The sequence below is a fragment of the Stenotrophomonas sp. SMYL8 genome, from assembly GCF_036320065.1.
GTDB lineage: Bacteria > Pseudomonadota > Gammaproteobacteria > Xanthomonadales > Xanthomonadaceae > Stenotrophomonas > Stenotrophomonas maltophilia_A.
Genome location: NZ_JAWIRR010000001.1, coordinates 1 through 222572, shown reverse-complemented (window position 1 = coordinate 222572; position 222572 = coordinate 1). Strand labels below are relative to the sequence as shown.

Below are 222572 nucleotides of genomic sequence, written 5' to 3'. Positions count from 1 at the left end.
GTGGCGTCGGGCCACGTCCGGCCAACGGGGTGGGGCTGGACAATGTTCCACGCCCATTCGTAGAACACGGCCACATCGGTATACTCAGGGCGTCACACCCGTTCCACGGGCATCGATCCCAGCAGGATCAATGACTTGGAGGGTAAACGCAGGCCGCTTGCCGGCCCCAGTCCGGAACCCCTATGCGTCTTTCCACGATCAAGCTGTCCGGCTTCAAGTCGTTCGTCGATCCGACCACCCTGCACCTGCCGACCAACATGACCGGCGTGGTGGGCCCCAATGGCTGCGGCAAGTCGAACATCATCGACGCCGTGCGCTGGGTCATGGGCGAGAGTTCGGCCAGCCGCCTGCGTGGCGACTCGCTGACCGACGTGATCTTCTCCGGATCCAATGCCCGCAAGCCGGTGTCGCAGGCCACGGTCGAGCTGATCTTCGACAACTCCGACCACACGATTTCCGGCGAGTACGCCTCGTTCAACGAGATCTCGGTCAAGCGCACGGTCAGCCGCGACGGCACCAGCAACTATTACCTCAACGGCACCAAGTGCCGTCGCCGCGACATCACCGACCTGTTCCTCGGCACCGGCCTGGGCCCGCGCAGTTACTCGATCATCGAGCAGGGCATGATCAGCCAGATCATCGAGGCGCGCCCGGAAGACCTGCGCGTGTACCTGGAAGAGGCGGCCGGCATCTCCAAGTACAAGGAGCGCCGCAAGGAGACCGAGACCCGCATCCGCCACACCCGCGAGAACCTGGACCGGCTGGGCGACCTGCGCGACGAGATCAGCAAGCAGCTCGAACACCTCAAGCGCCAGGCCAGGCAGGCCGAGCAGTACCAGGCCCTGCAGGAAGAGCGCAGGGTCAAGGATGCCGAGTGGAAGGCCCTGGAATTCCGCGGGTTGGACGGTCGCCTGTCCAAGCTGCGCGAAGGGCTGTCGCAGGAAGAGACCAAGCTGCAGCAGCTGATCGCCGATCAGCGTGATGCCGAGGCCCGCATCGAGACCTCGCGCGTTCGACGCGAAGAGGCCGCCGACGCGCTCAACACCGCGCAGGCTGCGGTCTATCAGGTCGGCAGCACGCTGGCGCGCCTGGAGCAGCAGATCCAGCACCAGCGCGAGCTGTCGCAGCGCCTGCACAAGGCGCGCGACGAGACCCGCCAGGCGTTGGCCGAACTGGGCCAGCACATCAGCGGCGACGAGGCCAAGCTGATGGTGCTGCGCGAGGCGGTGGAGGCCGCCACCCCGCAGCTGGAAGAACTGCAGGAAGAGAACGAGATCAAGCAGGAAAGCCTGCGCGAGGCCGAGGACCGGCTGGCCAGCTGGCAGCAGCGCTGGGAGCAGCACACCTCGCAGAGTTCGGAGGCGTCGCGCGCCGGCGATGTCGAGCGCACGCGCGTGGACTACCTGGACAAGCAGATCCTCGACGCTGATCGGCGTCGTGAAGCGCTGGCCGCCGAACGCGCCGGCCTGGACGTGGACGCGCTGGAAGAAGCCTTCGAGCAGCTGCACCTGCAGCACGACACGCAGAAGACTGCGCTGGATGAATTGAGCGAAGACGTCGAGCTGCGCAAGCAGGGCGTGGCGGCCGTGCAGGAACAGCAGCGCAACGGACAGAACGAGCTGGCCGAGCTGCACAAGCAGGTCAACGGCCTACGTGGCCGGCTGGCCTCGCTGGAGACCCTGCAGCAGGCCGCGCTTGGCCAGGAGCAGGGCGCCGCCGTGGCCTGGCTGAAGGCACGCGGGCTGGATTCGGCCGCGCGTGTCGGTGAGCGGCTGGATGTCGACGCCGGCTGGGAAAATGCGGTGGAAAGCGCGCTGGGCCAATTGATCGAAGGCGTGCTGGTTGATGATCCGGCCAGCCTGGTCGATGCCCTTGGCGAGTTGGGCGAGGGCCACATCGCGCTGGTTGCCAACGATGGCGCGGACCTGAAGGTCGCGCCGACCTCGCTGGCGGCCCGCGTGCGTGGCCCGGCAGCGATCCGTCGACTGCTGGCACACCTGCACGCAGCCAAGGACCTGTCCGAGGCGAAGGTGTTGCAGGGCAGTCTTCCGCAAGGCGATTCGATCATCACCCAGAGCGGCGAGCGCCTGGGCCAGGGCTGGCTGCGCGTATCGCGCTCCGGTGCGGCCCAGCAGGGCGCGCTGCTGCGCGAGCGCGAGATCAACGAGCTGCGCGAGCAGATCGAGCAGCTGCAGGACCGCGAGGCCGAGCTGGAAGAACAGCTGAGTGGTTTCCGTGAGCAGTTGCAGGCCGCTGAGCAGCAGCGCGAAGACGCGCAGCGTGGGCTGTACCAGGCCCATCGTGCGGTCTCTGAACTGGCTGGCCAATTGCAGGGACAGCAGGGCAAGGTGGAGGCGGCGCGCACGCGCATCGACCGCATCGAAGGTGAACTGAAGCAGCTGCAGGAAACGTTGGAAGCCAACAACGAGCAGGCGCGTGAAGCGCGTTCGCGGTTGGAGAACGCGGTCAGCAGCATGGGCGACCTGGAATCGACCCGGCAACGGCTGGAGGGCGAGCGCCGCCAGCTGACCGAGGCCCGCGACCTGGCCAGAGACGCCGCGCGAGCGGTGCGCGAGCGCTCGCACTCGTTGGCCCTGACCCTGGAATCGCAGCGGGCGCAGCTGGCTTCACTGAGCCAGGCGTTGGAACGCATGGGTACCCAGCGCGGACAGCTGGATTCGCGACTGGGCGAACTGCACTCGCAGCTGGATGAAGGTGATTCGCCGGTCGAATTGCTGCAGGCCGAGCACCAGAACGCACTGGAAGAGCGCGTGCGGGCCGATCGCGTGCTGACCGAGGCGCGCACGCTGCTGGACGGCATCGACGCCGAGCTGCGCAATTACGAGCAGACCCGCCACCAGCGCGACGAACAGGCGCTGGCCCAGCGCGAGCGTATTTCGCAGCGCAAGCTGGACCAGCAGGCGCTGGTGCTCAGCGCGGACACCCTGCAGGGCGCGGTGGAGAAGGCCGGATTCGTGCTGCAGGACGTGCTCAACGCACTGCCCGAGGACGCCCGCCTGGGCGACTGGGAGCAGGCCGTGCACCAGATCGATGGCCGCATGCGCCGGCTGGAGCCGGTCAACCTGGCCGCCATCCACGAATACGGCGAGGCTTCGCAGCGCTCGGACTACCTGGATTCGCAGCACACCGACCTGACCACGGCGCTGGAAACCCTGGAAGATGCGATCCGCAAGATCGACCGCGAGACCCGCGGTCGTTTCAAGGACACCTTCGATCGTGTCAACGCTGGCGTGCAGGCGCTGTACCCGCGCCTGTTTGGTGGTGGCCACGCCTACCTGGAACTGACCGGTGAAGACCTGCTCGACACCGGTGTGACCATCATGGCGCGTCCGCCGGGCAAGCGCGTGTCCAGCATCTCGCTGCTGTCCGGCGGCGAGAAGGCGATGACCGCGGTGGCGCTGGTGTTCGCCATCTTCCAGCTCAACCCCGCGCCGTTCTGCCTGCTGGATGAGGTGGACGCGCCGCTGGACGAAGCCAACGTCGGCCGCCTGGCCAACATGGTCAAGGAGATGAGCGAAAAGGTGCAGTTCCTGTTCGTCAGCCACAACAAAGCGACGATGGAGGCCGCGCACCAGCTGTCGGGCGTGACCATGCGCGAGCCGGGCGTCAGCCGCCTGGTCAGCGTGGACCTGGAAGAAGCCGCGCGATTGGCGGGCGCGGCCTGACGTGCCATCCTAGTTACCTGAATGAACTAGCCGGAGAACCTATCGAATGTCCGACACGGCACTGTTGCGCATCGGCATCCTGGCCGCCGGCCTGCTGTTGATCGCCGCGATCTTCCTGTTTGGCCGTCCGAAAAAGAAGCCCCAGGGGCGCCGCGTGGAAGGAGCGGAACCGACCAGCGGCGAGCGCCGCGAACCGGTACTGGGCGAAGACGGCGTCGCCGTGGCCGATGGCCGCGTCGAACCGGGCATGGGCACGGAAGGCGAGCAGGCCGAACTTGGTCTGGGCGAAACCGACCCGGGCGCCAGTGATCTCGGCAAGCGCGCCACCCAGGATTTCGACAAGATTGTCTCCTTGTTCGTGGCTGCCCGGGCCGGCGAGCAGCTGCGTGGCGAAGACATCGTGGTGGCGGCCGAGAAGACCGGCCTGGTGTTCGGCCACATGAACGTGTTCCACCGCCTGGTGGAAGGCCATCCCGAGCGCGGCCCGATCTTCTCGATGGCCAGCATCATGAAGCCGGGCAGCTTCGACATGGCCAACATCCGTGCCATGGAAACGCCGGCGATCGCCTTCTTCCTGACATTGCCGGCGCCGCTGACCGCGCTGGACGCCTGGGAGAAGATGCTGCCGACCGTGCAGCGCATGGCTGAACTGCTGGATGGCGTGGTGCTGGATGACAGCCGCAATGCCCTGGGCCGCCAGCGCATCGCGCACATCCGTGACGAGCTGCGCGCCTACGACCGCCAGCACCAGGCCCCGCCGCTGACCAAGACCCCGCGCTGGTAAGCGCCATGGCGTGCCGACCAACGGTCGGCACCCACCCCGACCAACGGTCGGCACCCACAACAGTAGATCCACGCCATGCGTGGATGGGGCGAACCAAGGTTCACCCCATCCAACAGGATCAGGCCGGTACGCCGGCCACCTTCGCGAACGCATGGCGGAACGCGGCCATTTCTTCTTCGGTGCCGACGGTCACGCGCACGCGCTGTGGCCAGATCGGCCAGCTGCGTCCGATCACCACGCCGTTGTCCGCCATCGCCTTGGCGAACGCGCTGCCATCGCGTTGCACGTCGACCACGAAGCAGTTCGCTTCCGACGGCACGCAGCTGAAACCACGCTTGCCCAGCCATGCGATGGTAGCCTGGCGCACCTTGGCATTCTGCAGGCGGCGCTGTGGCATCAACTGCGGATCGCGCAGGCTGGCCAGTGCCGCCGCCAGCGCCGGAACCGGCAGCGGGTTGTCGCCGAGGCTGGCCAGCTCGCGCAGGCGGTCGGGATGTGCGGTCGCCACGCCCAGGCGCAGGCCGGCCATGCCATATAGCTTGGAGAACGTGCGCAACACGATCAGGTCATCGCGCTGCGCCACCTGCGCGATCAGGCTCGGCTGTTCGCTGTACTGCAGATACGCCTCGTCCAACAGCACGCGGGTGGAAGCGGGCTTGTGGGCCAGCAGCCAGGCGAGCTCATCCGGTGGGCTGATCGAGCCGGTCGGGTTGTTCGGGTTGCACACATACAGCAGCCCGGTCGGGCGTGCGTGTGCGGCGGCGACCATCGCACGCAGGTCGTGTGCACCGTCCTCGCGCAGCGGCACTTTCTGCACGTGTGCACCGTGTGCGGCGGCGACCTCGCCCAGCGTCTCGAAGGTCGGGTCGGCCACTACCAGCCCCGCCTGCGGGCCGGTCCATAGCACGGCGGCGCGGTTCAGCGGCTCGCTGGAACCCGGATACAGCCGCACGTGATCAGCCGGAATGCGGGCCTGTTCGATGAAGGCGTCGCGTACCTGGCCCGCCAGTTCGAAGCGGTAGCGGCCGCAGCTGGCGATGCTGTCGCGCGCCGCCTGCTGGGCGGCGGGCGAGGGGCCGTACGGGCATTCGTTGAAGTTCAGTAGTACGGCGCCTTCGGCAGGGGCTGGGGCGGCGGCTGTCGCGGGTTGGGCATGGCCGAGCTGCGGCAGCCCGGTGCCGGCGACGGCGAGGCCAGCACCGGCCAGTTGCAGGAAGCGTCGACGGGAGGCAGGCAGGGTCACGGGTGGGATTCCGAAGGGAAGACCGTCGCACGCTAGCGCCGGTGGGGATGGGCGGCAAGCCGTCTTTTGTAGAGTCGAGCTTGCTCGACTGCTTTGGCCGTGCATGAAGGCCAGTCGAGCAAGCTCGACTCTACGGAAAGGCGCAGTCGAGCTTGGCTCGACTCTAAAAGGCGGCGGCGTTACAGGGCCTGACGGTCGGGCGCGGTAGAATCCCCGGCCATCCCAGAACCACCGGATCCCGATGAGCCCCAGCCCCGCCGAACGCGCCGAAGACCTTCGCCGGCAGATCGCCCAGGCCAACCGCGCCTACCATGAGCTGGACGCGCCGGAGATCCCCGACGTCGACTACGACCGGATGGTGCGCGAGCTGGAAGCGCTGGAGCGCGAGCATCCGGAGCTGGCCCGTGCCGACAGCCCGACCCAGCAGGTCGGTGCGCGCCCGTCCGGCCGCTTCCCGGAAGTGCGCCACGCGGTGCCGATGCTGTCGCTGTCCAATGCCTTCAGCGACGAGGAAGTGGCGGATTTCGTACGCCGCATCGACGAGCGCCTGGGCCGTCGCAGCCTGCGGTTCTCGGCCGAGCCGAAGATGGACGGCCTGGCGATCAGCCTGCGCTATGAGGACGGTCATTTCGTGCTCGGCGCGACCCGTGGCGATGGCAGTACCGGCGAGGACGTGACCGCCAACCTGCGCGAGATCGGTGACATTCCCAAGCGCCTGCACGGCAAGGACTGGCCGGATGTGCTGGAAGTACGCGGCGAGGTCTACATGGCCCGCGCCGACTTCGAGGCCTACAACGAGCGTGCGCGCCAGCAGGGCGGCAAGGTGCTGGCCAATCCGCGCAACGCGGCGGCCGGTTCGCTGCGCCAGCTCGATCCGAAGATCAGTGCGCAGCGCCGGCTGAGTTTCTTCGCCTACGGCACCGGCGAAGTGCAGGGCGGCGAGCTGCCGGACACCCATTCGGGCACGCTGGCCCAGCTCGGTGCCTGGGGCTTCCCGGTCAGCGAGTTGTGCAAGGTGGTGGAAGGCACCGACGGCCTGCTCGGCTACTACCGCGATATCGGTGAGCGCCGCGATGGCCTGCCGTTCGATATCGATGGCGTGGTCTACAAGCTGGATGACCGCGCCGGCCAGCAGGCCATGGGCTTCGTTTCGCGTGCGCCGCGCTGGGCCATCGCGCACAAGTTCCCGGCACAGGAACAGAGCACTACGGTAGAGGCGATCGAGATCCAGATCGGCCGCACCGGTGCAGCCACACCGGTCGCGCGGCTGGCGCCGGTGGCGGTGGCAGGCGTGATCGTGTCCAACGCCACGTTGCACAACGCCGACCAGATCGCACGCCTGGATGTGCGCGTGGGTGACAGCGTGATCGTGCGCCGCGCCGGTGATGTGATTCCGGAAGTGGTCAGCGTCATCCTTGATCGCCGCCCGCCGGGCACCACGCCGTGGCAGATGCCGACGCGCTGCCCGGTGTGCGGCTCGGAAATCGTGCGCGAGGAAGGTGCTGCCGCATGGCGCTGCTCGGGCGAACTGTCCTGCCCGGCGCAGCGCAAGGAGGCCATTGCCCATTTTGCTTCGCGTCGTGCAATGGATATCGACGGCCTCGGCGACAAGTACATCGAAACCCTGGTCGACGCCGGCATCGTCAGAAGCGTGGCCGATCTGTACCGGCTCAACCGTGACCAGCTGCTGCATCTGAAGCTGGTGCTGGATGCCGAGGATCCGTCGGCACTGGCGGCCGCGCTGAAGCTGCATCTGCCGGCCGAAGGCAGCGGCGCGGTGCTCAATGCGGTGCTCAAGCTGGATGGCAACGATCCGGGCTGGCGCGCACAGGCGCTGGCACAGCCGGCCAGCTTCGAATGGAACACGAAGAAGATCGCCACCAAGTGGGCCGACAACCTGATTGCGGCAATCGACGCCAGCCGCGCGGCCACGCTGGAGCGCCTGCTGTTCGCGCTTGGCATCGAGCACGTGGGTGAGAGCACGGCCAAGGCGCTGGCGCAGTGGTTTGGTGACCTGGAGCTGATCCGCCACCTGCCGTGGCCGTTGTTCAAGCGTGTGCCGGACATCGGCGGCGAAGTGGCGCGTTCGCTGGGCCACTTCTTCGAGCAGCAGGGCAACCAGCAGGCCATCGATGACCTGCTGCAGGTCGGTCAGGTGCGCATCAGCGATGTGCATGCGCCCAGTGCCAAGCTGCGCGAAGGGCTGGATCTGGCGCAGCTGCTGGTCGAATCGGAGATCCCTGGCATCACCCGCCTGCGCGCCGAAAAACTGGTCGCTGCGCTTTCCGGCGCGCAAGCAGTGCTCGACGCCGAGCATGGCCAGTTCGTCAACGCCGGCCTGCCCGATGACACTGCACGCGGCCTGGCTGCGTGGCTCGATGCAGATGGCCATGGCGCGATGCTGCTGGCGGCCGAGAAGGCGATGCAGCAAATCCTGGCCAAGGCGCCGGCGCTGGCCGAGATCGTGGCCGGCCCGCTGGATGGGCAGACCGTGGTGCTGACCGGCACCCTGGCCCAGCTCACCCGCGATGCCGCCAAGGAACGCCTGGAAGCGCTGGGTGCCAAGGTCTCCGGCAGCGTGTCGAAGAAGACCAGCTTCGTGGTGGCCGGTACCGAGGCCGGCTCCAAGCTGGACAAGGCGCAGTCGCTGGGCGTGCCGGTATGGGACGAAGACCGCCTGCTGGCCTACCTCGCCGAACACGAATGATGACCCCGCCGGGTGCCTGGCGCCCGGCATGAAACACAAAGGAACACCGATGCAGACCGCTCCGCTGGATTTCCGCCTGGCCACCCGTGCCGACGAAGAACTGTTGATCGCGTTGATGCGCGAGTTCTATGCCGAAGACAAGATCGACTTCGACGACGCGCGCGTGCTTCGCGGCGTGGACGCGCTGCTGGCCGATCCGCGCAATGGCGAGGTGCTGCTGTGGCTGGACGAGGCCGCCGAGGTGGTGGGCTACGCAGTGATCGCGATGGGTTTCAGCCTGGAGCAGGGCGGCCACTTCATGCTGCTGGACGAGCTGTACCTGAGCCATCGCGCGCGCGGCCGCGGCCGCGGCAAGCAGGCGCTGGCCATCTGCGAACAGCGCGCTCGTGGGCGTGGCGTCAGCCGCCTGCGCCTGGAAGTGAACCACCACAACGAACTGGCCCGGCGCCTGTACCTGGCCAGCGGCTACATCGACGATACCCGCGATCTGCTGACCCTGCCGCTGGACCATCCGCGCCCGGAGGGCATCCTGTGAGCGAGGCCCTGCTGCGCGCGCTGCAGCAGCGTGCCGCGCTCAATGCGTTGGTGCGCCGCTTCTTCGCCGAGCGCAATGTGCTGGAGGTGGAAACGCCGATCCTGTCGGTGGCGGGCAACACCGAGCCGAACATCGACAGCTTCCATACCGATTTCACCGGCCACGTCGACGCGGGCGGGCGCCGCCGCTGGTTGCGCACCTCGCCGGAGTATCCGCTCAAGCGACTGCTTGCTGCCGGTGTTGGCGATTGCTACGAACTGGGTCGCGTGTTCCGCAACGGCGAGGCTGGTGGTCGCCACAACCCGGAATTCACCATGCTGGAGTGGTACCGGGTCGGCTGGGACCATCATCGGTTGGTAGGGGAAACCGCCGAACTGGTCGGCCAGGCACTGGCCCTGGTCGGGCGCAGTGCGACGCTGCGTGTGCTCGGTTACCGCGAGCTGTTCCAGCAGTACGTGGGCGTGGATCCGTTCGAGGCCGACCAGGCCGCGCTGCGTGCCGCGCTCGGTGACGTGCATGTCGATCCCGTCGGGCTGACCCGCGACGATTGGCTGGATCTGCTGATGACCCATCATATCCAGCCGCGTTTCGATGACGCGGTCATGACCGTGGTCCACGATTGGCCCGCCAGCCAAGCCGCGTTGGCACGCATCCGTGCCGGCACGCCGCCGCTGGCGGAGCGTTTCGAGTTGTATCTGGGCGCGGTGGAACTGGCCAACGGCTATCACGAACTGAACGACGCGCACGAACAGCGCATGCGATTCCAGCGTGATCTGCAGCGCCGCCACGAGCGCGGCCAGGTGCAACCGTCCGTGGATGAGGCGCTGCTGTCGGCGTTGCCATCGATGCCTGCCTGCGCTGGCGTGGCGGTGGGTGTCGATCGGTTGTTGATGGCGATGAGCCGCACGCCGCGTATCGCCGATGTGCTGGCCTACGACTTCGCCCACGCGTGAGCGCGGTGCGCACGTTCCTGAACATCGAAGACTGAACGGAATTCCGCGTTTCCGCGCTTGCTTCGGCAAGCAGGATGATGCTCTTATCACGGCAGATGCCGGACACTGGCACGCAGTTCATCCATTCCTGCTGGGGAAGGCTTTGGTCAAGTGGTTTGCGGTTGTCGCTGCACCGGTGTACTCCATCGCGCTCTGGGGTGCCTGGCTGCCGTCATCGGCGTCGGCCCAGCAGGCGGGCTATGACGGCGAAGTGGTGACCTGCGAATCGCGCGACATGGGCTGGGTGCATTGCGATATCGACGTCAGCAATGGCATCGACCTTGTGCGCCAGTTGTCCAGCAACAGTTGCATCCGTGGCAGCGAATGGGGCACCGACCGCAGTGGCGTGTGGGTCACCCTTGGCTGCCGCGCCGAGTTCCGTGCGCGTCGTGCGGAAGGTGCAGCGCCTGCGGCAACGGAAGGCAAGCGCCTGGTCCGCCGTGTGGTGCGCTGCGAATCCAATGGCCGCCCGCAGAGTTGCCCGGTGCGCCTGGACGGGGCGCCGGTGCGCCTGCTGCGCCAGCTGTCGGTGCTGCCGTGCCGCGAAGGGCAGGGCTGGGGCTACAAGCGCAATGAAGTCTGGACCAGCCGTGGTTGCCAGGGCGATTTCGAAGTGGCTGACGAGGACGGTCGTTTTGTCGACGTGCCACGCCGCCTGACCTGCGAGTCGAAGTCGAAGAAGCGCCGCTTCTGTGGGGCGAGCATTTCGGTCGGCGCGGTCGTTACCGAGCAGTTGTCCAGCACCCCGTGCGAGGAAGGCAACACCTGGGGCTGGAACCGCAACGGGATCTGGGTGGACGGCGGCTGCCGCGCCGAATTCTCGGTGAATTGAGCCCGGGCAGGCTCCAACCACGGGGGGCGTGGCCCTACAATGGGCCCATGAACACTGCCTCCGACATCGACTACGCCCGTTATGACCACATCCGCCCGATCCTCTGGACCGGCGATGCCCTGCAACTGCTGGACCAGCGCAAGCTGCCGTTCGTGGTCGAGCATGTGGTCTGCCATGACAGTGACGAGGTTGCCGCCGCCATCCACGCACTGACCGTGCGCGGTGCGCCGGCGATTGGCATTGCCGCGGCCTGGGGCGTGGTGCTGGCCGCACGTGACGTGCAGGCCGCCGATGGGGCGCATGCATTGCAGCAGCTGGAGCCGGCGCTGCAGCGCCTGAACGCATCGCGCCCGACCGCCGTCAATCTGGCCTGGGCGCTGGCGCGCATGCGTCGCTGCCTGAACGTCGCCGGCGCCGACTGGAAGGTGTTGCTGGAATCGGAAGCTCAGGCCATCGCCGAGGAAGACCTGGCCGCCAACCGCCACATGGGCGCGCTGGGCGCGGGCCTGATCGAGGCCGGCAGCGGCGTGCTGACCCACTGCAATACCGGCTCGCTGGCTACTGCGGGCTTCGGTACCGCGCTGGGCGTGATCCGCGCCGGCATGGCCCAGCACCGCATTGCCCGCGTGTTCGCTGGCGAGACCCGTCCGTGGCTGCAGGGCGCGCGCCTGACCGTGTGGGAGCTGCAGCAGGATGGCATTGACGCCACGCTGATCGCCGATTCGGCCGCCTCGCACCTGATGAAGACCGGCGCTGTGCAGTGGGTGATCGTCGGTGCCGACCGCATCTGCGCCAACGGCGATACCGCCAACAAGATCGGGACCTATCAGCTGGCCATCGCCGCCCGCCATCACGGCGTGAAGTTCATGGTCGTGGCGCCGTCCTCGACGGTGGACATGGAGACTGTGGACGGCAGCCAGATCGAGATCGAGCAGCGCGATCCGGGCGAGCTGTACGGCGTGGGCGGCACCCGCACGGTGGCAGAGGGCATCGCTGCCTGGAACCCGGTGTTCGACGTCACCCCGGGCGAGCTGATCGATGCCATCGTGACCGAGCGCGGCGTGATCCTGAACCCGACCCCGGAGAACATGCGCGCCGCCTTCGGCGGCTGACGCGCGGGGGAGGGGCCGCGTGACCTCCGCCCCCGGTGGTGCCGGCCGCGGGTCGGCAACCCTCTAAGTTCCTGATTTGTGCAGGTAAAATACCCGTAAAGGGAGGCGGAAAACGGCCTGTTGTGGTAATATCCGCAGGTTGAATCGAGGTTCCGGCACGACCCCCTCCCGCAGGGGGCTGCGCCGGACTGGACCGCTACCAGACAACGGAACCCGAATGGCAGAAACCGCCAAGGAAATCATCCAGGTCAACCTGGAAGACGAGATGCGCAAGAGCTACCTCGATTACGCCATGAGCGTGATCGTGGGCCGCGCGCTCCCGGATGCGCGCGACGGCCTCAAGCCGGTGCATCGCCGCGTGCTGTTCGCGATGAATGAACTCAACGCGCACAGCAACAAGCCCTACTTCAAGTCGGCGCGTATCGTCGGTGACGTCATCGGTAAGTACCACCCGCATGGCGATCAGTCGGTGTACGACACGCTGGTGCGCCTGGCACAGCCGTTCTCGCTGCGTTACATGCTGGTCGATGGCCAGGGTAACTTCGGCTCCATCGATGGCGACTCCGCCGCGGCAATGCGATACACCGAAGCGCGCATGTCGCGTCTGGCGCATGAGCTGATGGCGGACATCGACAAGGAAACCGTCGATTTCCAGCCCAACTACGACGAAAAGGAACTGGAGCCGACGGTCATGCCGACCCGGTTCCCGAACCTGCTGGTCAACGGTTCGGCCGGTATCGCGGTGGGCATGGCGACCAACATCCCGCCGCACAACCTGAGCGAATCGATCAACGCCTGCATCGCGCTGATCGACAACCCGGAAATCGACGTCGACGGCCTGATGGAGTACATCCCGGGCCCGGATTTCCCGACCGCCGGCATCATCAACGGCACCGCCGGCATCGTCGCCGGCTACCGCACCGGCCGTGGCCGCGTGCGCATCCGTGCCAAGGCCGATATCGAAGTGGCCGACAACGGCCGCGAATCGATCATCGTCACTGAAATTCCTTACCAGGTGAACAAGGCGCGTCTGATCGAGAAGATCGCCGAGCTGGTCAAGGAAAAGAAGATCGAAGGCATCAGCGAGCTGCGCGATGAGTCCGACAAGGACGGCATGCGCATCTACATCGAGATCAAGCGCGGTGAATCTGCCGAGGTTGTGCTGAACAACCTGTACCAGCAGACGCAGATGGAATCGGTGTTCGGCATCAACATGGTGGCGCTGGTCGATGGCCGCCCGCAGTTGATGAACCTCAAGCAGATGCTGGAGGCGTTCGTCCGCCACCGTCGCGAAGTGGTCACCCGCCGTACCGTGTTCGAGCTGCGCAAGGCGCGCGCCCGTGCCCACGTGCTGGAAGGCCTGACCGTCGCGCTGGCCAACATCGACGAGATGATCGAACTGATCAAGACCTCGCCGAACCCGAACGAAGCACGCGAGCGCATGCTGGCCCGCGTGTGGGAGCCGGGCCTGGTCGGTGCGATGCTGGGTGCCGCCGGCGCCGAAGCCTCGCGCCCGGAAGACCTGCCCAAGGGCGTGGGCCTGATCGAGGGCGGCTACCAGCTGACCGAGATCCAGGCCACCCAGATCCTGGAAATGCGCCTGCACCGCCTGACCGGGCTGGAGCAGGACCGCCTGACCGATGAGTACAAGCAGCTGCTGGAAGTGATCGCCGGGCTGATCCACATCCTGGAAGATCCCGACCGCCTGCTGCAGGTGATCCGCGAGGAGCTGGTCAACGTCAAGGCCGAGTTCGGCGACGAGCGTCGTACCGAAATCCGCCACAGCGAAGAAGATCTCGACATCCTCGACCTGATCGCGCCGGAAGACGTGGTGGTCACCGTGTCGCATGCCGGTTACGTGAAGCGGCAGCCGGTGAGCGTGTACCGCGCACAGCGCCGTGGCGGCCGTGGCCGCAGTGCGGCGGCGACCAAGGAAGAGGATTTCATCGAACAGCTGTGGCTGGTCAACACGCATGACACGCTGCTGACCTTCACCAGTTCGGGCAAGGTGTTCTGGCTGCCGGTCTACCAGCTGCCGGAAGCGGGCTCCAACGCCCGCGGCCGTCCGATCATCAACTGGATCCCGCTGGAACCGGGTGAACGCGTGCAGGCCGTACTGCCGGTGCGCGATTACGCCGATGGCCAGTTCGTGTTCTTCGCCACCAAGAACGGTACGGTCAAGAAGACCCCGCTGGGTGAGTTCGCCTTCCGTCTGGCGCGGGGCAAGATCGCGATCAACCTCGATGAGGGCGACGCGCTGGTCGGCGTCGGCCTGACCGACGGCCAGCGCGACATCCTGCTGTTCGCCTCCAATGGCAAGACCGTGCGTTTCGGCGAGGACAAGGTCCGCTCGATGGGCCGTACCGCCACCGGCGTGCGGGGCATCAAGATGCCGGCCGGCGAGGAAGTGGTCAGCCTGATCGTGGCCGAAAGTGCCGGTGGCATCGAGGACGAGAACGAGGACGACAGCGGTGTCGAGGAAGCCGCCGGCAATGGCGATGCGGTGATCGAAGGCGCCGACGACGCCAGCGTTCAGTACATCCTGACCGCGACCGAGAACGGCTATGGCAAGCGCACCCCGCTGCCGGACTATCCGCGCAAGGGCCGTGGCACCCAGGGCGTGATCGGCATCCAGACCACCGAGCGCAATGGCAAGCTGGTCGCCGCGGTGCTGATGGGCTCCAGCGACGAAGTCCTGCTGATCTCCGATGGTGGCACCCTGGTGCGTACGCGTGGCTCGGAAATCAGCCGCGTCGGCCGCAACACCCAGGGCGTGACCCTGATCCGCCTCTCCAAGGACGAGAAGCTGCAGGCGGTGGAGCGCATGGATGCCTCGATCGACGAGGACGAGGACGAGGTGGCTGCCGCCGCCCCGGCCACGACCGACGGCGCACCGGCTGCTGCCAGCAGCGAGGACGCCGCGCAGGAGTGATCCTGCCGCGAGCCTGAGGTACCCGACGACGCCGGCTCTGTGCCGGCGTCGTCGTATCCGGATGCCACACATACGCGCGCGCTTCACGCAGGCGGTGGGATAACGGCGCATGCTGCCCCCGGAGATCGACGATGTCCGCCACGCCGCAGTCCGCTCCTGCTCCCGTCCGCGCCTCCCGGCATCCCCTCGTCACCGTGCTGTCACTGCTGCTGGTCGTGCTCGGCCTGGTCATCGGTGGCCTCGGTGGGTGGCTGCTCAGCCTGGGTGGCTCGGCGTACTACGCCATCGCCGGGCTCGGCCTGCTGGCCAGCGGAATCCTGTTGTTCGGCAACCGCCGCAGCGGCGCGCTGCTGTATGCGCTGGTGTTCATCGGCACGCTGCTGTGGACCTGGTGGGAATCGGGCAGCGACTACTGGCGCTGGGTACCGCGGCTCGGGCTGGTGACTGCGCTCGGCGTCGTGCTGGCGCTGCTGGCGCCGACACTGCGCGAGCCGGTTTCAAAACGCCTGTCGCGCAGCGTGGCGGGCGTGCTGATGCTGGTGTTCGTGGCCGCCTTCGGCCTGGCTTTCGCGCCGCATGGTGAAGTGGATGGGCATCAGCCGTTCCCGGAAGGCGCGGTCAGCGCCGGACTGGAACCTACGCGCGATACCACGGGCCTGCAGCCGGCTGACCAGCCCGCCGAGGGCGACTGGCCGGCGAGGGGCCGCAGCAATGCGGGTACCCGCTATTCGCCACTGCAGCAGATCACCCCGGCCAATGTGGCCACGCTGCAGCCGGCCTGGCAGTTCCGTACCGGCGATATGCCGAAGAAGCGCTGGGGCGCGGAAACCACGCCGCTGAAGATCGGCGATCGGCTGTACCTGTGCACCGCGCGCAACCGCCTGATCGCGCTTGATGCTGGCAGCGGCAAGGAACTGTGGCGGTTCGATCCAAAGGTGAAGGATGCCTCGATTCCCTATACCGCTGCCTGTCGTGGTGTGAGTTATTACGAACAGCCCAGCACGCCGACCCTTGCCGACGCGGCATTGGCCGATGTTGCCGCTGATCTGGCGTTGCCGGAACCGCCTCCCAGCGTCACCCGCAGCGCTGCACCGGGCAGTCGACCGGCGTGCTGGGCGCGCATCATCGAAGGCACGCTGGACGGTCGCATCATCGCGGTGGACGCGGACAGCGGCCGCCCCTGCGCGAATTTCGGCAACAACGGGCAGGTCGACATCACCCTGGGCATGGGCGAGGTGCCAACGGGTTACGTGTCGATCAACTCGCCGCCGGCCATCGTGCGCGGCGTGATCGTGACCGGCCACCAGGTGCTGGACGGGCAGCGCCGCGATGCGCCGTCGGGCGTGATCCAGGCGTACGACGCCATCACCGGCAAGCTGCGCTGGGCGTGGGACATGGACCAGCCCGAGCGCAGCGGCCTGCCACCGCGCGAGCAGACCTACACGCGCGGCACGCCCAACATGTGGACCACCGCCACCGGAGATGAAGCGCTGGGCCTGGTCTACCTGCCGCTGGGCAATGCCGCGGGCGACTATTGGAGCGGCTCGCGCACGGAAAACCAGAACCGCTATTCCACCTCGCTGGTGGCGATCGACGTGGCCACCGGCAAGCCGGCCTGGCATTTCCAGGCGGTGCGCAAGGATGTGTGGGACTACGACCTAGGGTCGCAGGCCAGCCTGATCGACTACCCGACGGCGGCGGGCAAGGTGCCGGCGATCCTGCTGCCGACCAAGCAGGGTGACATGTACATCCTCGATCGCCGCAACGGCCAGCTCCTGACCGCCGCCGAAGAGCGCAAGGTGCCGGTCGGCGGCGTCGAACCCGAGCAGCGTTCCCCCACCCAGCTGTTTTCGCTGTACCACACGCTGCGCCGCGAACATGACCTGACCGAGCGTGACATGTGGGGCATCACCCCGATTGACCAGCTGGTCTGCCGCATCCAGTTCCGCAAGGCGTACTACGAAGGGTTCTACACGCCGCCGAGCAGCGAGCGCCATTCCATCGAGTACCCCGGCTACAACGGCGGCTCGGACTGGGGCAGTGTGTCCATCGATACGCGCCGCGGCGTGATCGTGGCCAACTACAACGACATGCCGAACTACAACCGGCTGGTGCCACGCGCGGAGGCCGACCGGCTGGGCTGGCTGCCGCGCGAAAAGATCCGGTTCGACAAGGGCGGAGCAGAAGGCGCGGGTGACCCGCAGGTGGGCACGCCTTATGCCATCCAGGTCAATGCCGGTTGGCGCCTGCCGTTCACCGGTTTGCTGTGCAAGCAGCCGCCCTATGGCGGCATCCGTGCCATCGACCTGCGCACCGGCAAGCTGCTGTGGGACCGTCCGTTCGGCAGTGCGCGTGGCAATGGACCGTTCGGCATCCGCTCTGGCCTGCCGATCGAGATCGGCACACCGAACAATGGCGGTTCGGTAGTGACCGCCAGCGGCCTGATCTTCATCGCCGCCGCCACCGATGACCTGCTGCGCGCCATCGACCTGAGGACCGGCAAGGAGTTGTGGCATGCCAACCTGCCCGCGGGAGGCCAAGCCAACCCGATGGTGTACGAGCAGGGCGGGCGCCAGTACGTGGTGATCATGGCCGGCGGCCACCATTTCATGGAAACCCCGAACGGCGATTACGTGATGGCTTTTGCGTTGCCGAGGTAACCGCAACGGGGGCGGTGATCCACCCCCATTACATGACGCTGGATTACACCGTCACCACCACCTTGCCGATCTGCTCGTTCGATTCCAGGTAACGGTGTGCCTCCTGGATCTGCGCAAACGGGAACACCCTGGCGATCTTCGGCGCCAGCGTGCCCTTGTCCAGGCCATCCACGATGAAGGCCTTGGCACGTGCCAGCGCGGCATCGTCGGAGACGATTTCCGAGTACAGGTAACCCTTCAGCGTCAGTGACTTGCCCAGCACGTTGAACAACGGGAACGGAGTGGGTTCACTGCTCAGCGCGCCGTATTCCAGCAGGATGCCGCCACGCGCCATGGCTTCGGTCAGCGGTACGAACTGCGGACCACCGATCGGATCGAACACCACTCGGGCGCCGGCACCGCCGGTGATGCGCGTGACTTCGGCCACCAGATCCTGTTCCTGGGTGGCGATGACATGGGCGGCACCGGCGTCGAGCAGGGCCTGGCGCTTGCCCGGGCCACGGGTCACAGCGATCGGCGTGGCGCCGACTGCATTGGCGATCTGGATGGCGGCCAAGCCGACGCTGCTGCTGGCGGCGGTGATGATGACGAAATCGCCGGCGGCCAGGCGTGCCTGTTCCAACAGCGCGCCCCAGGCGGTGACGTACTGCATCCACACCGCGGCGGCCGTTTCAAAGTCCAGTGCCTGCGGATGCTTGACTACCAGTCGTGCCGGCACGTTGGCCAGTTCGCCGTAGGTGCCCCAGCGCGCGATATCCAGCGGCGGCACCACGCTGACCGCATCGCCCGCGGTGAATCCGCTCACTGCACTGCCGACGGCTTCAACCACGCCGGCCGCTTCGTAGCCCAGGCGGCTGGGGAACTGCGCTTCCTGCAGGTAGGCGCCGTTACGGAACATCACCTCGGCGCGGTTCAGGCCGATCGCCTTCACCCGGATCTGGACTTCGTCAGGGGCGGGGGCGGGAACGTCGATATCGTCGATGCGCAGTACATCGGCAGTGCCATATTCGTGGATGCGGACAACCTGGCTCATGGGGGGCTCCGAGGAAGGGCCGGCGAGGGCGCCGGCGAAAGGGTGAGCGCTACTGTGCGCGTAGTCTGCATCCAGAATAAGGGGTAATCTGGCGTTTCATTGAAAAACAATTGTTTGCAATGGACCTGATCGTTCCCCTGCGGACCTTCGCCAAGGTGGCCGAGGTCGGCTCCTTCGCCGCCGCTGCCGAGGCACTGGACCTGTCGCCGCAGCTGGTCGGCAAGCACATCCAGGCGCTGGAGCAGCATCTGGGGGTGCGCCTGCTCAACCGCACCACGCGCAAGCAGAGCCTGACCGACTTCGGCCAGGCCTATCTGGCGCGGGCGCGGGTGATCCTGGAGGAAGTGGAGGGGGCCGAGCAGCTGGCTGAAGTGGCGCGCGGGCGGCCGATGGGGCGCCTGCGCATCAGTGCGCCGGTCACCTTCGGCGTGCACGCGCTGGGCCCTGCGGTGGTGGCCTACATGCAGCAGTACCCGGACGTGCAGGTCGATCTGAACCTGTCCAACAGTCTGGTGGACATCGTTGAAGACGGCTACGACCTGGTGTTCCGCACTGGCGATCTGGCCGACAGTGGGCTGGTGGCGCGGCGGTTGGGGCCGTATCCGCTGGTCCTGTGTGCCTCGCCGGACTATCTGGCTTCGCGCCCGGCCATTGCCCATCCCAATGACCTGAGCCGCCACGAGTGCCTGGGCTTCGCGCATTCGATCATCCGCACCCGCTGGAGCTTTCGCGATACCGATGGCGGCGTGCTGACCGTGCCAGTGTCCAGCCGCTTCATGGTCAACCAGGCCGAGCCGCTGCTGACCGCCGCCATCGGAGGGCTGGGGCTGATCCTGCAACCGCACGAAATGCTGGCCGGAGCATTGGCGCGTGGTGAGCTGGTGGAAGTGCTGCCGGACTACGTACCGGTGTCGACCTGGATCAACCTGGTGTATCCGCGCGATCGCCAGCTGACGCCCAAGTTGCGCAGCTTCCTGGACTTCTGCGTGGCGAGATTCAGCGAACAGACGATGGCAAGGCGATAGCGGGGCCATCGGGTAGCAGGGTTTCCATCAACTGCGAAGGATCTCGCACTCACATTGCATCCGGGGCTGTGCGCATTCCACCACGCGCGCGGAGTGGATGGCAGCGCATCGATGCATTCAGCGTCACCGTTGAGGTGTTGCGGCAGAGTCCCTGGCGTCGATGCGGCGGCCGCATCCTTGGTCTAGGATGCGTCCAGGAATCCCCGCAAAGGAACTGCCATGAGGGTTGTTGGACGCCTGTTTCTCTGCAATGCACTGGCCTGCTCGGTTCTACTGGTTACCCCGGTTTTTCCAGCAATCGGCGCTACATCTTCCAAGCGTGCACATCCACGTGCGCAGGACGCCATCGATGACTGGCTGGCGGCCTTCAACGCTGGCAGCCTCGAGCAACTGCAGGCGTTCGCCGATACCTACGCGAAGAAGGAAGGCAGCAGCCCCAAGGACTATCTCGAGTTCCGCGAGAGCACCGGCCCGCTGCGTGTGCTGGAAACACGCCAGAGCGCGCCCGGTCACGCGAAGGTGCTGGTGATGGGCCAGCTGAACGAGCGCGCGATGTGGGTGACGGCCAGCATGGACCCGGACAATCCGGCGCACCTGAAGCAGTTCCAGATCGAAGGCACTGAAACGCCGGACAAGCTCAAGCCGGAGAGGGTTGCTTTGCCTGCCCTGATGGCCGATGCCACAGCAAGGCTGGAGGCGCTGCGGGCCCAGGACGCGCTGTCGGGTGCGTTGCAGGTGGCACGGAACGGCAAGGTGCTGCTGGACTGGCGCGGTGGCGAGGCCGATCGCACCGCTGGCATTCCAGTGGGCGTGAATACGCAGTTTCGCCTTGCGTCCTCCAACAAGATGTTCACTGCAGTGGCCATCCTGCAGCTGGTGCAGGAGGGCAAGCTCAGCCTTGATGACACGATAAGCAAGCATCTGCCGGACTATCCGAACAGGACGGTCGCCAACGGCGTGACCGTACGTCATCTGCTGTCACATACCAGCGGTCTGGGTGATTTCTTCGGCGATGATTTCGAGCAGTATTCCGCGTCGCTGAAGACGCTGGATGACTATGTGCAGCGCTTCGCCAAGGATGCACCGCAATTCACGCCTGGTAGCCAGGACGGCTACTCCAACTATGGCTTCATCGTGTTGGGGCGCATCATCGAAGCGGTTTCGGGGCAGTCGTACTACGCCTATGTGGAAGAGCACATCCTGGGCCCGGCGGGCATGACCGGCACCGGCTTCGAGCCGGAAACAGTGAACGTCCCGCAGCGTGCCGTCGCCTACACGAAGAAGGATGGGCAATGGGTCCGTGAAACGAAGTCGCTGCCCTGGCGCGGCATGTCAGCCGGTGGTGGCTACAGCACGGTGAGCGACATGGTGAAGTTCGCCGAGGCGCTGCGCAGCGGAAAGCTGGTCTCACCTGCATTGCTGCAGCAGGCCACCACGGCGCAGAACCACAAGGGCTGGTACGGGTTCGGCTTCGTGGTGCAGGGCGAGGGCAGGGAGCATCAGTACGGCCACGAAGGCGGTGCGCCCGGATCGAACAGTGCCATCGTGGTGCTACCCGCGCAGGGCTATGTGATCGTTGGGCTGGCCAATGTCGATCCGGATGCGATCGGCAATGTGGTCAACTACATCGCGCGAAGAGTGCCGCTTTGATCGCGATGCGTGCCGGTTATTCCGGCACACGCACCATCTTCGTCATCAAGTGTTCCACCACACCCGCCGGGTCGGCCGTACGGCCGACATGCGTGCTCGACATCTGCACGACCGAACTGCGCTTGGCGGTGAGGAAATGGAAGCGCGCACGCGCCGGCAGCTGCGCGATCGGCCCGGCGCTGGCGTCGCCACGGCAGATCGCCACGATCGCATTCAGCCATGGCTGCAACGCCTCCTGGTCCAGCGCTGGCGCGAAGGCGTGCAGGCGTGCCGGATCGATCTCGATGGCCGCTTCCAGTTGACGCGCGCCGGGACAGGATACGATCACCCCGACGTTGATGAATTCCTCGCGTTCCACCCGCGGTACCACGCGGATGACCGCGTAGTCATACGTGTGCAGCGTGGGCACAGATGGCCTCCTGCACGAACACTGCACGCACTTTCAGGCGGTGCTTGAGATAGTTGATATAGCCTTGGCGATAGGCCTGCGGGCTGTCGAACGCCGGTTCGTCCACCAGCCAGCTGTCCGGCACCAGGCCGACGATGCGCTCGATCTCGGCATCGGTCAGGCGCGCGGCCAGCTCGGCATCCACTTCGGCGATGCGGCTGGCGAACGACAGCAGCACATGGTCGCGGATCAGCACGAACGGCTTTTCGCAGGCATCGCCGGCGTTGGCCCAGTCGTGATGGAAGTACATGGCCGCACCGTGATCGATCAGGTATAGCTTGCGGTGCCACACCATCAGGTTGGGGTTGCGCGTGGTGCGATCGACATTGCTGGTGAACGCATCGAACCAGACGATGCGTGAGGCGAGGTCGGCATTCACCGGCATCGCCGCCGGGTCGTAGTTGATCGCACCGGGCAGGTAGTCCAGGCCCAGGTTCAAACCTTCACTGGCGCGTATCAGTTCCTGGATCTCCGGGTCGGGCTCGGTGCGGGCGAACTCGCGGTCCAGCTCCACGAACAGGATCTCCGGAATCGGCAGGCCAAGCGTGCGCGCCATTTCGCCGGCGATCAGCTCCGCGATCAAGGCCTTCGGGCCCTGGCCGGCGCCACGGAACTTCAGCACGGCCATGTCGTCGTCGTCAGTCTCGACTACGGCCGGCAGGGAGCCACCTTCCCGCAAGGGGGTGATGTAGCGGAGGGCATGTACGGTGCGCATGCGCGCATTCTAGCGTGGGAGCCGCCAAGGGAGCGCCGGGCGCGTCCCGGCGGCTCCATGTCGTTCCCCGTCAGTGCGTCAGCGCGCCGCGCTGCTGCTCCTGCACGCGGACCTGTTCCTGCGTGGCCTGATCGGCCTGCCGCTGGTTGACCACGGCAAGCGTGTCCAGGCTGTCCTGCACCGGACGCTGGGCGGCCTCGGCAGTGGGTGAGGAGGCGCGCAGCGAGGCCGGATCATCCAGCGGCCCCTTCACCACAAAGATGTTCTGCGCCGCGCCCGCACCCTCGGTCTGGCGGCTGAGCACCACATGGTCGACCCGGTCCAGCCCGTTTTCGCGGGCAAGCACCAGCAGGCTGGCACTCAGGCGCTCGCTGGACGCATCGAAACTGCGTCCGTTGGCAGCATCCAGCTCCGCTACCTTGCCGCGGATCTGCTCATGCAGCGAACGGTCACGGCCTTCCGCAAGCAGCGTCGGTAAGCCATCGCCCTCCACCGCATGCTGTGTGGTGATCGGCACATGCGTATGCGTGCCCTCAGTGTGGTCGAAGTAACGCAGCGTCGACGGCGAGGTACTGGTATCGAAGTAGGGCTGGCGCGGGGGCGAGCCCTCGCCGAGGTTGAGCCCGTTCTGCTCCAGCAGGCGCTCGTCCAGGCCCAGCTTCTTCATGTTCACTTCCATCCGGCTGACGCCATCGGGCGCTGGATTCGCGGCCTCGAATTCGCTGGCCAGTCCGATCGCCAGGGCGCCGTAGAAATTCTGGTAGTCCGAATTCCCATGATGGCCCAGGCCGGTGCTGACGCCCTGATCGTAATAGTGCCTGGCCATTCCCTCGATGTTGGCTGCGGTGGGGGAGATGGTCAGGTCCGCATTGAGGGTCAGCTCCGGGTGCGGGGCATAGGTGATCGGCGGGCCGGGTCGCGACTGGATGACATCTGTCGAGCGGGTGCTGGCTTCATACAGGTCGCGCAGGGTGGCGTCCGGGTTGTTGGCACGTACCTGGCTGACCAGCGCATTCCAGCCTGCGATGTTCGAAGAAGCCTCATCGCGGCGGTTGGCCGCGAGCAGGGTGCCGATGGCCTCGGTGTAATCATGGCTCGTTGTACGGCCCGCGACCTGCTCCACGTCGGCTTCGAACTGCACGTAGGCGCGCTCGACATCAGCATCGTTGAAGCCGTGCTGGATCTCGTGACCGAGCACAAAGGCAACCTCGGCCGCGTCGAACCTGTCCGGGGCCGCCGGGGTCGACAAGCTGTTGGCGGGCAGGTTGATGGATTTCGTGCCGGTCTCGTAGGTGCCGCCCGCGTTGCTTGTGGCGGGCAACAGTTCGAAGCGTTCCAGATAGCCTGCCGCGATGGCGGCGTCCACCTGCTTTGCCAGCACGGGCGAGCCCGCGATGACGTTGCGCAGGTTGTCGACCTGGTCGCTGGTGACGTCGGTCTTGCCGGCGAACTCGCCCAGCAGGCGTTCCGTTTCTGCGGAAAGGATCGTCATTGATGGCTCCCCTTACTGCACGGTGACAAGACGCACGCAGGCATGCGTGGCGTCGCCGAGGGAGTGAGGGTTCTCGGGCATGGTGTCGACCTTGATGCTCAGCTGCGGTCGATCGAAGCGGTCGTAGATCACCCGGCCGTGTTCGCCGCGCACCGTCTCGCGCTTGAAGCCGGCGGCATCCAGTGCCGAAGCGAAGTGGTTGAAGTCGACCTGGCAGATCGCCGCAGCCGAGGCCTTGCGATCGCTGCTGGTGTCCATGAAGTTCAGGTCCAGCCGCGCGTCGGCAGTGCCGGCCCGCTGCACTTCCAGTCCATAGCCCCATTCCGGTGTCAGCGTGCCGCCATAGCCGAAGTGGCCGGGGCCGAAGACCTGCGCCGGCGCCTGCATTACCGCGGACAGGCGCTCGGCGGTGAGCTCGCGGGTGGAGGTCGTGGCCTTGATCAGGTCCAGCAGGCGCAACAGCAACTGCTCGGCATTGAGCGGTGAGGGCGAAGTGGTCTCGGATACGGCGGGGGCCATGGTGTCGGTTCCTTGAGAAGTCGGCGTGCGGTCGGCGGCATGTGCGCAGGCGCAGAGCGTGGCCGCTGAAAGTGCGAGCGTCCACGGTCGTATGAATGCGTACCGGGGCATGTGCGTTCCTTGCAGATTGAAGGCTGACCCTAGGGCCAGCCGGATGAAGCAGAGGTTAAGCGTAATCGAGGCACCCGAATGCGTTACAAAAGGTGAACGGGTGCGCATTCTTCACTTGACCATTCCGCGCGCGATGTCAGCATCGGGTCCATGGAGCATCAACTTCGCGTGTGACCTTCAACAGGAGGCCGTCATGCAACAACTGCGCAGCTGTCACGCTTTACCCTGCATGCAATGCAACGCGTGGTGTTGACCCTGGTCTGATACGGCCACTTTGCCGGCACGGATGGCCGCCACCCACAGCATCTGCCACTGTTCACCCGATGCGGTCCCGGCATGCTCTTGCCGGCCCTGCAATACAGACATACGCCCGCCAGATTGTCCTCTGCGTTGCCCGATGGCCTTCGCAGCGCGGAGGCTGGCTTGTCCATGATGATCCTGCAGGCTTTGGAGGTGCACCGATGAGCGACCAATACGAACGAATGCTGCCGGCCCTGGACGATGCCAAGGTCGAGGAAATGATCGGAAAACTGGTGCTGGTCGGGGTGACCCGCTACGGCGGCGACGGCCAGGTGCAGGGACTGGAGCAGTACGCGGGAACGGTGCTGCGCATCAGTGCCGATGAAGGCGTGGTGCTGGCCGACGAGAACGATGGCCACGAGCGTTATCTGCCGCCGATGCTCGACCAGTACCTGCCGGCCCAGCCGGGAGAGTACCGGATGAGCAACAGCGGCATGATCGTGGTCGACCCGGACTATCTCACCGCCTGGGACCTGCACGCGCAGCAGTAGTGCCAGACCATGCCAAGCCTGGCACTGGGAGCGGATTGCCCGTTGGAACCGCCGACGGCTAGCGCAGCCACTCGGGCAATCTGCGTGTCAGGGGGCTTAATGCCTGTCGATCCGGCCAAAGATCGGGAAACACCTCGAATTTGAGGTCGTCCCGATCTATCCGGGTGATGAAATGTCGAATAGGCCTGTCCTGCAGGTCGTGACTTCCCCGCATGTGGGTCAGCTCGAACCGTTCGATTGCTTCCCGGTCTTCTTCGACGGAGAGGCTGTGCTTGATTACGGGAGCCAGTGTGACGTCACCACCATGCCGGCGAACGCTTGGAACAACGGGCAATTTTGGCTCAGATCAGGGGAATCCCAGGTGTCTTCGCTTGAGCAGATGTTGAAGAAGCACATCACCGGTCGGTTGCGCATATGGGCAATGGTGAAAGGTCTTCTTTGGGTTTAAGAACAAGGTAGTGGATGTTCTTTCATTTGGTGGTGATTTTGAGTTTTTATGCATGCATTCGCACGCCTATATATTGGGTGTCTGGTAAAAAATATTTCCGAATTTGTCTCTCACTATGATGCTGTCTTTGTGCCGTTCGAGGCTCTTGAATTGATCCGCGAATATGAGTTCATCGGGTTTTGTTTCAAGTATTGTGTTTTCAAATATGATCTCGCGGCCCTGGGTCGCATTGAGGGTGAGCGAGAATAAATCCGGCGTGAGCCTGCATAGAAGCGATGCCCGGAGTCCGTCTTCTCTATAATATTTTGTTTGGTGCGTCCATTCGTTTTTATATCCGGAATTTCTGAAAAGGTCGATTGCTTCCGTTAGTTCCGGTGTTGGAATGGGGGGGCGAAGGGAGACTGTATTGAGTCCACGCTCGATCATTGAAAGGTAGAATTCGTGGCGATCGTTGTTGTTTAATTTTTCGTAGTGATCGATCTGGAATGGTACTGGTGAGCTGATTGCATTCGAGCCCTTGACGATCTTTATACTGGTTTGAAGTGCTGATCCTTGAATAATAATCCTGTTGAATCCAGTTGAATGAAATCGAAGGGGTTTAAGCCTCCTTTCCAGGAAATTGCACGCGTATCGCGACCTGAAGCCGAAAGGTATGGCGACTTCCTTGGGGAACTCGTCGGGATCGAGATAAAGGTAGATTTTCCGGAGGATCATTGTGCTGCTGACGGGGTAGGGATGTTGTTGATGCTAGGCGCCGCAAGGGCAGCCGGACAGGAAAATCGGGGCCGGGAATCGTGGCTAAAGGAGCCATCTCTCCCGGGAAGCGGCAGTAGATCGTTGCCTGGAGCCAGCTTCGGTTCTTTCTTGAGTGCCCCGCGGCGTGTTCTCCGATGCACTTTGCCCCATCCGGCCACTAGCCCTTCCGGCCCATTCACGACAACCCCTGCGGTGCTAGATTCGGGGCCATGCCCGATTCCGGGTACCCATTCACACCCCAGGGGATAAGGATGCTGATCCGTCGAACCTCTCTGGCAGCGGCCGTTGCCGTTGCCACCGTCGGCCTGCTGGCCGCTGGCCCGGCGCTTGCCGATTACGCGAAGCCGCCGGAGCACCTGCTCAAGGTGCTGAAGGCACCGCCGCCGCCAGCACCGAACGTGGCCCCGGGCGGCCAGCGCCTGCTGCTGACCACCGCGCAGACCTATCCGTCGATCAGCCGCGTCGCCCAGCCGTACCTGAAGCTGGCCGGCGTTCGGCTGGAGCCGAAGAACCGCAGTCGGCATGACACCCCCGGCGGCTACGGTATTCCGGCCTGCGTGGCCGACTTCACCCTGGTCGATATCGGCAGCGGCAAGGAGACCAAGGTCAACCTGCCGCAGGGCTGCGCCACTGGCGCGCTGTGGTCGGCCGACGGCAGCCATTTCGCCTTCCAGAATGCGGTCGATACCAGCGTGCAGCTGTGGGTGGGCGATGCGGCCACCGGCCAGGTGAAGCAGGTGCCGAACGTACAGCTGAATCCGATCTTCGGCTACACCGTGCAGTGGCTGGGTGGCAGCCAGAACCTGCTGGTGAAACTGGTGCCGGCCAATCAGGGTCCGGCGCCGTCCAACGGTGGCGTGCCGACCGGTCCGGATGCGCAGGAATCGCTGGGCAGCAGTGGCGAGAGCAGCACCTACGAAGCCCGCGACACGCTGACCAGCGTGCATGATGAAAAGCTGTTCGCCTACTACGGTGCCTCGCAGCTGGCCGTGGTCGATACCGCCGCGGGCAGCGTGCGCCCGGTGGGGCAGCCTGCGCTGTTCAACGAGGTCAGCGCCGCGCCCGATGGCGTGCACGTGCTGACCGAATCGATCAAGGCGCCGTACTCACATGCGGTGACCTACCAGCGCTTCGCCAATGATGTGGCCGTACTGGACGTGAGCAATGGCCGCAGCACGCCGATCGCCAGCCTGCCGCTGGCGGATCGCGTGCCGGTGCACGGCGTACCGGAAGGCCCGCGCGGTTTCGACTGGCGAGCCACCGATCCGGCGACCCTGGTCTATGCCGAAGCGCTGGACAAGGGCGACTGGAAAGTCAGCGTGCCGCACCGTGACCGCGTACTGATGCTGAAGGCCCCGTTCAACGGCAGGCCGACCGAGATCACCCGTACCGCGCAGCGATTCGAGGGCTTCGCGTGGACCGCCGATCCGGCCGTAGCCTTCCAGTACGAGCACGACGAGAACCGTCACTGGATGCAGACCCGCATCGTCGACGTGGACCAGCCGAAGAAGGAAGGTCGCCTGCTGTGGGACATGTCCAGCGATGAGCTGTACGGCAACCCCGGCAACCTCGTGTTCACCCGCCTGCCGAATGGCGCGCAGGTCGTGCGCCGTGAGGGCAACCACGTGTTCCTCAGCGGCCGTGGCGCCTCGCCGCAGGGCGATCGTCCGTTCCTCGACCGCCTGGACCAGGGCACGCTGAAGAGCGAGCGCCTGTTCCGTAGCAGTGCCGACGCCTACGAACAGTTCCTCGGCTTCAGCAACACGCCGGGGCGCTACCTGACCTGGCACCAGTCGGTGATCGATCCGCCGAACGCCTTCATCCGCCAGCAGGGGGAGGCAGTGGCCGATGCGAAGACCGGCGAGGCGCAGTTCGCGTCCACCGCGACCGCGCTGACCAAACTGGTCGACCCGACCCCGGAAGTGCGCCAGATCAAGAAGCAGTTGGTGACCTACAAGCGTGCCGATGGCGTGGACCTGTCGTTCACCCTGTACACGCCGCCGGGCTACAAGGAGGGCCAGCGCGTGCCGGCGATCCTGTACGCCTACCCGGCCGACTTCGCCAATGCCGCGCAGGCCGGCCAGGTGTCCGGTTCGCAGCAGACCTTCACCCGCCTGCAGCCGTACCGCCTGATGCTGCTGGCCGGCTACGCGATCATCGACAATGCCTCGTTCCCGATCGTAGGTGACCCGAAGAACGCCTACGACACCTACCTGGAGCAGCTGGAAGCCGACGCCAAGGCAGCGGTGGACAAGGCCGTGGACATGGGCGTGGTCGACCGCAACCGCATCGGCGTGACCGGTCACAGCCACGGCGGCCTGATGACCGCCAACCTGATCGCGCACACCAACCTGTTCAAGGCCGGTGTGGCGACCAGCGGTTCGTACAACAAGACCTTTACCCCGTTCGGCTTCCAGAACGAGCGTCGCTCGGTATGGCAGGCGCAGGACGTGTACCTGAAGGCCTCGCCGTTCTTCTATGCCGACAAGATCAAGCTGCCGCTGCTGCTGGTGCACGGTGAGGACGATGCCAACCCGGGCACCGAACCGTTCCAGTCGCGCAAGCTCTACCAGGCCATTCGTGGCAACGGCGGTACCACCCGCCTGGTGATGCTGCCGAACGAACCGCACTGGTACACCGCGCTGGAGTCCAACGAGCAGCTGGTGTCGGAGATGCTGAACTGGTTCGACACCTACGTGAAGAACGCCAAGTGAAGGAACAGGAAGGCCACCTCTGGGTGGCCTTCCTGCATCCTGCTGTAGCGCCGAGCCCACGCTCGGCTGTAACCAGCCGCACGTGCTCTGCAATCAACTGTGGAGACTCGGTAACGACGTGTTACCGGCACATTCGCGTGCCACGCAGATGGGCTAGGCTGGCCCTGTGAGTTCGTCCCGGGTCGGTGCAATGAAAGCCATCGTTCTTGCTGCAACGTTGTCGTTGGTCCTGGTTTCAAACGCCCATGCCCAGTCGCTGCCCACCGAGCTGGCGCAGCTGGGGATCATCGCCGGCATGCCCTACGCCAAGGCCAAGCGCCTGCTGGATGCTGCGGGATGGCAGGTGAAGCCGGCGCAGGGCGCGCCGGAATCGCTGGAGGGCTTTCCGGAAGTGGGGTGCCAGAAGGGCGGGAAGCAGTGCGCGACGACCTTCGAGAAGGGTGAACAGCAGATTGCGGTGCGGCTGGGCACTACCCTGGCAGGGCAGCCGTTCGTGCAGAGCGCTGATTGAGCACCCGCCCTCACGCCAGCGGTAGGCGGTCCTGCGCGTGCGACATCCGGTCATGCAGATCGCGCACGTGCTCGGCCTTGGCATGCACCCGGGTGGTATCGCCGAAACTGCGTAGATAAGCGCAGGCTGCGAAGCCGGCGCTCTTCTTTTCGTACTCGGCAATCCAGGCCAATCGATCCGGATTGTTGGCCTGTTCGGATGACCACGCGGCCACTGGCGGGCGGATGCGGTACTTCAGGCCGACGCGCCACGGCTTCGGTGTCAGTCGCGCACGGAAGCAATGCTGCAGCCGGCACATGCGCGCGTACAGGGTATCGGTGCCCAGTGCCTTGAAGAATGCCTGCAGCTGCTCGTCCTCCGGGGAGAACGTGGCATGCATCGCCAGTACGCGCAGTCCCGCAGGCGTCCGGTAGGCGCGCAGATGCCAGTGGGGGTGTTGTTCGCTGAAGGCTTCCACGCGTCGCAGCGCCAACCCCTCGGCGCCCCCGGCGGCGGCCAGCCGCTGCCTGCGGCGCATCAGCAATGCCGCATTGACCAGAACCACCGCCGCCACGCCCAGCACCAGTCCCACCAGCCAATGCCACAGCAGCGTGCCGGTGACGGCGCCGGCAAGCAGCACGACCGCCGCAACGATGGTCGGCATCACGCAGCCGGCTGGCGGCTGCGCATGGTCGATGTCGGCGAACAGTACGTCCGGGCTGTTGAGGCACAGTGCGCCATAGCTGTTGCGGGTTATGACGACGTCGCCGTCGCGCTGCACGATCTGCTCGCGGATCGGCACGCCTTCCACGCCGTAGTTGCTGCGCACTTCGCGACGCGGCAGCACCTGTCCGGCGAGGATGGCATTGAGGGCTTCATTGGCGCGGCGGTCGGCGTGCACCTGCGCCTCGGCAGGGCCTTCGTCGGACCAGCCGAAGCGGCGCACCACCACCGGCCGGCCACGGAAACGGGCCTGCAGGCGGGCTTCGGCCCAGTAGGCGGGAACGATCATCATCGCGGGGTGCTCTATCTTCCGTGGCAGGTGCCAACGCGAGTCTGGCACAGCGCCGGGGTGCCCGCATCTGCTTGCTGCGGCGGCCGGGTCGGAGTGATAGATTGCGCGCTTCGCATGCACTCCACCAAGGACGGAGCGATGTCCATGACCCTGCGCGGCCTGTTGGCCCTGGCCTGTGCCGGGGTGGTTGGCATGGCCACGGCGGCGGCACCGGCCGGGCCGCAGATTGTCACTGACGATGTCAGCCGTTTCTACGCGCTGTACGACAACGCAGGTGGCAAACCCAGCGTTGCGCAGTTGCGTGGCTACATGGCCGAGGGTTCGGCGGGCCTGGCCGAGCTGGCCAAGGCGCGCCGGGTCACCCCCGAGCGCATTGCCGAGTCCATCGCCAGCCAGCCGGAGCTGTATGTGCAGGGGCGAAGCTGCCTGGCCGAACTGCCGGCGGTGAAACAACGTCTGACGCAGGTGTTTTCCAACCTGCAGGCCATCTATCCGCAGGCTGCGTTTCCGCCGGTGACCATCGCCGTCGGCCGTGGTCGTCCGGTAGGGTTGACCTCGAAAAGCGGCGTGATCATCGGCCTGGAAGCGCTGTGCGCAGCCGATTTCATGAATCCCAATGTGCAGGACCGCTTCGTGCATGTGATCGCGCACGAGTACGTGCACATCCAGCAGACCGGCCTGACCGACTTCGAGCCGGGCGACCCGCATGCGACGGTGCTGCGTGTTTCGTTGGGCGAGGGCATTGCTGAGTTCATCGCCGAACTGATTTCCGGCAACGTCGGCAACGGGCGACATGCGGCGTGGACGCGCGGCAGGGAAGTGCATATCGAGAGCGCATTCGCGCTGGATCTGGACAGCACCGATCTGTCGCCGTGGCTGTACAACTACAAGCCCGGTTCGCAGGAACCCTATGACCTCGGGTACTGGGTGGGATACCGCATCGCCAAGGCCTATTACCTGCAGGCCAAGAACAAGCGTGACGCGGTGCGTGCGCTGATCCAGCAGGACAACCCGAAGGCGATCCTGGCCGCCAGCGGCTGGACGCCGGGTATGTGGATGCCGGCGAAAGTCACGGGTGTGGCGGCGCGTACGGCTGCACGCTGAGCACGGGGTGGGGCGTTAGACTGCTGAAGATGATTTCAGGAGTACCCGCATGCGTGGACCTGTTGAGCTTGCCACTGCCACTGTCGTGACGTTGGGCCTCGCGTTGGCTTCTCCGCTGGGTGCCGCCGAAGTCGTCGCAGTCAATCCGCTGCTGCAGACGCCCATCGACCAGTTGCGCCCCGACGAGGTTCGTTTCATGCAGCAGCGCCTGGCCGATTTTCCGGAGCTGCAACGCTATCGTGATGCCAATGCGCGCCTACCTGATGCGGTGCCCGGCCAGCCGCGCGTGGTGTTCTTCGGTGACTCCATCACCGAAGGTTGGGGCAGGGAAGGCAGTGCCGGTTTCTTCCCCGGCAAGGGCTGGCTCAACCGCGGCATCAGCGGCCAGACCACGGCGCAGATGCTGGTGCGTTTCCCGCAGGACGTGCTGGCACTGAAGCCACAGGTGGTGGTGATCCTGGCCGGCACCAACGACATTGCAGGCAACACTGGCCCATCCACGCAGGCGATGATCGAAGATAACCTGCACGCGATGGTGGACCTTGCCCGTGCACATGGCATCGCCGTAGTACTGGCATCAGTGCTGCCGGTCAGCGATTACCCGTGGCTGCCGGGCACAGCACCTGCGCCCAAGGTGCGTGCATTGAACACGGCATTGAAGCGCTATGCCGATGCACAGCAGCTGGTCTATCTGGACTACTACACGCCGATGGCCAATGCGATCGGCGGACTGGACCCGCAGTTGGCGGAGGACGGCGTGCATCCTACGGCGAAGGGCTATGCGGTGATGGCGCCGTTGGCCGAGGCGGCGGTCAAGCGCGCGCTGCAGCAGAAGTAGCTTCTGCGGGCAGACTCGCCAGCAACCACTCACAGAAACTGATCACCAGCGGATCGGCCGCGCTGTCCTCATGCACCAGCCAGCTCCAGCGCGGGCCGCGCACGCGTGCATCATCCAATGGTTGCAGCAGGCCTTGTTCGCACGCACGCGCGCTCAGCAGTTCGCTGACCAGTGCGATGCCCAGCCCTTGGCACGCGGCATCCAGCAACTGCCCGGGCTCGGAGAAATTCATTCCCTCGCGACGCTGGCCGACATCGGCGCCACCCTGTACCTGCCATTGGCTCCAGTCCATCTCGCGCTCGCCATGCAGGGTGAGGCGTTCGTGCGCCGGTGTGGCGAGCAGGGCCGGATGGCAGGCTGGATAGAGACGATCCTGCAGCAGCACGCGATGCTGGCACTGCGCCTGTGAGTCGAGGTCATCACGTACCGCTACGTCCAGCGTCTGCGTGGTCATGTCCGGCGCTTCCTCGCTGGTCAGCAGCCACAGATCGGCGTCGGGATGCAGCCGGTGAAAGCTGGCCAGGCGTGGCACCAGCCAATGCCGAGCAAAGGCCGGGCTGGCGTTGACGATCAGTTGATTGGGCTTGCGGTACTGATCGAGCCGGCGGATGCCGCTGGCCAGCTGCCGCAGCAGCGCCTGCGTTGTTTCCAGCAGGTCGATGCCGGCATCGGTGAGGGTGACGCTGCGGCCCTGCCGGAAGAACAACGGCTGCTGCAGCGACGCTTCCAGACCCCGGATCTGCTGGCTGATGGCCGACTGGGTCAGGTGCAGTTCCCCCGCCGCACGGTGGAAACTGCCCAGCCGGGCGGCAGCCTCGAAACCCCGCAGGGCGTTCAGCGGTGGCCAGTGCTTGAGCATTTCAGATAAGTAAAACTATTCATTGGATGGCTGAATCTATCGTTTTTTCTTATGTGTCGGCAAGCGCAGCATAGCGCCCATCCCACACCGGCCATGGAGCCTGTCATGAGCAACCGTCGTCACTTCCTCACCCAGCTGGCGGGCGCCGCCGGCCTTGGCGGCCTGGCCGCTCTGGGTCTGGCCGGGCTGCCGGGTCGCGTGGCGGCGGCGGCGCCGGGTGCAGGCATCTGGCGCATGCCCGATGAACATGGCCCACAGGAACGCGTGTTCCTTGCCTTCGCCGCGCAGCCGCGGGTGTGGGGCGCGCAAGCCGATGCGGTGAACACCGCCGTGGCGCGGTTGGCCCGTACCATCGCCCGCCACCAGCCGGTCAGCGTGCTGTGCCGCCCGGCGCAGTTGAAGCAGGCGCAGGATCGCTGTGGCCGCGACAACATCGAGTTCCTCGAGGTGCCGCTGGATGACATCTGGGTGCGCGACTATGGTGGGTGCTTCGTCACCGATGGCCAGGGCGGGCTGGGCCTGGTCGACTTCAACTTCAATGGCTGGGGCGGCAAGCAGAGCGCGCGCAACGATGGCGCGGTGGCGCCGTGGCTGGCGCAGGTGACTGGCGCGACGCTGCTGGAAAGCGATCTGGTGGGCGAGGGCGGTGGCATCGAAGTCGATGGCCATGGCACGGCCATCCTCACCGAAAGCTGCTGGGTCAACCGCAACCGCAATCCGGACTGGTCGCGCGCGGATATCGAGGCCGAGCTGAAGCATCACCTGGGCCTGCGCAAGGTGATCTGGCTGCCCGGCATCGCCGGCAAGGACATCACCGATGCGCACGTGGACTTCTATGCGCGTTTCGTGCGGCCGGGCGTGGTGATCGCCAATCTGGACAACGATCCGGAGTCCTACGATTACGACCTGACCCGCGAGCATCTGCGGATCCTGCGCGGGGCCACCGATGCCGATGGCCGTCGCCTGCAGGTGCATACGCTGCCGCCGCCGCTGGACGGGCGCGACAACGTGCATACGCGCGACAACGACGATCTGGCGATGGGCTACATCAACTACCTGCCGATCAACGGCGCAGTGGTCGCGCCGCAGTTCGGAGACGACGAAGCCGATGGATTCTGCCGTGAACTACTGGAAGACATGTATCCCGGCCGCGTGATCGAGCAGGTGGATATCGATGCCATCGCGGGCGGCGGTGGCGGCATCCATTGCGTGACCAAGAACATGCCGAAGGTGGGCTGACGCCTCTCAGGCGTCGTCCTGTTTCAACGCCGCATCGGCAGCCAGCAGCGCCTCGGCGGCCGCACTGAGCGGCGGCGACGGCGGGGCGACCACGCCGATCGCTTCCATCATCTTCGGCATACCCAGGAACTGCCGTGCGCGGCGGTCGTAGATGCCGGTGACCAGCAGTGCACGGGTGGCGATCTTCTGCTCGGGCCCGATCAGTACGCGTTGCTCCATGATCCCGCGCGAGCCGACCCAGCCGACCAGCCGCGTTTCCAGGGTGAAGCGCTGGAATGGCTTCAGCTCGCGGCGGAACTGGATGGTGCCGGCGCCGACGATCGGTGCCCACTTCTCGCGCAGCGCCACCCGGCCCAGGCCCATGCGCAGGATCAGGTCCAGCCGGCCCAGGTCGAAGATGTTCCAGTAGCGGCCGTTGGTCATGTGCAGGTTGCTGTCCAGGTCATTGGGCAGTACCCGGAACTGCAGCCGCGAGACCCCGAACGGGGCCTCCAGCTTGGGCCGGAACAGGCTGCACAGGAGCAGGTGGAGCAGGCGGAACCAGAGATTCATGGTTATGACGACTGTTATAGAATCGCCGGTACGCTAATCTATGACGACTGTCCTGGCAAGGAGCCTGCCGTGAGCCCGCGTCCCTCTGATGCGCCACAACGCGTGATTGATGCTGCGGCACAGATGCTGGCGCGTGTGGGCCTCAATGCCACCAGCATCCGTGAGGTCACCAAGCTTGCCGAGGCGCCGCTGGGCTCCACCTATCACCACTTTCCCGGCGGCAAGCAGGAGCTGTTGGCGCGTGCCACCCATATGGCCGGCGACAAGGTCGAAGCGTTGTTGGTGGAGCTGCTGAAGGGCGGGGCGGTGCAGGGCCTGCAGCAGTTCCTGACGATGTGGCGCGAGCGCCTGCTGCGCTCCGGGTTCCGCGCCGGCTGCCCGGTGCTGGCCGCTGCGGTGGAGGAGCCGGTTGACGCGGTGCACAGCCAGCCGCGCGCGGCAGCTGCAGAGGTATTCGCGCGCTGGCAGGGCCATCTGGCCGCAGCGTTCGTCGACGACGGACACGATCCGGCCGCCGCGGGTGGGCTGGCCAGTCTGGTGATCGCCAGCGTGGAAGGTGCGGTGGCGATGTGCCGCGCACTGCAGGACATCGCCCCGTTCGACCAGGTGGCCGCGCAGTTGCTGAAGGCCGCCGCGCGGCCTTGATCCGGCGGCACGGTCGCGGGAGACTCGGCGCAGGCCCTGACTGGACGCCGCCATGGACGAATCGCACTGCCGTCACCTGATCGAGCACTACCTGCAGGCCTACAACCGCTTCGACATCGACGCCATGCTGGCGGTGCTGGCGCATAACGTGCGTTTCGAGAACCACAGCGGCAGCCAGCTGACGATGGTCACCGAAGGCATCGATGCCTTCGGCGAACTGGCACGGCAATCGGCGCCGTTGTTCCGCGAGCGCGAGCAGCGGTTGCTCGAGTTGACCTTCGAGGATGGCATGGCGCTGGCCAGGATCGGCTGGCGTGGCGTGTTCGCGCAGGACATTCCCGATGGTCCCAGTGCGGGCACGGAACTGGCCCTGCAGGGACGCAGCGAGTTCGCTTTTGAGGACGGTCGCATCGTGCGGATCATCGACCGCAGCTGAGGATCGATGGCACAGGTCCGCCGTCTGGACAGCGGACCTGCCCGCGGTAGAATCCGCCCACCACCGCTTACGCGTGCCCGGCAAGGACGTCCGCATGCAGTATCAGGTTTTCGAGCTTCCACGCTGCACGATCTGCGGCATCCAGCGGCGCCGATGAAACGCACCCGTTTCTTTACACGCAGCCCATTGAAGCTGCCGGCTAATCGCGGCAGTGAAGTCGTGCGCGCGCGGCAGCATCTGCAGCAGCTCGGCTGGCCGCGCCTGCAGATGGCGCTGATCGTGGCCCTGACCGGTGCGGCCGGTTTCCTCGCCTCGCACCTGCTGCGTCTGGCCGGTATCGACGCGATGCTGCTGCGCTACCCGATGGCCGTGCTGCTGGCCTATGGCGTATTCCTGCTGCTGATGTGGATCTGGATCCGCTGGCGCTGGGACAACGTGCTGGATGGCCTGTCGCCGGATGTGGGCAGTTGCAGCCCATCGCCTCGCGGAAGTGCCGTGGAATCACCGTGGAGCGGCGTCGGTGGCCGTTCTGGAGGTGGCGGCGCGTCAGCTTCGTGGAATGAGTCGGCGCGGGTCAGCGGCGGCGATGCCAGTGAGCTGCCGTTGACCGGCCTGGCCGAAGACGAAGCGGGCCTGCCGTTGCTCGCGATCCTCGGCCTCGTCGCGCTGGTGGCGACCGTTCTGCTGGCCAGCGTGTGGATTGTGTGGTCGGCGCCAGTGCTGATGGCTGAGCTGCTGGTGGACGCGGCCATCGCCGGAGGCCTGTACCGGCGCATGCAGGGCATGCGGGAGCAGGGATGGTGGCGCGTATGCGTGACGCACACGATCTGGCCGCTGCTCGGGTTGTTGGTGTTTTTCACCGTTGTTGGATGGCTCGCACAGGAGCTGGCACTAGGTGCGGTCAGTCTGGCCCAGGCATTTCGGGCACTGTAGCGGCGCATGTGGATGGCCGAGCCCAGTTTTTCGTTCCTGGCCTACCCTGCGCTATGATCCGCGCCAAGGCCAAGGTATGTGGCCGGCTGTCAACCACCACTGACGAGGAAGAGCGCATGGATGTCGCTGCACACCGCAACAGGACGTTGTTTCGTTGGACCATGTTGGTGCTGCTGGCGGTGTTGTTGCCGTTTGCAGCACTGGCACAGCCTGCAGCCGGGCAGGCCGATGGCGCCGAAGCCGCCACCACCGCTACGGAAGAGGCGCAATGCCGCGCCTGCACTTATGAGCGCATTGGGCCCAAGGTCGATATCGGCCTGGTGGCCCTGATTTCGCTGCTGGTGGTGGGCCTGCTGGTGGCGGTATCCCGCGAATGGGGCACCACCTCGCAACGATGGACCTGCCGCACGCTGGCCCTGTTGCTGGTGGGTTTCGGTGTGGCGTTGCTGTGGTGGGCTGGCAGCATCGTCTACCTGGGCTACAACCCGTGGCAGGAAATGGCCGCCCCCGTCGATGGCTCGCTCACCTCGACACTGCTCACTACCTCACCGAAGTGGCTGGCGGCGATGGTGCTGATCGGCTTCGCGCCTTCCATCTGGAAACGCAGCGAGCGCCTGCCGGCGTGGCGCATCAGCTGACATTGAAACGGCGGCGCTGGATCACACCCGGCGCCGCCTGCGGTCATCAGTCAAAGCGCAAACGCACACCAGCGTAGATGCCACGGCCTTCGCCCGGCGTCGAGCGGGCAATATCCTTGCCGGCATCGTTGTAGCCCGGCGTGACCGTGGCGGCGTAGTGGCGGTTGCCGATGTTGCGCATCTCCGCCCAGGCCTGCCAGCGGCCACCGGGTGCGTCGTAGCCGATGCGGCTGCCGAAGATCACATGGCTGTCGGCCCAATAGCTGTTGGCGTAGTCCACGGCGATGCGCGAGGCGTATTCGGTATTGAGCGCAGCGTACAGGCCGGACGCGTGATCGAAGCGCAGCTCGGCCTGGTAGGCGTGGCGCGGCAGGCCGGGCAGGCGGTTGCTGCCGAAACGCGCATCGTGGCGATAGCGGAGGTCGCTGAAGGTGTACGCCTGACGCAGCGACAGGCGGCCCGGTGCAGCCTGCCACAGGGTGCTGTCCAATCCGGCTTCGATGCCGCGGTGCACGGTGGGGCTGGCGTTGTTCTCGGCGATGAACAGGTTCGGCACCGGCTGCAGCTCGACGCTCAGCAGTTCGTGGTTTACGTGCGCGTAGTAGCCGGTCAGTTCCCAGCGACCCAGCGCCGCGTCACCGCGCGCGCCCAGTTCCAGCGTGGTGGCGGTCTGGTTCTGCATCGGCACCGGCGTGCGCTGGCGTCCGGTGGACGGGCCATTGCCCGGCCCGAAGTACTGGTTCGAGCCCCAGATCATCGACCACGGGTGCGGTGCTTCCACCGAGCGGCTTAGGTTTCCGAACCACTGGGTCTGGGCGCTGTGCTGCCAGGTGAAGCCCAGTCGCGGCGCATAGTCCCAGTCGTGGTCGCGCAGGCGGCCACCGCTGCTTGGCCAGGTCACCTGCACATCGCGGCGGGTGTTGATCAGTGCCAGCCCGGTCTGCATGCGCAGGCGGTCATTGAAGGTGAGGGTATTGCTGACGTGCAGCGTGCTGTCGGTGCCGTGGTGGCGGAAGTCACGCGTGCGCGTACCGGCGGCATAGCCGTTGCTGGCAAAGCGCAGCGACTCGCGCACATCGGCGTCCAGATCGTGGGTGACGCGCAGGCCGACCGTGGTTTCGCTGTCCAGGCCGAACAGCCGGTGCCGGTGGCGGTAGTCCAGCGTGGCGTTGAGGTTGGCGTAGTCCAACTGCTGGCGGTACAGGCTCTCGTTCAAGTCCATCGGGTACGTGTGGTAGACCAGCCCGGCCTGCAGCGAGGAATCCTCATCGATCTGCAGCGTGGTGACGTTGCCCAGCCAGGTGCTGCCCGGCTGCGGGCGACGCGCATCGATGGCCAGATTGGCCGGGTTGGCTGCATGCGGGTCGTTGCGAATCTGGTCGCGGGTCAGGCGACCGGGTGTTTCGTGATTGGTTTCGCGGTAACGCACGAAGAAGCGCGTCTGCAGATCGGGGGTGACCTGCCAGCCGATGTTGGCCATCGCGCCCTTGCCATCGCCGCGCGCATGGCGCTGGTAACCGTCGAATTCGGTATCGGTGTAGGCCAGGAAGTAGTCGACATCACCACTGACGCCGCCCCAGCTGATCCCACGCTTCTGGTAGCCACGGCTGCCGGCTTCGTAGTGCAGCTGCACGCCCGTCGAATCACGGCCGCTGCGGCTGACGTAGTCGATGGCCCCGCCCAGCGCCAGCGCGCCACGCTCGAAACCGTTGGCGCCGCGCAGGACTTCTACGCGCGATAACCAAAGCGGTTCCAGCAGTTCGTAGGGTGTGCCGCCCGGGCCGGTCAGCGGCAGGCCGTCGATCGACACCGCAATACCCGAGGCATGCGCGCCGGGGCCACGGTTGATGCCCGAGCCCCGGATCGAGACCTTGGTGCCCTCATTACCCGGTGACTGCGCGCTGATGCCCGGTTGGTAGGCCAGCACATCGGCACTGCTGGACAAGCGGCTGTCGGCCTTGGCTACGTCGATGACGTTGCTGGCGCCGGGTACGCGCTTCAGCGCCTCGCGCGCCTGGGCGCTGGCATCGGCGGCGGTGACCTGCACCGCATCCAGCGTGGTGGCCTGAGGGGCCGCAGCGGCGGTGGAGGAAAGGCCGAGGGAAACGGCCAGGAACAGCAGTGATCGGGTGGGGCGGTACGACGAGAGCGACATGCGGGAATGCTGTAAACCACGAAAGTGGCGCGCAAGTTAACAGGTCGCGCGCGCCACGTCACCCATCGGCGGCGTATGGCCGCCCGCGCTCCTTGTAGAGTCGAGCTTGCTCGACTGTCTTTCGCTTTCTGTAGAGTCGAGCCTTGCTCGACTGCCTCTGTGTGCCGGAGTCGAGCACGGCTCGACTCTACAGAGCCGGTTTCGCCAGCGCCTTGGCCTTCGCGTACAGCCGATCAGCCGCTTCCCTATCGCCCAATGCCGCATGGCACTCGGCCAGGCTGTCCCACGCGTTGGCCGAATCCGGATACAACTCGGCGTTGAGCGCGAACACTTTCAGTGCCTTGCTGGCACCCAGACTCTCGCGGATGGCATAGCCATCGGCATTGATCGCACGTTCCAGTTCGCCGGTGGGAACGCCGTTGCTGACGCGCAGCCAGCTACGCATCTGCGGTTTCGCATCGGTGCTGTCATCCAGCGCATAGCCGATCAACCGCTCGGACAACACCGCATGCGGAAACTCCCCGGGCGCGGCCACCCCCATCATGCTCTCCACCAGCGTGCTGGACCAGACATTGCGGGCGCTGCCGTTGGTCAGGTACACGAACACCCAGTAGCCGCTGGCCAGCGTGCCCTTGTAGGCCAATCGCGCACGTACACGGGTGCCACCATCGTGGCCGACCTGGGTGTAGCCGTCGCTTCGGGTGGTGTCCCAACCGGTGGAGAAGAAATTGCTGCCGCCACCGCTCAGTTTCTGCGGTTGCCAGAGTCTTTCCAGGGTCGCCGTGCGCACCAGCTTTCCGCTCGCCAGCGCCTGCAGGAAACGGTTCATGTCGCCCACGGTGGTCTGCAGATCGGCATGGCCCCAGCCGTAGTCCGGCCAGGCATCTTCATTGGCCGGCTGCAGCTGGCCGTCCTTGCCGATGTAAGGCACCGCCGCGCGCTTGGCTGGCACGCTGGCAACGCCCCACGAGGTGCTGGTCATCTTCAGCGGTTGCAGGATGCGTTCGCGCGCGATGGCCGGGTAGGGCTTGCGGTAGTGCGCTTCCAGCAACGCCGTCAGTACCAGGTAGTTGGCCTGGGTGTACTGCACGCGGCTGCCGGCGGCGAACTGCATCGGTGTCGCGCCGGCCACCTTCAGCGCTGCTGCAAGGTCCGGCGCCACTCCGGTGTAGCCCTTGCTCACCCAGCGGTTGTCCACCCGGTCGTAATACTCGCCGATACCCGAGCTGTGGTTGAGGAAATCGCGTACGTGAATGGTCTGCCATGCTGATGGCAGGTCCGGCACATAGCGACTGGCCGGCGCATCCAGATCCACCTTGCCCTGATCCACCAGTTGCATCACCAGCGTGCTGGTCAGCAGCTTGGCCATCGATTGCGCGGCGAAGATGGTATCGACGGTGGCCGGTGCATGGGTAGCGGGATCACGTTCACCGCTGGCGCCCTGGTACAGCACCTGGCCATTGTGCGCGACCAGTACCGCCTGGCCGGCGATGCCGTAGCGCTCGCGGTTGGCCTGCAGTTGGGTGTCGAGCTGAGCAGAGAGAGTGCCGGGAGCGCTACGTGCAGAAGCGATCGGAACGGTGAACAGGGCACAGAGCAATGCGGCAGCAAGGGTGCGGTACATCGCGGTGATCCGTCAGCGGTGATGGCGCATGTTGGTCACGGCGGGAGAGCGGGTCAAGCGGGGCTGGCGGCAATGTGAATGAATGAATTTCCAATGGTCTGTCGTAAACAGCTCTTAGAATCTGATGAAGCACCAGATATAAGAGCGCCTCAGTCCACGCCGACGAAACAGTCCAAGATGGGAGGGACAATGGAAGATGATGAAGATTTCGCGCTCTTCATCGAGAGCTTCGGTGAGGCAACTGAACACGATCCGGTGCCAGAGACCGCGTTCTCCAAGTGGGCGGGCATCTTGCCTGAATCGCTCTTGAGCTATTGGCGTCGGGATGGATGGGCGAACTATGGCAATGGACGGCTGTGGACGGTGAATCCCGAGGACTACGAAGGCCTGATGCACATGTGGTTGTCTGGTACGCCATTTCCCCTGATCGATACCTACCATGTGTTTGCCAGAAGCGGGTTTGGACGGCTCTACCTGTGCGGCGAAGCATCAGGCGCTGGCGTGAGCATCGATCCGATCCGCAGTGAAGTATTTGCTCTTCAGAACTGTTTGAGACCCAAGCCTCTCGCACGGCAGGAGGGTGGCATCAAGGCATTCTTCGCTTGCGCGGAGCTTGACGACTTTGATCTGATGGATGGGGCCGAAGAGCTGCCTTTCGACAGGGTTGTGAGCACTTGCGGGCACTTGATGGCGGATGAGATGTATGGCTTTGAGCCAGCGCTGGTTTGCGGCGGCGAAGTAGCCATTGGCAATCTGCGCAGGTTCAAGCTTCAGCCGCACCTGCACATGCTGAGGGAGTTCGCCGCGCCTGCGTTTCCACGCTATGCGAACAATGTGAAACCGCTGGCCCGGAAGTGATCCGAAGGACCCAATCATGTAGAGCCGAGCCCATGCTTGGCTGCCTTCCCTGGAAGCATTGAGCCGAGCATGGCTCGGCTCTACAGGTGCCTTCCGGTAGTGGCGGGCGCGGGGCGGCCCCCCCCCGGGCCCCCCCACAGGCCCCCCCGAGGCCCCCCCCGGTACTCTTCGCCCCGCCGCGGCCCGGCCCGGTCAGGTGCCTCCCGGTAGTGCCGGCCGCGGGCCGGCACCCCTGCGATCAGCCAAGGATGCCCGGCAGATCCAGCCCCTTTTCCTTCGCGCAGTCGATCGCGATTTCATAGCCTGCATCGGCATGGCGCATCACGCCGGTGGCCGGGTCGTTCCACAGCACCCGACCAATCCGCTTGGCTGCGGCCTCGGTGCCATCGCAGACGATCACCATGCCGGCGTGCTGCGAGAAGCCCATGCCGACGCCACCGCCGTGGTGCAGGGACACCCAGGTCGCGCCGCTGGCGGTGTTGAGCAGGGCGTTCAGCAGCGGCCAGTCGGAAACCGCATCGGAGCCATCAGCCATCGCTTCGGTTTCGCGGTTCGGCGATGCCACGCTGCCGCTGTCCAGATGGTCACGGCCGATCACCACCGGTGCCTTCAGTTCGCCGTTGGCCACCATCTCGTTGAAGGCCAGGCCGAGGCGATCACGGTCACCCAGGCCGACCCAGCAGATGCGCGCCGGCAGGCCCTGGAACTTGATCTTCTCGGCAGCCATGTCCAGCCAGCGGTGCAGGTGCGGGTTGTCCGGAATCAGTTCCTTCACCTTGGCATCGGTCTTGGCGATGTCTTCCGGATCGCCGCTCAGTGCGGCCCAGCGGAACGGGCCGATGCCGCGGCAGAACAGCGGGCGGATGTAGGCCGGCACGAAACCGGGGAAGTCGAAGGCATTGGCCACGCCTTCCTCCAGTGCCATCTGCCGCAGGTTGTTGCCGTAGTCCACGGTCGGCACGCCCAGCGCGTGGAAGCCAAGCATGGCGCGGATGTGGTTGGCCATCGACGCGCGCGCGGCTTTCTCCACTTCCTTGGGCGCGGAGACACGTTTCTCATCCCACTGCTCGACCGTCCAGCCCTGCGGCAAGTAGCCGTTCACCGGGTCGTGCGCGGAGGTCTGGTCGGTCAGCAGGTCCGGCTTCACGCCGCGCTTGAGCAGTTCAGCCAGTACATCGGCGACATTGCCGAGCAGGCCCACCGACTTCGGCGTACCGGCCTTGCACGATTCGTCGATCAGGCGCAGCGCTTCGTCCAGATTGTCGGTCCAGGTGTCGAGGTAGCCGGTGCGCAGTCGCATGTCGATGCTGCTCTTGCGGCATTCGACGGCCAGGCAGGAGGCGCCGGCCATCACGGCAGCCAGCGGCTGTGCGCCACCCATGCCACCGAGGCCACCGGTGAACAGCCACTTGCCGGTCAGGTCGCCACCGAAGTGCTGGCGGCCCATCTCCACGAAGGTCTCGTAGGTGCCCTGCACGATGCCCTGCGCGCCGATGTAGATCCAGCTGCCGGCGGTCATCTGGCCATACATGGCCAGGCCCTTCTTATCCAGCTCGTTGAAGTGGTCCCAGTTGGCCCAGCGCGGTACCAGGTTGGAATTGGCGATCAGCACGCGCGGCGCATCGGCATGGGTGCGGAACACGCCCACCGGCTTGCCCGACTGCACCAGCAGGGTCTGGTCGTCGTCCAGGCGCTTGAGCGTCTCGACGATGGCATCAAAACTCTCCCAGTCGCGCGCGGCGCGGCCGATGCCGCCATACACCACCAGTTCCTGCGGCCGTTCGGCCACGTCCGGATGCAGGTTGTTCATCAGCATGCGCAGTGGCGCTTCGGTCAGCCAGCTCTTGGCGTTCAGCGTGGTGCCGGTCGGCGCGGCAATGGTGCGGGTCGGGTCGTTGCGGGTCATGCGGCGCTCCGGTTCGTAGCGAATTCAAGACAGGCGTTGAGCACCTGCGCCAGGGTGTGGCGCAGCGGTGCGGCGTGGTCGGGGTCGAGCGGGGTGGGCCAGCTGTGCTCGTCCACCTGGTCCGGCAGGGGTTCGTGCATGTAGCCGCGGCAGGCCAGTTCCATCTGCAGGCTGTGCACGCCGCCGGCGACGTTGCTGTAGTGGCGGGTGATCCAGCCGCCCTTGAAGCGGCCGTTGCGCACCTGGCTCATGCCACTGATCTTCATCAGGTTCTCCACCACGTCGCTCAGGGTGTTGTCGCAGGAGGTGTCCGGTGCGCCGGACGGACCAGCAGTCCCCAGGTTGAACTGCGGCAGTTCGCCCTCGAACAGGTGCGGGATATGCGAGCGGATCGAGTGCGCGTCGTACACCACCACGGTGCCGTGGCGTGCACGCAGGCGCGTGATCTGCGAAGCCAGCGCATCGTGGTAAGGCAGGAAATACGTGTCGCGACGACGGGCGATTTCTGCTTCGTCCGGTTCGTGCCCGGCGTGGTACAGCGGCTGGTTGTCGAAGGTCGTCAGCGGACACAGGCCGGTGGTGTTCTGGCCCGGGTACAGCGACACGCCGCTGGGATCGCGGTTGAGGTCGATCACCGAACGCGAGATCGTTGAGCGCACCGTGGTCGCGCCCATGCCGCGCACGAAGTCATACAGCTCGTGCACCCACCAGTCGGCATCGCGGCGTGCCAGCCAGGGCGAGTGATAGTCGCCGATCAGGTCGTGCGGCAGCTCGCTGCCGGTATGCGGGAAGCTGACGATGAGGGGGGCATCGCCCTCGTGCACCGTCAACCATTCAGGAAGGGTCGTCATGCCTGCGGTTCCACAGTCGGCAACAGATCGCCCAGGCCCTGCGCCAGCGCGCCACTGCGCACCAGATTCGTGGCGGTCACCATGTCGGGGTGGAAGTAGCGGTCTTCTTCCAGCGTCGGCACCTGCGAGCGCAGGGTGGCGCGCACGCTTTCCAGTGCGGCACTGGAGCGCAGCGGCGCGTGGAAGTCGCAGCCCTGCGCAGCGGCCAGCAGTTCGATGCCGATCACGTTGGCGGCGTTCTCGGCCATCTGCATCAGGCGGCGCGCACCGTGCGCAGCCATCGACACATGATCTTCCTGGTTGGCCGAGGTCGGGATCGAATCAACACTGGCCGGGTAGGCGCGCTGCTTGTTTTCCGAGACCAGCGCCGCGGCGGTCACCTGCGGAATCATGAAGCCGGAATTCAGGCCCGGGCGAGGGGTCAGGAACGCCGGCAGGCCGGACAGCGCCGGGTCCACCAGCATCGCCAGGCGGCGCTCGCTGATCGAGCCGATCTCGCACACCGCCATCGCCAGCATGTCGGCGGCGAAGGCCACCGGTTCGGCGTGGAAGTTGCCGCCTGACAGTGCCTCGCCGGTATCGGTGAACACCAGCGGATTGTCGGACACGCCGTTGGCTTCGATTTCCAGCGTGGTCGCAGCCTGGCGCAGGATGTCCAGCGCTGCGCCCATCACCTGCGGCTGGCAGCGCAGGCAGTACGGGTCCTGCACGCGCACGTCGTTGTCGCGGTGCGATTCGCGGATGTCCGAGCCCTGCATCAACGTGCGCAGCGTGGCCGCAGTGGCGATCTGCCCGCGCTGGCCGCGGATGGCATGGATGCGCGGGTCGAACGGGGTATCCGAGCCCTTGGCTGCTTCCACCGACAGCGCACCAGTGACCAGCGCGGCCTGGAACACGGTTTCGATCTCGAACAGGCCGGCCAGCGCATAGGCGGTGGAGAACTGGGTGCCGTTGAGCAGGGCCAGGCCTTCCTTCGCGCCCAGCTCGATCGGTTGCAGGCCGACACGTGCCAGTGCGTCGACCGCCGGTAGGCGTTCGTCACCGATGAAGGCTTCGCCGACGCCCAGCATCACGCTGGCCAGGTGCGAGAGCGGCGCCAGGTCACCCGAGGCACCCACCGAGCCCTGTGCGGGCACCACCGGCAGCACACCCTTGACCAGCATTGCTTCCAGCAGCAGCAGGGTTTCCTCGCGCACGCCCGAAGCGCCCTGCGCCAGGCTGACCAGCTTCAGCGCCATCATCAGTCGCACCACATTCGCCGGCATCGGCTCACCGACGCCGGCCGCGTGCGAGAGCACGATGTTCCGCTGCAGGGTGGCCAGGTCCTCGCGCTCGATGCGCACGCTGGCCAGCTTGCCGAAGCCGGTGTTGATGCCATAGACCGGCGCGCCCTTGGCGACGATGGCAGCCACGGTCGCGGCACTGGCACGCACCACCGGCAGCGCGGCCGGGTCCAGTGCAAGCGGCGCACCGCGATAGACCTGCCGCCACTGGGCGAGGGTGACATGGCCGGGGCGAAGAACCAGGGTGTTGCTCATGTGTTGCTCCAGGAGGCAGGCAGGTCGGGCTGTCCGCGCACCACGCGCGCGTGCAGCGGGTTGAATCCAATGCGATAGACCAGGTCGGCGGGGGCGTCGATGTCCCAGATCGCCAGGTCGCAGTCCAGGCCCACGGCCAGGCGGCCGATGCGGTTGCCATGGCCCAGCGCGCGCGCCGCTTCACGGGTGAAGCCGGCGATGCATTCGTCCACGGTAAGGCGGAAAAGGGTGGCGCCCATGTTCATCGCCAGCAGCGGGCTGGTCAGCGGCGAGGTGCCCGGGTTGCTGTCGGTGGCCAGCGCCAGCGGCACGCCGGCCGCACGCAGCGCGGCGATCGGCGGCAGCGTGGTATCGCGAGTGAAATAGAAGGCGCCGGGCAGCAGCACCGCCACGGTACCGGCCGCGGCCATCGCGGCGATGCCGGCATCGTCCAGGTGTTCGATATGGTCGGCCGAGAGGGCACCGAAGCTGGCGGCCAGTTCGGCGCCATGCTGGTTGCTCAGCTGCTCGGCGTGGATCTTGATCGCCAGTCCGTGTGTGTGCGCGGCTTCGAAAACCTGCCGTGCCTGCGCCGGCGAGAAGGCGATGTTCTCGCAGAACACATCCACTGCTTCGGCCAGGCCTTCGGCGGCGATGGCCGGAATCATCACATTGCACACCTCGTCGGTGTATTCCTGTGCTTCGCGGCCCGGCGGAATCGCGTGTGCGCCGAGGAAGGTGGTCACCACGTTGACCCGGCATTCCTCGCCCAGCGCACGCGCCACCTGCAGCTGCTTGCGCTCGTCGGGCAGGGTCAGGCCGTAGCCGGACTTGATCTCGAGGGTGGTCACGCCCTCGGCGCGCATCGCCAGCAACCGTGGGCGGCTTTCGCGGGCCAGCTGTTCCGGCGTGGCGGCGCGGGTGGCGCGCACGGTGGAGACGATGCCGCCGCCGGCACGGGCGATGTCGGCATAGCTGACGCCCTGCAGGCGCTGCTCGAACTCGTTGGCGCGGTTGCCGGCGTAGACCAGGTGGGTGTGGCAGTCGATCAGGCCCGGCGAGATCCAGCGGCCTTCGCCGTCGATGCGGGTGGTCGGTTGCAGGTGGGCATCGCTGCCGGCGGTGCCGACGTGGACGATGCGTCCGTCGGCGCAGGCCAGCACGCCATCGCGGATGACGCCCAGGCCGTCGCCGTCGAGGGTGATCAGGTGAACGTTGGACCAGAGGGTATCGACGTGCATGGCATCCACAACGCGGCTGTGCTTATATGTCTATACAATATAGGCGTCCATTTCGGGTTGTCCAGCCATGTCCGATTCGCGTTCCCCGCACAGTTTCCATGCCGCCCACGCCCTGCTGGTCGAGGGTTGGGCCCGCGATGTCCGCCTGCAGGTGCAGGACGGTCGCATCACGGCGATCAGTACGGGGCAGGGCGCGCAGGCGGGCGACACCCGCGCCGGCATCCTGGTGCCGGGCCTTCCCAATCTGCACAGCCACGCCTTCCAGCGCGGCATGGCCGGGCTGACCGAGATCGGCGGCGGCGACGGTGACAGCTTCTGGAGCTGGCGCGAGCTGATGTATCGCTTCCTGGCCCATCTGCGCCCGGACGCGGTGCAGGCCATCGCCGCCCAGGCCTACATGGAAATGCTGGAAAGCGGCTTCACCCGCGTCGGTGAATTCCACTACCTGCACCACGATGCTGACGGCCGGCCGTATGCCAACCGTGCCGAGATGAGCGCGCGGATTGCGGCGGCGGCCGACCAGACCGGTATCGGCCTGACCCTGCTGCCGGTGTTCTATGCACATGCCGATTTCGGCGGGGCGCCGCCGAATCCGGCACAGCGTCGCCTGATCCACGACGTGGACGGTTTCGCACAGCTGCTGGACGCCACCAAGCCGGCACTGGCCGCGCTGCCGGATGCGGTGCTCGGCATCGCGCCGCACAGCCTGCGTGCAGTCACCGGTGAGGAATTGAGTGCGTTGCTGCCGCTGACCGACGGCCCGGTGCACATCCATATCGCCGAGCAGGTGCGTGAAGTCGAGGCCTGCCTTGCCTGGAGCGGCCAGCGTCCGGTGCAGTGGCTCTACGACCATGCACCGGTGGATGCGCGCTGGTGCCTGGTGCACGCCACCCACATCACCGACGATGAGCGCGCCGCCATCGTGGCCAGCCAGGCCGTGGCCGGCCTGTGCCCGATCACCGAAGCCAACCTGGGTGACGGCCTGTTCCCGATGCAGGCGTTCGCGCGCGAGGGCGGGCGCTTCGGTGTCGGCTCCGATTCCAATGTCCTGATCGATGCGGCCGAAGAACTGCGCCTGCTCGAATACGGCCAGCGCCTGACCCTGCGCGGTCGCAACGTACTGGCCCCGGATGCCACCCGCAGCACCGGCCGCTTCCTGTTCGAAGGCGCACTGCACGGTGGCGCGCAGGCACTGGGCGTGTCCGCCGGCCTGCAGGTTGGCGCCAGTGCCGACCTGGTCGAGCTGGATGCCGCACACCCCGCGCTACAGGCGCGGCAGGATGACGCATGGCTTGACAGCTGGGTGTTCGCCGCACGTAATGGCGCGCTGCGATCGGTCTGGCGCCATGGCCGCCAATGCGTGGCCGAGGGCCGCCACCTGCAGCGCGAGGCGATCACCACCGCCTTTACCGCCGCCCTGCGTGGCGTGCTGGGCTGATCGCCTCCCGCCACCGAGACCCCATTACGTGAAGGCCAGCAAGTCCGCCACGCTCAACCAGCGTATCCGCAGCGATCTGGAAAGCCGCATCCTCAGCGGAGAGTGGGCGCCGGGCTTCCGTATTCCGTACGAGCACGAGCTGATGGAGCAGTACGGCTGCTCACGGATGACGGTGAACAAGGTGCTGACCGCGCTGGCCGAGAGCGGCATGATCGAGCGTCGTCGTCGCGCTGGTTCGTTCGTGGCGCGGCAGCCCCCGCACCTGGAGCAGGTGGCGCTGGAGATTCCCGATATCGCGATGGAAGTGGGTTCGCGTGGCCATCAGTACGCGTATCGTCTGCTGCAGCGCGACCTACGCCTTGCAGATGCCGGCAATGCCGGTGAAGTCGAGCTGGCCGGCAGCGAAATGCTGCTGGCGATGCGCTGCCTGCACCTGGCCGACGGCCGCCCGCTGGCGCTGGAGCACCGCCTGATCAGCCCGGTGGGCGTGCCGGAGGTGCTGGAGGTCGACTTCAGTACCACCGCGCCGGGCAGCTGGCTGCTGCAGAACGTGTCGTGGACCCGCGCCCAGCACCGCATCAGCGCCTGGGGCGCGGACACCGCCACGGCCAAGCTGCTGGACGTGAAGCCCGGCACCGCTTGTCTGGTGATCGAGCGCCTGACCTGGCGCGGCGAACAGCCGATCACCCGTGTGCGGCAGGTGTTCCTCGGCGATGCCTGGGACCTGGTGGCGCGCTTCGCGCCTGGGGCAAGGTAGGGGCGGCCCCGCTCGGGACACGCTGTCGCCTTGAACTCTGTCGGGGCGTGTGTACGATGTGTATCGTCCCCGCATGAAGAGCAGGGGCCTCATCCGGGATCTGGAGGCGGCAGGTTGGACCTGTCGCCGGATTCGCGGATCCCATCATGTATTCGTGCACCCGCAGCACCCTCACATCATCACCGTGCCTCACCCTAGGAAGGATCTGGGGAAAGGGCTGGTGCAGGCGTTGCGGAAGCTCGCAGGACTGACGTAGGAGGGCCCATGCGATATCCAGTCTTGATCGAGGCAGGCGACGAGCGCACCGCGTGGGGTGTGGTCGTTCCGGATCTGCCGGGGTGCTTCTCGGCGGCCGACACGCTTGAGGAGGCGCTCAGCGCTGCCGAGGAGGCTGCGCTCGCCTGGATTGATGCGGCCCTGGATGACGGGCGCTCGATTCCGACACCTTCCGCGCCACAGAAAATCGCCGCCGAGGCATGCAAGGACATTCGTTGGATTCTTGCGTACATCTGCATTGATCCGGCCCTGCTGGACGACACCATCGAGCGGGTCAATATCAGCCTGCCACGCCGGATCCTGGCGAGGCTGGATGCGCAGGCCAGAGCGGCAGGTGAATCGCGTTCCAGTTACATCGCCCATCTCGCGGCATTGGGCTGAGCAGGCGCCATGTAGAGCCGAGCCATGCTCGGCTGCTGTTCGCGCGATGCGCGATGAGTCGAGCGTGGCTCGACGCTACAGAGGCATCCACGCATGGCGTGGATCTACAGACACCCCAATCAATACGTAGCGCACTGCCGCCAGCGTACGGGCTCATCCACGCCAGGGCGGGCGTTGAGCTGGATGCGCACGTTACGTAGGGCGGGGTAGTGCAGCACTTCCTCGCAGACCTGCGGCCACACCGCGTCCAGCTCGCCGGTGCGGTTGATCGCCAGCGTCTGCCGGGTCAGCCAGACACCGCTGGCGATGCCGGGCTTGCCAGCCAAGGCACGGGACAGATCGGCCTGGAAACGCTCGAGCGTGGCGGCATCCGGGTTGGGATTGCTGCGCGCATCGGTTGAGGGCGTCGGCGCAGGCGCCGTGGTCGGCGGTGTGGTGGCGGGGGCCGGCGCCGGTTCGGGCGCCGCTTCAACCGCAGGCGCAACCGGCGCGGGGGCGCCCGTCTCCTCGGCAACGGGCGGAGCGTCCTGCACATGCAGCCCTTGCAGGCTCAGTCCCACCAGCAGGCCCAGCGTCACCGCGGCGAGCGCGGCTATGGCAATGCGGCGCAGGGCTTCATGGCGGGCACTGGCGCGCACACGGGTTTCGATTTCTGCCGGCAGATAGGGCTGCAGCAACGGCCACAGGCGCGGGCCGTCCAGCACCTCGACGGCCTGCTTCTCGGCGGCGCTGCGGCCGTCGCGTTCGATCCGGCCCTCGGTCAGCAGCACGCCGCCCTTGGCGCCGGCCAGGCGCGCGGCCGCCCCCAGTTCGTTCACTGCGGCGGTACCGATGCGGTAGGCCAGGCCGTGCTTGCAGGACACCAGCCACTGGTTGGGACCATCGCTGAGCAGGAAGTCGCTGCTCGGCTCGCGGGACTCCTCGGCCGGGTCGTTCAGTTCACGCAGGCCGCGCTGTTCGCGCAGCATGCGTTTGACCAGCACTGAGAATTCGCGCCAGTGCATGCCAGCCAAGGCCTGCAGGCCGAGTTGCATCTCCTTCTGCCGCCGCTTGATCCACCACAGATAGACAACGGCCAGGGAACAGGTAAGCAGGGCCGACAGCAGGGCCAGGATCCAAGGGAGCATGCAGGAGGTGCGCGGAAGGGGCGAATGCGGAGGACGACAGTGTAAAGGTCGTGCCGCATCGCTGGGTCAGGAGGTTCCTGACAGGAAACGTGATGGCGCGCGCAGATCGGTATACGGCGGGCACGAAAAACCCGCCAATCCTGAAGCCGTGAGGGGAGGGAACAAACGGCAGCCGAAGCGATTGGCGGGTTGCTCGCGATTGTCAATCAAAATTTATTGCATTGCAACAATGGTCGGTCAGGGCACGCTGCCTGGCGACTGATGGCTGCCCGGTGCAGGTGCATCAGCGCCCGAGGCCGCACGGTTTTCCAGCTTGGCCAGCCGCGCGTGCAGGGCGTCGATACGGGCTTCCAGCGCGGTCACCTCGTCCGCAGTGGGGACATGCAGGCGCTTGAGCACGCCCTGCACCTGGTCATCGAAGGCCTTTTCGACCTTGTTCCAGGTGCCAGAGGCCTTCTCGCGGGCCTCATCCAGCGAGGATTCCACGTTGTCGCGCCAGCCCGGGCCCTGTTCGCCGTGGCGTTCACGGCGGCGGGCCTCCCAGGCTTCGCCTTCCTTCACCAGGCCGTCGAAGAAGCGGCTGCCTTCGGCCTGTGCACGGCCCAGGGCGCCCAGGCCGGCCAGCCAGACCTGCTGCGCCGAGTCACTCAGCTTGCGCGAGAAGCGCTCGGCCTGGTCACCGAACGAGGCGTCGTCGTTGCGGCGGTCATCGTTTTCGTACTGGTTCATCGCACTTCCCGTGGGAGTTGGGCCTGCCCCGAGAGTAGCGCGCGATGGCGTTGCACGGCCGTGACGGCCGCCGCCGGGGTTCAGCCCAGCTTTTCCTTCAGCACGCGCTGGATCTCGCCCTCGACCATGCCCTTCATCGCCGACAGCAGGAAGCCCAGCTTGGCGGTCACGCGCACGGCGCCCGGCTGCAGCTCGATCGCACCGTCCACGCCGCTGCCAGAGAAGTTCAGCACGTCGGCGGTCCAGGACGACTTCAGGCCGAAGCGCTCGGACAGCTTGGCGGCGACCTGTTCGATCGCGGCGCGCGCCTGTGCATCGGGCAGGGCGTGGGCGTGGCGGACATCGATGGTGGACATGCAGGCTCCTGGCGCAAAGCGGGGATGATCAATGAGGGCGAGCATTGTGCGCATCGAGGGCCTTCGCGCCAAGCACTCATCGTGGGTTCTTCTTCGTTGGCGACCAACCTGCTAGGCTGCGCCGCGTGCAGAACCTGCTTGTTCACTTCAGCCAACAACAACAGCCCGACCAGCCGCTGCGGCCCGGGGTGCAACGCATCGTGCGCCAGGCCAATGGCAGTGTGAGGCTCGGCGACGCCGGCCACGGAGCCCTGCTGCTGGCACAGTTCTGCGTGGATGATCGCGGCCTCTGGCTGCAGGTCGGCAACGGTATCCGCGGCATTCATGTGAACGGTCGCCCGGTGCGGCGCATGGCGCTGCTGCGTGCGGGCGATGCGGTGTATGTGGACGGCGTGGAAATGGTCCTGCAGGGCGAGGTGGAGAGCCTGCTGCAGGCCCCCGCACCGAACAGCGGTGACGGCACCAATGAGCAGCAGCGCCTGCTGCGCGGTGTCGGTGGCCTGCACCATGGCCGCAGCTTCACGCTGTCGCGGTCCCGCCTGATCGGCCGCGGTGGCGACGCTGACATCGAGATCAATGAGCCGGCCTTCGCCGAACAGCACGCCCGCGTGGAAGTGCATGGCGAGCGCGTGCTGTTGCGTGACCTGGGCAGTGCCGATGGCACACGGGTCAATGGCGTGGCCGTGCGCCACTGCTGGCTGCAGGCAGGCGACCAGGTGGTGTTCGATGGCCAGCACCGGTTCGTGCTGGAAGTGCCGCATGACCCGCGCCGGCGCCCGCTGCCGGATGAAGACGAGTCCAGCCAGGACGCCGAGCAGGCGCCGGTGCTGCCGGCCGCGCCGCGCAAGGTCCGGCGCTGGCCGTGGCTGCTGGTGAGTGCGCTGCTGCTGGCCGCACTGCTCAGCCTGCTGCTCTGGTTCGGCGCGCGCTGATCTGAACCGGCCGTATCCGCTCTGGTAGGTGCCGACCTTGGTCGGCACGCTCCTTCGGCGGGGATGACGCCTGACGGCGTACGCCGACCAAGGTCGGCGACTACCGGGGCATTGCTCCTGGCCTGAGTCCGCTGGATCCGCTCTGGTAGGTGCCGACCTTGGTCGGCACGCTTCTCCGGTGGGCTTGACGCCTGACGGCGTGCGCCGAGCAAGGTCGGCGACTACCGGCGCCTTGCTGGCGGTCAATGGATTCCAATGAAACCAAATTTCCCTTGCGCCACAAGGCCGCAAGGCTGGTGCACTGCGGCATACTAGGGGTCTTGCCCCACAGGTGTGACATGACGCGCGCGTTCAACTTCAGTGCCGGCCCTGCAACCTTGCCGGAATCGGTCCTGCGCCAGGCGCAGGCGGAAATGCTGGACTGGCACGGTACCGGTGCCTCGATCGTGGAAATGAGCCATCGCGGCGCGGAGTTCATGTCCGTGGCCGCCGAGGCCGAGGCCGACCTGCGTCGACTGCTCGATATCCCCGAAGACTATGCGGTGCTGTTCCTGTCCGGTGGTGCCACCACCCAGCAGGCGCTGATCCCGCTCAACTTCGCCACCCCCGGCCAGCGTGCCGATTACGTGGTCAGTGGTCACTGGGGCAAGACGGCGGTCAAGCAGGCCGGTGTCTACGTCGACGTCAACATCGCCGCCAGCAGCGAGGCCGATGGTTACCGCACGCTGCCGCCGCGCGCCGACTGGCAGCTGTCGCCCGATGCCGCCTACGTGCACATCACCGCCAACGAAACCATCCACGGCGTCGAGTTCCGTGATGTGCCCGACACCGGCGGCGTCCCGCTGATCGCCGACTTCAGCTCGTCCATCGCCAGCGAACCGCTGGATGTGCGCCGTTATGGCGTGATCTACGCCGGCGCGCAGAAGAACCTGGGCCCGGTCGGCATCGCGGTGATGATCATCCGCCGCGACCTGCTTGAACGCAGCGGACAACCGCGTGCGGACATTTTCGATTACCGCTCGCACGTCGCCCGCGATTCGATGCTCAACACGCCGCCGACCTGGAACTGGTATCTGGCCGGCCTGGTGTTCAAGTGGATGCTGGCCGAGGGCGGCGTGGCCGAGTTCGCCAAGCGCAATGCCGCCAAGGCAGCGCTGGTGTACGGCGCCATCGACGGCTCCGGCGGCTTCTACCGCAACGAGGTCGCACACGCGGCCCGTTCGCGGATGAACATCCCGTTCTTCCTGCCTGATGCCGAGCTTGATGCCCGCTTCGTCGCCGAAGCCAAGGCCGCCGGCCTGCTGGCGCTGAAGGGCCACAAGGTAGTGGGTGGCATCCGCGCCTCGCTGTACAACGCCATGCCGCTGGCCGGGGCCGAGGCGCTGGTCGCCTTCATGGCCGATTTCCAGCAGCGTCACGGTTGAGCAATGAACGGCGCGCACCGTCGGGTGCGGGCCCCGTAACAAGGAACTCCGATGGCAAGCAGCAAATCCAGCAAGAAGGCGCCAAAGAAGGCCGAACCGGCCAAGGACAGCGCGCCCACCAAGGCGAAGGGCAAGGCCAAGGCCGCGTCGAACCCGGCACCCACCCTGGCGCCGCTGGCGCTGGCCGATGTGCGCTCGAAGATCGACCAGATCGACCGCGACATCCAGAGCCTGATTGCCGAGCGCGCCCGCTTCGCCCACCAGGTCGGCAAGGCAAAGGGCAAGCTCGCCGCCGCCGTCGACTACTACCGTCCCGAGCGCGAAGCGCAGGTGCTGCGCATGGTGGTGGACCGTAATGAAGGCCCGCTCAGCGATGAGCTGCTGGTGCACGTCTACCGCGAGATCATGTCGGCCTGCCTGGCCCAGCAGGAGCCGCTGAAAATCGGCTACCTCGGCCCGGAAGGCACCTTCAGCCAGCAGGCCGTGCTCAAGCACTTCGGCCGCTCGGCGCTGGGCCTGCCGATGGCCAGCATCGAAGAAGTGTTCCAGGAAGTGGAAGCGGGCAACGCCGATTTCGGCGTGGTGCCGGTGGAAAATTCGGGGCAGGGCACCATCCAGATCACCCTAGACATGTTCCTGACCTCCAACCTGAAGATCTGTGGCGAGGTGGAACTGCGCGTGCAGCAGTACCTGATGTCGCGCAGCGGCCGCATCGAGGACATCGAGCGAATCTACGCGCATCCGCAGTCGTTCATGCAGACCTCGGCGTGGCTGCGCGCCAACCTGCCGAAGGCCGAGAAGATTCCGGTATCCAGCAACGCCGAAGGTGCGCGCCGCGCCCGCAATGCCGACGATGCCGCCGCCATCGGTGGCGAGAGTGCCGGCCATGTTTACGGCCTGAAGAAGGTGGTCACCAAGCCGATCCAGAACGATGCCGACAACACCACCCGCTTCCTGGTGGTGGGCCGGAATATCTTCCCGACCTCCGGCCACGACCGCACCTCGGTGCTGGTGTTCATCCATGACAAGCCCGGTGCGCTGTTCGACGTGCTCAGTCCGTTCGCCCGCCACGGCATCAGCATGAACCGCATCGAGTCGCGGCCGTCGCACCACGGCAAGTGGGAATACGGCTTCTTCATCGACCTGGCCGGCCACATCGACGATGCGCCGATGCAGGCCGCGCTGGCCGAACTGGAAGCGCACTCGGCACAGATCAAGGTACTCGGCTCCTATCCGGTGGCCGTGCCCTGAGTGCTGCGGCGGCGGCCACGGCCGCCGCTCCCTGATGCATCGCCGGCGCTGCCGGCGTTTACGGAACGATCGAACGATGAGCAACGCGCAACACTGGATCGCCCGCAAGGGCCAGCCGCTGCAGGGCAGCCTGACCATTCCCGGCGACAAGTCGGTCTCGCACCGCTCGGTGATGTTCGCCGCGCTGGCCGATGGCACCTCGCATATCGAAGGTTTCCTGGAAGGCGAGGACACCCGCGCCACTGCGCGCATCTTCAGCCAGCTGGGCGTGCGCATCGAAACCCCCAGCCCGTCGCAGCGCATCGTGCACGGCGTCGGTATCGACGGCCTGAAGGCGCCGGATGCGCCGCTGGACTGCGGCAACGCCGGTACCGGCATGCGCCTGTTGGCCGGTCTGCTGGCCGGCCAGGCATTCGACTGCACGCTGATCGGCGATGAGTCGCTGTCCGGCCGCCCGATGCGCCGTGTCACCGGCCCGCTGTCGCAGATGGGCGCGAAGATCGACACCCAGGAAGACGGGACGCCGCCGCTGCACGTGCATGGCGGGCAATCGCTGCACGGCATCGACTTCGCCTCGCCGGTGGCCAGCGCGCAGATCAAGTCGGCGGTGTTGCTGGCAGGCCTGTACGCGCAGGGCGAAACCCAGGTGACCGAACCGCACCCGACCCGTGACTACACCGAGCGCATGCTGTCCGCGTTCGGCGTGGACATCGAATTCTCGCCGGGCAAGGCGCGCCTGCGCGGCGGCCAACGCCTTCGTGCCACGGATATCGTGGTGCCGGCCGACTTCTCGTCTGCGGCGTTCTATCTGGTGGCTGCCAGCATCATTCCGGGCTCCGAGCTGCGCCTGAAACAGGTCGGCCTGAACCCGCGCCGCACCGGTCTGTTGCATGCGCTGCGCCTGATGGGTGCCGACATCACCGAAGAGAATCCGGCCGAGCAGGGCGGTGAACCGGTGGCGGACCTGGTGGTGCGCTATGCCCCGCTGAAGGGCGCACGCATTCCGGAAGCACTGGTGCCGGACATGATCGACGAGTTCCCGGCGCTGTTCGTGGCCGCTGCGGCCGCCGAAGGCCAGACCGTGGTCAGCGGGGCCGCCGAACTGCGGGTAAAGGAATCTGATCGTCTCGCCGCGATGGCGACCGGCCTGCGCGCGCTGGGCATGCAGGTGGACGAAACCGAAGACGGCGCCACCCTGCACGGCGGCGTGCGCCTGGGCAGTGGCACCATCGAAAGCCACGGTGACCATCGCATCGCCATGGCCTTCGCCATCGCCGGCCAGATCAGTGACGGCGAAGTGCGCATCAACGATATCGCCAACGTCGCCACCTCCTTCCCGGACTTCGATGGCCTGGCGCGCAGCGCCGGGTTCAATCTGGCCTGAAAGGCCACGCCCGGCGGATGACGTAACCCGGTGGGTGCCAACCTTGGTTGGCACGCTCACATCACCCGGTAGGTGCCGACCTTGGTCGGCACGCTCATATCACCCGGTAGGTGCCAACCTTGGTTGGCACGCCTTTCCGCATAAAAAGACGGAGGCCGAAGCCTCCGTCGAAACATCACGAACCCCTCGTCCGCGATCAACGCTGCTCGGTACGGAAATCCACCGGGACCCGCACCACGCTTGCTACTGCGCGGCCGTCATGCACCGCAGGCTGGAACTTCCAATTCTGCACGGTGTTCAGCACCGCACGGTCCAGGTCGCGGCTGCGCTCGCCGCTGCGCGAAACGATCGCAGCGTTGGCGACATTGCCACGGGTATCAACATTCAGGCTGGCGATCACGCTGCCCTGCACGCCACTGCGCAGTGCGGCAGCGGGGTAGGTGGGCATGCGGTTGCTGGCCAGAGGGCGTGCTTCGCGATTACGCGCGACCGGCGCAGTCTTGTGCTGGCTGGAGGCCGGGGCGGCCTGGCGCGTTGCAGGTGCTGCTGCATCGGTCACCGCAGCCTGCTCAGGGGCGGGCAACATGCGCTCACCGACCGGTGCCGGCGCCACATCCTCCTGGTTGGAATGGCGCAGCCACAGCAGGGCGGCCGCAAACATCGCCACAATCAGCGCGATCCACATCCAGGGCGACGTGGGCTTGTGCTGCACGCTCGAATCCTGCTGCAGCTGCGGCGAATGAAGGTCTTCGTGGGTGGTGGCAGTCATCGCAAACTCCTTCCGTCAACTGACGACGTGGGAAGTGTTGCCCGAGCCATGGACGGGAAGTGTCAGCGCTGCGTCAACGCCACCGGCAGGGTTCAGTTTGCTTGCCGGGAAGCGTTCAGTTACTGCGTCTTGAAGTCGAACGGCACTTCAATGCTGCCGGGCACGGCCTGGCCATTGCTCTGCGCCGGGGTGAAACGCCAGCGGCGCACCGCGTCGGTGGCGGCACGGTCGAGGTCGCGTGAACCACTGCGCTGGATCACTGTGGCGTTGTTGGGATAGCCGGTGGCGTCCACGTCTACGCGTACCACCACGGTGCCGGTTTCGCCGGCGCGCAGGGCGGCGGCGGGGTACGACGGCGGCGGCGACTGGCCGGCAATCGGCATCGGCTGGCTGTTGCTGGTCGCAGCCGGCGCAGCGCCCGGGGCGGCCGGGGCCGGCTCGGCGATCGGGGCGGGTGGCGGCGGAGCGGTTTCGACCAGCTTCGGCGCTTCTTCCTCCACCGGTGCCGGCTTGGCGTCAGGCATGTCGCTGGAACCGGCCGCAGCGGCCAAGGGTTCCGGCAGGGGCTCGACCTGGGCGGTTTCCTGCGGGGTCTGTGCGGCCGGGTCGGCGCGGAAGAACTCCTTGTCACGGCCGGTCAGCCAGACCAGCACGAACAGCAGCACGCCCACGCCGAAGGCGATGCCGGCGATCTTCAGGGCGTTGCGCGGGATATGCACAGTGAACGACTTGGCGGACGACGAGCGGGGTGCAGACATGGACCGGACCAGTACGGAATAGCCCGATTCTGCCACGCCGGGAATGAACCGGGCGGCAGAAATCCGTATAACAAGCGATAATCCCGTTCCTGATACCCACCACGACACCTGCCATGCTTGATCCAGCCCTGCTCCGCCACCAGCCCGCCGACCTCGCCGAACGCCTGCGCACCAGCCGCGGCTTCGAGCTCGACGTGTCTGCCCTGGAGTCCCTGGAGGCCGATCGCAAGCGCATCCAGGTGCGGACCCAGGAGCTGCAGAGCCTGCGTAACAGCCGTTCCAAGGCCATCGGCCAGGCCAAGGCCAAGGGCGAGGACGTCTCGGCCATCATGGCCGAGGTCGCTGCCTTCGCCGACGAGCTGAAGGCCTCGGAAGTGGCGCTGGACGAGCTGCGCGAGAGGATCGACGCCATCTCGATGGGCATTCCGAACCTGCCGGCCGATGACGTGCCGGCCGGTGCCGACGAGAACGACAACGTCGAACAGGCGCGCTGGGGAACCCCGCGTCAGTTCGACTTCAAGGTGCTCGATCACGTCGAACTGGGCGCCCGCAATGGCTGGCTGGACGGCGAAACCGCCGCCAAGCTGTCCGGTTCGCGCTTCACCGTGCTGCGCGGCCCGATCGCGCGCCTGCACCGTGCGCTGGCCCAGTTCATGGTCGACCTGCACACCGGCGAGCACGGCTATGAGGAAACCAACGTGCCGCTGCTGGTCAACGCCGATTCGCTGCGTGGCACCAGCCAGCTGCCGAAGTTCGAGGACGACCTGTTCAAGACCGCCGTGGGCGACTCCACGCGCTACCTGATCCCGACCTCGGAAGTACCGCTGACCAACATCGTGCGCGACGAGATCGTCGACGCCGAGCGCCTGCCGCTGCGCATGACCGCCCACTCGATGTGCTTCCGCGCCGAAGCCGGCAGCGGCGGCCGCGACGTGCGCGGCATGATCCGCCAGCACCAGTTCGAGAAGGTCGAGCTGGTCTCGATCAGCCGCCCGGAAGACAGCGACGCCGAACACCAGCGCATGACCCGTTGCGCCGAAGTGGTGCTGGAAAAGCTGGGCCTGCCGTACCGCAAGGTGCTGCTGTGCACCGGCGACATGGGCTTCTCGGCGGTGAAGACCTACGACCTGGAAGTCTGGCTGCCGTCGCAGGAGACTTACCGCGAGATCTCCTCGTGCTCGAACTGTGGTGACTTCCAGGCCCGCCGCATGCAGGCCCGTTGGCGCAACCCGGCCACCGGCAAGCCGGAACTGGCGCACACGCTGAACGGCTCGGGCGTGGCCGTTGGCCGCGCGATGATCGCGGTGATGGAGAACTACCAGAACGCCGACGGGAGCATCACCGTGCCGGAGGCCCTGCGCCCGTACATGGGCGGCCTGGAAACCATCGGCTGATAGCCTGATGGGGTGGGTGCCATGCTTGCATGGCACTGCTCTGGCTCTGGTGGGTGCCATGCTTGCATGGCACCGCTGTGTCTCTGGTGGGTGCCATGCTTGCATGGCACCGTATCCACGCCATGCGTGGATGAACCCCACGATCACTCCACAACCCGCACCTTCTCCAACGGCACCCATCCCGGGTCGCCGGCCTCCGGCACGCACCATGCCCAGCCATTGAGCGTGCGCACCCCGCGCAGCAGCTGCCCGGGATCCACATCCAGCTCCCGCGCGCAGTAATCCTCCGTGGCAAACCCGCCACCCTGCGCATCGCGGCCGATCACCGGCCCCGGCACGAAACCGGGCTGCTGGCCCTCTGCCTCGCACAGGAACCAGTCTTCCCAGCCTTCGGGCCCTTCATAACGTTCGACCACCACCAGCGCTTGGCCGCGGCGCAGGGTGATCGGGTGCGGAAACTCGCTGCGGTGCGCAGTCGTCACGATGTAGTCCATGCCGCAAGCCTAGCGCGTCCAAAAGAAAACGGCCCCGCAAAGCGGGGCCGCCAAGGTGGGCCGGGATGGGGGAGGGGATCCCGGCCCGCGTTCAGCGCCCAGACGAGGAGAGAGGGGCGCTGAACGTTGGAACGCGTTACGCAGCGACGGCTTCATCCGTTGCGTGCGACGGCAGTGCTGCCAGCGCGCCGGCAATGGCGTCTTCACGGTGCTGCGGCGAGTAGGCGATGCCCTCGGCGCGCACGAACTCGACCTCGTTGATGCCCATGAAGGCGAACACCTGGCGCAGGAACGGCTCCTGGAAGTCGGCCGGCGAGTCGGTGTAGATGCCGCCGCGGCTGCTGGCGATGATCACCCGCTTGCCACCGGCCAGGCCCACCGGGCCGTTCTCGGTGTACTTGAAGGTGCGGCCGGCCACGGCCACGCGGTCGATCCAGGCCTTCAGCGTGGAAGGAATGCTGAAGTTGTACATCGGCGCGCCGATCACCACGATGTCGGCCTCCAGGAACTGCTGCATCACCTGTTCAGCATCGGTCGCCTCGGCGGCATCGGTCCTGGCCAGCGAGCTGCTGCGCAGATGCGGTACCGGATTGGCGTCAAGATCGCGATAATCGACCTGCAGGCCATCGATCTGGCCGGTGAAGCGGGCGACCACGGCCGCCGACAGCTGGCGCGAGACGGAATTGTCGCCAAGCACGCTGGCGTCGAGATGCAGAAGCTTCATGGCAGTCACCTATGTTCTGGGAGGAAGGGGCGGGGTGCCCCGCCGACGGAGAGAACGATAGGTTGTTGCAAAGGCGGGATAAAGGTGGTTGAATGCCACGTATTGTTCTAGATATGGAACTCGGGCATGCATGACCTGAATGATCTGTACTACTTCGCGATGGTGGTCGACCATGGCGGATTCGCCGCCGCCGAGCGCGCACTGGGTATCCCCAAGTCGCGCCTGAGCCGCCGCATCAGCCAGCTGGAAACCGACCTGGGCGTTCGCCTGCTGCAGCGCTCCACGCGTCGTTTCGCCGTCACCGATGTCGGCACCAGCGTGCACCGCCACGCGCAGACGATGCTGGCCGAGGCACAGGCCGCACGCGAAGTGGTGGACCGCCTCAGCGCGGAACCGCGCGGCGTGGTGCGCGCCAGCGTGCCGGTATCGCTGGCGCAGATGCAGCTGCCCAAGCTGCTGCCCAAGTTCCTTGAGCAGTACCCGAAGGTGCGCCTGCAGTTGAACATCAGCAACCGCCGCGTGGACATCATCAATGAAGGCTACGACGTGGCCCTGCGCGTGCGCTCGCGCCTGGACGACGATGGCAGCCTGGTGATGCGCAGCTTCGGACAGGTGCAGGAACTGCTGGTGGCCAGCCCGAAGTACCTGGATCGCGCCGGCCGGCCGAAGGATCCTGAAGAGCTGACCCAGCACGTCACCCTCAGCATCAGCGAAGACGAGGCCCGCCAGCGCTGGGAGCTGCACGGCCCGGAAGGCGAAGTGCGCCGGGTCGACCTGCAGCCGCGCGTGGCCGGTTTCGACTTCCCGCTGCTGCAGAGCATGGTGAAGGACGGTTTCGGCATCACCATGCTGCCGGAAACCGTGTGCGCCGATGCCGTGCGCAACGGCGAACTGGAAGTAGTGCTGCCGGACTGGTCGCTGCCGCAGGGCGTGTGCCATGCCGTGTTCGCCTCGCGCCGCGGCCTGCTGCCGGCGGTGCGCGTGTTCATCGACTTCCTGGCCGAGCACCTGCCGCCGCAGCTGGAGGCCTCGCGCCTGGATTGCGGTGGCGCCTGTGAAAAGGCCAAGGAGCGGATCAAGGCCAGTGCGCTGGGCGCGTTGGCGGTGGATGCGGGCTGAGGCACCTGGCCGCAACCGCACCGCCAATCTGTGAAACGGTAGCGCCGGGCCATGCCCGGCGTTGCTGCTTTCCGGCCCCGGTCACTTCCGGCCGAACAGCCGGTCCCAGAAGCTGCGCCGCGGCGGTGCGGCTGGCCTGGGCTCGGCAAAGACCGGTGCTTCCAGCACCGCCATCAGTTCCGCGCTGCGTGGCTTCTTCAGGAAGCGCGCGTAATCCAGATAGCTTGTCACCTTGCTCATGTGCAGGCGCTCGGGCATTGCGGGCAACGGTCCGCCCTGCAGCAGCACCTGCAGTGCCTGTGGGCGGTCCAGGCGGATCGCCTCGAACAGGGCGGTGCCGCCGCAACCGGGTTCGATCTGGTTGGCGCGTTGTGGCGCATCCTTCAACAGCTCTCGCAGCGCATCCGGGTCGTCGCGGTCCACGGTGGCAACCAGCCGTGCCAGCGCTTCAGCTTCTTCGGGTGGAAGACTGTCGCGATAGGCCTGGTCGGCGATCTCGCGCTCGTCGCGCCCGTCACCGCCCTGGATGCACAGGAAGTCGGTGACCAGGGCGACCGGAATGCCGGAGGTATCCAGCGCCCAGTAGCTCGGATAGACGCCGTCGCCCCAGCCGCTGGTGAATACGACCAGGCCGTGTGGAGAGTCCTCGCCCCAGGGGCGGTACTCGGCGCCTTCATCCAGGCCGTCATGGTCGATCAGCGCATCCGACCATTCGCTGTCTTCGTCGCCATCGGTCTGTTCGATCAGGGCCAGCAGTGCCTGCTGAGTGTTGGTATCCATGAAGCAGCCGATGCCGGCGTCGACCGGATAGCCAATGAAACTGTCCTCATCCAGGCCGGTCAGGTCCTGCGTGGTCCAGCGTGCCATCTGCCAGTGCAGGGCAGACGCAGTGAGGGCTTCGCGGGGCTTGAACCAGACCACGGCCAGCGCCGGGCGGCCGCTGTGCACGATGATTTCGACCGGATGCCGGCCTAGGGGGGCGGTGTAGTCGGCCAGCGCCGGCGCCTCGGCCTGGACCAGCGGATCGCAGACCACCACATGCCCACTGCTGACCGGCAGGTGCCCGGCGAAAGTGCGGTGCAGGGCCACTGCGGCCAGCTGGGTGTCGTCCAGCAGGGTGGTGCGCAGGTTGGCCAGATCGAGGTGGGCCATGGGGGCTCCGATTGCAGTGAAGGCCCCACCGTGCCGGATGCGAAGGGCGGGGGCAAGGGTGGTCTTGGGCAAATGCTCTTCACGTGAGAGAATACGCCGCTGCCCGGGCGACCGGGACCCGATTGGAGAGATGGCCGAGCGGTTTAAGGCACCGGTCTTGAAAACCGGCGAAGGGTTAAACCTTCCGTGGGTTCGAATCCCACTCTCTCCGCCAATCCTTAGTAAGTGTTTGTTTTTAAACGACATTTTTTAAGGTCTTGAAGGGCGGCTTGGGGCACAAATCGGGGCACAACTCCGATGCGATTACCAAGCTATCTCACTCGCTCTTCCACAGGTCGTTACCAGTTTCGCATGCGCGTTCCGACGGACATGCGCGGTATCGTCGGCAAACCTTTCGTCAAGCATCCCTTGGGCATCCAACTGCATAGCGCAAGAGTGGCTGCCTTGGCCATCGCGCAGCGTTATGCTCAAGCATTCGATGCCATCAGGGATGGGTGCATGACCAAGAAGGGACTCACGGTTGAGGATGTTCTGCGCAGCGTCGCGGAGAACGGCTCCCGGCGTTATGAAATTGACTTGCCGGGCTTCCGTCTTCGGACCACGGATGCGGCCGACCATGCTCGAGCAATGGAGGCGCTGGAAGAAATCGGCAAGTTCCACTTCCGTGATACGGGTGCAGTTCCGGCGGCGGCTGGGCCAAACCCGTTGGAATCAGCGGCGGCGCAGCCCCTGCCATCTGAGACCATCAGCCTGATCGATGCGAAGCGAATCTGGCAGGATAAAGTCGCCGCCGAGGACATCGAGGTCAAAACGGTCGGCATCAAACTGCTTCCCGTGACAGAGCTGATCGAGTTCTTGGGCGCCGAGCGCGAGCTGCACACCATCACGCGGCCTGAGATGGCCCGCTTCTACGACCATTTGGCCAAGCGCGGGTTAACGCGTTCTACGCTCAACAATCGCCAGAGCTACCTCGCAGGAAAGAGAGGATTCTTCACTTGGGCAATGGCTTCAGGCTACGTGCTCAAGGGAGACAATGTCGCCGCAGGTCACGTCAGCGTTTCGATGGCGGAGAAGCGCAAGCGCAGAAAATTTGGCTTCCAGGCCTTTACCTTGGATCAGGTTCATCAACTCTTCGCGCCTGATAGCTTCAAGCAGCTTTCAACGGGAGCGCGCTGGGCGGCTTTGTTGGGCCTGTATACGGGCGCCCGGGCAGGTGAGGTGGGGCAGCTGTTTACCCTGGACGTCAAGGAAGAGGAGGGAATCCCGTGCATACGGTTTACCGATGAGGGGGAGGATCAGCGATTGAAGACCGATGTTTCCAATCGGGTCGTCCCGTTGCATCCCGACCTGATCAAGCTTGGTTTCTTGGACTACGTCGCCGAACGAAGGGAGAGCGGGGACTGGCGATTGTTTCCGCAGGCTGACAGTAAGGCGAAGAATGGTGCGGGGAACTGGATATCGAAGGCGTTCAGCTACTACCTCCAAAAGCACAGTGGTGGGTGGTCGAAAGCGAAACGTGGTTTCCATAGTCTCCGAAAGACCGTGATTCAGGAGATGCAGGGCAGCGGTGTGGCCTCTGAGATGCGAGCCCAAATCGTCGGCCACGAATTGGACGACGAACACCACGCGACTTACAGCAGGCCCTTTACGGTGAGTGAGAAGCTCAACGGTGCCGGAGGAACGCCAGCTTTGGGTGTCCTAGATTACGGAATCGACCTGGAGGCGCTGCGCACCCTGCCGGCGCGCAAGGTCGGGCGGCGAAGCAGCAATGCTGCCGCGCGCTCTTCAAAGGTCGGCCGTAAGGGGAGCGAGCCGAACTAATGGCCCTTACTGCTGCTGATGCTTACCGCCGCGCCATCGATCGCTTTCTCGGCAAGCTCTCTGGCACCGAAAACGTGGGCCAGATGGAGAAGAAGATCGCAGACCATTTGCGCCTAGCGAAACAGCGGCCCAAGGTGGACGTGGCGTTGAGCTTCAATGAGGCCGCTGGGGTGTTGGCGATCAGCACGGCCCAATTGCAACACCTCTTGAAGGAACACTCCCCAAAAGGGACGCTGTTCACGGTGAAGGGAACTCGCAAGCGCTCGACCACCCTTGTTCCGTTGATGGCCTGGGCAGCCGAGCTCAAGGCTAAGGGCCTGTGGAAGCCGTTGAGCGAACGGGGCGTTGCGATCGACACCCTCCTAACTGCAGAACTGCCGTTTCTGGTGGCCAAAGGGTCCAAGGCTAAGCAGTTCTTCCTGGAGCCACTGACTGACCAACCCATCAGCGATGCGTTAATTCGCCAGCTCCAAGCATTGGGCGTGCAAATAGGGCTTGGGATTCGGGTCTGCACGCTGACCGAGGCCTTCGCCCAGCCTTGGCAAAACCCTGACGTCAAGCGCCAGTGGGTGGACGCATTCAACAACGCAGCCCAAGCCCAGGCCAGCCGTCTGCGGGACCTGGCTCAGCAGCTCGACGCCTCGCGAGCTGGGGTGATCGAACAAGCGCTGCACGAACGCCTGCAGCCGGCGCCTCCAAAGATGCCCGACAAGCGCAATGGGCGAATGTAACGGCTGCTAACGGATATTGGAGGCCTCCAATATCCGTATCGATGGAGGCTCTCAGTTCGGATGATTACTCCAACGCCTCGGTGGTCGGGGCGATGGAGCAAGCCGATGGGCCTCGATATGTATGCGGTCAAGACCCGCACTGATGTGCGAGATCGCACTCAAGAACTATTTTTCTACTGGCGAAAGCATCCGAACCTTCATGGTTGGATGTTCAAGTTGCACAGTGCTAGGACGGGGCAGGTTGATCCCTTCGATTTCAACCAAGTTCCCGTATTCCTTGGATTGGACGATCTTGATGCGTTGGAACAGGCTGTGCTGAACGATGATTTGCCTTATACCCAAGGCTTCTTCTTCGGTGAATCGGATCCCGATCGAGCTGAAGAAGATCTGGACTTCATTGCGCAGGCCCGCGCATTGATCAACGACGGTTGGGACGTGTTCTACAACTCTTGGTGGTAACCCGCCGCCAGCAGCGCCTCTCGGGCTGGTTCAAGCCCAACTCCCAAAACCCATTCTTCAACGCGGCAACGCAGCCGTGCTGACGGAGCCTTGCCTGGAGAATCCTCATGCAGCCCAAGTCCAACGTTCTGCCGTTCAACGCAGCAACCCGCTCCAAGCGCCTCGTAGCGGCTAAACCCACCCGGCTCACCTCCGTTTGCTACAAGGCAAGCGACAAGGCCCACACGAGCGTCGATTGGTATACCCCGCCTGCCATCGTCAGGGCGCTGGGGGGAAGGCGCGGCTTTGACCTCGATCCTTGCACGCCCGAAGACCCGTCGCGGCTGCCCGCACCCACGGCCAGCCGGATGATCCCGCCGAGCCAGGACGGCTTGGCTACGCCGTGGCCCAAGCAGGCATTCGTGTGGATGAATCCGCCTTACGGAAAAGGGATTGAGAAGTGGTTGAGCAAGCTGGCCAACCACCCCGGCGGCGGTATCGCCCTGGTGCCGGTCAACATGGAGACGGGATGGATGCACGACTGCGTGCTTTCCCACCCCAACGCGACGGCGATCCTGTTCACCCGTGGGAGGCTGAGGTTTGTGCGTCCCGACGGAACCACCGGCACGGCAGCGCCGTCGGGATCGTTGGTGGTGACTTACGGCAAGCGCGCCGCCGATCACCTTCAGCAAGCGCAGGCGAGCGGTGCGTTGCACGGGAAGTTCTTTGCCATCCAGCGGGTAGGGCAGGTGGCCACGGCGAACCAGGAGAGCTCCAATGGCTGATCGCTGGAACGTTGTTGTCTTGGGCCGCGCGACGGCCGAATTGGAAATCCGAATCGACGCGGACTCAGAGGCGGCAGCCTTGGAGATTCTGAACTCGATGGGAGTGGCTGACATTCATGCCGGTGGCTGGCGTACCGAGTTGGAGGAGATCTACGGCTTTGTGGAGGTCATCAGCCCCGATGGTTCCGAACGCGAAGATCTCAACTGGCCTTGTCCAACCATGCGCCACCACCTCAACTATTAGGAGGAGCCGATGGGAACTTACGAATTCGTCGTCCGGGGTGACTACTTGGTGAGCAAGGTGATTGAGGTCTTTGCCCAGACCCAGTCCGAGGCAATGGAGGCATTCGCGCGACTGTCCTTGGCGGAGTTGGATGCCATCGATTGGCACCATGGCGCCCTTACGATTGAAGAACACGTGGTGGTGACGGAGGTGGAAAGCGGGAGGGAGTTTCAGCATCCGTTCTTGACCGATCGCAAGCGCGAGCAACTGGAGTGTTTGGCCGAAAATGAGTAGGAACTTCCGGCTGCTGGTCTTCCACTAGCCAGCAGCGATCGAAGGCCAGCAGGAAGACCAGTAGTGCAAGGTCGTTGAATCCCAAGGGATTTCTGCGACTAAAAGTGCGCTGCTGGCTTGCTGGCTTTCGATTCAACTCCCCTGTGCAAATGCGTCCAAATCGCATGGAAAGTGTTGGTATCTCAAATTTCAAAACCGATTCTTTTTTGACCCAGCAGACCAGCGGAACGGTTTTCTATGAATGCAAAGCTTTTGGAATCAAGGGTTTGTAGCTGCTGGTCTTCCTGCTGGTCTTCTCTTTCTGCTGGCTAATGGAAGACCAGCAGGGAAGGGAAAGCCAGCAGAACAGGGCTTCCGGAAAAAGTGCGAGAGATTCCGCAGTTTTCGTGTTTAGTCAAAAACCGTGGGTTGCGGAAAGCTCCTGGAGTGGTTGAGTGGAAGTGTCCCCCATGTGGGACACACCAAACCTTTCACCTTCGGAGTTGCCACCGTGAACGCCGCCACCCATCCCTCGTCGCCGCCGACTTACAGCATCCGCGCCAGCGTGAAAAAGCACGTTCGGATCAAACGCCCCTTGGCCGAACGCCTTCGTCTCGCCGCGGCCGAAAACGAGATGACAGAGAGCGAGTTCATTCGCCGCGCCTTGGAAACCGCTCTCCCGCGCGCTGCCTGAGCAAGCCTGTCCCCCCACAACGACAAACCCCCACCGGCCAGGGCGAGGGTTTGAGAGGAGCCAACAACAATGTCTACAACCAATGTGTCCCCAAAAGGGAAGGCTGTCAACCCGACGACGGAAGAGCCAAGCAACATCGTGCCATTCGAAGCGTCGCGTTTCCTGGGTGCGGAAGCCTCCGCCCGCAAGGTCAACCTGGAGGCAGAGGAGCACAAGCAGCTCTACCGCCACTCGGTTGATCGAGAGGGCCAGCGCAAGCCACCGTCGCTCCCCATCCTGTTTGCCCGCCGCACCACCGAATGCGTCGATCGCTTGTGGGCGTGCCAAGCCACCAGCGGCACCGGCGAGATCGTACACCATTGGAACGGTACCTACTGGCAAGCGATCAGCGACGCGGAAGGTGTGGGTGTGGCATCCGATTGGATCGACCGCAACGCCGATTTCGCGGGCAGCCCCAAGCTCGCCAAGGACTGCTGGGACATGGCTTCCCTTCGGCTGCGCCAGAAAAACCCCATGCCAGCCCAAGCCAAGCGGGCCATCGTGCCGGTGGCAGACGGCTACGTGGAAATCCTTCCCGGCGGTTTCCATGTGCTCGCTCCTGATCCCGCCTTGGGCATGACCCACGCGGTCAGGGTGGCCTGTGGTGGCAGGCAGGGCCATGCATACAAGCCCCAGCCTTTGCCGGCTGACTCGCGATTCGCCAAGTTCCTCCGCCAAGCCCACGACGACCCGCGCGTCATCGACCTGCTCCAGGAGCAGTGCGGCATGACCCTGTTGCCGGGTGTCTACAGCCAGGCCGCCTGGTGGCACGGCGTCGCAGGTTCTGGCAAATCCACCCTGGCGGAAATCGTGGAAGCGATGCACCGTCAGGTGGCCCGCTGCAACCTTGAAACTTTGGGCGACCGCTTCAGCCTGGAACCCATGATTGGCGCCAGCCTGATCCTGGTGGACGAAGTGGAGTGCGAGAAGTGGGCCGAAGGTCGGTTCAAGACGATGGTCTCTGGCAATGGCATTGGCATCGACCGGAAGAACCAGAAGCAGCTGGCGAGCTACCATTCCACGGCCAAGTGGATCATCACGTCCAATTCGGCCCCCTTCATCCGCGACAAGAGCAACGGGGTGTGGCGCCGCCTCACCGTCGTGCACTGGAAGAAGGCGGTACCGGTCAACCAGCACGACCCTGATCTGGTCAAGAACATCCTGGCAGAGGAAGGCCAGCTTGTGCTGGACTGGATGCTCGAAGGCGCCCGACGCATCGTGGCCCGTGGTAGGGCGTTGTCCGACACCGACGCCGACATGCCCGAAGCCGTGCGCGCAGCGAAGCTGGCCGCCCGCCATGGCAGCGACCAGGTCATGGCTTGGGCTCAAGCCGAGCGCGTGGTGCGCATTGAGACGGATGAGTGCACGCTTTCCATGCGGCAGGTCTACGAGAACTACAAAAACTGGGGCTACCGACAAGGGCTGGCGGACATCGATCTCCTCACCGGTCGCCAGTTCTGGCGAGGCTTGAAAGAGATGGGCCTGGACGACGGCGCCCGCTCGAACCGTCGCATCAATGGCAAACAGGAAGAATGCGTGCGCCTGCGAATCAACGGAGCAGCCACCGTCGGCGAGGCCTGTGGCGATCTGCCGTTGAGATCATCGGCGACCGTGACAGCACTGCGCGTGGCGCAGGAGCGCTCTCAGTCTTTGGAGCCTTGGGAAACCGATGTGACGCCCACCCTCGAACAGCAAGGGGCTCGGCAGGAAGAGATGGAGCGTCGATTCGACCGCTTGAGCGCTCAGCAGCAGGCGGCTGAGATGGGAGCTCTCCATGCCGATGCGTTGAGGGAGGAGGCAGGGCGCACCAGAGCCAAGGCAATCCAACTCCAGCTGCAGGAACGTATCAATGAACTGGAGATTCGTGCGCTGTTCGGTGAGCCGTTGGCGGGCCGAGAAAGCAGCGAAACCCAAGGTGGCGGAAAGGTGGGAGATGGGGATGCGCGCCAACGGCGGTCGTAAAGGCGGGGCCAAATCCGTGTTCCCATCTTCCGTATCAGCTCTAGCCAATGGATTGGTCGGTGACGCTAACGGTCCAGCCCGGACTTGCCAAATCCGTATCCTGTCGCATGCTGAAACCATGACCCCTTCCGATGCCTTTGTAGACGACAGCATGGACCGCCAGGACTCCCTGGCGGCGTCCCCCCGTTTCACCGTGCAACGAACCCCCGAGGGCATCCGCGTGCAGCTCCAGGAGGGCGACGGGGGCCCCGGCACCGCTTTGACCATCGAACGGGCCTTGGCTTTGCTGGAGAACCTGTTGGAGCAGGGACGCGCCGTCACCATTCACGATTGAAGTTTCCAGCCTAACCCCCTTGGCGTTGCCGACAGGCGCCTTTCCTTGCCTTCCAGGAGAGCCTGCCCGTGTCCGATGCCACCCCCAACGAAAGCTTCCTTCAGCGTCATTCCCGCGACGTCGTCGAGCGCTTGATCCGCCAGATGGAGGAGGGCACCGGTCCCTTTCTCAAACCCTGGGACGCCCGCGTGGACCTCGGGTTGCCCATGAACCCCACGACTGGCAAGAGCTACCGGGGCGGAAACCTGCTCCACCTGTGGGCCCTTCAGAGCGCCTGGGACACCCAGGACAACCGGTGGATGACTTACAAGCAAGCCGCGGCCGTGGGCGCTCAGGTGCGCAAGGGCGAGAAGGCCAGCGTGATTGAGTATTGGGATTGGTCGCGGGTGGAGGAGGCCAAGAAGAGCGGGGACCCCGACCTCATCGCCAAGGCCCACCCCAAGGTCTTCTTCCCACGCGTGTTCAACGCGATGCAGATCGATGGGTTGCCGGCACTGGTCCTGCCAGCCGCGCGCCCAGAGCCCGACATTCACCAGGCCTGCGAAGCGGTGCTGAGAGACAGCGGAGCCGAGATCCACCACGACGGGGGCAACCAAGCGTTCTACCGTCCGATGACCGACAGCATCCACTTGCCCCAGCGCAACACCTTTCACTCGGCCAGCGGCTACTACGCCACCGCGTTGCACGAACTGGGCCACTGGACCGGCTTTCCCACCCGCCTCAACCGCGATCAGAAAGGGGCTTTTGGGAGCATCGACTACGCCAAGGAAGAACTGGTCGCGGAGGTGTCATCCATGCTGATGGGCGAACGCCTGGGCATTGGCCACGATCCCACCCAGCACGCGGCTTACGTGAAGTCGTGGATCCAAATCCTCCGGGACGATCCCCGGGAGCTCTTCCGAGCCGCGGCGGCGGCCGAGCGGGTGGTGGAGTTCCTGAAGGTGCCCGAGTTGGTTCGAGAGCCGCTCCAGAAGGTTGAGCAGCAGCGGCAGTCCGTGGCGGCCAATCTGCATGAGATCGAAAAACATGCCGCCAACGACCGGTCTCGATCGCGCTTCAAGGCAAGAGGGGCGCGCCTGAACTTGGCAGTTTGATTCGTGAACAAGCGACTGAACGCGCACCCGCCTGTCGGGAGGCAGCAGGGTGCGCGACAGTGGCTGACAAATTCTGGTTATTTATTCTTCGACAGCACGTCCATGCGCAGGAGCATCTGCTTGAGAACGTCGATGACGGAAACCTCGTCAGCATCCTTGGCCGGAGCCAGGGCAAGTGCCCAGTTGCGGACCGATGGGCTCAAGTCCTCTCCCAGTTCCACCACCAAGTCCTGAAGGTCGTCTAACGGCAGATAGGCCGTCGCAGCCAAGATATCATCGAGCTTTCCCGACAGGTCTTCTTCGTGTGCCTTCCGAAGTTCTCTCGCGGTGGCTCCGCGCTTTCTAAGCTCGGCGGCGTGCTCCACCTTGATCTCTTCAATCTTTGCTTTCGCTGATTTGCTCTTCTTGCGAACGGCGCCGCGAACAATGTCACGCACCAGCTTGGCGTCGTGCGTGTCTGTAAGGCTGGCAATGAGTGTGTCACTTTTAACGCGTGCCGGTCGGTAGACGCGGACCTTGCTGACCTCATCCCCCAGCACTCGCTGCGTCCACTTTTCCATCGTCTCCTTTGCCTTCTTTTGACCGGTTAGAGGCGACGGAACGTTCTTGAGGCGTGGTTTACCTTCGAAGTCCACCAGCAGGCCATAAGTCTTGAGGATGCGGTGGCTGTAGGTTGTGTCGGACATCCAATTTCCCCCTGTGAGTGATCCTGCAATTTTGCCAGTTCCGTAGACGGTTTGGCAGGTTGAGGGAGAGCGTTCCCACATCATCACAGGTTGAATGTCGATCAGGAACATTGCACGACAGGAGAGCTTGCCGGTTTCAGATTCCTTGCCAGACGCGGAGGGGCGAGAGAGAAAGGGGAAGAAATGGCCAGTCTGATCTACGTGCAGTAACAGAAATTCCGATCCGTGTGCTATCGAGCATGCGCGAACCCATCGTGCATCCCAACGTGTAGGCGCGGACTGCACCGCACTCCGCCGGCTGCTAGCCCTGCATGAACGGCCTCAGTGCGCTCGGGTTTGAGCGTCACGCCGCACTCTGGCTGCGCCAGCGGGGCATTGAGGTCAACGTGGCCTTTTGGTCCAAGGGCTTGAGCCACAAGTTGGTAAGAGCGGCCACCAAGGTTGCTAGCTTGGATGGCCACTTGCAGACATTGACGAAGCCTGCGCGACGTAGAGGGAAACCGCTTGTGGCAGTGGGCCAGGCAGAGCGGTTACTTCTTGGATGCCATGCGCTGGTAGAGCTTGTAGACGCCGAACATCGCCGCACCACCCGCAATTGGTGCAGCCGCGACCACCCCCAGTCCAGCAAGCATGCCACCGCCCACAACGCTCCCGACGGTTGCCAAGCCGGAGGTCACGGCGGCTGCACCGGCGGTCCCGGCCGCTGCACCACTGGTTACGCCGAGGATCGCAGAAGTTGCGCCAGCGACGGCTCCGCCGCCGGTCGAAATCGCGGCACCTGCGGCCGATGAACTCTTCTTCCTTGCCATACATTTCCCTGTTGGTTTTGAGTTGTGGGCAGAATCATCGCCTGAGCATCAATCTCTGTCCATATGCTTCATTTTGTCGCTTTTCCGTCAATTTAATGACGCGGACTGCAGTCTGTGTAACCGCGCTCCGAAGCCCCCCCCCTTGCGCATTCCCAGAATCGATCTATGCATAGGTGAACCTACTCACGAAATGGAGGTGCACCTTGAAACCCATCGTTCTGGCCCTTGCATTGGCGTTGTCTGCTCCGGCCGCCTTTGCCGCCGATTCCACCTCCGCTCGCCGTTACGGTTCGTCCGAGGCCCTATCCGTCCAGGACGCCCGACTGGGCGAGGTCCTGATGGTTCGCACGGTTCAACTGACGTCCGACCAGCGTCTGAACGCCGGCTCCGCCATCGGGGCGGCCGTTGGTTATGGGGCTGCTAACCAGGTCAAGAACCGGGAATACCGCAATGCAGCCCGGGTGACCGGTGGCGTCATCGGTGCGGCTGCCGGAACCGCGGTTCAAAAGGGCCTCAGCGGCCGGCGTGCGGTGGAGATCTACGTGCGCGATCTGTCCGATCGCCGCCAGCGCGTCCTCGCGGTGGTCCAAGACGCCGATGTGGATGTGCGCGAAGGTGATCGGGTCTTCTTGGTGGGGAAGGGTAAGAAGACCCGGGTGGTGCCGCTTGATGCTTCGCCGGTGCGCATTGGCGATTATTCGTGCGGAAGCCCTTGTGCCATTGGCATCAATGCCCGGTCGGACAACAACAGCGCTCGCGTGCGCGTGGGGCCGTAAGGATGCACAAAAGCGAACACGTTGGTGGAGGCGTGTATTGCGAAGGCACGGCTTGCGGGCTTCTGGTTGAGCTCATGAAGCGGCCATCCGTTGCCCACCGCCGCTCCGAAGTCGCCCGGATGGTCCGAGAGGGACACGGCCGCGCCGCCATCGCCCAAGCCCTGGGCGTTCCATCGCCCGTGGTGAGCGCCGATCTGGCCCACCTGGGGTTGCGTCAAAAGCCCCGGCGCCCACTGGCTGACCAACACGCTCTGGTGGTGCGCCTCCTGGAGCAGGGGAACAACGGCCCTGCAATTGCCAAGCGCCTGGGCGTGACCCGACAGGCAGTCCACGCTTACCTGCAGGCCCATGGCCTGCTCCCAACCCAGAGGAGGATCCCATGACCGTTATTCTGGTGGTCGTGCTGTTTGAGCTCGCCATGTTTGCGATCACCTTCGGAATCGCGTGGCTGTGCGCGTCCAAAGCCCGCAGCGCACGCAGGGGCTGGGAGGCGTTCCAAGCCGGCCAAGAGGACGCCCCATCCGTGGTTGCGTTGATGTGGCATTTGGCCGTGTTCTACGCGTGCTTGGCACTGCTGGCTTACCAGCTACAGCACGTGGTGAGCCAAGTCTGGTTGGATCCTTCCAACCTATACCTGTCATCCACGCTGGCTCTTGTCGTTTATTCGATCGCATGCGGGCTGCTTCACGGCAGCGGGCTGGCGCGGAGGCGGGCATGAGAACGAGTCACGGTCGGTTGCGCCCAGACCCCGTCGACGCCCGCCCACGCCACGATGGGCTGTTCCAAGGCGAAGACACAGGCGAAGAGATTCACGAAGAGCGTGACCCGTTGCTTCAAGCGCTTTACACCGAATCGCTCCATGCCCGCGGGGACGTGGACGCTGTCGATCGCTTGCTGGATGCCCACCGGGAGGCGTTTGGGGAGCCCGAGCAAGTCGCCTATGCCCGTCAGCAAGACGAACGCCATGATCGGACGTTGCCATTGCCGAGCGGTGGCCTGCCGTTGAGGCCGTCCACGGAGCGCTACCTAGAGGAGCATCGGTCATGGAACCCGCCGACCGCCAAAGAGGCCGCCATCGCACGTTCCAGGGGGCCCACCATGGTGCTCGAAGGGAAGGCATGGCGCGCTGAAGACGACGTTGCCGAGGTTACGGTGGAGGCTCCCAAGGACGACCCGTGGCAGCGGATGCGTTGAGTTCGTGTCTCAGCTGGAGAGACAGTTGGGCACCATCATTGCTGCTAGGAACACGGTGTTCCCTTCGGCTATCCTGCCCAGGGTATCCATCACTGGTATTGCTAACAACAGGGGGCGTTATGGCAAGCGTGACAGTAAGGACGCGGGATGAGCTGGAAGCGGCCAAGAATGCAAAGGCGCAGCAGATTGTGGTTGTGGGCAAGTTGGCAGACGACCTGAAGAAGACGCGCAAGTTCGCCAAGCTTGGTGCCGTCGGTGTTGCAGCAATCGTTGCTGCAGTTGGGCTCGCTCCAGTAACGGCTGGGCTCAGCACGCTCAGCCTGGGGGCGGTCGCGACAGTCACTGGAGTCGAGATCATCGGCATCATCACCGCCGCAAGCCTTGGTCTCTCTTTGATCCTCGCAATCTACAAAGGCTACGATGTGGAATACGAGGCTGGCGGAAAGGTCATTTTCAAGCGCAAGGAAGGAAAGTGATGCCCGGCTTCGTTCCAGGGGCGCCTTACCTTTTTGTTTGCGAGAAGTGCAGTCATCACTTTCAGCGGAAGATCAACTTGGGGCTCTTCTGTCCGGCATGCAAGTCGCTGTCCGTGAAGCCTCGTTTGGTCTGTAAGTAGTGCTCGTTGGCCGCCATAAAGTTGGCGGCCACTTCCAATGACCGGTCGAATCGGGTTTAACATCGCGGTCTCAGGTGCCCCGTAACCCTTTTGCTTCAAAGCGCTCCAGTATCGCCGTCACGGCTTCTGCGGCACGGTCCGGTGACGCATCTATGCGTTCCAAGCCCGTCATGGCGACGGGCAACGGCGCATTCGGATCGGTCGTGGCCACCACGGCCAGGACTCTTCCTCGGATGGTGTCTTCCACCGTGGTCCATTCGTCGGCGAGACGCTGGGGTTTATCGGTGAGAAGGACCACCATGACGGGGCCGGGTGTCAGCAGGCGGTTGGAGCGTCCCCGAAGTGCTGCGCTGTTGTGGACATGGATGGCCCGGCGGTGCCCATCTTCGGTCAGTTGGACCAGGACGCTGTGGCAGCTCGGCGCGCCCATCTCGTTGCAAACGATGTGGATGCGACCCTTGGCCCATTCCTGAAAGCCCACTGAGGAGGGCGCCAACTCATCGCTGGTAAAACAAGCCTCCACGAACCGTCGGCCTGCGAGGCTCAGTCCTTTCTCTTCGATCAGGCCCCAGCGTTCAAAGGTCTGGCGATTGATGCTGCTTTTCGACTGCAGTCCAAGGAATTCTTTTGGGTCCAGGTTACCCCCGCCGGTGCCAGGAAACACGTGGTGACGCTCGGTGATTAAAGCGCGTCGCAGAAGATCGACCTGGCCAAACGACAGGTCGCTCAGCGCCTTAATGAAGTGGCGCTTGAGATGGCCTGCGGTTTTGCCGGTAGCGATTGAACAGGCAAGGCGGCCATAGACGGTGGCCTTCTCGGCCTCGATGTCCATCTCCAATGCCCGCAGCATGGCCAGAAAATCTTCCGAGGTCATGGCCTCCGCGTTCTCGGGGAACACCTGACCCTCAAGCGCGGCACGGGTGAACTCCCGGTAGCGCTCCTCAGTGCGCTTGGCAAGCCAGGCGGCGATGAATTTTGGGCCCTTCGAAAGAAGGGCGAACGGACCGGAGATTTCCTCCAGGGGGGCAAGGTCAGGGTAGTCCATCGGGGTCTCGTGACGGTTTGCGGGTCCAGGTAGCTCATCCTCAAGCCTTCAAGCCCGTTCTTCAATCCTCCGGTTGAATTCCCCATTGGCAACGCGCGTGAGCTCGAACAGGTTGAGCGCTGGGAGCGCTGCAAGGCTAGTCTGCGCGCGAAGGTCGAGCATCCGTTCCGGGTGATCAAGCGGCAGTTCGGCTACACCAAGGTGCGCTATCTCGGCTTGATCAAGAACACGGCACAGGTGCTCACCCTGTTCGCGCTGTCCAACCTGTGGATGGTGCGCCGGAAGCTGTTGGCGGCACAGGGGTAACTCCGTCTTGAGGTGCCCGCAAGGGCACTTCGAGAGCGGAAAACATGGCAGTCCGCCGCGTCTGAAGGCCCAGGATGACTCCGGCGCTGAAAACCCACGACTCAGTGTGAATTGATCAGACCATCCCTATTTCTACTTTTGGCCGCTGCTAAAAATGGGGGGATTACCCGACGAGCTCCGCCAGGCCGCTTTTGACGAGCATTGGGACGACGAGACAAATTAAGATGAGTGGAAGGAGGACGCCCGCATCGACAGCGGCAAGACTACGAGGCCTTCCTGACGGCCGCGACCGAGTATCCGCTCCACTTCGCTGTTGCATGCGGCGATGCAGAATGGGCCGGTGACCTGCTCAAGGCTGGACGCACGCCTCAGGATCCCGATTTAGAAGGAACAACGCCCACGGATCTTCTGGGGCGGCCAGGTAATGATCAATCCGATCAGGTCATTCGTGCCCACAACCGATCCAAGCTTTTTGACGAGCTCCTTCCCGCTGCCAATGCTTGGAAGCCACCGGAAGGCGGATTTGGGGCCGACGCCAAACGTCAAGTCGGTGCGGCCATGAAAGCCCAGGGTGAGGAAAGGGAAGCCAGAAGCCTCGAATCCGACAACGGTTTTGACATGGAAAAAGAAAGGCGGCAAGAGCCGTCTTCTTCTATTTAATTCCCTTGCGAGGTTCTGATTTTCTGCTAATGGTGGGAGGTCAAAATACTATTGTGGAGGTGTGGGTTGAATATTTCGAATCTCAAAGACGTTCTTCTGAAGCAAATCGGGCTTACCAAAATCCCCGCTGATGTGAACGCAAGGGATGAAGATTGGCTGGATCAAACGCCACTTCATGATGCGCATCACCCGCGCGAAGTTCGGAGGCTGTTGGATGCTGGGGCTGACATCGAAGCGAGGGATGGCCTTGGAAATACGCCGCTTCATTCTGTGACAAGCGAGGGAGCCGTGATTGAACTGATCAAGGCCGGGGCAGACATCAATGCGCAGAATAACCAAGGGGAAACACCGCTTTTTAACGCGAGAGGGCAAGGGGATGCCAGGGCGTTGATTGCGGCCGGGGCAGACATTCATGCGCGCGATAACCGAGGGAAAACGCCCCTTTTCGGAGCGAGCGAAGGGGCTTTAAGGGAGCTCGTGAAGGCTGGCGCTGACATCAACGCTCGCGACACCCAAGGGAACACCCCGTTGTTTGGCGCACACAACGACAGTCTCAAAGCGTTGCTGAAGGCGGGAGCGGATGTCAGCGCGAGGAATAATGAAGGGCAAACCCCTCTCTTCCGAGCAACCGGGCAGACGGAGGCCCGCGCCTTGATTGCGGCCGGGGCAGACATCCTAGCCCGGGATAACCGAGGGCGAACCCCTCTCTTCGAGGCGAACACGGGCGCGCTTAAGGAACTTCTGAAAGCAGGCCTTGATCCCGCGGCGAGCGATGACCAGGGGAATCAACCGCTGCATATAGCCAGGGACCCCGAGGCGGTGGCCTTGCTCACCCGTGCAGGCGCAGACGTCATTGCACGGCGAATGGACGGCCAGGCGCCGATCCACCGTGCGATTTTTCCAGAGACGATTGAAGCGCTCGCCAAGGCAGGGGCGGATATGAACGCCCAAGACAACAACGGGAATACCTCTCTTCATGCGGGCCGCGATGCCACTGTCTGGAGTGCGCTGATTGAGGCGGGCGCAGATCCCCACATCCAAAACCAAAAGGGCGAAGCGCCGATCAACAGCGGCAAGCCATTTTTCAACGACTTGCGGGCTCAAGAGAGGGCCAAGCTCCTGGTCAGCCTGCTCCCGCCCGCCAACGCTTGGAAGCCACCGGAAGGCGGGTTTGGGGCCGATGCCAAACGCCAGGTTGGTGCGGCCATGAAGGCCCACGGGCAGGACAGCCAAACCCAGGAAGCCCCTCGCTTGCGAGCGCGCTTCTAAGCCCAAGGGAAAGGCGGCGAAAGCCGCCTTTTTCTTTTCTAGATCCCGTTGCGCAAACCAAACCTTTTGTTATGGGTAGTGCAACCCATTCATGAAAGGAGGCCTCATGCGCGTCTTGGTTCTTTCTCTGGCCCTTGTCGGCCTGCTCCCACTGACCGCCTCCGCCGCAGACACCACGCCCGCCCGTGGCTAATCCCGCGCCGGTGGAGAAAGCAAGTGAAGCGAGCCAACGACATTCGGGCCCAATACCAGCTGGCCATGGACGATGAGGGCATCCTCTTGGCCGCCTCGCACATCTTGGAGCGTCGCCTGCAGCGCCACGAGGCCATCACCGACCCCTCCAGTGCCAGCAACTACCTCACTGCCCGCTGCGCGCACCTGGATCACGAAGTGTTTGGCACGGTGTTCCTGGACGCCCGCCACCGCATCCTTGCCACCGAGCACCTCTTTCAAGGCACCATCGATGGGTGCGAAGTCCATCCCCGCATCGTCGCCAAGAAGGCGTTGGACCACAACGCCGCCGCGGTCATCTTCTTTCACAACCACCCCAGCGGAAACCCCGAGCCCAGCGTTGCCGACCGCGCCATCACCGACCGCCTCAAGCAGGCCCTTGCCCTTTTCGACATTCGAGTGCTGGATCACCTTGTGATCGCGGGCACCTCGCACGTGTCGATGGCTTCACGAGGGTGGGTGTGACCACCCCCTTTAAAGCAAAGACCTGCGGCGGAAGCCGCCGCCGACCGCTGCGCGCCGGCATCCAAAAGAGCAGGAGCGTGGATGGAAAGCAAAATCGCCTTTGGCGCGCAAAGGGGTGAGGTGAAAAATTGCGGCCTTCGCTTCGCACTTTTTGCTTTTAGTCAAAGATTTGTCCACGCCACCAGTGGACAAAATCATATGTCGATCTACCTTGAAGTCATGGGTAGGCAATGCCGCCGACCAAAACAAGAGGTGTCACATGAGCACGACCGTCGCATCCAACGAATTCACGATGATCCAACTAGGGATGAACCCAGATTTGTTGGAAGACTATGCAGAGGTTTCACTGGAGCCCGTGAGCTTTGAAGAAGAAGGCAGCCTCGGATGGGCGACCACGTGGAGCGCAGTTCATGCCGTGAAGCTGCACAACGGCGGGAAGATCCACGTCAATGGCCGATCCTTCCAAGTCACGCGAGCCAAGCCTAGTTACAAGCATTTGCTCAAGTGCTGGCAAGAAGAGCAGCGGAGGCGAAACGAAATTGCTCAATGGAGAGCAGCAAGGGCGGAAAAATATCGCTCGTTGGGATATTTAGAGTGATTGGCGGGGACGCGGCCACCGGGATGGGTAATGGGTCCCTCCGGATGAACGGACATTGGGGAGACGGAGAGCTCGGAAAGAGTGAGAGGGCGACCGTGCTTCATGGCATCCATTTCATCAGTCCCTCGGTGGGTGGCCCGCTGTTCAATACGGTGTGGCTTCCCACGCTTGCCGACTTGCGGGCGCTGCTCGCTGACGCCGAGCTCTGCAAGGCAGCCGAAATCGAGGTGAACGCGTATATTGAGACGTGCGTTGATCCGTTGCCCCCTGAGCTCGACGAGGTCATTTACCAGCCATCGATAAGAGAGATTTCGAGCCTGCCGGATGATTGCGGGATCGGCGTGGGCGTTTTTGTTACTGGCGCTTTTGCGTTCGTCCTTCAGCGCATGATTCAGGAGGCAATGGCTCAGCACCGGGCGCGTGAGCTGGATCGGGTATGGGAACAGTCAGCCACCGCAGGTGGCAAACGTCCCAGGCTCTGACGGCTGGCTCAATGCCCCCCCCCCTTGCGCGTTTTCAGATTCGAGGTATCGGTAAGGGGATGGCCCTTTCTGGGGCTACTCATCCCCACTCAATCCCTCTCAAGGAGACGATACCCATGACACGCAAGACCTTCCTTCGCGCCCTTCTGCCCATCGCCCTGGCTTCGCTGGCAGTGCCCGCGTTCGCCGCCGACACCACCGCGGATCTGACGATTCAGGGCACCTTGACCAACACCTGCCAGCTGTCCGTGACCTCCATCGAAGGCATGGACTGGTCGGGCATCTCTGAAGCTGCCGCCCGCACCTCCGGGCTGAGCATCGTGTGCAACGCGGGCACGACTTACTCCATTTCGCCGGGCCAGGGGCAGAACTTCGGCCTGCTGTCCGGGTATGAGACCTACCGGGCTGTGACCAACGGCGCCGGGGCTTACATCCCCTACGGCTTCTTCAAGGACCCGCAGGGAAGCCAAGTCTGGGGGGATGACACCGACGCGTTCACCGGCGTTGGCGACGGCACCGTCCAAAGTTACAACTACGCGGTGCGCTTCCTGGCCCTCAAGCAGGCCGTGGGCGGCAACTACACCGACACGGTCACCGTCACCGCTACTTACAACTGATTCCCATCGGTTGTCCCGACGCCCCCGGCTTGCCCCGGGGGCTTTTTGTTGCTGCAAAGATGAGTAGGTATGGGTTGACGGAATGGTATTCCGATCTAGCTTGAATGGAGACACCCCCAAAGGAGACCCCATGACCCATTCCCAACGTTTTTTGGCCGTGGCCGCCGCGTCCTTGCTGTCCTTTTCGGCGTCCGCCGGTTCCATCTCCGTTGGCCCCACCACCCTGATGGCCGATACCTCGGCCAAGCACGTCGCCGTGACGCTGCACAACAGCGGGGACACCTCGGTGCGTTACCAGGTGAAAGCCGTGGGGTGGAATCAGGCCACGGGGCAGAACGTGTTTTCACCCACCACTGAGATCGTGGGGGCGCCTACCTTCGTGGACGTCCCGCCCCAATCCAAGCGCACCGCCCGGTTGATGCGGGTGGGCGCGCTGGGCGAGCGGCGCTACTACCGCGTGCTGCTGATGCAGCTCAAAGACCCCAACGCCCAGGGCGTCCAGTTGCTGGTCAACCAGGACTTGCCCGTGGCCTTTGAAGCCGCCAACGCGCCCGTCCCCCAGGTGACCGTCCAAGCGGTGCCCAATGGATACCGCTTGACGAATCACGGGCAGACCGCGGCCCGCGTGTCGTCCATTGGCCCGGCCGGTGGGAAGCCGTGGCGCGACGGTGCATTGGGTTGGACGCTACCGGGGGCCTCGATGACTTACGAGACCCAGCCTGGCCAGCGTGCCGAAGTGCTTTCGATCACCGTCAACGGCCAGCCCGTCACGGTCCCCGTGGGGCGGTGATCGATGCGTGGCCAAGCCTTGGCGTTGTTGTTGCTGGCTGCATCGTCGGCCAGCGCAGCGGTGCCCGACGGCGTGGCACCCGCGTTCCTGGTGCCGGTCATCGGCGGCAAGGCCAAGGCGGATCCGCTCACGTTCTGGCAGCAAGGCGGTCAGTGGTTCGCCGAGCCGGCCACGTGGCGCGAGGTCGGGCTCCAACTTCCCCCGGGTCAAACGGAGCCGATGAGTGCCCAAGCGTTGGGCGTGGGCTTTGTTGTGGACGAGGCCACCGCGACGGTCGCCCTGGATCTGCCGGCCGATCGGCTCAAGGCCCAACGCGTGGCCCGTGATCGCACCGAGCGCGGGCCCATCGCGCCGCCCGCTCCCGGGGTGCTGGTGAACTACAGCGTGGCAGGCATGGTGTCCGAGCAACAGCAGGCGCTCTCGCTGGGCCACGAGGTCCGCAAGGCGGGGCGTTGGGGCGTGATCAGCACCAGCGGGCAGGTCAACACCGACACGGCCGGCACCGGCTACGTTCGCGGCGTGACGCGCTGGCAGAAAGATGATCCCAACCGCTTGGTGACTTACCAGGCAGGCGATGTGTTCGCTGGTCCGTCGTCCTCGCTGGTCAACTTGGGCGGGGTGCGCGTGGCCAAGGACCCGCGGGCGTTGGACCCGTTGACGCCCACGTATCCGGTCCCGGTGCTCGGCGGCGTGGCGCTCGATCCGGCGACGGTCGAAGTCCTGGCCAACCGCGCCCGCGTGCTGCAAGGCCGGGTGGGGAAAGGCCCGTTCACCGCCGATGGCAGCGCCTTGGGCACCGGTGCGCAGCAAACCCAAGTGGTGGTGCGAGACCCTTACGGCCGCGAAACGGTGGTGAGCGATCAGCGTTTCTACGTCGCCCCCACGTTGCTTCGCCAAGGGCTCACCACTTGGGAGGTCGCGGCCGGCCGGGTGCGCCAAGGAGAGAGCGATTACGGGACGTTGGGCGCGACCGGGTCGGTGGCTCGGGGCCTCAACGACCGGTGGACCCTGCGCGGCACCGCCCAAACCTCAACGGACGGGAAGGCCAACGTGGCGTTGGGGGCCACGACGGCTCTTGGCACTTACGGCACGTTGGATCTGGAATTGGGCACTTCCACGCGAGGCGGCCAACGGCAGGCCGTGGCCTACGACTACCGCGGCCCGAGGTTTGGCGTGCGCCTGGAGCACGAGCGCCAGCAGGACTATTGGCGCCTGCGCGCCCCCGGTGCGGTGGAGGTGGAGCAGCGCACCCGGGGCTCGGTCTTCTGGCGGCCCACTCCCCAGTGGTCTCTCCGAGCAGGGTTCTCCGACGTGCGCACACCGCGCTTTCGCACCGCTTACGCCGACGCCGGGCTGACCTGGCGTGGCAACGGGCACACCGTGGCCGTCTCCGCTTTGCGCGATCTGGAGCGCAAGGAAACCCGGGTGGAGGTGGGCTACAGCTACGATTTCGGCCGGGGCAAGGGCGTGAGCGTTAGGGCCCGGCAAGCCCCCGATGCCACCGCCTGGGCCGTTCAAGGACGCGCCCGCCCCATGGTGTTGGGAACCCCGGTGGGCTTGTCCGCTTCGGTGGACGAGGGAGCGGCTGGCCAGACGGCCAGGGCCAACGCCAACTGGACCACCCGGGCAGGGTGGGCCCAAGTCAACGCCGAGCACGGGCCCAGTGGCATCTGGGCTTCCGGTTCGATGGCCGGTGCCGTCCACCTTGACCGCCAAGGCGTGACGTTCCTGGGTCCGGCCGAATCCTTCGCCGTGGTGGACGTGCCCGGCCAAGCCGGGGTGCCGGTGAGGGTGGGCGGCAGATTGGTAGGGAAGACCAACGCCCAGGGCCGCCTGGTGGTGGGCGAGGTGACCCCAATGGTGCCCACCGAGGTCCGCGTAGACGATCGGGCGCTGCCACTGGGCACCCAGTTGGCCGAGATCGAGCAAACCGCCACCGCTGGCCGCCAAGCCGGCATGCACCTCACCTTCCCAGTCCTGACCGAGACTGCACGAACCTTCCGCCTCACTGGCCCGGCCATCGAAGCGGGCACGGTGGCCAAGACGGCGACCGAGACCACCCAGGTGGGGTTCGACGGGGTGCTCTACCTGGAGCACCCGGAGCCGGGGCAGGTGGTCGAGGTGGCGGGGGTCTGCAGGGCCCGGTTGCCGGCAGACCTTGGCTCTGCGCAAACGGTGGTGTCGCTGGCCTGCCAGTGATCCTCCAACCCTTGGGAAACAAAGGTTTGAGCTGTCTCAGGCCTTGCGACACTGGCCCTGCATCCTTTGGCTGAACGATACTGTGGGCCTGTCTAAGGGGATCATTGGATGCCACTGCTTTCTTGGTTCAATCGCGATGCGGACCTTACTCGCGCCGCCTTGACGCCTTACCGGTTGCTGGAGCCGGTCGCCAAGCTTTCCTATGGGGACGAAGATTCCCCGAACATGCTCATCGAGGGGGACAACCTCGATGCGCTCAAGGCTCTGCTTCCTTACTATGCAGGTCAGGTGAAATGCATCTTTATCGATCCGCCCTACAACACCCAGTCGGCGGTCAGCGATCACTACGACGATAACATTGAACACTCTCAATGGTTGTCGATGATGTATCCCCGCCTTGAACTGTTGAAGGATCTCTTGGCCGAAGAGGGCTCCATTTGGATCACACTGGACGACAACGAAGCCCACTACTTCAAGGTCATAGCTGACGAAGTATTTCAGCGGAAAAACTTCATTGCGAATGTAATTTGGAACAAAATATATTCCCCGAAGAACTCGGCACGCCATTTCTCGGTAGATCATGACCACGTGTTCATTTACGCAAAGAATGCAGAAAAGTGGTTTCCGAATCCTATGCCGAGGACGGAAAAGCAGGATAAGGCATACACTAATAAAGATGGTGATCCTAGGGGGGCGTGGAAGGCAGGTGATCTTTCGGCACGTAATTTCTATGGTGCTGGCACCTATCCCATTACCACTCCATCGGGTCGAGTGATCCCGGGTCCGCCGAATGGTATGTATTGGCGAGTTTCGCAAGCCAAGCTGGCTGAGATGGATGCAGATAACCGGATCTGGTGGGGAAAGGGTGGGAATAATGTCCCGGCAATCAAAAGGTTTCTGTCTGAGGTAAAGCAAGGGCGCGTTCCGCAAACTATTTGGCCTTATGCTGAGGTCGGTCACACGCAGGACGCGAAAAAAGAAGTGGTTGCGCTATTTGGCGATGATCACTTTTCAACGCCCAAGCCAGAAGCGCTAATTCGGCGTGTTATGGAAATAGCGACGAAGCCCGGCGATCTAGTCCTGGATAGTTTTTTAGGTTCAGGCACCACGGCGGCAGTGGCCCACAAGATGGGCCGGCAGTGGATCGGCATTGAGATGGGTGAGCACGCACGCACGCACTGCCAGCCGAGGCTTTTGAAGGTGGTGGACGGCGAACAAGGCGGAGTATCGAAAGAACTCAGCTGGGACGGGGGAGGTGGTTTCCGCTTCTACAAGTTGGGGGTTCCCGTGTTCGATGAGAGTGGTCACATCCGAGAGGGCATCCGCTTCGAACACTTGGCCGCACACGTGTGGTTTGCTGAGACCGGCGCCGCGCGCTCCACCCGTGCGCCCAAGACGGCATTCCTGGGCGAGCACCATGGTGTGGGCTACTACCTGCTGTTCAACGGAATCCTTGGCGACGAAAGCAAGGCCGGTGGCAACGTGCTGACCAAAAGGGTGTTGCGAGGACTGGAGCCGTTCGACGGACCCAAGGTGATTTACGGTGAGTCCTGCGACTTGCCGAAGGAGCAGCTGGAAGAGCTCCAGATCACCTTCAAACAGACTCCCTATGACATAAAGGCGCGTTGACGATGGCTCTCTCCCTGAAGGTGTATCAGCAGCGGGCCCTGTCCAGCCTTGCTCAGTTCTTGGAAGACGCACGGTTGAGTGGTCCCGAATCTGCGTTCGAGAGGAACGTGGATCCGGGTCTGGTCACGAACTACAAGCCCATGCCGGGAATGGAAGCCACCCCTTACGTGTGCCTGCGCATACCCACGGGTGGTGGAAAGACCGTGATGGGTGCGCACATCATTCAAGCGGCAGGGGATACTTACCTGGAACGGACGTATCCGCTGGTCATGTGGATGGTGCCCACCACCCAGATCAAGACCCAGACGCTGGAAGCGTTCAAGGATCCCCGTCACCCCTACCGCCAGGAGCTTGATGAGGCTTTCGGTGGCAAGGTGGCGGTGTTCGATGTCGAAGACTTCACTCACATTCGCCCCGCCGATCTGGGCACGAAGGTTTGCGTGGTGATTTCCACGATGGCTGCCCTTCGCGTGGAGAACCAGGACGGCCGCAAGGTCTACGAGCATCACGAGGACTTGGAGACACACTTCGCCGGAAGCGTGTCCGATCTGCCTTATCTGGAGCAGAACGCAGCGGGCAAGGCCATCGCCTCGTTCGCCAACCTGCTTAAGCTTCACGGTCCGTTGGTCATCACCGACGAGGCGCACAACGCCAACACCCCGCTGTCCTACGAGGTCTACCAACGTCTGGGTGCAAAGCTAGTGGTGGAGTTGACCGCCACGCCGGAAGCTAGCAAGAGCAACGTGCTGGTCAGCGTCAGTGCCTTCGAGCTGAAGGTGGCCAACATGATCAAGTTCCCAGTCGTGCTCAAGGAGCATGTGGGGCAATGGGAAGCGGCGGTAGGCAGCGCTGTAGCCCGTCGCAACGAGCTGGGCAAGACCGCGCTTAATGAGCAGCCGGACTACATCCGCCCCATCCTGCTGATCCAGGCTGAGAACGCCAAAGGAACGGCCACTGTGGAAGAGGTCAATCGGCACCTCATCGATATCGAGAAAGTCCCAGAGAATGCCATCGCCATCGCCACCGGCGACCAACGGGAAATCGACGGCGTCGACCTGTTCGCCAAGGACTGCCCCATCGAGGTCATCATCACCAAGCAGGCCCTCAAGGAGGGCTGGGACTGTTCGTTCGCCTACGTCTTCTGCTCGGTGGCCCAGGTCAAGAGCGACAAGGACATCCAGCAGCTGTTGGGCCGTGTGCTGCGGATGCCGTATGCCACCCGGCGCAAGCAGGAGGCCATGAACAAGGCCTACGCCCACGTCACCACCACCCACTTCAACGTGGCGGCGGCAGAGCTGACCAAGTCGCTCATTGACATTGGCTTCAATCCGTTGGAAGCCGTGGGCGCCGTCCAGCGTGAACCGACACCTGGGCCTGGCTTGGGCCTGCAAGGCGGAGCGAATCCTGTCCCCACACCGCCCAAGACGACCGTGGCGGTCAGCAAGCCACCGGACCTGACCAACGTGCCCGAGCGCGACCAAGGCAACGTGGTGTTCGTGCCCTACGGGGAAGGCAAGGGCGGAACGGTCGAGATCACGGGGGAGGTGGATGATTCCACGGTGGAGGCGATCACTCTGGCCGCCCCTGCAAAGGAACGCGAGGAAGTTGCGGCCACCATCGAGCGTCACCAGATCGCTTCCAAGGCCGTCAAGGCTCCCAGCCAGAACGGGGCCGTTTTCAGTGTTCCCCGCCTTTGCGTCATGGAGCAGGGCGAACTGGAGTTCATCGAAAGCGGCGCGGTGCCGCCCGGGTTCATGTGGGATCTGCTGGCTTACCCGCCGGATCTGTCCAGCCTCAAGTTCAACGCCGACAGCCAGACCTTCGAAGTCGATCTGGTGGATGAAAAGGTCACCTACACCAAGATCGACGACGACGTGAACACCTACCTTCCGGGCTTTGCCAAGGACCGGACCGAGGCGGACCTGGTGGGGTGGTTGGACCAGAAGATCCGCGACCCAGCCGTGAAGCAACCCGTGTTGCGGGAGTGGGTGCGCCGGGCCATCAGCGGTCTGTCCCAGGACCGGGGCTTCTCCCTATCGCAACTGCTCAATGGCCAGTTCGTCCTCCGGCGCAAGCTGAGTGAGCAGCTCCAGCTCGCCAAGGTCGAGGCACTGAAGGACGGCTTCCAGCAGGCCCTGTTCGGCGATGCCGCCGAGGTCGTGGTCAGCGACGAGCCCGACGCGATGTTCACCTACCCGGCGGACATGACCCTGTATCCGGCGCACTCCTACTACCAGGGCGGCACCTACCGGTTCCGCAAGCACTACTACCCCTTCGTGGGCGACCTTCAGTGGAAGACCGCTGGCGGTAAGGTGGGCGAGGAGTTCCTCTGCGCCCAGGCCATCGACCAGCTGGACGAGGTGGAGTTCTGGGTGCGCAACTTGGTGGATCGCAGCCAGTTCTGGATGCCCACGGCCAAGCAACGCACCTATCCGGACTTCGTCGCTCGTCTCAAGGACGGGCGCCTATTGGTTGTGGAATACAAGGGCGGGGACCGTTACTCATCCGACACCGAGAAGGAAAAGCGGATGGTGGGCGAGCTCTGGGCGACCAAGAGCAAGGGCAAGGGGATCTACCTAATGGCCCAGCTGAAGGACGAGAAGGGCAACAGCGTCACCGAGCAGTTGAAGGCGGCAATCGGGGCTTAAGCGGGGAGGCGATATGGAAAAGCCAGGACAAGTCCAGAAGGTCGTCAGGAAGACGGCCAGCAGTGGCAAGGTGGACTACGCACCACCAGTTGTGCTCAATGAGACCAGCAAGAGCAAGCTGCACGCCCTGGCTTGGTTCATTCCACATAGCGATGGTCGAACCACATTTTCGCTGAAGCTCGAAGGTTTCGTGAAGGCGAAGGATCAGCCTTGGATCGAGGACAAGGCCAAGACCCTCACGTTGTCGGAAACTTCGTCCCTCCAGCTGCTCAAATACCTACAGACACATCTGCCCCTTGCCGCTCAGTCGGAAACAGGTGAGTTCATCTTAATTCGGGTGGCCAACGGCGAGGCCAACCTGACGGGCCACGATCCTCAAGAACTGGTGGGTGCCCTGACAAAGGTCCTGTCGCAGTCGGAGTTGCTGGGCCATTTGTCCAGCACTGAACTCACGCATGAGTTGAGCACGGCGCTGCGTGGGTCAATCCGTCTGAGCGAGATGCGATCAGCCGTGGCCGAACTGCGCTCCAATCTGGGAAGCGGTGAGGCAGGGGAGCAGACCTATCAGGCCTGGTGTGAGAAGCACTGTTGGGCGTTCGGAAATGCCTATGTGGTCCGTGACGAAGTCAGGGCCATTTCGACTGGAGACAACCTTGACCTGTTGTTGCCGAACGTGATCGCCGGCTATCGGGACATCGTTGAGTTGAAACGGCCGGACAAAGAGGTTCTGCTCTACGACGCCGCTCACAAGAATTATTACTTTTCGGCAGACGTTTCCCGGGCCATCGGCCAATGCCACCGGTATCTGGACATCCTCCACCAAGCTGCGAAAGATGGGCTTCTAGACCACAAAGAGGTGGTGGCCTATCACCCCCGCGCCACGATTGTGATTGGCCGATCGCACGGATGGACCGACGAACAGCAGCGTGCACTTCATGGGCTCAATCGCCGTCTCCACGGCATCTCTGTAATGACCTACGACCATCTGCTGGCTCAAGGCGAGCGCCTTATTGAAATGATGAGCCCCGCAGAGGGTGCTGATGCGGAGTCGGCGGTTGAGGAGGACGATATCCCATGGTGATCATTCGCCGAATCGTCGGGACCTTTCCTAGAGCCTTGCGAAGCCACCCATGTCCAGTTTGAGTCCTCGCGAGAAACGGAAACTTGAAGATCTGTTCGGCATGAGCAGTGGTTACGTCCTCGATTTTTCGAACAATTCTTTTGCTCGGTTCTTCGAAGAGGAGGTTAATCGAGACATCTATGGCGGGGCATACAGTGGCAATGGCTCGTCCAAAGCCAACCACCTGCGCAGCTTCTGGACCAGAGAAGATGACTCGTTGGTGGGGCGGGTCATCCACGGACTGCTAGAGCACTGCCGGGACACCGGGCATTCGGCATTGGAGCGGCAGGCACTCTTCAGGGATTGCGAAGCCATTGCAGCGCGACTGGCGCAAGCCAAGCCGGTGGAGGACATCGAGGCCATCGATGGCGACACAGAAGACTTCCAGAAGGTGGCTAAAGCCGCCAGGGAGTGCTTCGAGCGTAACGAGCCAGAGCAAGGCTTGGATCGGCTACATACGTTCCTGGTCAAGTTCCTTCGCAAGCTTTGCGAGGAGCACGGCATCCCCAGGGACCGGTCGGTGCCATTGGGTGGCCTTATGGGCGCCTACGTGAAGCGCGTCAAGGAAGAAGGTCTTCTGACTTCCCAGATGGCAGAGCACATCCTGAAAGGCGCGACCACGATCTTCGGTCAATACGACTACGTGCGGAACAACCACACGATGGCCCATGACAATCCGGTGCTGGCATACGACGAGGCACTTCTGATCGCCAGCAACGTCGCCAGCACGGTGCGCTTCATCAAGGCCTGCGAGGAGAAGTGGAAGCTCGCACGGCAGCAAGAAGAAGCGGCTGCTGCCGAGGACTTGGAGATCCCGTTTTAGTCGTCTGGCGAGTTGCTACCGCACCCGCACAAGTTGATCCCAGCGAGTGGTGTAAGCCGGCGACAAGTTTTTCTGGTTCATCGCCCACACGGGCTTGGCCAGCGCTGGCCCCTTCGATCGCCAAGCCGAGGACGCCATGCCCATGGTGCCCCGGCCGAACTTCGCGTTGGCCTGGTCCATGACCTTCATGAGCGCTTGCGAGCGGGGGTCGATGCCGGCGAACAGGTCGCCCTGATGGACGTCGCCGTGCGTGAGGTCGAGCAATCCCACGCCGGCTTTCTTGTAGCGGTAGCCGTCCTTCCACATGGCGTTGGCTAACCCTTGCGCCACCAACAGCACTTCGCGGGTGTCACTCGTCGGCCCGATGAAGTTGAAGGCCTTGCTGGGGTGATACTGCGCCGCGCCGGGCTTGAAGGGGTTGGTGTTGAGCCACACCCACACCCCACTCGCCTGGAGCGAGCGCGACCGCAGCTTTTCACACGCCCGCTGGGCGAACGTGGACACGGCTTGCTGGAGGTCATCCAGCGAAGTGACCTCTTGGCCGAAAGAGCGCGACACAACGATCTGCTGCCGCTCCGGTTCCACTTCCTCCAGGTCGCTGCACACCACCCCCTGCAGCTCCCGCTGGGTTCGGGCCAGCGTGACCCCGTAACGGGCCCGCAGGGTGTCGGGATCGGCGCGGGCCAGGTCGGCCGCGGTGAGGATGCCTTCGGCGCCCAGCTTGGCCGTGAGCTTGCGCCCCACGCCCCACACGTCTTCCACCGGATAAGTTTCCAGCTCGGGCGAACCGGGGAGGGCGGTGACCACCCCGTGCGACGTCTTCTTGGCCAGCTTGTTGGCGAGCTTTGCCAACGTCTTCGTAGGACCGATGCCCACGCAACACGGAATGCCCACCCATTGGAGGATCTGGGCACGCGCTTGCCGGGCCATCGCCTCACGTTGTTCCGCCGGCACACCGTCGAACGTCACGAACGATTCGTCAATGGAGTAGACCTCCACGCGCGGGAACCACTCCCGCAGCACCGACACCACGCGACCTGACAGATCACCGTAGAGACCGAAGTTGGCCGAGAAGATTCGCAGCTGCCGCCGGATGTGGGGCGGCACCTCGTGGATGGGCTGGCCCATCTTCACGCCCAGATCCTTGCACTCTTGGCTGCGGGCGATCGCGCAGCCGTCGTTGTTAGACAAGATGCACACCGGCTGGCCGCGCAACGACGGGTTGAAAACCCGCTCGCAAGACGCGTAGAAGTTGTTCCCGTCCACCAAGCCGAACACGTCAACGTTCCCTCTGATCCATGGAGTGCCAATGGCGCATCACGCCTCTTGGACGATCGACACCCCAGCCAGTGCGTCGCCGTCGTTTTCGCGGCGCCGCACCTGGGAGAGCACCCCCTCGAACCGTTCCAGTTCGCCCTCATCGGTGGCGGCCCGCCGGTAGGTGTCCCCGTCGTCGAGCACGTCCACGACAACCGCCACGCCGGTGCCGTCCTCGGCCAGGGTCACCTGACTTTCGTAGATGCAGGTGCCGGTCCAGGAGCGCCAGCAGCGCAGCGTTTCCCCGTCCAGCCACACCGCCCACCGGTCGTCCATGTCGCGCGGCCAGAGGCCCTCGCGCAGGCGCGCCAGATCGTCGGCGGTGAAGGCATGGCCACACCGGATCGGCCAGCGGGGCCCTTCCATCGGTTTGAGCTGGCTCCAGCGGCTTGCATCGTCCATGTCAGCGCCTCCATTGCTTGCGGAAAGACCAGGTCACCACGCCCCACACGTCGAGCTCCACGTCCTCCGGGACGACGATGGGGGCGTTGGCAGGATTGCCCGAATGGAGCTCGTAGCGCCCGGCGCGCAGCCGCAATTGCTTGACCGTGAAGCCGCCTTCCCAACACACCATGACGATGTCCCCATGGCGGGCGGTCAGGGAGCGATCCACCACCAGGGTGTCGCCCGGGAAGATCCCGAACTCGACCATAGACGTGCCCGTGTCCGCTTCAACGTAGAACGTGGCCACCGGGTTTCGAACGACCCGCTGGTTGATGTCCAGCACGTCCTGCGAGCCGTAGAAGTCTTCAGCAGGCGAGGGGAAGCCACACGTGGCCCGCACCGGCAGCAGGAGCAGCGGCAGGGGAGTCGCGTGGAGGTTGGCGGGGCCCAGGTAACCGGGCGGAAGCGTGGTGTCGAGCATGGCGGAAGTCTCTACAAGTCAGAATCACCCGGTGAGACGCACCGGGGAGACAGGCTAGCTCCGCCTCCAGACCCTCGTCATTTAGTATTTCGCTGAACGGGCCCAACCCCTTGTCACTGCGAGGGTGGGGCAAGGCGTGAAACCGATGTGGCGCCGGTCGCGGGCGGTTCCACGCGCAGGACTGGACCGCCTCGGGTATGCTCCTTCGGCGGGGTAAATCGGGGAATCTATGGCAAGGCGTAAGGGCCGCGGGAGGCGGCACTACAGCAGCTACGGCAACTATGTCGTCTCCCAGCGCAGGGAGCTGACCACGGCGTTCGGTGGCATCGACCGGGATGTGGAGCGCCTGTTCCTGGCGCTGGATCCTTATTCGCTCGAATTGTTGTTCCAGGCATACGCCAGCCACTACGGCGGGTCGGCCGGTGCTTACGCCCGAAAGACCTACCCGAACTGGCAATCGGGAGCGGTCCGAATGAGCGGCGAGGTGGCCGAGCGGTTGCTCAACCTGCTTCCACCGCGGCTGCCGTATTCGGTGCGCTACGATCTGGTCAAGAAGCTTCGGAATGCGAACTTCCGGCCCATGACCCGTCATGTTCGCACCACCCAGGAGCGGTGGAGGGAGGATTTGCGACCCGCGATCGAAGAGGTGGTCGCGCACGGGGAAACCGCCAGCCTTTCCGATCGCTTGAAAGGCCGGGTTTCATGGTTGGCCAACGGGGACGTTGCCGCAGCCGAGGCGTTGATGTCCGAGGCCATTCGCGAAGAATCGTTGAGCCGGCTGGCCTATCTGAAAGTGGAGTTTCAGCGGCTGGACGCGATCATCGCCCAGCTCGGCGAATACCAGACGGCGGTGACCCACGCCATCGAATTGCCCCAGGGAAGCATCCAGGTGCACATCGCCATTCCGAAAGTGTCGATGTGGAAGAAGTTCACGAATTGGTTGGGATGACAATGAGCAACGATTTGACGAAAAAGCAGAGCGGCACGGGATTGAGCACCGAGAGTGGGCGATTCCGCCAGGACTTGATCAACCAGCTGACACCCGAGCAGCGCAAGGAGCTGGCCTTAAAGGCCGGGCAGGAGCAGTTGGATCTGGATAAGTCTGATGCCGATGCGGTGCGCCGATTCAACGCGTCGTCCGTGGAAATGCAACGAGATGTCCAAACTGCCAAGGATTTGAATGCTATCGGCTCGGATTTCACGATGGAAAATTCTTACAAGACCGCCAGCGGTGAAACGCGGATCAAGGTGACGAAGAACAACAACACCGTCTGGATCGTGGGATTGGTCGTCATTGCAGTCGTCTTTTTCGTGCTCTTCTCGCGCTGAACCATGACCCGCAAGGTCGTTGTTCACTCCAATGCCAAACGGTTCGTCCAAGTGATTGCCGTGGCGATTCTTGCTGCGGCCACCCTTACCGGCCTAAAGAAAGCATCGCAGTGGTGGCGGGCGCCTCCGGAGGTCGCGGAAATATCGGATACAGCGCCTCCCGCTTCTCTGCCGGCAGCAGCCAATATCCTGGTGGGCCGCAGCTCGGTTATTGACGCTGACACGTTGGAAATTCATGGCACGCGGATCCGCTTGGAAGGCGTTGATGCTCCCGAGGCCAACCAACGGTGTGGGTCGGAATCGCAAGATTGGGCCTGTGGCCAAGAAGCGGCCATGGCCCTTAGCGATTGGATTGCAGGTCGTCCAGTGACCTGTCATCCAAAGGGCGCGGATCGATACCAACGGGTCTTGGCCCGTTGTTTCGTCGGTAATGACGACTTGCAGGCATGGTTGGTGAGCAACGGGTGGGCGTTGGCCTACAGGCAATATTCCGCGGATTACGTGGCGGCCGAGCAACATGCAGAGGCCACGCGGGCAGGAATGTGGCGAGATGACTTTGTTCCGCCTTGGGAGTGGCGGAAGCAGCGCCGCTGAGTGCCCGCTTCATGGGTGAATTCAGCTAGTAAGGGTAAGCATGCCGACATGGAAGCCATCGCGATTGCGAAGTGCCCTGTTCAAGGGGGACGACTGGTTGTTCTCGTCGGATGGAGAAACATTTACCCTCTCTGCCCGCGGGCACGTCCCTTTCAAGGGGTCACTTGTTCTCTTACAGGCGTTCGCCTACCGCCGGAAGAATGCATTTCCCGCCACGGGGGAGTGTAAGTTCGTCATTTCAGGGGAGCGAAGAGATCAACTGCTCGGCGGCTTAAAGCCGGACCAAGCGGAGGAGCTAAAACGCTTTCTCGACCAGCATGTTCCAGAGAGCATCGCCGCGCACGCCCTAAGGGGACAGAAGGCACTCAACGAATGGCAGCGCGGACTTAATCGGCGCCTGGAGACGGATGGCTTTATTGAGCCGGCCACCGTAGAGAAGGTTAGGGACAGCATTCCTTCCCCCATCATTGCTGGACTCCCGACATGGGGGGCGCTGTTCAACCACCCCCAGTTGAGTCCAGCGAGGGAGCGATTCAACTCAAGCTTTCCCTTGCTGGGAATCACGCCATCGTCCTACGTGGACCAAACGGTAGAGCGGCACAATCGCCAAGTCTTCGATAGGGCGCTCCAGCGCTGGTCAAGCGCGTTGAGAAATCAGTTGGAGAGCCGAGGCTGGATCGGCCGTCGAACGGCGGCAGCGATGTTGAAGGGGAGCATGGTTCCCCAGTGGCCGGCTCGCGCATGGCGAGATGTTGCCCCGCCCGAATATCAGCCGTCCGCGGAAGCATGGCTTGAAGCCTCAGTAGCGGCGCACAACGCCGCTTTTGAGGCGCACCAGATGGAGGCCAAACGCTCGTTCTTCGAGCGGGTGGAGTCCAACCCCCTGACCGAGGAGCAGGCCAAGGCAGTGGTCTGCATGGACGACGAGCTGCTGGTCGTGGCCGCCGCGGGCTCGGGCAAGTCCTCCACCATCGTGGCCAAGGCTGGCTACGCGCTGGAACAGGGATTGTGCGCGCCGGAAGACATCCTGCTGTTGGCGTTCAACGCCGACGCGGCAGAGGAGTTGCGTCAGCGCATCGCCAAGCGGTTGGGCCACCTCGATGGGGCTGATCGCATCGCTGCCAAGACCTTCCATGCGTTCGGACTGGAAGTCATCGGCGCGGCGACGGGGAAAATGCCCACCCCGGCGCCTTGGTTGAGCAATGGCAAGGACGAGGCTTTCATCGGCCACTTGGTCGATGAACTTTGTGCCGAGAATCCGACGTTCGCGGCGCAGTGGGATCTCTTCCGATTGCTCTACTTCAAGGACGTGGGGCGGTGGGACGCGCGAGAAGAGCCGGAGGACTACGACCCGGAGAGCCAGCGAAAGCGTGGCTTTCGCACGCTGCGCGGGGAGATCGTCAAGAGCAAATCGGAGCGCCTGATCGCGGACTGGTTGTTCCTCCACGGCGTGAACTACCGCTACGAAGAACCGTATCCCCACGACACCCGCACGGCCACCAAGCGGCAATACCGCCCCGACTTCTACTACCCCGACATCGACGTCTTCCACGAACACTTCGCGCTCAACGCCAAGGGCGAGGCGCCTCCAGCCTTCAAGGATTACCTGGAGGGCGTGCATTGGAAGCGGCAACTCCACCGCGACCAGGGCACCCGGCTGTTCGAAACCACCGCCCATGGTCTGCGCACCGGGGCCGCCCTGGCCGCGCTCAAGGACCTGTTCAAGTCCAGGGGCATCGACCTGGTGTTCGATCCTGACCGCGTCCCTCCGGACAATGACCCGGTGTCGCCACAAGCCATCGCGAAAGTCATGCGCGTGTTCCAGCAGCACATGAAGGGCTCGCGGCAGACGGTCGAGCAGGCCCGTGAACGCATCGGCACATTGCCGGGCGCCTTCGTGCCGCGCATGGAGTTGTTCCTCGACCTCTACGAGGCCGTTGCCCTGCGCTGGGAAGACCGTTTGGCCGCGGAGGGGCTGGTGGACTTCGACGACATGCTCAACCAGTCCGCCGACCACATCGTTGCTGGCCGTTTTCCCTGCGGCGTCAAAATGGTCTTGGCCGACGAGTTCCAGGACACTTCCCGCGCACGAATGAGGCTGCTCCAGGCGATCGTTGACGCCAGCGGTGCGCAGTTCACGGCAGTAGGCGATGACTGGCAGAGCATCTATCGGTTCGCCGGCGCCGACTTGGCGATCATGTCGGGGTTCCAGATGTCCCACCCCCATGCCGCCATCCGACACCTTTCCCAGACGTTTCGGTGCCCGCAGTCGTTGTGCGATCTCACGTCGGAGTTCGTGTCCAGGAACCCGATGCAGTTGGTCAAGAAGGTCTTCACCAGAAACCCATTGAAGGGCCCCCGGGTGAGCGTGGTTGCGCTGCCAACTGTGGAAGACATCCCCGGACGTTTGAAGTCCAACATCCAGTCTCTCTACGACAAACTGCCGGAGCCTACCGACGGGAAGCCGCTGCGCTCCATGCTCGTTCTGGGGCGCTACAGAAACGACAAACCCAAGGAGCTGGAAGCGTGGCGTCAGCGGTTCGGGGACAAGATCGACCTCCGGTTCCTAACCATCCACCGGGCCAAGGGGCTGGAAGCCGATTTCGTGGCATTGCTCAACGTGGTGCAAGACACCCTGGGCTTCCCCAGCCAGGTCCAGGACGATCCCATTCTCCAACTGGCCATGCCCGAGCCGGAGATGTTCGAGTTCGGCGAAGAGCGACGACTGTTCTACGTGGCCCTCACCCGTGCGAAGCGTTCGGTAGTGGTTTACACCACCCAGCACCAACCTTCCCAGTTCCTGGTGGAGCTCCAGGCAGATCACGGCGTGGAAATCGTAAGGACGGAAGGGGAGCCTGCGGAAGCCTGCCCGGTGTGTGGTCAGGGCGTGCTGGTGGAGCGCGTCAATCGTGCGACCAAGGAGGTGTTCCACTCCTGTAGCAGGTTCCCACGTTGCCCACCGACCAAGGAAGACTGAAGTGGGTCAGGGCGCTTGAACGGGTCGGAGCAACTGGCGGTCGAGAAGATCCAACAGAGCATCCGCAACATCTGCGGCGGCCACCGCCCAATCGTTGTCTTCTCCGAAATACGTCTCCTCCAGCGGGTCTTCCTTGCCGCCATGGAAAAGGTTGTTTCTAACGCGTCGCATCGCAACGACCAAGGCTTCGGCGTCGTTATGGGGCAGGTTGACGGGCTGGTAGGTCGCCCGTGGTCGGCCCGTCTGGTCAAACTCAATGCGCTCCCTTTTCGGCCGATTGCGTGGTGGAGCAAGCAGCTTTCTCTGAGTGGGAAGGGGAACGAGTGCGACGAATGCTTGCCCCAAGCGCGCCACCGCTCGATCCACCTTGTTCCAGTCCACGTCTACCACGGGAACGGGGGCAGGTGCTGGCAAGGCGCTGAGACGCACATCGATCTCGAATGAGCCGATCTTGAACACCTTCCAGATGGGCGGTTTTGGGGTCTTGGTCTGAAAGAATTCGCTAGTCTGCTTAAGCTGGAACTCAAGCATTCCGAAGGCTTTCAATAGCCGATAGGCTTTGTCGGGTGATACGGGCATGGACTCATCTTAGTCCAGCTTCCTGCTACCACGCAGCCTCCCGCGGCCGCGCTTGCACGTGACGATACGCGACCAAGGTCTTGGCGCCCATGTTCCGGGCCTGGGCCAACTTCGTGCTCACCAACCGATCAGCTCCGCTGTCCAGCAACGCCCGAACCGTTGGTGCGTCAGCGGTCAGCAGGGCGACGTGGAACGGCGAGTAGCCACGGGCGTCGTGCGCGTTGGGTTGGGCCCCGCGCCCGATCGCCAGGTCCACCTGGGCGGGGTTGCGCTGTCGAATTGCAGCGAGTAAGTCGGTGTTGGCCATGCGTCCTCCTGACCCACTGATTTTCCGCTGTAGCGGAAACGCGCAAGGGGAGGGTGACAGTTTGGCAAACTGTCGTGCAACCCCAGCATTTTTTCGCTTTAGTCAGTAAAGCCCTCTGGACAGAATGTCCCTTTCTGCTTGCATGGATCTGAAGGGATACAAATGTATTCCATGGGGGCTGACATGAATTTCGTGGCAAGTATCAAAAAGGGTGTGCGGGGATGGTTAAAGAATTTGCGTGACCCACCAAATCTATTTCAAGAGCCGATCTGGAAGGTTCGCGTGGAGTTCCTTGTATTGACGCTGCTGTCTCCAATCCTGATCCCCCGCTATGTCATTGAGAAACGCATGGGTAAATGGAGGAGACATCGCCGGATGCCACCCATCTTTCAGCTATTCGAGCGCGAAGGAGGGTTCCAGCTGAGGGAGCTTGAGCAGTTGATTGCAGATGGCGCTGATGTGAACGCTCGGGAGCGAAAAGATGGAAAAACGCCACTTATTTTTGCTGTTATGCAGGACAGTCCATGGGAAGAAAATGGGCGAAGGTGGCTCGAGGTTTGTCGCGTGCTGCTCGAAGCTGGCGCAGATCCGGACGCGGATTACGACTGTGGCGAGATAAGGCGGTCACCAATCTATTTCGCCTATCTGGCGGGCAACGTGGAGCTGCTCGACCTGTTGTTGCAGGCAGGGGCCAATCCGCGTTCGAAGGCTTGGTTGCAGTTTGTCAATGCAGAGCCACGTCCCGATGCGTGGCTCGAACAGCAACGTCCGCAAATACGCGATCGCCTATGGAGATGGGAAACGGAACAAGAGGCCCTGCGTTTGGATGCGACTCTCCCTGGCGCAACGAAAGCCGTTCCGAATAGTAGGGCACGGTTATGAGGGTGATCCCATGAACCTGCAACTCACCTGCCTCTGCCGGGAGGACGTGTTCGCCGATGGGTTCGCCTTCGCAGAACTGCTGGAGGCGCCCTTGGCCGCGTTGCGCTGGGGTGGTGCGTGGTTGACCCAGTTGAAGCCCGGTGGGCCAGTGACCGAGGAGGCCATGCGGCGCTTCGCTATGGGCCAGGATTTCGATGGGCAGCCGCGGTTGTGGGAAGGCGAGGGCCACCACGCCCGGGCGGCGGGCTACCGCGTTTCGTTGCGCCTGCCAAAAGGGTTCGCCGCGCTGCTGGATACCGACGGCGAGGAGAGGGCACGGCTACAGGCTGCCCACCGCCATGCGGTTGACCAGGCGCTGTCGTCCCTGCCGTTCCAGCGTGATCACCGGGTGCTCTTCGTTGCATCCGATCGGTTGGAGGATGACTGGACGCACCACTGGTTGTTCGCCATCGCATGCGCACCGAACGGAAAGTGGGAACGGCTTGCGCTGAGCTTGCGGTTGGCGGCCAGCGAGGACGCTTATACCCACGCCATGGGGGCCTTCATGGAAGCGTTGCTGGAGACCAAACGATTGGAGCGCTTCTTCCGCCCAGCCCCCGTGGGCCGACTGAGGCAGAGGCTGTGACGCTGACGTCCAAGCCTCCCTTGACGGCCGTGCTGCCGAAAGTGTCCCTTTCTTCAACCTTGCGCCAGGCATTGGCCGCACGCGCTAGAGCAGCCGGGGTGAGCGAGAGCGAAGCCGTGCGCCAATGGCTCACCGCCTACCTTGCGCGCCCCCCGCTGCTGCGCTCTCCCGTTGCCGGCCGCAGGGACGACCGCTTGCCGCCTATCCGGGCTTCCCGAGACCTGGCCGACCGCGCCCGCCACGAGGCGCAGCGGCAGCATGTGAGCGTGGCGGAACTCATCCGTCGGGTGGTTGCGTTCCACACGTTCTGAGGCGCAACTTGGCCACGCTCGGCGGGTGCCACTTCCCCTTCGCCAGGCGATTCTGCACGAAGGCGCGGTAAGCCTCGGGGGAGGGCGGCGATTTGCGTTTGTGCCGGCGTGTGTTGCAGAGCCAGCAGGCGGCAGCAATGTTGCCGGCCACGTCCTTTCCGCCCTCTTGCTGGGCCACCAGGTGCTCGGCGGTGCAGCGAAGCGGCGTGGCCGTTTTGGCGCGCAGGCCGAACGGCTTTAGTTCATCGGGAGAGGCGTTCCACATCGGCACGCTGCAATAGCAGCACCGGCCCTTCTGGGCGAGGAAAGCCTCGGTTCTCAACCGTTGGAGGTTGGGCATGCTTAGATCTCAAAAGACAGGAAAAACCATCCCGTCGTCGCTTGTGCGATCGAATCGGGACCTGTTGCCTTGAGCTAAGCAGGCAATACGCCGGGGGCATTTCCCCTCGCGGCAAGGGAGTTATCGCGCCCCAGGCTGGTGGGTGTCAAGATGGGGCCCATTCGGGTGGCCATGCCCGGAGCGATGGGCTATAACCGTTGGATTCCCGACCGGAGTGCTCCTTTGGCCCTGACTACCCTGAAATCCCTTAACGCCGAAATCAAACAGCTCGAAGCCCAGAAGAAGCTGGTGGAGAAGCGCGACGGCGAGGTGCCCAAAGCCCTGGCGGTCCTGCAGAAGTATGCGAAGGTCCTCAGTCCGGCCCAGCGGCGGCAGGTGGCCAAGCTCATCGGGGAAACGATCGACGCCAAGCCGGCGCGTGCCGCCAAGGCTGCCCCGGGACCCCGAAAGGGCCGCAAGCTTGGCAAGGTGGCGCCGAAGTATCGCCTCCCAACCGGTGAGACGTGGGCCGGTCGGGGTTTGGCCCCCAAGGTCTTCACCGCGTGGGCCAAGTCCACCGAGGGCAAGGCGTGGGCTCAGGCCAACCCCGGAGCGAAGTTCCCGTCGGCTGATGGGACGGTGAAGAAAGCTCCCGCCAGGGTGGCCAAGAAGACGGGCAAGCCGGTGAAGAAGGCCGCCCAGAAGGCCGTCAAGAAACTTGCGAAGAATGCCGTCGCCAAGAAGGCCAGCAAGAAGGCCTGATCATGCGCGGCCTGTTCCCCAAGAAGAAGAGCCGGCTCTCGCCCCAAGGCAAAGCCATTGCGGCCGCCCACGTGCTGCTGGACAGTGCCGAGGGCCGATTGGACGAGAAGGCCGCCGGCAGGCGCTTGCGCGAGGAAGTGGGCCTTCAATGGTCCTACCTGACCTGCATCCAATGCCTGTCAGGGCAAGAAGCCTTGGCGGCCATTGAATCGCTGCCCAAAGGGTGGCAGGACAACGGGCGCACCCAGGTGCACCTGTTGGGGGCTGCCGTCATGGCGGCGCACACGGGAGCCAACCTGCGTTCGGACGGCAGCTCGCTATGCGCCAGCTACTTGCGATCGCCACACGACTTTCACGCCACTGTCACGCGGTTGTGGTGATCTCACCCCAAGCGAACAGGAGATTGCTGAGCGCCAATGGCCCGGGCGCCTTGACTTGCTGCCAACCCGCGGGCCTGTAGGATCCCATCATGGAGCTACTTTTGCCTCTTGCTATGGTTATCTTGGCCTGCGCAACTGGTCTGGCGCTGCTCCAACTTGTAATCGCGCTCTTCAAGGCGCTGTCCTGCCGGGAATGGTTGCGCCGCAGGAGAGCGAAATGATACGTTCGTTTCGCCACGCCTGCCAGAGGACTCGCGCTTGGCACAGCCCCACAGCGACATCGATTTGGGCCGGAGTCCGCTATTCGTTGACGGGCGACACCGGCTATTTCAGGTCGCACGTGGATGGCGTTTGTCTCGCGTGCACCGGGGGGGGATGAATCGGCGGAGCAATGAGCGCTTCGGCTGAGCCTGGCGGGCCGCCAAAGGATTTAAGCCCTACACAGCCCGCTCGGTTTGTTTCGCTTACAGATCGGCCGTTTGTGGTGCGGTGAGCCCATCTACCCGGACGGCCGAAATGAAGGGCGGCGCGCAGGCGTTGCCCTCACCTCTGCCGCTGTCGGATACTGATCCTGTCCATCGTTCGTAGCTCGCAATTCGCGCCGCCCACGGAGCCACAAGAGGGGCGAATCGATCAATCAGGCCAACAACGAGCAGCCCGATGATACGTAGCAAGCTTGCTCACAGACGCGTTCTCGCCGAGGGCGGACCGATTCTGGTGTGGTTGACCTCGTTTAAAGATCATTACGTATTTACCGCCAGTGGCATCGGATTGTCTGGAAAATACGGTGTGGCGCTACGGCAGGACACGAAAGCAAGTCGGAGAGCCCTCGAAGCGCGCTTTGCGGGGTCGAAGTTTCACGAAGTGTTCGTGAGCGATGTGCCAGCTTCGGTGATCAGTGTCAACCGGTCTCTGACGTCGGCTGGGCCGCGAGACGGGATATTCTTCCTCTGCAACACAGAGGTCGTCCAAGCCGCGGTTCTCGCGCACCTCGGGGCCGTGATCCCTAGCGAGGTCATCGCTCTTGCAGCCAACTTGAGTCGGGGACGGGGCTAGCCATGGTGCACTCTTAAAGGTTCAGGAATAGCGCAACTGAAAACTGAAATTCAAGCTGGCCTGCGTTTTGTACACAGCTGATCCACGTTGGCCGGCTTGCACTGGTGCCGAGTGAAAGGTAGCCCGTAATGTCTAAGTGTGCGGTGGTGTTCGTAAGCGCGGCTGTGGAAGAGATCGGTGAGGAGCGCTTGCCCGAAGTCATGCGTGCAGGCCGAGAGTTCAATGCCAAGTGCGGCTCGCGTGCAGTTGTATGCTTCGACGGCAGCAGGTTTTTAACATATTTGGAAGGCACAGCGAGTGCGGTGGCTGCGAGCTCCGTTTACACCCAGTCCTTCACCCTGCATACCGAAATCGTTGAGCTGGCGCGGGGATCCATCCAGCAGTTGCGGTTCCCTGCGCATGCATTGCTCTTCCTGCGGATTTCAGAAGCCGAGCTCAAAGCACTGATGAGGTCGAACTGGGTGAATTTCTCCCAACGCTTCGGAGGGAAATTCATCCCAGAAACGGGGATGGAGCGGCTTGCCGCATTGGTCGGCAATCGTCTCGATGACGTTCCGCAGTGATGGGTAACGGATTTCCTCTGTAGGCCGCCCGATTCACGTTGCACAGTGGAAGCAGGGGAGTCATGAATTTGAGGCATTCGACAGGGGCATGCCATGCGGTTGGAATTTACTCACAGCCACATCTACCCAGGGGCCACCGCGTCCCTGACAGGCGAGCAGGCTGAACTGGGCGAGAGAGCCACCTGCTTGGTCGAGCTCAGTGACGGCGTGGTCCTCTCGACCAGCTGTCTGATTCAAGGGGGGGAGATCATGCTATTCATGCCGGACTACCTGACCGCCCGTGGGGCAAAGATTCCGGCGAAGGACTGGGTGCTGCGGAAGGATCTGGAAACAGGCGCCTGGAAGGCAAAATCAAAGGTTGCCGTGTAGCACTTGTTGCTCTTCCCGACCCGTCAGGTTGTTGGGTCTGAAGCAATCTTAGGAGCGTGTCATGCCAAACCGTGCGGTGGTTTTTGTGAGTGAGGCCAGCCCCTACCTTAGCCTTGGGCGGCTGGTTGAGTTGATAGCCGACGCGGAGCGGTTCAACAGACAGGCCGGCGTGACCGGGGTGACCTTGTACGACGGGGCCCGGTTCCTGTCCTACCTGGAGGGTCCACCGGATGGCCTTCGCGTTGCCTACGCCAGGGCATCCGAAGCGCGCAGCCACCTGAACTTCATCGAGTTGGCACGCGGGCGTGTCTCGCAACGTCGGCTGCCGCGGTGGCCTATGCGGCTGTTTTTGGCCAAGGAGGGCCAGCTGCAGAGCATCGCGATGGCAGACTGGGCCAGCTTCTCTCAGCGGGGCGATGCGGACGCAATGAATGCAACGGCGATGGATCTCCTTGTGCGCTTCACGGGAGGGCCGTCTGCCTCAGTCTACGTGGGGCCCCTCTCGAAACCACTCAGCGAAGGGGAGGCGAAATGAACATCGTGGCGACTGGTCTGTCACCCGGCGGAAGGATGCTGGGAGCTCCTCTCGCGCTCCCGATGAAGCGTTGGCAAAGCTGAGCAGATTCCGTCTGCCGAAAGCAGAAGTCGTCCCAACTAGCTTGAACCAGCTGCTGACCGTGTGGAAAATTTGACCCGACCTTGTGGAACGGCAATCCACATGAACGTTCTCTTCGTGGACATTGAAACCTCCATCTGTGAGGTGGTTGGAGTCGAACTAAGAGAGCTCGGCTATGACGTCGAATGCTTGGAATTCAGCTCAGGAGCCTTGCGCGCAGCGCAAGCGGGGCACGTCGACGTCGTCATTCTGGATGTGCCCGCCAGCCCTGACGCCCGGCGCAGTGCATACAAGTTGGCAGACGAACTTCGGCGCGATGGCATCGCTGTCTTCTTTACCTCCACGCTTCATCCGAACGATGTGATCAGCCGGCACCGGGATCGGGGTGTTTTGTCCAAGCCCTACGGCGTCAAACAGATCGCTTCCTGGATCGAGGCGCTTGGCAAAGATTGCAGAGGCGAACCGGCAGGCGCGCACGTGCGCTAGCTGACTGGCAACATGCATCCGCCCTTTGGAGTGCATTGGACCGCAAGCCTTCCTCTTTACAGTGGATACGCTGGAAGCGAACGTCGCTGCTGCCCATCAATGCGCGCTACTTGCATCATCAGAAGCACTGTCGTTCAGCACCGTCACTTTCAAGACGGCGACCAGATCGTTGTCCTGCAGACAGCGTTCAAGAACTGGCTCCTGAATACGTCGTTCGCCATTGGATTTCCCGACTCCAGCAATCGGCCGCTTTCTGATCGAGCGGAGCAGGCCAAGCGCGCTGTTGGCCACGGCGAGCGAGATCAAAGGCCACAGTTACCAGGAGGCCTTCGTCAGGTCTCCTTTCGCCGCGCTTATCTCCATTCATAGCGCGTTGAGTGCTTCAAGCCACGGCGACGCCGTGTTCTTCCTGTGCGCCGAAGAAGCCACGTCGGAAGCATCTCCAAAAAACTGATGCTGGCATTCGCCATAACGACCAGCATGACCTTGGCGTTGGGCATCTTCACTATTGTCCGCGCGTCACATTCGAAGCAGGAGTTGTCCAGGATTGAGTCCGTCTGGGCGCCTGGCAGCTATGCCATCGGAGAGATGCGTGCGCAGTTCGGCGATCTCCGCATCTACGAAACCTCCCAGGTCAGCGAAGCCACTTCCGCTGAGGCCGTCAAGCAATACGAACAGCGGATCGTGGCGGGCAAGGCCAAGATCAACGAGCTGGTGAAGCAATACCTGCGGTCCTTCGCCGATGGCGAAGATGCCGCGTTGTTCAAGCCGGTCAGCGCTGCGTTGAGCGATTACTTTGTCATCCACGATCAGCTTCACGCTGCGCTCCTCGCTGGCGATGCCGAGGCCGCGCAGACGATCTCGGTGACAGAATCCAGGGCAAAGCGCGTGGCGCTGTTCGACGCCATGGAGAAAGTCAGCGAATACAACCTTCGCGGCATGAAGGCTGAACTCGCAACCAACGCAGCAAGCCTCAACAACCTGATGTCGATCACAGGCTTGGTCTTGGCGGTGCTGTACTTGGTCGCAAGCGTGCTGGGGTGGGCGATCAGCCGTTCGGTCACCCGGCCCATTGGTGAGGCGTTGCCCGCTATCCGCAGCGTGGCCAATGGCGACCTCAACGTGCGAACCGACTACCAGAGCCGCGATGAGGCGCGCCAGATGCTGCTCTCCCTCCGTCAAATGGTTGCCACCTTGGAGCGTTTTTCGAACGACACCAAGGTCATGGTCAAGCTTCACGAGGCCGAAGACATCTCGCACCGGATTCCGGAGGACCTGCCCGGTGTCTACGGCGAGCTGGCCAAGGGCATGAACACAATGGTGTTCGAGCACCTTGAGGCCATCCTGGATGCCATCCAAGTGCTCAACGAGTATGCGGCCGGTGACCTGCGGCGTGACGCGCGACGCCTGCCCGGCTCCCGGGCGTGCTCCACGAATCGATGGACGCTGCCAAAGCAAGTCTGCTGGCGATCAACACGGAGATCAAGCGGTTGGCAGTGTCGGCTGCCGACGGCGACTTCTCCGCCCGCGGTAACACGTCTGCGTTCCAGCACGACTTTGAATTGATGGTTTCGGACCTCAACCGTCTGATGGAGACAGCTGACCACAGCCTCAGCGCCGTCTCCACCTTGCTTCAGGCCATTGCCTCTGGCGACTTGACCCACCGCATGGAAGGCGACTTCCGCGGCGTCTTTGCGACGATGAGCGAAGACGCTAACGCGACCGTGGCTCAGCTGACCGATATCGTCTCCCGCATCCAGCAGGCATCCACGGCAATCAATACCGCGTCGACGGAAATTGCCGCGGGCAATGGCGACTTGTCGCGACGCACCGAACAACAAGCGGCCAACTTGGAAGAGACGGCGGCGTCCATGGAGGAGCTTACCTCCACCGTGCGCCAAAACGCCGAGCATGCACGCCAGGCCAGCGAGTTGGCCAGAGTGGGGCCTCGCGCGTGGCCGGGCAGGGCGGTGGAGTGGTCGGGAAAGTAGTGGAGACGATGGGGGGTATCGAAGCCTCGTCGCGCCGCATCGGGGACATCATCTCCGTGATCGATGGCATTGCTTTCCAGACCAACATCCTCGCACTCAATGCGGCCGTGGAGGCGGCTCGAGCCGGGGACCAGGGTCGAGGGTTCGCCGTGGTGGCCTCCGAGGTGCGCACGTTGGCACAGTGCTCTGCCTCTGCAGCCAAGGAGATCAAGGGGCTAATCGAGGACTCTGTGGCCAAGGTCGCTCAAGGATCGGCGCTGGTTGACCAGGCTGGCCAGACGATGTCTGAGATTGTCAGCTCGGTTGAGCGCGTGTCCAACGTCATTGGTGAGATATCTGCCGCCTCTCAGGAGCAGGCGTCGGGCATCGAGCAAGTGAACCAGGCTGTTTCTCAGATGGACGAAACGACCCAGCAGAACGCCGCGTTGGTGGAAGAAGCGACCGCCGCTGCCCGATCCATGGAAGACCAGTCGGTACAGCTGGCAACCGCCGTCGCGGTCTTCAAGGTGAATGAACGCGCGCAGGGAAAGACGCCAGCCACGGCCAGTGCAAGCTTGACCAAGCCAGGTGCTGTGGACGGCTCCCGCCTTTCTCAAACCGCCTACGCGGGCAAGCCAACCCCGCCGAAGGCATTGCCAGCTCGTCCCGCACGGCAGGTATCTGCGGACGCAGCGCACTGGCAGGAGTTCTAACCGCCCTTCCAAGGCCAGTGCGAACGCATGGTCGCTCGCAGGGCATGGTTGACCGAAGTTGCCGCTGAAGTCACCGTGGGTGAGGCCGCCTGGATGGCGGCCTCAGACCCGCAAGCGCGCCGAAAGCTCGGCGCCTTGCGCCGTGAGGCGGCGAGGCGGCAATGGCATTGGCCGAGGTTACGGCCGCCCGATGGCCGCTCCGCTTTGGCAGTTCAGCGGCTCGGAGACGGGGGAATGCCAGCCAATGGTTCCCTCAGGATGCCCAGCCATGGCTCGACGATCTCCTCGAACGCGAAGACATGGTCCCGGTGCTGGTCCATCCCTTGGAGGTAGTGCCGAATGCTGCGCTCAAACTCGTCTGCGACGTTGGCGTTGCCGGCGTTCGTGCGAAGCAGGAGCACTGTGGCCGCTTCCAGCGCCGCAACACGTATATGCATGCGATTCATTGCTTCTTGAAGACGCAAAAATGCGTCCCTGACCTCGTCGTTCACCAAGCCCTCCGCGAGCAGGCACATCAACACAGAAGAGGATCAGTGGCTGCTGCTTGAGCCCGGGATCGTCAGGCGAGCACGGTTGGCGGCGATCAAAAGGGCATTGCCAGTTCGCTCCGCTTGCGTCGGAGTCATCGTCGAGCCGCACATGGTCGAGTCACCGGCCGCGTTGCGAACTTGGTAAAGCCCGAGTGCAACCACTGCTGTTTCGGCGTCAATGCCGACTTCAAACCTGTCCAGTGGGAACCACGTTGCTCCGTCGAATTTCTCCATCGAGCGCCTCATGCACGGAATCGCGGTGTCAGCCAGAGATTACCGCAAAGCGTGGAACTTGGAACGCGCGCGAATCGGTTGCAACTGAAAGCGGCAGCACCGTGCAGCATTGGGCAATCAACCTGAATCGATCTCCAGCCGTTGCTGAATGGATAGGGCACGACCAGGGTCAATGACGGCGACGCGTTTGCCGTTTCCCAGCTGCACGCCCTGCGGGCAGAGCTCAGCGAATCGGTCGCTGTGAGCGGCAGGCTCGGCACGCCAGGCAGACAGGCTCTCGATGACCAAGACTTCGTCCACTGCAAGGGCGAACAGCTGAACCGCGGATTGAACCAACAGCATTGCTGGACAACCCGTCCCGACTGCATCGCCTCCGGTGATCAAGCCCAGATCAACCACAGGGACGTCTTGCCCTCTGATCGAGACTACAAACTGGCGGTCCCGGGTTCGGGTCAGCGTCTCTGGTCCGCGTATTTCCACGGCCGACTCGACATCCACACCGAACAAATCGCAGCCCACACGCACAATCACCAGCTCCAGCAATGGCTCTGATGAGGCCTGCAGAAATGGATCATAAGGCAGGGGAACGGTCATGGTTTCTGTGGGCAAAGACCAAAGGGCGATCGCATCATGCCCTTAATGTGTCCACCGTGGCAATTCATGCCCTAAGAAATCCGAGGCGTTCAGATTGGCAGGCCAAGGGCCTCACTCTGACAAGACCTGCCCGTCGTCCGAAGACGATGGGTTAGCGGTGGCTGTAGCGTTCGTGCCGGCCATTCGCTTCATGAACTCTTCCAACCTCATCCGGCTCACCGCTTGGTGGTTCTGGCAGTGTGGGCACACCATCACACCGGCGCCTTCCAAGTCCGTCAGGCCCTCGCCCGGTGCTAGCAGCGAGGTGAGACCACAGCTGCTACAAGTGGCCTCAACAGCATGCAGACGCGCCAGAGCGCCGTCGGAGGTCAGTTCTCCATTGACAAAGCGAAGCAAAATAAAAGCCGGTATTAGCCACGGGTAGGGTCCTGAAATAGGCCAGAGGCAGTCAGCGGCCTCAGCGATCTCGCAGACTTCCTGAAAGCGATACGCACGCTGCAGGATCCTTCCGCGTGCTTCCATCCGGGACGGTTCGTCGGCTGGAAGACCGAGTATCAAACTCCCTCGGGTCAGGGCGCAAGGAGCTCGGCCAACTCAATGGCGCTGATGGGTCTGGAAAGCGCGAAACCTTGAATTTCGTCACACCCAAGGCCTTGGAGCTTGGCGACCTGACCGTTCGTCTCGGCTCCTTCAGCGACGGTCGAGTAGCCCAGATCATGGGCCAGACCGACGATCGCTTGGACCTTGAGCAATGCGCGTTGGTCTTCGGAAATATCGTCTATCAGCGACTTGTCGAGCTTGAGCGTGTGAATGGGCAACTCGGTCAGGTACCCGAAATTGCTGTAGCCGCTGCCGAAGTCATCCACCCCGAGCCGAATGCCTGACGAGGCCATCCGCTTGAGTTGCTCGCCCGGCAGCGAGTTGACCCGCAGCCATTCTCCCTCGGTGATCTCGACCTCCACGTCCTGGCAATCCAACCCCTGCGCGTGGATTTTGGCCACGAGTTCATCGGCCATTCCTTGCCGCGCGACATTCCGAGCGGAGAGGTTGATGGAAAGGCTCAACGCAAGGCCAGCACGCTTCCATTGCGCCAATTGTGCCAATCCTAGGCGCAAGCGAGCGGCCCCTGGGGGCATTTGTGGCCGCGGCCACCCAGTCGCGTTACTCAATCTCCCCCGATTGGCAGCAGGAGCAGATTTATCGCCAAGGGGACATGGCCGAGCTCAAGGCCACTGGGGGCAACTGGCGTCAACAGCTGATCCACCCCGAGGACAGGCCCGCGGTGGAATTGGCCATTGCTCATGCCGCGGAGTTGGCGTCGCCGTTGGAGGTAGAACACCGCGCCTTGTTGCCAGACGGCTCCGTCCGCTGGATACAGTTGCGGGCAGTCCCGTTGATGGACAGCGAAGGCAACGTGAGCGAGTGGTTCGGTGCAGCCTCCGGCATCACCGATCGCCGCGTGGCTCAAGAGCGTTTGCAGCAGTTGACCGCAACGCTTGAAGAGCGGGTGCAGGCCGGCACTGACGAACTGATGGCGATGGAGGAACGGCTGAGACAGGGCCAGAAGATGGAGTCCCCCGGCCAACTGGCCAGCGGCATTGCCCACGACTTCAACAACATGCTCACCGGGGTCTCCATGGGCTTGGAGCTGTTGGAGATGCGCGTTGGCCAAGGCCGTTTGGAGGACCTGGGTCGCTACGTGGAGATGGCTCGAACGGGGGCCGACCGAGCTGCAGCGTTAACCCAACGACTGTTGGCGTTCTTTCGCCGGCAGACGTTGGCACCGTCGGCCATCCACGTGTCGGCCATGGTGAACAGGACGCTCCACATCCTGGCCCGCTCCATCGGGCCCTCCATTGAGATCGAGACGCGGTCGGATCAAGTGGAGGACGTCGTGCGGGTGGATGCTCCGCAGCTGGAAAACGCCCTTCTCAACCTTTGCATCAACGAGCGCGATGCGACGCCGGATGGAGGGCGCATCTCGATTGAGGCCGAGCTCTCACACGTCGATGGCGGACTGGCGGAGCGTTTGGTGCTGACGCCTGGACCCTATGTTCGCTTGTCGGTCCGAGACACGGGAACCGGCATGGACGCGAGCGTTGTTGAAAAGGTGTTCGAGCCCTTCTTCACGACCAAGCCGATCGGGTAGGGCACGGGGTGGGGCTTGCCGATCTACGTATTCACGCGCCAATCCGGCGGTCAGGTGGCGGTTGACTCCATCCCTGGGGTGGGAACCACGATGCACCTTTATTTGCCGCAAAGCACGGCTGATACCGATGACCGAATCCAGGAAACGCCCGCGCTTCCCCCAGCCACGTCGCCTGGTCGCTCGGTCCTTCTGGTAGAAGACGAGACCGCCATGCGCACGCTGGTGAAAGAGGTGCTGAGCAGTTTGGGCCACCGCGTGAAGGCGGCTGCAAACGGCAGCGACGCCCTCACTGTGCATGCCAGCGAAAAGCACTTTGATTTGCTGATTACGGACGTGGGCCTGACGGGCTCGCTCAATGGGCGGCAGGTGGCGGACGCGGGCCGGCAGCGCCGTCCGACACGCCGGTGTTATTCATCACCGGCTATGCAGCAAGCGTCGCGGTAGGAGCCGGCCAGCTTGAGTCTGGCATGGAGATACTCACCAAGCCGTTCGCCGCGGGGGAGTTGGAAAGAAGAGTGACCGAGTTGTTGCTGGAAGCCGTCAAAGCGTCGAACGAACCGTTCCCAGCAACTCCAGCAGCGTGAAAGCTCCTTGAGCAGCATAACGTCGTTTTCGAGGAAGTGTGGGTCTGCGCCGGGAACGCCCCCGTGACCGGTGACCAGCAGGACCGTCACGGAAGGGTGGCGTGCCATGGCGTGCTTGGCGAGATCGTGCCCGTTCATCCCCGGCAGGCCCACGTCGGAGATGAGGAGATCGAAGGCGGGTTGCTGCGCCAAGCGCTCCACAGCCGCTTCAGCGTCTCCGACCGCAGTGATGTCATAGCCGCTGTCTTTGAGAACGTCCTGCATCGATTCGCGGATGGCGACGTCGTGCTCTACAAGAAGGATGCGAGGGTACGAGAGGCAGTCATAGCAAACCTGGTTGATCAAAAATTCGAGGAATCATGCAGGACTGGGAGTAAAGCGCTGGTGCATCCCTGTGATGACGGCAATCACGGGAAGGCGAGGGCGCCGTCGCGCCTTGACGCGGTTTTGCCGCGAGGGCTGGATACTCAATCCCCACCCCTCCCGCCTGGACACTCCCACTATGGCCCGATCCGCCCCCGATTTGCCGGCAGCGTCGCCCCACGCCCTTCGCGTCGAAATCATGCCGCTGGAGTGCGGTGATACCGCGGTGATCGTCGAATTTGAATCCGAACCGCCCGCGTCGTGGCGAGCTCTTCTGACGAAGAAGTTGGCAGACGTGGAGGGGCTTGAGCTGGTATCCGCCCAGTTTGAGGGGCGGGTTCTCTACGTGCTGGGTGCGGAGGGGGGTAGGGGAGGAAGCGTCCACAGGGTGAGTCAATTGTTGCGGTCTCTTCCCGGACGTCCTGGGGGCTCAAACCTGCTGGATGAGCCTGTGAGCCGGGGCGTCCCGGGGCCGGAGCAGGCTCTAGCGACGCACGCCTGAGCGCGTTGTTCAAAAGACGAGTTAAACGCCCGGCCGGAAGATAGGCCGAGCTCGGTTCGATCGCGCTAGCATCGCAGATTGATCACGCAAGGCAGCTATGTACGTTGAGGTATACCACCGGGTGGGATTTTGGGCCGGGATCACCGGGGCGGAAGGTTGGCGCTGGCGGCTGGTGGCGCCACGCGGGCATGTTTTGATGGCTCCCCGGGAGACGTTCGCCAGTCGGCAGGCGTGCTTGGCGGCCTTGGCTCTGCTGCAGATCGGGCCCATTTCAGCGGTGGAGTCGGCCGGAGATGCCCCGAACGCGGTGGGCGCGGCCCCCTCACTATGTCCCGCCCTTTCAACGCCATGACGGCCACCCCAGGTTGGGCAGGTCACGGTCACATCGCCGGCATCCAATGAGGACTGGGTCTGATCCATCGGGGGGCATTTCGCTTGAGTGTGACTCCCCGCGTCGCAGGAAGGCGATCAGTTGAGGCCAGCGGCGTTCGCGTGCACACTGCTTTTGAACAGTCAGGGTTCGAGGGCCATGGGTACTTCCAAGCCGGGCAAAGATTTAGAACGGGTCACCTTGTCGGTGGGAGAGCACGTTTACACCTCCGAGATCTGGCGGCTCAGTGAAAGCCGTTGGGTTCTTCTCGCTGTCGAGGTCCACGGCGTGGGAGGGCGCTCGGATTTGAGCATCAAAGCGTCGTCGTGCCTCCATGCGTTGGACGCGGGAGAGCGGATTGCGTCTGAGATTCTCAACAACCCCTATGGCTGAATTGGCGTTGGAAGGTTCAATCGACGGAATGGATCCCAAGGACGGCAGATGAGCATTTTGAACGTGTTGCTGAGTGCCGATCACTTGGCTGTGACCGTCGATACCCTTGCGCAAGATGCTCAAACCGGGGCGCACTCAGAGGGCGCCAAGTTGCTTCTGCTGCCTCAGCACAACGCCGTCTTGGCCACGCGTGGGTCGGCCCAGTTCTTCCTAAGAATCTACGAGCTCTGTCTCCAAGCCAGTTTTCGAGCAGACTTCACGATAGAGCGGCTGTCCGGCGAGCTTGGCGGCGTGATTGATCGCCTCTGGCCAAACTACGTGAGCGCGGCGGCAGCCGCTGGCATACCCATCAGCGCTATGCACACCGAGTTGGTTTTGGGCGGCTGGTCGGCGCACGCCCAGCGCATGGTTGCCACCGCTTATGCAAAGTCCGAAGATGGCCGTCCCGCCGTGGTCCAAGCGCTGGTGGGAGGCTTGGCGTCGCCAGGAGAGCCCTTGCGGAATCAGCCAGCAGGCATGGGACGGGCGGAGTTGATGGCAGCAGGACGCTTGCAAGCCGCTTACCTCAACGGCGACAGCGAGCGGCCATTAGCGGGCGGTCGTCTGTTGGCAGCAATTCTCTCAAAGGGCCAAGCAACCGTTCTCGATCTGGGAGGTCTCTAGGGGGCAGGGCAAAGCGTCGATTTGCTCGGCCACGGACCTCAGTCCATGACGCAAGCCAAGCAGAAAGTCCGCATTGGAGCGTTGGCTGGGGAGGCACATGGATGTCGACGATCATGGGCATCAGGTGGGCCCATGCAAGGCGCACCGCGGTGGGATTGGCAGAACTGGCCACCAAAGCCCTGACCGCATACTCCAAGGCATTGGTTTCGCCCTCAGCGTTGGGCAGGCGCCTCTCGCACTCGCTCAGGCGGAGCTCCAACTTGACCAACGCCTCCGTCTCAGCCTTGTGCATACCCCTCCTCCATTGGCTGGCCACCGAATCGCGGTCTGGCAGCAGGGTGGCCCCAAGCTCAAGCGTTGGAAACCGGTGAGCGTTCCGCTTGACTGCACCGTCAATCGGCCCTTTCGGGCCAGCACACAGCGGTCCACTCTTCAATCAAGACTCGCCATGCGCGGGTGGTTAGGTTGGGGGCAAAGCTTTTCCAACCTCGCGCGTGCCACCGCCTAGCGGTTGTCACAGAGCGGGCAAGTGAGCACGGCGGCGCCGTCCAAGTCCAGCAGGCCATGCCCTGGAACCAATCGCAGTTGGCGGCCGCATTCCAGACAAGCGCAACTGATCCGCGTGACCTGCAAGAGCGAGCCGTCGGCCCGCCGCACACCCTCAACCTGATCGATGAAGAAACGTCCAATGTTGGGCATGAAGATGAACAAAAAGCTGAACAGAGCGGAATGCATATGATGCACCGCGACAACCCCACCGGAACCAGATGAGACAATTGGATTCTGAAGAATTCATCTACGGGGTCGTCCGCGCAGTCCGCACGCCAGATACCGCTGTCCGATCCCTCTATTGCCGTCGCAGGAGCATGATAAAGAGGCGGGCTGCACGGCGACAGCCTTAGGCACAGGGAAGTAACCGAGCGGCGCTGTTGGAAAGCGCTGAGCCAGTTCGTTAACCAGCAAAAGGCCAGACCGGCGGCCAGTCGGTTGCGGACCACTGCTGAGGGTGTGTGTCGCGCGTTGCCCTAAAGAGGCCGCCTGCTAGGGGGGCCGATCACGACGATGCCCTGAACTGCCGGGGCGTCACCTAGGGGAGGGGGAGTCACCCCGTTGGGTTCGGCGGCGCCAACTGGGGTCAGCGCCATAGCGGAGATTTTCACGATTGTCGCGTCCATCGGACGCACGGACATCTTGCTAGGGCGAACGTCAAGCGCCAGTGAACGCGCTCGGGTCGACCCGTGCGCGAGGGCTACCCAACTTGGATGGCGGCAAGCGCGTCTTTGGTTGAGAGAGGGCAGCCATAGTGCCACCCTTGGCCAATAGCCTCTGGAGCAATCCGGTAGAGCAGCAAATCTTGCGCCTCTGATTCGACGCCTTCTGCGATGACATCCAGCCCAAGCTCACGTGCGATGCGATACATCCCTGGCAAAACGGGCCGCAGGGGGGAGTCCTCGTTGATAGCGGCCACGAACATGCGATCGATCTTGATTCCTCGAAACGGCGATTGGGCGAGGCGGGAGAAGTTGGCGCTGCCGGTCCCGAAGTCGTCGATCAAGAACCGGTATCCCAGAACTGAGAGGGCCTGCATGTTGCTCTTTGCGGCAGCGGACACGAGTTCTTCCCGCTCGGTGATCTCGATGCGAATTTGCTCTGGCAACACGCCAAAATCGTTGGTGACGCTGCCGATGTAGCGAACGACGCACTCTTGGGCCATGTCCACGGGCTCGGCATTGATGCTTACGTAGAGGTTCCTATGCTCCCTCAGCGCGGGGGCGAGATCATTCATGGCACGGGCCAGCACGTATCGAAAAAGATCAGGACTCAGGCCGAATCGGTGGGCGATGGGCACGAAGATGGCCGGCGGGATTTCATCGTCTCCCGGCGGGCGCCAGCGGCTGAGCGCTTCAAATCCCACGAGCTCCCGCGTGCCAATTCGACGCAGTGGCTGGTAGGCCAGTTCGATCTCGCTGCGCTTCAGTGCAAGCACCAACCGTTGCTGGATGGTTTGCCGAGCCGTGATTTGGTGTTTGATCAGCAAGAACGCGAGCAAAAGCCCTACCGAGGCACCCGCTGACAGGATGGTGGTGAGCAACGCCGAGGGCAGTTCGGACACCACGTGCCTAGGGCTGGTAACGAACGCGCAAACGTCGGCCACCCGGCTGCAATGTTGAGCTTGGACGAGAGACGGGGTGCCGACGCGGCTGGTCGGGGACAAGGTGCGGAATGTAAACGATCGGTCCTTCGTTTCGATGCTGATGGAGCTGCTGCGCGCAGGGTCCAAGCTCTCGAAGGCAGACGGGGAGGACACGGTGAATGTGTCGCCTTGGGCGATCAGATTGGACCCGGTGTAGGGGGAGCCAACGAGATCCGATGCGTGCCAAAGCCGGACAGCGCCGCTGGAGAAGCGTGGGGCGGGGAGGGTGTAGGGGCGCGAGCGCCCCCAGAGAGCGCTGCAGACAAGGCGTCCGTCTCGGATGCGACCGATGTCGTTCATGTAGCTGGAGCGGAACGCGATCTCTTTCAGTGAGTCAATGTCGGTGGCGGAGCAAGGCGGCTGTCCAATGCGAGAGGCTTGTTCGGCCGCGACGCGCCTTGCAAGGGATAAAGCCTCCGAGCGCGTCACCGCGGCTTCCGCCACTGCCTCCGCCCCTTCCTTGTCACGCACGTAGAGGATGGCTTGGGCGACCGCGAGCATCGCCAAGACGCACGCCGCCGTGGCTCCTATTACGGTCAAGACGTAGCGAAGCCGATTTTCTCGAACGCTCAAAGCAACCCCCGATCTGAAACGCGCCATCGCTTCGCTTGGCTTCTCGCCTCATTTACCTTGTTACAGGTTTATCGGCAAGCTTTCCATGAACTTCAGCCCCAGCTCCACTGGCTTGCAAGCCTTGATCGAACAACCATGCATCTGCGTCTGAACTGTACAGCAGCAGGCCGTGAGCCCGGCGATCGCCAGCATGGCCACCCAGGACCTGCTGGTGGCAGCGCAGCTCCAGGCTCGATACCTCAACGCCAGCATGGGGCGGACCGTCGCCGGCGGACGGTTGCTATTGGGCTTTTTGAAGCCTGGCCAGGCGGTGGTCAAAGACTTGGGCCCGATTTAGCCCTGCCAATTTGGTCACTCGGACCGTTCAACGCAATGCCCCAGTCGAGCGCCGGCTGACGGGCAAGTGCAGCCGCGCCTGCAGCGTGATTGGGCTTTTCTCCCAATTTTTAGCTTTAGTCAAAATAACCCCCTTGTGGGTTTCGCGTGCCGGTGTATCCCAAACGTATGGCGTTCGCGATGCGTGCGTCTGACACCGACCAACGAAACGAAAGGGGGGAAGATGTTCATTGGATTCAGACTGACGACGCGGCTTGTCGTCAACGCCGTGGTTGTCCTGGTGCTGGCGCGATTGCTGTTTATGGGCATGGACGGCTTGGACCGGTTTTCCGACACGTGGAACCGCACCTTTGGGGCGAGCATGCCCAACGCCAGCGGGTTGCGCGGCGCCGTCAACGGCGCACGCCAGGTTGTCCCGTCTGGGTTGGACGAGTATGCGCGCCAGGCCGAACGGGACGCGGCCCAAAGCACCTCGCTGATGGACGTGTTTGCCAGCGTGTTCGGACGCGTGAAAAACGAGGAGGTCATGTTGCCCTCCACCATCAATTCCGCTGGAGGGGAGGGCTCGATCTATGACCGCTATGACCATTGATTTTGAGTGGCTGTCCATCCTCTCCGGGTGGTCCTTGCTCAACGACAGCGCGGCGCTGCTGCGCACCCCCGGCCAACGCTGGGCGGGCTTGGAGGGATTGCTCATCGGCTACGGCCTCATCGCTGGACAGTGGTTCGTCCTGGCCACCATGGCAGGGGCGCTGGCATGACCACCGTGGGCGCGGTGTTGGCCGCCGTCCTGGCTGCAGCGTTCCTGGCCACCGTGTTGGGCCTGGCTGGCATCTTCTGGGTCAATGCACGGCACGCCAGCGGGGCGCTTCGTGTGCGTTACCGCTTGCGTGCCCAAATCCTGGCTGGGCTAGTGCTGGCGTGGGTGCTCACCCTGGCGAGGCTGTCCACGTGAGCCGGCCACCTTACGTGCAGATGGCCGTTCGCGTGCCACAGGAGCTGAAAGACCTGTTGGAGCAGGTGGCTGACCGGGAGGGAATGCACGTCAGCGAACTCGTTCGCGTGCTGCTGTCACAATCGTTGACGGACAACAGGTGGAGAGCGCAGGCCATACGCCTTAAAGAGCCGAAACCCCCTCATTCCGGATTTCCTTGAGCTTCGACGTGACGGTCTGGGCAATAGCCTTCAGTTCGATCACAAGAGCAGTTCCGTTTGCCTGTGCCAAGTGATCGGCTAGGTATCGTCGTTCCTCACCCACGAAGACCATGTATTCCTGAAAAGGTGGCCAGCACATGACCACGGCGTCTGTGGTGGCACTGCCTTCGCTGAAAAGCGCACGCATTTCTTCGTTCGAAACGATGGAGTTGGCCTGATCAAAGCTCAGTCCCATGTCCACCAGCTGTTTTGCCAAACGCATGAGGCAGAGGTCTGTGAATCCAAAGCGCTTCCAAGAGGCGCGAACCGCACTCTGGTCTGGGGCAGGCGAATCCTTCGAAACCAATGGGGGCATCAGTCCACTTTTACCCAGCAGTCCTCGCTTTAGGTAGCTCCGAAGTCCCTCATATCCAATGCCTATGATTGCCGCTGCGCGCGACGTGGTGACTGTTGTCTGCATGGCCTCATCTCGGAAAATGGTCTTAACGGGACCGATTTTGAGGTTTGTAAAAATCGGTGTCAATAGGACCGATTATTGCGCTGTTGGCCGTTGACACCCAAGGACGTCGCAGAATTCGCCGCTTCAGCGCCGCCATGAGAGCTAGCTGCGGCGTGGAGACGTGGCTTCCGCTTTAAGCAGCGGCCCTAACGCGATGGGATGCTCAAGCTACCCGTGCCTCCGGCCGATTGGTATAACGATCCACCACCCAAGGAAAGGACGGTCATGAGCGAAGAAGCAAGCACAACACCGCTTGAGGAAATGAGCTGGGAGGAAAAGCTTGAGGAACTTTTTCGAAACGGGGTGCAGTTGTCGCGGCTTGGGCTGAACCTTAGGTCGGACGACGTTCAGCGCTATGGGCACGTGTGGGTGGAGGCAACCGAGATTGCACTTCTTTCCGATAACTTCATTCGCGCCATGGTGACTGCACTGGAGGGCAGACGAGATGCTCCAGAGCTCGCTAGGGCGCTTTATGCAGAGGTAGACGCTGTTATCGCGTTGCAGCGCCATGCTCTCAGAGCTGTTGGCTCCTCTCCGCCTAGCGAGACTAACCGCAGGAAAGAATGGATTCGCCGGTGGATTGGGCCAGGGAAGCGAGCGGGCGACGCCACGCACTCAATTTCTGGAAGCTTCCGTGAGGCTTTGGGTGACCTGTTGCCAGATTGGGCAAAGGGCACTCTGAAGGTCGGCGAGGAACTCTGGGAAATCTACGGTAAGAAGTAAAGGGCAGTCGTCCAACAGCCCTGATCGACCCCTGGCGGGGACAGGACTACGACTTGGTTTCCCGTTCCGAAAGCTCTAAAGATTCCGCGTAGGTTCTCACCCGCGCCAGCAATTCACGCTGGCGTTCGGGTGGGAGCCGGGAGACCACCAAGATCACTTCCGCCAGCACGTCGGACGCGGCGTGGAAATAGGCCACTGGCAGTCCCAGTTCTTCGGCCAAGCGTTCCATGGTTGCTTCGTCGGGCATGCGCTCCCCTCTCTCATAGCGAGAAATGCGCGGTGCCGCAGAGTTCTGGTCTTCCAATCCCAAAACCGCCCCGAGATCCGCCTGGCTCAGCCCTCGGGCCAGGCGAGCCTCACGGAGGCGGCGGCCGTAGGTAGTGGACACAGGAAGCGGGGCTGGCATCGGTCGAAGCTGAACGCATGGATCGGCCCGCCAGTGTGATGCTTCCAAGCATCGCTTGCATTTGCCAAAATGGCAAATAGGAACGTGCATCCGACAGGGGTAGGAGCATGAAGAAGATGCTGTGCGTAGCGGGGGCTGTTGCAATCTTTTGGTGCACCGCTGAGCAGGCCCGGGCCGAATCGGATCTGCTTCGCCAGATCGGCCGAGCCATCCAAGGCACGCCCAAGGTGGTCAGTGATAGGGCAAGGAGCCCTTACGTCGAGCCGACCGGGACCTACTGGGACCTGGATCAGGACGTCTTGGAAGGGGCTCAGCACCTGCGGGCCGGGGTGACGGCTGTGGGTGGTGGCGGCGTGGACACTTGCGACATGCAGCTGCTCGCCATGGCCCATTCGTCCTATCGCATCGACGCCGACAAGCGCCAATGGTGCCTGAGGCAATGGTGGCTGATGGACACGAAGGCCCAGGGCGCCAACGGCATCTCAGGCGATGATCCGGCTGCCATCGAGCGCCGTTATGGCCCGGCTTTCGACGCGCGCCTGCAGCGCTTCAAGGCCATCCGACGGTTTGCCGTTCGTCCCACGTTCCAAGCCCTGGGCGATGTCGCCTATCGGGCCGACCGTGGCGTGCTGGAAGGATTCATCCCGATGTCTCAGGTGTCCGCGGCGGGACAAAGCGTCACCGGCAAGGGCTTTGTGCCGTGGGTTCACCGCACCTCCACGGGGGTGTCCAGCCCACCCAACGCCGGCCGCTTCCACCTGCTCATCCGAGTGGGCGCCCAAGAGGCCGCCAACTTGGCGCGACAAGGTCGCAGCTACCGAGACGATCTGGTGGTGTTCTCCGTCAACCGGGTCTGGGTGGAGGGCACGGTGCCGAAGATGGACGTGACGATAGAGAGGGTTCGGCTCGGATACCGCGACGAAACCATCGACGTTGATTTAACCCATACGCAAGGAGCACCGGCATGAAAGCAACCCACGTTTCCCTCGCCCTGATCACCGCAGGCTTGGCCGCCTGCAGCAGCAAGGCGGATTTGCCCACCATCGAACAAGTCGCCCACGCTTACGAGGCGCATGCCAACGCCAACCTTTCCAGCGAAATGGGCCAACGAATCGAGGTTTGGGGTTGGAAAGACCTCACCGCGGATTGCACCTCCAGTGGTCCCCAGCGGGCCACGTGCGTGACCGGTGGAACGCTGGACGTGGTCGGGTTCCAGGGCGGGCAGCAGTTGAAGCCCGATCCCGTTCCCGTGCCGTCGGCTTACGACTTCATCTTTGAGAAGCAACCCACAGGCTGGGTGCCGGTCGGAGCCCAGAAGAAGGGCTGACCTTGCCAAGGCGCGGAATCGCGCTATGCATTGAGGGAACACCACTTCAAGGAGGTCCCATGTCTTACAACGCTCACCACACCCCCGGCGGTCACATGCAGTGGGGCTTGCTGGCACCGGGCACCGTCATCCTCGGTGGTGCAGGCCTGCTGTTTCTTGCCGGAGCCCAAGAGATCGGCGAGAACATGGGCTACGGCTGGGAGGCCGGCCTGGCGGCCGCTGGTGGGGCAGCCGTGCTGCTCTTGCTGCTCCTGCTCTACGTGTTGAACTGGCGCGCGGCCCGCGTGCGCGCGGCAAGGGCCTGCGGGCTCCCGGTTTCGCCGCGCAAAGGTGGCTTTGGAAAGGGCGCCCTGGTGGGCTTGCTCTTCGTCGTTGCCCTGCAGCTGGTCAGCGTTGCCGTGGGCCTGCTCTACCCGGGCCTGGAAGAGGGCGAGCGAAACTTCTTCACCTCCGTGCCCCCGATGGCTCTGACGGCGCTCATGCCCGTGGCGCTGATCGTGGGTGGCATCGCAGGCAAGCTCTGGCGCTCCACCAGCCTGTAAGATCAGTCCATGTCCTTTGGGGCCCCCGCGAGGGGGCCTTTTTTTTTTCAAAGAACAAAGCCCAGAGCCACCGCCGGTCGCTTCGCGCCGGCTTCTGTAAAAGCGGTGGTGGGAAAAGAGCAGATGACGCCTTCGGCGCGAGAAGTGATGTTAGGAATAACTGCGGCCTTAGCTCCGCAGTTTTTGCTTTTAGTCAAGATTTTGTCCACCGAAACCGTGGACAAATTTTTATGGTGATCTACCTTGGATACATGGGAAGGCAATCGTGCCAACCGACAAACAAGGATCTCGCCATGAACCACGCGATGCTCATCACAAACGACACCATCACCATCAAGGAAGCTCACGAAGCTGCGCATGCCGCTGCCAGCACTTTGTTTGACCAGTTGTCTGGGTATACCTTTTCGACCGGCGCGGCGGGCTATCTCTATCCCGCGTTCCAGCCTTCCGTTGAAGACGCGCTGCTGGCTTTCCTGCTGAACCGCAATTCGGCAGAGCTGGGATGCGAAGACGACGAGCTGTTGGCTGACCAAACCGTCTCCGTCAACGTGGAGCGCCAAGAGGACGGGCAGCTCCTTTATGAGGTGGTGTTCGACATGGAAGGGTCGGATTACGGCACCAATTGCAAGGTCAAGGACCTGGCGACGCTGGACGAATGGTTCGATGAAGAATGGATCGGCGTGGAGTGCGCGGAGTAAGGCGTGCTGACAAAAACTGATCGCGTAAGAACAATTCATGTCCTTTGAGGCCCCGCGAGGGGCCTTTTTTGTGCAAAAAACCAACCGCCGGTCGCTTCGCGCAGGTTTCTGGAAAGCGGCGATGGAAGAAGCGCGGATGACGCCTTCGGCGCGAGAAGTGATGTTAGGAATAACTGCGGCCTTAGTTCCGCAGTTTTTGCTTTTAGTCAAAGTTTTGTCCACTCAAGCAGTGGACAAAATCATGGGGCGATCTACCTTGAGTTTGTGGATAGGCAATCGCGCCTTCCGGGAACCATCAAGGAAATCGACATGAAAATTCATCACCTCGTCAGCGACGGCAACCAAGCGGTCGCCATCACGCAATCGGCTTCGAGTGGCGGTGGCTACGCGCACCCGGTGAAGCTCTCCGCCATTCGCTTCAACGTGAAAGACGCCGAAGCGGTGCTCCAAGAACTCAACAAGTCTGGCCATCGTCATGAGAAGACGTTCGAAGTGATCGAGCGTTGGGACGCCGATGCTCGCAACCAAGGACCAAAGTCGAAGTTCGGTCGAACCCTTGCCGCCCTTGTGGATGAAGCGGGGGATCACCTGGAGGGGCAGGTGATCTACGAAGCCAAAGGCATGGAAGAGGGCACCGTGCGTGCGATCAACGCCGCAGCGAAGCAAGCCAGGCTTTCGCAGGTCCTTCCTGCTGCAGGCGGCCCGAGCATGGTCATCGGTGGGCAGGTCTGGAACCCACGGCAAGAGGCGCACAGCGAAGCTCCGGCGGCTGTCCTGGAAGCTCCTCGTCAGCGCGTGCGTCTGTAACCGCCGATCACCCACCAGCAAAAATCAGGAGATTCGACATGAACGTTCAAATTGCGGAAGCCATGAACAAAGCCAAAGACGACGCGGACCGCTACGGAATCCTTGCAGGGTTCGCCTCCTGCAACCGGGCCCTGCTTGAGAAGGGGGCCGCGCAAGAACTGGTGGACGCCCTGTATTTCGCCGGCGCTGCGATCAACCGTTGGCGTGCCATCGCGGTGGTCCGAGAGGCGGCCGCCAAGCCGTTGGACGCGGCGTCCTAAGCCGGAGCGCGACGTGCTTCAACCTGTCCCTTCCCCAAAACTTGTCACCCTTCCGTCCTCCCGGGGCTACTCCCGTGATTTGGAGCGCTTGCAGGCGGCCGCCGCGCGCGCGCAGGTCACCCGAAACGAAGCCGTGCGCCAAGTGCTCGCCATGTATGCCGCCCACCCTTACGCACTGAGCAAGCGTCGGCTGGGTGGGGAGAGGGACGTGCGCCTGGCCTACCTTCCGCTGCAGCGCAGCGTCTTGGAGGCGGTGGAGCAGGGCGCGGTGAACGCGGGGATTTCCACCGCAGAAGCGGTGCGCCAGATCATCCGAGACTACGTCCAAGGAGATCTCCTCGGGAACCAGGTTCGGGGCAGCCGCCATGGCTGACCACCGCCCACCACTGCCAGGAACTCCGAGCGCCGAGCTGATTCACGCGTGCGTCGAAGGAAGCCTTTTCGGCGTTCTACAGGCGCTGCGGCAGGGCGCCAACCCCAACGCGTGGCGCCTCAACGAAGGTCCTGCGCTCCATTCCGCACTTCCCTGGCCCCGCATCGTCGAAGCCCTCCTGCAAGCTGGTGCGCACCCTCAAGAGAGGAACCACTGGTGCGAGCGCCCGCTCGAAAAGCTGGCGGCGGACTACCAGTTGAGCGACGACGCCGACGAGCGCAATCGTCTTGAGCAGACGGCTTTGCTGCTGCTGCGGCTGGGTGGCAACCCTCACCGGGGCAGCCCATTTTGGAACACGCCATCGCTGAAGACGGCGATGCCGCACGTGGTGGCCACGGTGGAAGCCGAACAACGCGCGGTCCACCTGGAGCAGGCATGGGCAGCCCGGGGAAGTGTCAGTGCAAAGCGGGCAAGGCTGTAGAGCCAACGGCGCAACGCCGCCACCGGCCGCTGCGCGCCGGACTCTGTAGAAGCGTCGGTGGAAAAGAGCAGGTGACGCCTTCGGCGAGAGAAGTGATGTTAGGAATAACTGCGGCCTTAGCTCCGCAGTTTTCACTTTTAGTCAAGATTTTGTCCACTGCAACCGTGGACAAATTTCCAGGGCGATCTACCTTGGGATCAGGAAGAACGCACCGCTCTTTCAACCGACTGGAACCGCCGACATGACCCTTTCCCTTCTCGCCATTGCCGCCCCCATCGCCCTTCCATTCAGCGTTTGGTTGGCCCAGCGCCTTGAACGCTGTATCGACCGCGCCCTCTGGGCGCACTGAGAGAAATGCCATGACCACGCGTGCCTCCCGCCATCGCTACTACGCTTACGAGCGACAGGATGGTTCTGTGTGTTTCCTGCCAAAACTGTTGCACGAGGGGATTCAGCGCTACCCACGAACGATTGCGCACTACCATCTGGTGCAGTGGTTGGGGGTGTCCAAGTTGCTCAGTAGAGACGAATACAAGCAGATGGCGTGGCTGGGTTCGCAGCGTGGCACGCTCCGCAACACCCATGATTCAACGCAAGCTCGTCTCACCGGTTGATACACGGGCCGGGCAAAATGGCTCCATGACCCATGAAGCCCCTGCATCCATCCTCCACGCCCCGGCCTACGGCCTGCTGCTCGCTCAGACCGAGTGCCATTTCTGCCATGCCCCCACTCCCACCGCCGCGGTCTGGGTGCCCTCGTTCGAGGAGCACGACGACGAAGGGTTGGTGGATCAGGGGGAGGGTGCTTTGTTGCGCTACATCGAGCGCTTGAACGAGGAGGCCGCTGCGTTCGTTGCCGGCCACGCCCCTTGGCTTCGCTTCGACGCCACCCGGACGTCCGGGCAAACCTACTTGGCCCACCATTGCACCACCTGCGGGGCCCTTCAAGGGGACCACTTCGTGTTTTCGCCGGATGGCCCGTATTGGCCCCAGGACGACGTCCAACTGGCGTCTCTTCGCTTCATCCGCGGTTTGGGCCCGCTCACCGCTGAAGCGTCCGCGGCGCAGAGTGGTTGGATGAACAACGTTCCCCAGGTTTGCTCATACGTATGACCATTTCCATTCGTTCCGCTGTTGCAGAAGATGCCGCATGGATAGCTGCTCTGCTTCGCGACGGAGCACGGCAAGGGCATTTCCGGGAAACCCTCAGCGCCCAAGCGGTTCCCTTGGTGGAAGGGCTGCTTCATGTCGGCTTCTTGACGATGATGAAGCTGCGACACAATCGACCGGAGGTTTGCAGGGTGGACGGCGACGTGAGGGTTGCGACCTGGGAGGGTCAGCCGGCGGCGTTTCTGATCTGCATGCATGATCGCGAAGGCTACGAGCTCCATCTCGCCGGCACGCGACCAGAATTCACCCGGCGTGGTTGCTTCAAGGCATTGGTGCGCCACGCGTTGGCCAGTTCATCGGGGGAAGGCAGGGTCTTCGCACGGTGCTACGCGACGTCCAGCGTCGCCATTGAGGCATTGAAGGCCCATGGCTTCGTGCGCACCAGTGGCGGCGATCCGATCGAGTTGGACTGGGACAGGGCGTTTCCATTGCCAGAGAACGCGGAAGCGGTTCCCCGGTCCTGGTGGCAGCGCCTCCTTGGAGGATTCAGGCGGGCCGATTGAGGGCCAGTCGGTGTGCCGATCGCGGCACGCCATTCAAGCCCCTTGCGCTCCGCGCGGCCCCATCTCCCGGCTCCTCCGGTCAAGGGCCATTCCAGGGCCCGTGTCCTCGCTGCGCTGCGGGCCGCGCCAGCCCTTCCATTTCCTCCCTTGACCGCGCCGAGCGGTGGGGCGGTGGGTTTCCCATTCCAGGACATCCCGACCGGATGCCCTGGGCGGGCCATCACTTACCAAGCGAGGAACAACATGTTCGAGCCTTCCGACCTCATCCATTCTTACACCCGCGCCCAGGCAATCGAGGACGGCGTCCTGGTGGACGTGTCCGATGTGGCCAAAGAAGCCGGCTTCAAGCTTCCCGTGACCATCACCCGCGCTGCGTGGTCTCGCTACGTGGAAGTGCCCATAGGGTTGGAACTGCGCGGCCAGTCGGTGGACGGCCGGCTCTGGGACGTGCTTTTCATGCTCCACGTGGCCATCAAGCGGCAGCAGGGCAACGGTTCGGAGATCCACTACCAGCTCCACGTGGCTCTGCCCGACGCCGGCGACTGGTTGTCGAACGAAGCCCACCCGGCGACCGGGTCGGGCCTGACGCGGTCGACCCATCGCCAGATCACCTTGAAAGCGCTGTGCGGGCCCGGGGACGCCTTGGAACCGGTGGTCAGCATCATGCTGCCCAACGAGGATTGAGAAGGGAGGGGGCAGGACACCGGCCCTCATCGTTTTCCCGTGCTGGTCCCGCAGCTACCATGGCGGGACGACAAGGGAGGAGTAGGGGATGGAAAAGTTCGATTGGTCGAAGGTGGAGTTTGCACGCACACCCTGGCGGAGCCGGGTTATCCCGGACGCGCTGCCCATCCTCATCCGGTGGGCGCAGGAGGGCGAAGCTCATTCCTACAGCGACCTGGCCCAAGAGCTGCACGACACCTTCGGACACGAGATCAAACCCCGCAAAGACCTCTACGGCACCGTCGCCGGGGGAGTGGCCCAGGCCCTGCAGTGGCTCAGCGAGCAGTGGAAGGAACCCATCCCGCCCCTCCACGCAATCGTCGTCAACAAGAACACGAAACACCCTGGCGAGGGGGCGATCACCATCTCGCCAGCTTACTTCGCGGGGAAGAAGCTGGACACCGAGGAAGAGCGCCGTGCGCACTTGCGAGAGGCGATGGAAGACGTTTTCACCTATCCCAATTGGGACCGGGTCGCCCGCGCTCTGGGAGCCACCATGCTGACCCCGTCCGCCGGGGCGGTTGAAGAGGTGGCAGCGGATGCGCCTCTTCCCCTTCCTAAAGTCCAGGAGGGGGGGCGGCCAGAGAGCGACGAGCACAAAGCGTTGAAGGCGTGGATGGCCAGCCATCCCGAAGAGTTCGAGGACTTTGGGTGCTTCCCCATGGGGAGCAACGAGAAGTTGTTGAGCTCGGGTGACCGACTGGACGCGCATTTCGATAACGGAAGACATCGCCTGGCGGTGGAAGTTAAAACCAGCAAGTGCTCGGAGGACGAACTCCAGCGAGGCGTCTATCAAGCGGTGAAATACCGCGCCGTTCTCCGGGCCGAGCAGAAGGCCATCCGCCACGTGCCCAACGGGGAGGCGGTGCTGGTGTCCACGCGCGCTCCGAACGCGGAAACCCGTGCGCTCATCAAGCGGCTGCAGGTGCGGTTCCAGCAGGTGCCGCTGGAGGCGGAGCAAGAATGAAGCCTGAGGAACTGGAACAACGTATTCGCCAAATCGATGGATTCGTTCGGGTGCTCACGCAGGAGTGCCACATCCTCGACGAGCGCCGGCACATTCTGTCCCCACTCATTCAAGACCCCGAGATTCAGGCAGGGCTGAAAGCCAAGCTGGACAAGACGCCGGGGGCCAATGCCTGGAACCACTTGGCGCCGCTTCTTGGACAAGACCTGGTGCGCGATCAGTCACGGCTTTTTCTGGATAACGATTCGCGGTCCGGTAGCCTGACCAACCTCTGGCGAAAGCTTCAAGCAGATCCCGCGATCAGGGAGCACTACCGGGAGCGCTACGGTCGCATCTTCGATCACTTCCACGACGAACCGATCAGTGACCTGCCGCCCGAAAGCTCGGCTGTTTTCCAGGAGAAGTTCAGACAGAACGATCGGGACGAGAACTACTCGCGCTTCGATAGTGGCTGGGAAAGGGTCTCCAATGAAATGGTGATCCTTTCGGCTGATCCCGTGGCAGCGAAAATCAAGACCCTCCGGGACAAGCACCATGCCCACCTGGAAATGCGCAAGCTGGACGAGGAGCCTGGCGCGTTTGACATCAACACGCTTGGGTTGACCTTCAATGAGGTCTTGGCTTTTGGCGATCGCTGTCAGGCCATCGTGGCAGAGCTGGGGCTGCTCTTGACCGGAACCCGTTGGGATCCGCAGCAATACGCGTCGGTTCACGAAGCCCAGGGCAAGGCGATGTGGAAAACCTTGGCTGGGCTTTGACTTCGAAGCACAACAGCGAAGAGCCCAGAAGCCGCCGCAGGTGGCCAAGCCACCTGCCTTCTGGAAAGCACGCTTGGTGCGAGGGCATCGCCTCCGGTCGGTTTTGGAAATCCGAAGCTTTGCCACTTCCAACGTGAGGGATGCCCCCGCCTTCTTTGCCGTCAAGGGCACTTGAATTCAAAGCCCACCCAGTCGCTCGCTCCCAGGTCTTGCCAGTAGAACCGCGCGCCTGGACCCACGACGCTGCACGAGCAAGCCGCCGGCCAAACCGCGGTGCCTGGGTGGTTGACGAAGCCGTAACCTGGCATCGGAGTCAAGTTGGCGCGCAGCGCGTAGACACAGGCTTCCAAAGCCGGTGTTGGGCGGGTCACGCCAGGTGGCTCTGGCGTAAACGTGGGGGTGTCGTTCGTTTCGTATTGCCAAGTGCATGCCAACGAGGTGGCTTGAAGCTCGGCCAGGGTCCGGGGAGCGTTGCAGAAGATCGCCCAGCCGTAGTGCCCTCCGTCTCCCCACGAATGCCAAGATCGCCCGGTGTATTCGGGAAACGTCGGAGGTGGTGCGTTGGGGGTGCATGTATTGGCCTCGTTGCGACGAAACCCAGTCTCCGCCCAATTTGTCCAAGTGGTGAACGTCGGGCTGGGCAGCGACCACGTGGTGGCTGGGCAGTTGTATGACCCGGTCCTCGTCCGCCGCTGCTCGGCCTGCCACGTGTGCGATCCACTCTGGCCTGCCGGGCAAGCGGCACTCGCGGCGACCCACTGGGTTTCGGCTTGTGGGAAAGGCGCTGGGCAAGCCGCGCAGGTGGTGTTGGTCTGGGTCCACGCGTTCCACGAACCGGTGCCCGTGCACGCGAAGGTCCGCTGCTGCCCAATCGCGCCAAACTGACCTGCAGGGCATCCCACGTTGCGCGTCTCGGGAGCAGGGCACGGCGCGCAGGCGCTGCTGGTCGTGGTCCAACTGCCGGCCGTCGTGGACCCAGCCCACGCCTCGTAAACGCTCGGGTCGGGTCCGCAGTGGTGACGGCGGTTCTGGAACACCTGGCCGACCTGGCCCGATGGGCAATTGATCGTTCGGTTCTCGCTCCACTCCTGGCAAGACGGCACCGTGCTTGTCGGTGGCGGTGTGGCCGGGGGTGAACTCGGTGGGGCCGGAGGCGTCACGCTCACCGGGGGGGCGGGCGGCGTGACCGGTGGGGGTGTCGTGGGAGGAACGCTTGGTGGCGGGGCGGTTGGGGGCGACACCCCCGTGGAAGGTGGCACCGGACCTACGGGCCCCACCGGGGATCCCACGGGCGGAGAAGCGGGTGGGGTGACCGGGGGCGTTGCAGCTGGCAACACCAGCGGTGATCCGGTCCATTCGCCCCCCAACAACCCGCTGTGGTAGACGAAGACCACGCGCGATTTGTCCGCACACGTGCGGCTCAGCAATCCGACGTCGAGCTGGCCGCCGGTGTTTCGAATCACCGACACGTCCGACACCTGCGCGTCCCACACCCCGCCCGCGTTGGCCGCGACCAGGGCCACGCACGCTTGACGATCAAGGCCGGCGTAGCTGACGGAGAACGAATCCCCGAAGCGTTCGACGGTGTAGGGCTGGACGTTCACCGCGCCGCCCCACGCGTTGGTCAAGACGCTTTCCCCGGCGCCGAGTTGGGATTCAGGGGCCAAGCCATCGACCACCACGGCCGTGGTGCTCACCCCGCGAAACGTCCCCACCATCCCAAAACTGCTCTCGATGCGTCGGGACAGCTCGCGCAGGTTGCGCGTTTCGCTGGCCAGCTTGGCCTTTGCATCGACCTGCCCGAAGAACAGGAACATCGCGCCTGTGGCGGCGGTCACAACGCCCAGCGCCAGCAAGGTCTCGGTGAGGGTGAAGCCCAGCGCGCTGCGCACGCCCTTGGAAAGGCGGGTGAGGGTGGGCGAACAGCGGGGGCGGATCGTGTGCGTCATGCATTCAGCATGCGATGCACCTTGGATTCCGCAAGCCCCTGTTTCTAGTCAAAAAAAGTTGGATTTTCCATCTTGACATTGCTCGGTGGTCTGGTTGCATGGAGTTAGGGGAGTGGGGCGACCTACTCACGAAGACCGATTTAAATAACCCAAGAGACCGCCGCCATGATTGAAAGCCCCACCCGCTCGGCCCGCCCCATTGCTGGCCTTCCCTTCGCGCACATCCCACCCACGGCTCCCGCGTTCCTGCCCGAAGGCAAGCTTCGCCGGCAAGCCCGGCTGGCCCGCCAACAACGCCACTTCGAGCGCCAACTGCGGAAGGAGCTGAAATGGAAATGACCGTCCACCGGCTTGCAGAACGACTGTTACAGGCCATTGAGCACTGCAACCCTTGGGCGCTGAGAGAAGCCATCGCTGCTGTCCGCGAGGCGCGCCTGGAGGCTTGGAGGGGCCTAACGGCTTTCCCGTCCTTGGACCACCCGGTGGGGCCCAACGGAATAACCGCTTTCCACGTCGCTTGCATGGCGTGGCACGTAAACCAGGACCACCCACACAAACGGCAGTGCTACGACAAGATGGCCGGAATCCTGGCCGAAGCCGGGGCGGACGTGTTCGCGGAGTTTGGTCCGGCAAAGCAACGCTGGACGATCATTGAAGCACTGCATGGCGCAGCACCACCGTCTGTCAAAGCATGGATGGCCTCCCAGCCGTTCGATTTGCATTGCTCGCCTTCAAGCGTCGCCCACACGCTGCGGTGGGACTGCCGTCGTCCAGTCGCCTCGCGGGAAGAATAGAAAAGAATCCAAGGCCTGAACGGCCCGAAAGGGTTGCAAAAACATGCACTTGCGCAACGGTGGCGTCGGGGTAGATTCGGTAGGAACCCCTATCTACTCACGAAAGGATGCCGTATGCGCCTGTGCAACTTCTCACTCAAGGGTGGCGTCGGCCGCACGACGCTGGCCCTGAATCTTGCCGGGTGCTATGCCCGTGACCCCAACCTGCGTGTGTTGGTCAACGACCGGGACAGGCAGAGTTCATGCCTGGCATTCTCCGGGCTGTCGGACGAAACACCTTTTACCGTATCCCGCTCACGCTCCCCCGGCTTCGATATCGAGATCATGGACATGCGTAACGACATGCCTGATAACGAAGCACTCCCGGATGCCGATCTTTACCTGGTGCCCACGTTGCTCGATGTGGCGAGTTTTGTCATTTTCCTGCGAACCGTGGATGTGCTGGAGAAAAAGGGGAAGCGTTATCTGCCGATCGCCAATAGGGCCAACGAGAAGCGGGCAGCCCATCGCCGCCGCCTGGAGCACCCCAAGATGTCGGGAGCGATCCTGGTGCGCGATCGAGCGTTGTTTGCGGACTGCTACGAGGAGGGAAAGACCGTGTTCGACGCCAACGGTCGCTGGGCCCGGGTGGCCCAGGAGGAGATCCACGCCCTGGCTGTCCGGGTGCACGACATCCTTGTCGCTGGTGCAGGCCGGAGGGCTGCGGCATGATGGAGCTTCCCTTGGTTTCCCTCCCAGACCTACCCATGGCCACTCGCAAAGCTCCTGCCAAGAAGGCTGCCACGAAGAAGGCCGTCAAGCGCACCTTGGATGACGTCAAGGACGTGACCCATGCCAAACCCCGCCGGGCCAGCAAAGCGGACACTTCGACTGTCGCCCGCATCCCGGAGCACCTGTTGCTGGGGCCGGGCGACTACCCGCAGCGCAAGTCCTACTTTGACTACGACGACAGCCAGAAGGCAGGAAGCGTGGGAGGCAAGCGGGTTCACATGGTCATGCCCCGATCGGTCACGCTGCACGACTACCGCCGTCGGGAGGATGGGCTGCGCCACCACCGGGCCATGGTGACTATCCCGCCAAAGCTCCGCGAGAACATCGCCAAGCTGTTCGGCTTTGACGATTCGGAGGACGCCGGTAGTGAAGTCGCGTTGACCACCGCCATGGTGGCGCTGGCAGACTACGCGGCCGCGTCGCTCATCCAGGACAACACGCTGCTAATCGTGAGCTCGCCGGTGGACGAGCACGCGGAGGTCCGCAAGGCCGCCAGGGTGGCGGTGCGGAATCTGGGGATGAGCAAGAACGGTAAGATCTACTGAGCGTGGCACTTGCCCCTCTGAATGCTGATCAAGAGGACGCGATCTGGGCCAAAACCTGGCGTATCCCAGGCATGACGGCACAGCCGCTGACGGGTTGGCTGCTTCACTCGATGGGAATCTGGGCAGACAAGCGCACGCTTTCTGATCGGGTGCTCAAGATTTTTAAGGTCTCCGCCAAGACGTGGGAGATCGGGATTCCACGCAGGCCTAAGAAGCGGCAGCAGGTCTGCGATGGTCTGGTTGCTTACGTCCAGCAAAGCCACACTGAACTGATGCCGGAGTGTGCGGAGCGCCAAGCCCGTGCAATGGAGCGAGCCGCACGCGCGCTGGCCGAATATCCAACGCTTCCTCCATGCAGTTTTTTCCACCAGACAGTTGGCATCGCGGGTGGAGACCGCTTGGAAGCACTAGCAGTTGCCTTAGATGAGGTTTCCGCAGATGTTGTGCACGGGCGGCTATCCAGGGATGGCCTTTCCGTGGCGGTGGTCAAAGCGGCAGCAGAGGTAATTGGGCTACCCGCGGGAGCTATGCAGCCGGACAGCCGGCTCGATCCAGGCTTGGACGGGTTGCTCCTGCTATTGGCTCAGATGGATCACGACCTCACCACTCCCCTGATGGCTAACGCGGGTGAGATCAACAGCTTGGTGGCACTTTTGATTGATTCGCCCGGAAGTGGGGCGAGGAAGCGGGTTCAGCACCGACTTTTGGACATCTACTTCGCCTTGGCGCTTGCCGCACGCGGGCGTGACCTGCCAGAGAGTTTGCCGAAGGTCAGGGAGATCGAGGACGCGCTCATGGGCGGCCCGCCTGAATCCGGAGGCCAGTCCTGGGTGGTGCGTTGGCGCAATGGAACCAAAGCGCTTCGAGAAGAGGATGTGCTATCGGTGATCGCGCACGTCGGACACGTTTCGGGGAAAGACGTGTCATGGACGATGCGCCGTCTCTATGCTGCAGCCCAAGCGTGGGGGAGGGTGGAAGAGCAGGGTGTGGAGGCGGTAATGCTGGCCGGTGAGCGCTACAACCAATGGTGGAATGCTCTGTGCAACCAGGGGCGGGTCAAAACCCCATGGGTCCAACCCTACTGGTCCCAGTTCTCGCAGAGCAAATGATGAAGCGGCTCCCCTCACTTCGAGGCGAAGCCGCCATGGCTCACTTGCCGTTCCGCTTCGCAACCACTGAGGCTGCTTTGGCCTTGAACGCCCGTTGCTGAGGAGAGGGGCTGGGTTGCCGATCCACCGCGCTTTGGATGCGTCGCTGGGCCGTCTGCGTCATTGGCTTCTTCTTGCTGTTGCTCATTGTGTTCTCCTTTCAGGAGGTTGGGTGAGCGGTCAGCGTAGGAGGGAGAGCGGGGGGAGTGGGTTAGGAATCTTGGAAGTTTGACGAATCCGTGGGGAATACGGGGGCCAAGCACCGGCTATCCCGGTAGGGCGGTGCTGTTTAACTCGGACGACCCGTGCCCCACCAGCCTCTTTCTTAAAGCTTCCTTGGACATCTTCGGTGGGGCGGTTAACGTAAGATCCTTCCCGTCCAACGAACGGTAGTAGGGATCATCCACCCCAGCAGTGACGTAAACGACCAGGTCCGGCCCGATGGTCAACAGGCCCGCATCGAACAACGCGTGGATGTCCTTCCGTAGCAGTAGCCCGTTGCTCAAGGCGTTGGTAGATGCCCCGTTGTAGGGGACGATGTGGGCCGCGTCGATGACGCTTGCCAGGGCGGTGCCGGTGACCATGCACACCGCTCCGTAGTGATCGACCAGGCGTTTGCGAAACTCGGCTTGGCCCTCTCGGATCACACGGAGGACCTGCTCCATTCGCTTTCCCTCTGCTGCGACAGCGTCAGGAGCGGGGGGCAATGGCTTTTCCACCCTTAATCGCCCGCTTTCCTCAAGCACGCCTTGGAGGGCTTGGATCACGTCGTGACTGAAAAGCTCGGATGCCGGGCGCAGCTGAAGGTCAATCCCGGACCGGTGCCGGATGTGCGCCAACAGAAGTGCGGCGTCCTCCACATACTTGAGCTTCTTTTCGCGCATGTTCCAGAGTTGGTTCAGCTCGGTAAGGCTGTATACCTTCAGCGCGGACCTAATATCCCGGCTGCTCATCCGAAGGTGGCTCAGCCCCTTTTGCAGGTGTTGACGAACCAGGTATTCCTCCAGCTCCGGCGGGTTTCCATCTTCGTCAGCGCGGATGGTGAACAGGCTGCTGAAGGGCTTGTTGAATTGCTCCTTCCACTTCTTCTTTCGCCGCTGAGGCTTCGACGGGGTCCGGTTAGCCTTACTGTCGCTTCCCTTGTCCTGATCCTTTTCATCCATGTCGGTCAATTGATTGTCTGAGCTTGCCTCAATGGTAAGGGATCCCTGGTGTCCGGGCGCCCTTTCGACTGGCGCTTGCGGGCTTTCAACCACGCCGCCGCCAGATCGTCCACGTCTGCCTGCAGCGCGGCCCGCTCTCCAGGCAGCCATGCCCTCAACGTCCCTTTGGCCACGCCCGCGTCTCGCTTCGCCAAACGCCGCCTTGCTTCCAACCACTGGGCTTTCGTTTCCCCCTCACGTGTGGCTTGACGCTGGGTCCGCATGCGAACCGCATTGGGCTTGTCGCTGTAAGCCGGGACGTGGTCTTTGCCCATGCTGGGCCACAGTGTTTCGTGCGCGCCCTGTCGCCGCAGGCGGATCTGGCGCAGGCTTGGATACCGGGCCATCCACCGGTTCTCAAAGGTGCGGTCGGGAGGGGGAGCAGTCCCCAAAGGCAGGGGAATGACCAACGCGTGGAGGGCAATCAGTTGCCACACCGCCAATTGAAAAACATCCGCGGTCAACCGGAAGGCCACCACCTCGGGGTGTTCCAGCCATTCGCCCTGGTGCACGTTGCGCAAGAGCGCGGCCAAGTCGTTTCGCGTCAGATGGGCACGCTGGGCCAGTGGCCACCCCAACATCCAGCTGTCCGAATGCCGCTCCACGTGGACGAGGAACCGGGGGTGCATCCAGCGCTCTTGGAGCTGGGCAAGGACGGTGGCTGGCTTGGCAAAGCGCCCCACCTCGACCAGGTGGTTGTTGGAGCGCTGCAGGACAAACAGCCGGTCGGCCAGCAAGGCGTCCAAGGTGTCTGGTGGCAGCCGCTGGCTCAACTCGGGCCAGGCCAACAGGTCACGGCTGCCCCGCTCGGTGATGCAGCGCTTGCAAGCCATGCGCAGGTTCTCGGTGTCCGTTGGGCCGCCCTGGCTCAACGGAACGAGCGGTGAAAGCCCCCAGGCGTGGCGACGATCCAAGTCCAGGGGGGCGGTGCAGAAAGCGCACACAGGGCGTTCGGAACGGCGGGCCACGTCCAGCGCCCAACGGGGAGTGGCAGGCGCACGGACGGCATGGAAGGCCAGCACGCGACGGGCAAACGCGTCCAGGTCAGCGGTGGTCATGGGAGCACTCCTGAAACGAAAGCAGGTGGATCATTGATGGGCCAATGGCGGTGAATGAAGGCCATGGCGCGCACCCTTGTTTGACTAAAACGAAATGGGGCGAGGGCTCCGCGCTTTCCTTCCAGGGGTTCTTTGGCTGCCCACTTGCGATTCGGAAAACACGGTGTCGGTGTATCCAAGGGCATTGCACACGTTTGACTAAAACCAACGTGGCTTGGGTGTCGTGGGGTGGTGCGGCGGGTGGGCGAGGGCAACCTGTCCTGGGGATTCGAGGCAATGCGAAATAGTGGGCTGAGAAACTCCGCACGGATTCCCGGGGTGGGGCATCGGTGGGCGTGAGGGGTGGAAGAGCGGGAGCGTTGCGTGGGCATGGTGTGGGCGATGGTCCTGTGGGGCGAGGGGCGTAGACCACCAATAGCGCACCTGGGGCAACACGCAAGGGGCCGCCGAAAAGCAACTGCAAGAGCCCAACGTGTGTGGAAGCAATGTCGGCAGTGGCAGAGAAGCAGGAGCCCGGACGGTTCCCCAGAGTCGTCATACACATGACGCACTGAAGTGGGAGTGCGTTTTTCGCCCAAGAATCGCTGTAACGCCTGCCGAAACCTCAATGCAATCAAGGCCTGGCCATGTCACCACCGAATGGAGACAGTGTCAGTGCTTGTTAGCTCGTTTGGCCCATGTTTTTCAGGCTCCTGACGTGGGGCCTTGCCAACTCCGAGATTCGCGGTATCGGTGGAGTAATCCCGAAACGGAGTTACTCGACCAATGGCGTTCGTTCGTCAAAACGTAAACCTCGACCGTGGGCAGCTGAAACTTGCTCAGCGGCTTGCCCGTGAATCGGGCAGTGGGTTCAGCGCTTACGTGCGAGAGGCGCTGGAGCGACACAACACCGCCACGTCCGTGGTGAGCGTGCTGGAGAACGCCAACGCTCAGCTGGAGCGCCTCATTGACGATCTGCGGGAAGAGAACGCGCTGTTCCGGAGTGCGCTCCAAGAAGACCTGCGGCGGTTGCGAGACGAAACGAAGGCGGAGCAGGACAGCGCCATTCAGCGCTACGAAAAAGCGCTTCGCAAGGTCGTGACGGCGGCCCTCTCGCAACCCTCTCCAAAAGGTTCTGGTGCGGCCAAGGTGCCCGCAACCGGACCCATGACTGCTCCACGCACCTAATTTTCCCCCACAGCAGGAGATCCATCCCATGAAACGTTTTTCCGTTCCTCTCACTCTCTGCCTGGCGGCGTTCTTGCCGCTTCAGGTTTCCGCCCAAGCCGCCCCTGATGCGGTCCATGCCGCGGAGGACGATGGCAAGCCCAATGCCGACAAGAAGCGTCTGTTCAAAGCCGGTGGCATCGGCTGCGTGGCCGGCGGAGCCATCGCCTTGCTCACGGGCAAGAAAGACAAGGCCCTGGGCGCTTGCGCCGCCGGTGCTGCAGTGGGGGCTTCGGCGTCCTACGTGAAGCAGCAGCGGGAGCACGCCGAGCAGGCCGCCGACGCCGCCCGTGCGGCTGGCATGAAGGCCGAAGTGGTCACCAAGACCGAAACCGTGGATGGCAAGCAGGAAGCCGTCCTGGATTCGTTGCGCTTGAACTACAACCCCACCGACATGAAGCGGTTGGACAGCGAAACTCGGGCCTTCCTCGACAAGTTCGCGGGTCTGTTGAACAAGTCCAGCAACGGGTTGACGGTGGTGTTCAAAGGCGCCGACAAGGCCGCCTGCCAGGTGCCCATCGTTGAGCTGGCCAAGCGTGGCGCGCTGTCCAAGGTCACGGTGGACGACCGCTGCGGCAGCGGTGAGCCCGTGATCGTCGTTACCCCGGTGCCTGACGTCCGGTGATCTCAGTGCCCGGGTGTCGATCGATGCTCGGGCTTCCTTCCCCCTTCCGAGGAGCCCACATGACCCCAGAAGAAAAGAACCAAAGAATCCTTCAGCGCAAGCGCAAGGAACTGCTTGAGCGTGCCAAGGCAACCCCAACCGCTTCGCCCACGCAGGAAGAGCGGCTGGTTTCCGATGGCGTGAAAGAAAACCTGAAAGCTGCCGGTCACTGGGCCGGGGTGATCAGCAAGCGCACTGCCGAGTTGACCCAGAAGGGCTTTGTTGCCGCTGCAGAGAAGGCGAAGCAAGCCAAGGCGCAACTGGACGCAAAGCGCACCCGAGAAGCCCAGGAACATCGTGGTGTCGAAGAGAAGCCTCAAGACGCTCCGCTCACCGTGGAGCAGGAAATGTTGGTCAGGCAACTGACGTCCGATGCAGCTGCACCGGTTCTCGTAGGAGCGGGTGATAAGGGAATGTGCACCGTTTGGGAACTGGTTGATGAATTTGGAGAGCCTGGCGCACAGGTTGCAGATGGATTGGGTGGCCCATCGGTGGACGCCAAGGCGTTGAGCAATGAAGATACGGCAGCCTTGGTCAATCTGTCTCAGCAGGACGCAGTGGAAGTCCTGTCCGTTCCCGCGGTGCTTGAAGGGTCCAACCGGCCCCCGGAGGCCGCGTCACCAGAGCAGCCAGTAACTCCAATCCAACCCAGCCCCCGCTCTCGTTTGCCTTGGGTCTTGGCCGGTGTGGTGGCGGTGGTATTGGCCGCGGGGGCGATCTACTTCTTGCTTGGGAAGAACAACCAGGTGCCTCCGAGCACACCGCCTCCCTTGATGCCGGTTGCCACTCCAGCCGTTCCCGAGCAGCTGCCCAAGGTGGTGGAGGACCCCGTGGTCCCGCCCGTTCCAGCAGTGCTTCCAGAGCAGGCCGAGCCAGAACCTGCGATCGAGAAGCCAGAGCCGGTCGACGCTCCCCCGGTAACGACGACAGCGCTGATTGCGTCCCAGCCCAAGCCTTCGCCGAAACGTGCGACCGCCCCATTGCCGAGGACGGCCCCCGCACCCGCCGCCGAGCCAAGGAATGACTGGCAGCAAAAAGCCAACGCAGACCTGGACGCTTGGGCGAAGAAGTCGGGGATCGACTGATCCCCCTTGCGCATCCGCGGATTCGATCTAGAAAGAAGTGACCTACTCACGAATAAGGGGGCGACATGTTCAAGTGGCTGTTCACGCAATACCGGGAACCCGGAAAACTTCACTTCGGCTCAAAGTGGCTGAACCTGCACGGGCGCTTGTTCCTCGGCAGCCCTGAATCGTTTGGCATGGGCCACCTGAGCGAAGGCGTCCGCCGCACTTTCTACTACTTGCGCGCCGATCGCAGGCCTCCGGTCAGAGACGACGCCGCGTATGAGGCGTGGACCAAGGATCGGCTCTACGCGAGCAAGGTTGAGCAGGTCGCAGAGCGCTGGGTGGCCAAGGCGGGCTTCCTGGCGTGCGCGCCGCTTTGCTTGGTGCTTGCCGTCTTGGCGCATTGGCTTCGTTGATTTGACAGGGGAGGGAAACAGAGATGGAAGCAATCAGTTTGTTCAACGTGCTTGACTGGACGAGTGGCTTGGGCCGCAAGTTCCGACGGAAGAGCGGCGAGCCTTCGGGCGTGAAAGAAGAAATCATCGTCCAGTCCCACGAGGAGTATGAAAACCTCGTGGGTCGCTTTGACGTGACCGATCGCGTTCGCAGCCGAGAGCTCGATGTGCCGGAGGCTGATCGGGATTTCGCGAAGGAATGCGGCGCGGTCTGGGACGAGAACGCCCAGGTGTTCAAGGTGCCCGAAGGACGCAGCGAGGACGAGTTCCAGGAGTGGTGGCCGAAGGTTCCGGAGGATTTGCGTGACACCCAATCGCGGATCATCACGACGAAGCGTGGGCGGCGTGCCGAGGGCTTCTTGCAGGGCAACGACATGGGGCAGGGCGGCGACAGCCTGGCCACTCCCTTGATGTATCTGGCCTTCCCCGTGATCGGCGTTCTGGCAACCTTCCTGGTGAGCCTCATCGGTTGGGCCGGCTGGGCCGCTCTGCTGCTGACCATTCCATACTTCATCGCCCTCAAGCAAGGCGAGGGCATGAAGGAGGCCCTGAAAGCCCTGGTGCTGCTGCAATGGGTTCCGATGGCGCTTCAGTTCATGGTCGGCGACAGCAAGGGCGGCACCGAGGTGGCAATGCAAGCCGGCGGCATGGCTGTGTATGCCCAGATGGCCAAGACCTACCTGTGGTGGGCCTTTGGCTTGGTCGGCGTCCTGTTTGTGGTTTGCTTTGTGGCGGCGGCCTCGCACCCGCACCGGGGCGTCATTGGCGGGACAGCCGCGCGCTTCATTCAAGCGATGCAGTGGGTGGGCCTCATCTTTGCCGCCTTGGTTGTCGCCAAGGTCCTGCCGTTTGGCTTGGGCGAGGCGGCACCTTACGTGTTGGCCTGCATGTATGCGATGCAATACGCCGAAGGCAACTTTGTCCAAAACGCCGCCCGGCTCTACCTGCAGAACAACGACAACAACCTGGCCACCCAAGGGGCGTTGATCAACTCACACGTCAAGGCACGTGAACAGCAAGCCGAGGCGGCCCTGCGGGACAAGACCCCGCTGATCACCATCGGGCGCGCCACGGGGCATCTGTCCGACAAAGGTTATGGCTACTCGCCCGACTTGGGCACCGTGATGATGTTCTCATGGCGCGATTGCCAGCAGGGCCTGCTCGTGTTCGGGGCCATCGGTTCGGGCAAATCCTATGCCGCGTTGCGACCCATCGCTCGTCGGTTCCGTAAAGCCGCCTTGGCAATGGCGTGTGTGGCGTCGGAACAAGGCGATGTAAGGGAGCGTTTGACGCGGCAGAAGCTGGCCGGCGGTGCTCTCATTGCCGACGGTAAAGACGGAGCAATCATCGCGGATCTGGAAGGATTGTTCGACATCGTCGTCAAGCCAGGAATGCGCGTGGGGCCCTATGAAGGGTTGGCGCCGGATCAGATCGTGCGGGCATTGCGCGGCGCATCCGGTGGGCGCGTGGACGAGAAATCCAAGCTTTGGACGGATGGTGGCGATGCGTTTCTCTACCACACGGGCATCATCCTTCGTGCGCTCGTGGATCACGAGATGGCTTACAGGTCCTGGTGCTCGGCCAAGCTGGAAGGGTTGGAGCGTGCACAGATGAACGCGGAGCTTGAGCTGGTCAAACAGCGAAAGCTGGGCGAGGACGTGGCCGAGACTGAGGCGTTGATCGAGCGGATCGCCGAGCAGATCGCCATCCATCGAATCCCGGTGAGCGACGACAGGCAATGGCATTACACGCCATTCCACCACATCAAGTTGTTGTCCATTGTGGAACGCGTGATTCCCGCCAGCCCCGCGCCTCGTGCCAATGCAAAGCTGATGGAGGTGGTGAAATACTTGGGCCTGGAAGAGGCGGACACGAGCCATGAAGAAGAGGGGCGGCTGGCCTATGCGGCTTACCTGCAGCAGCACCGCCTTCGTCAGGACAACGCTCCCGAAACCATCCATCCAGACCTCTTCCGTCCCATGTCTCAGCTGCAGAGCTCGCTGGAATGGGCGTTCCAGGAGATTCCCGCGATGCATCCGGAACAGAGACAATCGTTCACGCTCAACTCACGAGGGCTGCTGGAGAAGCTCTTGCGGGGCGAAAAGCTGCGGGACAGCAAGACGGACATGCCTTGGCATTCGATTGAGACGGGCGAGGTGGACGTGTCCGACGCACTCTATGGAGCCATGGTAGGCCTCTTCTTGCCCCCCACCCAATTCGGTGAAGCGGGTGAAATGATGATGCGCCTGCTCAAACAGCGGGTCATGAACGGAATCAAGGCGCGTGGTGCATTCGGCGACAAGTGGCGCGAAGCGTTGCCTGGGCAAACCGAGGTGATGTTGATGATGGACGAGGCCCACCTGTTGTTGACGGCCGATGACATCAACCTGTTCTCCGTTTCGCGCTCGCTGGGGTTGATGCCCGTGCTTGCAACGCAAGGGTTTGAAAGCTTGGTCAACGCCTTTGGATCAGTCAACGAGGCGGAGCTGATGGCCAACACGATGCAATCGGTGATCGCGCTGAAGTGCTCGCACAACACCCACGAATACCTGGAAAAGCGGTTCGGACAGGCAACGTTGACCACGTTCAAACAGCGCACCCGGGGCATCGACTACCAAGGCGGCATGAACAATTGGCGCCACTCCGTGCTCAACGACCCGGATCATGCCTACGCGTCCGCCTACGACAAGATGCGAATGGAAGGGGCCGGGCGGTTGACGGCTTCGCGCATCGACGCCGTGACGGGTCGCCGCTGGCGGATTGGATCGGAGGACACGCTGGGCCAAGACGAGATCGCGCGCGACATCGACATGCCCACCGGGGGCAAGCGCGAGGTGCAGCCGCTCTTCCTGCAGGAAGAATACTCCGCTCTTCTTGAGCCCCGCGGTCACGCCATCGTGGCGCTGAGCCGTGCCGGCATCAAGCGCTTCGACCTGGCGGAGCTGCTGCCCGACGCGGATTGATGCGGATAGGCGAGGGGGTTTGCCCCCTTGCCAAACCTGCGGATTGATCAACGATGAGCCTATTCACCCCAGCGGAGGAAACAAACATGAGCAACACCCTCTCCCAACCCATCGAAGAAATGACCGAGCTGCGAGCACTCCAGGCGCAGCGCAACGAGCGGCTTCTGGTCGATCGCCCACCGCCCCAGAAGGACAGCGCGGCCCGGGCCGACTTCGAGCAGAACGTGGCCCAAGACCAAGACGCCATCGAGCAACGCCGACAGCGCGTTCTGGATTGGGCAGAGAAGGCCTCGCCCGATCAGATCGCCGCGCTCCAGGCAAAGATCCAGGAGGCCGACAAAGCCGTTCGTGATGCAAAGCCGGACGACAAGCACGAGCAGGTGGTTCATGCGACCGTTGCGCAGTGGCGGCAGCAACGCGGGGCCCAGCGGGAGGAGACCCCTCCCATGTTGACCCGTGAGCAGCGGATGGAGAACGGACCTGGGCGCCTGGGATACGCCGATTACGCCCGCAGTTCGTTGAAGGAGGCGGCTTTCATGAAGGACTACGCTGCCAATTACGATTGGGAGAAGCACCAGAAGCAGGCCCAACCGAACGTCTTCCGACAGTAATTTTTCATCGATGTTCAAATCTGCCCGGTTCTGCGCAGAATCGGGCATTTTTGCGTCTTGACGTCCAGTTTGATGGTGCTTTACTGGTTTTGTAAAGAGTAGGTAGACCTACTCATAAAGCCAAAAGGAGAGCCACCATGTCCACGTTGTTCAATGCCCTCAAAGACTTCGCTTTCGAAAACGCGGTTCCACTGCTGACCAGCTTGTTCCTGCTGACCGCGGCCTTCGCAGCGGCTGTTCTCGTCTACCCCCCGGCCGTTCCGGTTCTGCTCAAAGTGGTGGCCATGGCGGTGGCGGGCTTTGTGACCATCGGGGTAGTGGTCCAGACTTCCTTCCGGTGAGCAGCCGGCGCTGGCTCAAGCTGCGTGCAAGGTGCAGGAAGCGTTGGCGCCGGTTTGACTGGGATGGGTTTGATTTCTGGTTCTACCCCGCGCTGATTTTCTACATGTTGGGTTGGATCGTCTTTGGCCCACCCGACAGCGTTTAGCGTTCGGGTCAGTAGTCCGGTAACGAAGCCGGGGCAGTCTGTAAAACTGCTGGTTCACTCCCCTGCAGGTTCAAGTCCTGCCTGACCCACCATTTCTGCGTGTTGGCTTGACGGCCAGCGATTCAACGCTACAACCATGGGGATGGACACCCAAGAATCCCTGTTGCGCCTCTTGCGTCCCCTGGGCCTCCAGCGAGCGGAGGCCTTGACGGGCGCGCTCGCGCGCGAAGCCGATGCGTCCAAAGGCCTTCACGATTCGCAAGTGTTGGCGCGTGCCCACGCCCTGAGCGTTGCCCCTGTCGAGGGTCGGTTGGGCGATCTGGTCTGGCAGGTCCGCCAGCGGAAGCACGATGATGTGCCCCAAGTGGACCTGCGCTGGGGCTTGCATAGGCTTGGGTTCGACGCGCCCACGCGGGCGTCCACCCAGAACCTGGTGCGTGCTTACGAGAGGCGCTTGGCAGACCGTGACGAGCCGATGGTTTACAGCACCTTGGCAGAGAGGGTGGCTGGGTTGTCCATGGCAGAGCACGTCTCGCTCTTCCAAGGCATGGCGATGGCGGTGGAGGAAGCGCGGGCACGGCAGTCCGATGCAAACCGGTTGCGGGAGAACGCACCATGGCAGGGCTGGCTCGTGGGGGCGTCCCGGGCGGGCCACGAAGCAGCACTGCTGGCCTGCATCGGCATGGGCGCGGACGCCCGGCTGCCCGATGCCAGCGGCAACACGCCACTGCATCATGCGGCCCGGTTTGGTCGCGCCTTGCTGGTCACCCCGCTGGTCCAAGCCGGCGCTGATGTGGCGGCCCTCAACGGCCACGGGTGGGCACCGCTCCACCTTGCCGCCCTTCACAAGCACGCCCGGGCCTGCCTCCACTTGATGGCCCACGGCGCCAATCCTGAGCAGCCAGGGTGGCGAGGGCGGACCCCAACGCGCATGCACCGACATGAGCAAACCCAAGCCCTTTGACGCGCTGGGTGACGTGCCCGGCAGCGTTGCGCCTTCCCAGCCGGTCCGATACTGGCACCGCGCCGTTCTTGCCGGTGCATTCGTTTTTGGCTTGGCCTACGTGGGGAGCATGGGCGTTGCCTGGCTCTTGCCGAATCCCGATGGCTCGCTCATCCGCTTCGCCGATGCTTTGAAAGGTGGTCTGGTGACCGCTTTTCACTTCCTGACCGCTGGCATCTCGGCACGTGCTCCGGCACGGGAGTTCATCGAACTGGTGTCCTACCACCACCCAGTGGCGACATGGTCCCGGATCGGGGTGTCGCTTCTGCTGGCGGCGGGCCTCGGTCTGCGGGTGTTCCTCAAGGCGACCGAGCCGGTGAGCAACACCTGGCACCTGTCCGGACCGCGGTTGCTGGAAGGAAAAGAGGCCGTGGACGAAGCCCGGCACCGCTTGATGACACCCAAGGAAGCCGAGGCGGATCCCTTCGCCCTGTCCCTCCACCCCGATCTGTTGCTGTCTAAAAAGCATTGGGCGCGCCACGTCCTGATCACCGGCTCGGTGGGTTCGGGCAAGAGCGTCATCCTCAAGCACATCCTGGAACAACTGACGCGAAAGAGGGACGCAAAGCTGTTCCTTTACGACATCAAGGGTGATTTCACGTCGATTTTCAAAAGGCCCATCATCGTGTCGCCCTTCGATGCGCGCTCCCACGTGTGGGACGTCGCCGCCGACGTGCGGACCCCGACCCAAGCGGCGGCGTTCGCTGCCTCGATCATCCCGGAGGGCGACGGCAACGCAAAGTTCTGGAGCATGGCCGCCCAGGACTTGTTAATTGGGTGCGTGCGCGAGCTCCAAAACACCCGGCCTGGCCAGTGGGGGTGGCGCGATCTGGCGGCCGTGGTGCGCCGTCCGGCCGCGGAGATGGCCGCAGGCATGCGCCCGCATTACCCCCGCGGCGCCGCACTGGTGCGTGACCCGGAAAGCCAGACCACGTCCAGCGTGCTGTCTTCCTTGGGGGGCTTCACCCGCCTTATCGACGATCTGGCCATCGCATGGCCCAAGGTTGGCAAGCGCCGTTTCTCGATGACCGAGTGGATACGGGACGACTACAACGGGCGCAAGCAGGTCATCGTTCAATCCGGACCGGACCCAACCCTGACGAAGGCCTACATCGCCGCCATGATCAACGTGGCCGTGCCGGATCTCATTGGGCCAGGCTTGCCGGACAACGAGGGCGGGCGTGGGCTCTACTTCGTGTTCGACGAGCTGACCAGCGCCGGGCGCTTGAACATCGATCCCTTGCTGGCGTTGGGACGCAGCAAAGGAGTGGTGGCCATCATGGCGGTCCAGGATCACTCCCAGATTGAGTTGGTCTATGGGGACAAGACCGCCCAGGCCTTCTCGTCGCTGGTGGGGACCCACGTGGTGTGCCAAGTGCAAATGGGGGCGACCCGGGACAAGCTGGCCAGCCAGCTCGGCAAGCGAAAAATCGCCTGGCGTGGGCACGAGGACAAAGCCCAAGTCCACGAAGAAAGCCGCGCGTTGGTTTCCAGCGGTGAGCTCACCGATCGGCTGGGTTTCCGAAAAGGCAAGCGCTACGGTCCCGAGACGTGGGGCATCGAGGCGATCGTGCAGATGGGTGGGGACGTGCTGTTGCTGACATGGCCCGGGAAGAGCCACCCAACGGTTCGCGAGGGGCAGGTGGCCGCTGCGTGGACCACCAAGCCAGCTGGCCCGGTGGTCGAGGGTGAAGGGCCATCACCGGCCGCGTCCCCTGCAAGCGCTGGCGCGTCCGCCTTCCCAACCACCGCCGAAGGCATCGATGCGGTGCAGCGGGTATTGACCATGACACCGGAGGAAATCGACGCGCTTTTCCAGCGGTGAGCGGCCTTGCCAACTCTCCGTTTTCTGGGACCTTGGAACAGTCAACGTTCTTTAGGGGAGCCCCATGATCAATCGCACGCCCATCAATGCCAAGGGCCAAAACTCGCACAGTGGCAACATGTTCGACTACATGCTGGCCACCGAGCGCCTGACCATCGACAGCGCCGTGGCCTATTACGCCGGCAGCGGTCCCGATCCGCGGCAGACGCTCAACTGGGGCGGCAAGCTCGCCGCCGAACTCGGCCTGGAAGGGCAGCCGGTCACCCGTGAGGTGATGGAAAAGCTTGGCAAGGGCTTTTCTCCCACCGGAAGGCCGTTGTGCAAAAACGCGGGCAAGGAGCCCCAATTGGTTATCAAAACGGATCGCTGGGGAAACGTGCGGTTGGACGACGACGGCAAGCCGATGGAGAAGTGGGAGGGGGGCCATCGGGTGGGGTTCGATCTGACCATTTCCGCCCCCGGGGACGTGAGCGTGGCGTTCGCGCTGGCGGATGATCGCGAGAAGCTGGCCATCCTGGAGGCCCACCGCCAGGCCTGCGCCGTCGCGATGCGCTACATCGAGAGCAAGGTAGAGACCCGGCGCGGAGAAGCGGGCGTAGACGTTATAGGCACGGCGGGATTGGTTTGGGCAGCCGCCGACCACGTCAGCAACCGGAACGTGGAATCCGACCTGCACACCCATCATCTTGTGTTCGGGGTTTCGAGGGGCGAGGACGGTCGGTGGGGCACCTACGACGCAATTGAGATCTATCGTCACACCCGCGCTGCGGATCACCTCTACAAGGCCGAGCTCTACAACGCAATGAAAGCGTTGGGCTATGGGATCCAGCGGGAACGGGAGGTGGACGTGATGGGGCACGAGACGGGCCAGATTCTCACCACGATTGCCGGAATCGACCGGGAGCTGGTGCTTAAGATGAAGACCCGCCGCCAGGAAATCCTGGACTACGTCAAAGAACACCCCAACGCCAGCCACGACGAGGCCTGCAAGGCCACCCGCAAGAAGAAGGAAGAACCGCCCTTCGAGCAGGTGGTCAAGGACTGGCAGCAAACCTTGTCCAACATCGCTAAAGAGCACCCGGAGCTGGTTCCCACCACCCAGTCGCTCAAGCAGACGAAAGGCCAGCACCTGGACCCGCATACGTTTGACGAGGTTTTGAAGCGCATGCACGAGAACGAGGCGATGTTCTGCGAGCATAACCTGGTCCGGGAGTTGGGGATGGAGTTCGCCGGGCAAAAGAACTCGGAAGAGGTTCTCCAAATGGTGAAAGAGTTCACCGAGCAGGACGATCTGGTGCGCGTGAAACCCGAATACCTCCACAAAGAGGACCGTGGCGCTAGGCTGGCACGAAGGCACAGTGAGGACCGTTTTTCCGCCACCTGGATGGTCGAATTGGAGGCCGAGATCATCCGCCGCTCGAAGGAGCGAGAGAGCGAGACGGACCTGAAGCTTTTCCGCTCCACCGTGGATCGGGAGATCGCCGCTTACGAAAAGCGAAAGGGGTTCACCCTCACAGAGGAGCAGAAAGCCGCCATCGGTCACCTCACTTACGGCACGGCCGGTGTGGGGGTCATGTCGGGGTTGGCCGGCACCGGCAAGACCACCGTGGCCGAGGTCTACAAGCAGTGCTTCGAAGCCGAAGGAAAGCAGTTGATGGGCTTGGCCGTGTCGGGTAAAGCCGCGGCCAAGCTGGAAGAAGAGTCCGGGATGCCCTGCATGTCTGTTGCAAAGTTCTTTTCCCAGATCCGGCAGGGCAAGGTTGCTCTGACGAAGAAGGACGTGGTGGTGCTCGATGAAGCCGGCATGGTGGCCACCGATGACACCTTGAAACTCATGACCTACTGCCAGGGGGTGGGCGCCAAGCTTGTCATGCAGGGAGACAGTGACCAGCTTCAGCCCATCGCTGCGGGCAACGGCTTTGAGCTCGCGAAGATGGCCTTGGGGGACAAGAAACTGACCGAAATCCGCCGGCAGAAGAACGCTGATGACCTGACCACCGCCAACAGCTTCTACGAGCGGGACGCCGAGGGAAAGGTCAAGAACATGCGACGCGGGCACCGCAGCCGCCAAGGCACATTCCATATGGGCGAAGAAATCCTGAACAACCTCAAGCAACGCGACTGCATCGACGACTTCGGCACGGACAAGCAGGCCATCAAAGCGTTGGTGGACGATTACTTGAAAGACAAGACGCCCATGGACGAGAAGCTGGTCTTGGCCCACACGCGCTCTGAAGTCAAGGCGCTCACCACAGGAATCCGAAAGGGGCTCCAGGAACAAGGCGTGCTGGACAAGGAGGAATTCACCTTCCGCTCGATCGTGAAAGGGCAGTGGGAGGACCTGACGCTCTCACGCCGCGACCGTGTGATGTTCACGGCGACCAACAACGACTTGGGCGTCATCAACGGCACCGAGGGCACGGTGGAGAGCATTCGGAAGGACAAATCCGGTGGCTACGACCTGGTGGTGCGCATCGACTCTTCGAACCCGAAAGAGGACGGGCGCATCCTGAAGTTCAACACCAGCGAGCACAACGCCTTGGCCCACCGGTATGCCATGACCGTTCACAAGGCGCAGGGGCAGGGGAAATCCGAGGTTTACCACCTGGCCACGAACATGGGCATGCTCGACCAGCAGTCTGCCTTGGTGGCGTTCACCCGCCTCACCAAAGGCAGCTACCGCATGTATACGACGGACAACGTGATGGATCGCTTGGCCGAACGGCTGGGAACCGAACGGCACAAAGAAATGGCGCTGAGCGTCGGACTGTCCAAGAGGCAGGCCGTCCCGGTGCATAACCTGGTCCAGGACGTGGAAGAGTTGTTGGCAGGATTGAAATCGCAAACCCAGGTGCCGGTAGAAAAGCATCGGGGCGCAGTGCACAACCATTGAATGGTTAGTCCATTGCCAGTCGGTCTTCGATTTCCCCGTCATCAGTCTCTGTGAAGAAAGCGAAATTGACCGCATAGAGTTCAATGATGGATTTCATGATGGTAGAAATCCTTGAGTCCGCCATGGATGTTGATTTCGCTTTGAAGATGAGGTGGTAGATGGCGGCCCATGTCGCTGCGCTGTCGTGAAACTTGATACGATTTCGCGGGCCAAGAAGCGAGCGGAATCTGCCCTCGGTAACCAATGCCTCAGCGGATTCTTCATGAACTACTTCGCATGAGGACATGAATAGGCGGCAGTTCTTTGGGATGCCAGACAGAAGTTCAGCCAGTCGCTGATAGGTGACTCCTTCTTGATTGGTCGTGTCGATGCCGTTCTTGTCCCCATGAGCAGAGATGTGCAGGTATCTGTATCCTGAGGCCCTGAAATCTCGAACTGCTGCCTTGAACTCCTTTCGAGTGCGGACATACGAATACTTGGTCTCCTTCCCGTGGAGACGAAGAATCTGAGCTAAGAAGACACCCTCAAACCGGCCATTGCCCTCATCATTCGGATAAAGGGATTCGATGATGTAAACGTTGGGGGTGGTCTTCATTTTTTTAGGTGCTTTGTTTGAAAGCCCATTCTGAGGCAAGAGTCGTTCAACTTGTCAACGGGGGAATGGCGTCTACGTTTACCCAGTGATGCAGCGGGCCAGCAATAAGACACTGGTCCCCGCCACTACCCACGGCCACCACCCCACGCATTCGGAAGGGGCTTTCACCGGTGTTCCCAGCTGCCACCGCCGCTGATGGGCCAGCCATCGCACGTGGGGCGTTGCCCGACGGTGGGGGTTGACCACAATCCCTGGCGGCTTAGCGTAGATGCGCCACCCCTCCCGGGAGGCCTTCACCCGCCACGCCTGCTCATACGCTTCGGCTTCCGCCCTGGTGGCGGTCACCACCTCCAGCGCATGGAACCGGAAGGGACGGTGCCAGCCGCCTTTGGGGGAGCGGTGCTGCTTCTCCCGCTGCTGCGGGTTCGAGCTTTGGCCGATGTAGCAGCCCCCGTCGTCGAACAGCAGGGCGTAAAGGGTGCGGGGCAGTGCGTGATACTTCTCGCTGCGTCCGAGGTTGTGGCGGTGGGGCATGGTCTCTCCGTGAGTAAAACGACCCACTCACGAATAGATCAGAATCTTGAGTTGGCAAGCCTGCTGCGAAGGGTTCGAGACGCCTATAGGCATTCATGTAAGCACTTGGCAACGAACAAGGGCCCCGAAGGGCCCTTGCCGAGACACGATCACCTCCTTTTCGCTGCTGACATTCGTTACCAGCCGATGGCCCAGGCTGCGCCCATGGCCGTGTCCTGCCCGCTGCGGGAAACCCCGATCGAGAAAGCCGATGGGGATCCGCGTGGGGTGGTCACGTCGCGGGTGTAGCCGATGGAAATGGCGGCTTGGCCGCTGCAGCCACCGACGCCCACGGCCAGGCGGTTGCGGTTCTCCCCATGGATGGCCGACGTTGAGGTGGCCATCTGGGCGTTGGCTTGGGCCATTGCGCAGACACCGCTCACCCGCTTGTCGAGCTGGCGGAAACGGCGGTCCGTCTGGTTCCAGCGGTCGTCTTGCTCTCGCTGGTAATCCCACAATTGGCCACCGTTGATCGCGTCCGTGGACCCTGCGGCGATCGCCCCCGCTGCCACCCCGGTTACCCGCTGGTTGCCGGCGTTGATCCCGGATCGGGTGACCGAGGGGCCGCCCTGGACGGTGAAGCCGGCGCTGTTGTGGATGGTTCTGGCGACCTGGATCGAGCCCTGCTCGGACAGCTCAACGGTGTCTTTTAGTGCAACGGTTTGGGTGCCGTTCCCGTTGTCTGTGACTTCGATGTTGGCCCCAGCCACCGCGGTGCTGCTTCCGCCATCCTTGCCGTCTTTACCGTCCTGGCCTGCGGGACCTTGCGGACCGGTCGGACCGGTCGGACCTTGCGGGCCCTGCGGGCCGGTGGCGCCACCACCGCCGCCAGGGTTCTGCTCCAGCTGGTGAACGCGCCCGTCGAGATCGTAGATAGCGCCGGCCACGGTGGTGTAGTTGTTCCCGCTGCTCAGCTGGTAGTTCGGCGCCACGATCACACCGTTCACTACGGTAGCGCCAGCGCCCAAGGTTTCCACGGCGGTGCGCAGTTGGCTGACGGCCACGGCGTCGTTGTCCGCTTTGCCCAAGGCAACCTGGGTCAACCGACGGTTGCCGAACGCTGCGGTCTCTTCTTCATCGCACGTAGTGTTGGCGCCCACGGCCACGCATCCCCTTGCGTTGGCCACGGCCCGTGGCCCCAATACCACGCTTTCCGTGGCGTTGGCCGTGGCAGACGCGCCGAAGGCTGCAGAGTAGGGCGCAAACGCCTGCGCCCATGGGCCCACGGCGGTGCCAGCCTCGCCGGCAACGCCAGCGCCGTAACCGTAGGAACCCGCGAAGTCGGCAGTGGCGTTGGCACCGGGCCCTACAGCCGATGCGCCTTCGCCCTCGGTCTGGGATCCGGCGCCCAACGCAAGGTTGTTAACGCCTTGCGTAGTCGCCCCGATGCCGAAAGCCGCTCCACCGTTTCCATTGGCTCTTGCGGATGGCCCTACAGCGGTCCCGCCATCCCCGAGCGCGCGGGCACTAGAGCCGATGGCCACACCGGTGATCCCGCTGGCCAGGCTGTGCCCGCCAATGGCCACCGCGGAATCGCCGGTGGCTTGGGCTTGGGGTCCGACGGCGACGGCGTAAACCGCGAATGCCTGTGCGCGAGAGCCAATGGCGAGCGCATGTGGGCCCTGCGCTTCGCTCAAGAATCCCAGAGCGGTTGTGCTGCACCCGCGGGCGGTGGCGCGATTGCCCACCGCGGTGGCCCCAAGACACTCACCCGGAACGCCGTTTTCATTCACCTCCACCCCGCCATCGGCGAGGGCGTCTGCCCCGATGGTCGTGGCCCCTATGGTCAACGATTGAGCGCGGTCGCCCACCGCGATGGTCTCGGGTTTGGTGGCAACGGCACCGTTGCCCACTTGAACCTGGGCTTGCGCCGTGCCAGCAACAAGGCCTGCCAGCAAAGCGCAGTGGATGAGGGAGCGTTTCATGGGGTGGCCTCCTGGGTCTGAAATGAGTGAGCGTGTGCACTCACGAATAGATCAGATCCTGGAATGCGCAAGCCCCCCCCCAACGAAACTTCCCGGCGCAACGGCAGGAGGGGCCGGTGCGCCAGGAAGCGGTGGGGCCGACTTTTCCCCACCCCTGTTCTTCTACGACAGGGAAAAAATTCCGCAAGCCCCCTTGCGCGTTTTCGATTCTCCGCTTGCATGGGTGTATCGCTCATGTGAGTAAGGAGGCCTACTCATGTTTCAACGCTTGTTGCTCGCGCTCGCACTGGCCAGCGCACCCGTCTTGGTCCACGCGCACGCGCCAGCCACCGATTCCGTTGAGGTCCACGGGAAGAAGCCTGGGTTTTTCAAACGCCTGTTCCACCGCCACAAAGACGCCCCGCAGTGGGACGGTGTCCAGCCCGAGCTTCGCTCAGCGCTGGAACGCATCGCCTTGCAGATGAAGGACGAGGGCTACGACCTGCGGCTGATGGAGGGCTACCGTTCTAAACAGCGCCAGGCCGAGCTGCTCGCCAGCCAAAAGGGCGTGACCCAGGTGGGGCCAGGCAGCAGCTGCCACAACCACGGTTGGGCCGCGGACATGGTCATCTACAAGCGCGGGCGCCCTTCTTGGGACCTGAAGGACGAGCAGGTGCGGCAGGGCTACCAACGCTTCGGTGAGCTCGCCCAGCAGGCGGGATTGAGGTGGGGCGGGGCTTGGAAGAGCTTCAAGGACATGCCCCACGTCGAGATGCGCAGCGAGTGCCTGGTAGCCATTCGTGGCGGATCTGCCCCCCGCCGATCGCTGCAAACAGTGATTGCCAAGGCCGAGTCAGTGTCTGACGCACCGAAAGCACCCCGTTGGGCCTGGAGCGTCGATTCCGAGCTGGCGCCGGACTGGGCGTGCGAATCCGTGCTTTGCAGTGTGTCGTGGGCGACGGTGAGCCGGCCATGGAGCTATGGCGTAAGGCCGCCGTTGAAAGGACTCCGTCCAGAACCGTTTGCTGAGGCGTCCTGTCCCATGGCCCCAATTGCCCTGAGGCACACATGAGGAAGCGGTCCACCGGATTGCTTCCCTTTTCGGCGGAGAGTGGGGGCGAACGGGTCATCTGCCCTGATCGCGCCGGTTTGGAGAAGATCGAGATTGGCGATCCCAAGGGCGGCAAAAACGGCTGGATCCGTTGCACCGCAAGGGGTATGCTCATCGTGGGCACATTCAAGGGCACCTCCCAGATTCGTGAAACCCAAGCCGTCCAAGGGGTGAGGGCACTTCTCAAGGAAGTCCCACTCTCTCCGCCAATCGAGCTTAACTCGTTGATTTTTATTTGAAATCATCGGTTTTAGCGGATTGGAAAGCAGGAAGCATGCAGAGGAAACACTCGCATGCGCATTCCTCATCATTTGAGCCGGTCTTCCACCGGCCGCTGGTCGTTCGTCCAGCGTGTCCCTGTCGATCTTCAAGCCGTGCTCGATTGCCGGCTCATCAAGCGGACTCTCAAGACCAAAGACCTCGCCCAGGCACACGTGCGTGCAGTCGTGCTTGGGGCGGGCTATGCTCGGCTCTTCGCACAGTTGAAGGATCAACGCGTGGCCAAGCTCAGCAAATCGGACGCTGACCTGCTTATTGCTCGATTGACGAGCGCGGAGAATCTTCAGGAACTGACGCTCAACCGAACCCGCCAACCGGATGGGACGGTGACCGAGCAGTGGCAGATCGACAGCCCGAAGGACCTGAAGCTTTATCGGCAGCTGATGGAACTGGAAGCACAGGGTGGGGCAACCGCCCAGCCGCCGCGGCTCCCAGTGGCCGCCTTCACCACATTCGGAGCGTCGCATCAGGCCACCCCGGCTCGGCAGCCACATGCGCCGGCCATCGAGACGATGACGCTGGGAAAGGCCAGGGATGCGTTCCTGGCGACCCTGAAGGGCTCGACGCTGCCGAAAACTTACACGATCAAGAAGACGGCGGTTGAATCCCTGGTGAGCTTCCTGGGTCCGAAGGCAAAGGTCCATGCCATCACTCGCTCAGATTTGGCGCGTTGGTATCAAGGCATGCGCGAGAGGGGTGCTTCGACCCCGACCCTCACGAACAAGCAGTCGTATATCGGTGGGCGAGGAGGCTTTTTTGAGTGGGCCATGGCGTCGGGCCACTACCCGAAGGGCGACAATCCTGCCTCCGGCCATGTCAGCTATTCCCAGCGTGAGAAGCGGGCCCGGAAGAAGCTGGGCTTTAAGGCGTATGACCGTGCCCAGATCCAAGCGTTGTTCGCGCCCGAGGCGCTCGCCAAGCTCTCAGAGTCGGCTCGCTGGGCCTCCCTCTTGGGACTCTATACGGGGGCGAGGGCGTCAGAGGTCGGACAGTTGCTGGTCCGAGACGTGTTCGAAGAGGACGGCATCCCGTGCCTCCGCGTATCGGACGAAGGCGAGCATCAGAAAGTCAAAACGGAAGTGAGCCTTCGGACGGTGCCCCTCCATCCTGAGCTGCTCAAGATGGGCTTTCTGAAATGGGTGGACGATAAGCGGAAATTCGGCGAAACCAGGCTGTTCCCGGCTACCAAGGCTACTGCCGTGAACGGCCAAGGCAACTGGATCACCAAGGCCTTCAGTCGGCATCTGGTAGAGGTGGGGAAGGGGTGGGAGCCAGCGAAGCGCGGGTTTCACTCACTCCGAAAAACGTTCATCCAAGAGTTGCAGGGGGCTGGTGTGGTTTCAGAGCTCCGGGCACAGATCGTTGGTCATGAACTCGATGACGAGCATCACTCAACTTACAGTCGAGAGTTTACGGCGAAGGAGAAGCTCAGGGGTATTGGGCCCGGTTCTCGCGGCTTGGACACAGTTGAGTATGGGCTTTTTCACCAATCCGGATTCACAAGTAGCCGCTCGTCATAGCCTGGGCGTTTAGTCAAAATCTTACATGTGGAGGTCATGATGTCGAATACGTCAAAGCCCGATGCGTTTGTGTTTTCCCTTGTGGTAAAGGCTGGTTCCGCTCGCTCTTTGGCGGTGGCTATTCCCACATACGGCGAGGCGGAAGTGCTTGAGGGAGCCGAAGCAACTGCTGTGGCTATTAAGCGGCGCTATAGTCTGATCACAGACCTGGTGCTTGTCCGGGAACAGGTAGCACTAAATAAAGAAACATTCTTTGAGGTCGCAGAATCGAAGTTCTTTAGCCTTAGCGCGGATGTTGAGGTTGTTGAGATCCTTGCCTTTGTTGGTGGATCGCTGGCTCCGATTCCGGTCAACTTCCTTGTTCGTAGAAAGCAAGGAGGGCTTGCCCTCTACACGCGCCCGAATCTCGCAGAGGCGGTTGGAGATGCACTCGCAGAGGAAGAGTTAGCTACCTGGGCGAGGACGCCCCGCCAGATTCCGAAGCCACGGGGCGTAAAGCCGTAACATTGCCGGTGCGCTTAATATGATGCTCCGCAATGAGCACAGGCACCTTGCCTACTAACTGGTCCTGCCACAGGGTGGCATTGTCAGGTGAATAGTCAGAGGCCTTGCTTTGCCAATGGCTGATGCACATATCAGTTGCCCTATCTGCTTCTTCCTTTGCTTCTTCTGCGGGCAATCGCGCGAGGCAGCTTAAGAAGGCTTGATTCCAGAACGATTCAATGTTCATTGTTGGGCTCGTGGCTTGTGTAGGTCCTTCTTTTATGCGCATTTGTTTTAATGTCAAGTTGCAAGGTCTGCTCCGCTCGCCCGGCCCTGAAATCTCGGATAGCGATGGGGATAGGAGTCGCCATTGGGACCGGATCCGAGCCAAATGATTAAGCCGCCCGAGGGCGGCTTTGACTTAGGGGCGATCGTGTGGGGGTTGTCTAGAAAAGTCGGAGAGCTCTACCTTGCGAGAGCTACTGAATCAGTTGTGCGTAAAGCACGAAAAGGAACATCGGCAGCCCGCTCAGCACGGCAAACGCTCCAGCAGCGCCCATGAGGGTCAGCAGTGTCATGGCCCACCACTGCCACCATGAGAAGCCCTTGTCCCGCGCCTGGGCTACCCGGGCTTCTGCCGGGTAGAGCCGAGCCGCCTTCCGGCTTGCGCGTCGGGCCATGAGCGGCCCAACGACGAATCCGAAAGGTCCAGTGAGGAGCAGGGCACCCGAATACCACCAGAAAAATCGGTCCCGTGGCGTCATGAGATTGCGGCGGGCGGGCACCGGTTGGTCAAGCAGGGGAGGGGGCACGCTCATTTGGCGTAGGCCCTCCAGCTCCCTGACTCCTTCGCATACCTAAGGTTCTTGCTGACCGGAATGGGCATCTGACGGCCGCCGATATCGATGGATACTTTCCCCCTGGTGTCGCAGCGGTAGCCCTCCACGTCTTGGGCCTCGACGCATCCGGTCACTTCGAAGTCGCGGATGTCGCCAACCCGTCCAGCCCCGCTTTCCTCCAGAAGGGTGGCGAGTGCCCTTTCGGCATCGTTAGTAGACGGCGGGCCACCGCAAGCAGTGAGGGTAAGTGCAATGGCCAAGCCGGCCAGGGGAAACCTTGCGTTCATGGGTCAATCCTTGAGGGTGATGATGGGGCGGCCATAGGCCGCCCTGAATGGATGGCGAAAGACAGGGCTTACCGGTCGCGGTTCCCGTCTGCCTTAAAGCCTGCAATCCAGAGTCGGCTGTCCTTGAAGGGCGTCAACATTCCCGATGGGCCGGGGTGCAGATCCGATGTTTGAATGAAGCCGCTGACCCAAGCCACGCGAAGGGCCACGTCGACCGCCCGGTCGGACACACCTGGACGGCTCACGTTGAGGACGAACGGCTGGCTGGGAGGGTTGGGGCCGGTAGACCGGCTGGCCCCCGTGTTGGGCTTGGCGGCAGGCACCCGAACGCCCATCAAGGTATCCCTGCCTTTCCACAGCGCGGCGCTGTTGAGCTCGGCGGTGTCGCCCAAGTCGTCTGTCTCGGTCAATGGCGCGTTCGCGCAGGTCCGGAAGGTCTCTGTCGTGGAGGCGGTAGCGCTGGTCCAGATCCGGGCTTCCGCGGCCCAGCAGGGCAGCGTTGTGCCCCATTCAACATAGGTCAATGCCACCCGGGGCCAGTCCAGCCGGCCTTGTTGTGCGAGCTGGTGGTTATCGGACTTGAAGAGCCCGGGCAGCTTCCCTGCACCGGTGACCGGGGTGTAGATCGGCTGGTTGCCAGAGGCTTGGCCGGCGGTAGCGCCGGTGGGCTTCGCTCCAATCATCTGGCCGCCAGCATCCTTCAAGCTCTTCCCCAGCTGCCTGAAGAAGCCGGGCTGTTCCGCCTGCTGGGAGGACTGGTTGGCTTCTTGGGCCGATGCGCTCTGGCCACTCAGCAACAGCGCGGCCGCCAGAGCGGCGGCCATCCTTGTGGTGTCCTTCATTAGGTGCCCCTGTAGACCGCCACGCCGGCGGCATTTACGATAATCGCAGATGTGCAATCGGGTTCCAACGGTCAGACTTGGGAGGAGTTCAGCTTTGGTGCAAGAATCCGGATGCAGCCCAAAACGCCTACGACGGTCTATGGCAAGCGCCTGCGAAGCGCTAGGCTCGCCAAGCGCTGGACGCAGGCCCAGCTGGCGGAGCGGATTGGGATGGTGGACTCCGTCTCGGGGGCGACCCGAGTGAGCCGCTACGAAACAGGGCAACATGACCCTGATCCGGCGACCTCTCAGGCGTTAGCTAAAGCGCTAGGTCTTCCGGTCGCTTACTTCCATGCAACCTCAGATACGCTGGCCGAAGTGATTTTGTTGGTGTCCAGGCTGCCGGTCGCCAAGCAGAAGGAAGCCCTCCAGCGCCTGAAGGACATGGTGGCTAAAGCGGAGGCCGGGCGTTGAGGGTGGCGCTCTAAGAGCAGCCATCGAGGCCTTGGCTCGGTCTTGCTCTTCGGTTGTCTGAAAGCCAATGGGCCCTGCCTTGAGGAGGCCGGTTTTGCTATCGGCAGGAGACCGCTGGTGAGTGGAATGCGGGGTGATGGGAGGGCAGAATGGGCCATGGACTCTATTCAACGATTCGCCTTAGACACCAACTTCTTCCTCCAAGTGAAGGCGGCAGAACTTTTGCCATGGGACGAATTGACAAACGCGGCAAAAGTCGAGCTCTTCCTCTTGGACGAAGTGATGGGCGAGCTTGATCACCACAAGTCGAACGGCAACAACCGGGCAGCCAGGCGGGCGCGCGGTGTCTTCGAAAAGCTCGATCCCCTAATCGATGGCGAGATCGATGAGCTTGTGGTTAGGGAGAGTGGTCCTCGGGTCGTCTGGCTGCTCGCTCCTTTCTTCGATCCTGAGCGTGCCAAGCCCGCAAGCTTGGACCTCTCATCGGCGGATGGAAGGATCGTGGAGCAAGCGTTCGCGTTGCATCAAGAGTGCGGAAGCGTCGTGTTCCTGACCCATGACCGACTTCCAAGAAGAATGGCCAAGTCTGTTGGACTGCCCTTCAAGAAGATCCCCGAATCATGGCTTCTTGCTCCTGAGAATGATGAGCGTGATAAGGAAATAGCCAAGCTCAAAGACGAGTTGAAGGTTTGGAGCAACCGCTTCCCCCAAGTCGAAGTTCAACTGTTTCGGGATGAAAAGCAGGTCGACCGGATATCCGGTTCGATCCGTCAATACCGTCCTTTATGCGACGATTTCATCGACACTGCAGCAGAAATCATCGAGAGTCGCTTTCCTGAGGAAAGTGCCGGCGTGCCGGGCCAGGTCACGGTAACGAGGCAGAGTGATTTGTTGGCTTATCAGCAAGCCCGCCGGGAGTGGTGTAAGAGTGTCCGCGAACGGATTGAGAAGCTTCCTGCCAGACTCAATCTTGACCAGGGATTGTTTGAGCTGACCCTATCTGTAAATAACTTGGGCGGTGCTCCCGCCGAAGGGCTGACGCTGGAGGTCCTCGTGGAGGGGCCGATGATGCTTGTCAATGACAAGCTGAAGGAAAAGTGGTTTCCTCCAGGCATTCGGTTCACACCGCCACAACCGCCAATATTAGAACGCTATTCTGGTTTTGAGCGGTTCAGCCGACCCTCCCTTCCTGAAGTCGCGGACCTTCACCGACATTTCAACCCTCACCCTGTCCCGCGTGACCCAGAGCGTTTCTACTGGGACTACGCTGAAGATGCGATTCTATGCAAGTCTGCGGAAGGGAGCTGTGTAGACTTTCGGCATCAGGCGCGTGCGGTGAATCTACCCATCATCCTCTTCCTTCCTCAAGGTGAAACCGAGCCTCGAGGCTGTCTGCTGATTCGATGGTCTGCTAGGAATATCCCGAGAGCTCTCGAGAAGAAGTTTTCGATCAACTTGGCCATTGACTGGAAAGACAGCGAGGACGATGTGAGTAAGCTGGTGATTGGTGGCGAGATCTAGTATTGGGCATGGCGTTCGAACAGCCGGATCTATCTGTTTGAGATGTGACGCGAAATGCTGGGATTAGCTATGTGGTGCGTCCGTCACCCGCCACAGGTCACCTAGTCCAGTGGCGGGCAAGGGGTCGAAGGATAATCAGGGGTAGAACTTACGAGGATCGGACAACGCTGCCTTGAACTGCCCCGCTTGGTAGACCGGAAGCACCACATCAGGGCGATACTTCTCTAGGACTGCGATCTGCTTCGTTCGTGCCTGCGCTGGCTTCTTGTGGAAATAGGCCTCGTGCAGCACAGGGACCCGCTTGCTGATGGAGTGGCCGGTGACCAGGGCAATGTCCTCATCGGCCACCCCCATGTGATGCAGCTCCGTGGCAAGGGTATGCCGGAAGGCGTGGAACCCGACGCCTTTAGGAAAGCCGAGATCCTTCATGTATCGGCTGAACTGGTTGAGGACGCCTTGGCTGTAACGGGCGTTGGTGTCGCCATTGTCGCGTCGCACGCCGGCAGACAAGTGGGGGAAGAGGCGAGGATGGCCACAAGCTCGGATGTCCTCCACGAACGCCAGGAAACCAGCATCAAGCAGCGGTTGGGGAATGGGGAGCGTCCGAACGGCTGCTTTGCCTTTTAGGCTTTGGCGGCTCCGGTTCCTGTCTCTGTGGCTCAGGTCCGCGTCTACCGTCTTCTGGATCTTGATGCACCACACACCAGCCTCTTGGACGATGTCGTTCAACTTCAGCTGAGCGACTTCATTGATGCGCGCTCCCGTGTGGAGTCCAATCATCGGCACCCACCACCGATGGGGCGCTTTCATGGCCCAGGGGATGAATGTGTTGGGGGCAAAGATGCGACGCAGATCTTCTTCGTCAAACAAACGCTCGGCCTTGTCGGGGTCAATGACCAGGTCCTTCTTCGCTTCTGGGAAAAAGTGCATGGGAGAGCCCACAATGGCTTTTGCCTTGTCCAGCCGGCCAAAGAAGGTGACCAGGAACCGTCGATGCTTTTCTACGGTGGCCGGTGCGGGCGGCTGGACGCGGAGCGCCTTCCCCTGAGCCACCGCCTGCTCATACGTGAAGTTCCGATACTGAGGGTCCGACTGGAGAAGAGGTGGAGCCCAACGCATCAGTTCCCAGAGTCGGTAGATATGCACATGGTCGACCCGCGACACCGGAATATCCCCGCAGGCCATCAGGAGCATCTTCAGTGATCGCGCTGTGGCCTCGATGGTGTTGCGTGTCAGGCCCATGCGCTCGCGGTCCGCCAGGTAGTCCCGGATCTCGATAGACAGCAATCGAGCGGGGGCGGCGACGGGGAGAGGCTCAGGGTGACGCGTGCCATTCTTTCCAAGGAGCGCTCGACGGGTCCGCTCGCAGGCGTCGTTGATGATCTCTTGAGCATGGATGGCGGCTTCTCGGCCAGTCACGATCATTTCGCCGATGCGGACGCGGCCAATGCGCACGTCCGTCAGTTTGAGGGTGCCTGTTGGGTCTGCGAGGTAGGCGTTGAGGTGTTTCGAGGTGGGGGAGGTCACTGCGTTGCTTCCATCTGAAGGATGGAAGTACAGATACTGCGGGCCTAAAAATCGTCAACGAAAAATCGGCTCTTTATTCACGGCCTTAGGCATCGCCTGAGAGGTGCCATTTTGCGCCTTGACCTGGCTAATCGTACCGCCCCTAAATGCGGTGACATATGCAATCAAATCAATGGCTTGTATTCGGCGAAGTGGCCCATTTCCGGAGTCATTACCGTACTGTTTAAATGAAACAGACTAACAAGTAACCGTTGTCAATATGAACGATAGATAAATGCCGTTCAAACGTTGTTAGTTTCTTTGCAACGCTTTCATATCCTTTCGTTGTCAGCGATTGGTGCTGTTGCTGGAGGCGGGCCATCCACTATGGCAGGCCAAACTAAGCTGACCAACCTATCAAGGAGCGATACAGATGGCTGATGCAGGTTCTGAGGCGGCGGTTCAAGACAAGGCGGGCCAAGATAAGGCCGCGCGTAGAAAGATCCCTGGCGGACTTCCTTACACCACCAGCCCGGGGGTTCTGAAGGGCGTTCTTGACAAGATTCCGCATTCCGAGAAGCCCCATGTCTTCAACACGGATTTCATCTCGACTGTCCTTGGTTCGACGGGAGGTGCCGCACGACAGGTCCCGCCGATTCTAAAGACCGCGGGCTTGCTCAGCCAGTCGGGCGCTCCGACTGAACTTTATTCTCAGTTTCAGACAGACTCAGGGCGATCCGCAGCCGCAGTTCAGATCCTCAAGAATGGTTTCGCAGAGGTGTTTAGAAGGAACCAGTTCGCCCACAAGGCGGATGAGGCGACCCTGACTGACATCGTCGTGTCGGTGACAGGACTTCCGAAGAAGGACGCAGTGGTTCGCTATATCATCAACACGTTCAAGGTCTTTCAGGAATATGCCAAGGGCGCGCGCGATAACGATGTGGCAGAGGTAGAAGTCACTCCAGTTGAACGCGAGCCTGCTGTGCCGCTCTCACCGCAGGAAGCGGTGGCAAGGACGATGCAGCTTGCCTACAACATCAACGTTGTCTTGCCGGAAACCACAAACGTTGAGGTGTATAACGCCATCTTCCGAAGCCTGAAGGCCAATCTTCTGACATGAATGACCACACGATCGAGCTCTTTGTGCTCAAGTGCGCGGTCATTCAATCAGGATTGAATGCCGACAACATAGCTCTAGACCCTGATCTCGCTCCGCTGGATTCCGATGAGCGGCTTGAGCCGTTTATCAGGCAGTTCGATGCTAGCAACAGAAGAAACGCGGCAAAGATGTCCAGGTATTACGAGTTGTTCTATCTGCTCGAAAACGACATCAGGCGTTTAATCGTGGACACGATGGAGTCCGCTCACGGTTCCGATTGGTGGAGCACGCATGTATCCCAAGGCGTCGCGGACGAGGCTAAAAAGAACCAGAAGCGAGAGGCTGATGCAGGCGTTTCTAGTCGCTCTGAAGACAACATCGACTACATCACGTTTGGCCAGCTCGGCGAGATTATTCGCGACAACTGGGGTGACTTCGCTGGGATGTTGAGCAACCAATCTGCTGTCAATCGCGCTCTCTCCGGTCTAAACATGCTTCGTGGCACCATTGCACATTGTGGTGTGCTGGCTGAAGACGAGGTTGACAGGTTGAAGCTTGCGATCCGGGATTGGTTCCGGGTGCTGGAAGGTCCGCGAAACTGATCTCTGAGAATCTTGAGCACAGCAAGAGCGCACTTAGGCATCCTGACGGATGCGTGCGCCAAGGGCTTCGCCCCTGGGACCCCAAGCCGCTTTGCGACTTGCCAAAAGCAAAAGATGTTCCATAAAGACCCTTGTTTCCAAGGAGGTTTATGGCCATCTTTCACGCCGCAATCAAGGTCTTTAGCCGAGGCAAAGGCCAATCCGCTGTCGCCGCAGCCGCCTATCGAGGTGGCTTGCTGCTGTCCGATGTCATCACCGGGCAGCAGCATGACTACCGCCGCAGGAGCGGCGTCGTTGAGACTTTCTGCCTCGCTCCCCCAGATGCACCCGACTGGGCGCTGGTGCCCGGCGAGCTTTGGGCCGTGGCCGAAGCTGCCGAGCGCCGCAAGGACGCCACGGTCGCCCGGGAGTTCGAGCTGTCGTTGCCCCATGAGCTTTCGGACGAACAGCGTGCACATTTGGCGTTTTCCATTGCCGAGGCGTTGGTAGACCGCTACCAGTTCGCCATCCAAGCCAGCATTCACTCGCCTGGGTCCCCGGACGGGCTCAATCATCATGTGCATTTGCTTGCCAGCACTAGGCGCATCGGACCCGACGGATTTGGCGAGAAGACCCGAGAGCTGGACGGAGGTGTGTCTGGGAAAATACAGGTCCAGTGGGTCCGAGAGATGGTCGCGGAAACGACCAACGCACATCTTGAAGCGGCTGGCCTGACGGTCACGATTGACCACCGCAGCTTGGCAGAGCGGGCTCGGGCGGCGTCGGAGCGAGGAGATGAGCTCCAAGCCGCGGCCCTATCCAGGGAGCCCACGAAACACCTTGGAAAAGCAGCAACTGCGCTGTCCAGAAAGGGCATGGACAGCCGGTTGGTAGCAGAGAACGACGCCATAGAGCTCAGCAACGCCGAACATCTGGACCATCTCACTATTCAGGCGGGGTGCGAGTGCAGGGCCATGCCCATGCATCCGCCAGTCGGTCATGGCCCAGGTGGCCGACCGCCCTCCATACAGGGCTTGGCTCCTGGGTTGGAGATTCGAGGCGTGTCCGGGATGCGGCTGTCTCAGGTCGTGGCCCGCCAGCACCAAGCGACCGAAGAGCAGTGTCCGGTCAGTCTCGCCGAGCGCGTGGCTCAGGCCCTGCGTGACCTCCAGGACATCGCGCGCGCCAGGGCAGACCTGTCGACCCAGCGCATCCGTGCTGGTCTCGAATGGGTTCAAGCAGAACTCGCGCGGGCTGGGGAGACCGTCCCGTTACGGCAGTGGATCACCAAGGCGGTTCTCCAGGTCCGGGCACTGCGAGCGGCAATCCTGGGGCGTGCCTTGCGATTGGTGTCGCTCGGTAGGGCTGAACGCCTACATCACCTGGCTCAGCACGAATGGGAGCGCTTCAACTCCGACTATCCAATGGGGGCCAATGGCTATTCCCGACCCGAATGGACGCAGCGCCGGGAGCGCCGCCTGTCTGCGCTGGAGCAACGGACCAAGGAGCTGGAGAAGGCGCGGTTGCGCGGGTCGGCTGAGGCGCTGGCAGAGGTCGATGCGGACATCCTTCGCAAGGCGGAGGAGTTGGAGGCGATGCCGTCACCGTCGCAGTTCTTTCTTCAGCGCCAGGTGGCCCCCTCGGTTACCGCGGACTCCCCACTGCCAGTTTTTAAGCCCCGGCCGCCCACCCTCCATTGAATGAACGAGCCCCGCATCTGCGGGGCTTTGTCTTTCAGTGGATCGCCGGTCCAGAAGGCTTTCGAGGGGAGGGGGCAGGAGCCAAACCGCGTGCTTTGCGCCATTCCTCTTGCGAAATGAAAGTGGGCGGCACTTGATCGCGGCTTACGGTCGCAGCCCGTGGAGTAGCGCGGGGTCCGGCGCTGGGCGCATAGGTGTGTTGCGCTTGGCCAGCAGGGGATGCGGCGAACCGGCGCATCAGTGCGGCCGCTACATCAAGGGCGTGCTGAATATCGGCTTCGCGCTCGGCGACATCTCTGGTCCCGCTTTGCGCTATAAGCGCGGGAAGAAGACGGCTGGCGATGCGAAGTTCTACGTTGGCGGGCATTGGATCTCTGAAACTCCGAGTGTGAAGGGTCTTCACATCGAAGCACTTCGTCGAAGATTGGCAAGAGCAGGGAATCCGCCTTGGTTCACAGATCTGAAACCTGCGTTGCAACGCCTAGGAATGCAGGTGACGGGTTGCCGAGAGGCCGAGCGTCTGCGGACTCACTTAGCTGTCTATCCCGTCATCCACGTTCTGCGGGCGTCGGGGAGTGGTGTGCTGGGCATGGCAGGCGCTGGTAAACAGGCCGAGCGGGCGGCTATGATCGAGGAAACATTGAAAGGAAACCTGCTCAGCAGGCTTTCTGCAACGGTTTGAAGGAGTTGGATCGAAGGTGATCCGATCCCACTCTCTCCGCCAGGATTCCAGAAGGCCCCTAGTGATAGGGGCCTTTTTGTTTTCTCAGGCTTCCCTACCTGCGCAGCTGTCCTCAACTGAGGACAGGGATGGATGCAAAAAACTCTCGGCAAAGAATCAAGAAATCGATTCAGACCGTTGCTGCAGTGGAAGTGATCCCGCTGTTTCACGCGGGGTCTGATGTCGACGGCGCTGCTGCGGCTCAAGCAGGAAGTGGTGCGCGGTATCCCTGTGTTCTTGCTGAGTCGGCGGATAAGAAGCGCCCCCACTGGAGCGGTGGGATGTTCCGAGAGACACCAGCACAAAACGCCGTTTACTGAGCTAGTATTCAGGTTTCACGGACAGGACTAATCATGAGTGAAATGGATGCGGTGGACCCGGCTTCGGCAGAACAGTCACGAGTAGAGAGTGAGACGCTGCCGCTTGTCATCCAGACGGTCGGAGGTTTGTCGGCCGCGGTTGGCGTCATCAGCATCGTGTTGGCGCTTACTGGCATTGTTCCCTGGCTTTTGGGATCAGGCGTCTCCGCGCTTCTTGCTGCGCCTTTCCTCTATGGCTTTGCGGACATCGTGCTCAGCTTGAGAAAGCTGTGCTCAAAGCGTTGATGCAGGTGCTGGAAAAGGATCCATAAGCCGGCCCAGTGCCGGCTTTCTCTTTGTGGGAAAGTGGGAGTCCGTGGTCCTGCCGCCCGCTACAGCCGGCCGCTCACCGCTGAGGTGTGGTGTCTGCGTGCTCGAACGGATGGCATTTCTTGGACGGCTACCCGCGTCGCCCAACCTTCGGCTTGTTGTGGCACAACGGATAACTTGAGCACGACCGGAAAGCCCCATGCGGCCCATTGCGGTCCACAAACACGCCGACCTTGCACACTGGGCAGCGTTCTTCATTGATGGCCACGCCAGACAGGCTTGTTATTTCCACTGCCCCGTCCTTCACCAGCTCGTCCAGGAACGGCGAGCGCTTCCCCTGCAGGGTGAACATGGCCACCGACCGTCGCGCCCGCGTCAGCGCGACATAGAACAACCGCCGTTCTTCGCTCAGTGGGTAGGTATCCCCATCCGGCATTGCCAGGGAAAGCACCGGGTCATCCGCGCGCAGGCTCGGGAAGCTGCGGTTGATCATGCCCGGCAGGATCACGTAGTCCGCTTCGCGCCCCTTCGATCGATGTGCGGTCAGGAACTCGACCTCCATCGTGCTGCCGAAGGCTGTCTTCCAATCCGAAGGCATCGCGCTGCGATCGGTGCGGTAGCGCCCCAGGATGAAGACCGTCACGCGCCCGTTGCGGCCCTGTGGAACGGCACCGGACAGCAGCTGCTGATGCAGCTTGGCGAGGTACTGGCGAACGCCATCCTGCACCTCCTCACGCCGATTCATCTGGAACGCCTGCAGCACCGGGCCCATGGCCGTTGCAGCTGAGCGAACTGCTTTGGCGATCTGCGCGGGGTTGCGGCTGATGAAGCGGCTGGACACATCGCAGAGCGCCTGTGGGCAGCGGAACGTCTGTTCCAGTTTCAGCACCTGGCCATGGCCCATCCACTCGCGGAATCCGGTCATCACCGAAACGTCGGCCCCGGCGAAGCGGTTGATCGACTGCCAGTCATCGCCCACTGCAAACAGATGGCGGCCCGGTTGGCTGACCAATGCACGGCAGAGGCGTGCGCGGGCGCGCGAAGCGTCCTGGAATTCATCGGCCATCACCAGCTCGTAAGGCGATTCGTAGCGGCCCTGTTCCAGCAGCCCGGCCGCCATGTTGAGCATGTCCTCGAAGTCGATGCCGCGCTCCTCAGCCAGTGCGTTGTCCCAGGCTTGGAAAACCGGCCCTGCGATTTCCAGCAAGCGACGGTGTCGCTCCTTGAACTGATCCTCGGGCATCTGCCGCAGGCGCGCGGCCATGTCATCCAGCGTCAGGCAGTTGCTCTTGGCATGGGCAATGAAGGTGCGCATCAAGCCGATCAGGTCCGCATCGGGCATCGGTTTGGCGCCCTGATCGGGCAGCTCGCGGTCCGGATTCGGGTCGAGCTCGATGTCACACTCGCCAAGCTTCTCTGCGAGGTCCAGCAGGGCATGCCCGCTGCGCAGGCCAAGCGAGGTTGTCTCGACAAGGGCCGTGCCGCGCGCTGCATGCTGCTGGCGTGTCCAGCGCATGCCTTCGGCATAGTCGGAAACGTGTTCCGGCGGCTGACCATCAGCATCCAGCGCAAAGTGCTCGTGATACAGCCCGGCGTCCGGGTAATAGAAGTCGGGACGATACTGGCGATGGGTGTCTGTCGCGGTATCAAATTCGTAGCGTCGCTCGTAGTCGTACGTCACGCCGTTGTAGAAGAGCCAGTCGGCGATGACGCACTCTTCCAGGCTCTTCACCCGTTCCCCCTGCAGGGTGCGGATGTAGGGCGTGCCATCGCGGTCGTAGCCGTCGGCCTCCATTTCCGCGCCGAATGGCGGCAGGTCACGCCCGAACACCAGGCGGAACATATCCCACTGGGTGCGGAAGTGGGTCGAGCGATCCTTCAGATCGTCCACCAGTTCGGCCAGCTTGTTGAAGCCCAGCGTGGCGTCAGTGGTCCATTCGGGGATGTCGGGCTTGCGTCCGGTGGCCTTGGCGACGATGGCCAGGCCGAGGGCGTGGAAGGTCCGGGCTTCAACCACGGTGTCGCCCATGCCGAGCCGGTCGAAGCATCGCTGCGCGCGCTCTTCAAGCTCCCTGGCGGCATCCTTGTTGAAGGCGAGCATCACGATCCGTTCGGGTTCGACGAAGCCGCGATCGATGGCATAAGCGGCCTTGGCGACCATGGTGGAGGTCTTGCCAGAGCCGGCTGCGGCCACGACCTGCACGCGATTGTCGAAGCATATGACCGCGCGGGCCTGTTCGTCGGTCAGCGGCTTGCTCTCGACCCGGTCCAGGAAGTCCTTGGCCAGTACCCGTTCGCGCGCTGCCATGGTTGCGTTGGCGTCGGCCCACGCCGCGGGCCAGTCCAGCTGCCAGTCGTGCAGGGCGTCCAGTGCTGCACGGTGGCTGGGCGAATGCAGGTCCTCGTGCACATCCTCATCCAGGAACAATTGTTCCAGCTCGCGCGGCGGGAGCGGCAGGGCGGGGCGACCGGCCAGCAGTGCCTGCTGTTGTTCGTGCGTGATCCAGCGGCGGCCGGTGCTGCCCTGGTCGATGAGGGCATCTGCCTCGGCCAGCCACGACTGGATCTGCTCCAGAATCGTGTCGAACAGTGCCTTGCGCCCGCGCGTGGTACCCGCAAAGCGCACCTGCTGCAGCGCTGCCGCAAGCCGGGAAGCCTGGCTGTTGGACAGTCCATCCACGGTCAGGACGCCGTCGCCCTGGGTCTGCAGGACGACCTTGGCCCAGAAGAGTCCAGGGATGACCTGCACGCGCTCGTCGTCAGCCACGTGTTGCCGGTACTGGCGACCTTCAATCAAAAGCTCAACATGTTCGCCGTCAAGTCGCAGCCACCAGTTCGGCGAGCGGGTCACACGTAGGCCCCAGCCCGAGGGGCGCCATTCCATAGACATCCAGATACTGCCTTGCGTACGTCAACTGGGCTTTGCAGAGCCCTTACCCCTCCATGATAAGGGGCCTTGACCACGCGCGTGGCCTTTCGCTTCATGGTCGGCCGTACGACCGGTTTCATTGACGTGGGCGAAGGCCGTTGCCAGCATGAAGCCTGTGGATGTGGACGCCGATCATGGAAATCGACTGGAACAGTGTGGGTACCTTGAAGCACACCGTCGGCGGCTACGATATCCGCACGGATGCACTGAAGATTCTGGTGACCGCTGCGATGCAGGGGCACGAAGGTGATGCCTCGCAGATGCGCATCGAAATGGAGGACGGCGTCGTGTTTCTGCCAGGCGAGATCAGGCGCCTGGCACTGGCGCGGAGTCGCATCCGCTAGCCTCGCCGGTCGGCACTGGACCTGGTTGCCCTGCGGCAGCTCCAGGTGCCAGCACCTGCCGGCACGGAATCACTCGTAGACGCGGTCCTGCCTTGTTGGAGGCACCTCAACCAGGTCTCCCCGCCGGATCAGCTCATCCAGATCCACTGCCGATGCCGCCAATGCCTCCTGCGCATCGAAATCCCATTTATTCCTGTACTCACGTGCCAGGAGATCGCAGACCGCCTTGGCGCGCTGGTAGGCATCGCTCTTCGCGTCATCCTGCATCAGCTCATCGCGATGGATCTGGCAGAGCATCAGCTGGTGTGCGTCTTCGCCGCGCTCGCGCTCCCAGGCAATGTCGGGCAGGCCGGAAAGAGCGGTCGCAAGTGCGAGTGCAGTCATTGACATGGCGGTGTCCACAGTCGGCGGAAACCTGAGCGTATGCGAGCAGCAGTGGCAAGCGGCCACTGCCGCACGCATGGTTTCATGGCGTGTTCACCATTCGTTGCCGGATGGAATCCGCTGGGGAGGCTTCCTCAGGCATTCACATCCACCACCATCCGCCCACGCACCTTGCCCGGAATGATCTGCTCGTAAACCTCAAGCACGTCGGCAAGCCCAATCAGCTGCACCGTGCTTTCAAGCTTCTGCGGATCCAAGTCGGTGGCAAGCCGGTCCCACGCGCGCTGGCGGACGTCCTGCGGCGCATTCACCGAATCCACGCCCGCAAGGGTCACGTTGCGCAGGATGAAAGGCAGCACCGAGCCGTGCAGCGCATCGCTCTGCGCCAGGCCGCAGGCGGCGATGGCGCCACGGTATTTCGTTTCGGCAATGGCGTTGACGAGGGTAGGGCCGCCGGCCACATCCACCACGCCGGCCCAGCGTTCGGAGCTCACCGGACGGTCGCGCGGTTCCGAAAGCTGCGCGCGGTCGATGATTTCGCTCGCACCCAGGTTGTGCAGATACTCAGCATGCTCCGGGCGCCCGGTGGCGGCCACCACGCGATAGCCCAGCTTTGAAAGGATCGCCACCGCAATCGAGCCGACACCGCCGTTGGCGCCGGTCACCAGCACATCGCCCTTGTCGGGCGTCACGCCGGCATGTTCCAGGGCCAGCACGCACAGCATGGCGGTATAGCCCGCGGTGCCGATGGCCATGGCGTCGCGGGTGCTCAGGTTGCCGGGAATCCGGTTGAGCCATTCGCCGCGCACACGGGCGCGCTGTGCAAGGCCGCCGTGGTGACTCATGCTCAGGCCCCAGCCATTGAGCAGAACGCGGTCGCCTGGCTTGAAGTCGGCCCTGCTGGATTCCAGCACCACGCCTGCCAGATCGATGCCGGGAATGAGCGGGAACGTCCGGATGACCGGGCTCTTGCCGGTGAGGGCAAGCGCATCCTTGTAGTTGAGCGTGGAGTACTCGACCTGCACCAGGACGTCGCCGTCCATCAGATCGGCCTCATCAAAATCGACCAGATCGGTCGAAACCTGGTTGTTCGTCTTGCGGGCGAGCAGTGCTTTGAACGTCATGGAGGGGCTCACATTCAAGGAATGGGGCCATGCTAGGCTCGCACCGCTATTGCAACAAGAACGATGATTTTCCGTAGGTACTATGGTTTTCCGGAGTATGCATGCGTAGCAAGCGTTGGGATGGCAAGAGCGGTTGCGCCGTGGAGGTCACGCTGTCGGTCATGGGTGGCGTGTGGAAGCCTGTCATCCTCTTTCACCTGATGACCGGCAAGCGTCGCTTCATGGAGCTGACGCGGCGGGTGCCCAACGCCACCCAGTCCATGTTGACCAGCCAACTGCGGGAACTGGAAGCTGATGGGGTGGTGATCCGCCATGTCTATGCAGAGGTGCCACCGAAGGTCGAGTACGAGCTGTCCGAATTCGGGCGCACGCTGGTGCCGGTGCTGCTGGCCATGCGCGAGTGGGGCGAAACCTATCGTGGCCCTAGAAGCACGGACAGCGACAGCTGAGGTCTGAAGCGTAGCGCCGAGTGTGGTCGACATGGCCCGCGCACCCCGCAGCGTTTCGGAGGCCATAGCAATCGCGGTAGTGCAGGAGGCAGCGCATGTGGAGCGCTGCCTCGCTTCGCGAAGGGCGGCGAGCAGGATATCGAAGTGCAGGCGCGCGAAAATAACGCGATGCGGATGGGATGAAATCACTCCGCCCACGCGTATGGAACCTCTTCAGTAGCAAGGGGCAGCGCCTGGCAGCCAATGCCAGCCCCCGAAATGGGGGCCGGCACACATCACGGCAGTGCGTGACTTACGGGATGGTGCAGCCGCTGTTCCGCAGGCAGCGGGCAAAAGCCGGGTAGCACACCTTCTCGCCATTGCCCGCTGCGAGGCAGGCCTCGTAGGCGGTGTAGCACGGGGTACAGCGGGACTGCGCGGAGGCACTGCCGATTCCCAGGGTCAGTGCAGCAGCCGCAATAGCAACAGACAGCTTGAATCCAATCTTCATGCTTCACTCCGTTGATAGCCCTCCTTGGGCACCTCGGAGGCTAACGTGGGAAGAAGGTGTATTCAACCCGCACCGAGCCCGGATGGGTATCCATCTTCAGCGCCCCGCCCTGGATTTACTTTGTTGGTGCGTCTGCAGTCTGAGCGGCAACCATGGCTTGTTGCATCTCTTTCAGCGACAGATAGTCATCACCATCGGTGTCCAGGCCCGCGAAGTACTTCGCGATCTCCGGCACCACGTTGGCTTCCTCCTTGCTGATCCTGCCGTCTTTGTTCCTGTCCATCGCGGAAAACGCGGCGTCGATGGAATCGGCCTGCTTGCTGAAACGTTCCTGCTGAAATGTCGCGTACTCTGTCTTGTCGACGCGTCCGTCGTTGTTGGCATCCATGGCGGTGAATGTGGCGTCGATGTAGGCCTGATTCGGGTCGGCCGGTGAGGCCTGGGCCAGCAACGGGGCAGTGCACAGGGCGATCAACAGAGTGATCCTGGTCATGGGTGGTTTTTCCTTGAGAGATACAAGTCAGCGGCAGGGATAGGTGTAGCCGTCGGCGCCGCGATAGGTGTCGTTGCGGCGGTCGTAGTTGCCGTAGCGGTTCATGCAGTAGTCGGCGCGCGCGCGGGTCTCACGCTCGCGTTTGGCTGCAGCGGCAATCACGCCGGCCACCACCGCTGCACCTACCACGCCCACCACGACACCGGCGGTCTTGGCATCGTGCCGGCGCTCGCGTTCGCGCTCATGATTCCGCTCACGTTCGCGCCGTTCCCATGCATCGCGCTCCCGATCGCGGTAGTCCTGGTTCCACTGCGGGTTGTAGCGGTCGCCACGCTGCGCATGGGCGTCGCCGGCGTACGGCATCAACACCAGCTGCGCAGTGACCGCTAGAATCAGCGCGGTTCTTCCTGTCTTCAGAAACATCGTCCAGCTCCTGTGCGGACATCGTTGGTAGCCGTAGTACACCCCGCAGACATTGCGCGAACCTGCCGTCAGAGCGAGCAATTGCAGCGGCTATCGAACCAGCGCCTCCACAGGATCCAGCTGTGCGGCACGGCGTGCCGGCAGGAAGCCGAAACCAACGCCGATCAGGCTGGAACACACGAATGCAGCCAGAATCGAATTGACGGAGAACACCAGGCTGAAGCCCGCATCGGCCAGCTCCATCACCGCGCCCAGCGCCAGCGCCACGCCGATGCCTAGCACGCCACCGAGCAGGCAGACCAGCACCGATTCGATCAGGAACTGCTGCAGGATGTCGCTGCGTCGCGCGCCCACCGCCATGCGCACGCCGATCTCGCGGGTTCGCTCGGTCACCGACACCAGCATGATGTTCATGACCCCGATTCCGCCCACCACCAGTGCGATGGCAGCGATGGAGCCGATCATCATGGTCAGGATACCGGTGGTCTGTTCAATGGATCTACGGATCTGCGCGTTGTTGCTCATGTAGAAATCGGTGCTGCCGTGGCGGCGAGTCAGCAGTCGCGCGATGGCCTGCTCAGCCGCTTCCATGCTGATCGCATCCGAGACGCGCACGGTGATGCTGGAGACGTGGCTCTGCCCCAGTACGCGCGCCATTGCGGTGGTGTAGGGCAGCCATACCCGCAGCAGCGATGCATCACCGGCCGCACCGGCGTCCTTCTTCACCACACCCACCACGCGCACCGGGACATTGCCCAGCAGCAGGGTCTGCCCGATCGGATTGTCGGTCGCGGCGAAGAAGCGTGCGCGGGTATTGGCGTCGATCACCACCACCTGCTGGTAGCCGACCACGCCGGGTGGACCGAAGAAGGCGCCCTCGCCGAGCTTCAGGCCATGCACGCGGAAGTACTGCTCGCTGACGCCCTGCACCTGCACACTGGCAGAGCGGTTGCCGCGCAGGGCGGTGCCGCTGGTGGCAACACCCGGGGTGGCGCTGTCCACGAATGGCTGCCGGGCCAGGGCCACGCTGTCGCCGGGGGTGAGTGTTTCCACCCGCGCCGAGTGCAGGTCGCCAAAACCGGAACCGGGATAGATCTCGATCGTGTTGGTACCCAACGAGGAGATGTTGGACAGGATGGCCTGCCGTGCACCGGTGCCCAGTGCTACCACCGCCACGACCGAAGCAATGCCGATGATGATTCCGAGCATGGTCAGGAAGGTGCGCATGCGGTGGGCGTTCATCGCGCGCAGTGCCATGCGGAAGGCTTCAGCGAAACGGTCCCGCCAGACCTGCCAGCCGCTGCTACCCGCGGATTGGGGCGCGGCTGGCGTCGCCACGCCTGCTGCCAGAGCAGTACCGGTTGCACGATCATCCACGATCCGCCCATCGCGGATTTCGATGATGCGCTGCGCATGCTCGGCCACGGCCATGTCATGCGTGACCAGCACCACGGTATGGCCCTCGGCGTGCAACTCGCCGAGGATCTTCATCACCTCTTTGCCGGAATGCGTATCCAGCGCACCTGTGGGTTCGTCGGCGAAGATCACCGCGCCACCATTCATCAGCGCACGCGCAATCGAAACGCGTTGCTGCTGGCCGCCCGAGAGCTCGCCAGGGAGATGCTGCATGCGCTCGCCCAGACCCAGCCGCGACAGCAAGGTGGCTGCCCGTGCATGGCGTGCTTCGGCAGGCATGCCGGCGTAGATCGCAGGCACCTCCACATTGCTCAGTGCAGTCAGATCGGTCAGCAGGTGATAGCGCTGGAAGATGAAGCCGAAGTGCTCGCGGCGTAGTTCGGCCAGTTCATCAGGCGACATCTGCGCGGTCTCGCGCCCGGCGATCTGATAGATGCCGGCGGAAGGGCGATCCAGGCAACCCAGGATGTTCATCAGCGTGGACTTGCCTGAACCGGATTGGCCTACGATGGCCACCAGTTCACCTGCGTGAATATCCAGGTCGATGCCGTCGAGTACCACCAGTGTCTGCTCGCCTGCGGCAAATTCACGGCGTACGCCGCGAACGCGCAGCAGTGGCTCGGTCATGGTCATACTCATTCGGGTTGCGCGGGTGCGCTGGTGGCTTCGTCGTTGGCCTGCGCCAGCACGACCTGTTCGCCTTCCCTCAGCCCGTCGCGTACTTCCACCTGGATCTGGTCATCCAGCCCGGTGGTGATGCGCCGCGTGCTGGCGCGGCCGTCGGCACCACGGACCTGCACGCTGTAGCTGCCATCGGCGGTGCGCGCCCCCAATGCGGCCGAGGGAATGGTCAGTACGTCGTTGGCGCGGCCCAGCACGATGCGAACCTGCGCGGTCATGTAGCTGCGCAGGCGGCCATCGGCGTTGTCCACGTCGAACTGGCCGTTGTAGTACATGGCCGTGCGGCTGCCACCCGACACCGCCGGTGCGGCGAGGCTGGAACTGTCTTCGTTGGTGATCGATTCCGGTGCTGGCGCTATATCCCGAAGCCTGCTGCTGTAGCGGCGGCCGGCATCACCAAGGATGGTGAAGAACGCCTCCTGCCCAACAGCGGTGTGTACGACGTCAGCCTCGGAGATCTCGGCGTACACCGTCATCACGTCCTGATTGCCCAGCATCACGATGGTCGGTGCGCTCTGCACCGCATTCACGGTCTGCCCCTGGCGCGCGACCACGGCCAGTACGGTGCCGTCGGTGGGGGCGGTGATGCGGGTGTACTCGAGATTGGTCTGCGCGACATCGACGTCGGTCTGTCGGCGCGCAACTTCACCGTCCAACGCGGCGATCTGTTCACGGGTGGCGTCGACCTTGGCCTTGGCTGTATCGAAGTCGGCGCGGGCAACCAGTTGCACGGCAGCCAGTTGCTGCTGCCGATGCAGTGTCAACTCGAACTGGCGCAGGTCGGTGGCCAGTGCATCGCGGTTGGCGCGCGCGGTGCGCTGTGCGGCCTGCGCGCTCAGCAATGCATTGCGCTGCGTGCGCGAATCGATATCGGCGATGGGATCGCCGGCTTTCACTTTGTCGCCCAGTTTCACATGCAGGGTGTCGATGCGGCCGGAGACCTGCGCACCCACGCTGACCAGCCGCGAGGGCTTCAGCGTGCCAGTGGCTTCCACCACCTGTTCGATGTTGCCGCGAACGACCGGCGCAACCTGCAGGTTCGGAGGTGGTGCGGGCCGCAACCATGCAAACAGAATCAGCGCGCTGCACAGCAGGGCGGCAGCAATCATGAGCGCCCGGCGGCGCTTGCGTGGTGCGGCGCTCATCGTCGCAGCATCCAGTAGAGACAGGTCATCGCGGGTCCTCGTGGCAGAAGAGACACACGTCTGGCGTGGCAGACGGGGTTGGCCGTCGAGTCTCGATGCGCTGGGTTGCGTGAACCTTGCGGGGCTATCGCTGTGTCAGCGTGCGGCAGGAAGGGCGAGCAATGCTACGGCGATGAACTGCAGGGCGCTACCGAGAACCAGCAGTGCATTGCGCAGCCGGTGACCTGCCAATCGCGCAGCGAAGAGTTGACTCACCGCGCCGGCCAACAACCAGAAGAATGCTGGAACAGGCAGCTTCGTCATCCCTGCACCGATGCTGATCAGCAGCGCGCTGGCAATCATCATCCCGGTGGCATGACCATCCAGGACGCGCAGCAGTGGTGGCATCGGGCGGGAGGTTGCCGCGCGCCATGCCGCCAACCCATGCAGCGCGGCATGCACGGCAACGAACAGGAGCACAGCAGCGGCCGCCGCTGCACTCGCGTGCCTATACGTTAAAGCCACCAGTGCAATGCCGGGCAGCAGCAGGAACAAGGCGCCGAACAACCGCATCAATACACCTGCGCGCTCGGTTTCGGGAACTGCCCGCAGCCAATGCGGCCAATGTTCCAGGCCGAGTGCGCGGCCAGTGCGTGGGCGGCGATTCCATGCGGCAGCGGTAAGGCCCGGCGAATTCCGCGGTGGCACAGTGCGCGTGGAAGAGGACGGTGGAGGAGCTCCTTGGGTCACATGCAGGCTTCCTGTCAGATCGGAACGCGGTGGCACGGCAGGTGCCACACCCCGATGCTCTGCAGCGAACATTGCCGCAACCTTGCCTGTCCTCGCTACCGGCTTCGCATGGACAGGTGCTAGTTACACAGGTGCATGCGGTGTGTTCAGTGCTCCAGCGGTGGCGCGCTGGTCACGCCCGGGTGCAGTGGAAACTCAACACGGATCAATGCACCACCGCCAGGCGCATCCAGAATCGTGACGTGGCCGCCGTGGCGGTCGATCACCTGGCGCACCAGGTTCAACCCCAGGCCTGCGCCTGTCTGCCGTGGCCGTAGCCGCTGGAAGGGTTCGAAAACCCGTTCGCGCTGGTCGGCCGGTATGCCGGGGCCGTCGTCCTCGACCTCCAGGCAGCTGCCCTGAACGCGCACGATGATCTGGCGTCCGCCATGTTCGGCAGCATTCAGCACCAGGTTGGAGATTACCCGCTCCACTGCGCCGGTCTCGCCGAACACCGGGAAGTGCGATTCCACCACCACGGCTACGGTCTTGTCCGACTGGATCAACAGCGGCGCCAGATCGGCGGCCACCCGTTTGGCCACCCGCGCCAGGTTGATGGTTTCCTTCGGCCCGTCTTCGTCCATGCGGTGCAGATCCAGCAACTGCTCTGCCAGTGTCGCCAACCGTGCCACTTCCACGGCCAGGTTGCGCGTGGTGGCGTCGTCGGCCGCATCGACCTTCACCCTCAGAATTGCAATGGGGGTGCGCAGCTCATGCGCGGCGGCGGCGATGAAGCGGCGTTGCCGCTCGTGCCCCTCGTCCAGCCGCTCCAGTGCTTCATTCACCGCCGTCACCAACGGAGCGATCTCCACCGGCACCGCGGTTTCTGTCAGGCGGACACCGCGCCGACTGGCGGAGATGTTGCGGGCTTCCTGGGCGATGCGCTCCACCCCGGCCAAAGCTCGTCTTACGATGATCGGTGTCAGGACGATGGTGGCCAGGCCCAGCAGCAGGAAGATCGGCAGGGTGATGATGTGTGCCGCCAACGCCATCTGCCAGGTCAGCGTATCGGTTTCGCCATGGGCCATGATGGTCAGCTTGCCGGCCGGCCCGCTGTGCTGGCGGACCACGACGGCCAGGCCATCGCTGCGGTCGCGCCCGCGCAGGTCGCCAAAGGGGATGCCATCCAGTGCGCCAACCAGCGAGGCATAGGCCGGCGGCACAGGCCCGAACGTAACGTGGTGGCCGTGCTCATCCTCGGCGATGAACCATGCACCGGGAACGACCTTCAGCAGTTCGGCCAGTTCCGGCGTGTTCTGCACGTAGAGGTCGCCATTGCGGTCGCGGCGCACCGCGTCGGCCGCCACCGGTGCGAAGGTCTGGATGGTGTAGTAGCCACCGCTGTCGGCACGTATCAGCACCATCAGCAGCGCGAAGAACGCCACCAGCAACGCCAGCAGCTGATAGATCAGCGTTTTGACGATCAACGGGCGCTTCAGCGAGGGACGACGCGCCATTACTTGGCTTCCCGCATCAGATAGCCGACGCCACGGATGGCGTGTATCTCTACTCCTGCATCGGCATCGGCCAGCTTGCGGCGAAGGCGCGAGACGTGCGAGTCGAGCGTGTTGGAATGGATGCCGTCATCGAATCCATACACCGCCATTTCAATCGACTCGCGGAGCACGGTGCGCCCCAGCCGCCGGGCCAACGCGGTCAGCACACGGATCTCGCGGCGCGGCAGCTCAAGCCGTTGCCCGCCCACACTGGCTTCACCCGATGCCGGGTCGAACACCAACCGGCCGATGCTGACCAGTTCCACCTGCATGCCGCTCGGCCGGCGCCCTGCAGCGCGGATGCGGGCGAACAGTTCCTCAAGTGCGAAGGGCTTGGTCAGATAGTCGTCCGCGCCCTCATCCAGGCCGGCGATGCGGTCCGGCAGCTGCCCCAGCGCGCTCAGCACGATGATCGGCACCCCTGGGTTGCGCTCACGCAGCAGGGAAATCAATCCCAGTCCGTCACCGTCGGGCAGGGTGCGGTCCAGCAGCACCAGATCGTGCGATCCGCACAGGGCCGCTTCGCGGGCCAGTGCCAGCGTGTTGGCCAGGTCCACCACGTAGCGCTCGCGCTGCAGGGCGGATTTCAGGGTGGCGGCCAGTTCGGCTTCGTCTTCGATCAGCAGGATGTGCATCGGCAGGGCTTGGGCAGGAAGGGCGTGGCAGGGCGGTCCGGCACGCGCCGGCAACGTATTACAGGAACATTGCGTGAACATGGCGTGCCTTCCCGATCTTCCGCACGGCTGTGGTGACGCAGGAAACACGCTGTCGGCGCAAGGTTCGCGCAATCCAGGCACTCCAGCCTTGGCGCCCACTCGCTGCCCCCCAATCCCTGGAGTACCCATGAAGTTGTTCGTTCCGTTGTTGCTCGTGGCCGCGTTGAGTGGCTGTACCACCGCGAAGATGACCGTAACCCCTGATGGCCGGCGTGGCGTCTCCATCGACTGCAGCGGCTCCAGTTCCTGGAGTGGCTGCTACGAAAAGGCCGGACAGATGTGCCCAGGCGGCTATGTAGTCTTCAGCAAGGATGGCGACGACGGCAACGCCATCGCGGTGGGCAACAAGAATGGCTTCACTTCCACCCAGATGGCCACCCGCTCGATGCTGGTGGCCTGCTCGCACTGACACCCACAGGGGAGGTGGGTTGCCACCTCCCCGTCATCACCGCCCCCAGCCCTGCGTCAGAAGCTGTAAGCGGCCTGCACGTACACCCGCCGCGGCTCACCCGGGAAATGCCCGTTGCGCGCGATGAAACCGCTGGCTGCATATACCTTGTCGAACAGGTTCTTGACGTTGGCCTGGAACTGCCATTGCTTCCATGTGGTCTTCCAGCTCATGTCGAACACGGTGTAGGCCTTGACCGTCTGCCCGTCCAGGCTGACGCGCTCGCCAACGTGATCCATGCCAAAGCCGATGGCGGAGTTGATCGCCGGAAGGTCATAACGCGTCCACATTCCCAGCTTGTTGCGTGGCGCATTGGCGAATCGGTCGCCGGAAGCGTTGGTGATGCCATTCGGGCCTGCATCCTTCACCCGCGCATCGTTGTAGGCGTAGGTCAGATTCAGCACCCAGCGCTCGGTGAGGTCGGCCAGCAGATCCAGCTCCATGCCGGTACTGCGCACCAGGCCCAGCGCGGCCAACTGGTTCACGCCACCGATCACTTCGCCGGTGGCCTGCACGATATTGCTGCGGTCGATCCGGTAGGCGGCCATGTTCAAGGTTACACGGTTGGCCAGCAGGGACTTCATGCCCACTTCCCACTGCTTGCTGCGCTCGGCATCGAACGGTCCGCCGGCAGCCGGATTCTGGTTGCCGGCACTCTGCGGTACAAAGCCGCTGGCCATGTTGGCGTAGACATTCAGGCCCTCGCGCACGGTGAACGTGCTGCCCAGCCGCCAGCTGAGGTCGTTGCCGTCCACACTGCTGCCGGCAATGCGGTCGTCGTCCTTGAAGCCATCCCAGCGCAGCCCGGCCAGTACATGCCAGCGTGTGCCCAGTGCCAGCTCGTCCTGCAGATAGCCGCCATAGCGCATGCTGCGGGTGGACGTGCTGCGCCAGGGCAGGTCCACCAGGTTGTAGTCGTGCCAGGTACTGGCGCCGTACACGGGATTGAACAGGTCGATGCCGCGCACCGGCCCCGCACCACGGGCAAGGTCGGCGCTGTTGGCGGTCTGTGCAGTGAAATCCGCATCCAGCTGGTACACATCGGCACCGAACAACACCTTGTGCTCAACCGCGCCGGTCGTCACCCGCCAGACTGCATTGCCGTTGGCAGTGAATGCTTCGTTGTCGCGGATCTGGTTTCGCAGCTGGCGGGTCATCCACTCGGCCACGCCATCGCGGTCACGATCGATCAGGCCCATCGGCTCGTGGTACATCTGGTGCTCGTTGTTGCTGAACCAGCGAGCGGCGAAGTCCACATCCAGATTGTCGCGTGGTGCGAAGCGGTACTGCGCCAGCGCCACTTTGGCGCGCATGTCGAGGAAGTCGCTGGCCTCGTTGTGGTTCCAGCGGCGGTCGGTCAGGAAGGTGCCCGCATCATTCACCGGCACGCCGCGCAGGCGGTTGCCGCCGAGGTTCTGGGTGATGTCGGTGAACTGCAGCACCAGCTCGCCGGTCTGGCCGATGTCGAAGGCCAGCGAGGCGTCGCCGATCACGCTCTCGCTGTCGGTGTTCCAGCGCACGCCCTTTTCACTGTCGGCATACAGCCCGGCGCGATAGCGCACGCTGCCGGAGGCATTCAACGGCCCGGTACCCTCGATCGATCCGGCACGAAAGTTCTTGTCGCCCAGCTGGATCTCGATGTTGCGTCCGGCGCTGGCTTTCGGTTTGCGGGTTACATAGTTGATGACGCCGCCTGCATCACCACCGCCATAAAGCGCGCCTGCCGGCCCCTTCAGCACTTCCACGCGCTCGATGTTGAACAGCTGCGGCACCGAAAATCCTGCGTACGGGTCGCCGCGCAGGCCGTCATACAGCACGTTCTCCTGGCGGAAGCCGCGCAGGGTCACCCCGGCATAGCTGAAATAGCTGATGCCGCTGATGCTGCGATAGAGGTCGGTCACCTGGCGCGCGGCCTGGTCGTCGATCAGTTCACGCGGGATGACCTGGATCGACTGTGGGACCAGCTCCAGGGGCGTATCGGTGCGGGTGCCGACCGCGGCATCGTCTACCCGATACAGTGTCTGTGCGCGTCCGCGAACTTCGACCTTGTCCAGGTCCTTTGGCGCGGCAGTGGAGGGCTCGGCAGCATGGGCAAGGGTTGCCAGGGGCAGGGTCAGTGCCAGGCACAGGGCGCGTTGCAGGGGCATTGGAAAAGGCATCGGGAGAGGGGGTGTGTCTGCAAATGAGAAAGATTAGCATTTGCAGCACTTCGTGACCTATCCCCGAATGCGTTATGGACGCGCGCCGGGGTCCGTATACGGTGTGCCCGCCAAGGCCACCAGTACCCCGGTGGCGCCGCGCACGATCAGCTGCAGCATGGCCTCACGCGGGTCCTCGCCCTGCAGTTGGCTTGCCAATCCCTTCTCATAGGCCGCCACCATCGACGCCAGCAGCATGGCCGCGCCCAATCGCGCTTCGGCGTCATGTTCTGGCCGGCCGGCAGCGTCGGCCATCAATCGCGCCAGGTCGTCAGTCAACTGCGCCTGCAGCCTTCGCGCGTGCGCGACCAGTACCGGGCTCTCCGCCACGGTGCCCCAAAAGGCGGCAGCGCCGGCATTGATGCGCAGCAGCGGATGGCCAGCCTCCAGCAACTCGCGCACCAGCGACTGGAAGGCCGCCAGCGGGGTCATGCCGCTGCGCGCCATCATGCCCTCGCGCAGCAGCATGCGCGCCTCCTCATCGCGATCGAACACCAGGTCTTCCTTGCTGGCGAAGTAGTTGAAGACCGTCTTGCGTGAGACGCCCGCGGCTTCGGCGATTTCGGACATGGAGACGGCCTCGAAGCCACGCCGGATGATCAGCTCGGTGGCGACGTCCGAAATCGCTTGTCGGGTCTCGGCCTTGCGTTGTTCGCGACGACCTGGAGGCGGGGTCATGGGTGGTTCACTTGTGGAAACGTACACCGAGTGTAACATTTGATCCGCCAGAGCGCCGACCCGGCGCTCACAAGGATTCCCCATGCTATACGACGTCGTCATTGCCGGTGCTGGCCCGGTGGGCCTGTTCCTGTCCTGTGAACTGGCCCAGGCCGGGTGTTCAGTGCTGGTGCTGGAACAGGCCGGGTCCGCCGGTTCGCCGTTGAAGCGCCTGCCATTCGGGCTGCGCGGCCTTAACGCCCCCACGCTGGAGGCACTGGATCGGCGCGGCCTGTTGGACGCGGTCGCCGCGACGCAGGTGCTCAAGCCCGACAAGGGCGCGCCGCCGCCCGGCACCGCCCATTGGCTGGCGCAGCCGCGTGCGCTGGGTGGGCACTTCGCGGGTATTCCATTTGCACTGGACGATGTGGACCAGACGCGCTGGAGCTGGCGCCTGCCGACACCGGTGGGCACCCAGATGGCGGTGGAGCTGCAGGCCCTGGAAGCGGTGCTTGCCGAACGTGCGACTGCGCTGGGCGTGCGCATCGAACGCGGGCGTGCGGTACAGGCGGTGGATGCGCACGAGGCGCAGGTTGCCGTGCACACCGGCTCCGGCAGGGTCCACGGCCGCTGGCTGGTCGGTTGTGATGGGGCCCGCAGCACGGTACGCAAACAATCGGGCTTCCTCTTCGCTGGAACCGGGCCAGAGTTCACCGGTTACACGCTGCTGGTCGAACTGGCAGATGGGTGTGTACTCACACCAGGCCGACAGTTCACCGATCACGGGATGTGCAATTTCAACCCGCCAGGCATGCTGGCGCTGGCCGATTTCGATGGTGGCGCCGGCCATCGCACGCCACTGGACCGGCACACCGCGCAAGCGTTGCTGCGGCGGGTGTCTGGCCGCGGGGCAACGATCACTGCATTGCACCTGGCCACGACATGGACCGATGCTGCGCGCCAGGCGACGGCCTATCGCAGCGGACGTGTGCTGTTGGCAGGTGATGCCGCGCACATGCATTCGCCGTTGGGCGGCCAGGGACTGAACCTCGGCATCGGCGATGCGATGAACCTCGGTTGGAAACTGGCCGCCGTAGCGCGGGGCAAGGCCGATGAGGCGCTGCTGGACAGCTATCAGGCGGAGCGCCATCCGGTGGGTGCCAAGGTGCTGGACTGGTCGCGCGCGCAGGTTGCGCTGATGCGACCCGGGCCCGGTTCGCGCGCGCTGGCGGCGATCATGGCCGACCTGGCCGGCACCCGCGATGGGGCCACGTATCTGGCCGAGCGGATCTGGGGTGTTTCGCAGCAGCTGGATCTTGACGGAGACCACCCGCTGGTCGGCAGGAGCGCGCCGGACTTCCGGTTGGTCGATGGCCGCCGTCTGGGCGAACTGCTGAGAGCGGGGCAGGGGGCGCTGCTTGTTTTCGACCCGGCCTCTTCGCCGCCGCAGCATGGCCGACGCTGGCAACCTTCCATCGCCTGCGCCGCAGATACCGGGGATGCGGCGTCGGGCCTGGGGGCGTTGCTGGTGCGCCCGGATGGCATCGTCGCCTGGGCCTGTGGCACACGCGGGGATATGTCCGGCCTCGATTCAGCGCTTGCTTCCTGGACCGGTCCGACCCGGTGATCTGCCGGCTAATACGCAGTCACCATCGTCTGCGAGCGACAGCTGGCCTCGGTCATCACCGAGGCCAGCTGCTTCAGTGAGTAGGGCTTGCGCAGCAGCGTGAAACCGTGGCCTGGATCGCGGGCCAGCAGTTCGCTGTAGCCACTGGTGAGGATGATCGGAAGATCGGGCAGGCGGCTGCGGATGGTGCGGGCCAGATCCAGCCCATTGGTCCCGGGCATGACCACGTCGCTGAACACCACGTGGAAACGCGCAGCGTCGCGCTCGAGCTCCGCCAGTGCTTCGTCGGCATTGCGCGCGAGTACGACGTTGTACTCAAGCTCGCGCAGCGCACCGACTGCAAATTCGGCCACATCCACATTGTCTTCCACCACCAGCACGCACAATCCGTGACCATGCAGCAATCCCGGTTGCGCGGTCGGCAGCTCGATGGAGGCGTTTACCTGCGCCAGCGGCAGATACAGCGTGAAGCGCGTACCGACACCGGCCTGGCTCTGTACGTCCACTTCGCCCTCGGACTGCTTGACGAAGCCGAACACCTGGCTGAGGCCAAGCCCGGTGCCCGCGCCCACTCCCTTGGTGGTGAAGAATGGCTCGAAGATCCGGTCCAACACGGACGGATCGATACCGGAACCGGTGTCGCTGACGCTGATCGCAGCGAAGTTGCCTTTCATCGGCGCCGCGAACCGCACGGAAGGCACCGATGTCAGCTGTTCCACATCGATCGTCACCTTGCCGTGGCCGTCGATGGCGTCGCGCGCGTTCACCGCGATGTTGATCAGTGCGGTGTCGAGCTGGGTCCGGTCCAGCAGCACCGGCAACGGGGCGTCGGGCAGGTTCACCGACACGGAGATGCGTGCACCCAGCACTGTGGTGATGATGTCTGAAAGCGCGCGTATGCTCTCGCAGAGGTCGAATACCTGCGGCGACAGGCTCTGCCTGCGCGAGAACGCCAGAAGCTGGGCGGTCAGGCGAGTGGCGCGGTCAGCGGCGGTTTCGATCGCCTGTACATAGCGCAGGCGCGCATCTTCGGCCGGCCAGGTATGCAGCAGCATGTCTACGGAGCCGGTGATGACCTGCAGCAGATTGTTGAAGTCGTGGGCAACGCCGCCGGTCAGCTGGCCGATGGCCTCCAGCTTCTGCGACTGCCGCAGCTGTTCGCGGGCGCGTACCAGTTCAAGATGGGCCTCGCGTGCCTGCTCGGTGATGGCCGCTACCTGGCGGGTGTGCCGGTCGCGTTCGATCACCCGTTCGGTCTGCTCGCTGACCATGCAGATGATGCCGGCCACGCCTCCGCAACCGGCACGCAGCGGCGAGTAGGAGAACGTCCAGAATGTCTCGCGCAACGTGCCATCACGGTCCATCATCAACGGCATGTTCTTGAAGCTGCGGCTCGTGCCGCCGAAGGCGTCGTTGACAGCATCGACGACGTCGGCCCAGACGTCCGCCCAGACGTCTTCCAATCGGCTGCCCATGGCGCCGTGCAGCTTGCCGCCCAGCATCGGCAGGTAGGCATCGTTGAAAAAGAACGCCTTGTTGTCGCGGCCCCATGCGATCCACAGCGGCTCCGGAGAATCCAGGATCATCGCCAGCAGAGCGCGAAGTTCGGGAGGCGTGTTGATCGCGTCGGTGGAACGGGCCCAGTCGCTGTCCTGCAGCAGTCGGTAGGCGAGTTGATCGGGTGCCGAGACAGGAAGGGGGAAGGGATGCATGGCCGCGCGCGAAGAAAGGTGCCGCAGCTTAGCCGAGGTGATGTCATTGCGCCCTGCACAGCTCCTTTGCCCTGGCTGTCATCGGCCCTGCGCGGCGGACGAGATGGCTCACGGGGCGCCCTCTGACTGCACCATCATCCCTGCGCCAACAGCCTGCGTCGTGGCACCGTCGTATTGCAGCCTCAGACACCCAGAAGCGAATTCACCTGCCAATCGGCAACCCGCGCATGGCTCACCGCCTGATGACTGCCGCATCCGTCGCAGCGGAACAAGGCGCCGCCCGGCAGCTGGACCAGATTGTCTTCGTTGGCCGAGCGGGTTTCAGAGCAATGCCGGCAGATGACAGTGAGCGCCGTAATGCGCTCCACCCCGCCAGACAGGTCGAACACAGCTTCAAAGGCATGGATGACAGGGTGACCAGTGGCCGGCATCGGGAAAGTCGTCGTGATGGGGAGGCCTTATCCTGCCCCCCCCCCGATCGTGACGGGCTGGTCATCCGCATGCATTGGAACGATCAAGATGCCCGGCGGCTCAGAGATCCTTCTTCTTGCCGCTCAGGTCGATCGGCCTGTCACTGCCCTTGCGCTCGCTCGACCACACTTCCATGCTCTTGTTGCAGCGGCTCTCGCGGGCAGCCACTTCGCGCGGCAGGTCCTTCAGATGCGGCGACTCCTGGCAGGCCTGATGCATGTTGCTGTCGTCATAGGTTGCACAGGCGCTGAGCGAGGCCAGGGTGATGGCGACGAGGGTGGTGCGGAGCAGGGGCTGCAGGTTCATGGGAGGGTCTCGGGTGGTGCCGGGCTGGCCATGGAATTCAAATCCGTGACACCGGGCGCAGACAATCCGACCAATCACACTTGTTATTCTGTAACAGATGCGCGATAGTCCTGCGCCTGCTGCTGTCAGGCGACGCAGATCATCAGCATCATGCTCAGCGCCAGCATCAGCACGAATACGCGCCGGCTGAGCGCAAGGCAGGCCAGGCAGGCGGCCAGTGCCCAGGCAGCCAGCAGCGCGCAGGCCAGCAGCCACAGCCCGATCACAATCAAGGATCCGGTCGCCAGCGCCGACAACGCGATGGCCTTGTACAGAGCCACGCCCAACACGCTGCCGAGCACTCCCGCCTGCAGGGCAATGGCATCGTGATGTGCGGGGGCAGGCGCGTGAAGCATGGTGGCTGGATGGTTCCAAGCGTGAGCGGCGCGCGTACTGTGCCCGAATGCACATCCACGCCATGTGTACTTCACCGACGACGTAATCAGTGACGGCGGCGCGACAGCAATAGCCCAATGCCCACCACGGGCACGATTCCAAGCATCGGTGCTTTGTACAACGGCCAGCCCTGCAGTACGCCCGTGATCACCAGTGCCGCCGTCGCCAGCAACAGGCCCGCACCCCAAGCGCGTGCGGGCCAGGCACCGAAGAAGTGGCGACGTTGCGGAGCGGCGGCAGCATTGGCGGGCCGCTTCGCGAGAGCCTCTGCCAGCGCGTCCCGGAAGGTTGAGAATTCATGCGTCGATGCCCGTGTGTGCTGGAGCAGCACGCTCGGTCCATCGATCAGGGTCAGATCAACATGATCGTCCAGGTTGTAGGACCGGATCTGCTTGAACGGGAGAGGAGCACGGTGCTGGAATACCAGACGATCATGTTCCAGTGCCACCCGGTCCCGTCGAGGGGGATAGACAACGAAGGCAAGGATCAACGCCGACAGTGTGAAAACCGCTGCCGCACCCAGTGCGGTGAGAAGTCCAAGTTCGGGTGCGCGGGCGAACAGGAGTATTGCCAGTGGTACGGCCCCGATGGCAAACATGGCGTACTGGTGATAGCGCCTGAAGATGCGCACTTCACTGTCGATCTTCCGGGGCCGGGCGGGGAGGCGGGAGTGGGCGATGGGTAACTTCATGGACTGTGTTCGATCACGGCTTTCTGGCAAGAGAGCGTGGCGTCGCGTTGCAATGAAGTCCATTCAACTATTTTGAATCCACCCTTGCTGGACCTCTGTGTGAGTCCTCGTGCGCCTTCGCCCACGCATCTGCTCAGTCGAACTCACCCTCGGCCGATTCCAGCCGTTGCCGGTAGGCAGCGCGGTGCAGATACAGGCGCTGGCATTCGGCCGACCTGTGGATGCGGCTGCCGGGTTCGTTGGCTACCGAGTCGCACATCCGCGCAATATGATTGTTCTCTGCCAGCTCGGTGACGAAGAACACGGCGGTGATGCCGGTACCGAGCAGCACCACGTAGAGCAGGCGGCTGAGCCAGCGCGACAGCTTGCGCTCGAAGTGCTGCTGGATGGTCAGGTCGAAGCGGATGATGCTGAGCACAATCCAGATGATCGCGACCAGGAAGCAGAGCGTGGGCAACAGGCCGCGCCAGAGCCCGGCCTCGTAGACCGATTCGTTGTAATGGACGGCAGCCCCGGCACCGGCGATGGCGATGGCAAGTGCCCAGTTGCGGCCCAGCGAGAGCAGGTCATCGAGCAGCTTCTCGCGGTTCCTGGTTGATCCTGCTGCCACGTGGGTTCCATCTCCATGCTGCGACCGGCGGCGGACTGCCGCCGGCCCTGCAGATGGTGGAGCATCGCTGCGGCGATGAGAAGACCGCGCGGCTCAATGTGCGATGGCGCGGGCGCTGATCCAGCGCCGGTAGCGGCGGGTCCGACACTTTGCGGCCGCCTGTGCCAGCAGCAGTGCCCACGCCGGTGAAACCGTAGGTGCGGTGGGGCGGCGCCGGCTCAGCCGGCCCAGCTGATACTTCACTGCCGCCATGTGCGCGCTGGCCGCCAGCGGCTTGCTGCGCCAGTTGATGTTGCGCAGCGTCGGCACCGGGTCGCGGCCCTGCTGCCAGTGCTGTGGCAGATCCGGCTCGATCGCCAGTGCGGTGGCGATGCCGACCATGGCCACGCCGCTGGCCAGTACCTGTTCTGCCACCTCGCGGCGGCGGATGCCGCCGGTGACCATCAACGGCATCGTTGCCACCGTGGCGATCTCGCGTGCGAATTCGAGGAAGTACGCTTCGCGGGCCACGCTGCGATCGTCGCGTGCGGCGCCGGTCATGGCCGGTGCTTCATAGCTGCCGCCGGACAGTTCGACCAGATCCACGCCGAGGGGGGCCAGCATCTCCACCACTTCGCGTGCGTCCTCGGGCGAGAAACCGCCGCGCTGGAAATCGGCGGAGTTGAGCTTCACCGCCACCACGAACGTGGGCGCTACCGCCGCGCGTACACCCTGCACGATCTCCAGCAGCAGGCGCGCACGGTTTTCCAGGCTGCCACCCCACTGGTCCTCGCGCCGGTTCGACAACGGCGACAGGAACTGGCTGAGCAGGTAGCCGTGCGCGGCATGGATCTCCACGCCACTGAAACCGGCGCGCTCGGCCAGTTCGGCACTGCGGATGAAGCGCGCGATCACCGAGTCGATGTCGTCCTCGGTCATCGCCTTCGGCGGTGCGAACTGCTTGGACAGCGCGCCCATCTGCAATGCAACGGCCGAAGGCGCGAGCGCGGGTTGACCGAGTGCGGCCGGCATCTGCCGCCCCGGGTGATTGATCTGCATCCACATCTGCGCACCCCGCGAGCGGGCAGTGTCCGCCCAGGCAGTGAAGCGGTCGAGGTGGCGCTCATCCTCCAGTACCACGCCGCCGGGCCCAGTCATGGCGCGCCCATCGACCATCACGTTGCCGGTGATGATCAGTCCGGCGCCGCCGTCGGCCCAGCGCTGGTACAACTGCAGTAGCGCTTCGGACGGAGCGTGGTCAGCGTCGGCCATGTTTTCCTCCATCGCCGCCTTGGCGATGCGGTTGCGGATGACGGCACCGGAGGGCAGTGCCAGGGGCGAGAACAGCGACATCGGACAGCTCCAGGACAGGGGAATGGGGCTACGCTAACCTTCAAGTTTGATTGAAGGTCAACAGGCTTCCATGTCGAGGATTCAGGCAGATGAAGATCGGTGAGCTGGCCCGCCGCACGGGCCTGGCAGCGTCGCGCATCCGCTTCTACGAAGAGGCCGGGTTGCTGGTGGTCCAGCGCCAGGCCAACGGCTACCGCGATTATCCGGAGCAGGCGGTGCTGCTGCTGGAACTGATCACCGGTGCGCAGCGCGCCGGTTTCAGCCTGGAAGAGATCCGCGCGCTGTTGCCGCCGGACATGGGCCAGTGGCAGCACGAGGCACTGATCACGATGCTGCAGCAGAAGGTGGCCGACATCGAGGCGCTGCAGCTGCGGCTGGCAGAGAGCCGTGCGCACCTGCTGGCCCTGATCGAAGATATCCAGGCGCGGCCGGAGGGCATTGATTGCGCGGCCAACTCGCGGCGGGTGCTGGACCGGGTGAAGCGTGGTGAGCTGGCGCGGCCGACGCTGGCGGCCGGCGATGTGGCGATGCTGCGACCGGATCGCCGCCGCCGCATGGGCCGCGACTGACGATCCGGCGCGATGTTCAGTGGCTGCCGGCTACGGCGGCCTTGCGCTTCTTGTCCAGCATCACCGCCACGCACCACAGCAGCAGGCCGCCGATGGCGGTGGCCGCGCCCACATAGCCAGTGCTGGCTGGGCTGAAGCCGGCGCTGATCGCCATGCCGCCCAGCCACGGGCCGAGCGCGTTAGCGGTATTGAAGGCGGCATGGTTGGAGGCGGCAGCCAGGGTCTGGGCTTCGCCGGCCACGTCCATCAGGCGCGTCTGCAGCACTGCCGCCAGCGCACCCATGGTGCCGACGGTGATGATCATCGGGCCGATGGTCCACACCGATTGCGCGGCCAGCGGATACAGCAGCAGCATCACGATCGACCACAGCAGCACCACCGCAGCGGCCTTGAAGTGGAACTTGTCGACCAGCCAGCCACCGGCGATGTTGCCGATGATCGCGCCGATGCCGAACACGCCCACGGCCAGTGGCATCCACGATTCGGCCACGCCGGTGACCTGCACCAGCGTCGGCGCGAGGTAAGTGAACACGCAGAACATGCCGGCGAAACCGACCGCGCCGATCGCCAGCGCCAGCCACACCTGGGGGGTGTTGAAGGCACGCAGTTCGCGCATCGGCGAGGTGCGCACCTCGTCCGGGTCCGGCAGCAGGAAGCGCGCGATCATCGCCACGGTGGCGATGGCCAGCACGCTGACCAGGGCAAAGGCGGTGCGCCAGCTCAGCTGCTGGCCCAGCCAGGTGGTCAGCGGATTGCCGACCAGGATCGCGATCGACAGGCCCAGCAGTACGCGCGACATCGCCTGGCCGCGCTGGCCGGCCGGACTGATTGCGGCGGCCACCAGCATCGCCACGCCGAAGTAGGCGCCATGCGGCAGGCCGGCAACGAAACGTGCGATCAGCATCGTGCCGTAGTTCGGTGCCAGTGCGCTGGCCAGGTTGCCGACAGCATAGAAGCCCATCAGCGCCAGCAGCAGCTTGCGGCGCGGGAAGCTGGCGCCGACGAAGGCGAGAATCGGCGCACCGACGACCACGCCGATGGCATAGGCGCTGATCAGGTGGCCGACCTGGGTTTCGGAGATCGACAGGCCACGGCTGATCTCCAGCATCAGGCCCATGCTGGCGAACTCGCTGGTACCGATGGCGAAGCCGCCCAGGGACAGGGCAAGGATGATCAGGGTGCGCTGACGGGGCGTCAGCCGCGCAGCCAAGGAAGAGTTGGGGCTCATGCGGGGCCGATGGGGGCGGGGAGCCGTGCATTGTACTGCTGCACCGCAACAGCAGCAGCCATGCTGAGGGTAAATCAGCGTTTGATCCGTGGGGTTGCGGCAAGCCGGGCACGGGCTCGGTACGAAAGCAGGTTCGGCGCATTGTTGTCGGCGTCCTGCATGTAATGACGACATGGACGTCGGCATGATGCGAAACACAGGGGCTGCGGAGTGCTGGAACAAGGAGGATGTCGATGCAGGAATTCAGGCATGTGCTGGAGACGCGCGGCCGCTATCAGCTGGTAGCGGTGTCCTACGCGCCGGTGTACGCTCCGGGCGATGTGGTCGGCCATGCGGTCGTCGCCGACGATGGGGATCGTCTGACCGACCTGATGTCGCTGGCCGAAGCGCGCCAACGCCTGCAGGCACTGGTGCGTGAAGAGGGCGAAGAGCCCGGGCTGGAGAACGAAAACCACCTGCGGAAGAAGGCGTCGCGCTGGCGCCGCCGCTAGGCCGTCGCGCCCTTGTGCGCATCATGGAGGATCCGGGTGTTGCCCAGTAAGAAGTATCTGCTCATCGCCATCATCACGCTGGCGACTCTGCTGCTTGGTTTCGTGTTTTCCGGTTACCTGACCCTGCTGTTGCTGGGGCTGGACACCAAGCTGTTCACCTGGAACACCTACTACCAGTACTTCAACGCGCTGGGCCAGCCACAGGTCGCGCCCTTCGTGGGCAAGATCAAGTGGGCCGGTTATCTCGGTTTCGGCCTGCCGCTGCTGGTGCTGCTGGTGACCGGCCTGGTGCTGCTGCTGAAGAAGGACAAGCGCTCGTTGCACGGCGACGCGCGCTTTGCCACCGGCGCCGACCTGTCCAAGCACGGCATGTTCAAGAAGACCGGCCAGAGCATCGTGGTTGGCAGCCATGGCGGCAAGCTGGTGCGGCTGGACGGCCAGCAGTTCGTGATCCTTGCGGCGCCCACCCGTTCAGGCAAGGGCGTGGGCGTCGTCATCCCGAACCTGCTGGAGTACGGCGAATCGCTGGTGGTGCTGGACATCAAGCAGGAGAACTTCGACCTGACCAGTGGCTGGCGTGCCAGTCAAGGGCAGGAGATCTACCTGTTCAATCCTTTCGCCGAAGATCGGCGCACGCACCGCTGGAACCCGCTCAGCTATGTGTCCGATGACCCGGCGTTCCGTGTCTCGGACCTGATGAGCATCGCCGCGATGTTGTATCCGGACGGGGCCGAGGACCAGAAATTCTGGGTCAGCCAGGCGCGCAATGCGTTCATGGCCTTCACCCTGTATCTGTTCGAGAACTGGGATGACGAGCGCACCAGTGGCTTCCCGGGCGGCTCGGGCACGCCCACCCTGGGCGCTGTCTACCGGTTGTCATCGGGTGACGGCAGCGATCTGAAGAAGTACCTCAAAGCCCTGTCGGAGCGGTCGTTCCTCAGTTCCAACGCGCGCTCGGCGTTTGCCAACATGCTGTCCCAGGCCGATGAGACCTTCGCCTCGATCCTGGGTACCTTCAAGGAACCGCTCAACGCCTGGATCAACCCGGTGCTGGACAAGGCCACCAGCAGCAACGACTTCCTGCTGACCGATGTCCGCAAGAAGAAGATGACCATCTACATCGGCATCCAGCCCAACAAGCTGGCCGAGAGCCGATTGATCATCAACCTGTTCTTCAGCCAGCTGATCAATCTCAACACCAAGGAACTGCCCAAGTCCAACCCGGACCTGAAGTACCAGTGCCTGCTGTTGATGGACGAATTCACCTCGATCGGCAAGGTCGAGATCATCGCCTCGGCGGTGTCCTACATGGCCGGTTACAACATCCGCCTGCTGCCGATCATCCAGAGCATGTCCCAGCTTGATGCCACCTACGGCCGGGAAGTGTCACGCACGATCATCACCAACCACGCACTGCAGATCCTGTACGCGCCGCGCGAGCAGCAGGACGCCAACGACTACTCGGACATGCTGGGCTACACCACCGTCCGCAAGAAGAACGTCACCCATGCCCGTGAGAAGACCCACAACTTCACCGAAGAGCGGCGTGCACTGATGCTGCCGCAGGAGCTGAAGGCGATGGGGCCGGACAAGGAAGTATTCCTCTACGAGGGCATACCGCATCCGGTGAAGTGCGACAAGATCCGCTATTACAAGGATCGCTATTTCACATCGCGGCTGCTGCCGAAGGTCGACGTTCCGATGCTTAACGTCTAATTCACGTCGCTAAATTTGTGACGTAGATTCATATTCACCGACGTGAAACCGTGAGCTGAGTCAAAAATTCGGCATCTGTTCATAGATTTTCAGACTTGTCTGACATGGAATTGACGCGTGGTTGTGTAACTCTGTGTGCGTCATCCAGAAGTGTGTGCTGGATGCCAAAAGTTGTAACGCAGGGTGGCCAGGAGTTTGTGCCATGGAAACAAGGATGGTTTCGACGTTGGTGAGGGTGTGCGGGTGTGTCGTCGGCAACGTCTGGCGGCCCCGCGACCTGGTTGGCAGCTTTCGGGCTGCAGGGGAGCCGGGGCAGGTGTGCTGCATGCCAGCGCGTCTCCCCGATTCCGGCGTGCGCCATGCAGCGCCGGACGGCCAGGGAACCAACGCTCGGGACTGCTTTTTCGTACGTCAAAGTGAAGCCCGTATGAATCAGGCGTTTATCGCGAAAATCTCCATCGCCGCAGTCGCGGCGCTGATGGTGGCAGGGTGTGCCACCAAGTCCGCCCCCGATTTCGGTGGACGCTGGAAGCCGGTCAACCGCTTTGCCGTGGCGACGACCGAGATCCCGCTGTATTCCAGCTACGTCTACCAGGCCTCGCCGATGGATGGCACGCTCAAAGCCATGCTCGAGCGCTGGGCCAAGGATTCCGGACGAACACTGGACTACCGCCTCAGCTCGGACTTCACGCTGTATGGCGCGGTCTCGAAGATCGACACCACCAATGCGCAGCAGGCCGTGATCGATCTGACTTCGGCGTATTCGGCGCAAGGCATCTCCGTCTCCATTGTTGGCAACCAGATCGTTGTGCAGAGCGCTGGCTCGACGCCCACCGCGTCGGCGCAGAGCGCTGATTCCAACAGCGGCACCTGAGTCCACCTCGAAACCATCGAACGTGCCGCTCCCCGCGCCTGTCGCAGGGGCTCCATGCCCATTGATGTTTCAGCAGTACGGAAGAATCCATGTTCCGCAAGAAGGATCCCGGCAACAGTCCCAAGGTCGAGCAGTCGGTCGCCAAGGCGGTCAGCTACGAGATCACCGTGGCCGACATGGCGCGTCGCAGCGAGCGCCGTGCCTGGTGGGTCGCCACGGGCTCGTTGCTGATGTCGCTCGCACTGGCGGGCGGCTACTACTACATGCTGCCGCTGAAGGAGAAGGTGCCGTTCCTGGTGATGGCCGATGCGTACACGGGTACCGCGACGGTCGCACGCCTGAGCGGGACCTTCCAGGGCGAGACGATTACCAGCAACGAAGCGATCAATCGCAGCAATGTGGCCCAGTACGTACTGGCGCGCGAGTCGTACGACTCGGCGGTGATGGGCCTGCGCGATTGGGAACTGGTGTTCGTGATGTCCACCGATCCGGTGGCGCAGTCCATGCGCGTGCGCTATGCCGGCAACAACCCGCAGAACCCGTTCGTGATGTATGGCCGCGAGCGTGCCATCCGGGTCAAGATCCTCAGCATCACGCCGCTGGGCGCCGAAGCGAACGGCAGCTTCCGCGGCGCTTCGGTGCGCATCCAGCGCAGCCTGCTGGACAAGCGCACTGGCGTTGCCACCTACCTGGACAACCAGCTGGTGACGATGCGCTTCGGCTACAACCAGAACCTGGCGCTGTCCGAGCAGGATCGCATCCTCAATCCGCTGGCCTTCCAGGTCACCGAGTATCGCGTCGACAACGACTATTCCCGTGGCGTCCCGGTGCCGGATGACGGCGCCATGCAGGCGCAGGCGCAGCAGGCTGCACAGGCCGCGCAGCAGGCCCAGGGTGTCTACGATCCCAACAACCCGGCCGCGGCCACGATGATCGATCCGGCCACCGGCCAGCCGGTCGCCGTCCCGGCCAATGGCCCGACGCCGGGCCAGCCGATGCCGGGTCAGCCCGTACAGGGGCAGCCCATGCCGGGTCAGCCCGTACAGGGGCAGCCCATGCCGGGTCAGCCCGTACAGGGGCAGCCCATGCCGGGTCAGCCGGTGCAGGGGCAAGCAATGCCGGGGCAGGCCATGCCCGGACAGCCGGCCATGAGGCCGGCGCAGAACAATTCCACCGGAACTGCTGATGGAGCAAGCAACCGATGAGTAGTCGAAATATCAGGGGAAGCGCACTGGCGCTGCTGTCGATGTTGTCGCTGTTGTTTTCAGCAGCGGCGATGGCGCAGGCGGTGGACCATTACGAGTACGAGAAGGACCGCATCTATCCGGTTCGCACCGGCCTGGGCCTGACCACCCAGATCGAACTGAGCCCGAACGAGAAGATCCTCGACTACAGCACCGGCTTCAGCAGCGGCTGGGAACTGACCCGTCGCGAGAACGTGTTCTATCTCAAGCCGAAGAACGTCGACGTCGACACCAACATGATGGTGCGCACCGAGACCCATTCCTACATCTTCGAGCTCAAGGTGGTGGCCACTGACTGGCGCCAGCTGGAACAGGCCCGTCGTGCTGGCGTGCAGTACAAGATCGCCTTCACCTACCCGAACGACACCGTGTTCGGCGTCGCACAGGAAGCGGTGGAAGAGGAGGCGCAGCCGCTGTTGAGCTCTGAACTGGCCAAGGACCGCCAGTACAACTTCAACTACTCCTATTCGACCAGCAAGGCGAAGAAGATGGGTTGGCTGATCCCGGTCAACGCCTACGACGACAGCCGTTTCACCTACCTGAAACTACCGAATTCGCCGGAGTACAAGACCGGTATCTTCCCGGCCGTGTTCGGTCGTGAAACGGAATACGGTGAAGACTTCGTGGTCAACACCACGGTTGAAGGCAATACGCTGATCGTGCACGGGACCTACCCGTACCTGGTCATCCGCCACGGCGACTTCGTCGTCGGCCTGCGAAGGAACGTGAAGAAATGAGCCAGCAGAACACTCCCGGAAACGACCCGAACAACGGACGCGACGAGAGCCAGAGTCCGTACGGTGCACAGGCTGCTCCGGAGGCGCAGACGAATCCGTACTTCGGCACGACCCAGGCTGAGCCTGCACCGGATCTGGACGCGGCCGCGCCGCAGCTGCGCTCGGCTGAAGAGCAGCGATTGAACCGCAAGGCGCTGCTGTTCCTGGGCGGTATCGTGGTGCTGCTTGTTGCCATGGGCTTCCTGCTTTTCCGCAAGGGCCAAGACAAGGACGATGCGCCGAAGGTGCCGGATGTTGCGCGCGCGAGCACGCCAACACTGCCGGATGCTGTCCAGACCGATCCGGGTCCGGCGCAGGCAATGCAGCCCGTTGATCCGATTCCGATGTTGCCGCCGCCTCCATTGGGGCCGAGTCGCCCTGAGCCGCCAGTGACGTTGGAAGATCGCTCCGCGGGCCCTCGTGGTCCGACGCTTGCCGAACGTCGGATGGGTGCCAGTGCCGACGGTTTCGTTGGCAATGGCAGTTCACAGGATGAGGAGCGCTCGCAGCAGGCGGGCATGGACGAATACACGCGGGCAATGCTGCAGCAGATGAACGGGCAGCAGAATGCAGCGCCAGCGCGCGTGCGTCGTGGCCCCGACGTGGATGACGTGTCCAATGCCAGCTACATCCGCAGCCCCGATGCGCTGCTGGTGCGAGGAACCTATCTGCGCTGTGTACTGGAAACCCGCATCATCACTGATATCGCGGGCTACACCTCGTGCCTGGTGACAGAGCCGGTGTACTCGATCAACGGCCGCAATCTGCTGCTGCCGAAGGGCTCCAAGATCTATGGCGCCTATGGCGGTGGTCCTACCGGCAAGCGGGTGGAAGTGATCTGGGACCGCATCACCACGCCGAACGGTATTGACGTGGCAATGTCCAGCCCGGGCGTTGATCAGCTGGGTGGCGCAGGCCACCCGGGCCAGTACAGCGCGCACTGGGGCAGCCGTATCGCCTCGGCGCTGATGATCAGCCTGTTGGCCGACGCGTTCAAGTACGCCGCCGCCGAACATGGCCCGGAGACCACCACGGTGGCCAACAACGGCATGACCATCCAGTCGCCCTATGAGAGCGCCACCGCGCGCACCATGGAACGCCTGGCCAACGAGTCGCTCAGCCAACGTCGCCCGCCGACCGTGACCATCAACCAAGGCACCATCGTGAATGTGTACGTCGCCAAGGACGTCGACTTCACGAGCGTGCTGCATCCTCGCCGGTAACCCAACGAACGATCATGGACGCTGAAGTGTCACCCCTTGCCCTCGTCTCCAGCGATTTCCTGCGCTATCAGTACGAAGTGCTGGGCATCGCCGAGTACATGACTTCCCCGGAAGTGACGGAAATCTGCATCAACCGTCCCGGTGAGCTGTACCTGGAAACCCGGGCGGGGTGGCAGCGGGTGGATGTGCCGAGCCTGACCTTCGAGCGGGCCCGGCAGTTCTGCACGGCGGTGGTGAACGAGAGCAACACCGGCCAGCGCATCACCGATGCCGATCCGGTGGTCTCGCTCACGTTTCCCACCGGCCAGCGTGCCCAGTTCGTGATTCCGCCGGCGTGCGATGCAGGCAAGGTGTCGATCACCATCCGTCTGCCGTCCAAGCACACCAAGTCGCTCAGCCAGTATCACGAAGATGGGTTCTTCAACCAGATCCTGGAAAGCGATGGCAGCATCAGCGAGCAGGATCGCGAGCTGCTGGAGCTGCGTCAGCAGCGCGAGTACGCAGAGTTCTTCCGGCGTGCGGTGATGTACCGCAAGAACATCGTGGTATCCGGTGCGACCGGTAGCGGCAAGACCACCTTCATGAAGGCGCTGGTCAATCATATTCCGGACAACGAACGCCTGGTCACGATCGAGGACGCGCGCGAGCTGTTTCTGACCCAACCCAATGTGGTGCACCTGCTGTACTCCAAGGGTGGGCAGAGCACCAGCAATGTCAGTGCCAAGAGCTGCATGGAAGCCTGCCTGCGCATGAAGCCCGAGCGCATCATCCTGGCCGAGCTGCGCGGTGACGAGGCGTTCTACTTCATCCGCAACTGCGCATCGGGCCACCCGGGTTCGATCACCAGCTGCCATGCAGGCAGTCCGGAGCAGACCTGGGACCAGTTGGCCCTCATGGTGAAGGCCTCCACCGAAGGTTCGGGCCTGGAGTTCAACGTGATCAAGCGACTGTTGATGATGACCATCGACATCGTCGTGCATATCAAGGCGCACGCCGGTTCGCGCTACATCACCGGTATCGATTTCAATCCTGGGCGTGCCCAGGGGCAGGAGGGCTGAAGGATGCTGCCAGGACTGGAGATGATGGCGTGCCCGGAGATGGCGGTGTCGATGGACGTGATGCAGCACGTCATCAACGTTGAATCGTCACGCAACCCTTATGCCATCGGCGTAGTCGGTGGCGCTCTGGTGCGCCAGCCCAAGGCGCTGGACGAGGCACTGGCGACGGTTCGGATGCTGGAAGAGAAAGGCTACAACTTCTCCATCGGGCTAGCCCAGGTCAACCGCTATAACCTCGGCAAGTACGGTCTGGATTCCTACGAGAAGGCTTTCCAGCAATGCCCGAACCTGCAAGCGGGTTCTCGGATCCTCGCCGAGTGCTACAAGCGCTCCGGTGGTGACTGGGGCAAGTCATTCAGTTGCTACTACTCGGGCAATTTCGAGACTGGCTTCCGCCATGGCTATGTGCAGAAGGTCTATGACTCGATGCGCCGTGGGCAGCAGCTTGCCAGCAATGGTGTTGCACCGATCGACGTGGTGAGTCGCGGCGAACGCCGCAGCGTGAAGGTCGAGCATCACCCGCAGCTCGCTTCGCCGGCGCAGGCGCGCATCGTTGCGCAGGCGAGTGGCCCGGTGTACGTGCCGTCGGAAGACCCGGCACGTGCGTATGTCGTGTATCCGTCCACCGGTGCAATGGCGCGGGGCAGCCTGCTGAACATCGCCGACCAGGCGCTGTCCAAGGTAGTGCTGGGTTCGGTGGACCGGATGATGCAGCCACAGGCGCAGCCCACCCAAGGGGCCGCCTATCCGCAGCAACAGGCCGGTGGCATGCCGCAGCAGCTGCCTCAGCAGGGTCCGGCGCAGGCGATGGCCATGCCGCAGCAGTTGCCAGGTGCTGCAGGTGGCAGCAACGAGGGCCCTGTGATGTTGCGGTCCTGGAATGAGCGCAATCAGCCAGTGGCCGGCAATGGCAGTTCATATAACGCACCGGCACAGTCCGCACCGGTGCAGCAGATTCCCGCAGGGGATGCGGCCTTCGTGTTCTGACGAAGTCGTGGTACGGCCAGTCCCCCGGCTGGTCGATTCAGTTGTGTTAGTCCATCAACAAGGAAATCAATCCATGAAGCGATCCAATCTCGACCTCGTCCAGGCCCAGCGCACGCTGAAGACCCTGCTGATGGCCACTCTGTTCGTCGGCGCACTGTTTGCCCCGCAAGTCTTCGCCAACGGCGCCACCGACTTTGGCGGCACCGACAAGAAGGTCTGCAGCTTCTTCAACAACATCAACGGCCTGCTGAACATCGCCTCGATCGCCGTGGTCACCATCGCGGTGATCTTCGCTGGTTACCAGATCGCCTTCGCGCACAAGCGCATCGCTGACGTCGCCCCGATCCTGATCGGTGGCGTGCTGATCGGCGCCGCAGGCCAGATCGCGCGCATGCTGCTGGGTGATGGCAGCGACGGCAAGTGCGGTGGTGGCACCAGCACCTCCTACCTGATCAACCACGTGATCCAGTACTACAGTGCATAAGAACGTCGTGTTCCGCGGCTGCACGCGTCCAGCGATGTTCCTGGGCGTTCCCTACCTGCCATTCTTCATGGTGGCAGGCGGGCTGTTGCTGCTCAGCATGTACACGAACTTCTGGTTCCTGCTCACCATTCCGGTGGCGGTCTTCATCATGCGGCACATGGCCAAGCGTGACGAGATGATCTTCCGTCTGCTGGGCCTGCGCCTGATGTTCAAGCTGAAGGTGCGCAACGTGCAGGAGCACGATGGCATGTGGGTGCTCAACCCCAACCATTACCGCAACAAGCCGGCCCGAATGGATTGAGGTCCGGATCCGGCCTGGCGGGCATCCGCGCCCGCCAGGTCTCTTGAAACTTCTTGGCAGTACCTCTTTGGAAGCAGTCGTATGTTCAGCCCTGACACCTCCATCAGTGAGTTCATCCCGTTGTCGTCGCATGTCGCCCCGAACGTGGTCAAGACCACGGGCGGCGACTACCTGCTGACCTGGCATCTGGAAGGGCTGCCGTTTGTCGGCCGAGAGGAGTGGGAGCTCGAGCATCGCCACAACACGTTCAACCGTCTGCTGCAGACGTTGCGCGCGCCTGACTTTGTCAACGTAGCCTTCTGGGTGCACGACATCCGTCGCCGTCGCACGTTGAAGGGCAAGAGCAACTACAGGCAGCGCTTCAACCAGGACGTTTCCGACCAGTACATGGGCATGCTGTCCTCGCAGCGCATCATGCAGAACGAGCTGTACCTGACCATGATCTATCGCCCGGTGGTGGCGGGCAAACGCTTCGTCGAAAAGTCGGCGAACGTGGAGAAGCTGCGCGCCGAGCAGGAGCAGGCGGTAGAGAAGTTGATGGAACTGGCCGGCAACGTCGAGGCCGTGATCCGCGACTACGCGCCGTATCGCCTGGGTATGTACGAAGCCAAGAATGGCGTGGTGTTCTCGGAAACGCTGGAGCTGTTCGGTTACCTGATCAATCGCATCGACGAGCCGGTGCCGGTGCTGTCGGCACCGATCAAGGATTACCTGCCGGTCAGTCGCCACATGTTCTCGGCCAAGACCGGCGATTTTGCGATCAATACTCCCAACGGTGCCAATCACTACGGCGCCATTCTGAACATCAAGGAGTATGCCGAGGGGACTTACCCGGGCATCCTCAACGGCCTGAAGTACCTCGACTACGAATACGTCATCACCCATTCGTTCAGCCCGATGGGGCGCCAGGACGCGCTGAAGGTGCTCGACCGCACCAAGGGCATGATGATCTCCTCCGGCGACAAGGCGGTCAGCCAGATCGTCGAGCTGGACCAGGCCATGGATCAGCTGTCGTCGGGCAACTTCGTGCTGGGTGAATACCACTTCATCATGGCGGTCTACGGCGACACGCAGGCCAAGCTTTCGCAGAACGTCGCCTCGACCCGCGCCGAGCTGTCCAACGCCGGGTTCGTATCGACCAAGGAAGACCTGGCGGTTACCTCGTCGTTCTATTCGCAGCTGCCGGGCAACTGGCGCTATCGCACACGCCTGGCCAATGTCAGCTCGCTGAACTTCCTGGGCCTGTCGCCGCTGCACAACTTCGCCACCGGCAAGCAGCACAACAACCCGTGGGGCGACTGCGTCACCACGCTGCAGACCACCAATGGCCAGCCGTACTACTTCAATTTCCATGCGACCCATCCCTCGGAGAATTCGCTGGGTGAGAAGGCGATCGCCAATACCATGGTGATCGGCAAGTCCGGTACCGGTAAAACCGCGCTGATCAACTTCCTGCTCAGCCAGGTGCAGAAGTACGAGCCGTCGCCGACCATCTTCTTCTTCGACAAGGATCGCGGCGCGGAGATCTTCGTGCGCGCCTGCGGTGGCAACTATCTGGCCCTGGAGAACGGCGCACCGACCGGCTTCAACCCGTTCCAGTGCGAGAACAACGAAGCCAACCTGCAGTTCCTGGCTGACCTGATCAAGGTGCTGGCCGGCAAGCGCGAGTACAGCGCCCGTGAGGAAGAGGATATCTACCGCGCGGTGGAGAGCATGCTCGATACGCCGATGCACCTGCGCAGCATGACCAACTTCCAGAAGAGCCTGCCCAATATGGGCGACGATGGCCTCTACGCGCGCATGCGCCGCTGGACCTCGGGCAACTCGCTGGGCTGGGTGTTCGATAATCCGATCGATACCGTTGACCTGAGCAAGGCCAACATCATCGGCTTCGACTACACCGACATCATCGACAATCCTGAAGTGCGCGTGCCGGTGATCAATTACCTGCTGCACCGCTTGGAGTCGCTGATCGACGGTCGTCCGCTGATCTATGTGATGGACGAATTCTGGAAGATCCTGGACGGCGAAGGTGGCCTGAAGGAGTTCGCGAAGAACAAGCAGAAGACCATCCGTAAGCAGAACGGTCTCGGCATCTTCGCTACGCAGAGCCCGGAAGATGCGCTGAAGAGCGATATCTCCGCCGCCCTGATCGAGCAGACCGCTACCCTGATCCTGCTGCCGAACCCGAATGCCAGCAAGAGCGACTACATGGACGGCCTGAAGCTGACCGAGGCCGAGTTCAGGGTGGTGACTGCACTGGACGAGCGCTCGCGCTGCTTCCTGGTCAAGCAGGGCCATGCCTCCAGCGTGTGCCAGCTCAACCTGCGCGGCATGGACGACATCCTGTCGGTGATCTCGGCTTCGACCGACAACATCGATGTCATGCATCGGGTTCTGCAGACGGCCGCGGTCCGCAATCGCGTCACTGTAGACGAGCTCAGCCCGGAGCAGTGGCTGGAAGATTTCTACAAGAACCGGAAGGGGTCGGGAAAGGAACCCCGGTCCGACGCGGCCTGATGGCCGTGCGAGCAGGAGACAGGCAAGTGGACGTCAATCAGAACAACAGGAGTTTTCCCATGAACAACGTCAAGCGTCGGGCCAGCGCCCGCAAGGTACTCAAGCCGATGGCCAAGGTGCTCGGCGTTGCCTTGGCCCTCTCAGCGACCAATGCGGGCGCCATCGGCCCGGTGCAGGAAACGGGTCCTGCACTGTGGCAGCACGTCCTCAATCAGATCAATACGTACCAGGCCCGTTTCCAGGAGAAGTACCAGTTCGTCAAGGAGAACACCCAGTGGGCACGGGACTGGGCGCAGACGATCAAGGAGTACCAGGAGACGATGGTCCAGATCCAGGGCATCGTGAATTCCTTCGGGTTGCCGGATTCCGCCCCGCTGACGCCGGTGCCACCCAATTATCTGGTTGCCGAGACCTGCGGAATCGGCACCGACCTGAAGACTCTCGCGACCCGGGTCGTTTTCAATTTCAAGGGAGATTGGAAAGATCAGCAGCAACAGATCTGCGTGAACATCCGGATGATGCAGAACCGCAAGTACAACGATGCGGTGGACTTCATGCTCAAGACGATGCCGTCGTTCTTCGATAGCCTCGATGCAATCGAGAAGCAGCGAAATGTCAGCAATCTGCTCGGCAACGTCAACGCAACGCAGAACGACACGTTGCGCACCGCGAACGACATGGCAGCCAAGGCAAAGTCCTTCGAGGCACAGCAGAAGGCCTACGATGCCTACATCGAGGTGATGGAAGCCAATCAGAAGGTCGTCGCACAGGCAGCGTTGAAGGGCGACCCGATGAAGACCATTGCCAGTGATCTGGTCAAGACGGCCGCGCTGAAGGCAGCGCTGTCCATCGACTGATGCATGGAATGGAGCACCAAGGGGGCGCGCGTCAGCGTCGCCCCTCATGTGATTGCAGTATTACCAAGGGAATGTGGGTATGACGATCAGGTCGATTGCCAACTTTGATTTTTCGGGCGGATTCCAGGATCTGATGGGGCACGTCGCACGTGTCCAGTCGATTGGCGATTTCGTGTTCTTCAAGCTGATCCTGGACTACCTGCGGGACAGGATCGGCAAGTTCGGCTTCGACCTGATGGACAACATGATGGCGTGGGTGGGCGGCATCGCGCTGACCCTCATGACCTTGTGGGTGCTGATCCAAGGCTATCGAATCGTTACAGGCCGCAGCCGCGATTCGATGATGGTCCTGGTAACCAACATGGCGCGCGCAGCGTTGATTGTTGCCGTTGCCACCAGCATGGGCATGTTCGGGCGCGATCTTCATGAGTTCCTGACCGAGGACGTGAAGGGGCTGATCACCCATGTTGTCACTGGCAAGGATCAGAAGCCGGAAGAGCAGATCGACAAGAGTCTGGCTTGGATGCAGGTGGCGCTGTCCAGCATTGATGGCATCAAGATTCTGAATGACCCTGGATTGCAGGAAGACAAGACCCGGGCCATGTGGTTCATCGGCCTCGGCACCGGCGGTCCGGCGGTGACTGCGGGTTCAATGCTTCTGCTCTACGAAGTAGCAATGGCGTTGTTCATCGGATTCGGGCCCTTGTTCATTCTTTGCCTTCTGTTCGACCAGACCAAGCAGTTGTTCCAGCGATGGCTGTTCTACGGCATTGGAACCATGTTCTCGATGGCGGTGCTGGCGGCAATGGTGTCGATCGCACTGGACATGGTAATTCGCGTGTCCGCCTCGTTCTGGGTAACGGCGCTGGTGAACAAGTTCCCGCTGATGGGCGCGTCCAGCGACGGCATGACCAGTCAGGCGATGCAGCAGGGCGGCATGGGACTGATCCTGACGACCCTGATTCTGACTGCGCCCCCAATGGCGGCCATGTTCTTCCAGGGCACCTTGGGTAGCTTCATGGCATATTCGCAGATAGGCGGCAGCCCGGTTGCGCAGGCGCCGGGCCCGAGTGGGCAGCCGCCGGGTAGTTACTACACGCCTCCGGCTCCAGAGAAGGGGAGCACCGGGCATGGAGCAAGCGGAGTGGGGCAGATGGGTAGATCAACTGGATCTCCACATGTTGCCGATACGCCGTCGGATACAGGCCGATTTGCCAAGGCACCTATTTAGCTCGCGGAGATGCGCGTTGTCTGTGTAAGGAGAGTTGCCTGATGAGAATGATCCATTTGCTAGCGCCGTTGGTGTTCATGTTCGCCACATCGGCCCTTGAGGCTCGGGCTGAGGGGCGATGTCCTCCTGGGCAGTACCCGATCGGAGGGAAGGGAGTCGGTGGTTGCGCCCCGATTCCTGGAGGCGAAGGTGCAGCTACCAGTGGGCCCAGAGCGACGGGTAAATGGATCAAGACTTGGGGCGCAATATCATTGGCGCCGTCGGGCGCCTCTGGCTCCTCAACAGGGCGGGTACGGAAGACGGAGGCCGCTGAGGAAGCGCAGAGGAAGTGCGCTGAATCCGGCGGAGTGGGATGTAAGGTTACAATTACATATAAGAATCAATGCGTGGCCGCCGTTGTCGCCAGCTCGGGCACAGGTGGAACCACGCAGTTTGGTACCGGTGCAACGATCGAGGGTGCCACAGAGTTTGCCTCCCGCCTCTGTGCCTCGAAAGGAGGGAGCGATTGTGCTGCCGTCTATTCCGCTTGCTCTGAGCCGATCTTCGAGGAATTCTAAAAATCCTATCGCGAGTCTGTGGTCGTCCGACTGGCGTCCTGGCACAGTCCTTTATGGAAAGAATCTGGAAGATTTAATGTCAGGCAGGTCGAAATGGTGAGGTGCCCGGTAGTTGCGCGCTGACTCGGGCGTTTGGTGTAGAGGCGAATCGGCTTCCGTAACTCGGGTGCGTGGTGGCGGAAGGATGAGTGACAGCGGATCAGATGCTGGATATCGCATCGCCCCGGGATTGAGTGCGAGGCGGCTTGGAGACCAATCCTCAATGGCAAGGGGATTGGACGTGAAAAGGCGTCGTTCCGACCTGCGGTGAGGAAGTTTGGTGGCATGAAAGCACTTGACACCAAGCGACTCGAGAGTCTGGGGTGAGAGCCTGCGGCTGAAGAAGCTGCACGCCGAGAAGTTTGATCGAGAACGACGGCATCCAGAATGCGATGCGAAAGGCGCATCTTTCTTAGGGGGGGGGGGGGATGCCCGTTTGCTGCGCTGTGGAAAAGGGCCGCAAGACTACCGGATAATCACCGGCCGCAGCCGCGACTCGATGATGGTCCTGGTAACCAACATGGCGCGCGCAGCGTTGATTGTGGCCGTTGCCACCAGCATGGGCATGTTCGGGCGCGATCTTCATGAGTTCCTGACCGAGGACGTGAAGGGCCTGATCACCCACGTTGTCACTGGCAAGGATCAGAAGCCGGACGAGCAGATAGACAAGAGTCTGGCTTGGATGCAGGTGGCGCTGTCCAGCATTGATGGCATCAAGATTCTGATGACCCTGGATTGCAGGAAGACAAGACCCGGGCCATGTTCTTCCAGGGCACCTTGGGTAGCTTCATGGCATATTCGCAGATAGGTGGCAGCCCGGTTGCGCAGGCGCCGGGCCCGAGTGGGCAGCCGCCGGGTAGTTACTACACGCCGGCCGCTCCGGAGAAGGGGCAGTCCGGCCAGGACAGTGGTGCGCATGATCGACATGCGACCGCACGTTCAACCCTTCCGTCGTCGGAATCCTCCAAGGTTGCCGAAACCGGTCTCAGAGCTGCACATCTCGGCAATCAATAGCCCCATGCGTACGGAGTAGAAGTGTGAAATACATGTTTCCTCTCATTCTTGTCGGCTTGCTCCTATGTTTGTTTGTGGCGGGTGAGGCGAGAGCGGAAGGGCGTTGTCCGCCAGGGCAGTACCCCATTGGTGGTCAGGGCGTAGGTGGATGCGCACCTATTCCGGGCTCCGGTACCGGTGGCGTCCAGAGCGGCCCCATTGCTACTGGGCGTTGGATCAAGACTTGGGGGGCTATTGCTGGGGCGGCAAGCACGGGCGATATGGGGGCTTCCGTTGGAAGGCGTTCCAAGCGAGAGGCTGTCTCAGAAGCGCTTGCTCGGTGCGCGACACATGGAGCGAAAGACTGCAAGATCGATACAACGTACAAGAACCAGTGCATCGCATATGCTGACCCTGAGCCGGGCAGCAAGGGAATAGTTTCTATTTCAGTCGCCGGCTCAAGAGAGGAGGCGACCAGTCGGGTTCTCTCCTACTGTGCGAAGAACGGTGGAGGGCAATGCAAGGTGTTGTACACGGATTGTGCTGAGCCAATATTTGAATCTTTCTGAGCTATGCCAGTCGAATCACAGGTGAGATTCTTGAATCGGCCTTTGCTTGATGGAGATGGCCTGCCGAAAAGCAGGCCATCTCATTTGTCGGCGAGCTGGAGCAGCTGATCTAGTTGGTAGGGTTAGGTGTCTTCACTAGTCACCTGAGTGCAGTTGTATGGGGTTGCCCTCGTCTGGGACATGGTAATTTTGGCATCGGATTCGTTCTGAACAAAGGCGCTGGTGAACAAGCCAAGTCCCGTTCGACGAGCAATACCTCCTGGAAGTAGGCTGCGTGCGCGTCAAAAATGCTGACGCATCTGGCCCTCAAGCGCAGGCGCTTTTCCGTCGATGAGGACTTTGGCGACGAGCATTGCGGGTGACGCTGCGCGGCGCAGAAGGGGGGGGCGTGGGCTTGATCCTGACGGACACTATTCTGACTATCCCCAATGGCGGCCATGTTCTTCCAGGGCACCTTGGGTAGCTTCATGGCATATTCGCAGATAGGTGGCAGCCCGGTTGCGCAGGCGCCGGGCCCGAGTGGGCAGCCGCCGGGTAGCTACTGTTCGCCGGCCCAGACAAAGGATCATTCCAGCGCTTCATCGGTCAGTTCCGGCCACGGCGCGACTTCTGGTTACGGTATTGGGCGATCAGGTGAGATCAAGCAAGATACTGGAAAACATGGGCAGGCTGGTGCCTAGCGTGAAATGACAGTGTCGATTGATAGAGGTGTAAGTATGAAGTGCATTGTCGTGCTTTTGCTGCTCGTTATTTCTAATGTGGCGTTGGCAGAAGGGCGGTGCCCCCCAGGTCAGTACCCGGTGGGAGGGCAGGGCGTAGGAGGTTGCGCCCCTATTCCTGGAGGAACGGCCGCTCCTGCTCAGCAAGTCGCTCCTATCCCGGCGGGCACATGGGACACCCGCTGGGGTGCTATTGCTCAAGATGCGGCTCCTGTGGAAGGAAGAAATCTTGCAATTGGCGTGGCTGTATCGCAGCCTTCGAGCGGGAGGGCAGATCAAGTGGCCCTTGATGAGTGTCGTGCTATGGGCGGCGTGCGCTGTAAGGTGATTTTCTCTTACCACAATCAGTGCGCTGCGTTGGCAGCGCCTGTTGTTAGTAGTTCGAGGCCTGGTGCTGGTGTCTTGGTCGCGGCCGGTGCGCTTAAAGAGAATGAAGCGAAGATGGATGCTTTGCGGATCTGTAAAGGCGAGGGGCGCGGGCAGGATTGTGGGGTCATTTATTCCGCCTGTAGTTTGTCTGAGTTTAGGTCTTACTAGCTGGTCAAGCTCCGTGTTAAGGGGCTTTCTTTGCATTGCGCTACCGAGCTCGATTGGCGTGCGTAGTTGGTTGTAACCTCCAGTCTCCTGCGGTCTCGGAAAGGGTTGGAATGATATGGAATTGAAGTGATTATTCGAGGCTGGTTTCAGAATGAGCAGGTTGCTCTTCTGATCTCGCAATGGCCGAAGGGCGCTGCCCACCATGTCAGTACCCAGCCGGCGACGAGCGGCATGGCGTCGGTGGGTGTGCGCCAATTCCTGGCGGGCAGGCTCAAGGCAGCGCTCAACCCACTGCTCCAGTCCCGACTGGGGAATTGGACAGTCGATGGGGGCAGTTGCCGAGGATGCTGCCTCTCTGAAGCCCGGGAGCAGCAGAGCCACGGGTGTATCGAGGTCTCAACGGTCAAAAGGCATCGCGAACTCAGTCGCATTGGATGCTTGCAAAAGTGCTGGTGGAAGTAAGTGTGAGGTAAGACTCTCTTACCACAATCAATGCGTTGCTATCGCTGATCCTGTTGGGGCGCTGAATTCTGGAGCGACTACTGTTTCGTGGCGTGCAGAAACAGTGGATTTGGCCAAACGCAATGCGCTGCGTGAATGTCGCGGGGACCGCAATCAAGCTTGCGAAGTTGTGTACTCAGCCTGCAGCTTGCCGGAATTTCGTGCCTATTGATGCTCCGTAGCAGCCAGAGGTCATTTCGTCTTGCCTAGCAGGGCGCGCTTGAGTCCGATGTTCTTTCATCGCTAGAGACCGCAGGACATATCTCGCGGCAGCTGAATTTCAGATCATACTTCTGCTATACGGCACGAGAGCATTCTCCGAACTGCCATTTCTGCAGGACACCTGCGTTGACCCATTTGCTGAGTGGGCATCCATTCACGTTAACCGCGCTTTTTCTGTGATCAAGTGCGCTTTTCGTCCCAAGCCCCCTTCGACGAGCCCCGCCTCCTCGAAGTAAGCTGCGTGCGCGTCAAAATCCCGACGCATCGGTGCCATCGAACGCAGGAGCTTTCCCGTCCATGAGGACCGTGTCCCACCGCTCAAAGGGTGACGCTTGCCACCGTCGCTGCCACGGTGCCCCCGGAGCTATCATCCGCATCTGCAGGGTGACTGGCGCGACTGGGCAACGCCACTATGCCCGCCTACGACGCGAGCATCGGCGGGACGATATTGAAGGAGTGGGAGGGGATGGAAGACAGGGCTGGCGCACACATGGACGATGCCCTGGCATTTGTTCCGTCCGGTGCGAACTTGCTGGAAGCCGTCAGGGGCGAGCTCAACGGCGATGGCATCGAGTATCAGCTGCTGGTCATCGATCAGCCGACGCCGGAAGGGCTGGTGCCTGGCCAGCACGGACCCAACCGGGTGCTGCTGTTGCTGCGCGGTGACGGGCGCGGGCGCTGGCAGCTGGCTGCGCGCAACGACAAGCTGGTGCCATGTTCCACCCGAGGTGGCCTGGCCGGCGACCCTTTTGCGTATGCAATGGTGGAGGAAGGTACCTTCAGCGTGATCACCAACGGGGGTAGCCGCGAGCGCTGGAGCAGCACCTACCGGTTCCGCTATGCCCCTGCGGACAAGGCCTGCTGGGTGGACGGGGTGAGATGCAAGGTCGTGGATATCGAGACCGAAGCGACCAATGTCCGCGATTACTCGGTGGCGGAGCTGGGCAGGGTGCGGTTCGAGGACTTCGACCCGTCCAGTGTCGCCGAGGTGTCGCTTCCATGAGCCAAGCTCCAACCGGCGGAAGGGAATCCGCGCTGATGAAGATTCAGGAGTTGCACCGTGTCGACCGATAGAGAGTCGCAGCTGTTGCGGCAGGCGACCAAAGCCGGCATCGACTCCCCGCTTGAGCTGGCCAATTTCATGGCCCAGGCAGGGCACGAGTCGCGCGGCTTGAGCCGGCTCAATGAAAGTTTCAACTTCACCCGGGGAATCTCGCAGATCCCGGTGGAAGCTGCGTGGCGCAATGGCAACGCCGCGCTGGAGAGCGCCCGCCAGGAGGCGTTGCGCGGCCGTCCGGAGAATCTGGCCGAGCTGATGTACGGCGGGCGCATGGGCAATGATGCGCCCGGCGACGCATTGAAGTATCACGGTCGCGGCTATCTCCCGCTGGTTGGCAAGGAGAATTACGAGCGTGCCGGAAAGGCGCTGGATCTGGACCTGGTGAATCAACCGGAGCTGGCCGCGCAGCCTGAGCATGCGGGCCGTATTGCGGTGTGGCAGTGGCAAACGCGCGTGCCGGAGGCGGCGCGCGAGGATGTGCGCGAAGCGACGCGCGCGATCAATGGTGGCCTGAACGGCATCGAGGCCCGCCAGCAGCGATTCGATGCGTGGCAGCAGAAGCTGACGCCTGATGTGATGGCGCGGCTGGAGCGGGGCGAAGTAGGGGCGCCGGCGCAGCAGGCCACCCTGCGCGACATGTCGCAGCCGGGCGAGCCGGGACACGCCCTGTTCCAGGGGGCACGCCAGCACCTGCAGCAGATGGGGGCGCAGAGCGGACTGCGCAGTGGGCAGGAACTGGACAACGCCGCCGGCGCGCTGGCGTTGAGCGCGCAGAAGGCCGGCCTGTCGCGTATCGATCATCTGCTGGCGGGCAACGACGGGCGCACGCTGTTTGCGGTGCAGGGCGCGCTGGGAGATCCGGCGATGCTGCGTGCATCCGTTGACCGGGAGCAGGCCGCCCAGCAGCCGCTGGCGCAGAGCAGCCAGCAGTTGGCTGCCAGTGTCGCCCAGCAGGACCCGGCGGCTGCGCTCGCCCGCGAGCAGGAGCAGCGTTCTCGATCCCTGTAACACCTGATGCCGGCGGGCAGGGTGCCCGCAGGCGCTTTACGTACGACGCGTGGCGCCCTGTGGCGCCGACATGGAAACCCACTCGTAAGGACACCACATGCGAATCGTTCCCTCGAATGCCCGGCACGCCGCCGCCCGCTGCAATGCATCCGTGCGCCGCCTGCCGCCGCTCTGGCTGCTGTCGCTTGGACTTGCCGTAGCGTCGGCACAGGCTCAGGAGGCCGCGGCACCCGTCGTGGAGACGCCCCCGGCTGCCGAGCCGACCGTTGACGTGCCTGCAGGGACGGCGTCTGTTGCAGCACCCATGCCGTCTGAAGCCGTTGCCGCGGCGCCGGTTGCAGACCCGACGCCTGTGCCCGTCGCACCCGCGGCGGCGCCTGTCGCTGCACCGCCTGCCGTCGTCGAGCCAGCCGTCCCGGCGGTAGCTCCCGCGCCACCCGCCTTGGTCATCGCGCCGTTGCCGCCCGAGCAGGCGACCGAGCGTGCGCTTGGTGCCCGCTGCCCGGTGGACCTTGCTGGGCGGCTGGCGGCCCAGGGCGAGCTGCTGATCGGCGCCTGCCAGGGCACGATGCCGGCGCATCTGGCCGCGCTGCTGGTCGCGCTGCCCCAGCAGGACATCCACCTGCCGCGCAGCTGGCGCGAGCGTGAGGTGCAACAGAAGGTTTGGTTCAAGGCGGTGCCGGGCTACGGCCAGCGCCCGGACTTCATCGCGCGGATGGGCGACATCTGGGTGCGTTCGCTGGAAGGACGCGACGCCGACAGCACGTTCTACCTGGTGTCGGCACCGTTCACCTGCAGCGACCGGGTCGCCAACCGCGATGAGTACGGCGCGGAGCCGGTACGTGTGCCAGCGGGTGACTGCCGCGAGGCCTATGTGGCCCAGCGTGTGTACCAGGTTCGCGGGGACGCCGCGCCGAGGGATGTGACCGCCGATGCCATGCCGGCCATGCCCCAGGTGACGGAGGCCGATCGTGCGCGGCAGCTGTCGCGCGACGGCCGGATCAGCCTGGACCACAGCAAGTTGCAGTACGGCCCGGCCATGCGCTGGTTCGTGCAGTACCCGGAGGCAGCGCAGAAGGTCGGTCCGCGTGCCTACAGTGACTGGAACCGCGAGCACCTGGCCTTCGTGGTCTGGACTGGGGATCGCTTCGAGCTGCGCGAGAAGGTCGCGCGGGCGCAGTGGCCCTGTGATCCGGTAGCACCGGGCGATCGCGCCTGTGGTGGCTTCCCGGATTCCGGGCCGGATCTGTTCGTGACCGCCGGTGCGTCCGCGCCGGTCGCGGCCTCCAGCCCCTGAGGCAGAGGGCCGAAGTGACGCGGGAGCCGGATTGACCGGCTCCCGCGCTGTTCATCAGGCCTGCATGCTGCGGGTCTGGTTCTGCTGTTGTTCCAGTTGTTGATCGCGGTCCTGTGCCAGGCGCTGTCCCGCAGCTTGCTGATCAATCCGCTGGCTGCTCTGCTCCAGCGGGGTGTTCATCGCCACGGCCGTGTCCACCGACACGCGCAGATGCGCCGGGTCGCCGCCCAGACCCTGCACCGCGAAGCTGCGCGAAGCATCGGCATTCATCACCACCTCGTCGATGCGCTTGCCGCCTGCAGCGTGCATCTCCGCCGCCAGGCTACCGGCCAACTGCGTACTCATCACATCCGGCACGCGGCCGACGCGAACGTCCTGCGCATGCACGCCACGGATCGCGTCGTTGAACAGCGGGTTGCCCAGGTGATTGGCATCGTCCATGCGCAGCATGCTGGTGTGATGGCCGTTCTTCTCTGCTTCGCGGCGTGCTGGTTCACCGGGCTGCAGCGGGCCGCGGATGTGGTCGTACAGATCGATGGCGCCGCCAGGGATGCCGCGTGCCGCGCGGGTGACGCCACGACGCAGTGATTCCACGTCGTCGCGGTACTCCTCGATCATCTTGGCGTTGTCTTTCGCCAGCTTCTGCGTTTCCGGGTGCTTCAGCACCGAGCCTTCGTTGAGGAAGTTGCCCAGTTTGTGCGCGCCGAATGAACTGGTGGCCGCGATGATCGGACGGTCTGGAATCAGATCACGCAGGGCGTGATTGCTGAAGCCATTTGCCGCGAGCGTCTTGATCTCATCGGGCTTGGCGTAGATGCGGACCTGGCCGAAGTGCGGCGAGGCGGCGCTGACCGGATCGGAAGCCATGACGTGGTTGATCATGGTGTTGCCGCCTTCCGGAATGCGGTAGCTGAGGCTGACCGCGCCGTAGGCATTGAAGGTCTCGCCCTTGACGTTGAAGTGGTGCGAGGTGATCTGGGCCAAGGCGCCGCCGAGAGAGTGGCCGGTGACGGTGACTTCAGGTGCACGGCCTCCGAATGCAGCTTCCTGCTTCGCGTAGTCCAGCGCGCCTTTGGTCAAAGCGATGGCATCGGGGGCCTGCACGTTGGTGCGGGCGACGACCATGCCGCCGTCGGTCAGGATGGCATCACGAGCTATCTGCTCGGTGCCGCGATGAGCGACCACGATCTCGTTGGTGTCGGCTCGCTGATAAACCGTGCCTTGGTAACCATTGAGCCGGTTATTGACGTGATCGAGAATCTTGTAGTCATGCCCATTGATCGTGACGAGCTCTTCTTCCCCCGGACGCCTCCGACCGACAGCGCGGTCCTTGTAGGCATCGTCGGAAAGCGCGGCATAATCCTGCGTGCTGATGGTCATTGGGTGACCTCGCTGGCGCTGAGACTCATCGTGAACAACTTGCCCTGCAGTTCAGCAACGTAGTCAGCCGGATCTGCCTTACCGGTGGCTGGGTAGTTGGCAGCAAGCGGTGCCCGCGGATAGGCCGCGTCTGGATAGTAAAGCGTGTGGGTCTTGCCTTCGGTCAGCGGATCGGCTTTGACGAAGGTCAGGAAGCGGGTCTCTTCTTCTGCCCCCGTCGCTTTCAGCATCGCGCCGGCACCGGTGAACTCCCACTTGCAGACACCGCGACCGTAGTAGTCCTCGTCCAGCATGCGGTCCACATACAGCGTGCCCCTATATTCACCATCAGCGACCTTGCGCAGCTCCACTGGTTCCTGGCTGGTAATGCGAGCAGCCGTACCGGTGGCTGGCTCGATGTGGCCGCACTGGTCTTCGTTGGTGACGTCGTACTGCGCGACACCTTCGACCACCGCGAAGTCGCCCGGGGCATCCTTCAGGCGCAGCACCAGTTCATAGGCCTTGCGCGGGCTGGGGTTGAGCTTGGCGAGGCCACGCCCACCCTGGGCGACATCGGCTTCAGCAGCGGCACGTTCCTGGTTCATGGCGGTCTCCGGATTGCAGGCGGTCAATAGAAGCAGAGCAAGGCACGGGATCATCTTGTGGCGCAATGTCGGCCTCCTTGGGGGTAGGAATGGTTGAACTGGCAGCTCATGGCGCGAGTTTCTGCACAGTGGTGGTGGTCGAGAACAGCGCGTCGCGCAGATCTTCGCTGTACTCTGATGGATTCTCCTCGCCACTGGCGCCATAGTTGGCGACGGTGGCGGCGAGTGGATAGATCAACTTTGGGTAGTAGAGCGTCAGAGGAGACTCGTTCTCCATGCGCTCCTTGTCGATGAACGTCAGGAATCGCGTATCCGCCTCGCCGGTCGTAGCGCGCAACATCGCACCGACTCCCGTCAGCGCCCAATGGCAGACACCACGCCCGTAGTAATCCTCGTCCTGCATGCGGTCGAGGTAGAACGTACCGCGGTACTCGTTCTCACCGACCTTGCGCAGCGTGACGAGCTCCTGGCTGGTAATACGGCTGGCGGTACCGGTCGCCCTCAGGACCCGGCCGCAGTCCTTGTGGTTGCTGACGTCGTACTGGGCAACGCCCTCGACCACCGCGAAGGGACCGGGGGCATCCTTCAGTGTCAGCACCAGCTCGTAGCCTTGCTGCGGTGATGGGTTGAGTTTGGCCAGGCCGCGCCCACCAGCGGCGACGTCGCGCTCGGCATCAGCATAGGGCGAGCATGCGGCCAGTGGGATAAGGGCGAGCAACGCCAGCAGCGGCTGCCTTTTCCTTTCAAGGAGCGCTACTCCCATGGCCTGATCCTGCATCGTGCGTCCATGTCCATATATCCTTCCTGGGTGACAGGTTTCTCGATTATGGAGCGTGTCAGGAACGCTGCGCCACCGCCGCGACGGCTTTTTGACGCGCCCGATGCGGTGCATTCCGGCGAATCGATTGCAGCACAGGGGATTCGGGCGTCGCGTTGGCCTTGCTGGCAGGGGCTGCTCGCGGTTGAATCTGCGACCTAAATCAATAATTCACGCATTCATCACATTATCAAAGGCGTTCTCTTGAACTGCATGATCCGCACCGAAACCACGGCCGACCACGCCGCCATCCATGCACTCACCGAGGCCGCCTTCCGCGAAGCCCCGCACAGCAGCCACACCGAGCAGTTCATCGTCGACGCCCTGCGCGCCCGCGGGGAGTTGAGCATTTCGCTGGTCGCCGAAACTCAGGGCCAGGTGGTCGGCCACATTGCCCTGTCGCCGGTGACGGTCAGCGATGGCAGCACGGGCTGGTTTGGTCTGGGCCCGATCTCGGTAGTGCCCGCGTGGCAGGGGCAGGGCATCGGTGCGGCCCTGATGCGCGCCGCACTTGAAGCACTGCGTCAGCAGGGTGCACATGGCTGTGTATTGCTGGGCGAGCCGGCCTATTACGGGCGCTTCGGCTTCCGTGCCGAGCCGGGCCTGGCGCTGCCGGGCGTGCCGGCGGAGTACTTCCAGGTGCTTTGCCTGCAGCCTCCGCTGGCTCAGGGCGAGGTGCAGTACTCACCGGCCTTCGAGGCGACAGCCTGAGCCACGGCGGGCGTGCGCCCGCTCAGGGCGCGCGCCAGACGGTCGGTTCGGGTTGCGGTTTCGGAATGCGGTAGCCGCCGATATGCTCGAGAAGTTCATTGGTACGACGCTGCTCGACCAGTACATCACGCAGCAGGTTGCGCACGGCGAAGATGGCGAACGGCACCAGGATCCAGACCAGGCTGATGCCCAGCGCAAACAGGGTCAACAGGGCTTTTGCACCATCCATGTACGGCATTCCTTGATCGAAAGCAGCCACGCTAACACGCAGCTGCTTCCAACGGATGTCAGGCCTTGTGCCGAAGGTGGATCAGCGGATACGGGCGGCCCTGCGAATCCAGCGGCGAACGACCGGTTTCGACAAAGCTCATGCGCAGGTAGAAGCCTACGGCCTGCGCATTCTGTGCGTTGACGTCGGTGCTCAGCTGCGGGTGCAGGGCCAGTGCGTGCTGCAACAGCTGCCGACCGATACCGGTGCCGCGCACGTCCGGATCGATGAACAGTGCTTCCATGTGGGTGCCGTCGATCAGCATGAAGCCCAGCGGCCGATCCTGTGCATCGACAGCAACGGTCATCGGCGCCTGCGGCAGGAAACCGGCGACTTCGGCATCGATCGCCAGGCGATCTTCAGTGCTGAGGAAGTCGTGGGTGGCGTCGACGGCGCGGCGCCAGAGATCGACAAGGGCGGCGCCGTCGTCGGCGCGAGAGGGACGGAGGGTGGTCATATGTTCACCAAGGTGCTTACAGAAATACGCATTGTGAAGCTTTCCGGCCGTGCCTGCAGGTGCGGATTCATCCGGCATCGCGATGGCGGATGAAGGGACCGTAGGCAGTCGCTTCTGCGCGCAGCACCACGCCATCCTCGAAGTCCTCGCTGTTGTTGAAGGGCACGGTCGGCCACTGCCGCCATCGCGACAGTCGCTCGCGGTAGGAAAGGGTGGCTGCAACCAATGCTTCGTCGTGGGCCTGCACGCGTTCCGCTGCAAGCCCTGAACGCACGCCATGCACCACATGCGGCTCCATCACCTCGAAGCCGACGTAGCGCAGGCTGTACATCAACGGCCAGAGCAACAGCCGGGTATCGCCTTCGCGGCCGTCAACCGCGCATGCCCGCGCCGAAGAGCCGGTGGTGACGCTCAGCAACGCACGCTTGCCCTGCATCACGCCGCGCTCGTGGCGTTGCCGGCTGTTGTACATCGGCCCGTAGACCAGCACGCGGTCCAGCCAGCCCTTGAGGATGGCCGGCGCCGCGAACCACCACAGTGGGAACTGCAGGATCACCAGGTCCGCGGCCCGCAGCAGTTGCAGGTGACGCTGCACATCGGCGGGCAACTGGTCGTGTTCGGCGCTGTAGCGTTGTTCGCGCTGGGCATCGAAGCGCTCGGGCTGCAGGCGCCGTGGATGGTGCCAGGCCGCTTCCAGCGGATCGAAGCTTTCTGCATACAGGTCGACCATGTCCACCTGCAGATGGTTGTGCCGCAGCTGCTCGGCCGCCTGCGTGGCCAGGTGGGCATTGAAGGAGCGGGGTTCGGGGTGGGCCAGCAGGATCAGGGCGCGCATGAGGGAGGGGCGTATTGGGATGTGCGACCATCCTCGCGATGCCGGCATGCCCCGGCAATTACGCACTTTGAGGTAACCATGGCCTTTCCCGGTGATATCTATGCCGCCGACTGCTCGGCGCGCGATGCGCTGGCACTGATCTCCGGCAAGTGGGTGATGCTGCTGCTGCCGGCATTGGCCGAGGGCCCGCAACGCAATGGTGCGCTGCTGCGGAAGATCGAAGGCATCTCGCAGAAGGTGCTGACCCAGACCCTGCGGCAGCTGGAGCGCAATGGCCTGATCGAGCGCTGCGATCTGGGCGGCAAGCCTCTGCACGTGGAGTACCGGTTGACCGAGGTTGCGTGCAGTCTGGTAGACACCCTGACCGCGTTGGACCGTTGGGCCGAGCACAATTTCCCGGCGCTGGACGCTGCCCGCGAGCGCTTCGACGCGCGCTAGCGGCGCCTGCACGGCTGCGGGCGTACAATGCGGCCCCGGCGGCCATCCTGGCCCTGCAGACACGCGAGAACCGCCATGACCGACGCCCTGGGTGTGCCGGTGCACGACACCGACGAACACTGGATGCGCCACGCGCTGGCGCTGGCCGAGCGCGCACAACGCGAGTTCGACGAGATCCCGGTGGGTGCAGTGCTGGTCGGTGCCGACGGCCAACTGCTGGGCGAGGGCTGGAACCTCAACATCGCCTCGCATGACCCCAGCGCACACGCCGAGATCGTGGCCATGCGGGCGGGCGGAAAACTGCTGGCGAACCATCGCCTGCTTGGCAGCACGCTGTATGTGACCCTGGAGCCGTGTGCGATGTGCGCAATGGCGATCGTGCACGCGCGCGTTGCACGGTTGGTCTACGGTGCCAGCGACCCCAAGACCGGTGCCTGCGGCAGCGTGTTCGACCTCATTGGCGATGCCCGCCACAACCACCGGGTGGAGATCCACGGTGGGGTACTGGCCAAGGAAGCCAGCATGCGCCTGACCAACTATTTCCGCGCCAAGCGCGGCAAGCCTCCGCTGCTGCTGGAAGACCACGCCGGCGAGGGCTGAGGGGCTAAAGGGTATGATGGGCGCCTCTTTCCATCACCGGTAGGCCGCGCGCCTGCCCAGCAACGAGGCGACACATGGCGGACAACGGCGCGGCCAACGAACGACTGATCTGGATCGACCTGGAAATGACCGGGTTGGATACCGACAACGATTCGATCATCGAGATCGCCACCGTAGTCACTGACGCCCAGCTCAACGTGCTGGCCGAAGGTCCGGAATTCGCCATCCACCATCCGCTGGAAACGCTGGAAGCGATGGACGAGTGGAACCGCAACCAGCACCGCCGTTCGGGCCTGTGGCAGCGCGTGGTGGACAGCACCACCACCCTGGGCCAGGCCGAGGCGCAGACGGTGAACTTCCTGGCGCAGTGGATCCCGGCTGGCCTGTCGCCGATGTGCGGCAACTCCATCTGCCAGGACCGCCGCTTCCTGCATCGCCAGATGCCGCGCCTGGAGAAGTACTTCCACTATCGCAACCTGGACGTCTCCACCGTGAAGGAACTGGCCAAGCGCTGGGCGCCGAACGTGGCCGCCGGTGTTGGCAAGAACAGCAACCACACCGCGCTGAGCGACGTGCACGATTCGATCGCCGAGCTGCGCCACTACCGCCAGTTCATGGGCGCGCTGTCCGGGCTTTCGACACCTTGACCGGTCGTGCCGGCCGCCGGCTGGCAATTCCAGGGCTTTCGTGAGGTCCAACAGGTTGCCGGCCAGCGGCCGGCACTACGCTTCGTTCAACTCCCTGGCGCTAAGATCGGCGCCATGAACGAGCCCATCCTGCTGCCCCGCGACATTGCCCACGACGCCCGCGACTGGTCCGACCTGCAGCGGGCGGTGACCCTGCTGGAAGCCCCGACCCTGACCGCACGCATGGCCAACCTGGTCGGCACGCCGCTGGAATTCGCGGTGAAGGCGCTGCCCAGTTCGGTCTCCAACCGCATCCATGGCGCGGTGCAGGCGGCGCTGTCCAAGTCGGCGCAGGCGGCGCTGTGGAGCATGGACAACACGCCCGGCAAAGGGGCCTCCACGCGCTGGCACAAGGTGGCGGCAGCCACCTCGGGCGCGGTCGGCGGGGCCTTCGGCTTCGCGGCACTATTCATCGAGCTGCCGGTGTCGACCACCATCATGATGCGCGCGGTGGCCGATGTGGCCCGCAGCGAGGGCTTCGACCTGTCCGAGTTCAGCACCCGCCAGGCCTGCCTGGAGGTGTTCGCGCTAGGGGGTAACTCACCGCGCGATGATGCCAGCGAGACCGGCTATTACCTGGCCCGTGGCTTTACCACCGATGTGATGCGCCATCTGTCGGCCGAACTGGCCGGGCGGGTGGTGACCGGCCGCGACCTGACCCTGGGCGTGGCACCGAAGGAGGCTGGCAAGCTGCTGGCGAAGATGGTGGAAAAGGTGGCGGCGCGCTTCGGGGTGGTGGTTACCGAGAAATTCGCCGCGCAGGCAGTGCCGATCGTCGGTGCGGCCGCGGGTGCAACACTGAATACCATGTTCACCGATTACTACCAGGACATGGCGCGCGGCCACTTCATCGTGCGCCGGCTGGAGTTGAAGTACGGCGAAGACGTGGTGCGCACCTGCTATGACCGCGTGGCGCACGGCGCGGTGAAGATCGAGCCGACTCTGTAACCGGCTTTGGGGTCAGAGCCCTTTGCGTTGCAAAGGGATCCGACCCCGGTTGCGCGTGGGGTCGGATCCTCTTCCGTAGGCAGGGGCTCTGACCCCTGGTCACGCCATCCTTGCCTCGGGGGAACAATTGTTTTGCCAGCGCATGCCTGTTGCGTGGCAGCCGGCATCCCCATCCTTTGCGGCACTCCCCCCCGCAAGAGATTGCCGCCATGATGTTCACTCCTCATCGCCTGGGTGCACTGACGCTGCCCAACCGCGTCGTAATGCCGCCGATGACCCGCTCGCGCTCCTCGGCCGGTAATGTGCCCACTGCCGAAATGGCCGCCTACTACGCGCAGCGCGCCAGTGCCGGCCTGATCGTCAGCGAAGGTACCCAGATCAGCCCGCAGGGCCAGGGCTATGCCTGGACCCCGGGCATCCACAGTGGCGAGCAGGTGCAGGGCTGGCGCCAGGTGACCGACGCCGTGCACGCGGCAGGCGGTCGCATCTACGCCCAGTTGTGGCACGTGGGTCGGGTCTCGCACGTGGCCCTGCAGCCCGGTGGTGCCGCGCCGGTGTCGTCGTCGGCGCTGCTGGCCGAGGGCGTGAAGGTGTTTGTCGACCCCACCGGCGCCGGCCCGGAAGCGGGCGTGGGCGAGATGATCCAGCACTCGATGCCGCGCGCGCTGGCCGAGGCCGAGATTCCAGGCATCATCGCCGACTACGCGCAGGCCACCCGTAATGCGCTGGCCGCCGGCTTCGATGGTGTCGAGCTTCACGGTGCAAATGGTTATCTGATCAACCAGTTCATCGACTCGCAGGCCAACCAGCGCAGCGACGGCTATGGCGGCTCGCTGCAGAACCGGCTGCGTTTCCTGCGCGAGGTCGTGCAGGCGGTGACTGCAGAAGCCGGTGGTGAGCGCGTTGGCGTGCGCCTGGCGCCGCTGACGACGTTGCAGGGCGCGGTGGACGATACGCCGCAGGCCACCTACCTGGCGGCGGCGCACCTGCTGGGCGAGCTGGGCGTGGGCTACCTGCACATCGCTGAGGCCGACTGGGATGACGCACCGCTGATGCCGGTGGCGTTCAAGCAGGCGCTGCGCATGGTCTACCCGGGCACCCTGATCTACGCCGGCAAGTACACCGCCGAGCGCGCCGAGCAGGCACTGGCTGAAGGCTGGGCCGACCTGATCGGCTTCGGTCGCCCGTTCATCGCCAACCCGGACCTGCCCGAGCGCCTGCGTCTGGGGGCGGAGCTGAATCCGCCGGATCGCGCGACGTTCTTCGGCGGTGGTGCGGTCGGGTTCACCGATTACGCGACGCTGGAAGAAAGCGTCACCGCCTGATCCCGGAGGCTGCCGGCCAGCGGCCGGC

229 protein-coding genes, 2 tRNA genes and 4 pseudogenes are annotated in these 222572 nt (G+C 63.3%); 155 read left to right on the top strand and 80 right to left on the bottom strand.

The features are described from left to right. Positions 1-182 precede the first annotated feature (182 nt). Both smc and zipA read left to right on the top strand, forming a co-directional pair. A complete protein-coding gene (gene smc, locus V3B25_RS01175) occupies positions 183-3686 on the top strand; it encodes a chromosome segregation protein SMC (protein ID WP_329809866.1) in 3504 nt (1167 codons plus the stop codon). 46 nt (positions 3687-3732) lie between these two features. Then, complete coding sequence (zipA, locus tag V3B25_RS01170) at positions 3733-4470, top strand: cell division protein ZipA (protein WP_006376490.1); 738 nt, start codon at positions 3733-3735, stop codon at positions 4468-4470. Between the two features lie 118 nt (positions 4471-4588). Here zipA and V3B25_RS01165 read toward each other — a convergent pair whose 3' ends face one another. Continuing rightward, complete coding sequence (locus V3B25_RS01165) at positions 4589-5713, bottom strand: pyridoxal phosphate-dependent aminotransferase (RefSeq protein ID WP_329809865.1); 1125 nt, start codon at positions 5711-5713, stop codon at positions 4589-4591. Positions 5714-5948: 235 nt separating this feature from the next. Here V3B25_RS01165 and ligA point away from each other — a divergent pair, with 235 nt between their 5' ends. The 7 genes from ligA to V3B25_RS01130 all read left to right on the top strand — a co-directional run bounded on the left by ligA (position 5949) and on the right by V3B25_RS01130 (position 17483). After that, positions 5949-8420 carry an NAD-dependent DNA ligase LigA gene (gene ligA, locus V3B25_RS01160; RefSeq protein WP_201119375.1) on the top strand — a complete coding sequence of 824 codons (2472 nt, stop codon included), beginning with the start codon at positions 5949-5951 and terminating at the stop codon, positions 8418-8420. A gap of 49 nt (positions 8421-8469) precedes the next feature. Beyond that, complete coding sequence (locus V3B25_RS01155) at positions 8470-8955, top strand: GNAT family N-acetyltransferase (RefSeq protein ID WP_329809864.1); 486 nt, start codon at positions 8470-8472, stop codon at positions 8953-8955. Next, positions 8952-9908, top strand: coding sequence for an EF-P lysine aminoacylase EpmA (epmA, locus tag V3B25_RS01150; protein ID WP_329809863.1), 957 nt, complete (start codon positions 8952-8954; stop codon positions 9906-9908). Before V3B25_RS01155 ends, epmA begins: the two co-directional genes overlap by 4 nt. A gap of 142 nt (positions 9909-10050) precedes the next feature. Continuing rightward, positions 10051-10779 (top strand): DUF3011 domain-containing protein, encoded by a 729-nt coding sequence (locus tag V3B25_RS01145; RefSeq protein WP_032127686.1) that lies wholly within the window; start codon positions 10051-10053, stop codon positions 10777-10779. A gap of 47 nt (positions 10780-10826) precedes the next feature. After that, a complete protein-coding gene (gene mtnA, locus V3B25_RS01140; RefSeq protein WP_329809862.1) occupies positions 10827-11891 on the top strand; it encodes an S-methyl-5-thioribose-1-phosphate isomerase in 1065 nt (354 codons plus the stop codon). Positions 11892-12108: 217 nt separating this feature from the next. Beyond that, positions 12109-14823: a DNA gyrase subunit A gene (gene gyrA, locus V3B25_RS01135; RefSeq protein ID WP_329809861.1), complete on the top strand. Its 2715-nt coding sequence runs from the start codon at positions 12109-12111 to the stop codon at positions 14821-14823. A gap of 131 nt (positions 14824-14954) precedes the next feature. Then, a complete protein-coding gene (locus tag V3B25_RS01130) occupies positions 14955-17483 on the top strand; it encodes a membrane-bound PQQ-dependent dehydrogenase, glucose/quinate/shikimate family (protein ID WP_329809860.1) in 2529 nt (842 codons plus the stop codon). Positions 17484-17526: 43 nt separating this feature from the next. On the opposite strand, the gene V3B25_RS01125 is transcribed toward V3B25_RS01130, so the two are convergent. After that, positions 17527-18516, bottom strand: coding sequence for a zinc-dependent alcohol dehydrogenase family protein (locus tag V3B25_RS01125; protein WP_329809859.1), 990 nt, complete (start codon positions 18514-18516; stop codon positions 17527-17529). 119 nt (positions 18517-18635) lie between these two features. Between V3B25_RS01125 and V3B25_RS01120 the strand changes: the two genes are divergently transcribed. Both V3B25_RS01120 and V3B25_RS01115 read left to right on the top strand, forming a co-directional pair. Continuing rightward, on the top strand, positions 18636-19541 hold the full coding sequence (locus tag V3B25_RS01120) for a LysR family transcriptional regulator (RefSeq protein WP_049422087.1): 906 nt from the start codon (positions 18636-18638) through the stop codon (positions 19539-19541). A gap of 219 nt (positions 19542-19760) precedes the next feature. After that, the gene (locus V3B25_RS01115; protein WP_329809858.1) at positions 19761-21191 is read left to right on the top strand and encodes a serine hydrolase domain-containing protein; all 1431 of its coding nucleotides are present in this window, start codon (positions 19761-19763) and stop codon (positions 21189-21191) included. Positions 21192-21207: 16 nt separating this feature from the next. On the opposite strand, the gene V3B25_RS01110 is transcribed toward V3B25_RS01115, so the two are convergent. The 4 genes from V3B25_RS01110 to V3B25_RS01095 all read right to left on the bottom strand — a co-directional run bounded on the left by V3B25_RS01110 (position 21208) and on the right by V3B25_RS01095 (position 24365). Further along, positions 21208-21600, bottom strand: coding sequence for a DUF3037 domain-containing protein (locus tag V3B25_RS01110; protein WP_329809857.1), 393 nt, complete (start codon positions 21598-21600; stop codon positions 21208-21210). Then, a complete protein-coding gene (locus V3B25_RS01105; RefSeq protein WP_329809856.1) occupies positions 21578-22354 on the bottom strand; it encodes a HipA family kinase in 777 nt (258 codons plus the stop codon). Before V3B25_RS01105 ends, V3B25_RS01110 begins: the two co-directional genes overlap by 23 nt. A gap of 70 nt (positions 22355-22424) precedes the next feature. Next, complete coding sequence (locus V3B25_RS01100) at positions 22425-23846, bottom strand: XVIPCD domain-containing protein (RefSeq protein ID WP_329809855.1); 1422 nt, start codon at positions 23844-23846, stop codon at positions 22425-22427. Positions 23847-23858: 12 nt separating this feature from the next. Then, positions 23859-24365: a hypothetical protein gene (locus tag V3B25_RS01095; protein WP_329809854.1), complete on the bottom strand. Its 507-nt coding sequence runs from the start codon at positions 24363-24365 to the stop codon at positions 23859-23861. A gap of 572 nt (positions 24366-24937) precedes the next feature. Between V3B25_RS01095 and V3B25_RS01090 the strand changes: the two genes are divergently transcribed. After that, the gene (locus V3B25_RS01090; RefSeq protein ID WP_006376346.1) at positions 24938-25267 is read left to right on the top strand and encodes a hypothetical protein; all 330 of its coding nucleotides are present in this window, start codon (positions 24938-24940) and stop codon (positions 25265-25267) included. 514 nt (positions 25268-25781) lie between these two features. Here the strand turns inward: V3B25_RS01090 and V3B25_RS01085 are convergent. Continuing rightward, positions 25782-26429: a hypothetical protein gene (locus tag V3B25_RS01085; RefSeq protein WP_329809853.1), complete on the bottom strand. Its 648-nt coding sequence runs from the start codon at positions 26427-26429 to the stop codon at positions 25782-25784. 293 nt (positions 26430-26722) lie between these two features. Here V3B25_RS01085 and V3B25_RS01080 point away from each other — a divergent pair, with 293 nt between their 5' ends. Together V3B25_RS01080 and V3B25_RS01075 are read left to right on the top strand one after the other, a co-directional pair. After that, a complete protein-coding gene (locus tag V3B25_RS01080) occupies positions 26723-29185 on the top strand; it encodes a prolyl oligopeptidase family serine peptidase (RefSeq protein ID WP_329809852.1) in 2463 nt (820 codons plus the stop codon). Between the two features lie 190 nt (positions 29186-29375). After that, a complete protein-coding gene (locus V3B25_RS01075) occupies positions 29376-29696 on the top strand; it encodes a hypothetical protein (RefSeq protein ID WP_005410210.1) in 321 nt (106 codons plus the stop codon). A 10-nt stretch (positions 29697-29706) separates the two neighbouring features. Here the strand turns inward: V3B25_RS01075 and V3B25_RS01070 are convergent, their stop codons facing one another. Next, complete coding sequence (locus V3B25_RS01070; RefSeq protein ID WP_329809851.1) at positions 29707-30690, bottom strand: hypothetical protein; 984 nt, start codon at positions 30688-30690, stop codon at positions 29707-29709. Positions 30691-30828: 138 nt separating this feature from the next. Here V3B25_RS01070 and V3B25_RS01065 point away from each other — a divergent pair, with 138 nt between their 5' ends. Further along, positions 30829-31794 (top strand): DUF2268 domain-containing putative Zn-dependent protease, encoded by a 966-nt coding sequence (locus V3B25_RS01065; protein WP_329809850.1) that lies wholly within the window; start codon positions 30829-30831, stop codon positions 31792-31794. 49 nt (positions 31795-31843) lie between these two features. After that, entirely contained in the window at positions 31844-32632 is a 789-nt protein-coding gene (locus V3B25_RS01060) for an SGNH/GDSL hydrolase family protein (RefSeq protein WP_329809849.1), read from the top strand. On the opposite strand, the gene V3B25_RS01055 is transcribed toward V3B25_RS01060, so the two are convergent. Beyond that, complete coding sequence (locus V3B25_RS01055) at positions 32607-33491, bottom strand: LysR substrate-binding domain-containing protein (protein ID WP_329809848.1); 885 nt, start codon at positions 33489-33491, stop codon at positions 32607-32609. The genes V3B25_RS01060 and V3B25_RS01055 overlap by 26 nt on opposite strands. A gap of 105 nt (positions 33492-33596) precedes the next feature. On the opposite strand from V3B25_RS01055, the gene V3B25_RS01050 reads away from it, so the two are divergent. After that, positions 33597-34730, top strand: a complete 1134-nt coding sequence (locus V3B25_RS01050) for an agmatine deiminase family protein (RefSeq protein WP_065724465.1) — start codon at positions 33597-33599, stop codon at positions 34728-34730. Positions 34731-34736: 6 nt separating this feature from the next. Here V3B25_RS01050 and V3B25_RS01045 read toward each other — a convergent pair whose 3' ends face one another. Beyond that, positions 34737-35282, bottom strand: a complete 546-nt coding sequence (locus V3B25_RS01045) for a thioesterase family protein (protein WP_049397600.1) — start codon at positions 35280-35282, stop codon at positions 34737-34739. A 69-nt stretch (positions 35283-35351) separates the two neighbouring features. Between V3B25_RS01045 and V3B25_RS01040 the strand changes: the two genes are divergently transcribed. From V3B25_RS01040 to V3B25_RS01025, 4 genes are all read left to right on the top strand, one after another. Then, positions 35352-35927, top strand: a complete 576-nt coding sequence (locus tag V3B25_RS01040; RefSeq protein ID WP_329809847.1) for a TetR/AcrR family transcriptional regulator — start codon at positions 35352-35354, stop codon at positions 35925-35927. A 52-nt stretch (positions 35928-35979) separates the two neighbouring features. Continuing rightward, positions 35980-36363, top strand: a complete 384-nt coding sequence (locus V3B25_RS01035) for a nuclear transport factor 2 family protein (protein WP_049463189.1) — start codon at positions 35980-35982, stop codon at positions 36361-36363. Positions 36364-36516: 153 nt separating this feature from the next. Next, positions 36517-37296 carry a hypothetical protein gene (locus V3B25_RS01030; protein WP_329809846.1) on the top strand — a complete coding sequence of 260 codons (780 nt, stop codon included), beginning with the start codon at positions 36517-36519 and terminating at the stop codon, positions 37294-37296. A 116-nt stretch (positions 37297-37412) separates the two neighbouring features. Next, positions 37413-37934 (top strand): hypothetical protein, encoded by a 522-nt coding sequence (locus V3B25_RS01025; RefSeq protein WP_049422135.1) that lies wholly within the window; start codon positions 37413-37415, stop codon positions 37932-37934. A gap of 46 nt (positions 37935-37980) precedes the next feature. Here V3B25_RS01025 and V3B25_RS01020 read toward each other — a convergent pair whose 3' ends face one another. Next, positions 37981-40089, bottom strand: a complete 2109-nt coding sequence (locus V3B25_RS01020) for a TonB-dependent receptor (RefSeq protein ID WP_329809845.1) — start codon at positions 40087-40089, stop codon at positions 37981-37983. A 187-nt stretch (positions 40090-40276) separates the two neighbouring features. Then, positions 40277-41713, bottom strand: coding sequence for a serine hydrolase domain-containing protein (locus V3B25_RS01015; RefSeq protein WP_154352892.1), 1437 nt, complete (start codon positions 41711-41713; stop codon positions 40277-40279). 189 nt (positions 41714-41902) lie between these two features. Here V3B25_RS01015 and V3B25_RS01010 point away from each other — a divergent pair, with 189 nt between their 5' ends. After that, positions 41903-42571, top strand: coding sequence for a GAD-like domain-containing protein (locus V3B25_RS01010; RefSeq protein ID WP_049422136.1), 669 nt, complete (start codon positions 41903-41905; stop codon positions 42569-42571). Positions 42572-42809: 238 nt separating this feature from the next. On the opposite strand, the gene hutU is transcribed toward V3B25_RS01010, so the two are convergent. From hutU to hutI, 4 genes are read right to left on the bottom strand one after another with little or no spacing between them, the layout of a single operon-like run. Continuing rightward, positions 42810-44477, bottom strand: coding sequence for a urocanate hydratase (gene hutU / locus V3B25_RS01005; RefSeq protein ID WP_049399643.1), 1668 nt, complete (start codon positions 44475-44477; stop codon positions 42810-42812). Beyond that, positions 44474-45328: an N-formylglutamate deformylase gene (gene hutG, locus V3B25_RS01000; RefSeq protein ID WP_049422106.1), complete on the bottom strand. Its 855-nt coding sequence runs from the start codon at positions 45326-45328 to the stop codon at positions 44474-44476. Before hutG ends, hutU begins: the two co-directional genes overlap by 4 nt. Beyond that, a complete protein-coding gene (gene hutH / locus V3B25_RS00995) occupies positions 45325-46866 on the bottom strand; it encodes a histidine ammonia-lyase (RefSeq protein WP_329809844.1) in 1542 nt (513 codons plus the stop codon). The genes hutG and hutH overlap by 4 nt, the downstream gene beginning before the upstream one ends. After that, entirely contained in the window at positions 46863-48086 is a 1224-nt protein-coding gene (hutI, locus tag V3B25_RS00990) for an imidazolonepropionase (RefSeq protein ID WP_049422108.1), read from the bottom strand. Before hutI ends, hutH begins: the two co-directional genes overlap by 4 nt. A 67-nt stretch (positions 48087-48153) precedes the next feature. On the opposite strand from hutI, the gene V3B25_RS00985 reads away from it, so the two are divergent. From V3B25_RS00985 to V3B25_RS00970, 4 genes are all read left to right on the top strand, one after another. Then, positions 48154-49524, top strand: coding sequence for a formimidoylglutamate deiminase (locus V3B25_RS00985; RefSeq protein WP_049422109.1), 1371 nt, complete (start codon positions 48154-48156; stop codon positions 49522-49524). 28 nt (positions 49525-49552) lie between these two features. Further along, the gene (hutC, locus tag V3B25_RS00980) at positions 49553-50281 is read left to right on the top strand and encodes a histidine utilization repressor (RefSeq protein WP_049422110.1); all 729 of its coding nucleotides are present in this window, start codon (positions 49553-49555) and stop codon (positions 50279-50281) included. 73 nt (positions 50282-50354) lie between these two features. Continuing rightward, complete coding sequence (locus V3B25_RS00975; protein ID WP_080355371.1) at positions 50355-50537, top strand: type II toxin-antitoxin system HicA family toxin; 183 nt, start codon at positions 50355-50357, stop codon at positions 50535-50537. Positions 50538-50545: 8 nt separating this feature from the next. Continuing rightward, positions 50546-50938 (top strand): type II toxin-antitoxin system HicB family antitoxin, encoded by a 393-nt coding sequence (locus V3B25_RS00970; protein WP_049422111.1) that lies wholly within the window; start codon positions 50546-50548, stop codon positions 50936-50938. A gap of 119 nt (positions 50939-51057) precedes the next feature. Here V3B25_RS00970 and V3B25_RS00965 read toward each other — a convergent pair whose 3' ends face one another. The 3 genes from V3B25_RS00965 to V3B25_RS00955 form a co-directional block, all read right to left on the bottom strand. Continuing rightward, a complete protein-coding gene (locus V3B25_RS00965; protein ID WP_329809843.1) occupies positions 51058-52065 on the bottom strand; it encodes a restriction endonuclease in 1008 nt (335 codons plus the stop codon). Positions 52066-52302: 237 nt separating this feature from the next. After that, complete coding sequence (locus V3B25_RS00960) at positions 52303-52794, bottom strand: phasin family protein (RefSeq protein WP_024956383.1); 492 nt, start codon at positions 52792-52794, stop codon at positions 52303-52305. An 80-nt stretch (positions 52795-52874) separates the two neighbouring features. Further along, on the bottom strand, positions 52875-53150 hold the full coding sequence (locus V3B25_RS00955) for a polyhydroxyalkanoic acid system family protein (protein ID WP_005417302.1): 276 nt from the start codon (positions 53148-53150) through the stop codon (positions 52875-52877). Between the two features lie 125 nt (positions 53151-53275). Here V3B25_RS00955 and V3B25_RS00950 point away from each other — a divergent pair, with 125 nt between their 5' ends. The 4 genes from V3B25_RS00950 (at position 53276) to aroA (ending at position 58141) form a co-directional block, all read left to right on the top strand. Further along, positions 53276-54082 carry an FHA domain-containing protein gene (locus V3B25_RS00950; RefSeq protein WP_032127717.1) on the top strand — a complete coding sequence of 269 codons (807 nt, stop codon included), beginning with the start codon at positions 53276-53278 and terminating at the stop codon, positions 54080-54082. Positions 54083-54420: 338 nt separating this feature from the next. Further along, entirely contained in the window at positions 54421-55506 is a 1086-nt protein-coding gene (gene serC, locus V3B25_RS00945; RefSeq protein ID WP_329809842.1) for a 3-phosphoserine/phosphohydroxythreonine transaminase, read from the top strand. Between the two features lie 51 nt (positions 55507-55557). Next, the gene (pheA, locus tag V3B25_RS00940) at positions 55558-56757 is read left to right on the top strand and encodes a prephenate dehydratase (protein ID WP_014037689.1); all 1200 of its coding nucleotides are present in this window, start codon (positions 55558-55560) and stop codon (positions 56755-56757) included. Between the two features lie 76 nt (positions 56758-56833). Further along, positions 56834-58141, top strand: coding sequence for a 3-phosphoshikimate 1-carboxyvinyltransferase (gene aroA / locus V3B25_RS00935; RefSeq protein ID WP_329809841.1), 1308 nt, complete (start codon positions 56834-56836; stop codon positions 58139-58141). Positions 58142-58337: 196 nt separating this feature from the next. Here aroA and V3B25_RS00930 read toward each other — a convergent pair whose 3' ends face one another. Continuing rightward, positions 58338-58910 (bottom strand): energy transducer TonB, encoded by a 573-nt coding sequence (locus tag V3B25_RS00930; RefSeq protein WP_032127721.1) that lies wholly within the window; start codon positions 58908-58910, stop codon positions 58338-58340. Positions 58911-59029: 119 nt separating this feature from the next. After that, positions 59030-59668 (bottom strand): energy transducer TonB, encoded by a 639-nt coding sequence (locus tag V3B25_RS00925; RefSeq protein ID WP_049399657.1) that lies wholly within the window; start codon positions 59666-59668, stop codon positions 59030-59032. A 113-nt stretch (positions 59669-59781) separates the two neighbouring features. On the opposite strand from V3B25_RS00925, the gene serS reads away from it, so the two are divergent. After that, complete coding sequence (gene serS / locus V3B25_RS00920) at positions 59782-61062, top strand: serine--tRNA ligase (protein WP_049422117.1); 1281 nt, start codon at positions 59782-59784, stop codon at positions 61060-61062. 143 nt (positions 61063-61205) lie between these two features. On the opposite strand, the gene V3B25_RS00915 is transcribed toward serS, so the two are convergent. After that, a complete protein-coding gene (locus tag V3B25_RS00915) occupies positions 61206-61556 on the bottom strand; it encodes a ligand-binding protein SH3 (protein ID WP_329809840.1) in 351 nt (116 codons plus the stop codon). Between the two features lie 136 nt (positions 61557-61692). Beyond that, positions 61693-62280, bottom strand: coding sequence for an NAD(P)H-dependent oxidoreductase (locus V3B25_RS00910; protein WP_329809839.1), 588 nt, complete (start codon positions 62278-62280; stop codon positions 61693-61695). Positions 62281-62406: 126 nt separating this feature from the next. Here V3B25_RS00910 and V3B25_RS00905 point away from each other — a divergent pair, with 126 nt between their 5' ends. Then, a complete protein-coding gene (locus V3B25_RS00905) occupies positions 62407-63399 on the top strand; it encodes a LysR family transcriptional regulator (protein ID WP_005410175.1) in 993 nt (330 codons plus the stop codon). A gap of 81 nt (positions 63400-63480) precedes the next feature. Here V3B25_RS00905 and V3B25_RS00900 read toward each other — a convergent pair whose 3' ends face one another. Beyond that, positions 63481-64551: a DUF4241 domain-containing protein gene (locus V3B25_RS00900; RefSeq protein ID WP_329809838.1), complete on the bottom strand. Its 1071-nt coding sequence runs from the start codon at positions 64549-64551 to the stop codon at positions 63481-63483. Positions 64552-64675: 124 nt separating this feature from the next. Here V3B25_RS00900 and V3B25_RS00895 point away from each other — a divergent pair. The 11 genes from V3B25_RS00895 (at position 64676) to V3B25_RS00845 (ending at position 72945) form a co-directional block, all read left to right on the top strand. After that, positions 64676-64765 (top strand) — tRNA-Ser (locus V3B25_RS00895). Positions 64766-64848: 83 nt separating this feature from the next. Continuing rightward, a complete protein-coding gene (locus tag V3B25_RS00890; protein WP_032971218.1) occupies positions 64849-66372 on the top strand; it encodes a site-specific integrase in 1524 nt (507 codons plus the stop codon). Continuing rightward, positions 66372-67103 carry a hypothetical protein gene (locus tag V3B25_RS00885; protein WP_006375976.1) on the top strand — a complete coding sequence of 244 codons (732 nt, stop codon included), beginning with the start codon at positions 66372-66374 and terminating at the stop codon, positions 67101-67103. The genes V3B25_RS00890 and V3B25_RS00885 overlap by 1 nt, the downstream gene beginning before the upstream one ends. Positions 67104-67208: 105 nt before the next feature. Beyond that, positions 67209-67562, top strand: a complete 354-nt coding sequence (locus V3B25_RS00880; protein WP_012480712.1) for a hypothetical protein — start codon at positions 67209-67211, stop codon at positions 67560-67562. A 107-nt stretch (positions 67563-67669) separates the two neighbouring features. Then, entirely contained in the window at positions 67670-68326 is a 657-nt protein-coding gene (locus tag V3B25_RS00875) for a DNA N-6-adenine-methyltransferase (RefSeq protein WP_049400621.1), read from the top strand. Then, positions 68319-68570 (top strand): hypothetical protein, encoded by a 252-nt coding sequence (locus V3B25_RS00870; RefSeq protein WP_006375905.1) that lies wholly within the window; start codon positions 68319-68321, stop codon positions 68568-68570. The genes V3B25_RS00875 and V3B25_RS00870 overlap by 8 nt, the downstream gene beginning before the upstream one ends. A gap of 9 nt (positions 68571-68579) precedes the next feature. Then, the gene (locus tag V3B25_RS00865) at positions 68580-68843 is read left to right on the top strand and encodes a hypothetical protein (protein WP_006375902.1); all 264 of its coding nucleotides are present in this window, start codon (positions 68580-68582) and stop codon (positions 68841-68843) included. Between the two features lie 490 nt (positions 68844-69333). Continuing rightward, a complete protein-coding gene (locus V3B25_RS00860; RefSeq protein ID WP_141098938.1) occupies positions 69334-69516 on the top strand; it encodes a ribbon-helix-helix protein, CopG family in 183 nt (60 codons plus the stop codon). A 69-nt stretch (positions 69517-69585) separates the two neighbouring features. Continuing rightward, positions 69586-71517: a DUF5906 domain-containing protein gene (locus V3B25_RS00855; RefSeq protein ID WP_006375901.1), complete on the top strand. Its 1932-nt coding sequence runs from the start codon at positions 69586-69588 to the stop codon at positions 71515-71517. Between the two features lie 118 nt (positions 71518-71635). Next, the gene (locus tag V3B25_RS00850; RefSeq protein ID WP_024956732.1) at positions 71636-71851 is read left to right on the top strand and encodes a hypothetical protein; all 216 of its coding nucleotides are present in this window, start codon (positions 71636-71638) and stop codon (positions 71849-71851) included. A gap of 68 nt (positions 71852-71919) precedes the next feature. Continuing rightward, entirely contained in the window at positions 71920-72945 is a 1026-nt protein-coding gene (locus V3B25_RS00845) for a zincin-like metallopeptidase domain-containing protein (protein ID WP_006375900.1), read from the top strand. Between the two features lie 77 nt (positions 72946-73022). Here V3B25_RS00845 and V3B25_RS00840 read toward each other — a convergent pair whose 3' ends face one another. Next, positions 73023-73742, bottom strand: a complete 720-nt coding sequence (locus tag V3B25_RS00840) for a hypothetical protein (protein ID WP_024956731.1) — start codon at positions 73740-73742, stop codon at positions 73023-73025. A gap of 419 nt (positions 73743-74161) precedes the next feature. Continuing rightward, a complete protein-coding gene (locus tag V3B25_RS00835; protein WP_006375898.1) occupies positions 74162-74440 on the bottom strand; it encodes a hypothetical protein in 279 nt (92 codons plus the stop codon). A 203-nt stretch (positions 74441-74643) separates the two neighbouring features. Here V3B25_RS00835 and V3B25_RS00830 point away from each other — a divergent pair, with 203 nt between their 5' ends. The 4 genes from V3B25_RS00830 (at position 74644) to V3B25_RS00815 (ending at position 76886) form a co-directional block, all read left to right on the top strand. Next, positions 74644-75216, top strand: a complete 573-nt coding sequence (locus V3B25_RS00830) for a glycine zipper 2TM domain-containing protein (RefSeq protein ID WP_006375897.1) — start codon at positions 74644-74646, stop codon at positions 75214-75216. Between the two features lie 379 nt (positions 75217-75595). After that, positions 75596-75934, top strand: coding sequence for a hypothetical protein (locus V3B25_RS00825; protein WP_032971199.1), 339 nt, complete (start codon positions 75596-75598; stop codon positions 75932-75934). After that, positions 75931-76410: a hypothetical protein gene (locus tag V3B25_RS00820; RefSeq protein ID WP_049459047.1), complete on the top strand. Its 480-nt coding sequence runs from the start codon at positions 75931-75933 to the stop codon at positions 76408-76410. Before V3B25_RS00825 ends, V3B25_RS00820 begins: the two co-directional genes overlap by 4 nt. 119 nt (positions 76411-76529) lie before the next feature. Continuing rightward, on the top strand, positions 76530-76886 hold the full coding sequence (locus V3B25_RS00815) for a hypothetical protein (protein WP_006375896.1): 357 nt from the start codon (positions 76530-76532) through the stop codon (positions 76884-76886). Between the two features lie 210 nt (positions 76887-77096). Here V3B25_RS00815 and V3B25_RS00810 read toward each other — a convergent pair whose 3' ends face one another. Then, positions 77097-78071 (bottom strand): hypothetical protein, encoded by a 975-nt coding sequence (locus V3B25_RS00810; RefSeq protein ID WP_006375894.1) that lies wholly within the window; start codon positions 78069-78071, stop codon positions 77097-77099. A 114-nt stretch (positions 78072-78185) separates the two neighbouring features. Between V3B25_RS00810 and V3B25_RS00805 the strand changes: the two are divergent. The 13 genes and pseudogenes from V3B25_RS00805 to V3B25_RS00745 form a co-directional block, all read left to right on the top strand. Further along, positions 78186-78377 (top strand): annotated as a pseudogene (locus V3B25_RS00805) (transposase); the annotation flags it as partial. A gap of 228 nt (positions 78378-78605) precedes the next feature. Further along, positions 78606-79037: a hypothetical protein gene (locus tag V3B25_RS00800; protein WP_125892011.1), complete on the top strand. Its 432-nt coding sequence runs from the start codon at positions 78606-78608 to the stop codon at positions 79035-79037. 66 nt (positions 79038-79103) lie between these two features. Continuing rightward, complete coding sequence (locus V3B25_RS00795) at positions 79104-80306, top strand: ankyrin repeat domain-containing protein (protein ID WP_075677511.1); 1203 nt, start codon at positions 79104-79106, stop codon at positions 80304-80306. Between the two features lie 216 nt (positions 80307-80522). Beyond that, positions 80523-81002 (top strand): DNA repair protein RadC, encoded by a 480-nt coding sequence (radC, locus tag V3B25_RS00790; protein ID WP_006375809.1) that lies wholly within the window; start codon positions 80523-80525, stop codon positions 81000-81002. A 259-nt stretch (positions 81003-81261) separates the two neighbouring features. Next, positions 81262-81600 carry a hypothetical protein gene (locus tag V3B25_RS00785; protein WP_141651028.1) on the top strand — a complete coding sequence of 113 codons (339 nt, stop codon included), beginning with the start codon at positions 81262-81264 and terminating at the stop codon, positions 81598-81600. Next, positions 81549-82082 (top strand): hypothetical protein, encoded by a 534-nt coding sequence (locus V3B25_RS00780; RefSeq protein ID WP_032971186.1) that lies wholly within the window; start codon positions 81549-81551, stop codon positions 82080-82082. The genes V3B25_RS00785 and V3B25_RS00780 overlap by 52 nt, the downstream gene beginning before the upstream one ends. 116 nt (positions 82083-82198) lie before the next feature. Further along, complete coding sequence (locus V3B25_RS00775) at positions 82199-82699, top strand: spore coat protein U domain-containing protein (protein ID WP_006375771.1); 501 nt, start codon at positions 82199-82201, stop codon at positions 82697-82699. A gap of 130 nt (positions 82700-82829) precedes the next feature. Beyond that, entirely contained in the window at positions 82830-83489 is a 660-nt protein-coding gene (locus V3B25_RS00770; protein WP_006375721.1) for a fimbria/pilus periplasmic chaperone, read from the top strand. A 3-nt stretch (positions 83490-83492) separates the two neighbouring features. Beyond that, positions 83493-85688 (top strand): fimbria/pilus outer membrane usher protein, encoded by a 2196-nt coding sequence (locus V3B25_RS00765; RefSeq protein ID WP_006375719.1) that lies wholly within the window; start codon positions 83493-83495, stop codon positions 85686-85688. A 108-nt stretch (positions 85689-85796) separates the two neighbouring features. After that, positions 85797-87317: a site-specific DNA-methyltransferase gene (locus V3B25_RS00760; RefSeq protein ID WP_329809837.1), complete on the top strand. Its 1521-nt coding sequence runs from the start codon at positions 85797-85799 to the stop codon at positions 87315-87317. Positions 87318-87319: 2 nt separating this feature from the next. Further along, the gene (locus V3B25_RS00755; protein WP_006375715.1) at positions 87320-89965 is read left to right on the top strand and encodes a DEAD/DEAH box helicase family protein; all 2646 of its coding nucleotides are present in this window, start codon (positions 87320-87322) and stop codon (positions 89963-89965) included. 13 nt (positions 89966-89978) lie between these two features. Next, positions 89979-91046 (top strand): Shedu anti-phage system protein SduA domain-containing protein, encoded by a 1068-nt coding sequence (locus tag V3B25_RS00750; protein WP_006375713.1) that lies wholly within the window; start codon positions 89979-89981, stop codon positions 91044-91046. Positions 91047-91095: 49 nt separating this feature from the next. Then, on the top strand, positions 91096-91908 hold the full coding sequence (locus V3B25_RS00745) for an abortive infection family protein (protein WP_006375711.1): 813 nt from the start codon (positions 91096-91098) through the stop codon (positions 91906-91908). A 15-nt stretch (positions 91909-91923) separates the two neighbouring features. Here V3B25_RS00745 and V3B25_RS00740 read toward each other — a convergent pair whose 3' ends face one another. The 3 genes from V3B25_RS00740 to umuD are packed head-to-tail and all read right to left on the bottom strand — an operon-like array spanning position 91924 to position 94090. Beyond that, complete coding sequence (locus V3B25_RS00740; RefSeq protein WP_049400618.1) at positions 91924-93186, bottom strand: Y-family DNA polymerase; 1263 nt, start codon at positions 93184-93186, stop codon at positions 91924-91926. A gap of 39 nt (positions 93187-93225) precedes the next feature. Beyond that, positions 93226-93627 carry a hypothetical protein gene (locus tag V3B25_RS00735; RefSeq protein WP_006375707.1) on the bottom strand — a complete coding sequence of 134 codons (402 nt, stop codon included), beginning with the start codon at positions 93625-93627 and terminating at the stop codon, positions 93226-93228. Position 93628: 1 nt separating this feature from the next. Beyond that, positions 93629-94090, bottom strand: a complete 462-nt coding sequence (umuD, locus tag V3B25_RS00730) for a translesion error-prone DNA polymerase V autoproteolytic subunit (protein ID WP_006375705.1) — start codon at positions 94088-94090, stop codon at positions 93629-93631. A 229-nt stretch (positions 94091-94319) separates the two neighbouring features. On the opposite strand from umuD, the gene V3B25_RS00725 reads away from it, so the two are divergent. From V3B25_RS00725 to V3B25_RS00710, 4 genes are all read left to right on the top strand, one after another. After that, positions 94320-95039, top strand: a complete 720-nt coding sequence (locus V3B25_RS00725; RefSeq protein ID WP_049400617.1) for a hypothetical protein — start codon at positions 94320-94322, stop codon at positions 95037-95039. Positions 95040-95041: 2 nt separating this feature from the next. Next, positions 95042-95419, top strand: coding sequence for a hypothetical protein (locus V3B25_RS00720; protein WP_032971159.1), 378 nt, complete (start codon positions 95042-95044; stop codon positions 95417-95419). A 3-nt stretch (positions 95420-95422) separates the two neighbouring features. Continuing rightward, positions 95423-96013, top strand: coding sequence for a thermonuclease family protein (locus tag V3B25_RS00715; RefSeq protein ID WP_080103076.1), 591 nt, complete (start codon positions 95423-95425; stop codon positions 96011-96013). A gap of 64 nt (positions 96014-96077) precedes the next feature. After that, positions 96078-98990 (top strand): UvrD-helicase domain-containing protein, encoded by a 2913-nt coding sequence (locus tag V3B25_RS00710; RefSeq protein ID WP_049400616.1) that lies wholly within the window; start codon positions 96078-96080, stop codon positions 98988-98990. A gap of 6 nt (positions 98991-98996) precedes the next feature. Here V3B25_RS00710 and V3B25_RS00705 read toward each other — a convergent pair whose 3' ends face one another. Further along, entirely contained in the window at positions 98997-99569 is a 573-nt protein-coding gene (locus V3B25_RS00705; RefSeq protein ID WP_006375657.1) for a hypothetical protein, read from the bottom strand. 25 nt (positions 99570-99594) lie between these two features. Next, complete coding sequence (locus tag V3B25_RS00700) at positions 99595-99876, bottom strand: ankyrin repeat domain-containing protein (protein WP_032971158.1); 282 nt, start codon at positions 99874-99876, stop codon at positions 99595-99597. Positions 99877-100059: 183 nt separating this feature from the next. Between V3B25_RS00700 and V3B25_RS00695 the strand changes: the two genes are divergently transcribed. Together V3B25_RS00695 and V3B25_RS00690 are read left to right on the top strand one after the other, a co-directional pair. Beyond that, complete coding sequence (locus tag V3B25_RS00695) at positions 100060-100758, top strand: ankyrin repeat domain-containing protein (protein ID WP_158229329.1); 699 nt, start codon at positions 100060-100062, stop codon at positions 100756-100758. Between the two features lie 10 nt (positions 100759-100768). After that, entirely contained in the window at positions 100769-101383 is a 615-nt protein-coding gene (locus V3B25_RS00690; RefSeq protein ID WP_006375655.1) for a relaxase domain-containing protein, read from the top strand. A 276-nt stretch (positions 101384-101659) separates the two neighbouring features. On the opposite strand, the gene V3B25_RS00685 is transcribed toward V3B25_RS00690, so the two are convergent. Beyond that, on the bottom strand, positions 101660-102034 hold the full coding sequence (locus tag V3B25_RS00685) for an HNH endonuclease (protein ID WP_076739360.1): 375 nt from the start codon (positions 102032-102034) through the stop codon (positions 101660-101662). A gap of 222 nt (positions 102035-102256) precedes the next feature. On the opposite strand from V3B25_RS00685, the gene V3B25_RS00680 reads away from it, so the two are divergent. From V3B25_RS00680 to V3B25_RS00655, 6 genes are all read left to right on the top strand, one after another. Then, on the top strand, positions 102257-102775 hold the full coding sequence (locus V3B25_RS00680) for an H-NS family nucleoid-associated regulatory protein (protein WP_032971149.1): 519 nt from the start codon (positions 102257-102259) through the stop codon (positions 102773-102775). Between the two features lie 2 nt (positions 102776-102777). Then, entirely contained in the window at positions 102778-103155 is a 378-nt protein-coding gene (locus V3B25_RS00675; RefSeq protein WP_006375651.1) for a hypothetical protein, read from the top strand. 1184 nt (positions 103156-104339) lie between these two features. Continuing rightward, positions 104340-104774, top strand: coding sequence for a BLUF domain-containing protein (locus V3B25_RS00670; protein WP_006375649.1), 435 nt, complete (start codon positions 104340-104342; stop codon positions 104772-104774). Between the two features lie 93 nt (positions 104775-104867). Then, positions 104868-105143: a hypothetical protein gene (locus V3B25_RS00665; RefSeq protein ID WP_032971143.1), complete on the top strand. Its 276-nt coding sequence runs from the start codon at positions 104868-104870 to the stop codon at positions 105141-105143. A gap of 61 nt (positions 105144-105204) precedes the next feature. Beyond that, complete coding sequence (locus V3B25_RS00660; RefSeq protein WP_006375647.1) at positions 105205-105678, top strand: BLUF domain-containing protein; 474 nt, start codon at positions 105205-105207, stop codon at positions 105676-105678. A gap of 183 nt (positions 105679-105861) precedes the next feature. Then, positions 105862-106245, top strand: coding sequence for a response regulator (locus tag V3B25_RS00655; protein WP_032971140.1), 384 nt, complete (start codon positions 105862-105864; stop codon positions 106243-106245). 96 nt (positions 106246-106341) lie between these two features. On the opposite strand, the gene V3B25_RS00650 is transcribed toward V3B25_RS00655, so the two are convergent. After that, positions 106342-106551, bottom strand: a complete 210-nt coding sequence (locus tag V3B25_RS00650; RefSeq protein WP_139338727.1) for a hypothetical protein — start codon at positions 106549-106551, stop codon at positions 106342-106344. A gap of 147 nt (positions 106552-106698) precedes the next feature. Here V3B25_RS00650 and V3B25_RS00645 point away from each other — a divergent pair. Beyond that, positions 106699-108928, top strand: a pseudogene (locus tag V3B25_RS00645) (methyl-accepting chemotaxis protein). A gap of 212 nt (positions 108929-109140) precedes the next feature. Here the strand turns inward: V3B25_RS00645 and V3B25_RS00640 are convergent. The 4 genes from V3B25_RS00640 to V3B25_RS00625 form a co-directional block, all read right to left on the bottom strand. Beyond that, positions 109141-109419, bottom strand: a complete 279-nt coding sequence (locus V3B25_RS00640) for a hypothetical protein (protein WP_125892001.1) — start codon at positions 109417-109419, stop codon at positions 109141-109143. A gap of 39 nt (positions 109420-109458) precedes the next feature. Next, positions 109459-109692: a hypothetical protein gene (locus V3B25_RS00635; protein WP_032971135.1), complete on the bottom strand. Its 234-nt coding sequence runs from the start codon at positions 109690-109692 to the stop codon at positions 109459-109461. Positions 109693-109809: 117 nt separating this feature from the next. Beyond that, entirely contained in the window at positions 109810-110286 is a 477-nt protein-coding gene (locus V3B25_RS00630) for a chemotaxis protein CheW (RefSeq protein ID WP_046272126.1), read from the bottom strand. A gap of 569 nt (positions 110287-110855) precedes the next feature. Further along, complete coding sequence (locus V3B25_RS00625; RefSeq protein ID WP_032971133.1) at positions 110856-111380, bottom strand: EAL domain-containing protein; 525 nt, start codon at positions 111378-111380, stop codon at positions 110856-110858. A 119-nt stretch (positions 111381-111499) separates the two neighbouring features. On the opposite strand from V3B25_RS00625, the gene V3B25_RS00620 reads away from it, so the two are divergent. Beyond that, positions 111500-112435 carry a PAS domain-containing protein gene (locus V3B25_RS00620; protein ID WP_139338728.1) on the top strand — a complete coding sequence of 312 codons (936 nt, stop codon included), beginning with the start codon at positions 111500-111502 and terminating at the stop codon, positions 112433-112435. A 15-nt stretch (positions 112436-112450) separates the two neighbouring features. After that, positions 112451-112879, top strand: coding sequence for a response regulator (locus tag V3B25_RS00615; protein WP_065427813.1), 429 nt, complete (start codon positions 112451-112453; stop codon positions 112877-112879). Here the strand turns inward: V3B25_RS00615 and V3B25_RS00610 are convergent. After that, positions 112843-113364: a response regulator gene (locus tag V3B25_RS00610; RefSeq protein ID WP_050559897.1), complete on the bottom strand. Its 522-nt coding sequence runs from the start codon at positions 113362-113364 to the stop codon at positions 112843-112845. The two genes, V3B25_RS00615 and V3B25_RS00610, sit on opposite strands and share 37 nt — an antisense overlap. A 1049-nt stretch (positions 113365-114413) precedes the next feature. Between V3B25_RS00610 and V3B25_RS00605 the strand changes: the two genes are divergently transcribed. The 3 genes from V3B25_RS00605 (at position 114414) to V3B25_RS00595 (ending at position 116081) form a co-directional block, all read left to right on the top strand. Continuing rightward, positions 114414-114647, top strand: a complete 234-nt coding sequence (locus V3B25_RS00605; RefSeq protein WP_106468504.1) for a hypothetical protein — start codon at positions 114414-114416, stop codon at positions 114645-114647. A gap of 48 nt (positions 114648-114695) precedes the next feature. After that, positions 114696-115310 carry a hypothetical protein gene (locus V3B25_RS00600; RefSeq protein WP_032971128.1) on the top strand — a complete coding sequence of 205 codons (615 nt, stop codon included), beginning with the start codon at positions 114696-114698 and terminating at the stop codon, positions 115308-115310. 564 nt (positions 115311-115874) lie between these two features. Continuing rightward, entirely contained in the window at positions 115875-116081 is a 207-nt protein-coding gene (locus tag V3B25_RS00595; protein WP_153643642.1) for a hypothetical protein, read from the top strand. A gap of 478 nt (positions 116082-116559) precedes the next feature. Here the strand turns inward: V3B25_RS00595 and V3B25_RS00590 are convergent, their stop codons facing one another. Continuing rightward, the gene (locus tag V3B25_RS00590; protein ID WP_046272226.1) at positions 116560-118005 is read right to left on the bottom strand and encodes an EAL domain-containing protein; all 1446 of its coding nucleotides are present in this window, start codon (positions 118003-118005) and stop codon (positions 116560-116562) included. Between the two features lie 241 nt (positions 118006-118246). On the opposite strand from V3B25_RS00590, the gene V3B25_RS00585 reads away from it, so the two are divergent. From V3B25_RS00585 to V3B25_RS00570, 4 genes are all read left to right on the top strand, one after another. Then, positions 118247-118414 carry a hypothetical protein gene (locus V3B25_RS00585; RefSeq protein ID WP_153643641.1) on the top strand — a complete coding sequence of 56 codons (168 nt, stop codon included), beginning with the start codon at positions 118247-118249 and terminating at the stop codon, positions 118412-118414. Between the two features lie 222 nt (positions 118415-118636). Continuing rightward, complete coding sequence (locus V3B25_RS00580) at positions 118637-119005, top strand: hypothetical protein (protein WP_046272124.1); 369 nt, start codon at positions 118637-118639, stop codon at positions 119003-119005. Beyond that, positions 118995-119174 carry a hypothetical protein gene (locus tag V3B25_RS00575; protein ID WP_046272123.1) on the top strand — a complete coding sequence of 60 codons (180 nt, stop codon included), beginning with the start codon at positions 118995-118997 and terminating at the stop codon, positions 119172-119174. The genes V3B25_RS00580 and V3B25_RS00575 overlap by 11 nt, the downstream gene beginning before the upstream one ends. Continuing rightward, entirely contained in the window at positions 119171-119368 is a 198-nt protein-coding gene (locus tag V3B25_RS00570; RefSeq protein ID WP_046272122.1) for a hypothetical protein, read from the top strand. The genes V3B25_RS00575 and V3B25_RS00570 overlap by 4 nt, the downstream gene beginning before the upstream one ends. Before the next feature lie 162 nt (positions 119369-119530). On the opposite strand, the gene V3B25_RS00565 is transcribed toward V3B25_RS00570, so the two are convergent. Beyond that, positions 119531-120028 carry a hypothetical protein gene (locus tag V3B25_RS00565; protein WP_141098879.1) on the bottom strand — a complete coding sequence of 166 codons (498 nt, stop codon included), beginning with the start codon at positions 120026-120028 and terminating at the stop codon, positions 119531-119533. Positions 120029-120292: 264 nt separating this feature from the next. Here V3B25_RS00565 and V3B25_RS00560 point away from each other — a divergent pair, with 264 nt between their 5' ends. After that, positions 120293-120790 carry a hypothetical protein gene (locus V3B25_RS00560; protein ID WP_046272120.1) on the top strand — a complete coding sequence of 166 codons (498 nt, stop codon included), beginning with the start codon at positions 120293-120295 and terminating at the stop codon, positions 120788-120790. A gap of 46 nt (positions 120791-120836) precedes the next feature. Here the strand turns inward: V3B25_RS00560 and V3B25_RS00555 are convergent, their stop codons facing one another. Then, positions 120837-121196: a helix-turn-helix transcriptional regulator gene (locus V3B25_RS00555; protein ID WP_046272119.1), complete on the bottom strand. Its 360-nt coding sequence runs from the start codon at positions 121194-121196 to the stop codon at positions 120837-120839. Between the two features lie 107 nt (positions 121197-121303). Here V3B25_RS00555 and V3B25_RS00550 point away from each other — a divergent pair, with 107 nt between their 5' ends. The 15 genes from V3B25_RS00550 to V3B25_RS00480 all read left to right on the top strand — a co-directional run bounded on the left by V3B25_RS00550 (position 121304) and on the right by V3B25_RS00480 (position 129805). Next, positions 121304-122164 (top strand): hypothetical protein, encoded by an 861-nt coding sequence (locus tag V3B25_RS00550; protein ID WP_046272118.1) that lies wholly within the window; start codon positions 121304-121306, stop codon positions 122162-122164. Beyond that, positions 122161-122523, top strand: coding sequence for a hypothetical protein (locus tag V3B25_RS00545; protein WP_046272117.1), 363 nt, complete (start codon positions 122161-122163; stop codon positions 122521-122523). Before V3B25_RS00550 ends, V3B25_RS00545 begins: the two co-directional genes overlap by 4 nt. 59 nt (positions 122524-122582) lie before the next feature. Further along, complete coding sequence (locus V3B25_RS00540; RefSeq protein WP_049400428.1) at positions 122583-123065, top strand: hypothetical protein; 483 nt, start codon at positions 122583-122585, stop codon at positions 123063-123065. A 293-nt stretch (positions 123066-123358) separates the two neighbouring features. After that, complete coding sequence (locus tag V3B25_RS00535; protein WP_088475618.1) at positions 123359-123763, top strand: hypothetical protein; 405 nt, start codon at positions 123359-123361, stop codon at positions 123761-123763. 37 nt (positions 123764-123800) lie between these two features. Further along, positions 123801-124076, top strand: a complete 276-nt coding sequence (locus V3B25_RS00530; RefSeq protein WP_141098915.1) for a hypothetical protein — start codon at positions 123801-123803, stop codon at positions 124074-124076. Further along, positions 124073-124570 carry a hypothetical protein gene (locus V3B25_RS00525; protein WP_049400425.1) on the top strand — a complete coding sequence of 166 codons (498 nt, stop codon included), beginning with the start codon at positions 124073-124075 and terminating at the stop codon, positions 124568-124570. The genes V3B25_RS00530 and V3B25_RS00525 overlap by 4 nt, the downstream gene beginning before the upstream one ends. A 38-nt stretch (positions 124571-124608) precedes the next feature. Next, entirely contained in the window at positions 124609-124830 is a 222-nt protein-coding gene (locus V3B25_RS00520) for a hypothetical protein (protein WP_024956690.1), read from the top strand. A 13-nt stretch (positions 124831-124843) separates the two neighbouring features. Continuing rightward, the gene (locus V3B25_RS00515; protein WP_152906877.1) at positions 124844-125203 is read left to right on the top strand and encodes a hypothetical protein; all 360 of its coding nucleotides are present in this window, start codon (positions 124844-124846) and stop codon (positions 125201-125203) included. Further along, positions 125196-125684 (top strand): hypothetical protein, encoded by a 489-nt coding sequence (locus tag V3B25_RS00510; protein ID WP_049400423.1) that lies wholly within the window; start codon positions 125196-125198, stop codon positions 125682-125684. Before V3B25_RS00515 ends, V3B25_RS00510 begins: the two co-directional genes overlap by 8 nt. Before the next feature lie 359 nt (positions 125685-126043). Then, positions 126044-126298, top strand: a complete 255-nt coding sequence (locus V3B25_RS00505) for a hypothetical protein (protein WP_049400422.1) — start codon at positions 126044-126046, stop codon at positions 126296-126298. Continuing rightward, positions 126267-126797, top strand: coding sequence for a hypothetical protein (locus V3B25_RS00500; RefSeq protein WP_224481865.1), 531 nt, complete (start codon positions 126267-126269; stop codon positions 126795-126797). The genes V3B25_RS00505 and V3B25_RS00500 overlap by 32 nt, the downstream gene beginning before the upstream one ends. Next, a complete protein-coding gene (locus tag V3B25_RS00495) occupies positions 126794-127357 on the top strand; it encodes an N-acetyltransferase (protein ID WP_049400420.1) in 564 nt (187 codons plus the stop codon). Before V3B25_RS00500 ends, V3B25_RS00495 begins: the two co-directional genes overlap by 4 nt. 243 nt (positions 127358-127600) lie before the next feature. Beyond that, on the top strand, positions 127601-128041 hold the full coding sequence (locus V3B25_RS00490; protein ID WP_049400419.1) for a DUF6573 family protein: 441 nt from the start codon (positions 127601-127603) through the stop codon (positions 128039-128041). Between the two features lie 88 nt (positions 128042-128129). After that, positions 128130-129047 carry a hypothetical protein gene (locus V3B25_RS00485; RefSeq protein ID WP_049400418.1) on the top strand — a complete coding sequence of 306 codons (918 nt, stop codon included), beginning with the start codon at positions 128130-128132 and terminating at the stop codon, positions 129045-129047. Next, positions 129044-129805, top strand: coding sequence for a hypothetical protein (locus V3B25_RS00480; protein WP_006375415.1), 762 nt, complete (start codon positions 129044-129046; stop codon positions 129803-129805). The genes V3B25_RS00485 and V3B25_RS00480 overlap by 4 nt, the downstream gene beginning before the upstream one ends. Positions 129806-129966: 161 nt before the next feature. Here V3B25_RS00480 and V3B25_RS00475 read toward each other — a convergent pair whose 3' ends face one another. Next, positions 129967-131754: a type II secretion system protein gene (locus V3B25_RS00475; protein WP_080355149.1), complete on the bottom strand. Its 1788-nt coding sequence runs from the start codon at positions 131752-131754 to the stop codon at positions 129967-129969. A 165-nt stretch (positions 131755-131919) separates the two neighbouring features. Here V3B25_RS00475 and V3B25_RS00470 point away from each other — a divergent pair, with 165 nt between their 5' ends. From V3B25_RS00470 to V3B25_RS00450, 5 genes are all read left to right on the top strand, one after another. Next, positions 131920-132093, top strand: coding sequence for a hypothetical protein (locus tag V3B25_RS00470; protein ID WP_006375368.1), 174 nt, complete (start codon positions 131920-131922; stop codon positions 132091-132093). After that, complete coding sequence (locus V3B25_RS00465) at positions 132084-132548, top strand: hypothetical protein (RefSeq protein WP_006375367.1); 465 nt, start codon at positions 132084-132086, stop codon at positions 132546-132548. Before V3B25_RS00470 ends, V3B25_RS00465 begins: the two co-directional genes overlap by 10 nt. A gap of 114 nt (positions 132549-132662) precedes the next feature. Continuing rightward, positions 132663-133259, top strand: coding sequence for a ParA family protein (locus tag V3B25_RS00460; protein ID WP_006375366.1), 597 nt, complete (start codon positions 132663-132665; stop codon positions 133257-133259). A 35-nt stretch (positions 133260-133294) separates the two neighbouring features. Beyond that, the gene (locus V3B25_RS00455; protein ID WP_224481864.1) at positions 133295-133864 is read left to right on the top strand and encodes a hypothetical protein; all 570 of its coding nucleotides are present in this window, start codon (positions 133295-133297) and stop codon (positions 133862-133864) included. 2 nt (positions 133865-133866) lie between these two features. Further along, on the top strand, positions 133867-134973 hold the full coding sequence (locus V3B25_RS00450) for a hypothetical protein (RefSeq protein ID WP_224481863.1): 1107 nt from the start codon (positions 133867-133869) through the stop codon (positions 134971-134973). A gap of 40 nt (positions 134974-135013) precedes the next feature. Here the strand turns inward: V3B25_RS00450 and V3B25_RS00445 are convergent, their stop codons facing one another. From V3B25_RS00445 to V3B25_RS00435, 3 genes are all read right to left on the bottom strand, one after another. Next, entirely contained in the window at positions 135014-135160 is a 147-nt protein-coding gene (locus tag V3B25_RS00445) for a hypothetical protein (RefSeq protein ID WP_154354769.1), read from the bottom strand. Positions 135161-135278: 118 nt separating this feature from the next. Further along, positions 135279-136175 carry an HNH endonuclease gene (locus tag V3B25_RS00440; RefSeq protein WP_032971086.1) on the bottom strand — a complete coding sequence of 299 codons (897 nt, stop codon included), beginning with the start codon at positions 136173-136175 and terminating at the stop codon, positions 135279-135281. Between the two features lie 5 nt (positions 136176-136180). Continuing rightward, positions 136181-137272: a hypothetical protein gene (locus tag V3B25_RS00435; RefSeq protein WP_006375359.1), complete on the bottom strand. Its 1092-nt coding sequence runs from the start codon at positions 137270-137272 to the stop codon at positions 136181-136183. Positions 137273-138037: 765 nt separating this feature from the next. On the opposite strand from V3B25_RS00435, the gene V3B25_RS00430 reads away from it, so the two are divergent. The 11 genes from V3B25_RS00430 (at position 138038) to mobF (ending at position 150446) form a co-directional block, all read left to right on the top strand. Beyond that, positions 138038-138439, top strand: a complete 402-nt coding sequence (locus V3B25_RS00430; RefSeq protein WP_006375357.1) for a hypothetical protein — start codon at positions 138038-138040, stop codon at positions 138437-138439. 28 nt (positions 138440-138467) lie between these two features. Then, a complete protein-coding gene (locus V3B25_RS00425; RefSeq protein ID WP_006375355.1) occupies positions 138468-139103 on the top strand; it encodes a hypothetical protein in 636 nt (211 codons plus the stop codon). Between the two features lie 59 nt (positions 139104-139162). Then, complete coding sequence (locus V3B25_RS00420) at positions 139163-140227, top strand: hypothetical protein (RefSeq protein ID WP_224481862.1); 1065 nt, start codon at positions 139163-139165, stop codon at positions 140225-140227. 65 nt (positions 140228-140292) lie between these two features. Further along, positions 140293-140625, top strand: a complete 333-nt coding sequence (locus tag V3B25_RS00415) for a hypothetical protein (RefSeq protein ID WP_006375352.1) — start codon at positions 140293-140295, stop codon at positions 140623-140625. Positions 140626-140648: 23 nt separating this feature from the next. Further along, the gene (locus V3B25_RS00410; protein ID WP_006375350.1) at positions 140649-143627 is read left to right on the top strand and encodes a TraM recognition domain-containing protein; all 2979 of its coding nucleotides are present in this window, start codon (positions 140649-140651) and stop codon (positions 143625-143627) included. Between the two features lie 86 nt (positions 143628-143713). Next, on the top strand, positions 143714-144238 hold the full coding sequence (locus tag V3B25_RS00405; RefSeq protein WP_006375347.1) for a hypothetical protein: 525 nt from the start codon (positions 143714-143716) through the stop codon (positions 144236-144238). A gap of 137 nt (positions 144239-144375) precedes the next feature. Beyond that, positions 144376-144579 carry a hypothetical protein gene (locus V3B25_RS00400; RefSeq protein ID WP_032971083.1) on the top strand — a complete coding sequence of 68 codons (204 nt, stop codon included), beginning with the start codon at positions 144376-144378 and terminating at the stop codon, positions 144577-144579. Positions 144580-144730: 151 nt separating this feature from the next. Further along, positions 144731-144817: transfer RNA gene (locus tag V3B25_RS00395), tRNA-Tyr, on the top strand. A gap of 50 nt (positions 144818-144867) precedes the next feature. Beyond that, positions 144868-145689: an ankyrin repeat domain-containing protein gene (locus V3B25_RS00390; RefSeq protein ID WP_224481860.1), complete on the top strand. Its 822-nt coding sequence runs from the start codon at positions 144868-144870 to the stop codon at positions 145687-145689. Then, positions 145667-147553: a helicase HerA-like domain-containing protein gene (locus V3B25_RS00385; RefSeq protein WP_006375344.1), complete on the top strand. Its 1887-nt coding sequence runs from the start codon at positions 145667-145669 to the stop codon at positions 147551-147553. Before V3B25_RS00390 ends, V3B25_RS00385 begins: the two co-directional genes overlap by 23 nt. Positions 147554-147617: 64 nt before the next feature. Continuing rightward, positions 147618-150446: a MobF family relaxase gene (mobF, locus tag V3B25_RS00380; protein ID WP_006375342.1), complete on the top strand. Its 2829-nt coding sequence runs from the start codon at positions 147618-147620 to the stop codon at positions 150444-150446. A gap of 4 nt (positions 150447-150450) precedes the next feature. On the opposite strand, the gene V3B25_RS00375 is transcribed toward mobF, so the two are convergent. The 3 genes from V3B25_RS00375 to V3B25_RS00365 all read right to left on the bottom strand — a co-directional run bounded on the left by V3B25_RS00375 (position 150451) and on the right by V3B25_RS00365 (position 153539). Then, the gene (locus V3B25_RS00375) at positions 150451-151041 is read right to left on the bottom strand and encodes a hypothetical protein (RefSeq protein ID WP_032971082.1); all 591 of its coding nucleotides are present in this window, start codon (positions 151039-151041) and stop codon (positions 150451-150453) included. 78 nt (positions 151042-151119) lie between these two features. Further along, positions 151120-151575, bottom strand: a complete 456-nt coding sequence (locus V3B25_RS00370; protein ID WP_006375340.1) for a GIY-YIG nuclease family protein — start codon at positions 151573-151575, stop codon at positions 151120-151122. A gap of 176 nt (positions 151576-151751) precedes the next feature. Further along, a complete protein-coding gene (locus V3B25_RS00365; protein WP_329809836.1) occupies positions 151752-153539 on the bottom strand; it encodes an adhesin in 1788 nt (595 codons plus the stop codon). Between the two features lie 256 nt (positions 153540-153795). Between V3B25_RS00365 and V3B25_RS00360 the strand changes: the two genes are divergently transcribed. Genes V3B25_RS00360 through V3B25_RS00345 form a run of 4 tightly spaced genes read left to right on the top strand, consistent with a single transcriptional unit; the run spans position 153796 to position 156932 of the window. Then, positions 153796-154590, top strand: coding sequence for a M15 family metallopeptidase (locus V3B25_RS00360; protein ID WP_006375262.1), 795 nt, complete (start codon positions 153796-153798; stop codon positions 154588-154590). Continuing rightward, the gene (locus V3B25_RS00355) at positions 154587-154868 is read left to right on the top strand and encodes a hypothetical protein (protein ID WP_329809834.1); all 282 of its coding nucleotides are present in this window, start codon (positions 154587-154589) and stop codon (positions 154866-154868) included. Before V3B25_RS00360 ends, V3B25_RS00355 begins: the two co-directional genes overlap by 4 nt. Before the next feature lie 54 nt (positions 154869-154922). Further along, on the top strand, positions 154923-156428 hold the full coding sequence (locus V3B25_RS00350; protein ID WP_329809833.1) for a site-specific integrase: 1506 nt from the start codon (positions 154923-154925) through the stop codon (positions 156426-156428). A 39-nt stretch (positions 156429-156467) separates the two neighbouring features. Then, entirely contained in the window at positions 156468-156932 is a 465-nt protein-coding gene (locus V3B25_RS00345) for a hypothetical protein (RefSeq protein ID WP_329809832.1), read from the top strand. Positions 156933-157390: 458 nt separating this feature from the next. Here V3B25_RS00345 and V3B25_RS00340 read toward each other — a convergent pair whose 3' ends face one another. From V3B25_RS00340 to V3B25_RS00330, 3 genes are all read right to left on the bottom strand, one after another. After that, positions 157391-157729: a hypothetical protein gene (locus tag V3B25_RS00340; protein WP_329809831.1), complete on the bottom strand. Its 339-nt coding sequence runs from the start codon at positions 157727-157729 to the stop codon at positions 157391-157393. Further along, a complete protein-coding gene (locus tag V3B25_RS00335) occupies positions 157726-158037 on the bottom strand; it encodes a hypothetical protein (protein ID WP_329809830.1) in 312 nt (103 codons plus the stop codon). The genes V3B25_RS00340 and V3B25_RS00335 overlap by 4 nt, the downstream gene beginning before the upstream one ends. 68 nt (positions 158038-158105) lie before the next feature. After that, positions 158106-158879 (bottom strand): hypothetical protein, encoded by a 774-nt coding sequence (locus V3B25_RS00330; RefSeq protein WP_329809829.1) that lies wholly within the window; start codon positions 158877-158879, stop codon positions 158106-158108. A gap of 111 nt (positions 158880-158990) precedes the next feature. Between V3B25_RS00330 and V3B25_RS00325 the strand changes: the two genes are divergently transcribed. Both V3B25_RS00325 and V3B25_RS00320 read left to right on the top strand, forming a co-directional pair. Beyond that, complete coding sequence (locus tag V3B25_RS00325) at positions 158991-159332, top strand: helix-turn-helix transcriptional regulator (protein WP_199932855.1); 342 nt, start codon at positions 158991-158993, stop codon at positions 159330-159332. A 156-nt stretch (positions 159333-159488) separates the two neighbouring features. After that, entirely contained in the window at positions 159489-160853 is a 1365-nt protein-coding gene (locus V3B25_RS00320; RefSeq protein ID WP_329809828.1) for a PIN domain-containing protein, read from the top strand. 135 nt (positions 160854-160988) lie between these two features. Here the strand turns inward: V3B25_RS00320 and V3B25_RS00315 are convergent, their stop codons facing one another. Beyond that, positions 160989-162380 carry a site-specific integrase gene (locus tag V3B25_RS00315; protein ID WP_329809826.1) on the bottom strand — a complete coding sequence of 464 codons (1392 nt, stop codon included), beginning with the start codon at positions 162378-162380 and terminating at the stop codon, positions 160989-160991. 412 nt (positions 162381-162792) lie between these two features. Here V3B25_RS00315 and V3B25_RS00310 point away from each other — a divergent pair, with 412 nt between their 5' ends. The 5 genes from V3B25_RS00310 to V3B25_RS00290 all read left to right on the top strand — a co-directional run bounded on the left by V3B25_RS00310 (position 162793) and on the right by V3B25_RS00290 (position 167065). Beyond that, positions 162793-163479 carry a DUF5343 domain-containing protein gene (locus V3B25_RS00310; RefSeq protein WP_329809825.1) on the top strand — a complete coding sequence of 229 codons (687 nt, stop codon included), beginning with the start codon at positions 162793-162795 and terminating at the stop codon, positions 163477-163479. Beyond that, a complete protein-coding gene (locus V3B25_RS00305; protein WP_329809824.1) occupies positions 163476-164060 on the top strand; it encodes a Swt1 family HEPN domain-containing protein in 585 nt (194 codons plus the stop codon). Before V3B25_RS00310 ends, V3B25_RS00305 begins: the two co-directional genes overlap by 4 nt. 149 nt (positions 164061-164209) lie before the next feature. Continuing rightward, positions 164210-165739, top strand: a complete 1530-nt coding sequence (locus V3B25_RS00300) for a MobA/MobL family protein (RefSeq protein WP_329809823.1) — start codon at positions 164210-164212, stop codon at positions 165737-165739. Positions 165740-165944: 205 nt separating this feature from the next. After that, positions 165945-166421, top strand: coding sequence for a hypothetical protein (locus V3B25_RS00295; RefSeq protein WP_329809822.1), 477 nt, complete (start codon positions 165945-165947; stop codon positions 166419-166421). A gap of 392 nt (positions 166422-166813) precedes the next feature. After that, on the top strand, positions 166814-167065 hold the full coding sequence (locus tag V3B25_RS00290) for a hypothetical protein (RefSeq protein WP_046986722.1): 252 nt from the start codon (positions 166814-166816) through the stop codon (positions 167063-167065). Positions 167066-167219: 154 nt separating this feature from the next. Here the strand turns inward: V3B25_RS00290 and V3B25_RS00285 are convergent, their stop codons facing one another. Next, positions 167220-169973, bottom strand: coding sequence for a UvrD-helicase domain-containing protein (locus tag V3B25_RS00285; protein ID WP_329809923.1), 2754 nt, complete (start codon positions 169971-169973; stop codon positions 167220-167222). A 179-nt stretch (positions 169974-170152) separates the two neighbouring features. On the opposite strand from V3B25_RS00285, the gene V3B25_RS00280 reads away from it, so the two are divergent. Beyond that, the gene (locus V3B25_RS00280; protein ID WP_329809821.1) at positions 170153-170362 is read left to right on the top strand and encodes a hypothetical protein; all 210 of its coding nucleotides are present in this window, start codon (positions 170153-170155) and stop codon (positions 170360-170362) included. A gap of 69 nt (positions 170363-170431) precedes the next feature. Here the strand turns inward: V3B25_RS00280 and V3B25_RS00275 are convergent, their stop codons facing one another. Together V3B25_RS00275 and V3B25_RS00270 are read right to left on the bottom strand one after the other, a co-directional pair. Continuing rightward, positions 170432-170752, bottom strand: a complete 321-nt coding sequence (locus V3B25_RS00275; protein WP_049463018.1) for a hypothetical protein — start codon at positions 170750-170752, stop codon at positions 170432-170434. A 128-nt stretch (positions 170753-170880) separates the two neighbouring features. Beyond that, positions 170881-171870 carry an MDR family oxidoreductase gene (locus V3B25_RS00270; protein ID WP_329809922.1) on the bottom strand — a complete coding sequence of 330 codons (990 nt, stop codon included), beginning with the start codon at positions 171868-171870 and terminating at the stop codon, positions 170881-170883. A gap of 101 nt (positions 171871-171971) precedes the next feature. On the opposite strand from V3B25_RS00270, the gene V3B25_RS00265 reads away from it, so the two are divergent. After that, the gene (locus tag V3B25_RS00265) at positions 171972-172319 is read left to right on the top strand and encodes a winged helix-turn-helix transcriptional regulator (protein ID WP_329809820.1); all 348 of its coding nucleotides are present in this window, start codon (positions 171972-171974) and stop codon (positions 172317-172319) included. Positions 172320-172611: 292 nt separating this feature from the next. Here V3B25_RS00265 and V3B25_RS00260 read toward each other — a convergent pair whose 3' ends face one another. From V3B25_RS00260 to V3B25_RS00225, 8 genes are all read right to left on the bottom strand, one after another. Next, the gene (locus V3B25_RS00260; RefSeq protein ID WP_032128612.1) at positions 172612-172809 is read right to left on the bottom strand and encodes a hypothetical protein; all 198 of its coding nucleotides are present in this window, start codon (positions 172807-172809) and stop codon (positions 172612-172614) included. 115 nt (positions 172810-172924) lie between these two features. Next, positions 172925-173302, bottom strand: coding sequence for an EF-hand domain-containing protein (locus V3B25_RS00255; protein ID WP_329809819.1), 378 nt, complete (start codon positions 173300-173302; stop codon positions 172925-172927). A gap of 27 nt (positions 173303-173329) precedes the next feature. Beyond that, positions 173330-173725: a hypothetical protein gene (locus V3B25_RS00250; protein ID WP_329809818.1), complete on the bottom strand. Its 396-nt coding sequence runs from the start codon at positions 173723-173725 to the stop codon at positions 173330-173332. Positions 173726-173815: 90 nt separating this feature from the next. Then, positions 173816-175774 carry a MacB family efflux pump subunit gene (locus V3B25_RS00245; RefSeq protein ID WP_343240000.1) on the bottom strand — a complete coding sequence of 653 codons (1959 nt, stop codon included), beginning with the start codon at positions 175772-175774 and terminating at the stop codon, positions 173816-173818. A gap of 2 nt (positions 175775-175776) precedes the next feature. Beyond that, entirely contained in the window at positions 175777-176967 is a 1191-nt protein-coding gene (locus V3B25_RS00240; protein ID WP_329809816.1) for an efflux RND transporter periplasmic adaptor subunit, read from the bottom strand. 135 nt (positions 176968-177102) lie between these two features. Next, complete coding sequence (locus tag V3B25_RS00235) at positions 177103-177519, bottom strand: hypothetical protein (RefSeq protein ID WP_329809815.1); 417 nt, start codon at positions 177517-177519, stop codon at positions 177103-177105. A gap of 323 nt (positions 177520-177842) precedes the next feature. Continuing rightward, complete coding sequence (locus V3B25_RS00230; RefSeq protein WP_329809814.1) at positions 177843-179192, bottom strand: HAMP domain-containing sensor histidine kinase; 1350 nt, start codon at positions 179190-179192, stop codon at positions 177843-177845. Further along, a complete protein-coding gene (locus tag V3B25_RS00225; RefSeq protein WP_032128606.1) occupies positions 179192-179866 on the bottom strand; it encodes a response regulator transcription factor in 675 nt (224 codons plus the stop codon). The genes V3B25_RS00230 and V3B25_RS00225 overlap by 1 nt, the downstream gene beginning before the upstream one ends. A 208-nt stretch (positions 179867-180074) precedes the next feature. On the opposite strand from V3B25_RS00225, the gene V3B25_RS00220 reads away from it, so the two are divergent. Next, the gene (locus V3B25_RS00220; protein WP_012511452.1) at positions 180075-180356 is read left to right on the top strand and encodes a hypothetical protein; all 282 of its coding nucleotides are present in this window, start codon (positions 180075-180077) and stop codon (positions 180354-180356) included. 56 nt (positions 180357-180412) lie between these two features. Here V3B25_RS00220 and V3B25_RS00215 read toward each other — a convergent pair whose 3' ends face one another. Both V3B25_RS00215 and V3B25_RS00210 read right to left on the bottom strand, forming a co-directional pair. After that, a complete protein-coding gene (locus V3B25_RS00215) occupies positions 180413-182554 on the bottom strand; it encodes a TonB-dependent receptor (RefSeq protein WP_329809813.1) in 2142 nt (713 codons plus the stop codon). Between the two features lie 72 nt (positions 182555-182626). Further along, positions 182627-183271, bottom strand: a complete 645-nt coding sequence (locus tag V3B25_RS00210) for a TetR/AcrR family transcriptional regulator (RefSeq protein ID WP_049398239.1) — start codon at positions 183269-183271, stop codon at positions 182627-182629. Positions 183272-183353: 82 nt separating this feature from the next. On the opposite strand from V3B25_RS00210, the gene V3B25_RS00205 reads away from it, so the two are divergent. Beyond that, positions 183354-184877 (top strand): FAD-dependent monooxygenase, encoded by a 1524-nt coding sequence (locus V3B25_RS00205; protein ID WP_329809812.1) that lies wholly within the window; start codon positions 183354-183356, stop codon positions 184875-184877. 8 nt (positions 184878-184885) lie between these two features. Here the strand turns inward: V3B25_RS00205 and V3B25_RS00200 are convergent, their stop codons facing one another. The 7 genes from V3B25_RS00200 to V3B25_RS00170 form a co-directional block, all read right to left on the bottom strand. Beyond that, complete coding sequence (locus V3B25_RS00200; protein ID WP_329809811.1) at positions 184886-186589, bottom strand: ATP-binding protein; 1704 nt, start codon at positions 186587-186589, stop codon at positions 184886-184888. A 182-nt stretch (positions 186590-186771) separates the two neighbouring features. Then, positions 186772-187020 (bottom strand): hypothetical protein, encoded by a 249-nt coding sequence (locus V3B25_RS00195; RefSeq protein ID WP_049422470.1) that lies wholly within the window; start codon positions 187018-187020, stop codon positions 186772-186774. Between the two features lie 100 nt (positions 187021-187120). Continuing rightward, positions 187121-187366, bottom strand: coding sequence for a hypothetical protein (locus V3B25_RS00190; RefSeq protein ID WP_049398237.1), 246 nt, complete (start codon positions 187364-187366; stop codon positions 187121-187123). Between the two features lie 125 nt (positions 187367-187491). Beyond that, positions 187492-187761, bottom strand: coding sequence for a hypothetical protein (locus V3B25_RS00185; RefSeq protein WP_049422469.1), 270 nt, complete (start codon positions 187759-187761; stop codon positions 187492-187494). An 86-nt stretch (positions 187762-187847) separates the two neighbouring features. Then, positions 187848-188492, bottom strand: coding sequence for a hypothetical protein (locus tag V3B25_RS00180; RefSeq protein ID WP_329809810.1), 645 nt, complete (start codon positions 188490-188492; stop codon positions 187848-187850). A gap of 133 nt (positions 188493-188625) precedes the next feature. Beyond that, positions 188626-189102, bottom strand: coding sequence for a hypothetical protein (locus V3B25_RS00175; protein WP_201116596.1), 477 nt, complete (start codon positions 189100-189102; stop codon positions 188626-188628). A 93-nt stretch (positions 189103-189195) separates the two neighbouring features. Next, a complete protein-coding gene (locus V3B25_RS00170; protein WP_329809809.1) occupies positions 189196-190434 on the bottom strand; it encodes an NADH:flavin oxidoreductase/NADH oxidase family protein in 1239 nt (412 codons plus the stop codon). A gap of 89 nt (positions 190435-190523) precedes the next feature. Between V3B25_RS00170 and V3B25_RS00165 the strand changes: the two genes are divergently transcribed. Further along, complete coding sequence (locus tag V3B25_RS00165) at positions 190524-191003, top strand: MerR family transcriptional regulator (RefSeq protein WP_049422464.1); 480 nt, start codon at positions 190524-190526, stop codon at positions 191001-191003. Positions 191004-191019: 16 nt separating this feature from the next. Here V3B25_RS00165 and V3B25_RS00160 read toward each other — a convergent pair whose 3' ends face one another. Further along, positions 191020-192231, bottom strand: coding sequence for an MFS transporter (locus V3B25_RS00160; protein WP_201116594.1), 1212 nt, complete (start codon positions 192229-192231; stop codon positions 191020-191022). 233 nt (positions 192232-192464) lie between these two features. On the opposite strand from V3B25_RS00160, the gene V3B25_RS00155 reads away from it, so the two are divergent. From V3B25_RS00155 to V3B25_RS00065, 19 genes and pseudogenes are all read left to right on the top strand, one after another. After that, on the top strand, positions 192465-192722 hold the full coding sequence (locus tag V3B25_RS00155) for a hypothetical protein (protein ID WP_006374755.1): 258 nt from the start codon (positions 192465-192467) through the stop codon (positions 192720-192722). 36 nt (positions 192723-192758) lie between these two features. Further along, positions 192759-194438: a type IV secretory system conjugative DNA transfer family protein gene (locus tag V3B25_RS00150; RefSeq protein ID WP_329809808.1), complete on the top strand. Its 1680-nt coding sequence runs from the start codon at positions 192759-192761 to the stop codon at positions 194436-194438. A gap of 427 nt (positions 194439-194865) precedes the next feature. Continuing rightward, entirely contained in the window at positions 194866-195312 is a 447-nt protein-coding gene (locus tag V3B25_RS00145) for a hypothetical protein (protein WP_049422460.1), read from the top strand. 89 nt (positions 195313-195401) lie between these two features. Further along, on the top strand, positions 195402-196517 hold the full coding sequence (locus V3B25_RS00140; RefSeq protein ID WP_329809807.1) for a VirB8/TrbF family protein: 1116 nt from the start codon (positions 195402-195404) through the stop codon (positions 196515-196517). Continuing rightward, a complete protein-coding gene (locus V3B25_RS00135; protein WP_006374751.1) occupies positions 196514-197293 on the top strand; it encodes a TrbG/VirB9 family P-type conjugative transfer protein in 780 nt (259 codons plus the stop codon). The genes V3B25_RS00140 and V3B25_RS00135 overlap by 4 nt, the downstream gene beginning before the upstream one ends. Continuing rightward, positions 197290-198555 (top strand): TrbI/VirB10 family protein, encoded by a 1266-nt coding sequence (locus V3B25_RS00130; RefSeq protein WP_032129527.1) that lies wholly within the window; start codon positions 197290-197292, stop codon positions 198553-198555. The genes V3B25_RS00135 and V3B25_RS00130 overlap by 4 nt, the downstream gene beginning before the upstream one ends. 14 nt (positions 198556-198569) lie before the next feature. Next, positions 198570-199613, top strand: a complete 1044-nt coding sequence (gene virB11 / locus V3B25_RS00125; protein ID WP_032129526.1) for a P-type DNA transfer ATPase VirB11 — start codon at positions 198570-198572, stop codon at positions 199611-199613. A gap of 15 nt (positions 199614-199628) precedes the next feature. Then, a pseudogene (locus tag V3B25_RS00120) lies at positions 199629-200093 on the top strand (lytic transglycosylase domain-containing protein); the annotation flags it as partial. Between the two features lie 580 nt (positions 200094-200673). Beyond that, complete coding sequence (locus V3B25_RS00115; protein ID WP_006374697.1) at positions 200674-201084, top strand: TrbC/VirB2 family protein; 411 nt, start codon at positions 200674-200676, stop codon at positions 201082-201084. Then, entirely contained in the window at positions 201077-201385 is a 309-nt protein-coding gene (locus V3B25_RS00110; protein WP_006374695.1) for a VirB3 family type IV secretion system protein, read from the top strand. The genes V3B25_RS00115 and V3B25_RS00110 overlap by 8 nt, the downstream gene beginning before the upstream one ends. 81 nt (positions 201386-201466) lie before the next feature. Beyond that, a complete protein-coding gene (locus tag V3B25_RS00105) occupies positions 201467-203905 on the top strand; it encodes a VirB4 family type IV secretion/conjugal transfer ATPase (RefSeq protein WP_032129524.1) in 2439 nt (812 codons plus the stop codon). Between the two features lie 59 nt (positions 203906-203964). Next, the gene (locus V3B25_RS00100; RefSeq protein ID WP_329809806.1) at positions 203965-204762 is read left to right on the top strand and encodes a hypothetical protein; all 798 of its coding nucleotides are present in this window, start codon (positions 203965-203967) and stop codon (positions 204760-204762) included. A gap of 79 nt (positions 204763-204841) precedes the next feature. Continuing rightward, entirely contained in the window at positions 204842-205993 is a 1152-nt protein-coding gene (locus V3B25_RS00095; protein ID WP_229298144.1) for a type IV secretion system protein, read from the top strand. Positions 205994-206034: 41 nt separating this feature from the next. After that, positions 206035-206550 (top strand): DUF4189 domain-containing protein, encoded by a 516-nt coding sequence (locus V3B25_RS00090; protein WP_189721011.1) that lies wholly within the window; start codon positions 206035-206037, stop codon positions 206548-206550. A 505-nt stretch (positions 206551-207055) separates the two neighbouring features. Beyond that, positions 207056-207471 (top strand): annotated as a pseudogene (locus V3B25_RS00085) (hypothetical protein); the annotation flags it as partial. A gap of 164 nt (positions 207472-207635) precedes the next feature. Further along, positions 207636-208151 carry a DUF4189 domain-containing protein gene (locus V3B25_RS00080; RefSeq protein WP_263010118.1) on the top strand — a complete coding sequence of 172 codons (516 nt, stop codon included), beginning with the start codon at positions 207636-207638 and terminating at the stop codon, positions 208149-208151. 2445 nt (positions 208152-210596) lie between these two features. Continuing rightward, positions 210597-211133, top strand: coding sequence for a hypothetical protein (locus tag V3B25_RS00075; protein WP_101765716.1), 537 nt, complete (start codon positions 210597-210599; stop codon positions 211131-211133). A 57-nt stretch (positions 211134-211190) separates the two neighbouring features. Next, positions 211191-212198: an XVIPCD domain-containing protein gene (locus tag V3B25_RS00070; RefSeq protein WP_329809805.1), complete on the top strand. Its 1008-nt coding sequence runs from the start codon at positions 211191-211193 to the stop codon at positions 212196-212198. 442 nt (positions 212199-212640) lie between these two features. Beyond that, positions 212641-213495 carry a hypothetical protein gene (locus tag V3B25_RS00065; RefSeq protein ID WP_329809804.1) on the top strand — a complete coding sequence of 285 codons (855 nt, stop codon included), beginning with the start codon at positions 212641-212643 and terminating at the stop codon, positions 213493-213495. A 54-nt stretch (positions 213496-213549) separates the two neighbouring features. On the opposite strand, the gene V3B25_RS00060 is transcribed toward V3B25_RS00065, so the two are convergent. From V3B25_RS00060 to V3B25_RS00050, 3 genes are read right to left on the bottom strand one after another with little or no spacing between them, the layout of a single operon-like run. Then, positions 213550-214875, bottom strand: coding sequence for an XVIPCD domain-containing protein (locus tag V3B25_RS00060; protein WP_201116578.1), 1326 nt, complete (start codon positions 214873-214875; stop codon positions 213550-213552). Further along, complete coding sequence (locus V3B25_RS00055) at positions 214872-215525, bottom strand: hypothetical protein (protein WP_171954470.1); 654 nt, start codon at positions 215523-215525, stop codon at positions 214872-214874. The genes V3B25_RS00060 and V3B25_RS00055 overlap by 4 nt, the downstream gene beginning before the upstream one ends. A gap of 40 nt (positions 215526-215565) precedes the next feature. After that, entirely contained in the window at positions 215566-216237 is a 672-nt protein-coding gene (locus tag V3B25_RS00050; RefSeq protein WP_329809803.1) for a hypothetical protein, read from the bottom strand. Between the two features lie 252 nt (positions 216238-216489). Between V3B25_RS00050 and V3B25_RS00045 the strand changes: the two genes are divergently transcribed. Then, the gene (locus V3B25_RS00045) at positions 216490-216987 is read left to right on the top strand and encodes an N-acetyltransferase (RefSeq protein ID WP_329809802.1); all 498 of its coding nucleotides are present in this window, start codon (positions 216490-216492) and stop codon (positions 216985-216987) included. A 22-nt stretch (positions 216988-217009) separates the two neighbouring features. Here the strand turns inward: V3B25_RS00045 and V3B25_RS00040 are convergent, their stop codons facing one another. The 3 genes from V3B25_RS00040 to V3B25_RS00030 all read right to left on the bottom strand — a co-directional run bounded on the left by V3B25_RS00040 (position 217010) and on the right by V3B25_RS00030 (position 218547). Then, positions 217010-217216 (bottom strand): hypothetical protein, encoded by a 207-nt coding sequence (locus V3B25_RS00040; RefSeq protein WP_329809801.1) that lies wholly within the window; start codon positions 217214-217216, stop codon positions 217010-217012. Positions 217217-217274: 58 nt separating this feature from the next. Continuing rightward, complete coding sequence (locus V3B25_RS00035; RefSeq protein ID WP_329809800.1) at positions 217275-217712, bottom strand: acetyltransferase; 438 nt, start codon at positions 217710-217712, stop codon at positions 217275-217277. 67 nt (positions 217713-217779) lie between these two features. Beyond that, positions 217780-218547, bottom strand: a complete 768-nt coding sequence (locus tag V3B25_RS00030; protein WP_329809799.1) for an NAD(P)H-dependent oxidoreductase — start codon at positions 218545-218547, stop codon at positions 217780-217782. 78 nt (positions 218548-218625) lie between these two features. On the opposite strand from V3B25_RS00030, the gene V3B25_RS00025 reads away from it, so the two are divergent. The 5 genes from V3B25_RS00025 to V3B25_RS00005 all read left to right on the top strand — a co-directional run bounded on the left by V3B25_RS00025 (position 218626) and on the right by V3B25_RS00005 (position 222544). Beyond that, entirely contained in the window at positions 218626-218985 is a 360-nt protein-coding gene (locus tag V3B25_RS00025; protein ID WP_329809798.1) for a helix-turn-helix domain-containing protein, read from the top strand. 75 nt (positions 218986-219060) lie between these two features. Further along, complete coding sequence (gene tadA / locus V3B25_RS00020; RefSeq protein WP_049422446.1) at positions 219061-219585, top strand: tRNA adenosine(34) deaminase TadA; 525 nt, start codon at positions 219061-219063, stop codon at positions 219583-219585. 74 nt (positions 219586-219659) lie between these two features. Further along, positions 219660-220232, top strand: a complete 573-nt coding sequence (orn, locus tag V3B25_RS00015; RefSeq protein ID WP_100473199.1) for an oligoribonuclease — start codon at positions 219660-219662, stop codon at positions 220230-220232. Positions 220233-220346: 114 nt separating this feature from the next. Continuing rightward, the gene (locus V3B25_RS00010; protein WP_329809797.1) at positions 220347-221219 is read left to right on the top strand and encodes an EcsC family protein; all 873 of its coding nucleotides are present in this window, start codon (positions 220347-220349) and stop codon (positions 221217-221219) included. 209 nt (positions 221220-221428) lie between these two features. Beyond that, positions 221429-222544: an alkene reductase gene (locus tag V3B25_RS00005; RefSeq protein WP_329809796.1), complete on the top strand. Its 1116-nt coding sequence runs from the start codon at positions 221429-221431 to the stop codon at positions 222542-222544. Positions 222545-222572 lie beyond the last annotated feature (28 nt).

Coding starts and splice junctions, on each gene's coding strand:
- V3B25_RS00355 (WP_329809834.1), top strand. CDS start 154,587: ATGAGGAAGCGGTCCACCGGATTGCTTCCCTTTTCGGCGGAGAGTGGG.
- V3B25_RS00655 (WP_032971140.1), top strand. CDS start 105,862: ATGAACGTTCTCTTCGTGGACATTGAAACCTCCATCTGTGAGGTGGTT.
- V3B25_RS00760 (WP_329809837.1), top strand. CDS start 85,797: ATGCCACTGCTTTCTTGGTTCAATCGCGATGCGGACCTTACTCGCGCC.
- V3B25_RS00840 (WP_024956731.1), bottom strand. CDS start 73,742: ATGTTCCTGATCGACATTCAACCTGTGATGATGTGGGAACGCTCTCCC.
- gyrA (WP_329809861.1), top strand. CDS start 12,109: ATGGCAGAAACCGCCAAGGAAATCATCCAGGTCAACCTGGAAGACGAG.
- V3B25_RS00955 (WP_005417302.1), bottom strand. CDS start 53,150: ATGTCCACCATCGATGTCCGCCACGCCCACGCCCTGCCCGATGCACAG.
- V3B25_RS01025 (WP_049422135.1), top strand. CDS start 37,413: ATGGATGTCGCTGCACACCGCAACAGGACGTTGTTTCGTTGGACCATG.
- V3B25_RS00105 (WP_032129524.1), top strand. CDS start 201,467: ATGTTCAGCCCTGACACCTCCATCAGTGAGTTCATCCCGTTGTCGTCG.
- mobF (WP_006375342.1), top strand. CDS start 147,618: ATGATCAATCGCACGCCCATCAATGCCAAGGGCCAAAACTCGCACAGT.
- V3B25_RS00915 (WP_329809840.1), bottom strand. CDS start 61,556: ATGGACTACATCGTGACGACTGCGCACCGCAGCGAGTTTCCGCACCCG.
- V3B25_RS00720 (WP_032971159.1), top strand. CDS start 95,042: ATGAGCAACGATTTGACGAAAAAGCAGAGCGGCACGGGATTGAGCACC.
- hutI (WP_049422108.1), bottom strand. CDS start 48,086: ATGCACGTCGATACCCTCTGGTCCAACGTTCACCTGATCACCCTCGAC.
- V3B25_RS00810 (WP_006375894.1), bottom strand. CDS start 78,071: ATGGACTACCCTGACCTTGCCCCCCTGGAGGAAATCTCCGGTCCGTTC.
- V3B25_RS00205 (WP_329809812.1), top strand. CDS start 183,354: ATGCTATACGACGTCGTCATTGCCGGTGCTGGCCCGGTGGGCCTGTTC.
- V3B25_RS00050 (WP_329809803.1), bottom strand. CDS start 216,237: ATGCAGGATCAGGCCATGGGAGTAGCGCTCCTTGAAAGGAAAAGGCAG.
- V3B25_RS00575 (WP_046272123.1), top strand. CDS start 118,995: ATGACCATTGATTTTGAGTGGCTGTCCATCCTCTCCGGGTGGTCCTTG.
- V3B25_RS00390 (WP_224481860.1), top strand. CDS start 144,868: ATGGACACCCAAGAATCCCTGTTGCGCCTCTTGCGTCCCCTGGGCCTC.
- V3B25_RS00425 (WP_006375355.1), top strand. CDS start 138,468: ATGAAACGTTTTTCCGTTCCTCTCACTCTCTGCCTGGCGGCGTTCTTG.
- V3B25_RS01085 (WP_329809853.1), bottom strand. CDS start 26,429: ATGATCCTCCGGAAAATCTACCTTTATCTCGATCCCGACGAGTTCCCC.
- V3B25_RS00300 (WP_329809823.1), top strand. CDS start 164,210: ATGGCCATCTTTCACGCCGCAATCAAGGTCTTTAGCCGAGGCAAAGGC.
- V3B25_RS00440 (WP_032971086.1), bottom strand. CDS start 136,175: ATGGATGAAAAGGATCAGGACAAGGGAAGCGACAGTAAGGCTAACCGG.
- V3B25_RS00030 (WP_329809799.1), bottom strand. CDS start 218,547: ATGCGCGCCCTGATCCTGCTGGCCCACCCCGAACCCCGCTCCTTCAAT.
- V3B25_RS00275 (WP_049463018.1), bottom strand. CDS start 170,752: ATGTCAATGACTGCACTCGCACTTGCGACCGCTCTTTCCGGCCTGCCC.
- V3B25_RS00305 (WP_329809824.1), top strand. CDS start 163,476: ATGAATGACCACACGATCGAGCTCTTTGTGCTCAAGTGCGCGGTCATT.
- V3B25_RS01090 (WP_006376346.1), top strand. CDS start 24,938: ATGAGCGACCAATACGAACGAATGCTGCCGGCCCTGGACGATGCCAAG.
- V3B25_RS00225 (WP_032128606.1), bottom strand. CDS start 179,866: ATGCACATCCTGCTGATCGAAGACGAAGCCGAACTGGCCGCCACCCTG.
- V3B25_RS00375 (WP_032971082.1), bottom strand. CDS start 151,041: ATGAAGACCACCCCCAACGTTTACATCATCGAATCCCTTTATCCGAAT.
- V3B25_RS00550 (WP_046272118.1), top strand. CDS start 121,304: ATGAAGAAGATGCTGTGCGTAGCGGGGGCTGTTGCAATCTTTTGGTGC.
- V3B25_RS00865 (WP_006375902.1), top strand. CDS start 68,580: ATGGGAACTTACGAATTCGTCGTCCGGGGTGACTACTTGGTGAGCAAG.
- V3B25_RS00410 (WP_006375350.1), top strand. CDS start 140,649: ATGGAAGCAATCAGTTTGTTCAACGTGCTTGACTGGACGAGTGGCTTG.
- V3B25_RS00405 (WP_006375347.1), top strand. CDS start 143,714: ATGAGCAACACCCTCTCCCAACCCATCGAAGAAATGACCGAGCTGCGA.
- V3B25_RS00025 (WP_329809798.1), top strand. CDS start 218,626: ATGGCCTTTCCCGGTGATATCTATGCCGCCGACTGCTCGGCGCGCGAT.
- V3B25_RS00350 (WP_329809833.1), top strand. CDS start 154,923: ATGCGCATTCCTCATCATTTGAGCCGGTCTTCCACCGGCCGCTGGTCG.
- V3B25_RS00080 (WP_263010118.1), top strand. CDS start 207,636: ATGTTTCCTCTCATTCTTGTCGGCTTGCTCCTATGTTTGTTTGTGGCG.
- V3B25_RS00010 (WP_329809797.1), top strand. CDS start 220,347: ATGAACGAGCCCATCCTGCTGCCCCGCGACATTGCCCACGACGCCCGC.
- V3B25_RS00500 (WP_224481865.1), top strand. CDS start 126,267: ATGATTCAACGCAAGCTCGTCTCACCGGTTGATACACGGGCCGGGCAA.
- V3B25_RS00370 (WP_006375340.1), bottom strand. CDS start 151,575: ATGCCCCACCGCCACAACCTCGGACGCAGCGAGAAGTATCACGCACTG.
- V3B25_RS00075 (WP_101765716.1), top strand. CDS start 210,597: ATGGAAGACAGGGCTGGCGCACACATGGACGATGCCCTGGCATTTGTT.
- V3B25_RS01125 (WP_329809859.1), bottom strand. CDS start 18,516: ATGAGCCAGGTTGTCCGCATCCACGAATATGGCACTGCCGATGTACTG.
- V3B25_RS00035 (WP_329809800.1), bottom strand. CDS start 217,712: ATGACCACCCTCCGTCCCTCTCGCGCCGACGACGGCGCCGCCCTTGTC.
- V3B25_RS00210 (WP_049398239.1), bottom strand. CDS start 183,271: ATGACCCCGCCTCCAGGTCGTCGCGAACAACGCAAGGCCGAGACCCGA.
- V3B25_RS00595 (WP_153643642.1), top strand. CDS start 115,875: ATGCCCTGGAACCAATCGCAGTTGGCGGCCGCATTCCAGACAAGCGCA.
- V3B25_RS00685 (WP_076739360.1), bottom strand. CDS start 102,034: ATGCCCAACCTCCAACGGTTGAGAACCGAGGCTTTCCTCGCCCAGAAG.
- serC (WP_329809842.1), top strand. CDS start 54,421: ATGACGCGCGCGTTCAACTTCAGTGCCGGCCCTGCAACCTTGCCGGAA.
- V3B25_RS00600 (WP_032971128.1), top strand. CDS start 114,696: ATGAGCATTTTGAACGTGTTGCTGAGTGCCGATCACTTGGCTGTGACC.
- umuD (WP_006375705.1), bottom strand. CDS start 94,090: ATGCTCGACACCACGCTTCCGCCCGGTTACCTGGGCCCCGCCAACCTC.
- V3B25_RS00330 (WP_329809829.1), bottom strand. CDS start 158,879: ATGAAGGACACCACAAGGATGGCCGCCGCTCTGGCGGCCGCGCTGTTG.
- smc (WP_329809866.1), top strand. CDS start 183: ATGCGTCTTTCCACGATCAAGCTGTCCGGCTTCAAGTCGTTCGTCGAT.
- V3B25_RS00820 (WP_049459047.1), top strand. CDS start 75,931: ATGAGAACGAGTCACGGTCGGTTGCGCCCAGACCCCGTCGACGCCCGC.
- V3B25_RS00280 (WP_329809821.1), top strand. CDS start 170,153: ATGGAAATCGACTGGAACAGTGTGGGTACCTTGAAGCACACCGTCGGC.
- V3B25_RS00555 (WP_046272119.1), bottom strand. CDS start 121,196: ATGCCAGCCCCGCTTCCTGTGTCCACTACCTACGGCCGCCGCCTCCGT.
- V3B25_RS00240 (WP_329809816.1), bottom strand. CDS start 176,967: ATGAGCGCCGCACCACGCAAGCGCCGCCGGGCGCTCATGATTGCTGCC.
- V3B25_RS00700 (WP_032971158.1), bottom strand. CDS start 99,876: ATGGCCAACACCGACTTACTCGCTGCAATTCGACAGCGCAACCCCGCC.
- V3B25_RS00850 (WP_024956732.1), top strand. CDS start 71,636: ATGACCCCTTCCGATGCCTTTGTAGACGACAGCATGGACCGCCAGGAC.
- V3B25_RS00215 (WP_329809813.1), bottom strand. CDS start 182,554: ATGCCTTTTCCAATGCCCCTGCAACGCGCCCTGTGCCTGGCACTGACC.
- V3B25_RS00420 (WP_224481862.1), top strand. CDS start 139,163: ATGACCCCAGAAGAAAAGAACCAAAGAATCCTTCAGCGCAAGCGCAAG.
- V3B25_RS00400 (WP_032971083.1), top strand. CDS start 144,376: ATGTCCACGTTGTTCAATGCCCTCAAAGACTTCGCTTTCGAAAACGCG.
- V3B25_RS00605 (WP_106468504.1), top strand. CDS start 114,414: ATGGGTACTTCCAAGCCGGGCAAAGATTTAGAACGGGTCACCTTGTCG.
- V3B25_RS01155 (WP_329809864.1), top strand. CDS start 8,470: ATGCAGACCGCTCCGCTGGATTTCCGCCTGGCCACCCGTGCCGACGAA.
- V3B25_RS00185 (WP_049422469.1), bottom strand. CDS start 187,761: ATGCTTCACGCGCCTGCCCCCGCACATCACGATGCCATTGCCCTGCAG.
- V3B25_RS01050 (WP_065724465.1), top strand. CDS start 33,597: ATGAGCAACCGTCGTCACTTCCTCACCCAGCTGGCGGGCGCCGCCGGC.
- V3B25_RS00765 (WP_006375719.1), top strand. CDS start 83,493: ATGCGTGGCCAAGCCTTGGCGTTGTTGTTGCTGGCTGCATCGTCGGCC.
- V3B25_RS00270 (WP_329809922.1), bottom strand. CDS start 171,870: ATGACGTTCAAAGCACTGCTCGCCCGCAAGACGAACAACCAGGTTTCG.
- V3B25_RS01030 (WP_329809846.1), top strand. CDS start 36,517: ATGAAACGCACCCGTTTCTTTACACGCAGCCCATTGAAGCTGCCGGCT.
- V3B25_RS00885 (WP_006375976.1), top strand. CDS start 66,372: ATGGCCCTTACTGCTGCTGATGCTTACCGCCGCGCCATCGATCGCTTT.
- V3B25_RS01020 (WP_329809845.1), bottom strand. CDS start 40,089: ATGTCGCTCTCGTCGTACCGCCCCACCCGATCACTGCTGTTCCTGGCC.
- V3B25_RS00675 (WP_006375651.1), top strand. CDS start 102,778: ATGCGCGGCCTGTTCCCCAAGAAGAAGAGCCGGCTCTCGCCCCAAGGC.
- V3B25_RS00855 (WP_006375901.1), top strand. CDS start 69,586: ATGTCTACAACCAATGTGTCCCCAAAAGGGAAGGCTGTCAACCCGACG.
- V3B25_RS00525 (WP_049400425.1), top strand. CDS start 124,073: ATGAAAATTCATCACCTCGTCAGCGACGGCAACCAAGCGGTCGCCATC.
- orn (WP_100473199.1), top strand. CDS start 219,660: ATGGCGGACAACGGCGCGGCCAACGAACGACTGATCTGGATCGACCTG.
- V3B25_RS00475 (WP_080355149.1), bottom strand. CDS start 131,754: ATGACGCACACGATCCGCCCCCGCTGTTCGCCCACCCTCACCCGCCTT.
- V3B25_RS00090 (WP_189721011.1), top strand. CDS start 206,035: ATGAGAATGATCCATTTGCTAGCGCCGTTGGTGTTCATGTTCGCCACA.
- V3B25_RS01060 (WP_329809849.1), top strand. CDS start 31,844: ATGCGTGGACCTGTTGAGCTTGCCACTGCCACTGTCGTGACGTTGGGC.
- hutU (WP_049399643.1), bottom strand. CDS start 44,477: ATGACCCGCAACGACCCGACCCGCACCATTGCCGCGCCGACCGGCACC.
- V3B25_RS00480 (WP_006375415.1), top strand. CDS start 129,044: ATGAAGCCTGAGGAACTGGAACAACGTATTCGCCAAATCGATGGATTC.
- V3B25_RS00815 (WP_006375896.1), top strand. CDS start 76,530: ATGGCAAGCGTGACAGTAAGGACGCGGGATGAGCTGGAAGCGGCCAAG.
- V3B25_RS00060 (WP_201116578.1), bottom strand. CDS start 214,875: ATGACCATCAGCACGCAGGATTATGCCGCGCTTTCCGACGATGCCTAC.
- V3B25_RS00325 (WP_199932855.1), top strand. CDS start 158,991: ATGCAGCCCAAAACGCCTACGACGGTCTATGGCAAGCGCCTGCGAAGC.
- V3B25_RS00530 (WP_141098915.1), top strand. CDS start 123,801: ATGTCCTTTGAGGCCCCGCGAGGGGCCTTTTTTGTGCAAAAAACCAAC.
- V3B25_RS01055 (WP_329809848.1), bottom strand. CDS start 33,491: ATGCTCAAGCACTGGCCACCGCTGAACGCCCTGCGGGGTTTCGAGGCT.
- V3B25_RS00490 (WP_049400419.1), top strand. CDS start 127,601: ATGTTCGAGCCTTCCGACCTCATCCATTCTTACACCCGCGCCCAGGCA.
- V3B25_RS00470 (WP_006375368.1), top strand. CDS start 131,920: ATGATTGAAAGCCCCACCCGCTCGGCCCGCCCCATTGCTGGCCTTCCC.
- V3B25_RS00220 (WP_012511452.1), top strand. CDS start 180,075: ATGAAGTTGTTCGTTCCGTTGTTGCTCGTGGCCGCGTTGAGTGGCTGT.
- V3B25_RS00770 (WP_006375721.1), top strand. CDS start 82,830: ATGACCCATTCCCAACGTTTTTTGGCCGTGGCCGCCGCGTCCTTGCTG.
- V3B25_RS01080 (WP_329809852.1), top strand. CDS start 26,723: ATGCTGATCCGTCGAACCTCTCTGGCAGCGGCCGTTGCCGTTGCCACC.
- V3B25_RS00495 (WP_049400420.1), top strand. CDS start 126,794: ATGACCATTTCCATTCGTTCCGCTGTTGCAGAAGATGCCGCATGGATA.
- tadA (WP_049422446.1), top strand. CDS start 219,061: ATGACCGACGCCCTGGGTGTGCCGGTGCACGACACCGACGAACACTGG.
- V3B25_RS00265 (WP_329809820.1), top strand. CDS start 171,972: ATGCGTAGCAAGCGTTGGGATGGCAAGAGCGGTTGCGCCGTGGAGGTC.
- V3B25_RS00335 (WP_329809830.1), bottom strand. CDS start 158,037: ATGAACGCAAGGTTTCCCCTGGCCGGCTTGGCCATTGCACTTACCCTC.
- V3B25_RS00705 (WP_006375657.1), bottom strand. CDS start 99,569: ATGCCCGTATCACCCGACAAAGCCTATCGGCTATTGAAAGCCTTCGGA.
- V3B25_RS01075 (WP_005410210.1), top strand. CDS start 29,376: ATGAAAGCCATCGTTCTTGCTGCAACGTTGTCGTTGGTCCTGGTTTCA.
- V3B25_RS00260 (WP_032128612.1), bottom strand. CDS start 172,809: ATGAAGATTGGATTCAAGCTGTCTGTTGCTATTGCGGCTGCTGCACTG.
- V3B25_RS00755 (WP_006375715.1), top strand. CDS start 87,320: ATGGCTCTCTCCCTGAAGGTGTATCAGCAGCGGGCCCTGTCCAGCCTT.
- V3B25_RS00775 (WP_006375771.1), top strand. CDS start 82,199: ATGACACGCAAGACCTTCCTTCGCGCCCTTCTGCCCATCGCCCTGGCT.
- V3B25_RS00130 (WP_032129527.1), top strand. CDS start 197,290: ATGAGCCAGCAGAACACTCCCGGAAACGACCCGAACAACGGACGCGAC.
- V3B25_RS01100 (WP_329809855.1), bottom strand. CDS start 23,846: ATGACGATCCTTTCCGCAGAAACGGAACGCCTGCTGGGCGAGTTCGCC.
- V3B25_RS00200 (WP_329809811.1), bottom strand. CDS start 186,589: ATGCATCCCTTCCCCCTTCCTGTCTCGGCACCCGATCAACTCGCCTAC.
- V3B25_RS00145 (WP_049422460.1), top strand. CDS start 194,866: ATGAATCAGGCGTTTATCGCGAAAATCTCCATCGCCGCAGTCGCGGCG.
- V3B25_RS00160 (WP_201116594.1), bottom strand. CDS start 192,231: ATGAGCCCCAACTCTTCCTTGGCTGCGCGGCTGACGCCCCGTCAGCGC.
- V3B25_RS00880 (WP_012480712.1), top strand. CDS start 67,209: ATGGGCCTCGATATGTATGCGGTCAAGACCCGCACTGATGTGCGAGAT.
- V3B25_RS00340 (WP_329809831.1), bottom strand. CDS start 157,729: ATGAGCGTGCCCCCTCCCCTGCTTGACCAACCGGTGCCCGCCCGCCGC.
- V3B25_RS00535 (WP_088475618.1), top strand. CDS start 123,359: ATGAACCACGCGATGCTCATCACAAACGACACCATCACCATCAAGGAA.
- V3B25_RS00385 (WP_006375344.1), top strand. CDS start 145,667: ATGAGCAAACCCAAGCCCTTTGACGCGCTGGGTGACGTGCCCGGCAGC.
- V3B25_RS00165 (WP_049422464.1), top strand. CDS start 190,524: ATGAAGATCGGTGAGCTGGCCCGCCGCACGGGCCTGGCAGCGTCGCGC.
- V3B25_RS01120 (WP_049422087.1), top strand. CDS start 18,636: ATGGACCTGATCGTTCCCCTGCGGACCTTCGCCAAGGTGGCCGAGGTC.
- V3B25_RS00875 (WP_049400621.1), top strand. CDS start 67,670: ATGCAGCCCAAGTCCAACGTTCTGCCGTTCAACGCAGCAACCCGCTCC.
- V3B25_RS00725 (WP_049400617.1), top strand. CDS start 94,320: ATGGCAAGGCGTAAGGGCCGCGGGAGGCGGCACTACAGCAGCTACGGC.
- V3B25_RS00115 (WP_006374697.1), top strand. CDS start 200,674: ATGAAGCGATCCAATCTCGACCTCGTCCAGGCCCAGCGCACGCTGAAG.
- V3B25_RS00310 (WP_329809825.1), top strand. CDS start 162,793: ATGGCTGATGCAGGTTCTGAGGCGGCGGTTCAAGACAAGGCGGGCCAA.
- V3B25_RS00660 (WP_006375647.1), top strand. CDS start 105,205: ATGCCAAACCGTGCGGTGGTTTTTGTGAGTGAGGCCAGCCCCTACCTT.
- V3B25_RS00045 (WP_329809802.1), top strand. CDS start 216,490: ATGATCCGCACCGAAACCACGGCCGACCACGCCGCCATCCATGCACTC.
- V3B25_RS00985 (WP_049422109.1), top strand. CDS start 48,154: ATGTCCGATTCGCGTTCCCCGCACAGTTTCCATGCCGCCCACGCCCTG.
- V3B25_RS00960 (WP_024956383.1), bottom strand. CDS start 52,794: ATGAACCAGTACGAAAACGATGACCGCCGCAACGACGACGCCTCGTTC.
- V3B25_RS00365 (WP_329809836.1), bottom strand. CDS start 153,539: ATGAAACGCTCCCTCATCCACTGCGCTTTGCTGGCAGGCCTTGTTGCT.
- V3B25_RS00230 (WP_329809814.1), bottom strand. CDS start 179,192: ATGGCGCGTCGTCCCTCGCTGAAGCGCCCGTTGATCGTCAAAACGCTG.
- V3B25_RS00255 (WP_329809819.1), bottom strand. CDS start 173,302: ATGACCAGGATCACTCTGTTGATCGCCCTGTGCACTGCCCCGTTGCTG.
- V3B25_RS00285 (WP_329809923.1), bottom strand. CDS start 169,973: ATGGAATGGCGCCCCTCGGGCTGGGGCCTACGTGTGACCCGCTCGCCG.
- V3B25_RS00835 (WP_006375898.1), bottom strand. CDS start 74,440: ATGGCAAGGAAGAAGAGTTCATCGGCCGCAGGTGCCGCGATTTCGACC.
- V3B25_RS00735 (WP_006375707.1), bottom strand. CDS start 93,627: ATGGACGATGCAAGCCGCTGGAGCCAGCTCAAACCGATGGAAGGGCCC.
- V3B25_RS00890 (WP_032971218.1), top strand. CDS start 64,849: ATGCGATTACCAAGCTATCTCACTCGCTCTTCCACAGGTCGTTACCAG.
- V3B25_RS00155 (WP_006374755.1), top strand. CDS start 192,465: ATGCAGGAATTCAGGCATGTGCTGGAGACGCGCGGCCGCTATCAGCTG.
- V3B25_RS00570 (WP_046272122.1), top strand. CDS start 119,171: ATGACCACCGTGGGCGCGGTGTTGGCCGCCGTCCTGGCTGCAGCGTTC.
- V3B25_RS00870 (WP_006375905.1), top strand. CDS start 68,319: ATGGCTGATCGCTGGAACGTTGTTGTCTTGGGCCGCGCGACGGCCGAA.
- V3B25_RS00590 (WP_046272226.1), bottom strand. CDS start 118,005: ATGCTCGCGGTCGCCCAAGCCATCCTCTACGTGCGTGACAAGGAAGGG.
- V3B25_RS00195 (WP_049422470.1), bottom strand. CDS start 187,020: ATGCCGGCCACTGGTCACCCTGTCATCCATGCCTTTGAAGCTGTGTTC.
- V3B25_RS00460 (WP_006375366.1), top strand. CDS start 132,663: ATGCGCCTGTGCAACTTCTCACTCAAGGGTGGCGTCGGCCGCACGACG.
- V3B25_RS01105 (WP_329809856.1), bottom strand. CDS start 22,354: ATGCGCACCGTACATGCCCTCCGCTACATCACCCCCTTGCGGGAAGGT.
- V3B25_RS00580 (WP_046272124.1), top strand. CDS start 118,637: ATGTTCATTGGATTCAGACTGACGACGCGGCTTGTCGTCAACGCCGTG.
- V3B25_RS00670 (WP_006375649.1), top strand. CDS start 104,340: ATGTCTAAGTGTGCGGTGGTGTTCGTAAGCGCGGCTGTGGAAGAGATC.
- virB11 (WP_032129526.1), top strand. CDS start 198,570: ATGGACGCTGAAGTGTCACCCCTTGCCCTCGTCTCCAGCGATTTCCTG.
- V3B25_RS00900 (WP_329809838.1), bottom strand. CDS start 64,551: ATGGCCCACCTCGATCTGGCCAACCTGCGCACCACCCTGCTGGACGAC.
- V3B25_RS00905 (WP_005410175.1), top strand. CDS start 62,407: ATGCATGACCTGAATGATCTGTACTACTTCGCGATGGTGGTCGACCAT.
- V3B25_RS00445 (WP_154354769.1), bottom strand. CDS start 135,160: ATGAGCAACAGCAAGAAGAAGCCAATGACGCAGACGGCCCAGCGACGC.
- V3B25_RS00520 (WP_024956690.1), top strand. CDS start 124,609: ATGAACGTTCAAATTGCGGAAGCCATGAACAAAGCCAAAGACGACGCG.
- V3B25_RS00245 (WP_343240000.1), bottom strand. CDS start 175,774: ATGACCATGACCGAGCCACTGCTGCGCGTTCGCGGCGTACGCCGTGAA.
- V3B25_RS00250 (WP_329809818.1), bottom strand. CDS start 173,725: ATGTTTCTGAAGACAGGAAGAACCGCGCTGATTCTAGCGGTCACTGCG.
- V3B25_RS00005 (WP_329809796.1), top strand. CDS start 221,429: ATGATGTTCACTCCTCATCGCCTGGGTGCACTGACGCTGCCCAACCGC.
- V3B25_RS00690 (WP_006375655.1), top strand. CDS start 100,769: ATGAACCTGCAACTCACCTGCCTCTGCCGGGAGGACGTGTTCGCCGAT.
- V3B25_RS00190 (WP_049398237.1), bottom strand. CDS start 187,366: ATGAACCTGCAGCCCCTGCTCCGCACCACCCTCGTCGCCATCACCCTG.
- V3B25_RS00750 (WP_006375713.1), top strand. CDS start 89,979: ATGGAAAAGCCAGGACAAGTCCAGAAGGTCGTCAGGAAGACGGCCAGC.
- V3B25_RS00415 (WP_006375352.1), top strand. CDS start 140,293: ATGTTCAAGTGGCTGTTCACGCAATACCGGGAACCCGGAAAACTTCAC.
- V3B25_RS00100 (WP_329809806.1), top strand. CDS start 203,965: ATGAACAACGTCAAGCGTCGGGCCAGCGCCCGCAAGGTACTCAAGCCG.
- V3B25_RS01070 (WP_329809851.1), bottom strand. CDS start 30,690: ATGATGATCGTTCCCGCCTACTGGGCCGAAGCCCGCCTGCAGGCCCGT.
- V3B25_RS01065 (WP_329809850.1), top strand. CDS start 30,829: ATGTCCATGACCCTGCGCGGCCTGTTGGCCCTGGCCTGTGCCGGGGTG.
- V3B25_RS00745 (WP_006375711.1), top strand. CDS start 91,096: ATGTCCAGTTTGAGTCCTCGCGAGAAACGGAAACTTGAAGATCTGTTC.
- V3B25_RS00430 (WP_006375357.1), top strand. CDS start 138,038: ATGGCGTTCGTTCGTCAAAACGTAAACCTCGACCGTGGGCAGCTGAAA.
- V3B25_RS00910 (WP_329809839.1), bottom strand. CDS start 62,280: ATGAAGCTTCTGCATCTCGACGCCAGCGTGCTTGGCGACAATTCCGTC.
- V3B25_RS01115 (WP_329809858.1), top strand. CDS start 19,761: ATGAGGGTTGTTGGACGCCTGTTTCTCTGCAATGCACTGGCCTGCTCG.
- V3B25_RS00925 (WP_049399657.1), bottom strand. CDS start 59,668: ATGTCTGCACCCCGCTCGTCGTCCGCCAAGTCGTTCACTGTGCATATC.
- V3B25_RS01035 (WP_049463189.1), top strand. CDS start 35,980: ATGGACGAATCGCACTGCCGTCACCTGATCGAGCACTACCTGCAGGCC.
- aroA (WP_329809841.1), top strand. CDS start 56,834: ATGAGCAACGCGCAACACTGGATCGCCCGCAAGGGCCAGCCGCTGCAG.
- V3B25_RS00505 (WP_049400422.1), top strand. CDS start 126,044: ATGACCACGCGTGCCTCCCGCCATCGCTACTACGCTTACGAGCGACAG.
- V3B25_RS00095 (WP_229298144.1), top strand. CDS start 204,842: ATGACGATCAGGTCGATTGCCAACTTTGATTTTTCGGGCGGATTCCAG.
- V3B25_RS01045 (WP_049397600.1), bottom strand. CDS start 35,282: ATGAATCTCTGGTTCCGCCTGCTCCACCTGCTCCTGTGCAGCCTGTTC.
- V3B25_RS00235 (WP_329809815.1), bottom strand. CDS start 177,519: ATGCGGTTGTTCGGCGCCTTGTTCCTGCTGCTGCCCGGCATTGCACTG.
- V3B25_RS00140 (WP_329809807.1), top strand. CDS start 195,402: ATGTTCCGCAAGAAGGATCCCGGCAACAGTCCCAAGGTCGAGCAGTCG.
- V3B25_RS00785 (WP_141651028.1), top strand. CDS start 81,262: ATGAGCACGACCGTCGCATCCAACGAATTCACGATGATCCAACTAGGG.
- V3B25_RS00780 (WP_032971186.1), top strand. CDS start 81,549: ATGGAGAGCAGCAAGGGCGGAAAAATATCGCTCGTTGGGATATTTAGA.
- V3B25_RS00510 (WP_049400423.1), top strand. CDS start 125,196: ATGGCTGACCACCGCCCACCACTGCCAGGAACTCCGAGCGCCGAGCTG.
- zipA (WP_006376490.1), top strand. CDS start 3,733: ATGTCCGACACGGCACTGTTGCGCATCGGCATCCTGGCCGCCGGCCTG.
- V3B25_RS00965 (WP_329809843.1), bottom strand. CDS start 52,065: ATGCTCCCTTGGATCCTGGCCCTGCTGTCGGCCCTGCTTACCTGTTCC.
- V3B25_RS00170 (WP_329809809.1), bottom strand. CDS start 190,434: ATGTCGCTGTTCTCGCCCCTGGCACTGCCCTCCGGTGCCGTCATCCGC.
- hutG (WP_049422106.1), bottom strand. CDS start 45,328: ATGACGACCCTTCCTGAATGGTTGACGGTGCACGAGGGCGATGCCCCC.
- V3B25_RS00825 (WP_032971199.1), top strand. CDS start 75,596: ATGACCGTTATTCTGGTGGTCGTGCTGTTTGAGCTCGCCATGTTTGCG.
- V3B25_RS01015 (WP_154352892.1), bottom strand. CDS start 41,713: ATGTACCGCACCCTTGCTGCCGCATTGCTCTGTGCCCTGTTCACCGTT.
- V3B25_RS00485 (WP_049400418.1), top strand. CDS start 128,130: ATGGAAAAGTTCGATTGGTCGAAGGTGGAGTTTGCACGCACACCCTGG.
- V3B25_RS00345 (WP_329809832.1), top strand. CDS start 156,468: ATGTCGAATACGTCAAAGCCCGATGCGTTTGTGTTTTCCCTTGTGGTA.
- V3B25_RS00560 (WP_046272120.1), top strand. CDS start 120,293: ATGAGCGAAGAAGCAAGCACAACACCGCTTGAGGAAATGAGCTGGGAG.
- V3B25_RS01130 (WP_329809860.1), top strand. CDS start 14,955: ATGTCCGCCACGCCGCAGTCCGCTCCTGCTCCCGTCCGCGCCTCCCGG.
- V3B25_RS00930 (WP_032127721.1), bottom strand. CDS start 58,910: ATGACTGCCACCACCCACGAAGACCTTCATTCGCCGCAGCTGCAGCAG.
- V3B25_RS01095 (WP_329809854.1), bottom strand. CDS start 24,365: ATGGCCCCCGCCGTATCCGAGACCACTTCGCCCTCACCGCTCAATGCC.
- V3B25_RS00180 (WP_329809810.1), bottom strand. CDS start 188,492: ATGAAGTTACCCATCGCCCACTCCCGCCTCCCCGCCCGGCCCCGGAAG.
- V3B25_RS00970 (WP_049422111.1), top strand. CDS start 50,546: ATGCGATATCCAGTCTTGATCGAGGCAGGCGACGAGCGCACCGCGTGG.
- V3B25_RS00975 (WP_080355371.1), top strand. CDS start 50,355: ATGAAGAGCAGGGGCCTCATCCGGGATCTGGAGGCGGCAGGTTGGACC.
- V3B25_RS00435 (WP_006375359.1), bottom strand. CDS start 137,272: ATGACCACCGCTGACCTGGACGCGTTTGCCCGTCGCGTGCTGGCCTTC.
- V3B25_RS00695 (WP_158229329.1), top strand. CDS start 100,060: ATGAATTTCGTGGCAAGTATCAAAAAGGGTGTGCGGGGATGGTTAAAG.
- V3B25_RS00290 (WP_046986722.1), top strand. CDS start 166,814: ATGAGTGAAATGGATGCGGTGGACCCGGCTTCGGCAGAACAGTCACGA.
- V3B25_RS00360 (WP_006375262.1), top strand. CDS start 153,796: ATGTTTCAACGCTTGTTGCTCGCGCTCGCACTGGCCAGCGCACCCGTC.
- V3B25_RS00620 (WP_139338728.1), top strand. CDS start 111,500: ATGGCCGAGCTCAAGGCCACTGGGGGCAACTGGCGTCAACAGCTGATC.
- V3B25_RS00320 (WP_329809828.1), top strand. CDS start 159,489: ATGGACTCTATTCAACGATTCGCCTTAGACACCAACTTCTTCCTCCAA.
- V3B25_RS00665 (WP_032971143.1), top strand. CDS start 104,868: ATGCGGTTGGAATTTACTCACAGCCACATCTACCCAGGGGCCACCGCG.
- V3B25_RS00565 (WP_141098879.1), bottom strand. CDS start 120,028: ATGCAGACAACAGTCACCACGTCGCGCGCAGCGGCAATCATAGGCATT.
- V3B25_RS00040 (WP_329809801.1), bottom strand. CDS start 217,216: ATGGATGGTGCAAAAGCCCTGTTGACCCTGTTTGCGCTGGGCATCAGC.
- V3B25_RS00540 (WP_049400428.1), top strand. CDS start 122,583: ATGTCTTACAACGCTCACCACACCCCCGGCGGTCACATGCAGTGGGGC.
- V3B25_RS00715 (WP_080103076.1), top strand. CDS start 95,423: ATGACCCGCAAGGTCGTTGTTCACTCCAATGCCAAACGGTTCGTCCAA.
- mtnA (WP_329809862.1), top strand. CDS start 10,827: ATGAACACTGCCTCCGACATCGACTACGCCCGTTATGACCACATCCGC.
- hutH (WP_329809844.1), bottom strand. CDS start 46,866: ATGAGCAACACCCTGGTTCTTCGCCCCGGCCATGTCACCCTCGCCCAG.
- V3B25_RS00545 (WP_046272117.1), top strand. CDS start 122,161: ATGAAAGCAACCCACGTTTCCCTCGCCCTGATCACCGCAGGCTTGGCC.
- V3B25_RS00455 (WP_224481864.1), top strand. CDS start 133,295: ATGGCCACTCGCAAAGCTCCTGCCAAGAAGGCTGCCACGAAGAAGGCC.
- V3B25_RS01010 (WP_049422136.1), top strand. CDS start 41,903: ATGGAAGATGATGAAGATTTCGCGCTCTTCATCGAGAGCTTCGGTGAG.
- V3B25_RS00635 (WP_032971135.1), bottom strand. CDS start 109,692: ATGGAGAAATTCGACGGAGCAACGTGGTTCCCACTGGACAGGTTTGAA.
- serS (WP_049422117.1), top strand. CDS start 59,782: ATGCTTGATCCAGCCCTGCTCCGCCACCAGCCCGCCGACCTCGCCGAA.
- pheA (WP_014037689.1), top strand. CDS start 55,558: ATGGCAAGCAGCAAATCCAGCAAGAAGGCGCCAAAGAAGGCCGAACCG.
- V3B25_RS00630 (WP_046272126.1), bottom strand. CDS start 110,286: ATGACCGTTCCCCTGCCTTATGATCCATTTCTGCAGGCCTCATCAGAG.
- V3B25_RS00465 (WP_006375367.1), top strand. CDS start 132,084: ATGGAAATGACCGTCCACCGGCTTGCAGAACGACTGTTACAGGCCATT.
- V3B25_RS00135 (WP_006374751.1), top strand. CDS start 196,514: ATGAGTAGTCGAAATATCAGGGGAAGCGCACTGGCGCTGCTGTCGATG.